The sequence below is a fragment of the Pedobacter terrestris genome (genome assembly GCF_052343045.1).
Lineage (GTDB): Bacteria > Bacteroidota > Bacteroidia > Sphingobacteriales > Sphingobacteriaceae > Pedobacter.
The window spans coordinates 1151568-1382253 of the sequence record NZ_CP180264.1; the positions used below are offsets into that span (position 1 = coordinate 1151568).

The window sequence follows — 230686 nt, forward strand, 5'->3', positions numbered from 1 at the left end:
GAAAATGATTTTGTAGATGTTGCATACTTTGAACCTTTTTACCTAAAAGATTTTGTGGTTACCCAAGCAAAAAAGAAAGTATAACTTTACTTTTTCTTAAAAATTGAAAAGAGATTTTTAAAGAAACTTCCGCTTTGCTGGTCGTTAATTCCAGGCATTACATCACTAAATTGTGGATGGTTTACCACGTTCCCGAATTTAATCCCTACGCCCATATAAAATGATGCTCCATTGGCGCCACTTCCGGTTCCGGTGCTGCCACTATTTTTGATCAGTCCAACGGTTTGGTAAGAAGTCGCAACCAGGTTATCACTTCCCATAAATATTTCAAAATTTGGTGTTTGGTATTTCGCTTGCGCACCGAGCATAAAAACATTCAGGAAGTTGTAAAGCGGCGTAGCACTTACAGAAAAGTTGTTGAAGTTAAAGGTATTTACAAAAGCAATGTCTCCACCTTTGTAGAACAGGTTTTTAGAAATTGCCAATGCAGGTTTATAATTTCCGTAACTTTTAGAGGCATAAACATCTAATTTCGCATTGGTGGCCGCCAGAAAATTTTTGGGCTGTTGCGCAGTCAGAAAGAAATCTCGTATTTCCTTATTTGTGTTGCCCTGGTTGTTTTCCAGTTCTGAGATTTCTTTGGTTTGGTTGATGACGGTTTGCGTGGTATTGTTTCGCCACCAGATAAAACCGAGATCTTTAACATTGGCCATCAGAAACAATCCTTTTTTAGTTGTGTAATTGGTCCCGAAACCAAATGATAGTCCGGGATTTTTGAAGTTTGGAATCAGTGTACTTTGGTCAATTTCATTGCCTTCTCTAAAACTTGCCGAATACGTACCGGCAAGGCCGATAAGCAATGCATTTTGTTCTTCGTTCCGGTAAAAATAAGAATCTGTGATGTTGAGTTTGTTGTACAAGATTCCACTCAAAATACTCGCTTTTAGACCAAATGCCAGTCGTTTATTGTAGTTTTCGCGGTAGGTAAAACTAAATTGATGATAGGTTTGTTCGTAACCTTTGGTATTAAAGATATCGTTGTATTGCTGGTTGTCGTTAAATCTCTCAAATGAATCGAAAAGAGCCAATGTTTCGTTGGTATAATCAATCTGCGAATCACCACGGATTTGCCATGCAAAACCAATTTCCTTTTGGTATTTATAGGATTGAAAAATCCGAAATGCAGCAACATAAACATTTGTATTCAGAAAAAAACGGTTTATATCTCCAGTTCCTATTGGCAAGCCTCGCGTGTCTAGCACACCTTGCTGACTCAGGATTCTAATCATATCTTCTGATGCACCTTTATTTGCGCCATTTATGCCAAAGTACGGAAGGAAAAAATTAGAAGAAAACTTTCTGGATGAATCCAGAGTGAAAGATTTTTGCGATGGATTTTCGAATGCGTCAAACATAGTTTTTGTTCCGAAAAGGGCATATTGCTGAGCGCGTGTGCCAAAAACTGATAATAATAAAATTACAGCGGGTAAGAGTTTCTTCATGTAGTTGCAGTGTGGGCGTACAATTTTAACGGTTGCTTGTAGAGTCTGGTGTTTTTGGTTTTAAATATTTGTTTAAAAGCAAGTTAGTGATAAATTTATTCTGGTCTGAACTCATTTGGTAATAAAATGTATCAAAACTTTTTAAGCCACTATCTGCCCGTAAATGTTTATAATAACGCAGCAAAATATGGTTTCTAAAAATATCTTTAGAATTTTTGGTGTTGATGTAAAAACTGACGTTAGATGTGGTAGACACTTGATTCATGGCGTCTTGATATTCTGGCGTCTGGATCAGTAAACGGTTGCTGCGATAGCTGTTTAAAAAAGATTGTATTGTGCTGGCATTGTTGGCAACTACCAAGTGATTATCTATAATGGTGTAATATGGGCGTGCAAATTTTTTAAAAGGCTCGCCGAAATAGGCGTTTAGAATGTTAGATGATTTAAAAATTTTGATTTCATCACTATAATCTCCACTAATATCCAATAACAATTGTTTAACTTTTTCTCCATTTGTAAGATCAATTGCGCCAAGTTTTTCTGTTGTACTTAACTGAAAAACAATAAATTGGTTTTTAGCAAAAACAGGGAATATTGCATTCAGATCTATCCGGTAATCTCTTTTAATTCCGTTGATAGTCACATCTGTCTTTTTGATTTCTTGCGTTAACTGTTGCCAGTCTTTTAATGTTTTAAGCCAGTTCGTATAATTGTCATACGCATACATCACGTAGTTGGCCGTATTTTCTGGAAGAATATTTTGTATGCTTGTTGTTTGGGCAGGGCTTTTTTCAAATAATTTCAAGAAATTATCTGGCGCAGCCAATAAGCTACTGCCGTTAAAAAGAATTTTTTCTTTGCTAAAATTATAGTTCAAAGTGGCGAAACTATTTTGTTTGTTGAATACAGCAAGCTCGCCATTTAGGTTAGAAACGATAATATTTTTTAGTAAAAGTGGTGCATGGTTAAAGTTAATGTACACATTGGCCAATACATTTTTAGTTTGGCCGCTGTTTTCTTTAATATATTCCGTAAATGGATTTTCGCTTAAACGTACATTTGCATTTTGAATAAGTTTAAGCGAGCTAGATACCGTAAAAACCTGATTTTGCACACCAATAAACATTTTTGTGCTATCGTTAAGATTAACTGAAAAGGTTTGGGCGTCAATCTTTTTAAGCTGTTTGTTTTTCAAAGCTTCGTAAAGCTGATCGGGTTTTTTATCCGCCTTTATCTGTACCGTAACCAAAAAATTAAGCTGTTTATTAGAATCGGGCAGAACGCTGATGTAAATTTGCTGGTCTTGTATAAAACTGTTTATAGCCGGGTTGCTGATTAAATTGTTTTTGAGTTGTTCTAAAAGCTGCATTTTATCCGCCCCGATAGCTTGCTGCAACAATTGCTGTCCTTCAATTATACTATAGAAGCCTTTATCGTTTTGAAAAGAAAAAACCAATGCAGCATTGTTAGTGGCCGATTGTAAAGCCAGGTCTTTCGCATTCTTATCCAGTCCGAGTTTCGAAAAATATAAATAGGTCATGAGTGCTAAACCCACAAACAAAACCGCAACTAAAATGATTATCCTTTTCATCTGTATTTAAAACAAATTTAATTTATTACAATCATTTAGCGAGAAGTTCTTTGTCAATTTATTAATTTAGCCATGCTTTATGCAGAAACATATGAATAAACGTATCATCCTTACTGCTTCTTTTTTTGGTGCCGTTGCTGTTTTATTGGGCGCATTTGGCGCGCATGGTCTTAAAAATTTAATTGATGCCCCGTCATTAGAGATTTGGCAGAAAGGAGTTGATTACCAGTTTTATCATACATTTGCATTACTTTACCTGTCTACGTTTGCGCGTTATAGAAACAAGCTGATTAACATTGCGTATTTCTGTTTCACCTTCGGGATTATTCTGTTTTCCGGATCATTATTCCTCTTGGCTACAAGAAGTATTTCGAACTTAAATTTTACACAATTTATTGGTCCGATTACACCAATAGGTGGATTATTGTTTGTGCTTGGCTGGATAATGTTGTTTTTTGCGGCTTTTAAAGATAAATAATGGAATTTTACGAAAACGATATTTTTACAGAAAGAGAAACACTTTTTGTGGAAGTGATTTTGCCTTTATCTCTGGCGAAAAACTATACCTATCGTATTCCCTTTGAACTGAATGATTTTGTGGGGATTGGTAAACGTGTGGTGGTTCAGTTTGGTAAACACCGTATTTATGCCGCATTAATTTCGAGCATTGGGAATCTTCCGCCTAAAGCGTATGAGGCGAAATATATTATAGATATTGTTGACGACGAACCGGTTGTAACACCGCATCAGTTGAAATTTTGGTCATGGATGACCCAATATTACATGTGCAATGAAGGCGATGTAATGTCTGCCGCTTTGCCCGCAAGTTTAAAACTCGCCAGTGAAACGATTCTGATGCTTCGGGAAGAAACAGACGAAGTTTTCGATCTCTCAGAAAAAGAAGAAATCATCATTTCGGCGTTAAGGAAACAACAAAAATTAACCGTTAACGATGTTTCCAAGCTCTTAGGTCAAAAGACGGTTTATCCAATAATTAATCATCTGCTCGAAAAAGAATTAATTCTCGTCGCAGAAGAAGTGGTTCAGAAATATAAACCTTTGCTAAAATCGTTTGTGGTTCTGAACGAATTTTATTCCGATGAAGAAAACCTTAAACAACTTTTTGCCATTCTGGAAAGGGCGCCAAAACAGCTCGATATTTTATTGGCTTACCTTAAATTACAAAAAAAGGGGACACCAATTTCAAAAGAACAATTGCTGGATGAGAGCAATGCAAATGCCGCGGCACTGAAATCGCTTACGGAAAAAGATATTTTCAATTTAATTAAAAAACCAGTCAGTAGGCTTGCAGATAATGAAGATCATTTCGATGCAAATTTTGTATTGAGTAATGCACAGCAAAAAGCTTTCGAGCAGATTAATGATGGGTTTAATACTAAAGATGTGGTTTTGCTGCACGGCGTTACTGCATCTGGTAAAACGCAGATTTATATCAAACTGATTGAAGACGTGATCCGAAAATCAGACGGGCAGGTTTTGTTTCTGCTGCCAGAAATTGCGCTTACTACGCAAATAGTAGAACGAATTAAAAAATACTTCGGCAATAGCATTGGTGTATATCACTCAAAATTCAATAATAATGAACGTGTAGAAATCTGGAATAAAGTGCGAACCGGGGCATTTAAAGTCGTTCTTGGTGCGCGTTCCGCTGTGTTTTTACCTTTTCAGAATTTAAAACTGATTGTGGTAGATGAAGAGCACGAGCCATCTTACAAACAATACGATCCGGCGCCGCGTTACCAAGCCAGAGACGCTGCTATTTACCTTGCACATTTGCACCATGCAAAAGTGGTTTTAGGTTCTGCAACGCCATCCTTAGAAAGTTATTACAATGCCTTACAAGGTAAATATACGCTGGTAGAACTTGGCGAGCGCTTTGGGGGTGTACAACTCCCGAACCAACAAGTGGTAAGCATAGCAGAAGAGAACCAAAAGAAAACGATGGTTTCTTATTTTTCGAGCGTACTAATGAAAGATATGGACCTTGCTTTAGCCAAAAAAGAGCAGATTGTTTTGTTCCAGAACAGGCGGGGTTATGCCACTATTTTGATTTGCGCAACCTGCGGATACACACCAAAATGTGTCAATTGCGATGTTAGTTTAACTTTTCATAAAAGCAGCGGTAAGTTGCATTGCCATTACTGCGGCTACCACCAAAGTAGTGTAAATATTTGCCCGGCTTGTGGCTCTGTCCATGTAGAGCAAAAAGGTTTTGGTACAGAACGTATAGAAGAGGAACTGAAGTTGCTTTATCCTGATGTAACCATCGCACGTTTGGATATGGACAGCACACGAAGTAAAAATGGTTTGCAGCAAATCCTGACCGATTTTCAAGAGAAAAAAACCGATATTTTAATCGGTACGCAAATGGTGGCCAAAGGCCTTGATTTTGATAATTTAAGTCTCATTGGAATTATCAATGCCGACACTTTATTGGGCTATCCGGATTTTAGGGCTTATGAAAGAAGTTTCCAGTTGCTTGCTCAGGTTGCCGGAAGAGCCGGTAGACGTGCCGATCAGGGTAAGGTATGCATCCAGACGTATGATGCCGGTCATCGTATTATAAAGCAGGTGGTAGAAAATGATTATCTGGGGATGTATAATGATGAAATTGTTGAGCGAGAAAATTTCCTTTATCCACCATTTTCACGGATGATATTTTTGGCAGTTAAACATAAAGATGCCAATGTATTGGAATATGCTGCAAATACCCTTGCAAATACGTTAAAGGCAAAATTCGGGAACCGGGTACTTGGTCCGGAGCAACCTTTGGTTAGTCGTGTACGCAATTTATATATTCAACAGATTATTATTAAAGCAGATAAGCACACTGCCATACAAAAAGTTAAAGATGCACTGCGTGAAACACTGACAGAATTTAGCGCAAATAAGGATTTTAAAAGTGTACTTACACAAATTGATGTAGATCCTTACTAAAATCATTTTTGGTTTTGATTTTCTGTTACTTAACTTTTTGCCGGACTTTTTAACTTGAAAGACCATTTAAAAAGGTTAATTTTGACAGCTCATGGCCTACAAATTTGTTGATAATTACCGAGAACGTGGAGCGCGAAAAAAGCTGGTACAATTGTTAGAATCTCGCGGAATCGAAGATGCAGCTGTACTTAAAGCAATCGGCAAAGTTCCACGCCACTTCTTTTTTGATGAAACCTTCTGGAACCAGGCGTATAAAGATATTGCTTTCCCGATAGGGGATGGGCAAACCATTTCTCAGCCGTATACAGTTGCCTATCAGAGTGAATTGTTGCACATTAAAAAAGGCGATAAAGTTCTCGAAATTGGTACAGGTTCGGGTTATCAAACATGTATATTGATGGAGCTTGGAGCAAAGGTTTTTACAATAGAACGCCAGGAAAATATCTATAACAGAACCATTCAGGTACTTCCGGGAATGGGTTATCAACCTCATTTTTTCTGTGGCGATGGTTCAAAAGGCATTGCAGAACACGCACCTTACGATAAGATTATTGTTACTGCAGGTGCACCTATGGTTCCCGAAATTTTATTAAAACAGCTTAAAATTGGCGGTATTTTAGTGATTCCGGTAGGCGATGAAAAAACGCAGAAAATGGTCACGGTAATTCGCATTAGTGATACAGAATTTGATAAGATTGTGCTGGATACTTTTAGGTTTGTTCCGTTGGTTGGTGATCAGGCTTGGTAACGAGTAATGTGTTTTGCTGACTGAGAATGAATCCCGTAGTTTTCTAGGTTTTTTTTGTGTTGTTGGTAAAACCCATCAACGTTCCAGTCCGCTCGTCATCTCAATCGCAGGGAGAGATCTAATCTATATATCTTCAGCTCACCGCCGCTGAGGCTCGGAGAAACTGCAGTTAGCCTTCAGAAATCGCAAGCATAATTTAAAGGTGCTTGTTAATCCGTCATTGCGACGCCACGCGTTGGGGTTAGCAAGAGTGTGAATCCATCTGTTAAACTGTTTTCCTTTTGTTCCGTATTTCTGTGGCAAAAAGAACAGTCGTTAAGCAATTGCTTATCTTTTCATTGCTCTATCGAGCTCTCTCTTACTGTCTCTTTCTTTAATACTGTCGCGTTTATCAAATTCTTTTTTCCCTTGAGCAAGGGCAATTTCCATCTTTGCAAATCCTCTTTCGTTAATAAAAATTCGAAGCGGTACAATAGTGTATCCTTTTTCTTCACCTTTTACTTTAAGCTTGCGGATTTCTTTTTTCTGAAGCAGCAAAACCCGGTCTCGCTTTATATCGTGGTTATAAAAGGAACTGTGGCTGTATTCGGAGATATGAAGATTTCTTACATATAAATTATCGCCTATAAACATGCAGAAAGCATCTGTCATGTTTGTTTTTCCCTGTCTTATTGCTTTAATTTCTGTACCTAACAAAGCTATTCCTGCTACATATTTATCTAGTAAGTTGTAATCGAAATAAGCTCTTTTATTTTTTATGTTGATGTCGTTTTTCAATTTTGTATTGTTTTTGGAGATTTTTAGTCTCCCGTTATTTTCGGCTTAAATAGCCGGGTTGCAAATATCTTAAAATTTGGCGTTATATGTTTCCTAATCCAATTAAATGTGTGAAATAGTTAACAAACTGAATGTTCATCTGTTTGTAAAAGCTTATTAATAATTGCATCAATGCTATTTATTCATTTATTTTAGATCAAAAAATACATCAGATGAAAACACGTAACTTTTTGGTCATTTTGATTTTGGCTTTCGCCATTCAAGTCAAGGCACAACAACCTGCACTACTTCCGCAATTTACCTTTTATAAACTTGATGGTAAAGCTTTGACCAACAAAGATCTGAAGCCTGGAAAAAAAAATCTTTTTATTCTATTTGATTGTACTTGCGAGCATTGCCAGCGTGAAACAAAACAGCTTAATGCAAATTACGCACAATTTAAAGATGTTAATATTTATATGGTTACGCTGGATGAAGCATTTATTATTCCTCAGTTTTTTAATACCTATGCAAAAGGTTTAGATTCCAAACCAAATGTTACCATTTTGCAAGACAAGAAGAAAATCTTTATCCCAACATTTCTTCCTTCTATGTACCCGGCTATGTATCTGTATTCTGATGCAGGTAAACTTTTAGTCTACAATTCTGGTGATGGCGGCATCAAAAAAGTGATGAAAGCCATAGGGAAATAGTTACCGAATAATCAAAACCGGAATCGTTACTTTGTGCCGAACGGCATCAACGGTTGTTCCGAAAATAAGGTCTTTTAACCCGCGGTGTCCGTGTGCGCCCATTACCAGAAGTTCTAAATCATTTTTATTACAAATTTCTGCAATGGCGCCGGATGTTCCTCCGAAACCAATGAAAGATGTAGAATCATAGCCAAGATCGCTTAAGTTTTGCTTGTATTTTTCAAGGTTTTCTGCATCTCTTTTGGTTTCATGATCCATTACAATATCGCCATGATATCTTGCCGCGGCAGTTTCCACAACGTGAATGAGAAAATAGTGCGCATCCTTTCCACCTTGAATCAGCGCATGCCTAATCGTATTGCGGTCATTTTTTGAAAAATCTACCGCAATTCCAATCCGCTGATAGTTTATCTTCCCGATATTGTCGATTTGTAATGCATCGCCATGCGGAATCAATGATTTTGATCGATTGTTTTTATCCAGCAAAGGATGTAGAAAAATATAGAGCAAAAGCAAGGAAGTTAGTAAAACCACCGGGTAAATGAATACATAAATCCACCAGGAATTTACGCCTTGTGTCCAACCGCTGATTTCTTCTGTAACCAACTTCACATTTAATGCGATAATTACAATTGCGCTTGTCCATGCCAATACTTTTACCCAAGGTTTAATGGCGAAATCTTTCATCAGATTTTTGTCTGATGTGAAGTGAATAAGCGGAATAATTGCAAAACCAAGTTGTAAACTTAAAACAACCTGACTTAAAACGAGCAATCCGCCCAAGGCATCGTCTCCGTAGTGCAGAATCGTGAAGAAGGCAGGTATGATGGCCAGCAATCTGGTGATTAACCTTCTTAACCAAGGTTGAATACGCAAATTAATATGCCCTTCCATTACGATTTGCCCGGCCAATGTACCAGTAACGGTAGAGCTTTGTCCGGCGGCAATCAAGGCGATTGCAAAAAGGGTAGGAGCAATATTTCCGAAGATATTGGAGAGCAGTTTATGAGCATCTTGAATTTCTGCAACCTCATGTAAACCATTTTTATAAAAGGCTGCTGCGGCTAGAATCAGAATTGCCGCGTTAACGAAGAACGCCAGGTTTAGCGCAACAGTTGTATCAATTAAGTTAAATTTTAATGCTTCTTTGATTCCTTTATTTGTGCGCTCAATTTTCCGGGTTTGTACAAGTGAAGAATGGAGATAAAGATTGTGCGGCATTACCGTAGCACCAATAATACCAATGGCGATATAAAGTGCGTCGCCGCCAAGAACTGAAGGCTCAAAACCCTTTGCAATTTCTTTTAATGAAGGCTCTACAATAACCATTTCTGCCAAAAAGGAAAGTCCGACGATAAAAACCATCGATACGATAAAACTTTCCATTGCGCGCATGCCCTTATTCAGTAGAAAAAGTAACAAAATGGTGTCGAAAATGGTGATAGAGATTCCCCAAATCAAAGGCAGTTTGAATAGAAGCTGAAGACCAATGGCCATTCCAATAATTTCTGCCAGATCGCAAGCAATAATGGCAGTTTGCGCCAATCCGAATAATGGAATATTTGCCCAACGCGGGTATGCTTGTTTAGAAGCTTGCGCAAGATCCAGCCCGCGAACTATTCCCAATCTTGCACTGAGCGATTGTAGAAGTAGGGCAATTAAATTGGACATGAGTAACACCCAAATGAGCTGATAGCCAAATTTACTTCCACCTGCTAAATCTGTTGCCCAGTTTCCAGGATCCATATAACCAACGCTAATTAAATACGCTGGCCCTAAAAATGCTAAAATTCTGCGCCAGCCTTTACGCTTATCTGTATTGATGCTTTGGTGAACTTCACTGAGAGATTCAGATTTTGCCATTGTCGCTTATTAATATGTGTTTTGCTACTTCTCTACTGATGTTAATTTGCTTGTTATCGACCATAAGCTCAACAGAACCGTCAAAATCGGTAACATCATTAACTTGTATTTGTTTACCCAAGGTAAGCCCCAGTTTTTCCAGGTGTTTTAAAAATGGCGAGGTGTGTTGGCTCACCCCAGTGATTGTTCCGGTATCGCCGATATTCAATTCTATAAGTTTAGTAAATTGAGTTTTGGCAAAGCGTCCGTTTTTATCCGGAATGGGATCGCCATGAGGATCGGATTTTGGAAAACCAAGAAATTCATCCAGGCGCTCAATTAAGTTTACTGATTTTATGTGTTCCAATTCCTCGGCTACGTCGTGCACTTCGTCCCATTTGAAGTTTAGTTTATCAACCAGAAATACTTCCCAAAGGCGATGTTTCCTAACTATATCTATTGCTGCCAGACGGCCATCTTCTGTTAAACTTACGCCTTGATATTTAACATAGTCTACTAAACCCTTTTCTGCTAACTTTTTAATCATATCTGTAACGGATGCAGGTTTTGTTTGCATTTTTTCTGCAATTGCATTTGTTTGAACGTTATTTGCCCTTTCAGCGAGATGATAGATTGTTTTCAGATAATTTTCCTCAGTGAAACTTTGCATTTATATTTATCTAATTATATTTTTAGGTAAATCTAAAAATTTTAATTTAAAATTTATATGATAAATTATGTTAAAATTTAGAATTTAATTTGGCTATGTTTGTGTCTCAATACCTTTGAACCTATATGGCATCAGAATTAGATAAAATTGATTTTAAGATCTTAAAGATTCTACAAGAGAATGGTAGAATTACCAACTTATTGCTTTCTCAGGAAATCGGCTTGTCGCCAGCACCTACGTTAGAGCGCGTACGTAAACTGGAAATGGCAGGATATATTAAAAGTTATCATGCATTAGTTGATGAAGAAAAACTGGGTTTAGGTATTAAAACGTTTATACAAATCCAGCTAGACTTTCATAAAAACAATACCATTCAGATTTTTTTGGATGAGGTGAACCAGATTAAAGAAATTACAGAATGTCATCATGTAACTGGTCAGGCAGATTTTCTGCTGAAGGTGTATGTTAAAGACATTAAAGCGTATGAGCGTTTGATTATGGACAAAATCAGCAAGATTTCTGTGGTGAAAACTTTCCAGACGATGATGATTATGTCTACGACAAAGAAAGAACCTATTGTTCCGTTAGAGTACTAATTTGTTCGCGTATATGGAGGCCGGAAAAGTCGGAGCAGGTCTTGCTTCCTCGCAATGACACTTTGGATGTTTAGAATGTCAAATAAATCGTCATTGCGCACTGAAGCAGAGGTTTGAGTGAATGCGTAATGCATCTTTTCTTTCCCAAACACGTCCGGAATATCTCACAAAAGATGCTTATTCAGTATTTCGGAGATTTCTGAAGCATTTTGATACACCATGAAATGTGTGCCGTTCTGAATAATGTAATTCGGTGACGCATTTTTTGAGTACAAAATTCTGTCTTTTGAACCATGGATTTGAATCAGATCTTTCGGGCGAATTTTATTTTTCCACGTCAAGATTGATTTGATAGCAGGTTTCAGAAAACTTGGATCTGTGTCTTCAATAATCTTCGCGAGGAGCTGTTTGTCTTCCTTAGTCGTCACACCAAAAAAGTAATTCTGAGTAAATTTGTTCCAAAATTTTAATAAACCTGTAGGAATGATACTCAATACACTAGGCAGGCATGCTAATCAATAAGTAAGTGGCAATTCCGTCCTTTTAACAGAGCTTGAAATGATCACCGTTGCTGATGGTTTTAGAAGTTTTGCCAATTCTACAGCAATGATTCCTCCGAAAGAAACGCCAACAAGTGCAAAAGAGATACTGGTATCTATTTGCAAACTCAATCGGGCGGCATATTTTTCTAAAGATTCTTTTTTTCCAAAAGCAATCCAGTTAACGTGAATAATTTTGAGATCCGGCCGAAGATTTATATTCGAAAATATCCGCCTATCCGCGCCCAAACCACTAATAAAGTAGACGTTCATCAGTCCGTCAATCTCCAATCTATCGGTTTTTGATTACTCTGTATAAGCAGCTGATTGGTTTTGGAAAAATGTTTAGAGCCTAGGAAGCCAGTATATGCTGAAAATGGCGACGGATGCGGAGCCGTTAAAATATAATGTTTTTTTTGATCTATAAGGGCAGCCTTCGCTTGTGCATACTTTCCCCAAAGAAGGAAAACGATATGATCTCGTTTATCAGACAAAGCTTTAATGATCTCATCTGTAAAAATTTCCCAGCCCTGGTTCTGATGTGATGCAGCCTCGCTTGCTCTAACCGTCAAAGTGGCATTAAGGAGCAATACACCTTGTTCTGCCCAATATGTTAAATGGCCATGCCGAGGAATTTGAAATCCTTCAATATCAGTTTCCAATTCTTTATAGATATTTTTTAAAGAAGGTGGAATGGGAATACCGCGTTGTACAGAAAATGAAAGCCCGTGTGCCTGGCCTGCACCATGATAAGGATCCTGGCCTAAAATGACCACCTTAACCCGATTAAAAGGTGTTGTATTTAATGCATTAAAAATGTCAGCTCCTTTTGGGTAAATGGTTGCGCCTTTTTCTTTTTCCTGCTGTAAGAAGGATTTTAAGCCCTTCATGTAATCTTTTTCAAATTCCTGTTCTAAAACGGCGAGCCAACTCGCTTCTAATGCTGGAGACATATATTTGCTAAAAATTAATGGATTAGTTCTGCTTATTTAAAATCTCCAACAAATCTCCTTCAAGAGTTGTTTTTGGGCCTTCAGTAATTCTGCCCAGTTCTACACCTTTTTTATCGTAAATAATAAAGGTTGGTACCAATGTAATATTCAACGAGTCTATAATATCGCTTTCGGCTTTTTTATTGCCATCAACAGCGATTAAGATAATCTTCTTCTCGTCAACATTCAGTGCATCTAAAATTTTAAAGAAATGTGGCACATTTACTTTGCTATCGCTGCACCACGAGCCGAAAACAATTTTTACGGTTTTATCATTAAATCGCGTCTTCAATTGCGTTAGGATTTTAGAATCTGGTTCATAAGACGCATAAAGCGGATCATACATTTCTTTAAACTCCGGAAAAGAGGTTAGTCCTTTGCGGTCACAAATATTGATCAGTATTTCCTTGTCATGAACTTTATCGTGCGTTTTTTTATTCAGCTCTTGGGCAGAAAGATGCATAGAAAATAAAATTAGTGTTGCGGATAGTATGAATTTCATGTGATGGTATCGTGTAAATTTTTAATGAAATTATTGTTTTAAAATCTAATTTCTGCCATTTAAAAACGATATTTGCAAAAAAAATAAAATTTAGAATTTAATTTATGCCAAATATTATCAGATTAATTGCGGGGTTTGCTTTATTGGGTGGCGCAGTTGCTTTATTTGTTTTCGGTTTCTGGCCTTGGGGTATTTTAGCAGTATTGTTAAGTTTATTGGTGCTGGTTACTTTTTTCTTTAATGAGAATATGCTTTTGGCGCAATGGTATTTACGTAAAGACAATATGCCTAAGGCTGAGATGTTTTTGAAGCGCATTACAAATTATGAAAAACAGCTAATAAAAGCACAGCACGGATATTATAATTTGCTAATCGGACTTATAGAGAGTAGAAGAGCACCTATGCAAAGCGAAAAATATTTTAAAAAATCACTTGCTTTAGGTATGCAAATGGATCATAACATTGCGTTAGCAAAATTGAGTCTGGCTGGTATAGCGATGGCAAAACGCAACAAACGAGAAGCAGAAATGTATTTATCAGAAGCTAAAAAAGCCGATAAAAATAAATTATTAGCCGACCAGATTAAACAAATGAAGGCACAGATGGGGATGATGGATAAACAACAGCAGGTCCGTTACCGCTAAAAAGTAAAATTTTTACGAATTTAAAAGCTTATCAGTTAATTTTGGTAAGCTTTTTTTTGTTTTTGGCATTATTTTGTTGTTTTACCTTTAATATTTGTCAATTAATTTATCATTTTTATTATTGATTTGATTATTTCTATAGTTTATAGTTTTTAACTATATGTTTTCGTATCTTTTTATTGTTTCATATTGATTTTATTACATTTATTGGTGTATTTTGTACACTATTAGAGATATATTTGGTTATAAAACTAATAATACTAACCCAAACTTATCAAAATGAAGAAAATTCTACAGAATTTGTTCGTATTGATGTTAATTGCCGTAACCGCAATGGCTCAAGACCGAACAATTACAGGAACAATTACGTCAAAAAGCGATGGATTGCCCATTCCCGGAGCCAGCATCAAAATTAAAGGCACCAATATTTCTACGGTTACCGATGCAAATGGAAAATTCACCATCAAGACATCTGCAAATCCGGCGGTATTGGTTCTGTCTTTCGTAGGGTATAGCAACCGCGAAATAACTGCCACTCAAAATACCATTAATGTAGCTTTAGAAGAAGATTCAAATCAGCTGGATGAAGTCTTGGTCGTATCTTATGGAACCACAAATAAGAAAGTATTTACCGGGTCTACAGTTGCTGTGAATGCTAAAGATTTCGAGAAGCGTCCGATAACGAATGTTTTGAGTTCTGTAGTAGGCTCTGGACCGGGTGTTTCAACAACTATTGCTGGAGGCGCGCCGGGATCAAGTCCGGGTATCCGTATCCGTGGTTTTGGATCTATCAATGCAAGTTCCAGTGCATTAATAGTAGTAGATGGAGCAGTTTATGATGGCGAAATTTCTAATCTTAATCCAGATGACGTAGAATCAGTATCTCTTCTTAAAGATGCGGCAACAACTGCTTTGTATGGTTCAAGAGCGGGTAACGGCGTTGTGCAGATTACGACAAAGAAAGGTAAAGTTGGAAAACCAACTGTTTCTTTTAAGGCCACAAATGGTTGGATAGAACGCGGTTTACCAGAATACGATCGCGTAGATGCGTATCAATATTATCCTTTAATTTGGGAAGGTTACCGAAACAGCTTAACGTATGGTTCAGCCCGGATTCCAATGGCTACCGCAAACGGAATTGCATCTGGAACAATTCCCAGCTATAATGGCACCAATTACTCTAGTGTTAAAACACTCTTGGGCTACAATCCTTTCAACGTAGCTGATAACCAGATTGTAGGATTGGACGGACAGATTAATCCCAATGCGCGCCTTCTGTATCCAGATGATCTGGATTGGGCTGATCAGGCAGCGCAAGGCGGAAAGAAAAGACAAAATTATAGTATGACCTATTCTGGCGCCAATGAGAAAACGGACTATTTTGGTTCATTTGGTTACACTAATGAAGAAGGTTATCTGGTCAAATCTAGCCTGAAACGCTACAATGCGCGTATAAACCTCAATACCCAACCCATGGATTGGTTTAAAACTGGGTTCAACCTGTCTGGAAATTATACGGATTCGCAATTCGATAATGTTGGCACCGGTGGCTCTTCATTTATCAATCCTTTTTACATTTCGAGGTATATTGCTCCGATTTATCCGGTTCATTTACATAATGCCGCTGGCGAAATGGTTTTGGATGAAAACGGACAACCGGTTTATGATTTTGGTAGTGGGCGGCCATTCTCGCAAGGAAGACACACAATTTTTGAAAACCTTCAGGATAGTCAAGGTTTAACCCGCGCAGCAATCAACAGTAGAGGATATGTAGCCATTAATCTTTACAAAGGCTTGAAGTTTACCACCAATTTATCATTTGATATTCAAGATGAGCATCAACGTACATTTGATAACCCAACATTGGGTGATGGCGCACCAGCTGGTCGTGCTTACCATGATTTTTACCGGACAACCAATTTAACCTTCAATCAGTTATTGGAATACAGTAAAGATTTCGGCAAAAACCACCTTGACGCTCTACTCGGCCATGAAAATTTTAGCTACAGATACAATTCCTTATCTGGTGCTAAGACAGGAATCATCATTCAGGGAATTACCGAACTTCCGAATTTTTCGACGATTACCACTTCCAGTTCTTTGGAAAACAATGCAACGGTAGAAAGTTTCTTCTCTCGTTTAAACTACAACTACGATCAGAAATACTTATTGAGTGCAAGTTTAAGAAGAGATGGAAACTCAAAATTTGCCCCGGCAGTACGCTGGGATAACTTCTACTCTGTAGGTTTAGGATGGAACATCAGCCAGGAGTCTTTTTTTAAAGTCAAATGGGTAGATCAGTTGAAAATCAGAAGTTCTTACGGTGTATTGGGGAATGCAGATGGTTTAGGAAATTATCCTTATCAGGCACTTTATCTGTTGGGCCGGAATAATGCGGCAGAGCCAGGATTTACTCAGAATACTTTGGCAAACGAAGAATTGACCTGGGAGACTTCTAAAAATTTCGACATTGGTATTGATTTTAGTTTATTAAAAGGTAGAATTGGCGGTAGTGCCGAATATTTTCACCGGGTAACTGATGGTTTAATATTTGACGTTCCAATCGCACTCTCTGCTGGTGGTACAACCGGAAGTAACAATTATACCGTTCCAACCAACATTGGTTCTATGTATAATAAAGGTTTCGAAATCAATATTAATGCACACGCTGTAAAATCAAGAGATTTTAACTACCGTGTAAGCCTCAACCTAACCAAAATAAAAAATGAAGTCACCAAAATGCCTGAATTGATTCCTTTAATCATTGATGGAACAAAAGCGTATAGTGTTGGCCATTCTGTTTATGATTTTTACCTTATTGATTATTACGGGGTGGATGCACAGACAGGAGCGGCATTATATAAAACAAATGCCATCACAACAAATGCCCGGATTATTGGTCAAGATACAGTTACAACTGCTATTGCAGAAGCCAACAGGCGTTACAATGGAGTATCTGCAATTCCAGATATTGCAGGTTCTATGAACCACTCTTTCAGTTACAAGAATTTCTCTCTGGGGGTTCAATTTACTTTCCAGGTTGGCGGTAAAGTTTATGATGGTTCGTATGCTTCGTTAATGCATAGTGGAAATTATGGTACTGCGCTATCAACGGACATTCTGTCGCGCTGGCAAAATCCTGGTGATATCACAAATGTACCACGCATGGATGTTGGTCAAGTAACCAATTTTGGTGCAGCGACATCGACCAGATTTTTAACCAATGCCAGTTTCTTGCAAGTGAATGCAGTAAATCTAAGCTACAATATACCTCAGGCTTGGCTAAGCAAAATCAACGCGAAGAACGCCAGCATTTTTGTGAGTGCTGAGAATCTTGCTTTGGCGAGTGCAAGAAGGGGTATGAATGTTACTGGGTCATTTAGTGGTACCACAGCCAATTCATACAACTACAATAAAATCTTCTCCGTTGGATTAAGTGCCACATTCTAGAAATTGGGTTAATATTTAATAATAAAGTGATGAAAAATACGATAAAGAATTTAATGCTTGCACTTATTCCATTGGTATTGGCTAGTGCTTGTAAAAAAGAATATTTAGAAACCCGTCCAACCAATCAGGTGGCCACGGGCGATGCCTTTAGTACAACTGCAAATGCCTGGGCGGCTGTAAACGGAATCCACAGGATCATGTATTCGCAGATATTTAGCACGCAATCTCAAGGTGGCCAAAGTGGAAATATGCTTTACATGGATATTTTAAGTGAAGATATGGTGATGAATACCACCGCCAATTCATGGTTGAGAAGTGATTATCAATGGCTGGCACATACCAATCCCAATAGCAGTATTTCAGAATATAACTATTCTTTCTACTACGTTATTATTGGTAATGCCAATATGATCATTGCCAATATTGACAATGCTGCCGGAAGTGTTGCCGATAAAAATGCGATTAAAGGTGAGGCTTTGACCTACCGCGCCTGGGCATACTTCCAAATGGTGCAATTATACGGAGCAAGGTTTGTTGCAGGAGGAGCAAATTCTGGTTTGGGCGTTCCATTGGTGACCGTGCCCACTACGTCGAAAACCCCTCGCAATACCGTGGCACAGGTTTACACTCAAATTAACACTGATATTGATCAGGCAATTGGCCTGCTCGCCAGTTACAACAGGGCAAACAAATCGCACTTCAATATTAATGTTGCAAAAGGTATAAAAGCAAGGATTGCACTTACACAACAAAACTGGGCAGATGCAGCCAAATTTGCACAAGAAGCCCGACAAGGATTCACATTAATGACCAATACACAATATAAAGCTGGATTTAACGATTACAGCAATCCCGAATGGATGTGGGCTTCGCGGATTACTTCTGATCAAACCAATTATTTCTATTCGTTTTTCGCTTATATGTCTTCCAACTACAATTCGACAGCCATTCGTACAAGCCCGAAATCAATTTTTTCAGTATTGTATAATCGGATTACAAGTACTGATGTTCGTAAAGGTTTGTGGGATCCGACGGGAACAAACACAGCTTCTTTTCCTGTTCCGGCATCTGGATCCAGGTATCCATATATGAGCAATAAGTTTAGGGTTGGAGATACAAATTTAAGTATCGGCGATGTCCCTTACATGCGCGCTGCAGAAATGTACCTGATTGAAGCAGAGGCATTGGCCAGAAGTGGAAGTTTTACGGCTGCAGCCAGCGCTTTGTATCCTTTAGCGGTTAACCGCGATCCTTCATATGTACTTTCTACCAAAACCGGCGATGCACTAATTGATGAGATCATGATACAACGAAGAGTAGAATTGTGGGGGGAAGGTTTCCGTTTTTATGATCTCAAACGTCTTAATCTGGCTTTAGACAGAACTGGAGGCAACCATAGCGGTACCGTGAGTAACGGATTGTTGCAAGTGGCTGCCGGAGATTTAAGATGGCAGTTTCTTATCCCTCAGGAAGAAATTAATATTGGTGACGGACTAATTATTCAGAATCCACAATAACTAAATATATATTATATTCTTAAAGGCAATTTTTCCTAATGGAAAAGTTGCCTTTTTTTCATACCTAAACCGTAAATTTCAGTCAGAATCGAAAATAAAATTTAGATTAGTCTAAAATTTTTGATATTTTGGGGATTGACCAATCCGTTACAAATATCATATGGAATTATATTACTCCTTTTCAGTACTCATTGTCTTAGCATCATTCTTTTCGTACCTTAATCTTCGTTATCTAAAACTACCATCCACAATTGGTATTATGATTATCGCTATGCTCAGCTCAATCGTGCTGGTATTAACTGGTAGTTTATTCCCGAAAACATTTGATCACTTTTCTACGCTTTTACAAGATGTAGATTTTACAGAAGTGCTGATGGGAGCAATGTTAAATTTTCTGCTCTTTGCGGGTGCGATACACATCAACCTGGTCGATTTGCGGGAGCAACGCGCACCGGTAATTATTTTCTCTACTGTAAGCGTGGTCATTTCTACATTTGCGGTTGGCGCGCTGGTTTTTTATATCAGTCCGCTTCTTGGTTTTAAAATTCCATTTATTTACAGTTTGCTTTTTGGTGCTTTAATTTCTCCAACAGATCCAATTGCGGTAATGGGTGTACTCAAAGAGGCCAAGGTAAGAAAATCACTCGAAACCAAAGTTGCCGGCGAATCGCTTTTTAACGATGGTGTAGCTGTAGTTATTTTTGCCGTTATTCTGCAATTGGCACAGGGAAGTGAAATTGATCTGAGTTTTACAAATATCTCCTGGTTGTTGATTAAAGAAGCCATCGGCGGATTTATTCTCGGCACCGTACTGGGTTTGGGCGCATCAAACGCCATGCGTAAAATAGACGATTATAAAGTTTCTGTATTGATTACTTTATCGGTAGTAATGGGCGGTTATCTTATCGCGCACTCTATTCATATTTCTGGTCCGCTAACAATGGTTGCCGCCGGAATTGTTATTGGTAATTATGGAAAAAGAACCGCAATGAGCACCATAACTAAAGATTATCTGAACAAATTCTGGGAACTTATTGATGAGATTTTAAATGCAATATTATTCCTGTTTATTGGTTTCGAATTGCTCATTATACACAATATTACCGATTATTGGTTGATTGGTTTGTGCTGTATTGTTATTGTGCTTTTCTCTCGCTTTTTATCTATTTACATTCCGGTAGTGCTTATCCCCTTCAGAAATAAATTTAGTAGCGGTACCATTAAAGTGTTGGTTTGGGGCGGTTTGCGTGGCGGTGTTTCTATTGCATTGGTGCTCTCTATGGATGAAGGGCCATACAAACCTTTACTGGTAGGCATAACGTATTTTGTAGTCGTATTTTCTATAATTGTACAAGGTCTAACCGTTGGTAAACTTGCTAAAAAAGTACTTTCGGTAGAGGAGGTTTAAGTCTTTTCGTTTTGATTTTCTATAGTTTATTTGTATCACTAAATTGATTCGACAAAAAACCAAAGTCGATTTTTTATTGTAGTCTATAGAAAATCTATACCTATGGAAACATCACAAGCGGGAAGTACAAACAACACCCAGGAAGAAAATATTAAAGATTTAGGCGGACAAGAAGCTATATCCAAGTTGAAAACATTGGCTGAGAAAGCAGAGAGTTGTTTTTTCTGTACCAATATTAAAACCGGAGTGCCACTTTCCATCCGCCCAATGGCGATTCAGCAAGTAGATGACGAAGGCAATATCTGGTTCATGAGCATGAAAGACAGCCACAAAAACGAAGAGATTGCTTCAGATCCTTTTACACATATACTATTTCAGGCCTCCGCACATGCTGGTTTTGTAAATATTTATGGAATTTCTGAAATATCCAGAGATCAGGCGAAGATTGACGAATTGTGGAACCCTTTAATTCAAACATGGTTTCAGGGTGGAAAGGAAGACCCGAATATAACTTTAATTAAAGTTGTGCCTTCTGAAGGTTATTATTGGGACAATAAACATGGAACAGCAGTTGCTTTTCTTAAAATGGCTGCTTCGGTGATTACCGGAAAAACGATGGACGATTCTATTGAGGGAGAATTGGAGATTGATTAAAAGAGCATATGATTATTTGTGGGTTATTTATCCCCCAAATAATCATATCCTTCCATTTCTTCTCTTTGCATTCTTCTGCTGATCAAATCTTCTTCTTCAGCTTGTTTACGACTGAAAAAAAGCGCCTCAGCCTGGATTCTTTTGATTAACTGGCGTACCAAAGTTAAATCAAATGCATCTTTGCTCAGTTTGATGCAGTATTCGCTTTCGTTGATTTCTAAACTTGATGTATTCATATCGCAATGATTTAAATTAATCGATTGCTGTAAATATAAAAAAGGCTTGCTAATGATTTGTCAGCAAGCCTTTTAAGTTTTTGTTATGTTATTGTTAAGATCAGAAGCGGCATATTGCCAATTGCTGTTTAACTATTTTTGTGATAAAAATAAACCATCATCGGTTTTAGAAACTTTTAAAATTCCTTTGCCGGTTAACGCTTTTAATGTCGTATCCCATTTTTTGTTGCTCCATTCATTAAGTTTTGCTTTTACTTCAGCAAGGGGAAATTCTTCGCCTTCTTTTACCAATGCAAACAATTCTGCTTCTTCTGCAGTTAGCTCAACTTTTTTCTTTTCAGGGCGCATTTGCGGGAAGAAAAGAACTTCTTGTATGGTGCTTTGGTTAGTCATTAACATTACAATCCGGTCAATACCGAAACCTAAACCAGAGGTAGGAGGCATTCCGTATTCCAAAGCTCTGATGAAATCGTCATCCATTGCCATTGCTTCTGCATCTCCGCGATCAGCAAGTTTCAATTGATCCACAAAACGTTCTTTCTGATCAATCGGATCATTTAATTCTGAATATGCATTTCCGATTTCTTTACCATTTACAAAAATTTCAAAACGCTCTACCAAGCCTTCTACACTGCGGTGTTTTTTTGCAAGCGGCGTCATTTCAATCGGGTAATCGGTAATAAAAGTAGGCTGAATCAGGTTGGCTTCAACTTTTGCGCTGAAAATTTCATCAACCAATTTACCTCTGCCCATTGTAGAATCTGTTTCAATGCCTAATTCTTTACACGTTTGCGTAAGTTCTTCCTCAGTCATTGCAGAAACATCTATTCCGGTATATTTCTGGATAGATCCGTACATCGTCAGTTTTTCGTATGGGCCTTCAAAGTTAATGTCGTTCTGGCCAACTTTAACTACTGCTGATCCATTTGTTGCCACAGCTACTTTTTCTAAACATTCTTCTACCATTGCCATCATCCACACATAATCTTTGTAGGCAACATAGATTTCCATTGAAGTATATTCCGGGTTATGTGTACGGTCCATACCTTCGTTACGGAACATTTTACCAAACTCGTAAACACCATCAAAACCAGCAACAATCAAACGTTTCAAATACAGCTCATTTGCAATACGCAGATAAAGCGGCATGTCTAAAGTGTTGTGATGTGTAGCGAAAGGACGAGCAGCTGCACCACCATGAATGGGTTGTAAAATTGGTGTTTCTACTTCCATCCAACCTTGTTCATCAAAATAATTACGCATAGTGTTAATCACTTTACTGCGTTTGATAAAGATTTGTTTATAATCTGGGTTTACCGTTAAATCTACATAACGCATTCTGTAACGCAACTCCGGATCGGTAAAACCATCGTAAATATTGCCATCATCATCGCGTTTAACTACAGGTAGCGGTTTTAGTGATTTCGCCAGAACGGTAAATTCCGTTACGTGCACAGAAATTTCTCCAGTTTGGGTTGTAAATACATATCCTTTAACACCAATGTAATCACCAAGATCTAAAAGTTTCTTAAATACGGTATTGTATAAGGTCTTATCTTCTCCAGGACAAAGATCATCACGCTTCAGGTACAATTGAACACGGCCTGTAGAATCCTGCAGCTCTGCAAAAGATGCACTTCCCATAATTCTACGGGTCATTAATCTTCCAGCAATGCTGATGGTTTTATAGGCAGTTTTATCTTTTTCGTAGTTTTCATTGATATCTGCAGCATAAGCATTTATTTCATATGCTTCTGCCGGATAAGGGTCTATTCCCAAATCGCGCAACTGTTTTAACGACTCACGTCGTAATATTTCTTGTTCTGATAATCCTACACTCATTTTAGGTATTTTTTGCAAAAGTAATGAATTTCGTAAACGTTATGAATTTAAGGCGATCCTTTTTTATCGACGTAATATCATTTGATCAGCAAATACCAATGTCTCAATCCGAAGTTGATGGATCAAAAACAAAGGCCAATGCTTAAAACGTTTTCTTAATAATTGGGCAAGTTGAAGTTAATCTGCTTCTACACCTTCCTGGTACATCTGGCCAATGGCTTCTGCATATTTTTTCTCCACAATCCTACGTTTTACTTTCAATGTTGGCGTAATCTCGCCCTCATCAATATTAAATGGATTTCGTTTGATTTTGAAATTTTTAATGCGCTCAAATTTTGCCAGTTCATTAGAGATTTTTTTGATATCTAGCGCCATCCAGTCGATAATTTCCTTTTCGTCTATAAACGGATTTTCATCTTCAAAGAAAGACGGTTTCAGCTTAAAGGTTTCTTCCAATGTTTCCCGGTTCGGGATGATAATCGCTGTAATAAATTCTCGCTTATCGCCGATTAAAAACAATTGATCAATTTTAGGGCTTTTTAAATAAATGTTTTCAACAGGCGTTGGATACACATTTTTGCCGTATGCATTTACGATCATATTTTTCAATCGATCAGTAATCTGCAGGTTTCCTTTGTAGAAACGGCCAATATCACCCGTATGGAACCACATATCTTTATCAATTGCTTCTGCAGTTTCGGCCGGTTTATTAAAATAACCTTTCATCACGCAATGACCGCGAACAATAATTTCGCCTTCTGCACATTCAAAACCTTCATTAAACGTATCGTGGTTTTGGATATTAATGATTGTTTTGCTTTCAACATTCTGAATCCCAACTTCAATGCCCGGTATCACGCGACCTACAGTTCCGTAAATCTGACGATGAAATTCTGTTACCGCCATTACAGGAGAAGTTTCTGTTAAGCCAAAACCTTCAAGAATTTTAATGCCCAGATCGCCAAAAAACTCGCCTACATTTTTAGGTAACGCTGCGCCTCCAGAAATCATAAATTTTAATCTTCCGCCGGTTTTTTCTTTGATTTTGCTGAACACCAGTTTCTCGGCCATAGCTTTTTTGGCAGAAAGTATTAACCCTGGGTTTTTCCCTGCTTCTTTGGCTTCACGATATTTTTTTCCGGTTTCTAAAGCCCAGTTAAAAATTTTCGCTTTCGTACCACCTGCAGATGTGCCAGATTTTATTGCTTTATCGTGTATCCTTTCTAGTAACCGAGGCACACAGTTCATAACTGTTGGCTTAACTTCGCCCATATTCTTCGCCAGAAGCTCTAAACTTTGAGCGAAAGCAATTTTACACCCTTGTGCACAACACACATGGTAGGTAGCGGTGCGTTCAAAAACGTGAGACAGCGGTAAAAATGATAAAAAGGTTTCAGTTTCATCAATTACCGGGATTTGTTGCAAACATACTTCTACGTTTTTAACAAAATTATGGTGGGTAAGCATTACACCTTTCGGTGTGCCCATAGTTCCTGATGTATAAATTAAAGAAGATACATCATGCGGATCTATTGCACTTCTACATTGATCAATTTCAGCTTTCTCTGCAGCAGTTAGCTGATGTTTTAGCGATAAAATATCAGCAAAGCTGATGATTTCTGCATGTACATCTTCCGGAACAGTTACCTTCTCATACTCCTTGAAAGCTGGAATAATGATGCTTAATGCTTTACAGTTTGAAGCGATTTTCAATACTTTGCGGTACAGAAAATTGTTGCCAACCAGAATAGCTTTAATACCAGAATCATTAATAATGTACGCAACTTCCTGTTCGGATAGGGTTGGATAAATTGAACAATTTACCGCGCCAATTTGCTGTATTCCCTGGTCGTAATACACATATTCTGGTGAATTTTCAATCATTAATCCAAGTCGATCGCCTTTTTGCACGCCTTTCTCTAAGAAAAATGCCGACACTGCATCCGCACGTTTCAAGGTATCTTCATAAGAAATCTCAGTCCAGTCGTTGCCTTGTTTAGCGATTAGGAAGGTATCTTGAGGCTTATGGATGTTTTTTACAACATTCCTTAATAAAGAAGGAACGGTAGAAAATTCATTAATTAATGGCATGCTCGTATTTAGGTTCGTTCGTTTTAATTAACAATTATAGTGCTTTTTGGTTTAAAAAAGCAATAGCCGCTTAAAAATCAAACTTTAAGCAGGAATACGAAAAAGCCATCGTAATTTACGCTCTTTAAAGAAAAAATAAAAACTACCTGTTTTCGGGTATTTTTTCCAGTCTGTGCTGCAATAACACACAGAACTATAATATTGTACTATGATAAAACGTTTCATCCCGCTTTTTTTTCTCCTTTTTGTTTTTTACAATGGTTTTGCTCAGCTTCCACTCAATTCTGAAGAATATGCAGACAGTTTAACTCGGTTGTTGCAGAAACCGCTTTCAGATAGTACCCGATCTATGATTGATTTTAAATTGTCGCACTACTGGTCGGTGCAGGATGATTTTAAAAAGGCCGAACAATTCTTTAATCAAGGTAAAAAGCTATCGGTAAAATATCCTTTTATTGATGGGAAATCATACTTTTTCGAATCTAATTTATATCTGGATGCAGATCCGAAACGGAGTTTACACGCAATTGTAGAAGGCGATAAGAAACTGGCTTTTTTTAAAACAGCCGAAGCTTATATATTCCGCTCTAAACTTTGGTATAATTCTGCAATTCTGGAGCAGCAAAAAGACAATGATAAAGCGGTTATTCAAATTTTGCTTAACAAAGTTATTCCATTGGCAAAACTTGGCCGGGATACGATGACACTGGCGAAGTATTACTCGCAAATGGGTAAAATATTTACGAATAACGATCAATATCAAAAAGCAGAGACGTATTATATATTGGCGATAAAACTGCTGGAAGGGCGCATCACCAAATCCACCATTTTGCTTAACACTTATATATTAGGTGCAGCCAATTACATCTACCAGCAAGAACTTTCTCCGGCGAAACTTTTGCTGGATAAGGCCAAAGCAAAATTGAAAAATTATCCATCTTCATCATTATGGCCAGATTATTACTGGACGGAAGGAAACTATTTTGAGGAATCCAATCAATACGAACAAGCGTTAAAAAGTTATGATGAAGGTTCACAAATTGCCAAAGCACAGAATAAGGATTACTTATTTCAAACGCTGAAAATTCAAAAATTTTCTGTGTTAAAAAAACTGAAGAAATATCCGGAGGCGATGAAAATCATCAGAGAGGTCTCTGCAGATTCTGGCTACATGGCCACCTCAAACAATAGAAAATGGGTGTATTTAGAATGGGCAAAGTTGTATAGTGCGGTTGGTAATTATAAAACGGGTTACCAATGGTTGGAGCGGTATAGTGAAATGGCAGATAGCATGAATAACAGTCAGCTTAAAAATGACATCAACGCGCTTGAAGTTAAATACCGAAATGTCGAAAATCAGCAGAAAATCAGTACACTTAATGCCGCTAATGCGCGTATAAAAGCAGAAGCGAGTAATAATCGTTTATTGGGCTTGCTTTTTGGCGTAAGCAGTCTTCTGCTTCTGGCCATCTCAGTTGTCATTTGGCTTACTTATCGCAATGGGAAACGCCAGGCGAAACAAAAGGAATTGAGTCATCAACAAGAATTAAAAGATATTGAACAGCAGCAACAAATAAAAATTGCACAAGCGATGTTAGAAGGGCAGGAAGAAGAACGTAAACGTGTTGCACGTGATTTACATGACGGGTTGGGCGGAATGCTGGCTGGAATCAAGTTAAATCTTTCTGATTTTGCTGTTAATGAACAGGAAAACCAGCAATTGGGTTTGTATCCAATTATTGATCAGCTGGATACGTCGGTGACGGAACTACGGCGTATAGCACATAATATGATGCCAGAAACCTTGTTGAAATTCGGACTGGAAACTTCGCTGCGCGATCTCTGCAATTCTATGCAGGCCAATGATCTGGATATTAAACTGCAAACATACGGCGATTTGAAAAAAATGAATATGCGGGCGCAAATTTCCATTTACCGTATTGTACAAGAGTTGTTAAGCAATGTTGTTCGCCATGCGTTTGCTCGGCACGTTTTGCTGCAATGTAGCGAAGAGAACGGTTCGTTTTTAATTACGATTGAAGATGATGGCATAGGGTTTGATGCTGGCGATTTAAAAAACAAAATGGGAATGGGATTGATTAATATCAGAAACCGTGTTGACTATTTAGACGGAACTTTTGAGGTCATTTCCAATACAGAACAGCGTGGTACAAATATCAATATAGAACTTAATGTTACAACCTAAAGTCAGAATTGCAATTGTTGACGATCATCCCGTGGTTATTGAAGGATTGCAGAATATTTTAAAAAATAAAGAGCGTGTAGAGGTTATTGGCAGTTTTATATCGGGAAATGATTTTCTTGAATTTTTAAAATCTACACCAACAGATGTTGTGCTGCTGGATATCAGTCTGCCAGATATTGGCGGTATAGAATTATGTAAAGAAATTAAAAAACGGTCTGCAAAAACTTCCGTATTGGCATTAAGTAACCACAACGAGCGCAGTATAATTATGAAAATGATTGACAATGGCGCCAGCGGTTATCTGTTAAAAAATACTGCAGTAGATGAGTTGCTGATTTGTATCGGCGAGGCATTACAAGGCAACATCACTTTTAGCGAGGAAGTAAAAAAAATTATTTTTAGCGCCAGGCTGGAAGAGGAGCGTGATACAATCAGACTGACTAAACGGGAAAAGGAAATTCTGGAACTTGTGGCGCTAGGTAAAACTACGCAGGTAATTGCCGATGAACTTTTCTTGAGTAAGTTAACTGTAGAAACACATAGGAAACATCTACTACAGAAATTCAAAGTAAAAAACGTAGCAGAACTTATAAAAATAGCCTCACAAGAAAATCTCTTATGAGGCTATAATATTATTATATTGTTTATCGGTTTTTAAACAGAGAAACTTTCTCCACAGCCACATGTCCGGCTGGCGTTAGGGTTAATAAAGTTAAATCCTTTTCCGTTTAATCCGTCAGAAAAATCCAATTCTGTACCAGCAAGGTATAGGAAGGATTTCATATCCAATGCAATTTTAATTCCTCTGTCTTCGAAGAACTGATCTCCGGATTTAGATTCATTATCAAAATCCAGATTGTAAGATAAACCAGAACATCCGCCACCTTTTACAGATACGCGTAAAAAATAGTCAGAACCCAATTCAGAATCCTGCATTAAGTGATCTATTTTATCTTTTGCTTTATCGGTTATTGTAATCATTTCTTTTCGTATTAATACTTAGTAACGAATATCAAGTATTGAGCATCAGGTATCGTGTATGAAGGTATACTGATATTTAATGCTCTTTCTTTGCTACTAATGGTGAGATTTCTCTAACACAATTGCTTCCAAACCATTTTTTACGCGATAGTCATTAATCGCAGATTTGATCGCATCTTCTGCCAACACAGAACAGTGAATTTTTACCGGTGGTAAAGCCAATTCTTCAACAATATCCATATTGTCAATTGCCAATGCCTCATCAATTGTTTTTCCTTTTAACCATTCTGTAGCCAACGAAGAAGAAGCAATTGCAGAACCGCAACCAAAAGTTTTAAATTTAGCATCGGTAATCACATTATCGTCGCCAACTTCAATCTGAAGTCGCATAACGTCTCCACATTCTGGTGCACCTACTAAACCTGTACCAACAGCTTTGCTGTCTTTATTTAAAGTACCTACGTTACGTGGGTTACTATAATGATCTATTACTTTATCTGAATATGCCATAATTTCTATTTTTTTATCCTTACGGATTTATTTTTTAATTCATTTTTCTACTATGCGGATTGCTTTTGGGTATTAAGCTTTTCACTTTAAACCTTTAAGCTTCCAACTTTCTTAGTGTTCTGCCCACTCAATTTTGCTCAAGTCTACACCTTCTTTAAACATTTCCCAAAGTGGAGAAAGTTCTCTCAGGTGATTAACCGCTTTTTGAGTAATCTCAATTGCATGATCGATATCTTCTTCAGTAGTAAATCTTCCTAAACCATAACGGATAGAAGAGTGTGCCAAATCATCAGAAAGACCTAAGCTTTTCAATACATACGAAGGTTCTAAAGAAGCAGAAGTACATGCGGAGCCAGAAGAAACAGCTAAATCGCTCATCGCCATCATTAAACCTTCCCCTTCAACATATTTGAAAGAAATATTGGCTACGTGTGGCAAACGGTGTTCTACGTTTCCATTTACGTAACTTTCTTCCATTTTATTTAAGGTAGATTCTAAACGATCACGTAAAGCAGATAAACGTTTAGCTTCGCTTTCCATTTCTAAACGGCACAACTCACAAGCTTTACCTAAACCAACAATTCCTGGTACGTTTAAAGTTCCAGAACGCATTCCGCGTTCGTGGCCACCGCCGTCCATTTGTGCTGTAACTTTAACTCTTGGGTTTTTACGGCGAACGTATAGCGCGCCAACACCTTTTGGTCCGTACATTTTATGTGCAGAAAAAGCCATTAAATCAATGCCGTCAGCATTTACATCAACGGGAATTTTTCCTACAGCTTGAGTTGCATCTGTCATAAACAACGCACCAAATTTATGGGCAATTGCTGAAATTTCTTTAACTGGTTGAATTACACCAATTTCGTTATTTCCGTACATGATAGATACCAAAATCGTTTCAGGAGTCATTGCAGCTTCAAGTTCAGCCAAATCAATCAATCCATCTTCTTTAACCGCAAGGTAAGTTACACGTGCACCATTTTTTTCTAAATGTTTGCAGGTATCCAATACGGCTTTATGTTCAGTAACCGCTGTGATAATGTGGTTACCTTTATCTTTATACATCTCGAAAACACCTTTAATTGCCAAGTTATCGGCCTCAGTTGCTCCAGAGGTAAAAATAATTTCTTTTTCTGTACAGCCGATCAATTTGGCCACCTGCTCACGTGCATAATCAACACCTTCTTCTGCAACCCAACCGAAAGCGTGGTTTCTGCTTGCGGCATTTCCGAATTTCTCGGTAAAAAAAGGTAGCATTGCTTCCAGCACTCTAGGGTCAAGAGGTGTGGTCGCATTATTATCTAAATATATCGGCTGTTTCATCTTATTCTGTTAATTTTATCACAAAGATACGAAAAATCTTTTCTAACAATTATAATTAATAGCTATGAGGCTATAGGGAGTTTGTGCATTTTTACATTCACATAACGTTTTGAAATTTACATATTTTTTTGATTTCCTATGAATAAGATAGAACATATCGGTATCGCAGTTAAGAATCTGGATTCTGCGGTCAAAATCTACGAAAAACTGTTGAATACCGATTGCTATAAAACAGAAACTGTTGCCTCAGAAATGGTTACCACAGCCTTTCTTAAAACGGGAGAAAATAAAATAGAACTTTTAGAAGCTTCTGCACCTGAAAGTACCATCTCAAAATTTATTGATCGAAAAGGAGAGGGAATACACCACATCGCTTTTTTGGTAGATGATATTCTCGCGGAAATGGAGCGACTTAAAAACGAGGGATTTCAGTTGTTAAATGATCAGCCTAAAAAAGGCGCTGATAATAAAATGGTTTGCTTTGTTCATCCCAAAGAAGCAAACGGTGTATTGATTGAGATCTGCCAGGAGATAAAATGAATGTAAGCACTTATCTGTAGATAAATATCGGGTTATCAGTAGGAAAGATTTGTATAATCTATTTTTTTAATATATTTGTCTACTATTTCTATAGAAATTATATAATTAAACTAATCAAAACATGAAAAACTTATTTTTAAGGCGCTGTTGTGGATTTTCGCATGCACCTAATCTGTTTTCCCGAACGAGGAATAATCCAATAATTGAACCACAATAACGCCCCAAAACTTCATATGAAAACCAAGCTTTATGCGATTAAAACTACTTTTTTAACTGTTTTATTTTTTCTTCCCTATTTTGCTTTTGCGCAGGGAAACAACTTGATTGAAATTTCTGGTCAAATTATCGATCAGGAAAATAAAGAACCCATTCCCGGTGTTACGATTTTGGTAAAGGGAACCATTTCTGGAACCTCTTCCGATCAGCAAGGTAAATTTGTGCTGCGTACAAAAGCCAAATATCCATTCAAAATTTCGGTATCTTCAATCGGTTTCAAAACTCAGGAATTTGAAGTTACCGGCCCAAATTCTAACCTTACAATCGCACTGGTTACGCAAACCGTTCTGGGCGGGGAGGTTGTAGTAACTGCATCACGTGTTGAAGAAAGCATTCTGAAATCGCCTGTAGCAATAGAAAAGCTAGATATTCGTGCCATCCGCGAATCGCCGGCACCAAGTTTTTATGATGCATTGGAAAATGTGAAAGGCGTACAAATGACTACATCAAGCCTTACCTTCAAAATTCCGAACACACGCGGATTCAATATTCCAAGTAATTACCGTTTTATGCAACTGGTTGATGGCGTGGATATGCAAGCCGCCACTTTAGGCGTACCACTTGGAAACGCAATCGGGCCAACTGAACTTGATATCGCAAGTGTAGAGATTACTCCGGGTGCTGCCTCTGCCTTGTATGGCATGAATGCAATAAACGGAATGTCAAATCTAATCACAAAAAGTCCTTTTCAATATCAGGGTTTAAGTTTTTACCAGAAATCTGGAATTAATCATCTCGGCGGTACCGGAAGAGATTTAAGCAACCTTACAGAAACCGCAATCCGATATGCAAAAGCTTTCAATGATAAATGGGCTTTTAAAGTAAATATCAGTTATTTAAAGGGAACCGATTGGTTGTCTGATACAAGATTAGATCAGAATCCGAATAATTTAAAATCTGCAAACCCAAGTTTTCCGGCCTTAAATGGAGCCAATAATGTTGCCTACGATGCCTGGAATAAATATGGCGACGATGTGCTTTCCGGAAGCAATACGGTATCTATTAGTGGATTAACGATAAACGGACAGGCCAATCAGACACTCAACGTCGCCCGTACGGGTTATTACGAAAAGGATTTGGTAAGTCCGAACGTAGATAACCTGAAGTTTGATGCAGCGGTTCATTATAGGGTAACGGAACATGCAGAATTGTCTTACGCATATCGCATTGGAAAAATGGATGGCGTTTTCCAACGGGGAAATAAAATTCAGCTCGATAATGTAATTGTGCAAAATCACAAACTGGAACTCAAGGGTAGCAATTTTTTGGTACGCACGTATGTTTCTCTGGAAGATTCCGGAAATTCTTTTAACGTTAAGCCACTGGCGGATAACCTGGATTTATACGGCGATGGAACCGGTACAAATTCTGGAAGTGCATGGGGTACAAAGTTTAAAAATGCGCTGAATAGTTACGCATCTTCAAACGGCGGAACGTTGAATAATACCAATCTGGCTGCAGCAACCGCATATGCCCGCCAAATTGCAGATGCTGGCCGCGCCGAACCCGGAACTGCTGCGTTTGAAGCTTTAAAGCAACAAATTATTACAACTAATAACTGGGACATTAGATCTGCTCAGATTCCGGATGCGCCGTTAACCGGTGGTGCGGCATTGGTTCAAAAAAGTAATATGTACCATGCAGAAGGCCAATGGGATTTGTCTAAAACGGTCAAGATTTTTGATTTATTGGTAGGTGGCGATGCACGTTTATATGAAATTATCCCGGATGGAAACAGCTTTGTTGATTTTAGTCGGCCAATTGCCGATCGGAACAAACAACTTCCTGATGGCACATTCGGCAATAAAATCCATTATAAGAAAGTGGGCGCATTTGCGCAGGTAACCAAAACTTTCTTTGAAGAGAAACTGAAGCTCTTTGGGTCGCTTCGCTGGGATTATAATCCCGAATTTGATCCAAAGTTTACACCGCGTGTGGCTGCGGTATACTCGCCCGATGAACACAATAATTTCAGAGTAACCTATCAGCAAGGTTATCGCTTTCCGGGCATATTTGAGGCATTATCTTACGTAAACAATGGGCGTGTTAAACGCGTAGGCAGTTTACCTTACATTAATGAAGGATTAGGGTACCTCGAAAATAGTTATACACGATCGTCTGGTGTAGCATTTAATTCGGCAGTAAATGCGGCTGTTGCCGCCGGCGCAACCAGAAATGAAGCCGCTTTGGCCAACCGGAATTTACTTGAAGTGGCCAATTTAACGCCAGCCCGGCCAGAAAAAATCAATTCATTCGAGATTGGTTACAAAAGCATACTAGCAGACAATAAAGTCGTATTGGATATTGACGCCTATACAAACACTTACGACGGATTTTTAGGGCAGGTACAAGTTGATGTTCCGAAAAATGCCACAGTTGGATCGGATGCTGCAGTTTTGGCTATGTTGGATGCAAACCGCGACAGCAGTCAGGATCGGTACCGCGTGTATACAAATGCGAAAAACAAATACACCAATTTTGGTTCTGCATTAGGTTTTACTTACAATTTCTATCAGAAGTACACTTTTTCAGGAAATACCAGTTTCAATAAAATGAAAACGAACAGTACGCAAGATGTTTTTGTGACCGGATTTAATACACCAGAATGGACCACCAACCTTTCTTTCGGAAACAGAGAAATCCTACCGAATTTCGGGTTCAATATTGTTTGGAAATGGCAAGAAGCTTTCCAGTGGGAAAGTCCGCTAGTTACTGCAACCGTCCCATCTTTTAACACTGTAGATGCGCAGATTAGTTATCGGATTCCACAAGCAAAAGCATTGGTGAAAATTGGAGGAACGAATATCTTTAATAAAAACTATATCCAATATGCTGGCGGGCCGACTTTAGGCGCGTTATATTATGCCGCCATAACTTTTGATGGTTTGTTAACAAAATAATGCTAAAACCCGTTTACCACAAAAAGGTGCAAATTTTACTTTGCACCTTTTTGTGGTTTAGAGACAGCATTGGAAATTTTTTATTTAGCTACTGATGCTAATTTTTTACATATCAATTATTCTATTATGCTTTGTAAGCATATTTAAAAAATTCAAAGCATAAAAAAAGCGTAGACTTTGATCTACGCTTTTTTGTGACATGGCAATTTACTTAGGGATGATTTTGTTTGTTTTTATTTGTACAGATAGTTTAATGCAATGATGTCATTTGCATTGAATGTACGGTCGCCACCATTTGAGCAAGCCAGCATGTATGATGCTGCATCTGGCGTAGATGGTGTACCCGGAATTAAAATTGCACCGTAAGAAGATGCACCTTCATTGCCAGCGCCAGCTGCGCCACAGCTAAATGCGCGGTTCATATAATCGGTATGGCGGAGACCAATACAGTGGCCAATTTCATGCTGAAGTACAGATGTTAAATACAACACGTTGGGATTTGAGCCATAAGCTGCCGAGTTTGTATTCATTAAGATTTTATTATACGGGTTTCCGGAAGAGGTTGGGAAACCTGCAGATCCAAGTGTAATAAATCCATCGCTTCCCACACCTTCGTTAAAACCTTGAATATCAATATTACCAGTTGCACCGCTTGCAGCGCGCTGAAAAATTAGTCTTAAACCCAAAGCATTGTAGCGCACAATTGCATTGTTTACCGCCGTTTCATATGCGCTTGATAAATTTGTAACAGAGATGGTTATCACTCTTGGAAGCGATTTTACCAAATTTGTGGTTCGGTACTGTTCTGTTTCTGCAATATTTAAGTTTGCACCGGTAAAAGTTTCGCTTAAATTCGCATTGGTTAATAGAATATCACCTTCTACTAAATAGCCTCCAGAAGTTTTTACCACTTGATTTGTGCTAAAGCCAAGGTTGCTGATCTGAGCAAGAACGCTTGCCGGAATGTCTGTGTTTTCTGGTGGTGTGTCTGTATTATTTTTTCTACATGAAAAAATACATAAAATTAAGGCGCATCCCACGCCGAAAAACACAAGTTTTGCTTGTTTCATAGTTTTAATTTTTTGTTTATTTGAAATAGGTTAGTTTTTTGTACATTACCAATGTCAAATCTAAAGTAATGAAAAATAAATATGTAAACATAATTTTATACATAAATATATTTTGAAAGTCTTATTTGTAGTATTAAATATATTATATTTTTCTATTAACACAACATTGCTGGCACAAACCAAGCCCCTTCGTGTAGAAAAAAACATAGAAAAATATTTAAACCAGAATTTAACAACTGTTGCAGATAAACCACTAAAGGTTCTAATCCGGACAAATACATCACTTAGCACCGCTCAGTTGCAAAAAATCCGCCCGCTAAAAGTGTTAGCGCCTACGTATTATGTCGTAGATGGTGCAAATCTTCAAGATTTACCAACAGCAAGTTATGTAACTTTTGCCGCCAATAACCTTTGGAAATTAAGCGATGAATTGATGAAGAGTTACGAGCGAAACCCTACATCAAAAAAAGAGCTCGCTTTGCGGATTGCATTTAAACAATGGGAAGCCAGCGCCGAACTTCGGCAAACTTTGGTGCTAACCTCTGTAGACACTCTACAGAAGATTGCAACGGTTATAGTTGCGCCAAAAAATTTGCAAAAATTGCTTGAAAACGAAGAAGTTGTGTACGTTGATCTTCAGGCGCCGAAAGCCAAAACCGAAGTTGTAATAAATGGTATAGACCTTGCCGTGAACGAAGTTTCTGAGGCTAGAAACCTTTACTCAGGAATTGATGGTACCGGTGTAAATTTATCTATAAAAGAAGATTTATTTGATGAGCTAGATCTGGATTTACTGGGAAAAAACCTCCCAAATGCTGCCGCAAGCAATACAGTAACCGCACATGCAACAACAATGGCAACCTTAGCTGTAGGCAGTGGAAATTCTTTTCTCCGCGGATTAGGTGTAGCACCCTCTGCAAAATTGTCGTCGTCGTCTTTTAGTAACATTATGCCGGATGATATTGCTACGTTGAGCGCCCGGAATATTCAGATACAAAATCACTCTTACGGCACAACAATAGAAAATGTATATGGAATTGAAGCTGCTGCTTACGACAGGCAAATATACGATGCCGATACTTTGGTGCATGTTTTTTCTGCCGGTAATGTTGGTACAAGTACACCTTCTGCTGGTGTATATCAGGGATTGGCTGCTCAAGCAAACTTGACAGGAAATTTTAAACAAGCCAAAAACTTATTGGTTATTGGAGGTATTAACAGAGAAAACGTTTCTGAAGATTTGAGCAGCAGAGGACCGGCTTATGATGGGCGCATAAAACCAGAACTGGTTGCGCTTGGGCAAGATGGAACTTCTGGCTCTGCGGCCATTACAAGTGGATCTGTTGTTTTACTTGAACAGATGTACCGCCAGAAATTTAACGTTGCGCCTTCGGCGGCTTTGGTAAAAGCAGTTATGATTAATGCTGCAGACGATTTGGGCAGGCCTGGGCCAGATTATATTTATGGATATGGTAAGGTAAACATTACGCAATCTTTAAAAACAATTGACGAAAACCGGGCAGCAGTTTATGATGTAAATAAAGATGAAGTGAAGTCTGTGGCTTTATCTGTTCCGGATAATGTAGCCGAAATTAAAGTAACCGTTGCGTGGAATGATCCTCCGGCAGAAATTAATGCTACGGCGAGCTTAATTAATCATTTGCCATTACAAGTTCAAGATGCATCTGGAAGTTCTTTTTTACCTTGGGTATTGAGCAGCTTTCCGCACGCAGATTCTTTGGTTAAAAATGCCGAACGTAAAGTAGATCTTTTGAATAATGTACAACAGGTTTCAATAGAAAATCCATCTTCTGGTATTTTTCAGGTTCAGGTTAATGGTGCGGGTATAACACAAGGTAACCAACAGCGTTTTGCTCTGGCATACAGTTATAAACTCAAAAATCAGTTTCAATTTTCCAGCCCCGTTCAGGAAGAAGGGTTTTATGCAGATGAAGGGAATTATATCCGTTGGAAGAATACGCTTTCTGCCAGTCAAGGCAGTTTATCTGTAAGTTTTGATGGTGGTGTAAACTGGCAATTGATCAATGCACAAATTAATCTATCAACAGGTTTTTATCTCTGGAATGTGCCTGAAGTTTTTTCTCGTGCGCTGCTTAAAATGGAAATAGCCGGGCAGATGTACCTCAGTCAGAGTTTTATTGTTTCCAAAGCACGAACCCTAAAAGTTGGCTATGCCTGTACCCATGGTGCGTTTCTGTATTGGAATAAACAAGATGGGGCAAAAGATTATACGCTTTATGGTATTGTAGACAATAAATTGCAGGCATTGGCCACTACAGCAGATACAATATTACGGCTAAATGCAGACCAATTGTCTGGTCAATTTTTTGCTGTTGGCGCCAACGGCGTAGATTTTTCAGGCTTAAAAAGTTATACCATTAATTATACACAACAAGGCGTTTCTTGTTATACCAGGCAGTTTTTTGCCTCCATAACCGAAAATAACCAGGTACGTTTGGATCTGAATATTGGTACAACCGCAGATCTTAAAAACATCATTTGGGAAAAATTAACTGCCGTAAATACCTTTACAGCCTTGCAACAAACTACTGTTGTTGGAAACCAGTTGCAGTATAGTATTTTAGATGCGAATCCTAAAAAAGGCATTCAATATTATCGGGTAACCTACGAAACAACTTTTGGTCGCGTTATAAGCGATCTCGTTTCTGTTGTATTTTTGCAAGAGGATGAATTTTCAATCTATCCAAATCCCGTTTCGGATTTTTTGACCGTTTTAAGCGGATCATTTTCGGATTACTCGCTTTCTGTTGTTAACATGCTGGGGCAAAAAGTTTTTGAACAAGTAGTGGCCAATAGCACAAACCGCTTTGATCTTTCGCAGCTGTCTACAGGTGTATATGTAGTGATTATTACCAGAAACGGTCAACAATTAAAAAAAATCAAACTCATTAAAAGCTAATGAGATCGTATATGCCGTTTTGTTTGTATTTTCCGAAAAAAAATAATTTCTTATGAAGAAAATAATCGGAATGATGGCTTTAGCTTGTGTTGGTGCAGCGGCTTGTCAATCCAGAAGCGGGCAAACTGATGTTTCGGCAGATTCTACAGCTATAAAGGTCATAAACGATTCCAGTTTAACGAAATATATGGCTTCCATTGCTTCTGATGATTTTGAAGGAAGAAAACCCTTTACAAAAGGTGAAACTACAACCATCAATTACCTGAAAACCGAATTTCAAAAACTCGGTTTAGAACCGGCCAATGGCGGAAGTTTTTTTCAGGAAGTTCCTATGGTCGAGATTAAATCTCTCCCTGAAGCTAAAATGTTTATTAAAAGCAATTCTGGTGTAGTTTCTTTAGATTATCTAAACGATTTCGTTGCCGGATCCAGACATGTGCAGCAGCAGGTAAAACTTGAAAACTCGCCGATTGTATTTGCTGGTTATGGGATTGTCGCTCCGGAATATGGATGGAATGATTATGCTGGATTAGATGTTAAAGGTAAAACTGTCGTGGTTTTAATTAATGATCCTGGATTTTCAGATTCTACTTTGTTTAAAGGAAAAAACATGACCTATTACGGCCGTTGGACCTACAAATTTGAGGAAGCATCAAGACAAGGTGCTGCCGGCGTTTTGATTGTACACGATACAGAACCTGCAGCTTATCCTTGGAGTGTAGTGAGAAGCGGTTGGTCTAAATCTAAACTGCAATTGCAATCGCCAGAAAATGGAATGAACAGAACCACAATAGAAGGATGGATTTCATTGCCAAAGGCAAAAGAAATTTTCAAGCTGGCCGGCCAATCTTTTGAATCATTATCTGCAGCGGCCTTGAAGAAAGGTTTCAAACCTGTAAAACTGAATTTAAGTACAAGTTTATCGATTGAAAATACCGTCAAAACTTCTGTAAGTTATAATGTGCTGGCCAAGTTATCCGGAACCGACAAGAAGGATGAAGCCATTATTTATTCTGCACATTGGGATCATTTGGGTATTGGCGAGAAAATTAAAGGCGATTCTATTTATAACGGCGCTGTAGATAATGCAACAGGAGTTGCTTCATTGCTGGAAATTGCCTCCGCTTTCAAAAAACTATCGGCAGTGCCGAAAAGATCAATTTTGTTTATTTCTTATACCGGAGAGGAACAAGGATTATTGGGTTCTGAGTTTTATGCAAAAAATCCCGTTTTCCCTTTAAATAAAACGGTTGCCAATATCAATATGGATATGATGGGCATTGCCGGTAAAACGAAAGACATTGTAATTTATGGTTTTGGCCAATCTGAGCTGGAAGATTATGCAGCAGAATCTGCCAGAAAACAAAACCGGGTTATCGTTCCAGATCCTGTTCCATCTTCAGGTTTGTATTATCGTTCAGATCATTTTAACCTCGCAAAAGTTGGCGTACCATCTTTATTTACTGGTTCTGGAGTAGATAATGTTAAAAATGGGCGAGAATGGGGTTTGAAACAAGTAGCAGATTTTACAAAAAACAGGTACCATTCGCCTCAGGATAATTTCGACGCCAAAACTTGGGATCTGTCTGGTATTATCGAAGATGAACGTTTGCTTTTTGATTTAGGCTTCCGCCTGAGTAACGAATCTGGTTTTCCGAAATGGAAAAAAGGTTCTGAATTTAAAGCCATCAGAGAAAAGAAATAAACAAAAATGCCCCGGATTATACGGGGCATTTTCTAAAAAAAAGTTAAGTAGATTTTTAAGTTTTGTTGTATACAAAACTCAAAAACTAGAAGTGGAACATTACACCCAATTTAGGCGCGAAAGTGTTCGCTTCTAAACCGAATGAATTAGAAGTTACTTTTGCACCTGTAGCTTCGTTTTTCACTTGGTAGTTTTCATATCCTAAACCATTAACTGATACTTCGATACCAATTCTTTTGGTTGGGAAAAATGCAAAACCAGGTGCAACATTTACACCAATGCTTGTAGTTGAACCAACTTTTGCACCAGTTTCGCCTTGTGCATCAACAACTTTGTTGTTTCCGAATGCCATTGGTACAGATAATTGACCAAAGAATTTAAACTGATCAGAAAGGTTTACATAGTAACGGCCGAAAGGGGAAACCTGAAAAGCCTGATTTAAGTTGTTATCGCTTACTTGTTTATCATAAGTGTAACCTACACCTGTACCGATTGCGAAGTTGTTCCCTACAAAATATCCAACCTGTGGTACAACACTGAAGCTTACGTCAGACTTTGGCGCGCCGCTTACTTTTGTTGAGTTGAAACCAACGTTACCACCTAAGATGAATTTTCCTTTTTCTGTTTGTGCATTTGCACTGTAGATTAAACCTGCAACTGCTACTAATGATAATAATAGTTTTTTCATTTTATTATATATTTATTTGTTAATTATACAGCCTGACATATTATTTTAGTGTCTGACTATGTGACCCTAAAAGTCAATGTATGTGCCAGAAAACAGGTCTATCGTCATCAAAAAATCAGATTTTGGCTAACTTGTTATGTGTTAAATAAATATAAAATTCATGTTAAATCAATATTATTTTGTGGTGACAGAAATTTAATCAAGTGATTAATTTTTATGAACTGACAGATTGACAATCTGACTTTTTTTGTATAAATGTCAGATATTTTTGTGGCCTTTTTGGCATATTGACTGTCAGGTTTATCAGGTAGTTCACCTGATATTTAACGAAAAAATAATGAGTAACATAAGGTTTATACCTCACAGGCTTTAATTAAATTATTCAGTTTGTTTTGTATAATTTCAACAGTCTGCGCATCTGTGAGCTCCCCATTTTCACCGAATTTATCTTGCGCCTGGGCAATCAAAACTTCCGGTTGTAGTACGGGGTTCATATTTAAAAAAGTAAAAACAGGTAAAAAGGCCGTTTGCATTCTTACGGTTCCCCACATTCCCTGTGTGGCGCCCATTATGGCAACAGGCTTGTGCATTAAAGGAGAATCTTTACCACGGCTGGCCCAATCAATGGCGTTTTTTAGTCCGCCCGGAATAGAATAATTGTATTCTGGAGACGCTATTAAAAAAGCATCTGCCGTTGCAAGGGCATTTCTGAAATTATTTACAGGTAAGGGGCGCTCAGTTGCCGCTGGTGTATCATAATCGGCGTTATATACCGGAATGTCTGCGTAATCCAGAATCTCAAAATCCACACTATCTGGCAATAATTTACCTGCTGTTTTTAATAACATTGCGTTCAAAGAGCCTTTTCTTAGGCTGCCGCAAAGACCGATAATCTTTTTATTTCTTTCCATATAGATACAACCAGAAAGTACAATCGAAAGTTTAGCCTTGCCAATAAATACATCTGGAACTAGGTTTTTCAATAAGGTTATAAGTTTTTGGGTTAATGTAATCATCGGATATAAAGATTTTGAGCGCAGGTTTGGCGGTGTTTCGTAAAGAGGATAAATAACCGGTTTTAAGATCTTAATTGTCAGTTGTTTAATTGTGAAATAAAAAAAACAAAATAAATTACTATAAATTCTATAGACTTTATATATTTGTAGTAATTAACAGGTTTGAGAAAGATTTGACTATTGTGATATGATTTTAAATAAAGTAAAGAAATCAGAAATAGAACCACGGATTACATTAATTGGCGCTGGGCCAGGAGATCCGGATTTGTTCAGTTTAAAAGGGGTGAAGGCATTAAAAACTGCAGATGTTGTATTGTATGATGCCAATGTTAATGAAGCTTTATTGAATCATGCGCCATGTGATATTCCAAAAGTATATGTTGGGAAACGCACTGATGATGAGTCTTTTTCTCAAGATGCTGTTAATAAGTTGATTGTAGATTATGCCTTAAATTATGGCCATGTTGTACGTTTAAAAAGCGGCGATCCTTTCTTTTTTGCTAAAGGTTATGAAGAAATTGATGCAGCAGAATTGTACAGTATCCCTACAGAAATAATTCCCGGCATTTCCAGCGCAACAGGCGCCCCAAGTTTGCAGAAAATCCCGATGATTTATAAAGATCTGAGCGAAAGTTTTTGGGCTGTTACCGGAACAAATTCTAAAGGTTTGATTTCTGAAGACTTATACATAGCTGCGAAAACAAAGGCAACTATTGTAGTGCTCAACGGTATTGAAAAAGTACAGGAAATTGCTGCAATTTTTCAGGCAGAGAATAAAAATTTAATGCCGGTTGCCGTTATTCAAAACGGATCTACACCACAAGAAAGGATAGAAGTAGGCATTGTAGATACCATTGCAGAAATTGTAAAAGACAAGAAAATATCTGCACCGGCCTTATTGGTTTTTGGAGATGTCGTTTCGTTACATCCGCAGTTTCAGCCCATTCGCAATTTCTTTAATGTATTGGCCGAAGAATATTAATCGGCAATCATTCCAGACTAAATCATATATTTGTTTTGTTGTTAGGCCGTCGATCTCAAATCGACGGCTTTTATTTGAAAAAAAACAGATAACTAACTTGTTAATCCAAAAGTATTTCAATACATTTGCATCCTTAAAAATAAAGGAAGAATTTAAAAATATATAATAATGAAAAAAGATCTGCATCCTACTAGCTACAGACCAGTTGTTTTCAAAGATATGTCTAACGAGTATGCTTTTTTAACAAAATCTTGTGTAGATACTAAAGAAACGATTCAATGGGAAGATGGTAATGAGTATCCTCTTTATAAATTAGAGATTTCTCACACTTCACACCCTTTTTATACAGGTAAAATGAAATTGGTTGATACAGCAGGACGTATCGATAAATTCAAAAACCGTTACGCTAAGAAATAATTTAGCCGTAAAAAAGCATTTTTTGAAGTCCCTTTGCCAAAAGCATCGGGACTTTTTTTATTTTTGTTGCTTATGACAATCAATCTTTTTGATGATTCTAGCTGGGCAACATTACGCCCGCTTACCTTTACCAGGCCTGTGGCCGATTTACGCATTGGTATCTTAACAATTGCTGAAAAGTGGGGTAAATACCTTCATGCAGATTTTGGTTATCTGACGCAGGATTATTTATCGGTAAAGTTCCCATCAAAAAATAATGCAGAATTGTGTATCAATGGATCTATTTGCCCGGATCAGCAACTGCTGGATGCCATTCATCAGCTTAATGACGGTGAAGCACTTCGTTCAAATGAAATCACAATTGCTTTCAAATCTTCAAATCCAATTCGTTTAAACGAAATTAATCAGCTAAAACCCGTTATTTATTCTGCTGATTTTATCAGAATAGAATATCCTGAGCATATTTTTATGCGCAATGGTATTGCTTTAAAAAGCGATTTTGAGTTGCTAACTAAAGGGCGTACATCTGCAGCATTAAGTTCTACAAACACTTTTTTAGGCGATAATATTTTTGCTGAAGAAGGTGCAAAAGCAGAATGCTCTATATTTAACAGTTTGCAAGGGCCGATCTATTTAGGTAAAAATGCCGAAGTTTGGGAATCGTGTGCCATTCGTGGTTCATTTGCGCTGTGCGAAGGTTCTTCAGTAAAAATGGGTGCAAAAATTTATCCCAACACTACAATTGGTCCATTTTCAAGGGTTGGCGGAGAAATTAATAATGCCGTAATCTGGGGTTTTTCATCCAAAGGACATGAAGGTTATCTCGGAAATTCTGTAATGGGCCAATGGTGCAATATTGGCGCAGACAGTAACAACTCTAACCTTAAAAACAATTATGCCGAGGTTAAACTTTGGGATTATGAAAATGAACATTTCCGTAATACGGGATTGCAGTTCTGCGGTTTAATTATGGCCGATCATTCCAAATGCGGAATCAATACCATGTTCAATACCGGAACGGTAACCGGTGTAAGTGCAAATGTATTTGGTGGCGGTTTTCCAGGTAACTTTATTCCGGATTTTGCCTGGGGCGGCGCACAAGGATTTGACACCTATGCTTTAGATAAAATGTTTGAAACAACGGCAAAAGTTTTCGAAAGGCGCGGATTGGATCTTGACGAAACCGAAAAAAATATAATAAAGTCTATATTCACAAGTACAGAAAAATATAGAAGATTTTAAACCGAATTTATATCAACCCTGTCAGATCATAAAAACATCTGGCGTAAATATTAAATAATAAGATGAGAAAAAAAATCGTTGCCGGTAACTGGAAAATGAATTTGGATTACAATGAAGGCATTTCATTGTTTAGTGAAATTGTAAATATGGTTAAAGATGAACGCAAAGGCGATCAGCTTGCTGTAATTTGCTCACCATTCGTTCATTTGAACAGCTTGGTAAAACTGGGTGGTGCAGATGTGAAAATCGGTGCTCAGAATATCCACGATAAAGAAAGTGGTGCATACACTGGCGAAATCTCAGCAAAGATGGTAAAATCTGTTGGTGTAGAATATGTAATTCTAGGTCACTCAGAACGTAGACAATATTTTGCAGAAAGCGATCAATTATTGGCAGCAAAAACCATTACAGCACTCACAAATGATTTAAAACCAATTTTCTGCATTGGCGAAACTTTAGATGAAAGAAATAACGGAAGCTATTTTGAAGTGATCAAAAGACAACTTGTTGAGGGTTTATTTAACCTGAGCGAAGAAGATTTCAAAAAAGTTGTGATTGCTTATGAACCAGTTTGGGCAATTGGAACAGGATTAACTGCAACGCCAGAACAAGCACAAGATATTCATGCATTTATCAGAAGTGAAATTGATGCAAAATACGGTTTCAATATTGCTGATGATACCACAATCCTTTATGGCGGAAGCTGTAATCCAGGTAATGCAGCAAGTTTATTTGCACAGAAAGATATTGATGGCGGCTTAATTGGCGGTGCTTCGTTAAAATCACGCGATTTTGTAGACATTATCAAAGCTTTTAACAGCTAATGCAATATACAAAAGTAATTATTAGCTTCGAGCATATCGAAGATTATCAGCAAGATCTACTCATCAGTGATCTTGCTGATCTTGGTTTTGATACTTTTGAAGAAAATGAAAGCGGTTTTACGGCTTTTGTCATTAAAGAGAATTTTGATGAGCAACAATTGAAAGATTTATTGCTCGGCCATGCAGAAGAATTTAAGGCAACTTATCATTTAGAAGATGTTGCCGACGAAAACTGGAATGCAGAATGGGAAAAGAATTTTTCGCCACTCATTATCGATGACGTTTGTTACGTACGCGCAACCTTTCATGAGGCGCAACCATCGTATCCATACGAGATTGTGATCGACCCAAAAATGTCTTTCGGTACTGGTCACCATCAAACTACAACCATGATGATGCAATACATTCTAGCTGCAGATTTGAAAGACAAAGACGTGCTGGATATGGGTTGCGGTACTGCAATTCTGGCAATTTTGGCTGCAAAACTGGGTGCAAAAAAGCTTGTCGCCATTGATTATGACGACGTATGTTACGAAAGTACACTCGAAAATGCTGCGCTAAACCATGTTGGCAATTTAACGGCTTTATGCGGAAGTAAAGAAGTAATTCCGGATGAAAAGTATGATGTGATTTTTGCCAACATCAATAGAAATATTCTATTGGATCAGATTCATCGCTATGCGGAAGTACTAAAACAAAGTGGAAAAATATTTTTCAGTGGTTTTTACCTTACACCAGATCTGGAAATGATTACAGAAGAATGCGCCAAATATGGAATCCATTATCTTGACCATAAACAAAACGGAGATTGGGTTGCCGCACAGTTTGAAAAAAAAGGATAAAGGCGTAAGTTGAAAGGTAAAAGGAACCTAAAATAAAATAAATGCGTATACATTTTATAGCAATTGGCGGCAGTGCCATGCACAATATGGCAATTGCCTTGCATAAAAAAGGCTATCAGATTACGGGTTCAGATGATGTGATTTTTGAACCGGCAAAATCAAGATTGGAAAAATATGGTTTGCTGCCTAAAGAAATGGGCTGGGATGAAAACCGAATTTCCAAAAACCTTGATGCGGTAATTTTGGGCATGCACGCCAGAATAGACAATCCAGAATTGTTGAAAGCACAAGAACTTGGGCTTAAAATATACTCGTATCCAGAATATATTTACGAGCAGAGTAAAGATAAACTTCGCGTGGTAATTGGCGGAAGTCATGGTAAAACAACAATTACCAGTATGATTCTACATGTGCTTAATTATTATAATCAAGATTTCGATTACCTGGTTGGCGCGCAACTTGCAGGTTTTGAAACGATGGTTAAAATAACCCAAGAGGCACCGGTAATGATTATTGAAGGAGATGAATATCTAGCTTCGCCGATTGACCGTAGGCCGAAATTTCACCTATATAAAGCAAATGTTGCGGTTATTAGTGGAATTGCCTGGGATCACATTAATGTTTTTCCGACATATGCAGAGTATGTTTTACAGTTTGATAAATTTATTGATACCGTACAGACTGATGGTACACTAATTTACTGCCAGGCCGATGATGACCTGAATGCGCTTGTTGAAAAATCTGAGGCACAGGTTCGCAAAATTGGCTACGCTATTCCTGATCATGAAATAGAACAGGGTATAACTTATTTATTGCCTGAACGTACGGCGTTGAAAATTTTTGGTGATCATAATTTAATGAATCTTAATGCAGCAAAACTGGTTTGTGCGGAATTGAAAATTACTGCGCAACAGTTTGATGAAGCAATAGCTAGTTTTACGGGTGCGGCGAAACGTTTAGAAGTAATTTCTGCAAATGCCTCAACGAATGTCTATAAAGATTTTGCGCACTCTCCATCTAAGCTTAAAGCAACTATCGATGCTGTAAAAGCTCAATTTACCGCTCGTAAATTGGTGGCCTGTATTGAGCTGCATACCTTTAGTAGTTTGAATAAAAATTTCTTGAACGAATATGCGGGCGCGATGGATAAAGCAGATGTTGCAATTGTTTTTATAGACCGGAAATCTTTTGAACAAAAAAGAATGGAAGCTTTTTCTGAAGATGATGTTCAACAGGCTTTTGCCAACCCTAATCTGAAATTCTTTGATGATGCAGCTAAACTCAAAGCATTTTTAATAAGCATGAATTATAAAAACAGTAACTTATTAATGATGAGTTCCGGAAACTATGCAGGTTTTGATCTGCCAGAATTGGCTGCATCACTACCGCAATAATTGATGAGAAGTATTGGAGATAATATCAAAAAGTGTAGAATCTCACTTGGAATTAGTCAGGCAGATGCTGCGAGGTTATTAGAGATCTCCACTCCAGCATTTTGTAAAATTGAAACGGGCCAAACCGACCTAAACGTTTCGCGTTTGTTTCAAATATCTAAAGTCTTCCACGTACCGGTAACGCAATTGCTTACCGGAAAACTAACTGTTTCTATATCAGGCGCTGATCAGATTAAAGCCCTTACAGAACAGCTTGCTACTAAAGACGAGGAAATTAATAAGCTTAGAAAAAAAGTTATCGATTTGTACGATAAACTTGGTCTTTAAAAACTTGCTCCCGCTCGTTTATAACGAGTGGGGAAATATATTTCGTTTTAAACGAAACTCAGCTAAGTGTTGAAATTGACGGTTGTATTTGAATAATCGCTGAGCTATTTTTGCGCTCGTTGTAAACGAGCGCAAGTACGATTGGATATTGCAGATATAATTAGAATATTTTTCTCATTGTGAGATGACGTTTACCAAAAACTGCACCTGTTGCTTCGTGAATGGCCAGCATTTTATCGTTAAAGTCGCCAACCCAGCTCAATTCCAATTCTTCGTATTGATTTTTTGGCAAAACATATTCCTTCAGTTTAATAAACAAAGCTGACTCTAATCCGTGCTTCTGAAATTTTTGTTTTGTGCCCATTACAACCGCGCGCATGCGTGTGACACCAACCCAACGGCGATAAGCAAAGCGTAATTTTTCAATGAGACCGAGCTTTCCGTTTAAGCCTTTAATCATTTGGTTGGCATCAGGTATGATCACTACGAAAGAAGCAGGTTCGCCATTTACATAGGCAAACCAGATCAATTTTTCATCCATTATGGGTTTCATGCTGTTGAAACTTTCCTGCAGAGTTTCTTTCTTAATTTGCACAAAGTTTTCAAAATCCTGCCAGCCGTCGTTATAAATCTCCATTAAATCGGAAATATATTTGTCGGTATTTGCCGTAGAGAAGTATTCGAACGTATAGCCAGGTTTTTGAGCTACCCAGGTAGCAATTTTAGTAAAACGCTCTGGAAATGGTTTTTTTACAGCAAGGTGATTGGTAATCTGTTCATATAGTGTCTCGAAACCGTAACTTTCAAAAAAAGCCTTGTAGTAAGGGTGATGATAATTCATCCCAAAAGATGGGGGCGTGAAACCTTCAACCAATAATCCCCAAAAAGTATCATTTTCACCAAAATTAATGGGCCCGTCCATCGCTTTCATTCCGTTTTCAATCAACCAGTTTTTTGCTGTGTCGAACAATAAAAATGCTGCTTTTTGGTCATCAATACATTCAAAAAATCCCATTCCACCGGTGGGCTGATCATAATTGTAGGCTTTCTTTTCATTTATAAATGCAGCAACCCGGCCAATTAACTTCCCGGATTGATCTTTCAGTATCCACCTGGTACATTTACCGTGGTTAAAGAAATTATTTTTCGAGGGATTAAATATATTTTCAACTTCGACATCTAGTGGACAAATCCAGTTTTCGTCGCCTTGATATATTTTTTTAGCTACGTTAAGGAAGTCTGTTTTGTGAGAGGAATTACTTACGTGTATAACTTGCATGAATGGATTGTAAAAGTAAAAAGCATCCGGCCAAATGGCGGATGCTTTTCAAATATATAAGAATTTTAATGATTAATAATCATCATCGTCATCATCGTAATCAAAATTATCTAGGTCGTCAAGCGGACCGTCGAAATCGTCGTCATCGTCATCGCGTGATTTTTTAGAAGGCTGTACGTCGGCATCATCATCAAAATCATCATTATCTTCTACCTCTTTTTTGGTAGTCGGTTTTACTGGGGATTTCTTTGGAGTTTTCATTACACAAAAATAAAAATTGCTTTTATAGTTTAAAAATACAAAAAACTTTTTTTTAATAACAAACTGGCTTCAAAGAAATTAAAATTTGTTACTCTACGGTTTCGCCAACGCTATTTTCCTCGCGGGCAATGTCTTTAAGCTGTGGCAGCTGCGAGATGTTATTTAAGCCAAAATAATCCATAAACATTGGGCTGGTACAATACAAAATCGGCCGGCCGGGTGTTTCTGCTTTTCCTTCCATAACAATCAATTCTTTTTCCAGCAAACGTTGCACAGAGTAGTCAGAATTTACACCTCTTATTTGTTCAATTTCTAGCTTGGTAATGGGTTGACGATATGCAATAATGGCTAAGGTTTCCATTGCTGCCTGACTTAATTTTTTCTTAGATCGGTGAAGTTGCAGTTGGTTTATAGTTTCGTGATATTCTTGTTTGGTCAGAAACTGATAACCATTATTGAGATGCACGAGTTGTAGTATAGAGTGAGCATTTTCATTATAACTGTGTCTTATGTGCTCAATATGCTCAAAAATATCAGCTTCTGTAAAGTTTGCTTCCATTACAGCATTTAAGGCTAAGATAATTTCTTGCAGGGAAATACTTTGAGCAGAAGAGAAGATTAATGCTTCTATGTGTTTGGTCAGGTTGATTTCGGACATGATACAAAAGTAAAGTTTTTGTACAAAAAAAGCGGTCTCGCTTTTAGCAAACAAGACCGCTTTCAACACACAAATGAAACCTGAATTAAGATATAGTTTTAGGTTAGGTTATTAAATATCTATATCAATTCTATAAGAACGATTTGATAAACACTATCGTTTATTTACAATACAAGTTTAACGCTAATCCATCGTCTCGTTCAATCCTATTTAGTGAGTGGTATCAATAATTGAGTAAACGGTAAAATGCCTATTTAAGTGGGATTGAAATGAATACGGTGGTTCCAATTTTGATGTTTTGTTTCACAGAAAGGTGTATAGGTTTTGCTCCAATTTGTCCTAAAAGGTTTAACCGTTCTTTGGTTAATTGCATTCCTTTGCTGATATGTGTTTCTTTTTTATCGCGTAAAGAATTATCAATCCCGATACCATCATCAATAATTTCAATGTTCAGGTAAAAATCGTCTATCTGTTTAATGTTAATCTGAATGTTTCCGCCACTTTCTTTAGGCATTATACCGTGCCAAATCGCATTCTCCACATACGGTTGAAGCAACATGGAAGGAATTTGTGCTTCTTCAAGATCAATATTATCGTCAATATTAAAGCTATACTCCAATTTGTCCCCAAATCTGTTTTTTTCCAGTTTGAGATACAAATTCAAATATTCAATTTCTTCTTCAAGCGTGATATAACTTTTGGTACAAATTTCAAGATTTTTACGGATAAGGCGCGCAAATCCCGTAAGTACTTTATTGGCCGATGCCGTATTTTGTGTATTGATGTAATGTTGGATGGAATTCATTACGTTGAATACAAAATGTGGGTTCATCATAGCCTGCAAAGCTTGTTGCTCCAACATCAGAACCTTGTTTTTTAACAGCAACTGCTGTTGCTCTTTATCTTTTTGTTTGCGTGTAATGTTTACGGTAATTTGATAGAATACAACGGCAGAGAGGATAATGATGAACGCAATAAACCACACACTTTGCCAGAAATGTTTTTCTATAATGAAATTTACTTTTGCCGGGATTCCCCATGATCCGTTTTGACTTTTCGCACTTACTTCCAGGATGTAATCACCAGGTTGTAAGGAAGAAAAATCCAAACGGCGTGTTTTGGTTTCTACCCATCCAGATTTGGTGCTTAACCGGTAACGGTAACTAATATCGCTAGTGGTAAAATCTACTGCACTAAACGTAAATAGAATGGTATTTGCACCAGATTCAAAAGTAAATTTGCTATCGCTAAGCGGAAGCCGCTCCTGGTCGCGAAAAATAGAAGTGATGTAAACTTTTGGCGGGATGCGGTTAATGGTTTCGCTGTTGTACTTAAACAGAATTAAACCTTTATTGGTGGCGAAATATGCGGTATTGTCATCAATAAAAAGACTATTGATTTCATCGCCCAACAGATCTTTTCCATAATCGAAATTGGCTACAACCGGATTTTGAGGAAAGTCATTAATCTTATTTACACCTTTGTTCGTAATTACCCAGATTTCTTTATTTTTTACAAAAATTTTTGTGCAGATGTTGTTGGTTAAACCGTCTTGTTGGGTAATCTGCCGGATAATTTTCTGGTCTTTATAAAATATTAATCCATAACCATCGGTAGCTAAAATTAAAGTTCCATCGTTCAGTTGTTGTATGTCGTTAATTCTTTTGGTGAGCAATGGATGGTTTTCATAATGTTTGATCAGTTTGCCATTGCTAAACTGAGATAATCCATTAATGTTAGAAAACCACAAATTTCCATCTTTATCATAAAATACATGATAGGAGCGATCTTTAAAAAAATCTTCTTTTTCCCGGTATTTTAAGGAGTTAAATTCAAAGCGGTTAACGCGATCGGCCAAAAAAACCACGCCGGATGAAAGCGCAAGAGCGAGATGATTGTTGTTTTCGCTGAGGCTAAAGTGCTTCATCACAAACATCGAATTGTTGGCTTCTTTAAGATATTTGATGCTATTAATGTCGTGATAGATGTCGTTAAACACACCCATTCCGTAATCTGATGCGAAATAGATGGATTGCGTTTTTTTATCAAAAGCAATCTGTTTAATCGTTTTATATTTTTTAAAATCGTCTAATCCAACTTCTTCTACCTGGTAATTTTTTAACGAAAGAATATCGATTACTGCATCGTCCGTACCCAGCCAAAGTCTGTTCTTAGAATCTTTAGTAATGCTTTTAATAACATTGCTGCTCAACCCAGACTCTGCATCGATAATAGACAAGCGGTTGTTCATATTCGGGAGCATAAAAATGCCCTGATTGGTGGCAAACCAAATATTCTGGTTGCTGTCTTTAATGATTTGATTTACCGGTATATCTTGAAGGTATTGTACTGTTTTGCCACTTTTATTAAGTGCAAAAGCACCATTTGCATTTGATAGCCACACTTCTTTACTCAATTGGTTATAATAAAAATAGCCAGACATGTTTTTGAGCAAATTTTGCGGAATGGGAATCAACAATTTTACCAGGCCGTTCTTTAACTCCTTCATGCCGTCTTTATCGAGGTAAATCAGCGAATGGTCCTGGATGTTTTTAGCCGTCATGTAAGAAATTGGCTGCACCGATGGCGTTATAAGATTGAAGCCTTTTCCGTCAAACTTTTGAACACTTCCATCGCTGTACGCAAAAACTTCGCCTTGCTCGTCTTCATGTATAAATGCATTGGTAAACTTATCGTTTACAGATTTTGACGTGTATTTTTGTATCGATTTTCCGTTCCAGCAGACAATTAGATTGGAGTTGGTGCCCAGCCAAATTCTGCCTTTCGTATCTTGCAAAAATGAGGTGAAAACAATATTGAAATTGAGCTTTTTTAGTAAATCGTTGTTGTTCCGGTTGTAATATTTGCCATCTTTTAAATAGCTTATTTGCCCGTTTAGAGCAAAAAACCAAATCCGGCCTTTTTCATCTTCGGCCATTTGCAGAATCTGCGTATCCGGAAGTCCATCTTCAATCGTGAAATTCTGGAAATTTGTGCCATCAAAGCGGCTTACACCATTGTCTGTTGCAATCCAGATAAAGCCTTTTTTGTCTTGTAAAATGTAATAACAATTGTTGCTGGCCAGTCCATTCTTTGAAGTGTAATGCGGCAAATATGTTGTTTGAGCCGATACTTTTTGTGAAATAGAAAGCTGAACGAGCAACAGCGCAAACAAAAGAGATACCGCATGCAGCACTTTCCGCGCACCGGGCCAAAAATGCGTTTGGGTATTTGCGTTATTTAACTTAGTGATCACTATTGGTTTTTGTAAAAGATTTTATTTTCTCAAAAAAATCACTTGCGCGTCTTCTGGAAATGTTAATGCTTTCTCCGTTATTAAGTAACGCAAGCAAGCCGTTCTTAGAATTGTATTCTTTTAAATGGTTCAGATTAATGATGTTTGATTTATGGATGCGCACAAATTGCTCTGTAGGCAGCAGTTCTTCAAACTCTCTAAGCACCTTAGAAACGGTTATTTTTTCAGAGCTGTTAAGGTGTACAACAGAGTAATTGCTATCGGCTTCAATGTAAATTATATCGTCTACATCAATCATTTTAAAACCTTGCCCGTAGGGCAAAGTAAGCTTTCTAATTTCAGATCTATTGTTCAAACTGGAAGCAAGATTGTGCATTCTATCGTCTGATTCTTGTAGGTTGTGGAAAAGTTTGAGGTGCTCAGCTACCTTTTCTACAGCAATTTTCAGCTCATCAATATCAATCGGTTTAAGCAAATAATCGAGTGCATTTGCCTTAATTGCCTTGAGTGCATACTGGTCATAAGCGGTGGTAAAAATTACGGCTGCTTTGCTTTTTTGGGCATCAGGAATTAGCTCAAAACCGTTTCCGCCAGGCATGGCAATATCCAAAAAAAGAAGGTTTATGCTATGATTAGACATGATTTCTTTGGCTTCGGCAACGGAGCGCGCAATGCCCGTAATTTCTACTTCAGGACAGTTCTGCTGAAGCAAAAAAAACAGTGACGAACGTGCGAATTCTTCGTCGTCTACGATGATGGCTTTAAGTGTGTTCATGTGTATTTATGGTGAATGTATTAAAATACCCAAACAAAAAAAAATTAGAAACCAAAAAACCAGCATCAGAAATGTCACGTATGTATCATCAAACGAATCAAAAACCCTAATAATTAGTGAACTTATGAAAAATAACGAACTAGAACCACAAAGTGAACTACAAGAAACCAGTTTCTTGAACGGCTCATTAGGAAGACGGTCATTCCTTCAATATGCAGGTGTAAGTGCTGCAGGTATGGCATTAGTAGCGGCAGGCTGTAAAAAAGACCGCGGCTATCCGGATACTTCAACCGGCGCAACTTTAGATTTTAAAAATGATATTGGTGTATTAAATTATGCTTATGCATTAGAACAACTTGAAGCTGCATTTTATGTTAAGGTAGCATCGGCTCCGCCTTCAAGCTTTACAACAGCGCAAAAAGCATATTTCCAAGATATTCAGTTCCACGAAATTGCACACCGTGAATTTTTCAAAAATGCATTGAGTACAGCAGCAATCGGAAGTTTAGAGGTAGATTTTTCTTCGATTGATTTTACCAGCGCAAGCAGTGTTTTATCTGCAGCAATGACATTTGAAGATTTAGGTGTGGCAGCATATAACGGTGCTGGTGTGCGTATAACTACTACAGACTATTTGGTGCTTGCAGGTAAAATTGTCTCGGTAGAGGCGCGTCACGCTGCTTACATCCGCGATATTATTTCAAACGGATCATTTGCAGATTTAACCACACTTACCGCTTTGGGTGCAAATGTTGCTGGCGGACTTGATGGGGCATTGACTCCAGATAAGGTATTGGCTGCTGCAGGTAAATACATCAAAACTAAAATTAACGTAATTAACCTTTAATCTTTAAAATCTACGATCATGAATATCTTAAATATATTAGACGAAATAGAAAAAGTTGATGGCGAGATCTATGAAAGATTAAGCCCGCGCCGTAAGGCAATGAAAGATTTTTTCAACGTAGGAAAGAAAATTTCTTTAGCTGCTTTACCGCTTGCTTTAGGTTCTATGTTTCAAAAAGCTTACGGACAAACCAATCCAAGTAGCGTTACAGATGTATTAAACTTTGCCCTGGCTTTAGAGTATTTGGAATACAACTACTACAACCATGCCTTATCGGTTGCCAATGCGACCTACATTCCTACAGGTGCTCCACGTGCCGCGATAACTACGATCAGAGATCATGAGCGTGCACACGTAGACTTGTTAAAAGGTGCTTTGCAGATCACTGGTGCAGATCAGTACGTTTACTCAGATTTCGACTTTACTGCCGGTGGTGGATTTGCAGACGTGTTTACCAACTATCAAACTTTCTTGAAAGTTGCTTTAGCTTTCGAAGATACAGGTGTGCGTGCTTATAAAGGTCAAGCGCCAATTTTAAAGGGAAATGCGGTATTGACTACAGCTTTACAAATTCACTCGGTAGAAGCGCGTCATGCTTCGCACATCCGCCAAATGGTTGCGGCAAACGTAACAGGCGCAGGTGCTTTAAAACCTTGGATTGCGTATACTGCGAATGGAAATGATACTGGTGTATCTGCAGTAGATGCAGTTTATGCAGGTGAACAAAATACAACACAAGCAGGTATTCAGATTACCGGAATTAACGGTACTGCTGTTACACAAACTGCTGCGGCAGAATCTTTTGATGAGTTTTTGACTGGTTCTGATGTTAAAAAAATTGCCAATCTTTTTATTCCGGTTAAAAAATTAGCTTAATAAAAAGGGAAGCATTCATTAGGTAATGTTTAGTTTAAGGTTGGGAAACAGAGTGGGAGTTCTGTTTCCCTTTTATGTAGAAAAAATGCCCTTAACGCAAAAAAGGCTTCAATCATATTGAAGCCTTTCGTGTTTTTATGGTTTATTCGCCAGACTTAGTAAGTAATCACTTGTTCTTCTAATTGTTCTGGTAAATCTCTGTAATTGTATTTTTGGCCGCGCAATTGAGGCTCAAAACCCGCTTCGCGGATAGATTTCTGAATGCCACTTGCAGTAAAACGATGTGGTGCACCAGCTGCAGAAACCACGTTTTCTTCAATCATAATTGATCCGAAATCATTTGCCCCGGCATGTAAACACAACTGTGCGGTTGCTTTTCCTACGGTTAACCAGCTGGCTTGTATGTTTTTCACATTTGGTAGCATAATTCTGCTCAATGCAATCATTCTGATGTATTCATCAGCAGTTACATTGTTGCTAATTCCGCGTAAACGTTTCAGTAAAGTTCCGTCATCCTGGAAAGGCCACGGAATAAAAGCAAGAAAACCGTTAGCATCTGCAGGTTTTTCACTTTGAACCTGGCGCACCCAAACCAAATGCTCAAAACGTTCTTCAATGGTTTCTACGTGTCCAAACATCATGGTTGCAGAAGTTGTAATGTCCAACTGGTGGGCAGCACGCATAACATCCAACCATTCCTGTCCGCCACATTTTCCTTTAGAAATTAGTCGTCTAACCCGATCATTCAGGATTTCTGCACCTGCGCCAGGCAAAGAATCCATTCCAGAATCTTTAAGTGTTCTTAAAACTTCTGTATGGCTAATGCCTTCAAGTTTTGCAACGTGTGCAATTTCTGGCGGACCTAATGCGTGAAGTTTCAGCGATGGATAAAGGTCTTTTAACTTTTTGAACAAATCTGCATAAAAAGCCAAACCCAAATCCGGGTGATGGCCGCCTTGCAAAAGCAGCTGATCTCCGCCAAGCCTAAAGGTTTCCTCAATTTTTACCTTATAGGTTTCAATATCGGTAATATAACTATCGTCGTGGCCAGGCCGTCTAAAAAAATTACAGAATTTACAGTTGGCAATGCACACGTTAGTGGTGTTTACATTACGGTCTATCTGCCAGGTTACTTTCCCGCTCGGAACCTGAATTTTTCTCAGTTCATTGGCCACAAACATTAGCGAAGCCGTATCTGCATTGTGGTATAAATGAACGCCTTCTTCAAGGCTTAGAAAATCGAAATGTAATGCCCGTTGTAGTAAATCGGCTGTATTCATGTTGCAAATATAGCTAAAAGGGAATGAAGGTAAACGATATCGGGTTTATGCTTTGTCAAAAAAAAAAGTAAAGCGATAGAAAAAAGTGCAATCGCCAAATTCATCTGAAGAGGTGGAATCATTTTTGATATATTTACCATTCTAAAAATTGATATGGTAGATTTTAATCGTTTTACACTTGCCAATGGATTGCGTGTTTTGGTGCATGAAGATGCCACAACGCCTATGGCAGTTTTAAATATTTTATATGATGTTGGTGCGCGTGATGAAAATCCGGAGCAAACCGGTTTTGCGCATTTATTTGAACATCTGATGTTTGGTGGGTCCGTAAATATTCCGAGTTATGACGAACCTCTTCAGCGGGTTGGTGGCGAAAATAATGCTTTCACCAGTAACGACATTACCAACTATTACATCACTTTACCTTCAGAAAATCTGGAAACGGCCTTTTGGCTGGAAAGTGACCGAATGTTGAGTCTTGCTTTTTCTGAAAAAAGTTTAGATACACAACGTAATGTAGTTTGCGAGGAATTTAAGCAGCGTTACCTGAATCAGCCATATGGCGATGTTTGGTTAAAGTTGCGCCCTTTGGCTTATAAAAAACATGCGTATCAATGGGCAACTATTGGTAAGGAGCTTTCGCATATAGAAAATGCCAAAATGGAAGATGTTAAAGCTTTTTTCCAGAAACATTACAATCCGCAAAATGCGATTATGGTTGTAGGCGGAAATGTTAAAACTGAGGATGTTAAATTGCTTGCCGAGAAATGGTTTGAACCAATCCCGGCAGGAGAAAAATACGTTCGCGATTTAATTCAGGAAGATCCGCAGACAGAAGAACGCCGAGAAACCGTTCATTCAAATGTTCCGCTTAATGCATTTTACACTGCTTTTAAAATGCCAGGAAGATCTAGTAAAGATTATTATGCATTTGATTTACTTTCTGATATTCTTTCGCGCGGACAATCATCGCGTTTATACAATAGTTTGTTAAAAGAGCAGAAATTGTTTAGTGATATCAACGCGTATATTTCAAGCAGTATAGATCCGGGATTGTTTATTATAGAAGGAAAGTTAATTGAAGGAATTGCAATAGAAGATGCTGAAAAGGCAGTCTGGCTAGAGCTGGAAAAGCTCAAAAACGAATTGATTTCTGATCAGGAGCTTACTAAAGTAAAAAATAAAGTAGAGTCTATTTTGGTTTTTTCTGAGATGAGTTTACTGGATAAGGCTATGAATCTGGCGTATTATGAATTGCTTGGCGATGCAGATTTACTTAATCAGGAAACGGAAGAATTTTTGAAAGTTTCTGCACAAGATATACAACGTATCGCAGAAAATACTTTCAACCACAATCAATCCTCAACCCTATATTATTTAACAGAAGAATATGCTTAACAGACAACAGGCGCCTGCTTTTAAACAGGTTTCGGCCATACAATTTATACAACCTAAAACTGAAAAATTAAGCAATGGTGTGCCAGTTTACACGTTGTATTCTGGTGAGCAGGATTTGGTCAGAATTGAGTTTATTTTCAATAACGTAAACTGGGATTTGCAAAAACCACTTCAAGCCATTGCAGTGAGCAGTTTACTAAATAACGGAACGTCAAACCGCTCGGCAAAAGAAATTGCAGAACAGATTGATTTTTATGGTGCGTTCTTTCAAACAGATTACACTCAAGACCAAACCGGTGTAACCTTATACACCTTAAACAAACATTTGGCATCGGTTTTACCAATTGTTAAAGATGTGTTGACTAATAGTGAATTTCCGCAGTCTGAGCTGGACATCTATATAAAAAACCAAAAACAGAAGCTACAGGTAAATTTGCAAAAAAATGATGTTCTTGCGAGAAAAGAATTTTCACATGCGCTTTTTGGAGATACCGCTTATGGCGTAGACATTCAGGCGAGTCACTATGATGCCCTTAAACGCGATGATTTGCTTGATTATTTTCATGCCTCATTTACCCCCAATAATTGTACTATTGTTGTATCAGGGAAATTTGAAGATGAAAGTTTGACATTGCTCGATACTACGTTTGGACGGGAGTGGGCAAATGGAAATGCCAACAGAAATAATTTCAGTTTTAATGGCAATACTGCAAAGAAAATTTACACCGAAAAACCCGATGCTTTACAGTCGGCAATTCGTTTAGGTAAAATTGCAATCAATCGCAAACATGAAGATTTTCCGGGTTTACAGATTTTGAATACCGTTTTAGGTGGATATTTCGGATCTAGGTTAATGGCGAATATTCGCGAGGATAAAGGTTATACCTATGGAATTGGATCAGGAATTTCTTCTTTACAGGATGCTGGTTATTTCTTTATAGCTACAGAAGTTGGTACTGATGTTTGCGCCAGTGCCTTAACGGAAATCTATAAAGAAATTGAAATTCTTAAAACGGAAAAAATAGGTGAGGAGGAATTGGATTTGGTGCGTAATTATATGTTGGGTTCTATGTTGGGTAGCTTAGAAAATATTTTTTCTCATGCCGATAAATTCAAGAATATTCATTTTTCTGGCTTAGACTATGATTACTACGAAAAGTACATTGCCAAAGTAAAGTCCATTACCGCAGATGAATTGTTGGCGCTTGCCAATAAATACCTTACTGTTGAAGAGTTTACAGAGGTTGTGGTCGGTAAAAAATAAACCTGCTTTAGATTTGTTCATAAAAAAGGGGAGTACTTGCTCCCCTTTTTTATTTTCTATATTGGCATAGATAGGCTGTTGGTGTTGCGGCTTTTATTTTAAAAGATGAATTTGCGGGTACTTCAAAAGCACTATTTGACGCGAAATTTTTCCATTCTCTGGTTTCAGGTAACAATACCGAAAGTTCACCTTCTACTACATGCATAATTTCTTTTTCGGCTGTGCCAAACTGATATTCACCTGGTAAAATTACGCCTACAGTAGAACGGCCTTCTGGGTTTTCATATCCGAGAGATTTTACCTGTCCGTCAAAATATTGGTTTTCACTGATCATTGTTTTAAAGTTTACAGTTTTAAGATTACACTTTTTTAAGGATTACATTTGGCAGAGTAATTCCACCTTTTTATTTATTGTGACCCCAACTTACGGAATTTGATCGTTTTAAGAAAAAATAGCATTGTACTTTCGAAAATATACGTATCCACCAAATAATTTAATTAATAAGGTTTCAATATTCAATTTTAATTTGAGAAAATCAACGTTCCAGATCCTTCAAAAACGATTGCAATTCCATTGATCGTAATTCAATCATTATTCTAGATCGAAGTTGAATTATTGTATCGTAAAATCCCTTTGTCAACCAATCTTAATATTTAGTGTAATAGGACCATAAATTGCAGCTTCATTTTCAAATTAAATAAATTTACGTATCTTTGCCCCGCATATAATAAATCCTAATTTATTTTCTATGCAACTCGATTCCACAAAATTTATTGCAACAGGTTTAACATATGATGACGTACTTTTGGTACCCGCATATTCTGAAATTCTACCTCGTGATGTAAATACAACCACTTTTTTAACGAAAAAAATTAAACTTAACGTTCCCTTGATCTCTGCAGCAATGGATACCGTTACAGAAGCTGAATTGGCTATTGCTATTGCCCAAAATGGGGGTATTGGTATGTTACACAAAAACATGACCATTGAAAGACAAGCCAACGAAGTACGTAAAGTAAAAAGGTCGGAAAGTGGAATGATCCAGGATCCGGTAACTTTATTGGAAACAGCTGTTGTTGCCGATGCTTTCAAAATTATGAAAGAACATAAGATTGGTGGTATCCCGGTTGTAAGTAGCGACAATAAGTTGGTTGGTATTATTACCAATCGCGATTTGCGCTTCCAGAAAGATATGGCACGCCCTATTGCGGAGGTGATGACAAAAGAAAACCTAATTACTGCACCGGAAGGTACGAACCTTATACAAGCAGAAGAAATTCTTCAAAACCATAAAATTGAGAAATTACCTGTAGTAACTAAAGACGGTTATTTAAGTGGTTTAATCACCTTCAAAGACATTTCAAAAGTTAAAAATTACCCTGCAGCTTGTAAAGATGAACGCGGCCGTTTGCGCGTTGGTGCAGCCGTTGGTGTAACTGCAGATACTTTACAACGTGTAGATGCTTTAGTTGCTGCCGGTGTAGATGTAATTACAATTGATACTGCTCACGGCCATTCTAAAGGCGTTGTAGATAAGTTAAAAGAAGTAAAAGCAAAATATCCCGAACTGCAGGTAATTGTAGGAAATATTGCTACCGGAGCTGCTGCAAAATTTTTGGCTGAGGCCGGAGCAGACGCGGTTAAAGTTGGTATTGGGCCGGGTTCAATTTGTACAACACGTATTATTGCAGGCGTTGGTGTTCCTCAGTTGTATGCCGTTTTTGAATGTGCAAAAGCATTAAAAGGAACTGGTGTACCGGTAATTGCAGATGGCGGAATTAAACATACCGGCGATATTGCCAAAGCAATTGCATCAGGTGCAAGTACTGTAATGGCAGGTTCGTTATTCGCAGGAGTAGAAGAATCTCCGGGCGAAACCATCATTTACGAAGGACGTAAGTTTAAATCTTATCGCGGAATGGGTTCAATCGAAGCTATGGAAAAAGGATCTAAAGATCGTTATTTCCAAGATGTTGAAGACGATATTAAAAAACTAGTTCCGGAAGGAATTGTTGGCCGCGTGCCATTTAAAGGAACTTTAGCTGAAGTTATGTATCAATACATTGGCGGTTTACGTGCAAGTATGGGCTATTGCGGAGCTGCAAATATTGAAACCTTACAAGAGGCGCAGTTTGTACAAATTACTGCAGCTGGTATGCGCGAAAGTCATCCTCATGATATTACGATCACTAAAGAAGCGCCAAATTATACCAGGTAATATAAAATTTTAAAATAATCGATTGCGAAAAGGGATTTCTGTAAAAAGATTATCCCTTTTTTTATGCAAAAGATTTTCCTGCTGATTTTACGCATCATCGCAGAGTTACACATTAAGTTGGCAAAAAATATCGGAGTTTTTCCTTGCGCAACTTACCTTAAATCTGCGGGAGATATTTTGAGCGTATTTCTGATAAAAATAAAGAAAAAAATAAGTCGAAAAATGCGGTTTTCGTCCGAAAATTGTATTATTTGCAATGATGAAAACAATTGCTGACTAAAGTCAGTTATCTACTCCAAATATGCCATGGAAATAATTCATATCAGTGCCGAGTGTTACCCTTTTGCTAAGGTTGGTGGTTTAGCAGATGTAGTTGGGGCTTTACCAAAATATCAAAATAAGTTGGGTCACATTGCCAAAGTAGTGGTTCCGGCTTACCATACCAAATTTCTGGCCGAAAATGAGTTCGAGATCGCCTATGATGCTTGGGCAAATTACGGCAATCATCATTTTCCTTATCGCGTACTAAAAGAAAAAACCAATAAACTTGGCTTTGATCTTTATGCGGTAGATATTCAGGGATTGACAGATCGGCCAAATGTTTATGGCTATCATGACGATACAGAAAGGTTTATTGCTTTTCAAATCGCTGTTCTGGATTGGATTGTTCAGTGGGAACATCGGCCGGATGTAATCCACTGTCATGATCATCATACTGGCTTAGTTCCATTCATGGTTTCCAATTCTGTAAAATATCAATCGATTAGCGATGTACCAACCGTATTAACGATACATAATGCACAATACCAGGGCCAGTTTGGCTGGAATAAATTGTACTATTTGCCTGCGTTCGATTTATGGAAATCGGGATTGCTGGAATGGAATAATGATATCAATCCATTAGCTGCAGCAATAAAATGTGCCTGGCGGGTAACAACTGTTTCGCCGAGTTATCTGGAAGAAATGATGTACAATGCACGTGGCTTAGATGGGTTGTTGAGGCAAGAGCGCGGTAAATGTGTGGGAATTCTTAACGGTATAGATTCTGAAGTCTGGAATCCGCAAACCGACCCATTATTGAATAAAGGTTACAATTTGCGTACGGTAGAAAGTGGGAAAGCAGCAAACAAAAAGGCGCTTTGCGATGTTTTCCAGTTAGATGATTCTAAACCATTGTTCACATTTATCGGGCGTTTGGTTGATGAAAAAGGAGCAGATTTGCTGCCTGATATTTTCCATACCGCTTTACATCACCACGGAGACGAGATTAATGTGTTGGTTTTAGGTTCTGGCGAAGATTGGGTAGAGGGTAGGCTAAATCAATTGAAAGATTACTTTTACGGAAAGTATAACTGTTATATTGGTTATAATGAAAAAGTATCTCATGAAATTTATGCCGGCGCAGATTTTTTGCTTATGCCATCCAGAGTAGAACCATGCGGGCTTAATCAATTATATGCATTGAGATATGGAACAGTACCAATTGTGCGGCGCATTGGCGGATTAAAAGATACAGTTGTTGATATTGGAGATGATGGATTTGGAATTTGCCACGATCAAACCAGCGTTTGGGATGTAACCCAATCCATAAACCGTGCAATTGAACTGTATAAGGATAAAAAAAGATTTAAAGCGATACGAAAAACCATGATGAAAATTGATCACTCCTGGGACAGAGCAGCGCTGAACTATATACAATTATACCAAATATTAAAATAGCTTTAAACACATGACCGACAAAGTTTTAGGCGTTATTCTTGGCGGCGGCCAGGGATCGAGATTATCGCCACTCACCCAAACACGCTCTAAGCCGGCAGTTCCAATTGCAGGGAAATACCGTCTTGTAGATATTCCAATTTCAAATTGTTTGAACTCTGGAATACACCGCATGTTTGTATTAACCCAGTTCAATTCAGCATCACTCAATAAACACATTAAAAACACCTATCACTTTAGTCATTTCAGTACGGCTTTCGTAGATATTTTGGCGGCAGAGCAAACTGTTCAAAATTCGGCATGGTTTCAAGGTACTGCAGATGCCGTTCGCCAATGTATGCACCACATCGTTTCGCACGAGTTTGATTATATTTTAATCCTTTCCGGAGATCAGCTTTACCAGATGGATTTTAAAGATATGATTGAAAAACACATTGAAGCAGAAGCAGAAGTTACTATTGCAACCATTCCTGTTACGGCGAAAGATGCTACAGATTTCGGAATCCTTAAAGCCGATGAAGAAAACTTAATCACCTCTTTTATAGAAAAACCAAAAACAGGTTTAGAAGACTGGATATCGGATACCGGCGAAGAAATGCAAGGCGAAGGCCGCAACTTCCTTGCTTCGATGGGGATTTATGTGTTTAACCGCCAATACCTAATCAATATTCTAAACGATAATCCTGAAGAAAAAGATTTTGGTAAAGAAATTTTGCCAAGGGCGATTAACGATAGTCGGGTTTTAAGTTTTCAATACGAAGGATATTGGACAGATATTGGTAATATTTCATCATTCTTTGAAGCCAACCTTGGACTTACAGATGAATTGCCAAAGTTCAACATGTTCGATTCCGCGCACACCATTTTTACGCGCTCGCGCATGCTACCGCCATCAAAAATTGCTGGTACTACGCTGTCCAAAACCATCATTGCAGAAGGTTGTATCATTCAGGCCAGTAAAGTAGAGCACGCTGTTTTGGGTATTCGTTCCAGAATTGGCCGCGATACAGTAATCAGCAATGCATATATTATGGGAAGCGACAGGTATCAAACTCTTGAAGAAATTCAGGAAGAAACCGATGCCGGAAACTCTTTAATTGGCATTGGCGACCGTTGTTACATCAATAACGCAATCATTGATAAAAACTGCCGCATTGGAAACGATGTAAAAATTAATGGCGGTCCGCATTTAGAAGATGGCGATTATGAATTATACGCCGTTAAAGATGGTATTGTCGTGATTAAAAAAGGCGCAACTTTACCTAGTGGCACCGTAATTTAAAAGATATAATTGTATTTATTAAGCCAGATTGAGTGTTTCAGTCTGGTTTTTTTATGCGTAGATTTCTTGGGAATCGATTCGCTGCGGTCCGCTCAGATGACCATATTTCCTAACAAATTTTTCAAAATCGAATCTCACATCTCCCTTATAGCAACTAAAATCAAATTCCTCCAACATTTTTTGTGCTGAACTGTTAATCCCTAAACAATTCACAAATATGGCCGATAAACACTTATACCAAACCGGAATTATAGGAAACTGTTCGTTTTTAGCACATGTAAACAAAAATACTGATATCTCTTGGCTTTGTTGGCCACGTTTTGATAGCCCTTTTTTATTTGGCAGCATGCTGGATAAAAATAAAGGTGGCGAGTTTTCGATCCTTCCTCAGGGCGAATACACCTCGCATCAATATTATATTGAAAATACAAATGTATTGCGTACAGAAATTACAGCAGAAGACGGGACTTACCGAGTAACTGATTTCGCGCCGCGTTTTCATTTGTATGAACGTTATTTTAAACCGCTGATGCTCATCCGTAAAATAGAGCCTATAACAGGAAACCCACGTATTACCATAAAATGCGATCCGGTGTGTGACTACGGAAAAGGTAAAATGCATGCCATTCCGGGCAGTAATCATATCGATTATATGGGTTGTGATGAAAATGTACGGTTAACCACAAACGCATCCATAAATTACATTATTGATGAAAAAGCTTTTGTTCTGAACGAAGCAAAATATCTGGTTATGACTTACGGGCACAACCTGGAAGCGCCGTTAGTTAGCACGTCAGAGAATTTCCTGCGCGAAACAATCAGTTACTGGAGAGTTTGGATTAAACACTCGTCTATTGCAGGTTTTTTTCAGCCCTTTGTGATCCGCTCGGCACTGGTTTTGAAGATTCATCAGTATGAAGATACTGGTGCATTTATTGCCGCAAGTACCACCAGTTTGCCAGAATCTCCGGGAAGTACCAGAAATTGGGATTACCGCTATTGCTGGCTTCGCGATTCTTTCTATGTGCTGACTTCGCTAAACCATATCGGGCACTTTGAGGAAATGGAAAAATATTTCAACTATCTTTCTGATATTTCTTTGGCAGAAGATACCCGTTACCAACCATTGTATGGAATTGGCGGAGAGCGCGAAATCACGGAGCGAACACTCGATCACTTGGATGGTTACCTTGGCGAGCAACCCATTCGTGTAGGCAATCAGGCATATGAACACATTCAAAATGATATTTATGGGCAGGTTTTAATTTCTATGCTTCCTTTATATACCGACCACCGTTTTGTTTTTTCTGAACGTAGTGACTCTGTAAAATGGCTGGAAAGCGTATTGTCTAAAATTGAACGTACCATTGATGAGAAAGACGCCGGAATCTGGGAATTTAGAAACATTGCAAACGTACATTGTTACAGCAATTTATTCCAGTGGGCAGGCGCACAAGCTGCATTAAAAATGGCTAAAACCATTGGCAATGCAGATTTTGAAGAACGTGCAACCGTATTGATCGAGAAAGCATCAGCACATATAGAAGCCTGTTATGATCCCATCAGAAAGGTTTATACCAACGCTGTTGGCAGCGACCATTTAGATGCGAGTACCTTACAGCTTATTGTAATGAATTACCTTGATCCAGCTTCTGAAAAAGCAAAAGATCATTTAAAAGCCCTGGAAGCCGAATTGAAAACAGAAGATGGTTTATTTTACCGTTATCTGCACGCAGATGATTTCGGAAAACCAAAAACGACCTTCTTAATTTGCGCTTTCTGGTATGTTGAAGCTTTGGCTTGTGTTGGCCGTGTGGACGATGCCGTTAAAGAATTTGAAAACATCATTAAATATTGCAACCACCTGATGCTTTTTAGTGAAGATGTAGATGCAAAAACCGGTAGTCAGTGGGGAAATTTTCCTCAGGCATATAGCCATGTGGGGTTGATGAATGCTGCCTATAGAATCGCAATTAAGCTAGATAAGCCTGTGTTTTTGTAGAATATTTGGAATGGTTGGATGAATGTATTTCATTTGCGGCCGATTCTAACTTTACTTGTTAGAACACATTTTGATAGCCAGACCTTACATAAAAAATCCAATGAAGCTGTTTTAATTGTCAGCTTTATTGGATTTTTTTTTCGAACGGGTGGAGTTTATTCACCCTATCAATTTAATTCCTAATATATGTAAGAGGTGGTATTAAATACGCCATCTTTTTGTACGGTTATACCATTATAGTATGTACCATAAGATGCGTTTGTAACAGTATTATACAGATAAACAGAATATTGTTTAACTGCCGGAATTTTAAATGAAGCGACTCCCAAATCGTTTGTTACGCCAGTGAAATCAGCTACCTTTAAGTTTGCTGCAGTGTTGTTGTTATAATTATATCTATTCGTAGGAATAATCATTACACCAATATTTTTTAATGATTGATTATTGTTGTACGATTTAATGGTTATTGTAACTGTTCCTGAATGATCAGTCACTTTAGTTTCTTTGTTTTTAACTGAACCCGTAGTTACCTGTACATACTCCTGTACAACATAAGTGATATTATTCACTTTTGCCGAATCTGAAATAACCTGGTAGTTCCTTGGATTTAGATCTCCGAAGTCTACCTGGCCATTTGCATCAGTAACCCGAGCGTCTAAAAGAACGTTTGTGTTTGAATAATATAAGTCCTGGCGATCATAGAGTGACAATTTAACATTTGGTAAACCCTTTCCGGAATCATCCAGCAATCTGTAAGTCAGTTTTCCGCTTGTGTTTAGTGTAACATCAACGTTAGTTGTTTTTTTGCATGAGGTAAAGGCTGCAGTAAGCAGAATTAAGAATGTTAATTTTGATTTCATTATTAAGTTTTTAAAAAATTTGCGCAAATATATTACAAAATTTAACTTAAATAGACTGGTAAATCATACGATGTGACGTTAATTTGTGTTTTTATTTAAACAGTTTGGTAGCTTTAAAATATTATAATCGTATAATATTGACTATTAATAAATTAGTATTTAAATGAAAAAGGATCCATCGCATTGCGATAAATCCTTTTTGTTGATGAATGTCAGTTCGACTTTATATTTTCGATGCAAATTCTTCTTTTACCAGACTCCAAAGTAGTTTTCTTACCTCTACAAAATCGTTCAGGTAGTATTTGGCTTCAGAAATATTGGCACCTACTTTCACGGTAATCGCATCATCGGGCAAAGCCCTAAAAATGTCTTCATCCGTTACATCATCGCCAAGCGCCATAATAAAATCTGTTTCCTTTCCATAAAGCCAGTTTAACGCGGCTTTACCTTTATTTACTTCAACGTTTTTAAACTCAATTACTTTGTTTCCGGGCATCAGTTGTAAGCCTTTATCAGCTGCCAGAATTTTTAAATGACTAATAATTTCATTGGCTCTTAAATCGCCCAAACCTTCATCCGCTTTGCGGTAATGCCAAACCAGCGAGTAACTTTTTTCCTCAATAAATGAACCTGGCGTTCTATCTGTATACGTTTCTAGCAAAGCCTTTATTTCCTGCTTCCATTGATCTGTAAGTAGCGGAAGTGAATTCCATTTATCGCCAAAAGACTTTTGCCATGCGCCGTGTTCGGCAATTAAATCCACTTTCAGGTGTCCAAACCACTTTTCTAATGTTTCATGTCTGCGTCCGCTAATGATTACAATTGTGTTCGCGGTATCTTCAGTAAGTTTAGTAATCAGGTCATACAATTCCTGATCGGGAGAGGCATCGTCTATGTTTCCGGAGAAACCAACAAGCGTTCCGTCATAATCTAAAAATAGCGTTCTGTTTTTCGAGTTGTTGTACTGCTCAGCAATAACCTGGTTAATTGCGTTTACGGCATGTTTAGTCAGTAATGACTTTTGAGAATCCTTCACTTCTTCCAATCTTAATATAAAATTTTGTACCCAATGTTTTACATTGAATTTTTCAACTATTGCGCGCATGGCTGTCATACGCTGTATTTGTTCTTCTTTTGGCATTTTCAATGCCGTCACAATGGCTTCCATAATATCGCCAAGGTTGTTGGGATTTACGACAAGCGCGTCCGTAAGTTCTTTTGAAGCGCCAGCCATTTCGCTCAAAATCAATACCCCGTCATTGTGGTTTCTGCTGGCTACATATTCTTTGCTAACGAGATTCATTCCATCTCGCATTGGTGTAACCAGACAAATATCTGCTGATGAATATAATGCCGATAAAACTTCTATCGGAAACGATCTATAGAAATAATTTACCGGAATCCAGTTGATGGAACGATATCTGGCATTCAGATTACCGACAAACTGGTCGATCTGTTCGCGGAGATCGCGGTATTGCGGCACACTGTCTCTTGATGGCACAACGATCATAAACAATTCAATTTTACCGATATATTCCGGATGAATTTGCAGAAGCAATTCCAGAGCTTTTAACCTTTCCAAAATGCCTTTACTGTAGTCGAGCCGGTCAATCGATAAGATAATTTTCATGTCTTCTTTTCCGGATCGGAAAAAATCGATTTCTTTTTTTACTTCGTCTGTAGTTGTTAGACTGGCGAACTTCTCGAAATCAATTCCCATAGGAAACGCTTCGACTACAATCTGATGATCTTCTCCATTTAAAACATTGGATGTGGAATTGATGGGTAGAATCCGCGTTGCGGTACTTAGAAAATGCCTTACATCGTCATAGGTATGAAAGCCGATTAAATCTGCACCGGTTAAACCTTTAAGCAATTCTTCGCGCCAGGGGATAAGCCTGAAGATTTCGTACGAAGGAAAAGGAATATGCTGAAAAAAGCCGATGGTAGATTTCGGTAGACGTTCTCTGAGGATGCCGGGAAGCAGCAAAAGTTGATAATCCTGAATCCAGATCCGGTCATTTTTATCCAGAACTTTTAGTGCGCTTTCAGCAAATTTTTTGTTGACCGCCTGGTAACAATCCCAGTAGCTTTGTTCATAATGGGCATAAGTAACCAGATAATGAAAAACAGGCCATAAAACTTCGTTAGAAAAACCTTCATAATATAGATTGATCTCGTCTTGAGTTAGAAAAACAGGAAATAAATTTAATGCACGCAATTTTTCAATTACTTCTTCCTGGCGATCTTCCGGAACATCGATTCCAGGCCAGCCGACCCAAATGGAATTGCCGTTTTTATACACGTCTGCCAAACCTGTTGCCAGGCCGCCCTCGCTTGGAATGAAAGTGTATTCGTTGTTTTCTTCTATAATTTTGACGGGGAGTCTATTCGATAGTATAACTGTCTTCATGCTTCTTTTTGATGTATCCACATAATAAAAAGCATATAAGACCGTTTTTGTTTGAATTTTTTGGTTTTAGCCGATTTAGCAGCCTCATTCTCCTTTGATGAAGGTGTTTACATTTAAAATCTTATTGGTAGTTAAATATGAGCGAAAAAGTTGAGCCAAGTTGTGGAGTGGAAATCACTTCCAGACTTCCCCGGTGCATCTTCATAATATTGCGGCTTATGGTGAGTCCAATTCCGGAACCGTTTTTCCGGGTGGTGTAAAAAGGGACGAAGATTTTCTCAATATCTGCACCTTCAATTCCTTTTCCGTTGTCTGCTACATCAATGTAAAGCTTGTTGTTTTCTAACCGATAACTGATTTTGATATGTGGATTTTCGGTAAATTCTACAGCATAAATACTGTTCGTTATCAGGTTAATTAATACCTGCTCTACCAATTTAAGATCTAACTGCAAGGTGATTTTGGATAAAGTCTGCTCTACATCAAGTACAATGTTTCTACCTGAAGCAAAAGGCTGCATGAGTACTTTTATGTGTTTTAAAATTTCGCCGATAGTGTGCGCTTCCAAATCTGGCGTGGGAAGTTCTGCAATGAGGCGATAGTCTTTCACAAAATCCAGTAAACCAGCTGAACGCCTTTTAATGGTTTGCAAAGCCATTTTAAGATCGTCCATATCTTCTGAAGTCAGGTTTTCCTTATCGCTAACCATTCCGTTAATTGTGTCAGACAATGAGCTGATTGGTGTGATAGAATTTAAGATTTCATGAGAAATTACACCGATTAAACGATTCCAGGCTTCGGTTTCTTTCTGCTCAATTTCGTCTTTAATGTTTTGAAAACTGATGATCGTATAATTGTTTCCATATAAATTAAGTGGAATAACTTCTGTAGAAAGCTGTGTAAGTTTATCTTGGATTTTCAACTCCAAAAAACGTTTTCCGCCTTGCGCAATTTGTTCTGTTGCTACAGCAAAATCATTCAAATGTTCTTTTAAACGGTGCCAATATTTGTAAGCCGGCACAGAAAGCAAGTTGGATGCGGCCTGATTAAAAAAGACAATTTCTTGGTTTACTTTTTCATTTGCCAATGCATTTACAACAATTACACCTACCGGAACTTGCTCTAAAATGGTTTTAATCAGTTGGAACATGGCTTCTTGTTCCATACGGATTTGTTTGTGTACATGTAAGATATCGCCAAAAGATTCATAAAGTTCGGGGAAACTTCCTTGCGTTGCTTTATTTTTAAAATTTAGGGTATGATCTCTGGTTTTTACGGCAAGAATAAATCGCTTAATATCTGATCGGATTTCGTTGATGTACAAATACAACGAGATAATTAAGGCAATAAAAATAAATCCGACACCGGCTATTGTAAACCAAAGTGCTGTGCGGGTAATGAGATAAAACAACAGGTAGCCCATTAGGTTAATGATGAGCAAACGAGATATCAATCGAAATGTAAAACGTTTATAGAACATTTTTTAGATCATTGGTTTATTTGGTAGGGTTATCGAAGGTTTTATTTCGCGCTTTTCACTCCTTAAATTATATTCCGAATTTTTCAATTCTACGGTATAATGCTGCGCGGGTTAAACCGAGTTCTGCCGCTGCGCGGGATATATTGCCTTTGTGCTTATCTATGGCTTTCTGTACCATCAGTTTTTCCATATCTTCTAATGCCATTTCATCGGGTACTGCATTTGAGGCACTGAAGCGTTGCGGACTTAATTGCAAATCTTCTTCGCCAATTTCAGTTCCATCGGCCATAATTACAGCACGTTCCAATACGTGTTGCAATTCGCGAACGTTTCCGGGCCATTTGTAGTTCAACAATACTTGTGCTGCCTTTGGATGAATGCGCTTAATTTCTTTGTGGTATTTGTTACTGAAATTTTGCATAAAATGATCGGCAAGCAAAAGAATATCTTCGCCGCGTTGCCTTAGTGGTGGCAACATCAATTCTACCGTATTAATCCTGAATAGTAAATCCTGCCGGAAGGTATTTTTCGCTACCATTTCATTTAAAGGCATATTGGTTGCTGTTATTAAGCGCACATTAATTTTACGCTCTTTGCTTTCGCCCAGTCGGGTTACCGTTCGGTTTTGTAAAACACTAAGCAACTTTGCCTGTAACGGAAGACTAAGGTTGCCAATCTCATCCAGAAAGATCGTGCCGCCTTCGGCGAGTTCAAAACGGCCGGGTTTATCGTCTTTCGCATCTGTAAATGCGCCTTTTGCATAACCAAAAAGTTCACTTTCAAATAAGTTTTCGTTTAAAGAGCCTAAATCTACATGCATAAAAACCTGATTGCGCCGTTGGGAATGGCGATGTATTTCATAGGCAAAAACCTGTTTTCCTGTCCCGTTTTCGCCCAGAATCAACACATTGGCATCGGTGGGAGATACTTTCAGGAGTGTGTTTTGCAGTTGTTTGATCCCGGCGGCCTGGCCAATAATATGATCAAATCCGCGCTCTATATCTTTCTGTAACGAAGAATGAATTTTTTCGAGCTTTTTAACTTTGCGGGTAGATTCTCTAAGTTTAGTTGCAGATGATAGGGTAGCGAATAGTTTTTCATTTTCCCAGGGTTTGAGAATAAAATCTGTCGCGCCATTTTTAATGGCTTTCACAGCCAGTTCGACATTGCCAAAGGCTGTCATTAAAATTACTACATAATCTTTATCTACAGATAAAATATGCTCCAGCCAATATAAACCTTCTCTACCATCGCTCGCACCTTTTTGGTAATTCATATCCAACAGGATAATATCGACTTCATGTTTACTTAATAAAACATTGATCTCTTTCGGCGATTTGCAGAGTACAACTTCTTTTACCTGTTGTTTAAGAAATAGGCGTGCGCTGAGCAAAATATCGTCATCGTCATCAATAATTAAAACGGTTGCGTTTAACATAATTTGTATTTTAAAACCTCACTCTATCAAAGTGAGTGGTATTTGTTCTCTTTTGCTATCCCTCTCCTTGAAGAGAGTGAAATAGCATGTTGCGGTTTTAACCTCTTCGCAGCTAAGCATCTAGTTTTTTCTGCTCCCAACCCCCTCTCTTTAAGGAGAGGGAATGAAGGGGTGAGGTCCTTTCACCGCACTAAAATAATGAAACTGTTCGTTGCCGCACATAAACTGTTCGAAAATGAACATGTAATGAATTGAAATTATTTTAAAATATTGTTAATCAGTAAATTAAAATAATTTAACGCTTTGGCACAAGCTTGGATATTGAGCAATAAAATTGATTACCCGAACAATGGATAAAAAAATTGAGAAGAAAAGGTTTACATTAAAAACCATGCTAATAATGGCAGGTGCCGTTGTATTTGTAGCTGTTGTAATTTATGGGTATACGCTCTCATTAAATAAAGTTTACCGCGCAGATGCAGATAAATTAACCATCAGCAAAGTAGAGTACGGAGATTTTGAAGATGTCGTATTGTTAAACTCCAGTGTTGTTCCACTTACATCTGTAATTGTAAGTTCCTCAGAAGGTGGTACCGTTGCAGAGATTTTTACAGAAAATGGCGCATCTGTTGTAAAAGGGAAACCTTTGTTGCGCATTGCAAATTCTAATGCAATGTTAAGTTATACCTCCAGTCAAACTGCAGCCACAGAACAAATCAATCAATTGCGGAAATCGCGCTTAGATTTAGAACAAAATCAGCGTGTGCTCAATCAAGATGTTCTAGATGTAGAGAATAGTTTACGTACGGCGGTGCGTCAATATCGGTTAGACAGTTCTTTGTTTGCGAAAAAAGTAATTACGCTTCAAGAGTTTAATAAATCTGCGCAAGACTACGAATATTACCAGGGCAAACTTAAAATTGTAAAACAGGCCGTTTTGCAGGAAAACCAAAGCCGCAAAATGCAGCTGCAACAAATTGATCAATCTATGGCGCAAATGAATGAAAGTTTGAACATGATTCGTCAGAATATCGCCAATATGACCATAAAAGCACCTGTATCCGGAAAACTTTCGTCATACGATCCGGTAATTGGAAAATCTTATACCTCTAATGAAATGATTGGCAAAATTGATCTTTTGCAAGGATATAAATTACAGGCCGGCGTAGATGAATATTATATTAATCGCGTAAAAGAAGGGCAAACGGCAACTTGCGAGTTTAATGGGAAAACGTTCACATTAATGGTTAGCAAAGTAATTCCAGAGGTAACCAGCGGTCAGTTCCAAGTAGAAATGACCTTTAAAGATGTCGCGCCAGAAGGCTTGCGCAGAGGTTTATCGCTTCAAACAAAACTGACCTTATCAGACAACAGCAAATCTTTATTGCTTGCACAAGGACAATTTTTTCAAAGTACCGGTGGCTCTTGGGTTTTTGTAATCACAAATGGTAAAGCCACTAAAAGAAACGTAAAAATTGGCCGCAAAAACTATCTTTATTATGAAATAATAGAAGGTTTGCAAAAAGGCGAGGAAGTAATAACATCTTCTTATGATCAGTTTACTCAATATGACCAAGTAGAAATCAGCAAATAAAAAATATGAAAAAAATACTCATTACGCTCGCATTTGCCTGTTGCTTATACACCGTACAGGCGCAAGGCATTTTTAAAAAAGAAGCCAACTGGCAAGACAAAAAAAATGGCATTACTTACGAAATGAACATTTGGGCAAAATCTGCTAAAGATGAAACGCTAACTAAAGCACTAGCCAAATTTACACCAACTGATGAAAAATCACTTCTCGAAAAAGTAGAACTGATACAAGAAGGGAAATTAAAATTTAGTGTTCCACTCCGTTCAGAAACCACAGAAATACAGCTTGAACCCGGCTTATATACCTTTAAACTTTACCATAAAAAGTTGGGGATAAAAGAATTTGAAATAGAATTGAAAAAAGGGCAAAAAACAAATATCCAGCTTACAGCAAAATAAAAGGCTTTATGATTAAGATCGAAAAATTAGAAAAGGTTTATAAAACTGAAGAGATTGAAACTACAGCGTTGAATGGTATCAACTTACACGTTAAAGAGGGAGAATTTGTTTCTATAATGGGGCCTTCTGGCTGCGGCAAATCAACGCTGTTAAATGTAATGGGTTTGCTGGATAAACCCGAAAGTGGCAGCTATAAATTTATGGAAACAGAACTGCTTACTTTGAACGACCGCGAACGATCTAATTTCAGAAAAAGGAATATGGGCTTTGTGTTTCAAAATTTTAATTTAATTGATGAATTAACGGTTTTTGAAAATATAGAGTTGCCGTTAATTTACAATAAGGTTGCCGCTGGTGAGCGCAAGCGACTGGTAAATGAAATTATTGAACGCATGAATATTGTAAATCGAAGCGGGCACTTTCCTCAGCAATTGTCTGGCGGTCAGCAACAACGCGTTGCTGTTGCTCGCGCTTTGGTTACCAAACCGAAATTGATTTTAGCCGATGAACCTACCGGAAATCTAGACAGTTCGCACGGTAATGAAGTAATGGAACTGCTTTGCGAACTGAATGAAACCGGAACCACAATAGTAATGGTAACACACTCCAGTCACGATGCAAGTTTTTCTAACCGGATTATCAATTTAAAAGATGGCCATGTAATTTCTGAAAAGATTAATAAAAGCCGAAACGAAGAATTGATCTGACCGAAAATATCGAAGCCTAAAGTGTAAAACTAAAATAGCCTGTTACTTAATACTCTACCTTTTACTAAAAGCTCATACCCATGTTTAAACTGAATTTAAAAATCGCTTTGCGAAACCTTTGGAGAAACCGGGGAATTACGGCCATTAATATTGGAGGTTTATCTGTGGCACTCGCTGCTTTTATATTGGTTGTTTTGTATTACAATTATGAAACCGGTTATGATAAAACAAACCCGAACTACAATGAAATTTACATTGTTGGCAGAACATTAAAAGATCAGAAAACAAATTATACTGCAGCGCCATTTGGGCAGGCAATTCAAAAAAATATTCCGGAAGTACGTTCTGTCGGCTTAATGAAATACAGCTTTTTTGAGATCCCGGTTCGGAAAGACGATAATGCTACCTTTCTTAAAAAATGTTTAATGATTGATTATAATGCCGCAAAAATGTTTGATCTGAAGCCCGCAAATGGTTTATTAAGAAAACCGGAAGGTACAGATGCTTTGTTTTATTTAAATGCACAGCATTATCAAACACTGTTTCCGGCTAAGAAAAATAGTGGCGAAGAATTGATTACGCTGGGCTCTAAAGCTGCTGGTATGCAAGGTAAGGTACACAATGTAATTCAGTCTAACCCGCATTCTACAATAGAATTTGATGCGGTGTCGCTTTTTGCAAAACTCGGAGACGGCGAAGATTATAATGGCAACAATTATTATACGTACATACAAGTAAAACCCGGAACAAATATTGCCACGTTGGAGAATAAAATTAATACGCTTTACAAAAAGGAATTGCTGCAAAGCGGAGAAAATCCACAAGATGAATATTACAAAACCACAAGTATCTTTTTAGACGCACTTAAAAATCAACACCTTAATCCAAAAGCCGGGAATAATGCCAACTATAGGTTGCTGCTTGCTTTATCTGTTTTAGGTGGCGCAATATTAATTATTGCCTGCATAAACTTTACCAATCTCAGTATTGCACAAGCAGCAAAACGCGCACGTGAAGTAGGCGTAAAAAAAGTTATGGGCGCTTACCGGTTTCAGCTGGCTTTTCAATTTTTAGCAGAAATTTTTCTACAATGTCTTTTTGGTTTAATTCTGGCACTTATCCTTTCCGAGCTGGTTTTGCCGCGTTTTAATCAGGTTTTTGGGGTAACGCTTTCGCTTTGGTCTGCAGGGCTTTCTTTATATTGGCAATTGCCCGCGATCTTGATTGTCATCAGTTTTATTTCTGGTTTTTATCCGGCATTGGTATTATCAGGGTTTAAACCTGCACTGGTACTTAAAGGAAATTTCCAAACCAGTAAACAAACACATTGGTTGCGCAACGGACTTTTAATTACGCAATTTGTTGTAGCCGTGGTATTTATAATCGGCTTGCTCATTATCAATTCGCAGTTAAAATACATGCGGAGTGAAGATATTGGTTTCAAAACAGAACAGGTTGTATACATCCGCAACATCATGATTTTCTCCAAAGCCGATAAATTCCAATCCTTGCGAGATCAAATGCTCAAGATTGATGGAATAAAGTCGGCCACGGTAGCCAACTCCATTCCGGATGGTTCGCCAACAGAAAAATCCAGCTATACCATTGATGGGAAAGCAAATGAACTGAGTTTTATAGATGTAGATTATGATTATTTTGAAACTCTTGGAATACAGGTAAAAGAAGGGCGAACCTTTTCTAAAAAATTCAATATTGATACTGCGCGTTCAGCAATTTTAAATGAAACCGCGGTAAAAAAATATGGACTCACTAATCCGGTAGGTAAAAAAATCAGAGGCTGTAAAAATTTGGAATACACTGTGGTGGGCGTAATTAAAGATTTTAAAACACTGGGTTTTGAAAAAGCTGTAGAACCAACGCTTTATGTGATGAATAATCCTTGCGGCAATGAAATGAAGCGTACGGCAATTTTATTAAATATTGACCAGCAAAAAATGGGAACTGCTTTAAAAGCTTTGAAAAAAGAATGGTCTGGTATTAATAAATTAGATGGCGATGATTTTAGATATGAATTTTTGGACGATTTATACGGCAAATTATTTAGAAATCAAGAAAAACTTCAGTCGGTATTTTTTGCTGCCGCAATGCTCACCATTTTTATTGCAATATTGGGATTATTTGCCTTTGCGAAGTATTTAACCAATAGCAGAGTAAAAGAAATTGCCGTTCGAAAAATACTTGGAGCCAGTGACCTTCAGATCCTTAAACTTCTAAACAGCTCATTTTTTGTGATGGTACTTGTTGCCAACGCTATTGCCTGGCCTTTAGCTTACATTTTAACCAAGCGATGGCTGGATACTTTCGCCTATAGAATTGACTTGCCCTTTTCGCCTTTTATCATCAGCGTTTTTACTACGCTTTTTATAACCATTTTAACTGTAAGCCTGCAAGCCAATAAAGCGGTAAATGCGAGTCCGGTTGATGCACTGAAATATGAGTAGTGGCGAAAGCGCAACCTAAAATCAAAAATATATTATACAAAAAAAACTGAAAATTAATCAACAAGCCATTTGGTCTTGATACTGAATACGTGTTACCAAAATATTAAACCATGTTCAAATTAAACCTCAAAATCGCTTTACGGAATCTCTGGCGGAATAAGCGTTTCACCTTTATAAATGTTGGTGGATTGGCCATCGGACTGGCCAGTTGTATGGTGCTGCTGTTGTATGTTACTTATGAATGGGGCTACGATAAACAGTTCGCCAATCATGAAAAAAACTATGTAGTTTATCAAAATACGCCATCGAGCGGAAAAATATTCAGTTGGCCGTGGACTCCAAACGTGATGGCAAAAGAAATTCAGGAAAAAATTCCTGGTATCAAATATTCATCGCATTCAACTTATCCGCGTCCGAATTTGATCGCCAATGGCGAACGTAAATTTAAGCAAAGAGGCATTTTTACCGATCCGAATTTCCTGAAGATTCTGGATTATAAATTTCTGAAAGGTAATCCAGATGCGGCACTGAAAGAAGTAAATACCATCATCCTCACCAAAACCTTCGCTGAGAAATTATTTGGAACGGAAGATCCAATCAATAAAATGGTAAAAATAGACAATATCGATGTATTAAAAGTAGAAGCAATTATAGAAGATGTTCCGCCAAATAGCACACTTCAGTTTGATTATGTGATGCCTTGGGCATTGTTTGAAAAACGCGAATCATGGGCCCGCGATCCGAATTGGGGCAATAACATGTGCCTCACAATTGTACAGTTGAATAATACAGCGGCTTTTGTACAGGCAAATGTTGCAATAAAAAACATTTACAAACGCAACCAAAGCGGCGGTATAAGTGAAGCATTATTATTTCCTCTGGATAAATGGCATCTGTATGATGATTTTGAAAATGGTAAATCTGTTGGTGGCAAGATTGACCAGTTAAAGATTTTTCTTTTACTGGCCATTTGTATACTGTTAATTGCCTGTGTAAATTTCATGAACCTTTCTACTGCAAGCTCAGAAAAAAGAGGCAAGGAAGTTGGCGTGCGTAAAGCAATTGGTTCTTCAAGAAAATCTCTGGTAGGGCAATTTCTTTTAGAATCATTAATTCTGTCGCTACTCAGTACAATTCTTGCTTTCGTACTTGCAGAAGTCAGTTTACCTTACTTCAATAATTTGCTGGGCATTGAATTGGCTATTCAATATCACGACTGGAAATTCTGGACAACGCTTTTGAGCTTAATGATATTTACCGGGTTAATTGCCGGAAGTTATCCGGCCATTTATCTCTCGTCATTTGAGCCAGTGAAAGTTCTTAAAGGTGTCAACATGAAAATTGGCTCAAGCGTATCAATCCGGAAAGTTTTGGTTGTAACGCAATTTGTATTTGCCGTATGTCTCATTATCTGCACTTTCGTGATTTACCAACAGCTCGACTTCATCAAAAAGAAACCAATTGGTTACGATAAAAAGAACTTACTTCAGCTGGCAGTACAAGGAAATTTGCGCAATATAAATAAGCTGGAATTGCTTAAAGACAAGTTGTTAAAATCTGGAGCGGCAACTTCAGTATCGTTTTTTAGTCTTGACATAAGCGAAGGTGGCAATAATACAATGGATGTAAGCTGGCCGGGTAAAGATCCAAAGCAAGATATTCTGTTTAACCAACGCGGAATTGGCTATGATTTTATTCAATCTATCGGCACTGAATTGGTTGCTGGTCGCGATTTTTCTGCCCGATATAAGAACGACACGAATACCATTATGTTGAATGAATCGGCCGTTAAAATGATGGGTTTAAAAGAGCCTGTTGGTAAAATAGTCAAATGGAATGAAAAAGATTGGAAAGTAGTTGGCGTGATGAAAGATTTTGTTGTAGAATCGGCTTATCAGAAAGTAGCACCTATGTTTTTCTATCCAATTAACTACAGCGGGGCAGAAATTGTTATTATACGTTTAAATCCTTCTGCAAACGCAGGAAGTTCGTTATCGAAAATTGATCAGATTGTAGAAGAAATTGAACCGAATTTTCCGGTTGACCGGAAATATGTAGATGAAAGTTTTGCATTAAAATTTAAAAATGAACAACTATTAGGCACACTTTCCAATTGGTTCGGCAGTTTCGCCATCTTCATTTCCTGTTTGGGTTTATTGGGGCTGGCGTTATTTATGGCAGAACAACGAAAAAAGGAAATCAGTATCCGTAAAGTGTTGGGCGCAACTACTGCAAACATCTTAACACTTTTGAATAAAGATTTCATCAAACTGGTGGCTATTGCCAATGTAATTGCCTTTCCGCTGGCTTATATTATTATAGACCGATGGTTGTCTGCTTATGAATATCGGGTGTCCATTTCGGTTTTGCCTTTTGCCATTGCAGTAATTTTATCGGTTGTAATTGCCATCCTCACCGTAAGTGTTCAATCTGTTAAAGTGGCAAAATCAAATCCAATAGATGCACTGAAATATGAGTAAAGAGCAGAAAGCTAATAGCGCAAAGAAAAAATCATAAAGAAAAATGGATTGCTCAGAAAAAAAACTAAATAATCAACAAGTTATCTGGTCTTGATACTTGCCACGTAATACTTGCCACCAAAATACTAAACCATGTTCAAACTCAATTTAAAAATCGCTTTGCGAAATCTCTGGCGGAATAAAGGTTTCACGCTCATAAACCTCGGCGGCCTGGCCATTGGAATGGCTTGCTGTTTAATGTTGTTGCTATATGTAAGCTATGAATGGAGCTATGACCGGCAGTTCAAAAACGTCGATAGAATTTATCAAGCCGCTTTAAATTTAAGTGTTAATGGCAAACTCAGTACCACTTTCGCATTGCCAAACCGCTTGTCTGCTGCGGCATCAGCAGAATTGCCGGAAATAAAACGCAGCGCGCGGGTATCCTTTAATAAAAATCCGAAACTGTATAGCCATGGTGAAGATCATTTTAAGCTTATACCGTCTTATGTAGATCCCACCTTCCTGAAAATATTTGATTATCATTTTATTTACGGAAATGCAAATAGCGCTTTAAACGAACCGGGAGCGGTGGTGATTAATGAAACTACAGCTAAAAAGTTGTTCGGTCGGGAGAATCCCATAGGTCAGCGGATTACTTACGATGGCAGAAATGAACTTAAAGTGAGTGCGGTGATTGAAGATTTGCCCAAAAATCAAACCATACAATTTGAGGTTTTGCACCCTTGGTCTTTTTTTGATCAGCTGAATCCTGACGACCGCCAAAACGGTTGGGGCGCAATAACCTGCATGACGTATTTTGAGTTAAACGAAGGCGCCTCTCTCGAAAATACAAATCAGCTCCTACAAAAGTTTATAGTTAATAAAGCGCCAAATCTGGCGGATATGACTTATCAGCCTTTTCTTTTTCCGATATCGAAGATGCATTTATATCAGGAATTTAGAAATGGAAAATCTGTGGGCGGACGCATAGATCAGGTCAAATTATTTCTCTTTTTGGCCTTTTGCGTATTGTTCATTGCCTGTATCAATTACATGAACTTATCTACCGCGCGTTCAGAAAAACGTGCACGGGAAGTTGGTGTACGTAAAGCTTTAGGCTCTTCCAGAAGTACCATTATGGGACAGTTTATGATCGAATCTATAATGCTCTCGCTGGTTGCAATAGTAATTGGATTTACGCTTTCTGAAATGTTGTTGCCTTATTTCAATCATCTGCTCGATATAGAAATAAAAATAAACTACAGTTCGGCGACAGTTTGGACTGCGCTATTAGGTTTAGCAATCGTGTCCGGATTACTTGCGGGAAGTTATCCTGCATTTTACCTGTCTTCTTTTATTCCTATTAAGGTATTAAAGGGCTTTAAAGGCTCTTCAGGTTCACTGTCTATCCGGAAAGTCCTTGTCGTATTGCAATTCGGATTATCCATTTGTATGATCATTTCTGCCGTAATTATCTATAAACAAATTCAGTTTATGCGCGATAAACCGTTGGGTTTTGATGTTGCTGCTTTGGCACAGATTGATTTGGAAGGCGAATTGTTGAAACCAGGCAAACTGGAAATCCTTAAAAATGAACTTAAACGAAGTGGAGCAGTAGAATCTGCAACTGAATATGCTGGTTCGTTTACTTTTGATGGCAACATTACCAGCGATTTCTCCTGGCCAGGTAAACCAAAGAATGATGTTTCAATAGTCAGTTACCGAAGTATCGGTTTTAACTTCGCACATACAACAGGCGTGAAAATTTTAACCGGACGGGATTTCTCGCCAAAGTTTCCTTCTGATACGTCTACATCTCTGCTGTTAAATGAGGAAGCTGTTAAGTTGATGGGATTAAAAAATCCGGTTGGAGCAGCAATTTTTTGGGGAAATGAAGGTCCGCTAAAGATTGTTGGCGTTGTTAAAGACTTTTTCAATGAATCGCTCGGATCAAAAGTATCGCCAACGGTTTATTATTATAATATCAAACAGAGCCAGTCTTTACTGTTGAAATTAAGTCCGAAACAATCATTAAGTGCATCAATCGAAATGATTAAACAAATTAGCCAGCGCATTAATCCGGCATATCCGGTAGAAATAAAACTCGTGAGTGATGGGATGGAAGAAAAAATACAAACAGAAAAGCTACTAAGCGTTCTATCGAATGTTTTTGGTGGATTTGCCATCTTTATATCCTGTTTGGGCTTGCTGGGATTGGCACTTTACATGGCAGAACAACGAAGTAAAGAAATTAGTATCCGGAAAGTTTTGGGTGCAAATTTATCCGATATTTTAATGTTGCTGAATAAAGATTTTATGAAATTGGTTATCATCGCCAACATCATTGCCATTCCTGTTGCCTATATATTAATCAGCAGATGGTTGGAGAAATACGATTATAAAATCAGCATCAGTGTGTGGCCGTTTTTGTTTGCGCTTTTAACATCAATATTCATTGCCATTGTCACTGTGAGCCTGCAAACGTTTAACGTCGCAAAAGCGAATGCTGCGGATGCACTGAAGTACGAATAGAGCAGAGGAGCGGAGGGCGTGTAGCGTTTGGCGAAAAAAGCTGAAAGTTTAAAGACCTAAAGGTAATAGCAAGAAAAACTGATCGGTAAAAAAATCAATCTGAAAAATGAAAACATCAGTGTAATCAATCACGGTGATTCTTTTTTCGTGATAAGGCCTTGCGCTAAACCAAAAAAAACACATACAAAACCTTGAAGTAGATTTCTCTGTGCGTCACTCTGTTATCTCTGAGGTTTTGCAAAGCTGCCGTCCATAAGTGAACAGTAGCTGTTCATAAACGGACATAAATTTTGTTCTATATATATTAAAGTATTGAAAAGCAGTGATTTATAAATTTATTTTTCATTGGTATTAATTTGGCATATGCCAGAATAAATCAAACAAAACGGACACGGTTTTAGAGTTTTGATAACTTTAATTCAGAATCCAAATTTGCTAATACGAAAACATGTTTAAGCTTAATCTGAAAATCGCCTGGCGAAACCTTTGGAAAAACAAAGGTTACACGTTAATCAATATTCTCGGTTTATCCATCGGGATGGCAAGCTGCATTCTGATTTTTATTTTCATTCGTTACCAAATGAGTTTCGATAAGGGATTTAAAGATAAAAACAGAATTTATCGGATAGTGTCCATTTGGGATTATGCCGATGGAAACCGGTTTTACTCTCAAGGCGTTCCATTGCCACTTGCACCAGCAATGCGCGATGATTTTTCGCCCTATATCGAAAAAATTTCTGCGATAGAAAATACCGCAGGACTGATCAAAATTACAGATCCTTCCGGGAAAGAAAAGCTTAAAAGCATTGAAGATGTTTTTTACGTTGAACCCGATTTTTTTGAAATTTTTAACTACAAATGGCTGTCTGGCAGTTATAATTCTTTGTCCGATCCAAGTCATGCTGTAATTTCTAAAGAAATGGCCAACAAATTTTTTGGCGATTGGAAAGCAGCGCTTGGAAAAACCATCAATTTTGAAGGAAATATCAACTATACAATTGGTGGGGTTATTGATGATATTCCGGAAAATAATTCGGTACAAATGAAAATCATGTTTCCTTACAAATCTTTCAAAGATAGGGAAGCGAAAAATTGGGGTTCTGTGAGTTCAAGTTCAGAAGCCTATGTTAAATTGAAACCGAATATCACGATAGAGACGCTCAATGGCCCATTGAAATCGTTTAATAAGAAATATTATGTAGAGAAGGCACCAGGCAAGGAAAGCCATCTTCTGCAGCCTCTAAATGACATCCATTATAATGAAAAGTTCGGTAATTTTTCCGGTCGGATAATGCCTAAAAAGCAATTGTATGGATTGGTGGTAATCGGTTTTTTCCTTATGGTAGTGGCATCCATAAATTTCATTAATCTGGCAACAGCGCAGGCTGTAAGTCGGAGTAAAGAAGTTGGCGTGCGTAAAGTTATGGGTAGCCAGAGAGGGCAATTGATTGTACAATTCCTAACCGAAACATTTACTATTGTTTTTATCTCACTTTTGGTTGGAAGTGTTTTAACAGAAATGGCGCTTCCTGCTATGCAAAATCTGTTCAGCTCTAAAATATCATTCAGTATTTTCCAGCATCCGGTTATTCTAGTTTTCATGTTGTGTTTAGTCATTTTTGTGAGCGTGCTGGCCGGTTTTTATCCAGCCGTGGTTATGTCAGGTTTCAATCCGGCATTAGCCATTAAAAATAAAATTGCAGCAAATACAGGAGGTTTAGGATTAAGAAAAATCTTGGTTGTAGCACAGTTTGCCATTACTGCGGTACTCATTATCGGCACACTTGTCATTCTTCAGCAAATGAAATACATCCGCGAACAACCCTTAGGTTTTAATCCAACTGCAATTGCAATGGTTGATTTACCGAATGATAGTTTAACCATCCACCGTTTTTCTACATTTAAGACCCAACTGAAACAAGTTGCTGGAGTAGAACAAGTGAGTTTTTGCAGAACCGCACCATCTTCGCAAAATAACAATGGAAATACGTTTACATTTAACAATAGCGAAACCGTTAGTTTTCAGGTAAATACCAAAAATGCCGATGAAGATTATTTGAAAACTTTTGATTTAAAGCTGGTTGCCGGTCGTAATCTTGTTAAATCTGATACAATAAATGAATACCTGGTAAATGAAACATTGCTAAAAAAGCTGAATGTGAGAAATCCGAATGAAGCGATTGGTAAAATGATTTCTATGGGAGGAATGAAAGCGCCGATTGTAGGTGTAATCCAGGATTTTAAAAATAAGAGCCTTCATGAAAATATCGATCCAATTTTGGTTGGCGCACTTAAACCACGCTTTTTTTATGCAGCCATTAAATTAAATTCTAAACAGATGTTATCAACAATGAAAACTGTAGAACAAATTTGGCAGAAAACCTTTCCGGAATATGTCTATAACGAATCTTTTTTGAATGAAGATATCAACAATTATTATCAGGGCGAGAAAATTTTGGGCACGCTATTTAAAGTTTTTGCCGGGGTTATTATTTTCATTTCCTTTATCGGTTTATTCGGCTTAATTTCTTTCGTGGCCACACAAAGAACGCGCGAAGTTGCCATCAGGAAAGTTTTAGGTGCATCAACAATAGAACTTGTGAAAATGCTTAACGGTTCATTTTTGTTGATGGTATTTATTGCCAATTTAGTTGCATGGCCGCTAGCTTATCTGTTCGTTTCTAAATGGCTCTCGGGTTTTGCCTATCGGATTGAGATCAGCATTTGGCCTTTTGCTTTTGCGATGTTCATCTCCATGTGTATTACGCTAATCACTGTAAGTTTACGATCTTATAAAGCAGCTGTTGCCAATACAATTGATGCGCTAAAATATGAATAAGACTTACCTAAAAGATCAATAAATACTAAGTTTTGATACTTACTACCGTTACTACTAAATACATCCCTATAATGTTCAAACTCAATCTAAAAATCGCCTGGCGAAACCTCTGGAAAAATAAAATATATGCAGCAATCAATATTGGTGGTTTGGCATTAGGTTTAACAGCATTTGTGTTGATGCTGTTGTATATAAACCACGAAGAAAGTTATGATAAATGGTCGGCGGAACTAAAAAATATCTATCAGATTAGAGAAAGGCATAGCTTTTTTACACCAGATAATAAAGAACATTGGCAATCCAGTAACGACAGCAGGATGGCTGCCCTCATTCGGCAAAATATACCGCAAGCGCAGGCCGTAACAAAGGTAGATCAGATTTGGGATTTTAACGCCGGTTATTCGGTCAAAATAGACCATGCGGACGCTGTAATGATAAAAGGTATTCGTGATGCCGATAGCAGTTTTTTCAAGGTTTTTCCATTCAAATTTATTCAGGGAAATGCAGAAACAGCACTTATAATGCCAAAATCTATCGTATTGAAAGAAAGTGTTGCGATTCAACTCTTTGGTACCACGAAAGTATTGGGCAAAACAATGAAGGTTATTGTTTGGAAAGATGATCCCGGAGAGATGTTTACCGTTCGTGGCGTAGTAGAAGAACCGAAAAGTCCGCAAACTTTAGTTTTCAGTGCAATTATGCGTACAGGTTGGCAAGATACTGATCCAACTGAGCCATCAAATCACCATTACTGTGAAGTTTATGCTAAGGTGCAAAGTGGAACGGATTCTGCATTGTTTAATACATCATTGCAGAAAACATACGTACAGTTTAAGAAGGAATCTTTTGTAAAACGGAAAATAGAATACGATACATATTATAAAGATGGCAATAAACCCGGACTTAAAGCGCTTTCAATAGCCGATGTTCATGGAAATCCACCTTTTGAAATGAGTTGGTTTGAAAAATTAAAACCTATTATTGGTATTTCTATTTTCCTGTTGCTGGTTTCCATCATCAATTTTGTTAATCTCGCAACAGCGCAATCTGTACAACGTGCAAAAGAAGTTGGCGTACGCAAAGTTTTGGGCTCTTACAAAAGGCAGCTGCTTGCACAATTTTTAATGGAGTCTGCCTTGCAAAGCATTACAGCACTTTTTTTGTCTATTGTTTTTATAGAAATGGCTTTGCCTTTTTTTAATCAGAATTTCAATGTAACACTTAGTTTCTGGCACAATACGCAATTGCTCAGTATTTTAATGCAACTGTTTGGGTTGTTTTTAATTGTAACCTTACTTGCAGGTTTTTATCCGGCATGGATGGTTTCTAAATATAATCCTGTTTCGGTACTTAAAGGCAATTATGAAAGTGGCTTACGTGGCATAGCCTTGCGAAATACACTTGTGGTTTTTCAGTTTATCATTTCGGTAACGTTTATGATTGCAATTGGAATTATGCATAGGCAAACGCGATTTATGATGGAAAAAGACCTCGGATTTGAGCGCGCCAATCTGATTAATATCAGAACCAATTACAATGAGAAATTCGCAGATCGTCTCCGGCGCATTCCGGGGGTGAAATCTGTTGCCACTACAACGCAATTACTTGGGAATGTATTTAACAACAATTCAGATATCGCATACAACGGGCATACCATCCCATTAAACACCGTAACCATTTCTATGGACGCCTTGCAAACCCTTGGCGCAAAGTTAGTGAGTGGCAGACTTTTCTCTCGTGCGTATAAACAAGATACCGTAAATGCCGTAATCCTAAATGAATCTGCCGCGAAATTATTGGATAAACAACCTATCGGCAAAATGTTTGACCTTGCAGGAAGGGAAGAAAAATATACTTTTCAAGTTGTTGGCGTAATTAAAGATTACCATAACGAAGGTTTTGATAAAGCTGTGCTGCCTACAATGTACAAAGTAACCAAACTTGGTGGCACCAGCATGACCAATAATGTAATGGTTAAGTTTGATTCTGATAACAGTGAAGCCATCTTGAAGAAAATAAAGGCAGAATGGAATTTATCTTATCCAGAATTTCCGATGGCTTACACTTCTATGGATGATGCATTTTGGAAAGTGATGGAAGCAAACGATCGTTTTATCAGAATGATTGTGCTTTTCAGTACCGTATCTATTTCTTTATCTCTGTTGGGTTTGTTTGCGCTTTCTACTTTTGTGGCCAAACGCCGTACAAAAGAAGTTGCGGTACGCAAGGTTTTGGGTGCGTCTGATTTTCAGATTATCAATCTTTTAAATAGATCTTTCTTAATTCTGGTCATTACTGCAAATATTATCAGCTGGCCAATCGCCTATATTTTGGTCAAAAAATGGTTGCAAGGTTTTGCCTACCGAATTGATATGCCTATTTTTCCATTTTTGCTGGCTACAATTGTTTCTGTAATTATAGCGGTATTAACGGTAAGCATTCAGGCGCGGAAAGCAGCTGTTGCAGATCCTGTAAATGCACTCAAATATGAATAAGGAATAGTCCTTAGAGAGAATAATAGAAAAGTAACACGTAAAAAGAAAGATCAACCAGACCTTACTTTAGGCCATAACATCTAACCTTATACTTGCTATTTACGATTTGCTAACTAAAAAACACTTTATCCTAAACAATGATACAACTCAACAACATTGAAAAATACTATGCAAACAAGGGCGTAAAAAATTATGTACTTCGCCTGGTGACTACAGAAATTAAACAAGGGGAATTTGTTTCCATCATGGGCCCATCGGGAGCTGGAAAATCAACTTTGTTAAATATCATCGGGATGTTAGAAGAACCTACTTATGGTACGTATCATTTTTTAGACGAAGATGTTACCCAATTAAATGAACGGAAGCGAATAGAGCTTTACCGCAACCATATTGGTTTTGTTTTTCAGGCTTATCATTTGATTGACGAAATGACAGTGTATGAAAATATAGAAGCGCCTTTACTGTATAAAAAAGTGCCATCAGGCGAACGGGCCAGTAGAATTGCAGATTTGCTTGATCGGTTTAATATAGTGGCCAAGAAAGATTTGTTTCCAAATCAGCTTTCGGGCGGCCAACAACAGCTTGTTGGCATTGCGCGCGCATTGGCTGCGCAGCCATCAATTATTCTCGCAGATGAACCCACCGGGAATCTTCAGTCTGCACAGGCAGAAGAAATTATGGAACTTTTTCAAAAACTAAATAAAGAAGATGGCATTACCATTATTCAGGTAACACATTCAGAAAAAAATGCGCAATATGGCAGCCGGATTTTGAATATTGCAGATGGCGTTGTGAAAGAAGACTTGGCAGTGGTGCAATAACAAATTCTGAGCAAAGGGATTTCTGGTTTGTTTTCTATCTTTAGCCCATGCAAAAATCTTTTACAGATCAGCTGGGAAATGAGATTTACGTCAATTTTCCGCCCAAGCGCATTGTTTCTATCGTTCCTTCGCAAACAGAGTTGTTGTTTGATTTAGGTCTCGATCAGGAAATCGTGGGTTTAACAAAGTTTTGTATCCATCCAATAGATAAGTTTGCAACACGCACAAAAGTTGGCGGAACAAAAAAACTGAATATTGATCTTATCAAAGATTTGAATCCAGATCTCATCATCGGGAATAAAGAAGAAAATACGCAAAGCGATATTGAAGAACTTGCAGCGGCATTTCCGGTTTGGATGAGCGATATTTTTACGCTGGATGATGCCATGAAAACCATCAGTCAAATAGGGGAGTTAGTTAACCGGGATCCGGAAGCTGCATATCTGAATCATTTAATTTCGGCTGGATTTTCAGATTTAAGAACACTGGCCGCCCAGCATCAGATTGATAAAAAAGTAGCCTATTTAATCTGGAAAAAACCTTTTATGGCTGCAGGGCAAAATACTTTTATCAATGATGTTTTGCTCAGCAATGGTATGCAAAATGTAATTCAGCTTGATCGATATCCGCAAATTACTCTTGCGGCACTGAAGGAGTTAAATCCCGAATTGATTTTGCTGTCCTCAGAACCTTATCCCTTCGGAGAAAAACATATTCAGGAGATTTCTACAGCGATTCCCTCTGCCAAAGTTAAACTCGTTGATGGCGAAATGTTCAGTTGGTATGGAAGTCGTTTGGTAAAAGCAGTACAGTATTTTTTTGAGTTTCAGAAAGAACTTTACGAATAGTTTATTGTTATTTGTAGCATTATCATCGTTAAATCCGTATGGTCATTTATGAGAAAATTATTGTTTTTAAGTCTGTTTGTAGGCGCGCTTGCGGGTTGTAGCAGCATGAAGTCTGGTTCTGGTGAAAGCACCGTTTCTGTAACCGGAAAACTCGAAAAATTGGGTATCACCACGTTTCAATACGGTACACACCAGATAAAAAGTGAAGGAAAAAGTTATGCCTTAAAAAGTGCAGACATTGTTTTGGATAAATATCTGGATAAAAACGTAACCATAAAAGGAACAAAAGTAGCTGGCTATCCGCTTGAAGGCGGCCCGGATTTAATTGAAGTGACGGCTGTTAGAGAGCGGTAGTTCCATTTTAGTCTGAAAATGAAGTAAACTAGTAGTTTGAGTTTTTTCAATAGAATTATTTATTTTTCATAATGAGCCACTTATCTTTTTTTTACAGAAAAAGTGGTGCAGAAACTTTAGAAATTCAAATCAAATCTCTATCCTTGCAACTCCTAATGCGGAAGTGGCGTAATTGGTAGCCGCACCAGACTTAGGATCTGGCGCTTCACGGCGTGGGGGTTCGAGTCCCTTCTTCCGCACAAAGCCGTTTTGAATACATTCAGAACGGCTTTTGCTTTTTAGCTGCATTGCCTCTTAAAACTTATTGTTTTTTTAATCGTTATTGCTAGGAAGCACAACGAAGCAATCAATCTTATTAAATATTTAGAGAAAAGTCAATCGATGTCCACAGAATTAACCACCTTTTAATACTTCAGAGCAATTATTCTTTTTCATAATGAGCCACTTAGCTTGTTACGAACAAAAATGTGATAAAAAACTTTTAAGTGTTTTTTGATTTTTAATTCTAATTTCTATCTTTGCAGTCCTTAATAACTCCTAACTGCGGAAGTGGCGTAATTGGTAGCCGCACCAGACTTAGGATCTGGCGCTTCACGGCGTGGGGGTTCGAGTCCCTTCTTCCGCACAAAAAGACAAAGGCCGTTCCGATACTAATCGGAACGGTTTTGTTTTTAAACAGGAAACGTTAAGAAATAATAAACACATAATTTTGATGTAGCTTGAGGTTATTCTCAGATCTCACATCTCAATACTTATATCGAATAATAATGAATATTACACAGGAAAAAACCGGCAATTTAAATGCTGTTGTAAAAATCAAAATCGCTCCTGCAGATTATACTGAAAGAGTTGATAAAGCCATTAAAGAGCAAGCAAAAAAAGCAACTTTACCAGGTTTCCGTAAAGGAATGGTGCCTGCTGGTCACATCAAAAGAATGTATGGTAAAAGTATTTTGGTTGATGAGATTAACAACCTGTTGAACGATACTTTAAGCAAATACATTGCAGATGAGAAATTGGAGATTTTAGGGCAACCATTACCTAAAACCGACGATGAGAAAGAATTCAAATGGGACAATACTGACGAGTTTGAATTTGATTACGAATTGGGTTTTGCTCCGGCGTTTGATGTAGAATTGACTTCAAAAGATAAGTTTACCCAATATGTGGTAAAAGCAGATGCGGAAACTTTAGAAAGCCGTATCAAAAATATCCGCCGCAGTTATGGTAAAATGACTAATCCGGAAGTTTCTGCTGCGGATGATGTTCTTTATGCCGAGTTTACTCAATTGGCTGCAGATGGTTCTGTGTTTGAAGGAGGAATTACCAATACAGCAACTTTACGTTTAGATCAGGTTAAAGACAAAAAAGTTTTAAAGTCATTAACTGGTGTTAAAAAAGACGATGAAGTTGTAATCGATATTCAAAAAGCTTTAGAAGATGCAGCAGTAATTGCAAAAGCACTAAACATTTCTGAAGAAGATGCAGCAGATTTGAAATCTGATTTCAAATTAACGGTAAAAAATATCAACCGTTTAGAAGAGTCAGACTTGAACCAAGAATTTTTTGATAAGTTATTCGGAGAAGGAACGGTTACAGACGAAGCGGGTTTCCGTGCAAAAATTACCGAAGAAATTGAAAGCATGTTTACTCAAGATGCAGATCGTAAATTATCAAACGATATTTATGAGCAATTTCTTGCAAAATACGATTTCGAATTGCCAGACGAATTTTTGCGTCGTTGGTTAAAAGCAACAAATGAAAAACTTACGGACGAAGAATTGGCTGAAGGTTACAACGATTTTGCTAAAAACCTGAAATGGACTTTGATCGAAAACAAAATCATTAAAGACAATAACATCGAAATTAAATATGAAGATGTAGTTCAGGCGGCGAAAGCAAAATTGGATATGCAATTCAGAATGTATAGCCCAAGTCCGCTTCCGGAAGATCAATTGGCACAATATGCGGTTCAGTTTCTTCAACAAAAAGAGAATGCAAACCAGGTTTTTGAAGAGGTTAAAGCATTGAAAACTTTTGAGCAAATCAAATCTGTAGCTACATTAGAGCAAAAAGAAATTGCCTACGACAAGTTTACAGAATTGACGAAGAAAGAAGCGTAAAGCGTTTGGCGAAAGGCGTTTAAACAGATTGTTCTATTGCTTATATTGAGTAATGGCACAATTCAAATTCCAATCGTTAGAAGTTTGGCAGTTATCTATATCGATAACAGACCGATTACTAGATATAGCTGACCGTTTGTCAGTTGATAAAAAGTATAGATTTGCAGAGCAGCTCAATGGGCTGCTCTTAGCATATCCAACAATATCGCCGAAGGCTCAGGCTCCAGTTCCACTAAGGAATTCGCTCATTATCTGAATATTGCACATCGTTCTGCTTTCGAGAATGCGAATATTCTTGTCGTTCTGGAACGAAGAAAATATATTTCCAGCGAAGAACTATATGAATATCTCGAAGAATTAGATAAATTGGCACGGAAATTAACCAACTTCAGGAAATATTTATTAAAATTATAATCTGGTTTGGCGCTTCGTTATTCAACGCAGAACGCCGATCACTAAACGCAATACACGATTATGACCATAGATTCACAAGAATTCAGAAAATTTGCCGTTAAACATCAAGGAATTGGCGGCTTACATGTAGATAAATTTATTGCGCAAGCAAACTTAAATCCTCAAAATATGACGCCTTACATTATTGAAGAGCGTCAATTAAACGTTGCACAAATGGACGTTTTTTCGAGGTTGATGATGGATCGTATTATCTTTTTAGGTGATGCAATTCATGATCAAAATGCGAATATCATTCAGGCACAATTGCTGTTTTTACAGTCTACAGATGCCGATAGAGATATTCAGATTTACATCAACTCTCCGGGCGGTTCTGTTTATGCAGGTTTAGGTATTTATGATACCATGCAATACATTCAGCCAGATGTTGCAACTATTTGTACCGGTATGGCTGCGTCAATGGGTGCGGTATTATTGGTTGCAGGTGCTAAAGGTAAACGCGCTGCGTTGCCACACTCAAGAGTAATGATTCACCAACCTTCAGGAGGCGCTCAAGGTGTTGCTTCAGATATGGAAATCAACTTGAGAGAGATGTTGAAATTGAAAAAAGAATTATACGATATTATTGCAGAGCACTCTGGCCAAACATATGAATGGGTAGAGAAAGCTTCGGATCGCGATTACTGGATGACAGCTGATGAAGCTAAAGGATTTGGTATGGTTGATGAAGTTTTATCGAGAAACGCAAAAAAAGATGGCGAAACAAAATAAAGAATCACGCTGCTCATTCTGCCATTCTGGCAAGCATGAAACGCTAATGCTTATTGAAGGCATGGATGCATTTATCTGCGATAAATGTGTAACTCAGGCCAGTCAGTTGCTGGCGCAGGAATTGGGTACAAAAAATACCAAGAACATCCAGACAGCAATTACATTATTGAAACCATTGGAGATTAAAAACCATTTGGATCAATATGTGATCGGGCAGGACGATGCCAAAAAAGTATTATCAGTAGCGGTGTACAATCACTACAAACGTTTGAATCAGAAAATAGATAAAGACGAAGTAGAGATTGAAAAATCAAACATCATGTTGGTTGGCGAAACCGGAACGGGAAAAACCCTTTTGGCTAAAACCATTGCCAAAATTTTACACGTTCCTTTTTGTATTTGTGACGCAACTGTATTGACAGAAGCAGGTTATGTTGGAGAAGATGTAGAAAGTATTCTTACACGTTTGCTTCAGGCTGCAGATTATGATGTGGCTGCAGCAGAACGCGGTATTGTATATATTGATGAGGTAGATAAGGTGGCGCGCAAAAGCGACAACCCTTCTATTACCCGCGATGTGTCTGGTGAAGGTGTACAACAGGCTTTGTTAAAAATACTTGAAGGTACTATCGTTAACGTTCCGCCTCAGGGAGGACGTAAACATCCTGATCAGAAAATGATCCCGGTAAATACGAATAATATCCTTTTCATCTGCGGTGGTGCATTTGACGGTATTGAACGTAAAATCGCAAACCGTTTGCGTACACAAGCTGTGGGATATAAGGTGAAAAAAGATGAAACCGTATTGGATCTTAAAAACCTATACAAATACATCACTCCACAGGATTTAAAATCTTTCGGTTTAATTCCAGAGTTAATCGGACGTATTCCGGTACTTTCTCACTTAAATCCGTTGGATAAAGAAACGTTGCGCAATATTTTAACCGGTCCGAAAAACTCATTGGTTAAACAATACGCGAAGTTATTTTCTTATGAAGATGTGGAATTGATTTTCGAAGACGATGTTTTGGATTTTGTTGTGGATAAAGCGATGGAATACAAACTTGGTGCGCGTGGTTTAAGATCCATTTGTGAGGCGATTATGCTCGATGCGATGTTTGATATCCCGACACAGGAAAACGTCAAGCAGTTACACATCACGCTCGATTACGCGATTGAGAAATTTGAAAAGGCCGATTTTAAGAAGTTGCAAGCTGCATAAAAATTTCAATCCTCTCGCGAAAGCGGGGGGATTTTTTGTAAATACGCCCGGCAACAAACGCCCGGCGCTAAACTTATTGATATGAACGAAGAAAAAGAGGTAAAAAAAGACGAGAATATCGCAGATAAAGTCAAAAAGGTTAAAGAAGTAGAATCGCCGGTAAAAACCGGATTGAAATCTAAAGACGAGATCGTTAAAAACTGGTTGCCCAGATATACTGGCAGACCATTGGATCAGTTCGGAGATTATATCCTGCTAACGAATTTCAGCAAATATGTGACAATGTTTTCTGAGTGGAATGATAATGCCCCGATTATGGGATTGGATAAACCGATGCAAAGTGTAACAGCTAATGGCATTACCATTATAAATTTCGGAATGGGAAGTCCGCTGGCTGCAACCATGATGGATTTATTAACCGCCATTAAACCAAAAGCAGTTTTGTTTTTAGGAAAATGCGGTGGTTTGAAGAAAAAAAATCAACTGGGCGATTTAATTCTGCCAATAGCGGCGATTAGGGGAGAAGGAACTTCTAACGATTATTTACCTGCAGAAGTGCCCGCATTACCCGCATTTGCTTTGCAGAAAGCAATATCAACCACAATTCGTGATCATGGACGAGATTACTGGACCGGAACATGTTACACCACCAATCGCAGAGTTTGGGAACACGATAAAGACTTTAAAAAATATTTAAAGACACTTAGAGCAATGGCTGTAGATATGGAAACGGCAACGATCTTTACTACTTCTTTTGCGAATAAAATTCCTGCTGGGGCTTTGCTGTTGGTTTCAGATCAACCAATGATTCCAGAAGGCGTAAAAACTGCTGAAAGCGACAGTTCTGTTACTGAAAAATACGTTGAAACACATTTGAGAATTGGAATTGATTCTTTGAAACAGTTGATCAATAACGGATTGACTGTTAAACATCTCTTGTTTTAAGATCCCTTTCTCCCGCTCATTTATAACGAGTGGGGAAATAACACCTCTTTTTCAAAGAAACTTAAATGAACAAAAAAAGATCGACACATGCCGATCTTTTTTTGTTCATTTTCTTTTTTATTCAATTTATGCAGATTATGCATAAATGATTACTAGCCTAAGTAAGATTTCAGGATTTTGCTTCTTGACGTATGACGTAAACGTTGTAAAGCTTTGTCCTTAATCTGTCTTACACGCTCGCGTGTCAAATTAAATTTTTCACCGATTTCTTCTAATGAAAGTGGGTGATTAGAACCTAATCCGAAAAACAATACGATGATTTCTCTTTCACGTTCTGTTAAAGTTGATAAAGATCTTTTAATCTCTTCAGATAAAGATTCATTAATCAGTGAACTATCTGTGTTTGGTTCATGGTTTTCCAATACATCTAAGAGCGTATTTTCTTCACCCTGAACAAATGGTGCATCCATAGAAACATGGCGGCCTGAGTTGCTCAGTGTGTCTGAAATCTTATCAACAGTAGTTTCTAAAATGTCTGCCAATTCTTCTGGAGAAGGCTCGCGCTCATATTCCTGTTCAAGCTTAGAAAAAGCTTTACTGATTTTACTTAATGAACCTACCTGGTTTAGAGGTAAACGAACAATACGGCTTTGCTCTGCAATAGCCTGAAGAATAGATTGACGAATCCACCATACTGCATATGAAATGAACTTGAAACCTTTAGTCTCATCAAAACGTTTTGCCGCTTTAATTAAACCTAAATTTCCTTCGTTGATTAAATCTCCTAAAGTTAAGCCCTGGTTTTGGTATTGCTTTGCAACAGATACCACGAAACGTAAGTTGGTTTTAGTTAATCGCTCTAACGCAGCTTGATCACCTTCGCGAATCTTTCTTGCTAGAATTACTTCCTCTTCTGCTGTTATTAAATCTACTTTACCAATTTCGTGCAGATATTTATCTAATGATTGACTTTCACGGTTGGTAATGGATTGCGTTATCTTGAGTTGTCTCATTTATACGTTTTGTGTGCTCTTTAATTATTGAAGTGTGCAAAGTTACGAAATTGTATGCCAATCCAAAAGGATAAAATGCTGAAAATGTTAGTGTTTGCACAACTTTTTAACAGTTTTACTTACTACAAAAATCATTCCAATTATATTTACAACAAGCAATTGTCAGGATTGTTTTTGTTTATTGAATAAGAATTAATTATTATTGATTTACAATAAAAATATTTTGAATTTTGGTAAATAAGTATGTATGTTTGAGCTGTAAATAATGGAATAATTATGACGTTTCTCTCACTCTCTTCTTTTTCACTTTACCACACATTCTCATGTTGTGTAAAATTTATGAGTAGCGTGCAAGGTCTGACAAATTACCTGTTCAATATTGAAAGCACTTTTTGCAAAAGTATTTATCTTAATGTTAGGACATACAACGATTTCGACGCTCGCAAAGGTATTTTTGTCCTTGTCAGGGAAAGTAACTTACGCATCCAACATAATCCATCCAAATCTCCTGTAGCCATGAAATTTAGCGGAATGAAGTTTTTACAAATCTCGGCTGTTGCCATTATTGTTATTCTTGTAGTCATAAAAAGGGAATTTTTTAAAATTTATGGCGATGATGATTTTTACCATTACGGAAAGATTATTGATACGGAGGTTAAACCTCTGATGTACCGGATCAATACTGAATTTGTTGGAAGGCAGACAACGTTGGATTCTTTGATCAGCGTAAAAGAAAGGCAAATAAGTGAATTTACGTACAAAGTAATGTTCCACGCATATTTAGGTATACTTCAGCCCAGCGGTCCAATCTGTTCAATATCTGATCTATTATTTTTTGAAGCTCAAATTTAGTTCCGTTCAGCTGGTATTGACTTATAGTTTTTGAAATACAGACTTTATTTACTTCTGATCAGTTTAATTCTTTTATTGTTTTACAGCGCTTTTCGATCAGCTTATAAATGAAGCCAGAGCGCGATTTAATCATATGATATGAAAATAAAAAATCAAATTACCTTAATTAAAATTGGTTATCTGGCAGTTTTATGCATTGCAATCTTGTTCGGTTTAAAAGATGCTCAGCAAGGTTTTACAGATGGATGGAATAGCGCTAATCAAAATATCAGCGAGGAGACTTCTATGTATTTTATACAGTTTGTTTTGATTATGACGATTGCATTTTTCGGACTTCGGTTTTTTATTTATTTGTATCGTTTTATTAATCAGGTAGAGCAAGGCAATGTATTTAGTGAGGAAAATATCAGGAGATTGTTTTTAATGGGCTGGTATTGTATTTCTATCCCTTTTTTGCTGTACAGCTATAATGTGATGGCGAATATGGGCGAAAACCCAATCTCTGTTGAATACCTTGGTCGTATAGCTGAATCTGTTGTTTTTGAGTTTTGGTTGCTGATATTCGGTATTACACTTTTAACCATTGCTTTTGTATTTAAAAAAGGCATTGAACTTAAACAAGAAAACGATTTAACAATTTAAGTATTCAACACTAAAACATTTTTAACTTTACCGATTATAATGCCAATAATAATAAACTTAGATGTAATGCTCGCCAGACGAAAAATGTCGCTCACCGAATTGAGTGAGCGTGTAGGTATTACGATGTCTAATTTATCGATCTTAAAAACCGGTAAAGCCAAAGCTATTCGTTTAGAAACACTAGAGTTAATTTGTTCGGTTTTGGATTGTCAGCCTGGCGATATTCTTGAATTTCGAGGCATTTAATCTCTTACTTGCAGTTTTTTTCGCGGCCAGTAGTAATGTTCTTCCACAATAAACCTGATAGAGCGGAAAGCCCGGAACGAAGCATGAGTGAGGACTTGAAGAGATAGCAGGACTTTCGGAACCGAAATGTACAGAACCTTGATTTTCAAAAAAAACTGTCCAGATAGATCTCTCCATTCTCCTGCGTATAGTCGAGATAACGATTTTTCCAATGGTTTTGGAAAAAACAATGGGAATAAAAAAACCTTCCAGTTTTCACTGAAAGGTTTATATTTTAAAACTGTGCTTTAAACTTTAGTCTTTTGACTTTTAGCTTATGCTTGTTCTTCCAAAACTTTAGTAACTAAATCAGCAGCTTCTTTCAAAGCAATTGCAGAGTATACTTTAAGTCCAGATTCATCAATCAATTTTTTAGCTTCTTCAGCATTTGTACCTTGCAAACGGCAGATAATTGGAACTGGAATATTTCCAATTTCCTGATATGCATCAATTACACCTTGAGCAACACGGTCGCAACGAACAATACCACCAAAAATGTTGATTAGAATTGCTTTTACATTTGGATCTTTAAGGATAATGTTGAAAGCTGCTTTTACAGTCTGAGCATTTGCGGTTCCGCCTACATCAAGGAAATTCGCTGGCTCGCCACCTGCAAGTTTAATGATGTCCATTGTTGCCATTGCCAAACCAGCACCATTCACCATACAACCTACGTTACCATCAAGGTTAACGAAGTTTAAGTTAGATGAACTTGCTTCAACTTCCATCGGATCTTCTTCAGTTACATCGCGCATTGCTGCGTAATCTGCATGACGGAATAATCCGTTTTCATCCAAATTTACTTTAGCATCAACAGCAATCACTTTATCGTCAGATGTTTTTAAAACCGGGTTAATTTCGAACATTGAAGAATCTGTTGCTTCGTAAGCTTTATATAAAGCGCTTACAAATTTCACCATTTCTTTAAATGCATTTCCGCTAACACCTAAGTTAAAGGCAATTTTACGTGCCTGGAAACCTTGTAAACCAACTTTAGGATCAATTTCTTCTTTGAAGATTAAGTGTGGCGTGTGTTCTGCAACCTCTTCAATGTCCATACCACCTTCGGTACTGTACATGATGATGTTACGGCCTTTTGCACGATCTAACAATACAGAAATATAAAATTCCTTAGTTTCTGTCGGACCTGGATAATAAACATCCTGAGCAACCAAAACTTTGTTCACTTTTTTACCTTCTGGACCGGTTTGAGGGGTTACCAACTGCATTCCGATAATATCGGTTGCGCGTTGTTGAACTTCCTCTAGGTTTTTGGCCAATTTAACGCCACCGCCTTTACCGCGACCACCAGCGTGGATTTGCGCTTTAATTACAACCCAATCAGAGTTATAATCAATTTTCAATTGCTTTGCAGCCTCAACAGCTTGCTCTGGAGTATCGGCAACAATTCCTTCTTGAACGTTAACACCGAAACTTTTTAATATTTGTTTACCCTGGTATTCGTGAATATTCATTTGCTACAAAATTTGCCCAAAGCTACAATTTCAAAGCCTTTAAACAAATATAAAATCCCGATTTTTTTTCAGAAAATGAAGCTTTTATGTTAAACGGGAAATTACGGACAAGCGTTTGATTTTAAGATTTCAGTATAGCGATAGGTTTTAATCACTTTCTCAAATTTTAATTGTTAACTTTTCAACTTCTAAAAGCAAAAGTTTTTTAAGCTGATGCAAATTCTAAATTTTGCCTGCTCTGATCTTTTTGTCCGTAATTTCTGACAATGTTCAATTCTCTAGCTTCCGGCAAAAGGAGTTCCAAATATACCAACCGCAAGTTCTGCCCAAACCAAAAACAGCATTAGCAGAACGACAATTAAAATGACCGTTCTTAGCAGGCCAGTTTTTAGATTTCTGATAACGAGTTCTATGGCTAAACCAGTACTTAATAAAAGTATGGCTGCAACAATAAAGTCGGAAGCTGTCCAATTGACTTCATTTGTGAATTGCATAGCGATTAAAGGAATTGCCAATATTACTGCCGTTATAGATAAGATAATGATGATTCTTATTTTTGATGGATGAATTTTTTTTTGATTTTTCATGATTTCTGAATTAATTATCGGTCGGTGAGACACCGACCGATAAATAAATGATGTTTTAATTGTTTATGCAGTAAATAATAATTGTTTTTTGATCTTTTAAGAATCCGATTAAATGATATTGCATGTCCAATCTGGCATTCCGGCGAGCAAACCAGTCGATTTTCGTTAGGTTTTTATAAGAGTGGAAAACATCGTAGTAAGTTTCAGAGTAGATTACGTCGGCCTTCTTGAAATTTTTATTTCGGTAGATTTCCTGCAATAGTTTATCGTAATCATAATCTGAAAGTCTAAATAGTGAAATGGAATTGTATGCACCCTGAAAATCAGGATAACTAGCCGATTTGGCAATAACTCGTGCGGAATCCGGAATCGGTTTTCCTACAACATTTAAATACTCGTCGAAAAAAAAGGAATCAGTAGGATAAAACGCCATATATATTGTACAAAAAATGGTCAATTGCATCACACTTAACAAAATCATTAGAATGCGTTTTAAATGCAGTTTTAGTTTTGTTATTCTCACAATTGCGATGAGCATCAGCGGAAGTAAAGCGATGAATGCAAGAATAATTAGCATGGTTAAAAATTTAATCCGAAATAAATCCATAAAAAATTTTTTAATTGACTCTCTTTTGCCTTATTCGTTGGTGTCTTCACCAACCGAAACAATTGCCAATTGATAGATAACACTTTCTTTTTTATAGTTTTATCTTGATGTTATCAGATCTCTCGCTGAATCCAAAATATTCTGCAGCCTTGTAGTCTGGCCAGTTCCATGAAAGCCAGCTTACGTTTTCATACCGTTCCTTTAAAAATTTAATTCTTTGGTCCAGTTGGCGAAGATATATAGCATCACTAAATGGTGTTGCAACTACTTCATGTGAATTGATATTGAAGTTTTTAGTATGAATTTTCGCTCGGTTTTTATCAAGTAAGGGAAGTGTTTTATCTGAGAGTGAAAGCAAATAATCTACATCTAAGCTAATCTGGTTGCTGTATGCCAGATTGTACCTCGTAATAAAAATATCCCAATTGATGGTGCTGAACCCAAGCAGCAACACAAACCAAATACTACCATTAAGTTTCAGTAAATAAAACAAGGTTTTTTGCTTCGCCACCTTGAAATATACTGTTCCTAAACCGATGATGCACAATATTGCAAACACCAAAACGCCAATTCTTTTATGGGTTAAACCATAAAATTCTATGTAAAAACTATCGCGGAGCAAAACCGACACAATTAAGATCAGATTTTGGATAATCCACAGGTAGGCGAGATATTGAAGTGGTTTTCTTTTGTAATAAAAATTTAGATTTCCCCTGAAAAAATACAGGATAATCATCATGGCTAGTACAATACTGAAGATAAGCGATTCTGTTCCCTTGTGTAAATCTGCAGAAAAATTTCCGGTCGGTTTATAGCCAAACCACAATGTTGTAATATCAATTAGGTTTAGGCCGAGCAACAAAAAGTTTAATGCCGCGAAAGAAATTAAACCGATGATGTATTCGGTTTTCAAAGCAAGTTTCTTATCCATCAGGCTGCCAAAGAAAACATGAACAAGCTCGGTTAAGATATTCCTTTTCGGGCTTTTTGGACCTTTGCGAAATAGCTCTTCTGGTAAAGCAGATTCTATTTTTTCTATTTGGTCTTCTTCAAATCCGATGGTTAATCCCGCAGTAATTAAAATTCCAAAACAGAAATGGAAAAACCGCGGAAGACTAATGTCGTCAAAAATAAAGGAGAAGGTTTTTTTGAAAAAGGTAGACAGATTTTCTCCAAGTAAGTCGGCAAAATGAGCAAAAACATCATTCGAGGCACAGTAAATTGCGAAGAAAACCATAAAAATGAAAAAGGGCAGAACAACATATTTTATTGGTCTTAACACTGGCCGTAAACTGTAGTTGCCGATTGTGGCTTTCGATACAATTCTGTATAAACCGACAGGAACCGTAATAAACTGGATCAGAACAGATAAGGCCGCCGCAAATACAGATTTGAGTTGATGATGTCGGCTAAAGCCGATAAATAATAAAAAGCTGATATAATAAGCGACCAGCGAAAGGTCAGAATTGTTGACAACTACTAAAATTGCAGCCAGAATATGGGCACATCCAAATAATTTGAATTTTGGATTTGTTTTACGATCGCCTGTTAGGTATACGATAAACATAATGAATACACTATATAAGAGTAGGTTAAGCGCCAATCGATCACTCCAGAAAAAACAACTGAAAAGCAGTCCGCCGATAAGTATAGCACCGAGAATGAGGTTAGATTTATTTTTCATTTTTAAGGTTATTTAGAATATTGGTTTTATGTGCAGAAAAGTATTAGAAAGCTTTAATCGCAAGTGAACAGCAAAGAAAACTGAATGGGATATTGCCCAGAATACAGGCAATGGCGGTCAGGAAATTTTTCCAAAAAGTTGGATATCGAAAAAATTCTATGGTTATGGCTAAAAGGATAATCAAATTAAAAATGGCTGCAATACAGAGATAAACCAGTCCAACACCTACAAGAAAATCGGCCTTGCTTATCAAAAAAGAGAGTAAAATGCCACTGCCAATTATGGCAGAAAATAGAGCGGTTTTTTTACCGAAAGCGATCATTTGAGGTTCTTTTGTTTTCATTTTAAAAGTGCTTTGAATTTCAAAGTATAGGGCTAAAAAAATATTAGAGTTTTTTGATCATTTTTTCAAGCGCGTCTAAATGATCTTTAAATGCTTGTTTTCCCATTTCAGTAATGGTGTAAGTGGTGCTGGTTTTGCGGCCGATAAAACCTTTGTGTACCTTAATAAATTCTGCCTGTTCTAAGGTGTTTAGGTGAGAGGCAAGGTTACCGTCTGTTAGTTCGAGCATTTGTTTCAGATCATTAAAGCCAATTTCTTTATTCACGATCAAAACAGACATCACCCCAAGTCTAATCCGGCTGTCAAATATCTTGTTTAAATCTGCAATTGGGTTTTTCATCTTTTTCTCTTTCTATGCACCGAAACTTCTGTGCTCAATTCTCTGTGTTTGTCTCTATCGTTCGTACTTAAAATACATCATTAAACCATACACAATATGCAAAAGGCCGAAACCAACTGCCCAAAAGATCAAACCGAAACCGGGAAAAAACATACAGACTAAACCGAGAATTACTTCCATAAAGCCCAGATAACGGATATCGCTAAAGGTATATTTACTGGCGTTAATTAATGCCAGACCATAAAAAATTAGCGAAGTAGGGGCGATGATGCTATACGTGTTTTCGTGGTTAAGCAGCAAGGCAATAATAAATAAACCGCCGGCAACTAAAGGAATGGCAAGGTTTATCAGCAGAGCTTTCGAGGTTTTATCCCAAATGGGCAAATTATTCCGCTGACTTTTTCTGTAGGTAAATAAAATTCCGCCAGCCAGAGCAACCACCAATACAATCAATGCAAGTTTGATCAGGTTAAATTCAAGGTCTATTTCGCCTGTAATGCCGTAACTATAGCCACGTTTGGCTATAAATTTTTCTATTTCATCATGAGCAAAGTAAGATCCGATTAAAGCGATTGATCCGGCAAATACGCCTGATAAGCCGCTAAGGGAAATAAATCTGGACGATCTGTCCATCATTTGCCTGATGTCTTTCAACGCATCTAATTGTTCTTCTGGAGTGCTCATTTTAAAAGTACTTTGTTTTTCAAAGTTAAATAAGAAATTCATATTTCCAAAATATTTTTGAATTAAGCTTAAAAAGGAAAGTCCGAAGATAAAAGACCAAACCGAAAAGACTAAAGCTTAGAGTTTAAAGCCTTCGCTTTGGAAGCAGCATTTCGGCTATTCTCTATAAGCGATTGCTTGATGTTGATCCTAAATTTTTCCATTAATTTTATAATCATGTCTAATATTTTTTATTTCTTATTATAAACCGCTCATCTTTGAGCTTGTGACTTTAGTCTTTAAGCTTTCTCCTTTAAGCTTTTTTATTAAATTTGAAGCATGCTAAAAGCGACAGATATTAGAAAATCTTACGGAAAACTGGAGATTTTAAAAGGTGTAAATTTTGACGTTCAGAAAGGGGAGATCGTAAGCATTATCGGCCCGTCTGGCGCCGGAAAAAGTACGCTGCTTCATATTCTGGGTACATTGGATAAACCAGACCAAGGTGTTGTAGAGTTGAAGGGTTCGGCAATTAGCAAACTTACTGGCGATTTTTTAAGCACTTTTCGCAATCAAAACATTGGCTTTGTTTTTCAGTTTCATCACTTATTGCCAGAATTTAATGCAGTAGAGAATATCTGTATTCCGGCTTTTATTGCCAAAACCAACAAAAAGAAAGCAGAAGCCAGAGCGCTTGAATTGCTCGATATGTTCGGACTGGCAGATCGTGCGCAGCACAAACCCAATCAATTATCGGGAGGAGAACAACAGCGTATCGCAATTGCCCGTGCATTAATTAATAATCCATCTATCGTGTTGGCCGATGAACCATCTGGAAATCTCGATTCTGAAAATGCGGCCGCCTTACATCAGTTATTTCTAAGCTTGAGGGACAATTTTCAGCAAACTTTTGTGATTGTTACGCATAATGAGCATTTGGCAAAAACAAGTGATCGCATTGTGAGTATGAAAGATGGTCTTATTGTTTAAACGCTCTACAGTTTACAAATCAGTATTTATCCATTCAATAATTTACTTTTGAAAATATTAATTACCGGCGCAAATCATGCCAAAGCACTCAAGCTTTTAAAAGCATTTCCAAATCATTTTGTCGTAATGGGCGATTATGGAGATGTGCCAAGTATCCACACAGAACACTATACTTTTGCTTCTTTCGGTGCTTTTAATAAAGATAGTATTGCACATATTTTTCTAAATTTTTGCATCACAGAATCTATAGACTGCATTATTCCGCTGAACACATTTGAGTTTGAGCCGATGGCTAAAAGTGCTGTTTTGTTTAGCGAATATGATATCCAGGTGTTATTGCCAGAAGCAGAAATATTGAAAAATTATATAGACGTTTCTGCACAAACTACAACAGATTTTGCTGTTTTTATTCATGGCGATTTGCTTTTCGCCACGCAAAATGTTGATGAGCATTTGATTACTCCAGAATTAAATGGGGTTTTTAAGCTGGGAACTTCAGCAGAAAATTTAAAACTTTTTAGCATTTAGTATGGATAATTTCGAATTTGCAAGCGATAAACAAATCGTCTTTTTTGATCTGGACGATGTATTGTTTCCAGAGAAAGATTATCTGCTTCAGGTGTATTATCTATTTGCTCAGTTTATAGAATATTCTGAGCAGCTTAACGCCCAACAATTGTTGGATTTTATGCGTACCGAATATGAGCAAAATGGCCCTGATTCGGTATTCTCTAAAACAGCAGCGCAGTTTAATATTCCGCAGAAATATGTAGAAAATTTTGATCGTTTACATCAGAATGCACGTTTGCCACTAAAACTTTTACTGTTTCAGAAAATACTCGATTTTTTGCAATCGTTGGTTGTAGACCGCAAAAAGATTATTTTGCTTACAGATGCAGACCCGGAAATGCAGTTAAATAAAATCAGACAAACAGAGTGGAATGGACTGGAAAAATATCTTCAGGTATTTTTTACACGTGAGCTAAATTTGACAAAACCCGAAGTCATACAAAATCTGCTTAGCACCAATTCTTTAACTGTAAACGATGCATTATTGGTAGGCGCAAAAAAAAATGATGAAGAAATATCCAAACTTCTAAATTTGCCGTATATTGAGTCACTAAAAATTTACAATTGATTTTATATGGTGAAAAACTTTACCTGCCAGAAAACCTTTATCCTCGCGTTTTTTGTAGTTATTGCTTTTGGAACAGCCTGCAAGAAAAATACTGCAGAACCTGCTCAATCTGTTGAACAGGGAACTTCCGGTACGAGAGAAGAGCTGACTAAAGATTCTATTTACCTGTACGCACAGCAAACCTACTTTTGGAATGTTGGAATGCCCACATACGCGGCTTTTAACCCGCGCCAGTATAGTTCTAATAATGCCATTCTATCTGCGCTGAAAGCTTTGCCAAGCACCGGAGGGAAAGATAAATATTCTTTCATAGATGAGGGGTCTGTTGCTACGCAATTAGGAGGCACCGGAGGCGATTATGGTTTTTCTGCAAATTTTTATCAGGATACACTGCGTGTGAAATATGTTTATGCCTCGTCTCCAGCTACAAAAGTTGATCTGAAACGTGGTTACGCTATTATCAATATAAATGGAAAAGCGGTATCCAATACAACAACAGCTGATCTGAACAGTGCAATTTTTGGCACTAACGCCAGTATTTCAATGACTGTAGAAAAACCAGACAAAAGCAGGCAAGATGTAACAATTATTAGAGGCACGTACACAATCAATCCGGTGTTATACACCAATACGTATACTGTTGGCGGCAAAAAAGTAGGCTATTTGGTATTTAATAGTTTTACTACCAATGCATCTACATTTCTGGATGCTGCTTTTTCTAAATTTGCTTCAGACGGTGTAACCGAATTGGTAGTAGATTTGCGTTACAACGGCGGTGGTTCTGTGGCAACATCAGAAAACCTGACCAACCTAATCGCTCCATCGTCACAAAATGGAAAGTTGATGTACACTACATATTGGACAAAAACTATGCAGGATGGTTTGGCAACTATTTTACAAAACCAGAAATTCTACGCCAAAGGAACAGATGGTGTAACCCGTTTGTATTCTTATTTCGATTATTCTTATAAGCCCACTATGGCCGCCGGAAACGTAGAGTATTTTGCTAAAAAAGGAAGTTTGAATGCTTTGACACGAGTTTACTTTTTAGTGAGCAGCGGAACGGCTTCAGCAAGTGAGTTGCTGATCAATAATTTGAAACCTGTAATGGATGTAAAATTGATTGGAAAAACAACCTATGGCAAGCCAGTAGGTTTCTTCGGTATTCATATTGATAAATACGATTTGTATATTCCTCAGTTCCAAACCAGAAATCAGTTGGATCAGGGCGATTATTTTAGCGGAATGACTGTAGATAAAGATATCGTTGATGATTTATCTAAGGATTTTGGAGATCCGGCAGAGAAAATGCTTAATCAGGCGCTTTATTATTCTGCTAATCATTCATTTTTATCTAATATCAAGAATAACAATATTTTAAGTAGTACATCTGGCTCTGTTTCTGGAAGATTTTCTGCCCCGATTACAGAATTGGATCATGAATTTAAAGGAATGATAGAGTCTAAAAAGCTTGTTCTGAAATAATTACAATAAACTAATCAACTAGAGCCGGTTTTCGAACGAAAATCGGCTTTTTTTATCTTAATTATTACACAAAATGATGTTTTTTTGATTGTTTTTTTTACAAAATTTTAATAAGCTTGTTTAAGAATTAACCGAGTAGATATATTATGACAATTGAAATCGTAGAAAAGGAACAAATCGGGTACCTGAATATCATTACCGCAAAAGAAGATCATGCTGTGGAATTAAAGGCCAAATTGGATGAAGCGCAACGTCTAGGAAATGAATTCAAGTCTAAAGCCACCATCACATTTAATACAACCATCGGGCCGAAAAAAGTGGATACCACAGTTTGGGCAGTTACCGATCGTTTTATCCAGTTAAAAAACAATGTGCATATTCCCATTAAAAGCCTGATTGATATCGATTTTTAAGTGGTCTGCCGTAAAGTAAATCATCCCGAGTTTATTTTACTAAAGCTTAAAAATTATGGATGCCCTCTGCAATATTGCCTTAACCTGTATAAAATCTGTTGGCCCTGTAACGGCTAAAAATTTACTCGCTTATTGTGGCAGTGCAGAAGCCGTTTTTAAGGCAAGTATTAAACAATTGATGCAAATTCCCGGAGTTGGGCAGGCAACTGCAGAAAATATCCGCTCTGGCAAAGCGCAAATCAGGGCTGCAGCAGAACTTAATTTTATTGAGAAACATGGCATTCAGTTGCTTTTTTTCACGGATGACGCTTATCCAAAAAGGTTAAAAACTTGTGCTGATGCCCCCATTTTACTGTATTATAAAGGCAATGCAGATCTAAACCACCACCGCATTATCAGCATTGTAGGCACCAGAAATGCTACCGCTTACGGTAAACTGCTTTGCCAGCAAATGATAGAGACCTTTATGAATTACGATGTGCTGGTTGTAAGCGGTTTGGCATATGGAATAGATGTTACAGCACACAAGGAGTGTTTGAGCAAACAAGTTGCCACCGTTGGTGTACTTGGTCATGGCCTGGACCGGCTTTATCCTGCGTCGCACAAATCGGTGTCTCAGAAAATGGTTTTAAATGGTGGTTTGCTCACGGAGTTTCCGACAGGAACAAATCCAGACAGGCAAAATTTTCCGCAAAGGAACCGCATAATTGCTGGCCTTGCACATGCAACAATCGTTGTAGAAGCATCAATTAAAGGTGGCGCGCTAATTACCGCAGAAATTGCGAATTCTTATAATCGCGATGTATACGCTTTTCCGGGAAGAACTTCCGATCAATATTCTGAAGGCTGTAACTTTCTGATTAAAACCAATCGGGCAGGTTTAATTAACAATGCTCAGGATCTGATTTATTATCTCGGCTGGGATGATGTACCTGTAAAACCAGCAAAACAGATGGTAATGCCGCTCAATTTAACAGAAAATGAAGGGAAAATTATACAAGTTCTAAGTAACGGCCAGCTTCATGTAGATGAACTTTCTATTCGTATAAATATACAGGCCAGCAAAATTGCCATCGTACTTTTGAATCTGGAAATGCAGGGTATTATTGTTGCTTTGCCCGGAAAAATCTATAAAATTTTGTAATTTCTGCTGTTCTGAATTTGATCACATTCGGAATGGGCAAAATAATCAACCTATTATGTCTATGTTTTTTGTAGTATATGAAATATAATTTTATTATTGTGTTTACGAAAATATAATATTCTAATTTAAGCGGTTTTTTTAAAACACTTGATGCCTTTACTTAACTTTGTTTTATGTGGTACAATAATATTTTAGAAACAATCGGGAATACTCCGCTGGTTAAATTAAATACAATAACTAAAGGAATTCCTGCAACAATACTGGCCAAAATAGAGACAACCAATCCGGGCAATTCCATTAAAGACCGTATGGCAGTCAAGATGATTGAAGATGCCGAACTAAGCGGGAAACTGAAACCGGGCGGTACCATAATTGAAGGAACATCTGGCAATACCGGAATGGGCCTGGCAATGGCAGCGATTATCAAAGGCTACAAATGTATTTTTACAACAACAGATAAGCAATCAAAAGAAAAAGTTGATGCTTTGCGTGCTTTTGGCGCAGAAGTAATTGTATGCCCAACAAATGTAGAACCAGAAGATCCACGTTCTTATTATTCTGTTTCTTCTCGTTTAGAGCGCGAAGTACCCAACTCATGGAAACCAAATCAATACGATAACTTATCCAATTCTAAAGCGCATTATGAGCAAACCGGGCCCGAAATCTGGGAACAAACGGAAGGCAAAATTACGCATTTGGTTGTAGGTGTAGGTACCGGTGGAACAATTTCGGGAACGGGAAAATACCTGAAAGAGAAAAATCCAAATATAAAAGTCTGGGGAATTGATACCTATGGATCTGTTTTTAAAAAATATAAAGAGACCGGCATTTTTGATAAGGATGAAATTTATCCTTACATCACCGAAGGTATCGGAGAAGATTTTTTACCTGCAAACGTTAATTTCGATGTAATTGATCTTTTTGAAAAAGTAACCGATAAAGATGCGGCATTGATGACACGTGATATTGCACGCAAAGAAGGTATTTTTGTGGGCAATTCTGCAGGTGCTGCACTCGCTGGTTTACTTCAGATTAAAGATCAGCTAAAAGAAGATGATGTAGTGGTTATTATATTTCATGATCATGGCAGTCGGTATATGGGTAAAATGTATAACGAAGATTGGTTGCGCGAACGTGGCTTTTTACAAGATGAAAAACTGACTGCACAATCTATTTTATCTAAAAAAGAACAAACTGAAATTGTAACGCTTGATGCGGAAAAATCTGTTCTTGAAGCGATCAATACCATCAAATCGATGAATATTTCTCAGATTCCGGTTACTCAGCAAGGGATGATCGTTGGCAAAATTGCAGAAAGTGATATTTTAACTGCATTACTGGAAAATCCGGGATTAAAATCTGCTCCAGTTTCGGAAATTATGACAGCAACTTTTCCTTTTGTAGACCTGAAAACCTCAATCGATAAAATTTCGTCGATGATTAATAAAGAAAATTCTGCTGTATTGGTTGAAGATGAAACCGGAAAAATTGAAATTATAACGCAATACGATATTATAAATGCAATATCTGGTTAAAAGCAGTCCCGCCCGTGGAGACACGTTGTGACAATATAACGAAAGCAAAAACGCCTGAGTAAATTTTACTCAGGCGTTTTTTGCTTTATGCTATTTAGCTTTAAGCTTTGGTTTTTCTGCTCCAATCTTAATGACTCGGCGCATCAGCATTTACACGCTTAATTTGCGCACCCAAAGCACGTAAACGCGTATCAATATCTTGATAGCCGCGCTCAATTTGCTCTATATTGTAAATGGTAGATTTTCCTTCTGCCGATAAAGCTGCGATAAGTAAAGATACACCTGCTCTAATATCTGGAGAAGTCATGCTGATTCCGCGTAGTTTGTATTTTTTGTCGATACCGTTAACCGTTGCACGGTGCGGATCGCAAAGAATAATCTGCGCCCCCATATCAATCAATTTATCTACAAAGAATAAACGGCTTTCAAACATTTTTTGATGAATTAAAACATTTCCTTTAGCCTGTGTTGCCACAACTAAAACAATGCTCAATAAATCTGGCGTAAAACCTGGCCACGGCGCATCAGCAATGGTCAATATTGATCCATCTATAAATGTATCAATTTCATAATGTTTTTGGGCAGGTACAAAAATATCATCACCTCTGCGTTCCAGTTTAATGCCGAGTTTTTTGAATACTTCTGGTATAACGCCCAGTTCATCATAGCACACATCTTTAATGGTAATTTCAGACTCCGTCATCGCGGCCATTCCGATGAAAGAACCAATTTCAATCATATCTGGCAACATGCGGTGTTCCGTACCGCCTAATTTGGTCACACCTTCAATAGTAAGCAAATTAGAACCAATACCAGAAATTTTTGCACCCATGCGGTTTAACATTTTGCAAAGCTGTTGCAAATAAGGCTCGCACGCTGCATTGTAAATGGTCGTTATTCCTTTTGCCAGTACTGCTGCCATAACAATGTTTGCTGTTCCGGTAACAGAAGCTTCATCGAGCAAAATATATGCACCTTCTAAATTCGTTGCATCAACATTAAAAAATGCTTTTTTACTGTCGTAAACAAACTTTGCCCCCAGTTTTTCAAAACCGATAAAGTGTGTATCTAAACGGCGACGGCCAATTTTATCACCTCCGGGTTTTGGTATGGCTGCTTTACCAAAACGAGCCAATAGTGGCCCAACAATCATAATAGAGCCGCGTAAACCTCCGCCTTTTGCTTTAAACACATCCGATTGGAAAAAATCAAGGTTAATGTCTTTCGCTTCAAAGCTATACGTATCTTTATTCAAGCGTTCAACAATAACACCTAAATCGCCTAATAATTCAATTAGTTTATTAACATCTTTGATGTCGGGGATGTTGCTAATGGTTACTTTTTCTTCAGTTAATAAAACTGCAGAAAGAATTTGTAACGCTTCGTTTTTTGCACCCTGAGGGGTAATTTCTCCCTTTAATTTAATTCCGCCTGTAATTTCAAATGCGTTCATATATTGTTTTAGTTAAATATCAGTCTGAGTTGGTGCCGAGGTATCGACAAGCTCTGCATGACAATTTTTTCTACGTTTAATGCTTAGACAAGCTTAGCAAAACAGTGTATTCTTAAACCGGTTAATACTTTGGTTTATTGTTGTTATTGCGTTGACGGTTGTTGTTGTTGTTATTGTTATTCTGGCGGTTTTTACCGTTGTTGTTGTTATTGCGGCCGCGATTGTTGTTGTTGTTTTGGCGCGGATTCTGCTGTCTAAACTCAACTTTCGCCAAATTTACATTGTCTTCTAAACGGAGTAAACCGCCAGATAAATCATGTAAATCTTTCAAAATCGTCTCATCAGAAACATTATCCTTATTCCAGGTAACATATGCCATCTTCATAAAGTTTGCAATACTTTGAACCATTGCTTTTTTATGTTCCGGATTTTCTTCCCGCATCGCCTTTTCAATCAATCCTTCAACCGCTTTGCCATAGTGTTTATACGTTATGCGTTGTTGTGGATAACCAATATGCGCCGGTTTTATAAATGCATTTTCTGGTAAAGGTTTAGGGTAAGGGCTGTCTACATCAATCTGGTATCCGGAAATAATATGTAAGTGGTCCCAAAGTTTATGTTTAAAATCTGCAACATCGCGCAAATGCGGTTGCAAGAAACCCATCAGGTCTATTACTGCCTGGGCATATTTATTGCGTTCTTCAATGGTTGGTAACTCGCAAATGTACTTCACCATATTTTGAACGTTGCGGCCATATTCAGATAAAATCAGATGGCTGCGCGTAGTGTTATAATCAAAACTCATGTAAAGATAAATTTAATGGATTAATGGACTGACAATATGAATTATGAAATAACCAGCAGAGTTTAAGTTATGAATTCACCGAAATGTCTATTGTCAGACTTCGTATTTTTTAATGTTCAAAGATAATTAAATATTTGAATTTCTATAGATTGTACATTTTTTTTTGAAAACGAAGGTTCTGTACTTTTCGGGAGCTACAATCCCGCTTTACACTGTATTCCGCTGAGGAAGCGAAATGCCGTTTCAATCAGGTTTATTACCGTAATTTTCTGCTTTTCAGCACTTAAAAACCTACATTTCGTCGGTATTTTTTGGGTAGTCAAAAAACACCAGTGTTCCCGTTCCACGGCTGAGCATTTTCCAGCTGTCAAATTCAAATTTAATGTACGCCATTCCTGCTGTTGGAATATTGTATAGGTCTGCGTCACTTAAATCATTCGCCAAATCTGTAAAACCCGGATTGTGTCCAAAAACCGCTATGGCGTCGGCTTTATCGTCAAAACCATTAATAACATTCAGCAAAGTTGCAGCATGTGCTTCATAAATTCTTTCATCTAAAGTAATGGCATCAAAACCAAAAGCTTTGGCAAAGACTTTTGCTGTAGATTTTGCGCGTTTAGCCGGACTACTCACAATCAAATCCAGCACGATTTTACGCTGTAGAAGTCGTTCTGCCATTTCCGGCGCATTTTCCTTGCCACGTTTATTTAACGGCCGATCAAAATCTGTTAAGTTTGCATGGCTCCAGTCAGATTTTCCGTGTCTAACCAGCAGTAAATATTTAGGCATTGATTGTGTTTTTTATTTTATCGGAAACTGTTTCAGGAGAGATCAAATTCATACAACTTTCAACACCGCAAAGGCAAGGTTTGTTTCCATAGATAGAATTTGGCCTTTCCGGATGATCAATTTGGATGCAATCCAATTCTGATTGTCCATAACCCAGAAAACCTGCAAAAGGATGCGTTGGCCCCCAAATAGAAACCGCCCGAATACCCATTAAAGATGCCATGTGCATGCCAGAAGAATCCATTGTTAACATCAGATCAAGGTTTGAAATGACCGCAAGTTCTTCAGTCAAATTGAAATTTCCAATCAGGTTGTAGGTGTTTGAATAGTTTTTTGCCCACTGTTCTGCAATGTTTCTTTCTGATTTTCCGCCGCCAAAAATAAACAGATCAGAAGTTTTGCTCAATTCGGCAATAACCTGCTCCATTTTATCTAAAGGATAAACTTTGTATTCGTGCTGCGCAAAAGGGGAGATGCCAATTTTTTTCTTCGTTGTATTTGCGAAAAAATCGGCTACTTTTTCAGGCAGTTTATGTCTGTCTGGTTTCAGTTGGTGTGATAACTTTACTGTGAAACCCAACTGCCTGAAAACATCTGCATAACGCTCTATCGTTTGTTTTAACGGTTTAAATATTTTGTTTACTGCTCTGGTAAGCGCCTTTTTCTCGGCTCTGCCTTTATCTATACGTTTTATATTGATACCGGAAAATCTGAAAAATGTAGATAAAACTCTGCTTCTCAAATTATCGTGCAGGTCTGCAATTGCATCTGGCTTTAACGTTTTAAGTTCTTTAAACAACTTATACAAGCCAAAAAAGCCTTTATGTTGTGTTTTTGGTTCAATAGCATGAAACTGAATTTTCGAGATTTCATCAAAAAATGGCTTAAATGCCAGTCGGCTTACTAGGATAATGTCTACTGTTGGGTTTTGTTCAGAAAATTCTTTTAAAACAGAAGCCACCATTGCCACATCGCCCATGGCAGAAAAACGTAAAACAATGATTTTTTGAGTCGATGCCATTTTTTTAAAGTGGTCGTTATTTCTGGGCATGAAGCAATCTTAAAGAGAAATTGTTAAGATTGCTTCGTGCTTCGCAAAGGCGATTTAAACATTACGCTTTATTGTACAATACCGGGTTTAAATTCGGATCGTTATACATTTTCATTTGTTTGTACACCTTCATGTATTTTGTTCCGGATTCTATATCTGCCAACAACTCATCAATACTTTTAGAAAGATCGGCTTTTTGAGCGCGTAAAATATCTAGTTTTCCTTGGCATAAAGCTCTGTGTTCTGCACTGGCGCTTTCGCGTGTAGCTTCTTCATGCATATGGAAAATTTTCAAAGCCAAAATAGACAAACGGTCTATTGCCCAAGCCGGGCTTTCAGAATTAATTTTAGCGCCGGGAATTGGCTGAACTTCTTTATAAAGATTTAAGAAGTAGCTGTCAATAAATTCTACCATATCTGTACGAACCTGGTTTTGCGCATCAATTCTACGTTTCCAGCTCAAACCTTCTACAGGATCAATCTGAGGATTCCGAACTACATCTTCCATATGCCATTGAGCGGTATCAATCCAGTTCTTTACGTAAAGTAAATGTTCCAGACTTTCCGGATTGAAAGGATTTTCAACAGGATGGTCTATCTCATCAAACTTGTGGTAGTCTGCAATGGATTGTTCAAATATGGTGTTTGCTAGTTCACTTATCATGAGGCAAAGATATTAAATAGATTGACTTTTTTATTTGGTGGAAAAGCTAAGCTTAAAGGCAAAAGAACCAAAAAAATGAAAACCAATCTTTTTATCGATTATTTTCACTAATCACTAATTCTTTTCCCCTCAAAGTATTTGCTAATTTCTTCAAGTGAAAAAGCATTTAAACATTTATCGGCACTTAAACCTCCTTTACGGGCAACTAAAATGCCGTAATGCATATCATGAAACCCTTCTGTGCGGTGTGCATCAGGATTTATAGAGAGTAAAACGCCTTTGTTTAATGCATAACGGTGCCAGCGCCAGTCTAGATCTAAACGCAAAGGATTCGCATTGATCTCGATTACAACTTTGTTGGCAGCACAGGCATCAATTACTTTTTTATAATCTATCGGATAACCTGCTCGGCTTAACAATAATCTTCCGGTTGGATGGCCCAAGATAGTTGTATATGGGTTTTCAATTGCTTTAATTAACCTTGTTGTGGCTTTTTCTTCGTCCATGCGCAAATTGCTGTGTACTGAAGCAACTACAAAATCAAAAGTTTTTAGAATTTCATCCGGGTAATCCAATGAACCGTCGCTCAAAATATCACTTTCGATGCCTTTAAAAATTTTAAACGGCGCCAGTTTTTGGTTCAGTTGCTCAATTTCGAGGTGTTGTGCAACAACTCTTTCTTCGCTTAATCCTTTTGCATATACGGCCGTTTTAGAGTGGTCGCAAATACCAAAATATTCTAATCCTAAATTTTCTTTGCAATAAACGGCCATTTGCTCAAGTGTGTGTACACCATCAGACCAAGTAGAATGGTTGTGCAAACTGCCTTTTAGATCTTGGTATTCAATTAACACAGGCAAATTGTTTGTTTTGGCGAGCTCAATTTCATCAAAATCCTCACGAAGTTCTGGCTGGATAAATGCCAATCCGGCCTGCGTGTAAATATCTTCTTCAGAAGGGAAAGGGCCGTTGCTCGTTAAATCCAAAACTTTTGCAACATGTGTTTCCGCGCCGGTGTGTATAAACCAGTTTTTATAAAAATCTGTTTTGGAACTCAGGTGGATTTTAATTTTAAGACCAGCTTCTGTTGTAGCAAAAAGAGCATTTTCACCTTCAATTAAAGTAAGGTTGCTAAAGGCTAAAAGTTGCGTAGATTGAATGTCTGTTGCCAGTACAAATTCCAGATCGTCAATAATTTCGCAACAACGCCTAAACTGTCCGGCAAATGCCAGCAAAGTTTCCGGATCGTTTTGTTTTAGCCATTCTGATAGCTGTGTAAACAAAACTTTTGCATAACCCTCAACCTGTGCAAAAAGAAAACGCCCATTTGCTGCCAGTTTAAATTCAATTGCATTTTTGATCTCTTCCTGAGTTTTCAATCCAAAACCTTTGGCTTCAATCAATCGGTTTTCATTGCAGGCATAATACAATTCTCCAACCGTTTCTATGGCGAGTGTATGCCAGATTATGGCGATTTTTTTTGGCCCAATTCCTTTAATGCCCAGCATTTCTACCACACCTTCCGGCGTAGCCGAAATAATTTCATTCAGCTCTTTTAACTCGCCGGTTTGGAGCAATTCGGCAACTTTTGCCGCAAGACTTTTCCCAATTCCGTCAATTTTATCCAGTTCTTCAAGCGGTTTATCTTTCAAAGAAAACGGCAATTTATCTATCTTAAAATAGGCATTTGCAATAGATTTTATTTTGAAGGGATTTTCGTTATGCAATTCCATTAACTGGGAAAGCAAACGTAAAGTGCGTGCGATGGTTTTATTGTCCATAAGGCTGTAAAATTAGGAAAACCGGAACGATTTTTTATCGGATAATTCTTTTAAAACATAAGCTGATCATGAATTGTTGCCTAATTTATGAAAGCGAAAGTCATCCTTCTGATTTCGGGTTTAGCACTTGCAGCCTGTAAATATCCCAAACGCGTTTAAGATAAGGTAGATTCTATTGCCAGTATTGAATCCGGGCCAGGTAAAATTGGCGATGAACGGTATTTAGTGGTTCCGGGAATTTCTGTTGGAGAAATTTCATTGGGTGCAGATATGGAGACCGTAGGGCAGAAACTTGGAAAACCACAAGCTGGAGATGCTGCAATGGGCAAAGCCTGGGGCATCTGGTATCAGAAAGATTCTACCGCCGGGCATCCATCAGAATTGGCCATTTATTCTGCTTACCGCGATACCTCTATGCGTGTAAAAGACGTTAAACAAATCCGCATAAATTCCAGCAAATTCAAAACCCAGGATGGTTTTGCCATTGGTAAGAATTTTGAAGATACACAAAATAAATTTCCTGGAATGTCTAAAGCCGCATTGTACATTAATGAAAATAAGGATACCGTTTTGGTGTATGATTCAAAATCTGACGGGATTAGCTTTGAATTTCTAAAAGGGAAGAGCATCGCATTAACCGTTCATCCGAAAAACGTATCTATCGTAAATACATATTTAACCCTTCATCCAGAATGGAAAGTGCTGAGCGGTTTGTAACCTGAATTTAATGAAAAAAGCCCCAGATTAGCAAATCAAGCTAAGTTTGGGGCTTTTTGTTTTAAAGGTTTTTTTATTTAATTACGGCTTCAAAAGGCATTCTGGCTTGAATTCCGGAAGATGAAACCACCTTTTTCATTTGTTGATACAAGTTGTAATTTTCACCCAGTTCTTGTTTGGTGTAATAGGTTTTTACGCGATCTGTTCCATCTTGTAATAAAGACTTCAGCGGATCAATCACATCCGGATATTCTACGATTTTGTAATCTTTAACCTTCGCTTTTTTAGCTGCTGCTTTAACGGCATCGTTAAAACTTCCAATTCTATCGGCAAGCCCAATTTGTACGGCGTCTGTTCCAATCCAGACATGGCCACCGCCAATACTATCAATATAGGCTTTACTTTTTTTACGGCCATCTGCCACGCGCGAAATAAAACCATCATATACCCGATTCAGGTCATTTTGGATGATGAATCTTTCGCCTTCTGTCATTGGGCGATTGGAGGCCATAATATCTGCATATTGGCCGGTTTTAACGCCATCAAAGGTTACACCAAGTTTATTGGTAAGTAGGTTCTGGAAATTCGGGATGATACCAAAAACACCAATAGATCCGGTAATTGTGTTGGGTTGAACAAAAATACTGTCGGCAGCACAGCCGATATAATATCCGCCAGATGCGGCCACATCACCAAACGATGCGATTACAGGTTTTACTTTTTTAGTGAGTACAACCTCTCTCCAAATTACATCAGAAGCTAATGCGCTTCCGCCCGGAGAATTTACACGTAAAACGATCGCTTTAATATCATCATCCAATCTTGCTTTACGGATAGCTCTTGATATTCTTTCTGATCCGATTTGATTGTCTGAACCTTCACCTCCGGCAATGTCTCCATTTGCATAAATAATTGCAATCTGATCTGATGCGGAGCTTTTATTGCTGCTGTTGTTTGATGCATAATCATTAATATTAACAGAACTGATATTCTGTTTTTTTGATTTTCCGGATATTTTTTTCAAAACATCCAAAATTTCGTCTTTGTATTTTATGCCGTCAATCATTTTATAATTTACAGCATCTTGCGGCGTACGGATTTTGTATTTATCCGCAATATTATACAAACTATCTTTCCGTATACCCCGGCTTTGCGCAATATCTGTTAAAAAAGTATTGTATAAACCGCCAACATAAGCCGTAACCTGTTTGCGGTTATAATCGCTCATCTTATCTAGAATATACGGTTCAACTGCACTTTTGTAATTTCCAACCCGGATAACCTGCATTTCTACACCCACTTTTTCCAAAGTACCTTTAAAAAAAGTAAGTTCAGAACTGAAGCCTTTAAATTCTAAGGCACCTTCAGGATTTAAGTAAATTTCATCTGCTGCAGATGCCAGGTAATATGCACCCTGCGTATAAACCTCGCTGTAAGCAATGATCTTTTTATGTGATTTCTTAAAATCGATTAGTGCATTTCTAACTTCTCTTAAAGTTGCGAAACCGGCATTGGGGCTGGTAACACTTAAATAAATGCATTTGATATTGTCGTCGGTTTTGGCATTTTGAATGGATTTCAATAAATCGTTCAAACCAATTCCGTCATTCTCATCAGACCCGATAATAGGTAAATTGGCAAAGCTTCTTTTTGGTGTACGCTCTTTAATCGCTTGATCCAGATTCAAGAAAAGAACAGAATTGCTATTCACAGCAACTGTTTTATCCGAATCTACAGATGCAATTAATGCCATAATAATTAGAAAACACACGAAGCCGAACAGGAGTATAGACAGGAAAAAGCCCAGCATTGAAGCAAATAAATACTTGAAAAAATCTCTCATTTAAATGTTTTAATTTTGTTTTGTAAATATATAAAAATACACGACGCTAATATGGCTTTAGAGTTTACAACAGCTTATTTGTTACTGGGGGGAAATTTGGGCGATAGAGCAGCAAACCTGCATCTGGCAGTAACGCTTTTAGAAAAAAGAGCGGGAGAGATTACTGCAAAATCATCGCTTTATGAAACTGCTGCCTGGGGGAAAACCGATCAACCTGCATTTCTAAACCAAGCGGTTGCACTTAAAACACCATTGAGTGCATTGGATTTGCTTCAAACAGCTTTAGATATTGAACAGGAATTGGGTAGAATTAGAAAAGAACGCTGGGGAGAAAGGCTTATTGATATTGATATTGTGCTTTTTGGAAACGAAATTATTGATGTAACAAATAAACTTCACATTCCGCATCCGCATATGCACAACAGAAAATTTGTGATGCGGCCACTTTCAGAAATTGCTCCTAATATGGTACATCCGGTACTAAAACAAACGATTGATCAGATTTTAGAAAATATTAATGATGAATTGGAGGTAATCCGTTTGTGATTGCTTAGTTTTGATTATGGAGCAAAAAAATAAGGTCCATCCCTTAGATTTGTCTTACCTGATTGCAATGGTAGGAAATGAGCCGAAAAGCCTTTTGGAAGTTTTTAACACTTTTATTGCGCGCACGCCCTGCTATATTCAGGAACTGGATGAAGCTATTATTACTTGCAATTGGAGCAAAGCTGCAACATTTGCACATAAAATAAAACCAGTTTTTGGATATATTGGCCGAACAGACCTTTCTGAATCTGTATTAGCGATAGAGCTTGAAGTGGCCGATCAACCATCAGTTCAAAACCTTTCGGCTAAGCTAAATGAATTAAAATTTCAGCTCGACGGGGTTTTTGAACAATTAAGAGTGTTACAGCTTGAACTGGAAAAACAGGCTTCTTAGGTGCGGTCTTTAAAGTGGATAAAAGAAGCGATCAGATAAAGTGCCAGCACAAATGGAATGGCAACAAATTTCAGAAAAACGATTAGCAGTGCAGAAACCATCAGAAAAATAAATTTCACTTTATTGTTTGTCCAGCTTTTATCTTTAAACTTCATTGAAAAGATTCTGATTTCGCTAACCAGTAAAAAACTGCATAATGCAATAATACCCAAGAGAAGCAAAGTAGAACCGATAATTTCCGGATGACTCACTGCAACGTAAGGCAGCGAACTGATGAATAAAGTATTCATTGGGGTATTTAAACCAATAAAATCCTCGGTTTGCCTTTCGTCATTGTTGAATTTTGCCAAACGCAATGCAGAAAATACGGTGATGATGAAAGCAAGATAGGGAAGGTATTCTGAAGAATAATCGCTTTGTTGCAGGAGCTTAAACATAATAACACCCGGAAATAACCCGAAGCTTACCATATCTGCAAGTGAATCCAAATCTTTTCCAATGTTAGATTTAACATTCAACGTTCTGGCTGCCATGCCGTCAAAAAAATCAAAAAAACCAGAAGTGATCACAAAGAAGGCTGCAAGCTGCAATTCTCCTTTAAAAGCAAAAACGACTCCTATACAACCAGAAAAAAGATTTGCACAGGTAATCGCATTGGGAATATATTTTTTTAACATGGTTTTATCGTTTAACGCATGGGGTTTGAACCGCTAAAGTACAAACCCCAAACGTAAAACTCGTCTAGCTGTTCATAGAAATTAAGAATTCTTCGTTGCTCTTAGTTCCTTTGATCTGAGACTGAACAAATTCCATTGCTTCCTGGCTATTCATATCTGCAAGGTGGTTGCGCAAAATCCAAACACGTTGCAGCGTATCTCTGTCATGTAACAGATCATCTCTACGTGTGCTCGAAGCCGTAATGTCAATGGCAGGGAAGATACGTTTGTTCGATAACTTACGATCCAACTGAAGTTCCATGTTACCGGTACCTTTAAATTCTTCAAAAATCACTTCGTCCATTTTAGAACCTGTATCGGTAAGTGCAGTTGCCAGAATGGTTAATGAACCACCGTTCTCAATGTTACGTGCAGCACCAAAGAAACGTTTTGGCTTATGTAAAGCATTTGCATCTACACCACCTGAGAGGATTTTACCAGAAGCTGGTGCAGTGGTGTTGTATGCACGCGCCAAACGGGTAATGGAATCTAATAAGATGACAACATCGTGGCCACTTTCTACCAAACGTTTAGATTTCTCTAATACAATGTTTGCAATTTTTACATGGCGTTCTGCAGGTTCATCAAATGTAGAAGCAATTACTTCTGCGCGTACACTGCGGGCCATATCAGTAACCTCTTCCGGGCGTTCATCAATTAACAAAATAATCAGATAAACTTCCGGGTGGTTTTTGGCAATTGCATTTGCAACTTCTTTAAGCAAGTTGGTTTTACCGGTTTTAGGTTGCGCCACAATTAAACCACGTTGTCCTTTACCAATTGGCGTAAACAAATCCATAATACGGGTAGAATAGTTGTTGTTGTCCGTAAAGAGATTTAAACGTTCAGTTGGGAAAAGTGGTGTTAAGTAATCAAAAGGAACGCGGTCGCGTACTTCTGCAGGGATTCTTCCATTGATGGTTTCTACACGCACTAAAGGGAAATATTTTTCACCTTCTTTTGGCGGGCGGATACTGCCTTTAACAGTATCTCCGGTTTTGAGTCCGAAAAGTTTTATTTGAGATTGAGAAACGTAAATATCATCAGGAGAAGTTAAGTAGTTGTAATCGGCAGAGCGCAGGAAACCATAGCCATCGGGCATAATTTCTAAAACGCCTTCGTTGGTAATTACATTATCAAAATCAAGGTTTGAATAACTGTTCTCATTTTTATTGTGGTTGCCTCCATGAGGTTGTTTCTGTTGGCGATTGTCTTCTTTTTGCTTTTCGCGTGGTTGTTTTGGCGCTGCAGGCAATACTTCTGCCGTTTCTTCAATCAATGCAGAAATGGGTTTGCTTACTTCTGCTGCTTCAGGTTCTGCAGGTTGTGGTTTCGCAACGGGTTCGTCAAAAAGCGTTACCGAAGGTTTTTTCTCTAGGGCAACAACCTCGTCTTTATGGATTCTGGTGCGTTTTTTTGCCGGTTTTTCAACTTCAGCTTCAGCAGGTTTTTCTGCTTCAACAACCTTTGGTGTTTTTGTTGCTCTTGATTTTGGAGCAGGTGCAGCAGCAGGTTTCTCGCTACTCTCATCTCCACCCTGTGCGGCTTTTATCATTTCTTGCTGATGAAGAAGCACTTCAACAAGGTCAATTTTTCTTAGGGATTCGGCACCTTCTATGCCATAGGTTTTAGCAAGCTCACGTAACTCAGGTGTAAGCTTCTCATTTAATTCTGTTTTGCTAAACATTCTAAATATATATGTTTCAAGAAATTTTTAATTAATTATAACCACAGCGGGTTATAAGCTGCACAAGCTTAAAGTACAAGCCTGGCGGTTTCATTGTGTATAAGTTCTTTTATAGTGCTATAAAACTGTATTGAGTTGCTCACAATTTTTTCTACTCAAAATAGCTTCATAAATGTTTATAAGCTGAATAAAAAGACCTTAGGGTTTTTTAAAAAACAGTAACAAAAAACAAATCTTGATAAAATTTTTCTGGGATATTCAGATAAACGGTTGAGAAATTATGTTGCAATTCTATGTATTTGAAACGTAAACTGCAAGAGAAAGTTTAAAATGTTTAAAAAAATAATTACTGTTGGTATTTATTTATCTTCTCAGAAGATGAAAAATCTTCATATTTGCAGGAAATAAGGCCATATATGACTAAGCAGCAACTTTTTGAGCAGATACAAAAGAAACGATCTTTTTTATGTGTTGGATTAGATTCTTCACTGGATAAGATTCCAAAGCACCTGTTGAAATACGAAAATCCCATCCTTGAGTTTAATAAACAGATTATTGATGCGACAAAAGATCTTTGTGTTGCATACAAACCCAATACTGCTTTTTATGAATGTTATGGTAAACAAGGTTGGGGAAACCTGATTGAAACCTGGAAATATATACCTAAAGATATATTTACCATTGCCGATGCCAAACGAGGCGATATCGGCAATACCTCTTTAATGTATGCCGAAACTTTTTTTAATGCAGATTCATCAGAAATGAGTTTTGATTCTGTTACCGTTGCGCCATATATGGGAAGCGATTCAGTTACACCGTTTCTTAATTTTAAAGATAAATGGGTGATTCTTTTGGCATTAACCTCTAATAGTGGCCATTCAGATTTCCAACTTCAGGAAGTTTCTGGAGAAAAGCTTTACGAGAAAGTACTTAAAACCTCACAAAACTGGGCCAGCGATGAGCAAATGATGTATGTGGTTGGTGCAACCCGTGGAGCAGCTTTTGCTGATGTTCGTAAACTTGCTCCAGATCATTTTCTATTGGTTCCGGGTGTAGGTGCGCAAGGCGGAGACTTACAGGAAGTGTGCAAATACGGATTAAATAGTACTTGTGGCTTGCTTATCAATTCATCCAGAGGAATTATTTACGCCAGTAAGGGCGAAGATTTTGCAGAAAAGGCAAGGGAAGAGGCGTTAAAATTGCAGCAGGAAATGGAACAAATACTCTTAGCTGCAGAATTGGTTTAACGCAATCAGACCAAAAGTCAGGTTTATTTTTCTGGTTTTTTAGTAAAAACATATATAACTTTTGACAACGATTATCTATCTTGTCATTCGTAAAATCAGGCAATTTTCAATATCCGGAAATGGCCTGATTTTAAATCAAATTGCTGGGTCTCTGTATGTTTTTCGTTCGCTTTGGCGAAGATAATAATTACCTGTTTTGACTCAAAAACACATCCATCCCCAAAAATATCTGAATTAACGACCGCGATTCAACCTCCGGTTTTTAAGCAATTTAATTGTAGTGGTTATGGATTTTCCGGAAGAGTTTTTGCATTATGTCTGGCAGTTTCGCTCGTTTGATCAGTTGAATTTATATTCCGAAACCGGCGAGGAGTTAAAAATTTTTCATCCCGGGTGGCTAAATAAAAATGCAGGACCGGATTTTACCGGCGCGAAGATTAAAATTGGCGAAACCACTTGGGCAGGAAATGTTGAAATTCATATCAAATCTTCAGACTGGAATAAACATAACCATCAACAAGATGATGCTTACAATAATGTAATTCTGCATGTTGTATATTATCACGATAGCGAAATTAATCGCAGTGATGGTACAATGCTACCGGTTTTGGTTTTAAAAGCCAGAGTTTCGCCCGTGCTGTTGGATCGCTTTGAAAAACTTTATTTCAATCTGAAAGAGTTTCCATGTATCAATCAAATTGCCTGTGTAGATGAAATAACGATAAAAACGTTTCTTTCAAGGACATTAATTGAACGTTTAGAAGTTAAAACCAAAGCCGTAACAGAAGTTTTGGCTCAACTGAATGGCAATTGGGATGAAACTTTTTATCAATTATTAGCACGAAATTTCGGTTTTAAGGTAAATGCATTGCCTTTTGAATTGCTGGCCAAAACTGTTCAACAAGGCATATATGCAAAACATAAAGATGCTGCCTTACAGATCGAAGCGTTGGTTTTCGGCGCAGCGGGTTTTTTAAATGAGCAATTTGCTGAAAAATACCCGAATGATTTGCGTACAGAATTTGATTTTCTCCGGAAGAAATACAGACTAAAACCTTTGACAGTCTCATCATGGAAATTTCTGCGTATGCGGCCACAAAATTTTCCAACCTTGCGTTTGGCTCAGTTTGCGGCACTTATCCTTCAGTCCAATCATTTGTTTTCTAAAGTGCTAGGTATTTCAGATCTGAAACAATTGAGGAATTTGTTTGAAAATCTACCTGTAAATGAATTCTGGCAGTCGCATTACCATTTTAAAAAAGAAAGTTCGACAGTTAATATACAGCTTGGGCGTGCCTCAATTAATAATATCTTATTAAATACCGTGGTTGTATTTTTATTCGCTTACGGCCGCGAAACTTCAAATCCGCAATATACAGATCGTGCACTTCATTTGTTGGAATTACTTCCGCCAGAAGATAATGCAATCATCAAACAATATAAAAGCGCAGGTATTTTTGTAGAAAATGCAGCGGTTTCTCAAGGTATTTTACAACTTAAAAGTGAATATTGCACAGTTAAAAAATGTCTTTCTTGCGGGATTGGCGTTAAGTTGTTGAAGAGAGAAGAAAGTTGAATTTAGGTATCAAGGTGTTTTTTGTGCAATAATTTGACGTAAGAAATGAAAAATATTTTCGTTACATTTAAAAAACAAATGCTAGATCCGGATTGGCAAAGAAATTGTTGTTGTCTGAGATTATAAAACCAACCGAAAATGTTTCAAAGAATTGTTACTTATTTTGAACAGCAGAGTTTTGGCGTTTCTACATATTTAGCCAACAAACTGAATATGAGTACAGCAAAAGTACGCTTGTTTTTTATTTATTCTTCATTTCTGGCGGTCGGCTTTCCGATTCTTTTCTATTTTCTTGCTGCTATTGTTCTGGATATCCGCAATTATATGAAAAGGATAAAATCAAAAGTTTGGGAATAAATTTTATTTAAAAGCCGATCAATTATTCTGAAATTGGTTAATCATCATCTCTCAATATCTGAGCAATTTCCTGAAATCCCCGCTCTGCAGCCAAATCTGCAGGCAATTTTCCGCCTTCCATTCTGAGCGTAACTTCCGCACCATGCTCTAGTAACAGAATAATTAACTCTATGTTGCCCAATTGCGCTGCGGTATGCAATGGTGCAAGTCCGGCTTTCTGGCAAACATTGGGATACGCGCCGCTGTCTAACAGAATTTTAGTAATGTTGTAGTTGTTGGCCGCAACGGCAGAATGAATTGGAAAAACATTGAATCCGTTTTTTGACGCCAGATTAACATCGGCTCCTTTAAGTACCAGAAACTTAGCTAAATCTTCGTGCCCGAAATAACAACTCAAACCTAAAGGTGTAAAACCATCTTCAGAATATTGATTAACCTTTTGTGGTTGCTGAAAAATAATGGCACTAGCGGTATCAAACTTACCCACTGCACAAGCTTCGAAGAGTGTCAGATCCGAAGTAAATTCAGTTATCAGGTTGGCAATATCCTGTTTTTTGTAATAACAAGCCAAAAGAAGCGGCGATATTCCGTGCGAAGTATTTTTATTGGCAAGGTTAGGTTGCTGAATTAGGATTTCCTTAACTGCCTGTAAATTTCCGGCTTCTATTTGTTCTTCGAGCTGAGCAATCTCCATATTGTTTGGTCTAAAATCAATTCAAATTAGCAAAAAATAGCAGACAATAAAAAATCCCATTTTGCCGATCCGGGCAAAATGGGATTAAAACCTAAAACAAAATCCGTTTCATTTGAAAAACGCATCAACAATGTGTTGATAATAAATAGACTGTTTACTTTAGCCAAGGTTTAATCTGCTTCTTTTTTTAAGGTTTGTAATTTTAAGGGTAATTTGCATTCCAATAAGCGTTTTGTTTTCAAAACATCTCGCATAAAATAAAACTCACAACAGATACAAGGATATATTTTATATTTGTTCATTGTTAAATTTTTAGGATAAAAAATGTCGGTAAGGGGTAACCAGTTTAAAGCCAATACGTTTAGAGAAAAAAATGCTGATGGCACTTCGGGGAAGGTTAATTTTGGGCGGAAGCAGCGGGAGAAAATCGATTTTTTGCCAAGTTTTGACCTTCAGGATGGGCGCGCAATCAAGATAATTGGTCTGTTTTTCGTTATTCTTTCTTTATATTTTTTAATTGCTTTTACATCGTATTTATTTACCTGGCAAGACGATCAGAGTTATGTAATTGATGCCAATGGTGGATGGGGCAATCTTTTTAAAACATCAGAAGAACTTAAAGATTCTGGCGTAACCATTCCAATTGTACAAAACTGGTTGGGTAAATTTGGCGCATTGCTTTCTCATCAGTTTATTTACGAATGGTTTGGCGTAGCATCGTTTCTGTTTGTACTCGCTTTCTTCATTATCGGTTACCGTTTATTGTTTAAAGTTAGAATCTTATCTATTTCCAAAACGCTTGGTTATAGCTTTTTCTTTTTACTTTATATTTCGCTCACTTTGGGCTTTGCACATGGTTTCTGGGCAGAATCTCCTCATTATGTTGAAGGCGAATTTGGGTATTGGAGCAATAAATTGCTTTCTGCGCAGATTGGTGCAGCTGGTGTTGCCGGACTGATCGCTTTTGCTGGTTTAACCATTTTGATTATTGCGTATAATATCGATTTCAAATTTCCGGAGAAAAAGAAGAAGGAACAATTTGTTGAACCTGAAATGACCGGGAATGTAGAATTGGTACGAGAACAGCGATCAGAGCCCGTAGAGTTTCCCGTGCGGGAAAAATCCAATCTTAATAACGAACGTAAACCTCAGAATGTGGTTTTAAAACCAAATCGTTTTGAAGAAAAAGAAGAACAGGCTGAAGAAATTCCAACTTCTGTGGTTTTATCACCCATGGAAACCAATCTTCCAGTTGCACCACCAACGCCACCGCCAGCACCTGTAAGCATGCCTTTGGTTATTGAAAATGAAGCAGAAATTGAAGAAAAACCAGAACCTGCTTTTACCGTTGCCAAAAGTGAAGAAGAAATCAAATCTGACGATTTGATTGAGCAATTTGGTAAATATGACCCAACATTAGACTTGTCCGGATATAAAAAACCACATTTAGATTTGCTTGAAAATTACGGTTCTAATAAAATATCTGTAAATGCAGAGGAGCTTGAGGCCAATAAAAACAAAATCGTAGAAACGCTTAATCACTATAATATTGAAATTGATAAGATCAAAGCAACGATTGGCCCAACCGTAACATTATATGAAATTATCCCGGCGCCGGGTGTTCGTATCTCTAAAATTAAAAATCTGGAAGACGATATTGCCCTTTCACTTGCGGCTTTAGGAATCAGGATTATTGCTCCAATGCCTGGAAAAGGGACCATTGGTATTGAGGTGCCAAACCAACATCCGGAAATGGTGGCCATGCGCAGCGTGCTGGGTACCGAAAAATGGAGCCAGACAACCATGGATTTACCAATTGCGTTAGGGAAAACCATTAGCAACGAAGTATATATCGCCGATTTGGCCAAAATGCCACATTTACTGGTTGCAGGTGCAACGGGTCAGGGTAAATCTGTAGGAATTAATGCCATTCTGGTTTCGCTGTTGTATAGCAAACATCCGGCAGAGCTGAAATTTGTTTTGGTAGATCCGAAAAAGGTAGAACTCACTTTATTCAATAAAATTGAACGGCACTTTTTGGCGAAGCTTCCGGGCGAAGCCGATGCCATTATTACCGATACTAAAAAAGTAATTAATACTTTAAATTCTCTTTGTATTGAGATGGATCAGCGTTATGATTTGTTGAAAGATGCTCAGGTTAGGAATTTGAGAGAGTATAACGATAAATTTATCAAGCGTAAGCTGAATCCAAATAACGGTCACCGTTTTCTGCCTTTTATTGTATTGGTTGTAGATGAATTTGCCGATTTAATGATGACGGCCGGTAAAGAGGTAGAAACACCAATTGCCCGTTTGGCGCAGTTGGCACGTGCCATTGGTATTCACCTGGTATTGGCAACTCAAAGGCCTTCTGTAAATATTATTACAGGTACTATTAAAGCGAATTTCCCGGCGCGTTTGGCATTCAGGGTTTTATCAAAAATAGATTCGAGAACCATTTTGGATGGTGGCGGCGCCGATCAGTTAATTGGTAGGGGAGATATGCTTCTGGCTACCGGAAGTGATTTAATTCGCCTTCAGTGTGCATTTGTAGATACGCCTGAAGTAGACCGCATTTCTGATTATATCGGAAATCAGCGTGGTTATTCAGAAGCTTATCAGTTGCCAGAATACGTAGATGAAGCCGGCGAAGGTTCTAAACTCGATTTCGACCCGAATGAGCGCGATAAGTTTTTTGAAGATGCAGCCAGATTAATTGTGATGCATCAGCAAGGTTCTACATCTTTAATCCAGCGTAAGCTGAAATTGGGTTACAACCGTGCGGGTAGAATTATAGATCAGTTGGAAGCTGCAGGTATTGTTGGGCCGTTTGAAGGAAGCAAAGCGCGCGAGGTATTGTATCCTGATGAATATTCTTTGGAACAGTTCTTGAATAATATGAACAACAAGGAGTAATTAAACTAAATGCATAAAAATTACTCTATACCTTTAGTTCAAATTAAAAGATAAGATGAAGAAAATACTATCGGCGTTTTTGGTTTTTGTAGCAAGTGCAACAGTTACCTACGCCCAAACAGATGCAAAAGCAAAGGCGATTTTAGCGGAGGTGAGCAAGAAATACAAATCCTATACTGTAGTGAAAACTGATTTTACTTTTACGCTGGAAAACCCAAAAGCAGATGTAAAAGAAGTGCAGCAAGGTACACTTTATGTAAAAGCAAACTCCAATAAATATAAGGTGGCAATGACCAATCAAGAGCTGATTAGCGATGGGAAAAGCCAATGGACTTACTTGAAAGACGATAAAGAAGTTCAGGTAAGTAATGTAGACAACAGTAGTGATGCGATTAACCCTGCTAAAATTTTTACGGTTTACGAGAGTGGCTACAAATACCTATATACTGGCGAGCAAAAAGTAGGCGCAAAAACTTATCAAATGATAGATTTAACACCTATTGATACTAAAAAGTCGATCTTCAAAGTACGTCTAAGCATAGATAAAACAGCGAAACAAATCTCAAATGTTGTTTTGTTTGATAAGAACGGAAACAAATACACCTACAAAGTGAAAATCTTTTTGCCAAATGTAAAAGTGCCGGAAACGACATTTACTTTCGATGCAAAAAAATATCCTGGCGTAGAAGTGGTAGATTTAAGATAATCAATACTCGAAAACAAGAAAGGTTCAGTTGCTTTGGTGTGAACCCCAAAAGTTGGACAAAAACTTTTGGGGTTCACTTCATGCATTAACTGAACTTTTTTGTTTTAATGCAAAGCGATTCAATGGTAATTTAGCGTTAAAATTCAACAAATCATCCAAAAACCATGCGGCGTTTTATGAATGCTGCGCGGATTTCTCTAAGTTTGTTTCAATGTCTTTACCAATTACCAACCATTCATTAGAAAAACTGGAGCAGTTGCTTTTAACTATGGGATTTAAGGTGCGTTATGAAAAAGGAAATTTCAGAACAGGATCTTGTTTACTGGAGCACAATAAAGTTATTGTAGTCAATAAATTTTCCAATCTGGAAGGTAAAATTGGTGCATTGATTGCACTGATTAAGCAAACAAATGCCGATGAAAATCTTTTTGAAGAGAAACAACGGCAGTTTTATCACTCATTAAAACAAATGGAATTATTTTGATGTACACTACCTATTTATCGTTATGCAGAAAGGAATTTTTTAGCACATGAAAATCACATTTTTAGGTACCGGTACTTCTCAGGGCGTTCCAGTAATCTCTTGCCCATGCGCAGTATGTAATTCTTCCGATCCGAAAAATAATCGTTTACGCACTTCGGTTTTAATTGAAACAGAAGATAAAACCTTGGTTGTAGATAGTGGTCCGGATTTTCGCTATCAAATGTTACGCGCAAAGGTGAAAAATCTCGATGCGGTGCTTTTTACACATGAACATAAAGACCATATCGCCGGTTTAGACGATATTCGCCCATTTAATTATCTTCAAAATAAAGTGATTGATGTTTATGCTACAGAACGTGTACAAACTGCACTAAAGCGAGAGTTTTATTACATTTTTGCGGATACCAAATATTTCGGTTTGCCCAAAATTAACCTGCACACCATACACAATGGCGAAGAAATTGCTATCGGCAAAACAGAAATTTTGCCTTTTGAAGTGATGCACCATTTGCTGCCCATTACGGGTTATCGCATTGGCGATTTTACCTACATTACGGATGCAAAAACCATTTCTAATGAATCTTTTGAAAGGATTAAAGGAACGAAAATTTTGGTATTAAATGCATTGCAGAAAGAATCTCATATCTCACACCTTACTTTAGCAGAAGCTATCGAATTGTCTAAAAAGATAGGAGCGGAACGTACTTATCTTACCCACATTAGCCATACTTTGGGTTTACATGAAGAGGTAGAAAAAGATTTGCCAGAAAATGTGTTTCTCGCCTTCGATGGTTTGGAAACAGAAGTTTAAAATTCGTTTTACAAAATCCAAAATTAATCTATATTTGCAGCATAAACCCAGGTGGCGAAATTGGTAGACGCACCATCTTGAGGGGGTGGCGCTGGCAACGGCGTGGCAGTTCGAATCTGCTTCTGGGTACTTTTAAGATTTTAACGCCTTGTAATTCAATTAATTACAAGGCGTTTCTGTTTCTCTCCATACAGTTTTACATACACTTGTTTATGTGTATAGATGGAAGCAGATCGCACATCGCTCTTCTATTTTCATTATTGATTTATTTAAATCGGTCATTTATATATCCGGCACATTACACAACGTTTATGCTTTCTATAAAATGTTTGGTTAACAAAATAGATACTTATAACTCAAAATCTTATTCATTATGAAAAGTTAATTCAAATGGACCAGTAATATTACAATACATTTAAACGATGCCTAAATGTCATTTCCGTAAAAAAAACAAAAACCTTGAAACGTTTTACTTGTAGGTTATTAGGGTTTTTGATTTAGATTTCGTGATCCCGCTGGGATTCGAACATAGTTCGAAAGCATATGTTTAATCAATATTTAATGGACTTTAGGTTCTATATTCACCTGATTACTCGCCGGTTTTTTTATCTTTCTATTGCAAATGCTGTAATATAAAAGTAGTTCAGGTTTTTGGATTTTAAAACTGAATTTTGGAATTTATCAGGAAAAGACTTACCCATTTTTCAGAATTGTTTGGCTGAAGATTTGTTTTTTTCTAGTAGAAAATGTTCCCTGCTGAATTCTGGAACATAGGGTTCATAGTATAAATTAGAAGTGTTTGCCATCCTGTTTCGGTTTAAACTGACTACCGGATTTCGGACCAAGTTGACCAGTCCGAACCATCAGTAAATGCTATGGCTGCAATTCTATTTTTGGGAGATATATAATCCCGAAGATGGAAAATACGACTATTAGCATGAGCAAAATAAGATCATCTGGCTGTACATTTGAACAGATCAATACACTTAATTACAAAGAACTTAAGTCTGGTGATCCGAAGTGAATTTTAAATGCATGGTCAACTGCAATAACTGACAGTATGCTTCCGGGTGTTTCTAGCAATTTGAGTATGCATTTTAGTCTTCTAATGTCAAAGACAAGGTCCGTTTTGGCATCATTAGGAAACAGTCGGAAAACCCGTGGAACGTCATCAGCATCATATCAAATTTCCTAATTCAAACTGTCGTTGATGATGCCTGGCGTAAGAATAGCATTGCAGTAACCAGAGACTAACGTGAGAAATTTTATTTTGAAACTATAAAATACTTATTTAATTTGCAGCATAATTTAAAACAAACAAATGATTCCATTAGCGCCTCACCAACCTCTCATCCTCCACATATTTTACGATTTCAATTCGATTTTTAACCATAAATTCAAGGCATTTGCTTAAGCGCAAAGTTTAAGTCATTTATTGCATAAAATTGGTCTATCCCCTGGGCTTTATTGCCTAAATCATCCCGAATAGTATTCAGTTAAGCTGAATGCATAATTATTGCAAACGAATGAAACCAGCTGTTTAGTCGGTTTCTATACGTGTGTTTATTCCCAACCAACAAACTAAGCTCGATTCTACATCAAATGGAATTCGGTGATATTTCTTTTCAGATGAATAAAAAAACAACAGCTGCATTTTTTGTAGCGCTCACAGCATTGACTCTTGGCGCTCAGGCGCAACAGGTTTTGGGCGATTTTACGTCCGCTGATCAATTTGAATGGCCTAAGGTGATATTTTACCGTGATCTCAATGCCAATTGGGATGACGGAATTATCAAAACCGCGCCCAACACCGGTGGAATAAGCCGTGGAGGTTTTGGAATACATATGCATGAGAGCCGTCAGTTCTCTTTCTGGTCTACAAACTTCAATCCGCTTCTTTCTATAGAGGGGGGAAGTGGCAATACCTATATACGGGGAAATGTCGGGATTGGTACGATTAATCCAAAAGAAAAGTTGGTGGTAAACGGGACTTTAAAGGTTGTTTTAGATGAAAGCATTCTCCCAGAACGGAATGTGGTCAGCATTAAATCTCTGGAATATTCCGGTATTTCTGGAGCTCGAAACTGGGCATTACGCAGCGTTTATCAATATGGTAACGGTGTAGGAGCCAACGCACCTGGCGGCGATTTAGATATTTTAAAATCGCAAGACGGAAATACGATTCTTGCCACAAAAACAGATGGTAAATCTTTAGGTAATGTTGGTGTGGGATTGATTTCACCAAGCGAAAAACTGGTGGTAAATGGAAATTTTATGGTTGTTCTGGATGAAAATACACTCCCAGAACGAAATGTAGTAGGCATTAAATCACTAGATGTTTCTGGTGTTACAGGTGCTAGAAATTGGACACTACGCAGTGTATATCAATATGGTAACGGTATAGGAACAAATGCAGCTGGAGGCGACCTTGATATTTTAAAATCACAAGACGGAAACACAATACTGGCCACGAAAACAGATGGTACACCTCTTGGTAATATTGGTATTGGCACAACAAAACCGCGTGAACGACTTTCAGTGAATGGCAACATCCGCGCAAAAGAAATTAAAGTTGAAAGTGACAACTGGCCGGATTATGTTTTTGAAACGGATTATAAAATTATGCCTTTGGCAGAGATAGAACAATACGTTAAAATCCATAGACATCTCCCTGAAATACCCAATGCACAAACAGTAGAAAATGAAGGAATTCAATTGGGTGAACTGAATAAAATCTTACTTAAAAAGCTCGAAGAACTCACGCTTCACCTGATAGAGCAAGAAAAGAAAATCAACATGCTATCATCTGAATTAAAAAAATTAAAACAATGAGAAAATACTTATTTATTCTTACCGTTTGCGTAATCTTTTTGAAGAGCAAGGTTCAATCACAAACTATTGCAAATTCAAATGTTCCTGGAATTTCTCCATCTCCTACAGATGCTTTTATGTACAAAGGAAAAAGTGTTTCCCATTATGGACTAGGTTGGTATAACGAAGCGCCCTCAGATCCACCTACGGGCTATTTTTCATCCTTTTCAGGCGTAAGGGTATTTACTCAGGGTATTCCCTATTTGAATATAAGTCGTTATGGACTTATGGGCCTAGGGATCGAAGAACCCATTAGTAAATTTCAGATTGCGGGCGATGAGATGATTACCATGGGCAACTATGAAAGTGGTAATGGTGTAAAGGGAATTCAATTCACAGGCTTCAGAGACATTTTACCTAATTATTTTGGTGCATCTATAGAGGCGGTTCCAGAATGGGTTTGTTGTGGTATTTATCCCGGAACAGGCTATCCAGGAATTAAAAATATTGGTTTGAATTTCAATGTGCATGGTCCTAGTCAGGATGTAAATGATAAGCAAACTGCATTGGCAATCAAGAGTAATGGTAATATGGGTATTGGAACCACCTCACCAAGATCCAAATTAGATATCTGGGCCGGCGAACTATATGTGACCGGAAAAGATGTTAACGGTACAGCACTTGTCACGAGCAGAAATGGAATGGTATATTTTGCCAACAATGAAGTGACTTCAGGTTTAGCTATTGCAGCTAATGGAGATATAGGAATCGGTACTTCTACACCCAAAGATAAACTCTCTGTAAACGGCAACATCCGCGCACGCGAAATCAAAGTAGACAGCGAGAACTGGCCGGATTATGTTTTTGAAGAAAACTATAAAATCACTCCATTAGCAGATCTTGAAACCTACATCAAGCAACACAAACATTTACCCGATATGCCGAGTGCTAAAGAGATCGAAAGCAACGGCGCTTCGTTAGGCGAGCTCGTTAAACTGCAACAGCAAAAGATTGAAGAGTTGACGTTGCATCTGATTGAAAAGGATAAACAAATCAATAGCCAAAGCGAAGCTTTTAAACAATTGCTTGAGCGCGTTGAACAACTGGAAAAAAACAAATAAATGTTTTAGGCCCGATATAATCAAACAAATTTAAAATATGAATTTCAAGAAAACTAGCGCATTGCTGGCCATATTGGCAGCATTTGTAACATCAGGCAAAGCCCAGCAGGCATTGGGTGATTTTACGTCAAATGAGCAATTCGAATGGCCTAAGGTTATATTTTACCGTGATTTAAATACCCACTGGGACGATGGAATCATCAAAACCGCACCCAATACCAGTGGAATCAATCGGTCCGGTTTCGGCATACATATGCATGAAAGCCGCCAGTTTACTTTCTGGTCAACAAACTTCAATCCGCTCCTTTCTATAGAGGGGGGAAGCGGGAATACCTACATCCGCGGAAATCTAGGAATCGGGACCAATGCACCAAGCGATAAACTTTCCGTAAACGGCAACATCCGCGCACGCGAAATCAAAGTAGACAGTCAAAACTGGCCGGACTATGTTTTTGAAGAAAACTATAAAATCACACCATTAGCCGATCTTGAAACCTATATCAAGCAACACAAACATTTACCCGATATGCCGAGTGCTAAAGAGATCGAAAGCAACGGCGCTTCGTTAGGCGAGCTCGTTAAACTGCAACAGCAAAAGATTGAAGAGTTGACGTTGCACCTGATTGAGAAGGATAAAGAAATCAAAACACTTCTCCAAAACGAAGAATCTCGTGATAAAAAATATGAAGAACAAGCTGAAAAGATTAAAACAATTGTGACCGAAATCAATAAACTCAAATCAAATGATAAAAAATAATTACAAATTAACGCTTTTTGCGGTACTCGCATCCACGGGTTTTACCTTTGCTCAAAATAAACTCGAGAATTCCGGAAATGTCGGAATAGGAACCTTGAATCCATTAGCGCCATTACATGTCAGTTCAGAGAATAACCTGGTTCAACTGATGATTCAACCCAAAGGGATGTCTGGTTCAAATACAAGTGTACCGTCTTATATAGATTTCTGGAGTACATTCGATAATTATCCATCAGATCAGGGGCCAAGAAGAACAGCCACCATTAGAGGTTCATTTTCCGGAGGAACCTGGGGAACAGAAAATTTAAGCTTTCATGTTGGATTAGGTCCGGGAGTTGCCAATGATCTCAGTTACTTACCCGTGGAACGGATGCGGATTACCGGAAATGGAAACGTAGGTATTGGCACAACTTCACCATCTGACAAACTCTCCGTAAACGGCAACATCCGCGCACGCGAAATCAAAGTAGACAGTCAAAACTGGCCGGATTATGTTTTTAATGAAGACTATTCAATTCCATCACTTTCTACGGTAGAACAGTATATCAAAAAGCACAAACATTTGCCGGAAATGCCTTCGGCTAAAACGGTAGAAACAGAAGGTTTGCAACTTGGAGAAATGAACAAGATGCTTTTAAAGAAAATTGAAGAACTCACGCTGTATTTGATTGAGATAAAGAAGGAGAATAAAACCTTAAATCAAAAAGTAGAAATTCTAAGCAATAAAATTAACTAAACACCAATTATTTATGAAGCTAAAATTACTAGGTTGCATGGCCTTAATGGCCATCTATACTAAAAGTGACGCCCAAAACTGGGGCAAGAGTGTAACCATTGGGGGCGATGGGGTAACCGAATTGGGCAGATACCTCGATTTTCACGACACGAATAACGGACTTGAAGATTTTAACCTTAGGCTGGAAGTTGTGGGAAATCGTTTGTTTTCTGGTGGCCACTTTATTACGCATGGTTTGGGCGTTAATACCAATTCTTTTAATGAGAACCAAGTGCATATTTATGGGGCTAGTCCAAATTCTACTAACCTGATTCTATCGGCCAATTACGAAAATACATACCGCTGGAAATTTAAAACCGTTGACCGCGGCAATGCCATTGATCTGGACATTGTAGGCACAAATAATAGCGATCAGGAAGAGCAAATTCTTAAACTTTCACCGAGTATATCTGGTCGCCCGGAGCTCACCTTTCTAAACAATTGGTTTGTAATCAATAAGGGGAATATTGGCATTGGGACTGCAAATGCAGATGCCAAACTCAGACTGGTTGGTGGCGCAGTAGTTTTAGGACAGAATACGCCCGGGACACAGGTAGATGGCCACCTCAGTTTGGGTAATGTTTTGGAAAATTCCAATCCAACCACGACAACCTGGATGGATCAAAGTACAATGGTATTGAGTGCGCTCGATTATTCTACCATCGCCTTTCATGATTCTGGTATGCGCGTAGATTTTATCCGTTCAGGAAATGGCACCATTGATCTGGGCTATGACGGCGGTTGGGGTAAAGCCAATATTGGTTTGCCCGGCGGCATCTGGAATGCTAGCGGCAATGTGGGGATTGGTACAAATTCACCAAAAGAAAAACTTTCGGTTAACGGAACAATAGGCGCCAGTGAAATTCAGGTACGGGCAAAAGATTGGCCGGATTATGTTTTTGAAGCTGATTATAAAATCACTTCATTAACGGATCTGGAAACCTACATCAAGCAACACAAACATCTTCCCGATATGCCGGGTGCCATTGAAGTTGAAAAGAATGGATTTGCCTTAGGGGAAATGAACAAACAACTGCTCAGGAAAGTGGAGGAATTAACCTTACATCTGATTGAAAAAGACCATGAGCTTAAACAACAGAAAGATGCACTCTCACAATTGAGACAGGACGTAGAAAATCTAAAAAAGCATATAGAAAAAAATGAAAAATAAAATAAAGCTAATCGGCATGCTCATTATATGCAGTACGCTAATAGCAAGAGCTCAATTTCCAAGTGCCTCGTATTTTTTTGATGAAACACAAAGCATTGCTGTTCTCGCTCCAAACAATCAGGTTGTTGCCGATGCTTCGGCTAATGGAGGTTCGTGCATATTCAGGTCGGCCAGCACACCTTCAGAAACCATGTGGTTTGGTCCGTACGCTGAATTACCGGGCGGCAATCACAACGTGTCATTCAGATTAAAAGTATCAGACAACAGTTCATCTGCCGGTGTAATCTTTATCGATGTGGTTTCCTCACAGGGTGGCTCCATATACGCACGACTTTGGGTAAAACCGAATATGTTTAAACAGGCCAATACCTGGGAGTTTATCACCCTTCCGGTTAACATTCCCAATAATGTTAGCGGCATTGAATTTCGGGGGCTAAATTTTCAATCCGGCATTGCCAATCTGTCATTGGATTACATACAGGTTACACCCGGAAATAGCCAGGGCATATATGCATCAGACTTCACACTTACAAACTCCGGCATGATGGGTTTAGGTACCTCAACACCTAAAGAGCAGTTGTCTGTGAACGGAAAAATTGGCGCTACTGAAATTCAAGTGCGTAGTGATGGTTGGCCAGACTATGTTTTTGAACCTGATTATCAAATGAAATCATTGTCTGATGTCGAAATTTATATAAAGCAGCATAAACATTTACCCGATATGCCCAACGCAAAAACAGTTGAAACTTCTGGTTTGGATGTAGGAGAGATGTTGAAAATGCAGCAAAAAAAGATCGAAGAGCTGACGCTTTATTTGATAGAGATAAGTAAAAGGTTGAAGGCAATAGAATAAATAAACGCACTTCTTAGAGGAAATGTGGTCTTTGAAGTTAAAGATCTTATTTGAAATCCATTTAACAAAACAGCAGATTTCAATCGTTAGTCCACTATGCATTTGTCTGAACAAATACTTTTTAACCATAGTGTAGAATAAAATAATAAATGCAAGCGAGTGTTGAGATCCGTATTTTTTAATCACATACATGTGAATGATGTCCTACAATCACTCAAAGACTATTAGCAATAACTCGAATTTAAATTTACAAAAATGTATAAGATAATTAAACTTATAATCGCAATGACGTTCATATTGTTCGTTAGAACTCAGGCTCAAACGGTTAATATGCCGCCAACTCCTGACGCCGCATCGTTGGTAAACAACGTTGATAGGCCAATCAGTCGCTATACCGGAACTCCACAGATAGATTTGCCAATATGGTCAATTGGCTTAAAGACATTTAATTTGCCAATTGGCCTTTCTTATAATGCTGTAGGAGTCAAAGTCGAGGAAGAGGCCTCAAATGTTGGGTTAAATTGGTCATTAAACGCTACTTTTGTAATCACAAGAGCAGTTAAAGACATTCCCGATGACTATAACAAAGGGGGGGAAATAACAGGAAGACAGGACAGGCCGTTTGATACAACTCCAAGTTCGGAACACCCACGCTTAGGAAGGTTTTGGTCCGGAAAATATGGACTTTTAAAAGACTTTGATGATTCTAATACCGACGCCAGCTACGTTTACAATTCTATTAGAAACATTAAGGCTAATTATGGGTCTTTTTTATTAGATGGCAGAAATGACTTAGAACCTGATGTATTTTACTTTTCAATCTTGGGAAAGTCGGGGAAATTTGTATTTGATGTGGATGGGAATATTCAAAAGATTTTGATGTTACCATACCAAGACATCAATATATCACATAAATTAAATTCCGAAGGCGAAATCGTAGCTTTCGAGATAACTGATAATGATGGAACCCGTTATATTTTCGATCAAGTTGAAAGATTGGAACGTATTACAGCATCAGTTCAATACCCTAAAAGTTCATCACCCGATGGGAATGGTAACTTTCCTGAAAGGACGGAAATGACTGCAATAACGCGTTACAATTCAAGTTGGTATGTTTCTCAGATTATCTCCCCAACTCATGAGGAAATAAAATTCACTTATGCCGATGAGTCTCTTGACCAATTCGATCGGCCAAACTCTACAGGTGTTACGGGCAAGTGGATAAATGGATCAACTTATAATACTGTTATTGCCGATAATAGCGGTAGGAACAAATCTACATCAAAAAAAAGATTGACCAAGATTGAAACAGAAGATGAAACTGTTAATTTTATTGCTTCAGAGCTCCGAAAAGATACTGAGCTCCCCTCTTTTGCTATAACAAGTATACAAGTTATTGAAAGGACAACTGGTCAGATGATCAAAGGGTTTAATTTGACATATGATTATTTTCAAAGTCCGCTAGCAGAACCATTGAATGGAATGAGTAACGTATTCGTTCCTTTGACCGGTTCAGAGCATCCTTCATATTATCGAAGACTTCGGCTGGATAGGCTTCAGGAAATATCTGAAAATGGTGTTCAAAACCCCCATTTATTTATTTATGATGAAAGTGCACCCCTTCCAAACCGCTTCTCATACCAACAAGATATTTGGGGATACTTCAATGGGGCTTCTTCCAACCAAAACTTATTTCCGACATTATTTATCTATCCAAAATATTTAGGAAACGAAAGGTTTAGGGTATACCCAATCTGCAATGTATATCCTTATAATGATAATTCAGTGTTGCCGGGGGCAAATCGAATGGTTGACATATTAAAAATTAAAGTTGGGTCGCTGACGAGTATAATTTACCCAACGGGCGGGCATTCTGATTTTGAATTTGAATCCAATCAATTTCTTTTTGACGGCTGTGTTTATAACGGGGGCGGAATAAGGATAAAAAGTGTCAAGAATTATGTGTCTTCTGATGCGAACGAACCGAGCAAAATTACAAATTATGCATATCACGATTCTGAAGGAATTTCTTCAGGAAGGATAATCGCAATGCCCGTCTTCGCAGGTAAAACCTTAGCTGAGTTTTTTTTCTATAACAGCTCTCAGGTGGCTCTAGGAAATAGCAACGGCAGTTATGTAGGTTATACGATTGTTACGGAGCGAAATGAAGGTTTGACAGATAATGGTACTATAAAATACATCTATAGTATGCCAGCAGTTTACAACCAAACATCGGATGTTGAATATGGAATTTATCATAGTTCAAAAATAAATTGGTTTGACGACCAATACTATATTAATGATCCAGTATACTTAGAATACAAAAATAGTTATCATTTGATGCCAAATACATTGCCATATCCTCCAAATCCGGATTATGATTGGAATAGGGGAAAGCTAATCAAACAGATTTATTTTGATGAGATAGGGCAAGCTAAAAAGGAAATAACGAATACATATGCCATATATTCTGCTGCTGCATGGAAGGGTAATAAAAAAGTATTTGGACTTGTACATGGTTCAATAGGGGAAATACTTCTTTACAGCAAATACGAAGTTATTGTAAATTATGCGAATGTGTTAACAAGCGTAACTACTAAGTATTATCACGATGTAAATAATGAACAGACTAGTAAAACTAGTTATAATTATGCCTCAACAGGCCATATGAAACCGGTGGAAATCATAGATGAGAATAGTTCTGATGTCCACAATGTGACTAAATTTATTTATCCTCATGATTATTCTATCAGCACTCCGCTACCAATCGAAATTTTAACTTTAAAAAATAAAAATATCATTTCAGAGCCCGTAGAATCACTGAATTATCTCGAAAATAATGGTACTAAAAAGTTACTTGGTGGGCAGATCAAAGAGTTTAAGATTATTGAAGATCAAATCGTTTGCGACAAAGTGTATGAGGTCGAAACTGATATCCCTATTACCGATTTCGTTGAATCTTCTACTTATTTCGAATTATTTAATAAGGATCGAAGGTATAAAGAACATATTGCTTTTGATCATTACGATTCAAAAGGGAATGTGTTACAACTTACTGCGAAAGGTGGGATAAAGCAAAGTTTTATTTGGGACTCCAAAAAACACTATTTGATGGGATACGCTAACAACGCAAATATAAACGATATTGCTTTTACAGGCTTTGAGCATGAAGGAAATGGGGGCTGGAGTTATAGTGGAACAGTGATGACTGAATCAAATGGAAACAGATATCTTTCATTACCACCCAATGGTAGCGGTAGTATCAATAAGATGGATTTGGATCCATCAAAAACATATGTAGTTTACATGCATTATAAAGACTTCGTCTCTGGAGTACCTAGTGGTTTTACAGTTGTATCAAAATCTGATCATACCGGTTGGTTGATTTGTAAGGCTGTCATTAGTGGATCCAATGCATTTAGTTTTCAAAGTATTGATTGTTGGATAGATAATGTCCAAATCCTGCCAATCAATGCTCAAATCACCACCTACACCTACAAACCTTTAGTCGGCATGACAAGTCAAACCGACCCCAAAGGTATGACCACCTATTACGAATACGATGATTTTGGCCGTTTAAAATGGATCAAAGATCAGAATGGAAATATTGTAAAGGAAAACCAGTATCACTATAAAAACTAGCGCGCTCATGAATACATATTTTAAAAAACTTTTTTCGCCGGTACTTTTGGTTTTGTCCGCGTTTAATGCCAACGCCCAGCTGGAGCTGAATACCTACAACGGGGAACCTCAAATCAGTGCGCAGTACAGCATAACGCTCAAAGCACCATTTCATATCCCTGCGGGAAGTAATGTTCGGATTTTTACTACAGGTGTCAGTTATCAAAACTGTCTTCCGCAGGTTTCTGCGGCAAGCAGCAACCAGAACTATATCCTCACACGTACATTTAGAAGGCCAGATGTAACCTCCACAAATGTTGGCAATACATTTGGCATGTGTGAAGAAAACCTGGTAATCCAATATATTGATGGACTTGGCCGACCGCTGCAAACCGTTGCTGTAAATGGCGGTTTACCCGGGCACGATATTGTAAGTCCTGTAGCATATGATGCTTTTGGCCGTGAAGACAAAAAGTATTTGCCATATACCGTTTGGAACAATAATGGCGCTTACCGTGCAGATGCCATAACTGGTGGTGGCCAGGCAGGCTATTATCTTGGCCCTCCGGGTAACATCAAAGCAACTTCTACACCTTTCTCACAAACCATATTTGAGGCCAGCCCACTCAACCGCGTATTGGAACAAGGCGCACCAGGCGATGCATGGCAACCTGTTGCAGGCAGCACAACCGGGCATACGGTAAAAATGGAATACGGAACCAATACGGCCGATGAGGTAAAACTATGGACAGTAACTGCCGATGGTGCTACAGCCAGTTTCTATGGCGCAGGTAAATTGTATAAAACGGTTTCCAAAGATGAAAACTGGACCTCCGGAAAAACCGGAACCACCGAAGAGTTTAAAGACTTTGATGGCCGCGTAGTATTAAAACGCATTTGGGAAAATGAAGGCAAAAGTTTAAGCACCTATTACGTATATGACGATTTTGGCAACCTGCGTTATGTGCTTCCACCTGCTGTGAATCCGGGTACAGATGCGGATAGCGGCTATGAAATAAACAGTTTTAAAGAAACTGATAAGATCTTCCTGGATTTTATTTATGCTTACCATTATGACGGAAGGAAGCGAGTAGTTGAAAAGAAAATACCGGGTAAAGACTGGGAAGAGCTGATTTACAACAAGCTCGATCATGTTATTTTCACGCGAGACGGTTTACAACGCCAGCAATCGCACCGCAGTTTTATCAAATACGATGCATTTGGACGGGTAACGATGAGCGGGGTAGAGTCAGGCCATACCGATACACGTGCAAATGTACAGGGAACAGTAAATAATCTTGAGCCACAATGGGATACCCCCTTTTATGGTGCAAACAATCTTGAAGGTTATGACAATGTAAGCGCCCCGAGCAATGTAGCCAATATGCGGGTAGATGTGGTAAATTATTACGACAACTATGAACTGCCAGGCTTGCCCTACAATTATGCAAGTGAACACAGCCAGATGACCAAAGGTTTACTTACGGCCACGAAAGTTCGGGTAATCGATACCGATCATTTCCTGTGGACGGTAAATTACTATGATAAAGAAGGCAGGGTAGTTAAAATCTACAGACAGCATTATCTGGAAGGTCAGCCAAAAGAAGGCAATTATGATGAAATCACCAACAGCTACAACTTTGATGGCAGTGTTTCCTATTCTACTCGTTTGCACAAAGTAAACAACAGCACCACACTTACGGTTGCCAACCGTTACGAATATGATCACCAGGGGAGGAAGCTGGCGACTTTTGAGCGCATCAATAGTCAGGCGGAGATTGCGTTGAACCATTATGTATATAATGAGCTGGGGCAATTGAAAGAAAAGAAGTTGCATAACGATGCACAAACCACCAGTTACGCTTACAATGAAAGGGGGTGGTTAACCAAAAGTACCAGCAACGAGTTCAGTATGGAGCTGAAATACCAGGACGGTACTACGCCCAGTTACAACGGTAATATTTCCAACCAATACTGGGGAACCGGAAATACGTTCCCTAACGTATTCACCTATCAATATGACAAACTCAACCGTTTGACAAAAGGTGCTAGTACCGGCGTGAGCATGAGTGAAGAACTCACTTATGATGTAATGGGCAATATTGAAACACTGGCGAGAGATGGCGGCAATCCAAACTGGTACGATTATCCAAATGGTAACCAATTGTGGTATGTTGGTAATGTAACCGACGGCTATGAATATGATGCCAATGGCAATGCGATAGTAGACGGACGTTTGCATTTTAATGTTGAATACAATCAACTGAACTTGCCTAAACGGATCTCCAACATCAATTTAAACTATACTTATGATGCTACCGGAAGAAAGCTGCGGAAAAACAGCAATAATAGCCTGCGCAATTATATTGATGGGATAGAATACAAACCAGAAGGAACAATAGATTTTATTCAAACCGAAGAAGGAATCGCACAAAACAACAGCAATAACGAATACAGTTACCGCTACAACCTGAGTGATCATTTGGGAAATGTGCGAGCCACGTTTTATTTCAATCCGGCCAATAACAACCAATTGGAAGTCATTCAGCGCGACGACTACTATGCTTTTGGAATGCGCAAAAAGGGTTCTCCAAGTTCAATTGTAAATAAGTACCTTTATAACGGCAAGGAGTTGCAAGAAGAGCTGGGTGATCAATATGATTACGGCGCCAGGTTCTATGATCCGGTAATAGGCAGGTGGAATGTGGTGGATCCGTTGGCGGAGCAGATGAGGAGGTATTCTGTTTACAACTATGGTTTCAACAACCCCGTTAGATTTGTGGATCCGGACGGCATGATGCCAGTACCTCCAGATGATTACTACTATGATGGTTATCAGAATTTACAATATGTTGTCCAAACAGGGGAGCTTGATAGGTTTTTTCAAAAAGGTATTGATCAAAATTATTCAGAAAAATCTTATTCTGACTTGAGCAGTTCTATGAATGTTGAATATAGGGCTGCAAAAATAGGTTTAGGGCTTGGGAATTTGGCATTTGATGGAGGGGTTTATTCGACACCAAGTTTAGATCCAAAAGTTGAAAAGGAAAAAGTCTCTTTAAATGAGGATTATAATCCATTACTTGCGAGAGGGTCATTAACCTCTTCAAAATTTCCGGCAAATGACGGTTTTGTTGGTCTAGGTCCCACAGGTGAAATTCAAGAAGGAATGATTATTGATCGATTTGGTGGTACAAGACCTACCTCTGAATATTTTTCTCCACAGGGAACCCCAATATCTCAAAGATTTTTATTGGAGGGAACTGATACAAAAGTATACGAAGCATGGAGAGTTGTTAAACCTTTTAATGTTAGAGGAGGGCCTATTTCAGGTGCAAATGGTCAATCTACAGGAGGTATCCAATTCAAATCTTCATTACCTGCCGGTAGGTTGATAAGTGAAGGATATATTGAACCTTTACCTGAAATTGTCCCTGAAGTAATTATCCCTTAGATTAGTATAATATTTTTTATAATGAATATAGAGACTTTGAAATCGACGTTGGATTTGTTAAATGTAAATCCAAAAGATTATTCGCTTGATGGCACTTTGTTACCCATGAGAACTATACTTCTCTATTCCAAAAACAAATGGCTTACGTTTGAATATGATGAACGAGGAAAAGAACATGATGTAAAAGAGTTTGCTAATGAAAATGATGCCTGTCAAGATATATTGGATAGATTGTTGTATTTAATAGAGTGGAGAAAAAAGTACAACGTAAAATAATCTCCAGCTAGCACACGCGTGCCACGTATGAACATAACTATTAGACAACAACCGAGTCCTGATTTTTCAGAGCTCGGTTTCTAACATTTCACGCATCAGTTAAACGAAAAAAACTGCATAACGATGCGCAGACCACTAGCTACGCTTACAATGAAAGGGGGTGGTTAACCAAGAGTACCAGCAACGAGTTCAGTATGGAGCTGAAATATCAGGACGGTACTACGCCCAGTTACAACGGTAATATTTCCAATCAATACTGGGGAGCCGGAAATACGTTCCCTAATGTATTCACCTATCAATATGACAAACTCAACCGTTTGACAAAAGGTGCTAGTACTGGCGTGAGCATGAGTGAATAACTCACTTATGATGTAATGGGCAATATTGAAACCCTGGCGAGAGATGGCGGCAATCCAAACTGGTACGATTACCCGAACGGTAACCAATTGTGGTATGTTGGTAATGTAACCGACGGCTATGAATATGATGCCAATGGCAATGCGACAGTAGACGGACGTTTACATTTTAATGTTGAATACAATCAACTGAACTTGCCTAAACGGATCTCCAACATCAATTTAAACTATACTTATGATGCTACCGGAAGAAAGCTCCGCAAGAACAACAATAATAGCCTGCGCAATTATATTGATGGAATAGAATACAAACCAGAAGGAACAATAGATTTTATTCAGACCGAAGAAGGAATCGCACAGAACAATGGCAGTAATGAATACAGCTACCGTTACAATCTGAGTGACCATTTAGGGAATGTACGGGCCACGTTTTATTTTAATCCGGCCAATAACAACCAATTGGAAGTCATTCAGCGAGACGACTACTATGCCTTTGGAATGCGTAAAAAGGGTTCTCCAAGTTCAATTGTAAATAAGTACCTTTATAACGGCAAGGAGTTGCAAGAAGAGCTGGGAGATCAGTATGATTACGGCGCGAGGTTCTATGACCCGGTGATAGGGCGTTTCAGTACTGTTGACCCACTTTCTGAAAAGATGCGGAGGTTCAGCCCTTACAATTACGCATTTGGAAACCCGATGCGTTTTACAGATCCTGACGGGATGATGCCAGATGATATCATTTACAAAAATAGATTGACTGGTAAAGAAGTAGGGCGAGAGATATTGCCTGGGAAGGATGTAGTTAAGTATACAGATGCTAAGAGCACGGCAGAATTAGTAGCAAACAACTTTGATCGTCCAAAAATAAGCCAAGGCGAAGCGAGTACAAAAGAAGAAACAGCAGCAAGAGCATCAGCTTATGGAGAAAGGGAAGCTGCAAAAAGTATTGACTATCAAGATATGTCGCAACCATCTACTAGTTTAGCTGTTGCTAAAAATGTAGTTTATGGTTTTGCAGGTGAGTATTTGTTTGCTAAAGTAGCCCCCTTGGTAAAAGGTTTGTTTTCAAGTACTACTGTTCAAGCAGAAAAAAGTGTGTTTACAGTTACACAAGAGGGAGTTGTATTGCCGAAAGGAGCAAACATTCCTGAGGGATTAGTTCAAAATCCATATAGGAGTTCAAGCTATGGGTCAATAGAGAATGGAAAATTTGTAGAAAAATTAAGAATAGATCCTCCAACCCCAGTTAATACAAAAGGGCCTCAAATAAGTCATTTTCATTTAGATGGAGGGAAAGAACATATATTTGACATTACTAGATGGCCTAAATCACAATAAAAATTACTATGGAATTTGAAGAATATTCTTGGCATAATTCAGAAATTAGAAATATTGAGATAGATAGGGCCAAGCCAGGCAAGAGTGACACGGTCTTATTTAAAATAGATTTGGTAGATAAAGGCATTTGTACCCTTGTTTTTGAAGATGTATATTGGATAAATTTTAATATGAACTTGGGTATAGAAGCAGTTGAATGTATAGATTGTGCTTTTATTGACAGTGAAAGCACAGATGTTTCGGATTTATATAAGAAATGGAATGGCTTGATAAACGAAATTGAGTTACGTTGTTATGTGATAAAAACTATCTCAACTGGTAGTTTAATAAAGATTATTGCAAAAAAATTTATAGTTATTTAAAACTGTCCCGCTTCATTTGGTCTTAGCGTATCGCTAAGACCAAAATGCGCTGAAATAACAAAGCTTGACAGTTTAAAAACTGTTGGGTTTTGTCATTTCTATAGTAATCCAAGTTTGAGGAGCCTTGCATTAATTGCTCCATAAGTTCTGTATGTAGTCGGTAATAAGGAATGTAGAGTTTTTGGTAATTAGGAATACAGTATTTTTGGCAAGAATGGTGCAGAGAAAATGGCACTAATAAATACAGAGTCCGTTCAAAAGTAGGTTAATATTTTTACGATTCAAAAAAAGTTTGACGGTTCTGAAGCCTGAAACTATCACCTGTTAGATTCACCACTTCACACTTAAAAAGTAACCTGTCTAGCAGCGCGGTCGCAATAACTTCATCCTCTAACATTTTGGCCCATTCGGTTGGTTTTTTATTGGTTGTAACCACGATTGAAGTGGACTCATAAATGTGGTTTATAAAGTTAAAAAAAGCCACTGCCATATTTTTTTCCAGTGGAAAAAGCATAATGTCATCCAACACGAGCATATTGGCTTTAGCCAATTTGTTGTATTCAAGCATTTGAGATTTTACAAAGTCCTTTGTTCTGAGCGTATTTATAATCTCATCCATTGACCTGAAATAGGCCTTGTAGCCCGCTTTGACTGCATCCCGGCACAATCCCGCTGCCAAATGTGTCTTCCCTGTTCCTGATGGCCCCATTAATACCATATTGAACAATTGATCCATCCAGTTTAGCTCTCTGAGTTGTGCTAGCCTTTCGGTTCTAAGCCCATTTTTTTCCGGATCGTAATGTTCAAGATCACTGCTTCTGGGCAACCCTGCTGCCTTCATCCGCTTGGCTTCATCTTTTTGTTGACGGTGCTCCACTTCGCTCTTCAATAGACGCAAAGCGAACTCCATAAAACCAATCCCATTTTTTTCGGCATCATTTACGATGCCCTCCAGACTTGCACCCATGCCAGTCAGCATAAACTTGCTGCAAAGCTGTCTGATCTCCTGTTTCTGTACTTCCATGTTTTTTGCTTTTTTAGTTACGGAGCCATATCAAATGACTCCGCTTTTGTTATTTTTGATTAAATATTTCATCGTAATCATCCAGATCACTCTGTTGAGGAACGGTGTCCGCATTTCTGCGGCTTTCCCCACTCAATGGGTTGAGCTGGATTATTTTTACCTCAGATGCATCTTCAGATTTGTACTCCCGGAGCATACTCTTTACAATTGCCTTAAAGTCTGTTGCGCTCACAATGTTATGGCTGCATGCATAATCCAATGCACGTGAGGCAATCACAGGATCCAGACCAACTACTGTGGACCTTAACAACTGGATCTGATCCCGTATATAACGTGGCTTATGGTTTCTGATCTGACTAAGCCAGTTTATTGCTTTGAGTTTGTTTTCCATAAGATCACAGAAGTCCTCCATCATTTCCACGATAGCGGTTTCTTTATCCCGCCCATGGTCTCTTGAAAGGATTTTCTGTCCTTTTAGCCTGGAGAGCTCGTGCCTGCATATTTCGGTAAGGCTGTGGTCCATGATAATTATCTGCTCATAGGTAACTTTGACCAATACTGTTTTTGATTTTTTATAAGTCCCCAATGGAACACTGTAAACATTGCTTTTATAGGAGATCTTATTGTCCTTGTGAACGGTATAGGCAGGATATTCTATTGGCCTGGTTTGAGTTGGTTGCCAGGGGGTTAAAAAAGCTTGCTCAATTATGAATTCCTCCAGTGGAATAAGTTTGGTTGTGCCATGTTGCATTAGGTTTGCCGTTCTGGATAGCCATGCCAGCGCATCGGAATTCAATGTTTCCATATCTCTGAAAGAGCGGTTGTAAAGAAAGTTCTGTTTTACATACTTGACTACGTTTTCTACTTTGCCTTTGCTTTCAGGATCGGCCTTTCTGCAGAAGTGGGTGGTAAAGCCGGATGAGCGGACATACGCACGGAAACCAGCGGTCATAATGATATCACCCAGGTTTTCTGAAACTATAAAAAGCCGATCCTGATCATAAACGATCTCCAGTGGTTGCCCTCCAATGAACTGAAAAGCTTTTTCATGAGCATTTATAACCGATTCGGTGGTGAAAGGGGTATCACTGAAATAAATATATTTGTAACGGGACCGCGCCAGTACAAAAGTAAAGAACTGGACTTTTTTGGTTCTGCCCTGAGTGGTTGACATATTGTAGAAACCAAAGTCGACCTGTGCCTGCTGACCATAGGGCAGTTCCGGAACAGAGGAATAATCTCTTTGAGGTTCAGTCTTTGGAAGGTTGTACTTGTTCCTGACAGAACGCACAAAGTTGAAGGCGGTCTTTGGGCTAACACTTGGGAAATTTAGATTGTGCTCCTTCAACCAGTCATGCATCTGGGCGGCAGAGGTAGCTGGATACAGAATTAGCTTTTCCCGGACGAACTCCTCATACGCATCCAGGGAACATTTTCTGCCAAGTGGCGCTTCCAACTGTTCAAGGTAAGCTTCTTCACTCAGCAGTAATAGCCGTTTGACGGTACGCCAGTCCATAACCAGGTGCTCGGCAATCTTCTGAATGGAAAAACCAGCTCTTTCCATTTGGTGGACTTCATGATAGATCATAAGTTTGTTTAAATAATAGTTCATTGAATCCCTTGTATTTTGTGGTGAAAGACAAAGGTGTTCTAATCTTTTGGGGCTTCGCCCCAAAAGGTGAACTATGTATTTATTCTTACCAATTTCTCGACATCATTCTTGCCAATTTCCCTGTATTCTTGGTTACGAAAAATCCTGTATTTTTAATTACCGATCACATCTGTAGTGTAATTTGGTAAGTTCGGTAATGTTAGTGCCTTCTGCAAAGCGTTGCGTGAGCAGGTTATCTTCTTCTTCACTCCATTGCAGTCCCTGATTGCCTTTTTCGGCTACCGCCCTAAGTTCATTGAGAGCAAAGAACAGGCCTCTGATAATTTCGGGCTGGTTGTACGGGCTATCGGCCGGGAATACTTCTCCCATACGAGTGCCATCGCTTTAGGGGTTTTATGTGCCGATTGTTATCCTGAATAGGCTTTACCGATTTTGGTATCACGTAAGAATGCGCTTGCCAGAAACAGGAGTTTATGAATATGACGCCAATGGCAATGCGATAGTAGACGGACGTTTGCATTTTAATGTTGAATACAATCAACTGAACTTGCCTAAACGCATCTCCAACATCAATTTAAACTATACTTATGATGCTACCGGAAGAAAGCTCCGCAAGAACAACAATGGCAGTTTGCGCAATTATATTGATGGAATAGAATACAAACCAGAAGGAACAATAGATTTTATTCAAACCGAAGAAGGCATTGCACAGAACAATGGCAGTAATGAATACAGTTACCGCTACAACCTGAGTGATCATATCTTGTCCTGAGCTTGCCGAAGGGTGGGAAATGTGCGAGCCACGTTTTATTTCAATCCGCCAATAACAACCAATTGGAAGTCATTCATCGAGACGACTATTCATCTGTTATGTATTGTTTTTTCGGTATTCATGAGCTCGGCACAGCCTCGGTTACTATGCCTTTGGTATGCGTAAAAAGGGTTCTCCAAGTTCTCTTGTAAATAAGTACCTTTATAACGGCAAGGAGTTGCAAGAAGAGCTGGGAGATCAATATGATTATGGGGCGAGGTTCTATGATCCTGTGATAGCGAGGTGGAATGTGGTAGACGGTTTAGCAGAAAATCACTACTCAACCACAGGATACAACTATGTTCTGAGCAATCCAATAAATACAATTGATCCGTTAGGATTAGATACGGTTAAAGTTAATAACGTTACACCTGAAGTTTGGAATAATTTTAATACGAAGAAAGATCAAATTGGATTAGACGACATAACAGTAAGTGCAAATAAAGGGGAAGCTAGAGCATTGAAAGCGTACAATGCCGTTCTCGCTGAAGTTCGACTTAACTATAGAAACCAAACAGGAAACCTCTTTATGGGCTATCCTGATCGGTTAAATACTGATGCAAGTAATCTGTTTGTAAAAAGGTATTACACGGGTGCTGAGATAGATCCTTTTAGTGGAAAAGTATTAGGAGGTATTCCACTTCAAGATGCAAACTGGATTATAGATTTAGCAACTGGTGGTATTATAAGCTTGGTGAAGACAGGGGCGGCACTCACGGCTACGAATGCTGGAGGAAGAGTATTTTGGTCTGGCGGTAATATTGCAAAAGACGCTGCATTGGAATTTGCAAAATCTAACGGAATGAAAACCCTCGAAATGACAACAAGAGGTAGAATAATGAATGCAATTAGTCCATATTTGTCACGATCGATTTCAAACCCAATCTGGAATAGTTTATCAAGAAGTTTTGCAGAAGGTGCTAGAGGGGAAGTTAATTTTATTACAACATCATTGGGACCGAGGCCAACCAGTATCTGGATGACTATTGAAAAACCAATACTCGAACAAAACGGAGTAAATATAATAACTCATATAAAGTAGAATTATGATTAATATCTCAAAGCTTTTCTATTCTCCATTGTCGCTTAAAAGAAAAATTCTTGATATTGTAGAGGATATGAAACTTATTATTATACCTGTATGTCGGGAAAAATTTTGGATTGACTGGTATGGTGCCTACGATATAGATCCAAAGAATTTAGTAATTTGGATTTGCGTAGAATCGGACAAAATAAAATCAGAACTTAAGTTAAATTATGAAATAATGATCAAGCTTGAAGACACACTATGTAGACACAAATATCCTGAACAAGCAATACCTTTTGTTCAAATAGACTTTGAATCACAAGAAACAGTCGATAGGGATTCTAATGGTAATTGGTACCATCATTTTAAATAGTGCGAAGTTGACCTAATTTCATTTTTTTTGATGGCTTATCGTCAGCTTGCGCATTTTGGCGCGTAGCTGTACTCATGATTATAACCAAACGAAGCCTAACTTTGGGCTTCGTTTTCCCTCGCTGGCGCACGCGTGCTGCGTGTTAACAAAATTTTTGAACTTAAACCGAGCCCTGATTTTTCAGAGCTCGGTTTGGTTTTGAGCATTTTACGCATCAGTTAAAGGAAAAGAAACTACATAACGATGCGCAAACCACCAGCTACGCCTACAATGAACGCAGCTGGCTCACCAAAAGTACCAGCAACGAGTTCAGTATGGAGCTGAAATACCAGGATGGTACTATGCCCAGTTACAACGGTAATATTTCCAACCAATATTGGGGAACCGGAAATACGTTCCCTAACGTATTCACGTACACTTATGATAAACTCAACCGTTTGACAAAAGGTGCTAGTACTGGCGTGAGTATGAGTGAAGAACTCACTTATGATGTAATGGGCAATATTGAAACACTGGCGAGAGATGGCGGCAATCCAAACTGGTACGATTATCCAAACGGTAATCAGTTATGGTATGTTGCCTATATCAGTGACGGCTACGAATATGACGGTAATGGTAATGCTGTAGTCGATGGGCGTTTAAGAAAAACAGTTGAATTTAATCATTTGAATCTGCCAAAATCCGTATCAGGAATCAATTTAGCTTATACTTACGATGCTACCGGAAGAAAGCTGCGGAAAAACAACAATGGTAGTTTGCGCAATTATATTGATGGAATAGAATATAAACCAGAAGGAACAATAGATTTTATTCAAACCGAAGAAGGAATCGCACAGAACAATGGCAGTAACGAATACAGTTACCGCTATAACCTGAGTGATCATTTAGGGAATGTACGGGCCACGTTTTATTTCAATCCGGCCAATAACAACCAATTGGAAGTCATTCAGCGAGACGACTACTATGCCTTTGGAATGCGCAAGAAAGGTTCTCCAAGTTCTCTTGTAAATAAGTACCTTTATAACGGCAAGGAGTTGCAAGAAGAGCTGGGTGATCAATATGATTACGGGGCAAGGTTCTATGACCCGGTGATAGGGAGGTGGAATGTGGTGGATCCGCTGGCGGAACTGATGCGGAGACATTCTCCTTATAATTATGGATTCAATAATCCGATAAGGTTTATAGATCCTGATGGGATGGGCCCTGAATCAGTTCATTTAGATAAATACGGCACTGTATTAAAAAATGTTAATGATGGAGATAAAGGAGTTTATGTTCATGAAAAAGCTAAAACGGAGGCTGATATAAATAAGACTTATAGTGCTAAAAATACTGGCGCCGGTGGTGAAAAAATCGGCGAGCTAGGAGGGAATATCAGCATGGACAAGGTGTACTCAAACTTGTTAGATAAAAATATTAAAACTGCTGAAGGTATTTGGAGCCCTTGGACATTCAAAAATCTAGTAAAAAATCATGGAGATTGGGACTATAAAAATGATAAGGATCATATAATTGGTTTAGGTAATGATGGTAAAACAACTTTTTCTTTTGAAGGAAAAACCATGGAATCTCAGGATTTTGGTAATCACCACTATGGTGCAGTTGGCAAAGCCTATGGTTTACCCTCAGAAACATTACTAATTCAAGCAGGCAAGGCACAAATAGCTGCAGGAACATCTTTACCACAGTGGCAAAAATATATGACTACTACCACCAACACTCCCTATGGTGGGTCTACCACTTCAAGACACATGTTGCCACCTTATGGAGATGACCCAAGAGATCAAAAATGGATTAAATCAGGCTTTAATTATTATGATAAAAAATATTAGTAGGATTATAAAAATCACTATTCTGGCTATAGTAATAGCCTCTTTAGTGTATATTGGATATCTGTTTTTAACTTTTGATTTATTTGAAGTCAGTAATGATAAATTGAAAGTGATTAATGTTGAGGGAAAGCCATATAAAATTATTTTGTATCGAATCAATGGAAATGCTACCGTACAAAGTGGGATACAGGTTAGGAAAATATATAATGGCCAGGAATTAACTTTAAAACAATATGATAGGTATGATTCTCTAATGTTTTTTTCAATTAAAAATGATAGTTTAAAACTTGTGCTTAAAAACACCAATTTTATGAAACAAAAGCCTGATACTTTATTTCTTAAGATTCCATAGTGGCTTTAGTTCTTTCTGGTCTTAGCGTCTCGCTACGACATTAATATAAAAGATGGTCAAAGCCTGGCAGTCTAAAAATTGCCGGGCTTTTTTATGCTACCCAAAAGTTAGCCTACTCTTAGCCTCCCGTATAAGTGAGCCAAGGGCTTGTAAAATATGTGTTCTATCTTCTGCCTTTTGAGCTTGAAGTTCGATAATCTGCTTAAACAAATCTTGGTCGAGTTCCTAGTCGGAAAGCCCTGTGAGGTAATCGAGTGATACACCTAAGCCATCGGCCATTCTAGCTGCCATTCTAATAGACGGTTTTACTTCCCCACGTTCGTATCTTCTTATTACTGGAGCCTGTACGTCCAGCTGTTAAGCTAAGTCATTTTGTGATACTTTTCGCTTTTTACAGGCGGTTCACTCAGCTCCCTTTTTTCTGGTTACTTCGGGCTTCATATCCTCCAGTCTTTGCGCCCAGTATCTTTATAACTCGCTGGTCTGGTTACCTATCGTTGTGTTCGTTTCATTTGTGCTGATGTCCAATATTTCGCAAACTTTCTCAATCAGTTGCTCCGTTTGGATGCCGTTGTACAGGTCGAGGTTTTGCCAATATGCATTCTGTTTGTTATCAGTTTCTATGATTTTTAGCGTTACTTTCAGTTGGACCTAGTTAACAATTAAACAGGCTCAAGAGCCCGGTATTTTATCGGGCTCATTCCGTTTAAATTGAGTTCGATTTTATCTTTTTATAGTGTTGATTATATTCGGTTATGTCCTTTTTAAGTTCATCAACTGAGTTGTGTTTTTTAAGTTAGACATCTCGGATTTAATAATTCCGAAGAAGTTCTCGATTATAGCATAATCGTAACAATTTCCTTTTCGCGACATACCCTGTATTATACCTTTTTCCCTTAGCATCTGTGCTTATGGCTAGCACCTGGAGAATCTCTATATTCCGGTTGTTATCCTGAATAGGCTTTACCGGATTTGGTATCACGTATGAACGCCTTTGTCAGAAATAGGAGTTTACTAATATGATGCCAACGGTAACGCGATAGTAGACGGGTGCTTGCTTTACAATGTAGAATGCAGTCATTTGAACTTGCCCAAAGCTGTACCCAGTATCAATTTAAACTATACTTATGATGCTACCGGAAGAAAGCTCCGCAAGAACAACAATAATAGCCTGCGCAATTATATTGATGGAATAGAATACAAACCAGAAGGAACAATAGATTTTATTCAAACCGAAGAAGGAATCGCACAGAATAATGGCAGTAATGAATACAGTTACCGCTATAACCTGAGTGATCATATCCTGTCCTGAGCTTGCCGAAGGGTGGGGAATGTGCGAGCCACGTTTTATTTTAATCCGGCCAATAACAACCAATTGGAAGTCATTCAGCGAGACGACTATTCATCTGTTATGTATTGTTTTTTCGGTATTCATGAGCTCGGCACAGCCTCGGTTACTATGCCTTTGGAATGCGCAAAAAGGGTTCTCCAAGTTCTACTGTAAATAAGTACCTTTATAACGGCAAGGAGTTGCAAGAAGAGCTGGGTGATCAGTATGATTATGGCGCGCAAGGTTCTACGATCCTGTGATAGCGAGATGGAATGTGGTGGATCCGTTTGGTGAAGATTACGATGACGTCTCTCCATATAATTATGTGCTGAACAACCCTGTAAATTACATTGATCCGGATGGAATGTGGGTAGATAGTGAACCGTTTGGCCTCAGGTCTACCGTAGTTGATGAGCAAGGTAAGATAATAAAACATACCGATGACGGAGACAATTCAGTATATCACGTTGTAGATCGGAACAAGTACGATAAGGATCCCACAACTGGCAGGGGAAAAATAGGCACAGAGATGGAGGGGATCGATTACAACAACCTAATTGGCCAACAATTAAACCCATTGAACTATGATCCCAATCCAATATTTTTAAACACGGTTTGAGTAACGGCAAAGAAATCAAGTTCAGCTTGGGCTGCCGTTGGGCTTGGCTTGTCTCTCCGTACTGGAACATTATGGGGAGTTGAGGGCGCAAATCCAGAGCCTTTTTCAAAAACTATTGGTGCAATTGCGTTGACAGCTTATTCCGCCTACGTAATTGGCGACGCAACTATTGAATATTTCTATGATAAAAAAAGGGCTGAGAAGTGGGAGGAACGAATTTCACATACCAAATCTTCTAAGAAAAGTGGCAAAGAGAAATCTTCTGATGTTCCTTCATGGGCTCGTGGGCTCAAGCCTAAACCGGGCGAATCTGGAAGTGGTTTTGCAAAAAGGGTTTTAGATGGACAATATGGCGAAGGTGGTTGGAGTGGTACAGGCCCCGGCTCAGAATATAATAAACTAAAAAAAAGAGGTGATAGAGGTAATTGATTTAATAATATTGTAATTATGATTATTGAAATAGTTTATTTATTGTGGCATACACATGTTAATGAAAACCTTGAGGATGGTGAAGATGTAAAATTAATTGGTGCTTACAGTACAAGAGAAAAAGCTGAAGAAGCACTTTCCCGTTCTATAAGACTAGAAGGCTTTAAAGATTTTCCAGAAGGCTTTGAAATTTCAGCCTACAAATTAGATAAAGATGAGTGGACATCTGGTTTTGTAACCGAAAATTAAAGAATTCATTAGATGTCGTGTTCCGTCGCTGGCGTACGCGTGCCACGTGTGAACACAACTATTAAACACCAAACGAGTCCTGAGATTTTTCGGGGCTCGTTTGGTTTTATGTCATTCCCAACAACCAATATTTTCAACGACGCGTATGGCAAATTCAACAGCTTTAGTTCAGCATCAAAAAGCGATAGGCAAATGAGTGAAAATTTGACCTATGATTCATCTGTTGTTTATTTTTTATCGGTATTCGTGAGCTAGGCAAAGTCGTTTACTGTGCCTTTGGTATGCGCAAGAAAGGCTCTCCAAATTCTACTGTAAATAAGTACCTTTATAACGGCAAGGAGTTGCAAGAAGAGCTGGGTGATCAATATGATTACGGGGCAAGGTTCTATGACCCGGTGATAGGGAGGTGGAATGTGGTGGACAAGAAAGCCGAGCTGTATTTTAGTCATTCTCCTTATGTTTATGCTCTAAACACGCCAGTCAATGCTATTGACCCTGACGGGAATCTAGTAATTTTTATTAATGGGCAGCATACGGGAGACGGCGCTTCAGGTTATCAAAATGGCGGTGACAATTGGCGAGGTACTTATAATTATTGGAGAAGTAAAAATAATGGTGCCTTTGATATAAAGGTTATGGATAGGCTTGGAGATCATAATGCAATTTATAGAGATGGTAGTAATGGCGGCTTTTTTAATACTATAACTGGAGGGGGAAGTAAATTTGGCTTGTGGGGAACAATTTTTGGAGGATCTAATCTAACAATTGAAAATAGAACTCAAGCAGGTTATTATCAGGCATTAAGTGATGCTGGAATGATTATTGCTAATTTATCTAGGGACAAACAGGGGAACATCACAGAATCAATAAAAGTTATTACACATAGTATGGGAGGGGCATATGGTAAAGGTTATATTGCTGGCTTATTAGATTATATTAAGAAAAATAACATTTCTGGTGTAGACATTGCCTTTGAAGCAGATTTTGCTGCATTTCAGTCTGGCAAACAAAAAGCCATTGAAGGAGTAAAAACATTTCAAATTGCTAATGATAATGACGGAGTTGCTAATAACAAATTACTTGGAAGTCCCTTCAAAGAAATGAGCGGAGCTGAAGTTATTACAGATAAAAGTAAAGACAAGGGACATTCAATATTCGATTTTTTAGATAAGGTGAATCAATTACCTGCAGGAACTTACAAGGTAATTAATGGTAATATTTATAAAAATGATTAAGTTATTTAACAATCCACTTAAATTGGTTGCATTATGGATCGCTTTCACTATACCTACGTCAATAATATTGATTATTTCTTCAGGTATTTTGACCACAGGAGGTGAACAATGGCCATTAAGAATCATTGGTCGCGCTGTCATTTTGATTCCGTCTGGGGGATTAATTATTAGTATTTTATCACCTTTTTTTTTATTTCTTGGAGCAAAAGATATTGGTATTTGGTAATCTTATCTATTTCAGTATTTGCACTACCTGTCTTCATCTATTTTGGTTAATTCCGTTCTCGCTGCTACACTAGTGCCGTAAGTGAACATATTAAACAGTAACGGAGTCCTGATTTTTTAGGACTCCGTTACTGTTTAAGGTCATCTGGAAACATCAATACCCAGGCAAAAATAGCCTTAAACCATTATGTATATAATGAGCTGGGGCAATTGAAAGAAAAGAAGTTGCATAACGATGCGCAAACCACCAGTTACGCTTACAATGAAAGGGGGTGGTTAACCAAAAGTACCAGCAACGAGTTCAGTATGGAGCTGAAATATCAGGACGGAACTAACCCCAATTACAACGGTAACATATCCAACCAATACTGGGGAACCGGAAATACGTTCCCTAACGTATTCACCTATCAATATGACAAACTTAACCGTTTGACAAAAGGCAGTAGTACTGGGGTGAGTATGAGTGAAGAACTCACTTATGATGTAATGGGCAATATTGAAACCCTGGCGAGAGATGGCGGCAATCCAAACTGGTACGATTACCCGAACGGTAACCAATTGTGGTATGTTGGTTATGTAACCGACGGCTATGAATATGACGCCAATGGAAATGCGATAGTAGACGGACGTTTGCACTTTAATGTTGAATACAATCAACTGAACTTGCCTAAACGCATCTCCAACATCAATTTGAACTATACCTATGATGCTACCGGAAGAAAGCTGCGGAAAAACAGCAATAATAGCCTGCGCAATTATATTGATGGGATAGAATACAAACCAGAAGGAACAATAGATTTTATTCAAACCGAAGAAGGAATCGCACAGAATAATGGAAGTAATGAATACAGTTACCGCTACAACCTGAGTGATCATTTAGGGAATGTACGGGCCACGTTTTATTTCAATCCGGCCAATAACAACCAATTGGAAGTCATTCAGCGAGACGATTATTCATCTGTTATGTATTGTTTTTTCGGTATTCATGAGCTCGGCACAGCCTCGGTTACTATGCCTTTGGTATGCGGAAGAAGGGTTCTCCAAGTTCTCTTGTAAATAAGTACCTTTATAACGGCAAGGAGTTGCAAGAGGAGCTGGGTGATCAATATGATTACGGCGCAAGGTTCTATGACCCGGTGATAGCTAGATGGAATGTGGTGGATGGTCTAGCCGAAAACCATTATTCAATAACTGGATATAATTACGTTTTAAATAACCCAATTAATACGATTGATCCGTTAGGTTTAGATACTGTAAAAGTTAATAATGTTACGCCAGAAGTTTGGCATAATTTTAATACTAAAAATGATCAAATTGGATTAGATGATGTTACTATTGGAGCTAACCGAGGAGAAGCGAGGGCGTTAAGTGCTTATAATGCCGTTTATTCTGAGGTAAAGAGTAATTACCGAAACCAGACAGGAAGCTTGTTTGGAGAATATCCGGATCGACTTCAATCCGATGCAACCGATCTTTTTTTGAAAAGGTATTACACGGGTGCTGAGATAGATCCTTTTAGTGGAAAAGTATTAGGAGGTATTCCACTTCAAGATGCAAACTGGATTATAGATTTAGCAGTAGGAGGTATTTATAGTCTTGTTAAGACTCCAGCAGCTATTTCGGCAGTTGAGGGAGGGACAAATTTGGTATATCAAGGAATTGATAAAGCTGGTGTTGTAAGGTATGTTGGTATTACTGAAAGAGACGCAGCCGTTAGATTTGCAGAACATTTAAATTCTGGAACAGCCAAATCACTTTTACAATATCGTGTAGTAGATGGTGCAACAGGTTTATCAAGAACCGGAGCCAGAGTTTGGGAACAAACTTTAATCAATCAATTCGGCTTACAAAAGAATGGTGGTTTGTTGCTGAACAAAATAAATTCAATCGCCCCAAAGAACTGGTGGCAATACGGTATCAAATAATGGCAAGAGTAAACACAAAAATAGGCGATGTCTTTTCAGTTAAGATAGACGGCGACAACAAAAGGTATTTTCAGTACATCATTAGCGACCTTACTCAATTGAACAGCGATGTAATCAGGGTATTTAAGAAAAAATATCCATTAAATGCTAACCCTGCCTTATCAGAAATCGTAGAGGGGGAAGTAGAGTTTTATGCCCATTGTGTTACAAAGCTTGGGCTTAAAATGGGCTATTGGGAAAGTGTTGGAAATATTGGCGAGACAGGAAACACAACAAGTATTTTATTTAGAGATACAAATGATTATGGCTCAAAGCCAGGAGAGCAAATTAAAATATCTCATAAGTGGTACGTATGGCGGGTTAATGATAATGCTTTTACCCGAGTAGGGAAATTGGAAGGAGAAAACCGAAAAGCAGAAATCGGAATTGTTATAAGTCCTGATAGCCTAGTCTACAGAATACAAACAGGGGAATACGATTTTGTATATCCTGAATTTGAATGAGAAGTAAAAACTACGGTAGAAGCTCAATGAACCCTCCGCTGGCGCACGCGCGCCGCGTGTTCTCACAGCTATAAACATCAAACGAGTCCTGATATTTTTCAGGACTCGTTTTGTTTTAGTTCGTTTTCATTTCAATATTTTTAACTTGGGATATAACTAGCTCAAAATAAATGGAATTTCCTTCTAAATAATTAACATCACAAATATGCAGATAATCTATAATTGTTTATTAATGTATAGAATATCTAAGATGCTTAACACCATTTAATACTCAAGGAAATAGACCACCTCTATGATTGTGTGTAAAAGACATAAATACTCAGAAAAAAAACTAAAAAATGTATAATTCTCCGCATATTAGCGGGCGCAAGTTTCTGCTGGGATGCATTTGATATTTACTTTTTGTTTATACCCTATATATTATCTGTATTTTAGCGTGTTTTTTGCCAAACAAACGAAATACATCATGAATAAAAAAATTAACGCCAAACTCACCGCTTACACGCTGACCGAGATTCTCATTGTATTGGTTATTATCGGAATTCTGGTGTTGCTTGCTTTACCGAACCTTATGCCATTAATAACTAAAGCCAAAACAACCGAAGCCAAACTACAACTGGAACATCTGGCTAAACTGGAACAAAGCTATTTTTATGAACATTCAAAATACTCCAGCGATGTAAATGAAATTGGCTTTATTCAGGAAAAACTGACTACAGACGGACAGGATGGAAAAGCAAATTATAAAATAGAAATCACGGCAGCCTCAAATAATACATTTACAGCAAAAGCTACCGCCGTAGCCGATTTTAACGGAAACGGTACCTTTAATGTTTGGCAGATTGATCAGGACAAAAACCTTAAAGAAGTAGTTGCCGACTAATGTTTTATCTGATTGCAAGCATAAATTTTGTACTTGCTTTTATTGTTTATCAGGATTATAAATATAGAGGTGTGTACTGGTGGTTATTCCCTGCATTATTTTGTGGCCTGGCAATGTGGTCTTCAGAAAAAAATGGTTGGCATATAACCTTCGATCAGCTGTGGCAAAATGGGCTTTTTGTTCTTTTGCAGGTAGTCTTACTCAATCTGTATATTTCCTTAAAAAACAGAAGGCTTACAAACATTTTTAAAGGATATTTTGGTCTGGGCGATTTACTGTTCTTACTATCCATCACCGTTTACTTCCCCTTTGTTGAGTTTTTGATTTTTTATGTTTTTAGTTTAGTTATAGTAATTCTTACCAGCACCATGTTCTCTCTTATAAAATTGACCGATAATAAAAAAATACCGCTCGCGGGTCATCAGGCACTGATCATGTTAATCATCATGATTTCAGATACTTTCGGTTTAAATTTTCTGGAGCAAATAACAGAGCGGGTGCAGAGCCATGTATTATGATGATAGAAGAATTGGGAGCCGATAGTCAGAACCTTATTGCCAAAGATGTTGCTTTGCAATACCGGGTATTTCCATACAAAAAGGATGGAAGTAAACTGTATTTATATTGTGCAGATTCTGTAGATGCCACATCTTTGGCCGAAGAGCTGGAAGTTATTCTGGATTTGCAGATTCACCTGGTAAGCATAGCCGATGGCGAGATCAATAAAATGCTATCCAAACATTATTTGAACGATGGACAGCGCGAAACACAAAGTTCTTCCGTTTCACGGATTTCAGCAGAAGGAGATTTTTTAAAAACCCTTATTGAAGAGGCCAGAAAACTCAAGAGCAGCGATATTCATATTGAAACTTTCGAGAAAAAATCAAGGGTACGAATCCGGATTGACGGAATGATGATTGAACGGTATGAAGTGTCTAAAGAAGAATATCCGTCGCTGATCAACAAAATCAAAATTATGGCCAACCTGGATATCGCCGAAAAGCGTTTGCCTCAGGATGGAAGAATTCAGTACCGGCCAAGAACGCAGGTGCCATTTGATATACGCGTATCCGTACTACCAACCTTATATGGCGAAAAAGTAGTGTTGCGTTTACTCAACAACAGCAGCACAGATATAGATTTAAATGTTTTGGGACTTGCTGAACAGGATTTGGAAAATTATCTGCAAGGCGTACAAAGGCCAAACGGTATTATCTTAATCAGTGGTCCTACAGGTTCAGGAAAAACAACAACCTTGTATGCAACGTTAAAGTTGTTAAATAAAAGTACCCGAAATATTTTAACAATTGAAGACCCGATTGAATACACTCTTGAAGGTGTAAATCAGGTTCAGCTTAAAGAAAGCATCGGGTTGGGATTTGCATCAACATTACGTACTTTCCTGCGTCAGGATCCGGACGTGATTATGGTTGGAGAGATTCGTGATCCGGATACCGCAAACATGGCCATCCGGGCAGCACTAACGGGGCACCTGGTCTTATCTACTATTCACACCAATTCTGCATGGGGTACGGTTTCAAGGCTAATCGATATGGGAATCCCGGCGTTTTTATTGGCCAACACTTTAAATACTTCAATAGCGCAGCGACTTGTCCGTCTTTTGTGTCCATTTTGCAAAGAGGAAGCCGATTTCGATACGCATCGGTATCCCCGCCATTTTAAAGCTCCATTTTCTGTAAAAACACATTGCATACCAAAAGGTTGTGAACAGTGTTACTACACGGGTTACAAAGGGCGTAAAGCCGTTTATGAGGTTGTGCCGATTGATGCAGACCTGGCGCAAGAAATCCGAATCGGCAATATGGCCATCGATCCTATTCTGAAAGAAAAAAATATTAATACCCTCTCTGGAAATGCCTTTTCGCTTTTTGCTCAGGGTGAAACGGCCCTGGAAGAGATTTACCCATTACTTTTGTCCATCTAAATGAAAAAGACATTTACCTTTTCTACGCTTATTGCGCTCTGCATGTTGTTTTTTACAGGTATAGCTTTAGCCCAGTCACAAAACAACGCAGATAATGACCGTATAAACCGGATAGATGAACGGTTACACAATCTTGCTGTGATGGTTCCCGGATTAAATCAAACAGTTCAGCTTTCTATGGCGGGCGCATCGGCACAGGAATTTTTAAGGGCCTTAGCACAGGCCAATAATCTGAATATAAATATTGATTCTCAGTTAAATTTTAAGGTATATACCAATTTTAGAAATGAGACTGCGCTTAATATTCTTCTATTTATAGCCAAAGAATATGGAGTTGATATCAACATGATCGGTTCGATCATGTCTGTCACAAAAGCGGCACCGCCACGTGTAGTCGTTCAGCCCAAGGACTTTCGGGTTACCTACACCGCCTCAAACGATTATTTGGGTTTTGAATTGAACAATGATACCCTTGGTCAGGTAACCAAAAAGATTAGTCAATTGTCGGGCAAGAATGTTGTGGTGCCCGTCAATTTATTAACTAAAAAGGTTAGCGCTTTTATTGCAGCTGCACCATTCGAAGTTGCATTGGAGAAAATGGCCTATGCAAATGAGTTAAAATTAAATAAAACCAATGATGGGGTCTTTATTTTTCAGGCTTTGGGCGAAGGCGAAGAGTTGTATGTAAACAGTGATCATGCGACTGCTGTGAAGCGAAATAGTAAGCCGAGTCAACAAGGAGGCGCGTCGGCAGGCAATTTTAATGTTACAGGTCGGAAAGATGCTGCAGGAAACCGCTATTTATCGGTTGATGCATTGAATACTCCAATTATAGATTTGGTAAAATCAGCTTCCAATGAAGTTAATGCAAACTATTTTATTTACTCGGAAATCAAAGGTTCAGTAAGTACCAGAATTAATAATGTTGACTTTGATACTTTTTTACGCTCGCTATTTCAGGGTACAGAATATACCTACAAAAAGGACGGTCCGGTATATTTAATTGGCGATCGGAAACTTGAAGGTTTACGCACCAACAAAATCATTCAATTGCAGCACCGCTCGCTGGATACTATCCAGATGATGATTCCGAATGAATGGAAAAAAGGAGTGGAAATAAAAGAATTCAGGGAACAAAATACGATCCTGCTTTCTGGTTCTGCACCTCAGATTTCTGAAATTGAAGCGTACATAAAACAGATTGACCGGGTAGTTCCAATGGTTTTGATAGAAGTAACATTGGTTGACGTGCGCAAAGGCAAAACCGTAAAAACGGGAATTACAGCAGGTGTATCTGATAGCGTTAAGACCGGTGGTACCATTTTGCCTGGTATTGATTATACTTTTGGCGCAAATTCAATCAACAAATTTCTCTCGAAACTAGGGAGTAACAATTCTATAAATCTGGGGCGCGTTACGCCTAATTTTTATGTTGGTTTAAGCGCACTTGAAACCAATAGCAATGTAGACATTCGGTCTGTTCCTAAATTATCAACGTTAAATGGACATTCAGCCAATCTCAGTATTGGAAGTTCCAGGTACTATAGTCAGCGAACACAAAATGTAATTTCATCTTTAAACTCTCAAACTGTAGTCACAGAACAATTTACTGAGGTAAATGCGAATCTTGAAATTGATATTCGTCCGGTTGTATCGGGAGACGATCAGGTCACTTTAAATATTAAAGTCAATATATCAGATTTTATTGGCACTCCTCCGGAAAATGCACCCCCACCAAAGTCTACCAGTAAATTTAGTTCGATTATCCGGGCAAGAAATGAAGATATGATTGTTCTTGGAGGTATTGAGCGAACCGAGACAAGTGAAAATGGATCGGGAATCCCGATTTTGTCTCGTATCCCTGTTCTCAAATGGTTATTCAGCAGCCGGGAAAAAACAAATAATAAGGTGGTCACATTGGTATTTATTAAACCGACAATCCTTTACTAATGCAATTGGAACTCTTCGAAAATATCTTAGGTTTGGAATTGCAGATTTTATCAGATCAACTCTACAAGTGCAACTACGTCATTCTGAGTCAGCATAAAAAGCAGTTGCAGCTTACCGAAAAGGGGTTTTCTGAAGGCACTCTGCCAACCATCTTGCAAAAAATCCCGAAGAAGTTTCCGGTTGCCCTGAGCATTTCGGGTAAAGGCATCATCCATAAAAGCATCATTTTAAAGGAGAACGCTAACCTAAACTATATTAAAGAAGCTTTTCCATCGGTTGAAGAAAAGGAATTTTATATTCAGGAGACACTGATTGACAATCATTTAACCATGAGTATTGCACGTTGTGGTCTTGTGGATGACATTGTTGGAATTTTTCTTCGTGCAGGGTTAAATATACTCAACCTTACGTTTGGTGGTCTGGCGGTTTCAAATATCCATGAACTTCTGTCTTTTTCAAATGGCGATAACCCGATAGACAGGCATATATTCACCTATACCGAAAATCAGCAATTTGCTGGTTACCGATACCAAAGCGGCGAAGTGGTGAATAAAGCATACACTTTGGCAGGGACGGAAATGCCGGAAAATGATGTGGTTGCCTATGCAAATGCTTTCCAGCTCTTTTTGTATAACCGCCTGATCAAAATTAATGTACCTCACTCTGAGATAGATCGCGCTTTAGAAAATTTCATCGAACAATGGAAAATAAAGAAAATAGGCATATTTTATCTGGGTGGCTTATTTGCCGCACTGCTGATTAGTTTTCTTTTATTCTCACATTACAATGCAGAAAATGCACGTCTAAGCGAATCGGCCGGAAATATAGCTTCAAATACAGAAGAGCTTGATTTATTCAAAAAAAACATTGCAGAAAACGAGAACATACTGAAACGCTTCAATTGGAATGGAGGCTATAACTACGGCCTGCTTATCGATCAGATTGGACGCACAATGCCCCGACAGATTAGGTTAAAGAGATTACTGTTTAATGATTTTAAAAATCCAAAAGACGTAGAGACGCGCCAACCCAACCTCAGCATTCAAGGCGAAACGAGTAACCTCGCTGCCGTTAACAATTGGATTTTCCTGTTAAAAGAAAAAAAATGGATTAAAAGTGTTGAATTGGTAAGCTATGAAGAGGATAGCCAGTCAGACTTTTACGTATTTAACATTTCGATAAAATATTAAACCATGTGGCAGACTCTGGATATTAAAAGAAAACGTATAATCTTAGTTGTAGCGGCATTAGCAATACTGTATATTGCCTATTTGTGTTCATTCAAAGCTGCAATTTCTGCATATACCACAAACCGTCAGTTGGCCAATCCAAAAACCGAAACCGTTTCAGAAAGTGTATTGAGCCAGGTAGAGCAGAAGCATAAATTTTACCAGCAAATCCTAAAAAAATACCGCACAAGGAAAGAAGATCGAGAAAGCCGGATCTGGCAATCCATATCGGCTATGGCGATGGCCAATAACGTAGAGATTAGTTTTAAACCTAAGAAACTAGAATCTACAGCAGAAGTAGATTCCACTACCTTGGTTAAAGGTTCTTTCGAATCGCAGTTTAATTTAAAAGGCAAGTATGCCAATCTTGTACGCCTTCTGGATACACTTTCAAAAAGCGAAGGTATTGGAAGGATTTCCAAACTTTCCATTTCTGAAATTAGTGACAATGGACAGCGTAAAACAAATGATCAACTTAGTGCAGAGCTCAGTTTAAGGGGATTGGATTACTAAAATTTTCATATAAAATCACCTCTTTTTTTGTTTAAATTTGCAGTTTTAATGATTATGTAAATATTCTTTTTGAGAATGTTTTGTTTCTCAAAAATTAGGTTTATATTCGAGCATTCATCATCCCTAAAATAAATAACTGCAAATTATTTACATGATGAAAAAATTAACGCCAAACCATTGCAAAGTTCTTAGTCAATTTATCCGTTTGACTAAAAAACAGTTTTACAACTTTATTTCTTTGGACGTAAACTATAGTATCTCTCGGATAGCTATTGTTAATTGTTTAAAAGCCGCCACCGTTGGCGATTTAATACCCATAAGTCTGCGGTTCAGTATTCAGTAGTCCTAAAAAAGAAACTTTATTCAATGTCTATGAGATTGAATTACATGGACTGGATTTCAGAGTATTCTTACAAAATGTGATAATATCAGCCAAGTTCATGGTTAGTATTCTTATGACTCCATAATTTAAAATTTTCCAAATTTCAACTTATCAAACTAATATTTATGCGTTCGCAGTTTGCAACTAAGATTGTCCAATTTACGGTAGTCCTTATATTTTCAACTTATTTAACTTATGCGCAAAATGAGCGAATTTTGCCCAATACACCAGAAGCCTCTGGCTTGGCAAAGTATATCAACTTTCCCGTTGATTATAGTACCGGAGTACCCAATATAAGTATTCCCATATACGAATTAAAAGTTGGTGAATTGACACTACCTTTGGTTTTAAACTATCATGCAGGTGGAATAAAAGTAAATGAAGAGGCTACCTGGGTAGGCTTGGGTTGGCAGCTGAGTGGTTTGCCACAAATTAGTCGAACTGTAAATGGTAATAATGATTTTGCAAATACTGGGTATTTACAGAATGCGAATAAAGGAAATAATTCTTTGGATTACCTTCATAATTGGAGTCAAGGATTTTTTGACGAGGATCCTGACGAGTTTTACTACAGTCTTTTGGCTAAAAGTGGTAAATTTTATATGAGATCTCTTAATGATGTCCTCACGATTCCGTATGATCCAATATCGGTAAGTGGGAGTTCCAGTCTTTTCACAGTCACCGATGATGATCAGACACAGTACCGGTTCGGTAAAAGCTTAGATAATATCTCAGCCTCTGAGTCAATTACATATAGTGTTCTTCGATCGGCTGTTATTGCCTGGAAATGTACAGAAATTATATCACCTAGTAAAAGAGATACGCTAAAATTCCAATATCATGAACCTATCTCTAAAATTACAGAACTTGTGGATGAAAGAATAGAGGTATTCGATAATTCGAATACCGGAGAGGGAGCCGTAAAATTTGAACAAAGAGATAGTTATGCCCCAGACTACGGATACGTTTATCCACGTGTTTATATGTACAATATTTCAAATGATTACAGTGGACTTTATTTGGCAAAACAGTATGGCATAGAGAAAGAACCTGATAACATATATAATCAACAAACCAAAGAAAGTATTATATCGAATTCAATTGCTCAAATGCTTTATGTAAAGCAAATTACAGGAAGAAACGTAAGGGTTAATTTTTACATACATAACAACAATCAAAAACAATTGGATTCTATTGTAGTTAGAGATCTTTCAGGTCAAAAAATTAAACATATTCAGTTTACATACGGCGATTTTGGAAGCGAGGTTAGTCCCTATAACCTAAAACAATTGCGATTAGATGCCGTTGGTGTGAAGGGAAATACGGGTACAGCCTTAGAAAAATACAGTTTTGAGTATAAATCAAATAATGTCGTGTCTACTTCAAGAAGAGCAGATCCATGGGGTTATTATGGAAGAGGCGCATTGACTTTTAATTATTCCTCTTCCGGTTTTTTTAGTGCCATTACCATGCAGGATATTGACGTTATACAAGGCCCTTATTGGCATGCGGTTGGACGATCCTCCTTTCTAACTGCTGACTATGATTATACACCTTCACAAACATGGAGGGTTAGTATCGGTGGAGTTCAGGTATCGCCTGAGTGGAGCGTATATGACGAAGAAAATGTACAAACTGCTATTCTAAAAAAGATCACTTATCCCAGCGGAGGTGCGACTACGTTTAACTACGAAGTTAATCGATACAAAGACCTGAACACAGGTATCGCTAAGATAGCAAGCGGACTTAGAGTAAAAGAAATTCAATATTATACCAATACTGAGATACCTACACCAGCCTTTAGGAAAATTTATAAATATGGAGATGACGAGAATGGTTTTGGATTGGTGAAAAGTGTGAATGATACTTCGTCGACATTTATGTATGAGCAACCGTCCATTACAATACTGGGAAATACCAACATACCTTTTGGCTATGAGTTTACAGAACGCAAACGCACATTCACTCCAAAACCGATGGACGAAATGACTTTTACATCTGGTACACCAGTACTGTACAGCACTGTTACAGAATATCAAGAAGAAGGTGGAATGCAAACGGGTAAAACAGTGTACACGTATGATTATAATTCGACTATTTTTCTTCCAACACGGATAGACTTAACACAAATCAGCTTACCGGTAGATAATGAATGGGATAGTGGAATATTGACGTCCAAAACAGTTTATGCATATAAAAATGGCTTTCAATGGATAGAAAAAGATGAATATGAATATGAACGGTATAAACATCCGCTTGGAATATTTATAGGTAAACTGTTTACCCAAAATCTGGTTAATATTTTAGATCCGTCAATAGACGCGACATTAGCCATGAAGAATTATGCGGGATATGCCCGATTATCAAAAACATTATATACCGGCAGAGCACTTTTATCCAAAGAACGGCATTTCAGTCGAGATTTAAATAATCTCAATATCACTGTCAGTACCGAACAAAACAATACCTATAATAATCCTGCTAAACAGCTTCAGCCAGATAAAATTTCTAAAACTGATAGCAAAGGAAATATAAGTAGTACGATCATAGGATATAATGAATACTTAAACCCCAAAGAAGTTGTTAATCTTATTGAGGCAGGATCTGTTAAAGTTACAGGGGGAACCTACAATGTTTATAGAGCCGATGGATTAATCTCTACACAAAACAATTTAGAAATTGTCGAACCTATTGAATGGGATGCTTTCTCAAGTACATTATATAGCCCATTTAAATTAGATGATCGATATAAACAGAGAGCTACTTATGACCTGTACGATGCCAGAGGCAATGTACTTCAGATTACAGACAAAAAAAGTATCAAAATCAGTTATATATGGTCTTACAATAATACTTACCCCATTGCTGAAATCAAAAACACAGACTACGCCACCGTTGAAAGTGTACTTGGAGGCTCGGCAGCAGTTTTAAACCTATCCAATTCTGTACCTACAGATACGCAGATCATGTCTATCGGTAACACTTTGCGCAGTGCTCCAGCGTTAAAAAATGCTCAAATCACGACCTACACCTACAAGCCTTTAGTCGGCATGACCAGTCAAACCGATCCCAAAGGGATGACCACGTATTATGAGTACGACGATTTTGGCCGTTTGAAATGGATTAAAGATCAGGACGGAAACATTGTAAAAGAAAACCAGTATCACTATAAAAACTAACGCTCCGATGAAAAGACATCTAAAAAAATTAATATTGCCAGCTTTGCTGGCACTGGGAGCACTGCAGTCTAAAGCCCAACTGGAACTCAATAGCTATACCGGACAAACTGAAATCAGCGCTTACAATAGTATTACACTTAAAGATGGTTTTCATATTACGGCCGGAAACAATGTGCGCATTTTTACAACAGGAGTTTCTTATAAAAACTGTCTTCCGCAAGTTTCCGTACCCAGCAGCAACCAGAACTATGTGCTCACGAGAACCTTCAAAAAAGCAGGCATTTCCCGACAGAATGTCGGCACTATTCTGGGCATGTGTGAAGAAAACCAGGTCATCCAATACTTTGACGGGCTCGGCCGACCTTTGCAAACCGTTGCCCTTAATGGCGGTTTAGCCGGGCACGACATCGTAACCCCAGTAGCCTATGATGCCTATGGCCGTGAAGACAAAAAGTATTTGCCGTATACCGTTTGGAACAACAACGGCACTTACCGTGCAGATGCCATAACTGGTGGTGGCCAGGCGGGCTATTACCTTGGCCCTCCGGGTAACATCAAAGCAACTTCTACACCTTTCTCCCAGACCATTTTTGAGGCCAGCCCACTTAACCGCGTATTGGAACAAGGCGCACCAGGCGATGCATGGCAGCCTGTTGCAGGCAGCACAGCCGGCCATACGGTAAAAATGGAATACGGAACCAATACTGCAAATGATGTTAAATTATGGACGGTTAGCGGCAATGGCGCTTCTGCGGGCTTTTACGCGGCTGGCAAACTCTACAAAACTGTTTCAAAAGATGAAAACTGGACCAGCGGGAAGAGCGGAACCACCGAAGAATTTAAAGACTTTGATGGCCGAGTGGTATTGAAGCGAATCTGGGAAAATGAAAACAAAAGCCTCAGTACCTATTATGTGTACGATGATCTGAGCAACCTGCGTTATGTATTGCCACCGGCTGTGAACCCAGGTACAGATGCCGATAGCGGTTATGAAATCAACAGTTTTAATGAAAGTGATAAGATCTTCCTCGATTTTATTTATGCCTATCACTACGATGGCCGCAAACGGGTAATCGAAAAGAAAATACCGGGTAAAGACTGGGAAGAGTTGATTTATAACAAGCTTGATCAGGTTGTTTTCACGCGTGACGGTGTACAACGCCAGCTGGCACAGCGAAGCTTTGTTAAATACGATGCTTTTGGACGGGTAATCATGAGTGGGGTAGAATCTGGTCATACGGACACCCGTGAAAATGTACAAACCACGGTAAATGGCCTCGAGCCACAATGGGATACACCCTTTTATGGTACAAACAACCTGGAAGGCTATGACAATGCAAGCGCCCCAAGCAATGTAGCCAATATGCGGGTAGATGTAGTGAATTATTACGACAACTATGAATTGCCTGGACTGCCTTACAATCATGCCGGCGAATACAGCCAAATGACTAAAGGTCTGCTCACCGCCACGAAAGTTCGTGTAATCGATACCGATCATTTCCTTTGGACAGTTTTTTACTACGATAAATATGGCCGTGTAGTTAAAACCTATACACAGCATTATTTGGATGGTCAGCCCAAAGCAGGCGATTATGATGAAATCACCAACAGTTACAACTTTGACGGAAGCATTTCCAGCAGCACGCGTTTACATCGCGTAAACAACAGTACCGCCCTTACGGTATCCAACCGTTATGAATATGATCATCAGGGCAGAAAACTAGCGACTTTTGAACGCATCAATAGTCAGGCAGAGATTGCGCTGAACCACTATGTATATAATGAGCTTGGCCAGTTAAAGGAAAAGAAACTGCATAACGATGCACAAAGCACCAGTTTTGCTTACAATGAACGGGGTTGGTTAACCAAAAGCATCAGCAATGAATTCAGCATGGAGCTGAAATACCACGATGGAACCTCTCCGAGTTACAATGGTAATATTTCCAACCAGTATTGGGGAAGCAGAAATAATTTCCCCAACGTTTTTACCTATACCTATGACAAACTCAACCGATTGACAAAAGGCAGCAGTACTGGCATAAGCATGAGTGAAGAGCTGACCTATGATGTGATGGGCAATATCGAAACCCTGGCGAGAGACGGAGGAAACCCGAACTGGTACGATTATCCGCACGGCAACCAATTGTGGTATGTTGGTAATGTAACCGATGCATACGAATATGATGCGAATGGCAATGCAATCGTAGATGGGCGTTTGCATTATAATATTGAATACAATCAATTGAACCTGCCCAAACGCATCTCCAACATCAATTTAAACTATACCTATGATGCTACAGGAAGAAAGCTGCGCAAAAATAACAATGGCAGTTTGCGCAATTATATTGATGGTATAGAATACAAACCTGAAGGAACAATAGATTTTATTCAAACAGAAGAAGGTATTGCACAAAACAGCGGCAACAATGAATACAGCTACCGTTACAATCTGAGTGACCATTTAGGGAATGTACGGGCCACGTTTTATTTTAATCCGGCCAATAACAACCAATTGGAAGTCATTCAGCGAGACGACTACTATGCCTTTGGAATGCGTAAAAAGGGTTCTCCAAGTTCAATTGTAAATAAGTACCTTTACAACGGCAAGGAGTTGCAAGAAGAGCTGGGTGATCAATATGATTATGGCGCAAGGTTCTATGATCCGGTGATTGGTAGATGGAATGTCGTGGATCCGTTGGCGGAGCAGGATAGAGGTTGGTCACCTTATAATTATGCACGGAACAATCCAATAAGATTTATCGATCCAGATGGGATGTTCTTTAAGGAATATGATGACGAGGAAGCTTATAGAAAAGATAATCCAAATGGTAAGTTAGACGGTAGTGATGGTCATTGGCTTAAATCTGACCGGGAAAACAAAACAGCAATTTGGGATAAAGCAAATTCTACAAATCTTCAGTCTAATCGCTACGATGATTACCAGACGATAACACAACGTAAAGATTTCTATGGTTGGTATGCTGGCAAAATTGATGCAAAAGGATTTGATAACAATTGGCCTGGCGCTGCCTATATTGTAGCTGGTCAAATGTCAAACCTTGATAATGCTAGTGTCGCTTGGTGGGTTGGTGATGATGTTGTGAAGTTTGGAAACGCAGGTAATAAAGCGATTTTTAATGATGTATTTGATGACCTTAAAGGTTTATATAATGGGCCTGTTATGAAAGGGAAAGCATCAGCCGATTGGGATGCAGCAACTTTATATAATGAGCAGTTTAACGTGGCTCAGCCAATTTATGATAAACAGACAACGGCAACAATTTCAACTCTAAGTAAAATGGCAAAAGGACAGGGTTTGTATAGTTTTGGAGTAACGCCAACCTTACGTTTTGAGGGTAACATATCAAATGCTCAGGACAGATATAACCACGGTTCAGGCAAAGTAACCAACTTTTTTAAGTTACAGAAAACCTATTGGAAACTCGGATGGTAAAGAGCTTGATGATATACACACTATTTCTAGTCTTTACAGATTTTTTAATAAATTTTTTAGTAAATTTTATTCAAGGTAATCCAGGCAGTGTGATTATCACAAGCATAATCGTAAGAGCAATTTGCTTATTTCTGCTCTTCCCGTTAATTGGATTTGTGATATTTATTATACTTAAAGGTAAAGGGAGTAATGCCTCACTAATTGCAACTACCGTAGTTGTGTACGTGTTACTTCCTTTAGTTATTTATTTTTTAAAGAATGATGGGAAAAGCTTTTTAGAGGTTTTTACCGAATTACATTTACAGTTCAATTTATTTGCACTTATTTATTTGCCTTATATTTTGGCAAGCATAATCTGTATGGTTCTATCAAATAAGCTAAAGCTATTTTAATTTTTTCTGCGCCTGAGTTATTAACTCAACTACCTTAATGTTTTTTGACTCTTTGGCGGCCGACAAAGCATCATTTCCTTGGTTGTCTTTAATCATTGCATCAGCACCTTTTTCTAATAATAGTCTGACAATATCTTCAAGACCATTTGAGGCTGCATACATTAGGGCGGTCGTTTGAAACCCATCTTTCCAATTTACATCGGCGTTGTTGTCGATTAGGATTTTCACTAGGGAAAAGCTTTTATTATTTACAGCTGTGATTAACGGGCTCACTTTCATCCAGCCTTGTTGTTTTACATAATTTACGTTGGCACCTTTTTTTATGAATTGCTTCGATAGATTGGTGTCGTTTTTTACAACAGCTCTATATAGACTGTCGTTGCTGCTTTGTGCCATTACGATAGATGTTGAGAATGATAGGATGAAAATAAATAAAGTTCTCATATTGAATTGCTGTTTTACATTGCGGCTATGCTTTTTAGCTTTGCGGCCTTGATGAATGCATCTATTGTTGCAAATACGTGCGAGCGGTTCTCCTCGTCCAGTCCCTGTACCTCTTTCAGGCGTTTGAGCGTATCGTTGTCTATCTGCTCGTACTGGCCATCCTTTACGAGATAATCAAGGGTAACGGCCAGGGCATCGGCTATCTTTGCGGCCACGTCAATGGATGGCACATTCTCTCCACGCTCATACTTTCCAATGATGTCACCGGAAGTCCCTATGATCTTTCCCAGGTCAGCCTGTTTTATCTTTTTCTGTTTGCGGGCATACGCCAATCTATCTGCAAAAGCCATAAATACCTCTTTTTTATGAGTTATAAACTAGTAATAATCAAATATAGACAACTTATGTATCGTATAAAAATAAAATAATGGCAGGTTCTCGTTGGAGTTGGTACCCTTGAGTGGAGGCAGATTTAAGAAATAGAATTAAATTTGTTAAAACATGGCAAGAGTATTTGATGAGTCATTTAAAAAAATGGCAGTAGAGTTATCCTATTTAAAGGATTCGGTTACAGAAGCAGCAAAAGAATTAGATTTAGCACCCAGTAGATTAAGTAAATGGCGTCAGGATCCAAGATTTAATGGAGGGACAGTTTTGCCATTAGATAATAAACTGACAGCTGAAGAGCAAGAGATCAGAATCTTAAAAAAGCAATTGAAGGATGCTGAATTGGAAAATATGATCTTAGAAAAGGCAGTAACCGTCTTTTCCAAGGGCGACTGAGAAAGTATGAGTTCATAAAGATGTATATGAACTTGTTCTCGGTTGAGAAGATGTGCAAGATTATAAATACCAGTAGTAGTTCGTTTTATAAGTGGATTTCTAGATCAAAAAGCAATAGGGATAAGAAAACAGAGGAATTGATTTTACTGGTAAAAGAAGCGCACCAGGATAGTAATCATGGTAGTCCTCGAATTGCCTTAGAACTGAACAAGAAAAACTATAGGATATCACGTTCTTATGTTGCCAGGTTGATGAGGAAATTAAATCTGCGCAGTAAGATTCGGAAGCAATTTAAGGTAACCACAGATTCTAAACATAAATTCAAACTTGCTGAAAACCTCCTTGCAGAGATTTTTCTACAGACGGTCTATCTCAAAAATGGGTTGGTGATATTACCTACATCAAAACTGGATCAGGATGGCTATATCTTACTAATTTAATTGATCTTGCTGATAGGAAAATCCTAGGATGGTCGTTTAGTAATGACATGACAGCGGAGCACGCCACTATAAAAGCACTTAATATGGCTATTGCGAGAAGAGTTCTTCAGGAGATGGTTTACCTTGAACCTCATCAACCTGCTGACTTTAATCATCCATCAAGCATTAAAGGAACGCAGATATCCTCATCAAAAGATAGAGTCGCATCTAGAGGGAATTTTTTATCTCCATTAAAAGGAAAAACAAGTTTTTCTTGGATTAACGGTGTTGAGAATAAATATGGAAATAAAACCCATGAAGGAGATTATTTAGAAGGCCATTCAATAGGAACAAATTTGGATGAGATCGCGGAATATTTTAGAAGTAAAGGCGTAAAAGTAACTGTGGAATAAATAATGAATTTAAATAAAATACTAAAATTTTTACGATTAGTTACATTAGGGGAAATATTTGTAAGTATAGTATTGTTTTTTTATTACGCTTCAAAACCTGACGTAGGCCTAGGTGTATTTGTTATCGGATTTATTTATATAAGTACTATAATCTATTATATTCTTCTAAATATAGTAATAAGTTATTTGTTGAAAAAGTCTGGAATAATTCATGTTTTATGGATTACTGTTTTAATAGTCCTTAATATATTGCCTATAATTATACATTTACGGTTACTTAATTTAATATAAGATGCAATACAGTTTTAAGCCAATATGATTACGGCGCGAGGTTCTATGACCCGGTGATTGGCAGGTGGAATAAAAATGATAATAAATCTGAACTATATTTTGCAACTTCTCCATATGTATACGCATTAAACCAACCTAGTAATGCTATAGATCCCGACGGAAATGTAGTGATTTTTATTAATGGAAACCATTTTGGAGAGGGGGCTACAGCTATGAAAGTTGGCGAAAAGGAACGAATAGCTACAATTGGAGAGGGTCTAATGATTATTGGAATAGGGGTGGGAAATCGTTTGATGGTGCAGTAATGACGCAATTAAGAGATAACAAATCTATTTATAGGGATGGAGCTATGGGAGGCTGGTTTGGCCTTGCTTCTGATAATCCGATAGGAGTTAATACAGCTTCTGGTAGAGTTATGGATGGTTTTGGTCAAGGAAAGAGAGATGCTGCGACAATAGTAGCAAATTTGGCAAAAGACAAACAAGGAAATATTATTGAAACGATAAAAATAATTACACACAGTATGGGTGGTGCGTATGGAAAAGGGTATGTTGAAGCGTTGAAAGAATATATAGGCTCCTTACCTAAAGAATTGCAAACTCAATTAAAAATAACACTCGTAGCCGATTTTGATCCTTTTCAAGCTGGAAGTCTTGAGGCTGACCCAGATATAAAAACTATGCAATTTCTTCATAAGAATAAAAACGGAAGAAAAGATTCTGATGGCTTTGGATGGTTGGCAAATGAAAGACAAAAAGGGATTTCAGATTCTAATTATTATGAAGATAGTAGGGAGGCATCGCATAGCATTTTTACATTTTTTAATGATATTAGCAAATTAAGTGAGGGAACATATAAATGGAATGGCAATGGATGGGTTCAGCAATAGATTAACAGACTATTCAGTAATTCTTATTGTCCTGCAATACGTTTGCGCCATTTTATTTTATTTTATAATTTTTCTCAGCTCAGATTTTAGTGATGGCGCAACCGGAATGGCTCCAATCTCTATGTTCTTAGGCGTATTAATTAGTACAATAACCTCGGTGCTAATGATAATTTTGTTTGGAAAAAAAATAGGAGTAAAACTTAGGCTTATTTTGAATTATCTTTTTTTTGAAATCGCCCATTTTTTTTTAGTGGAGATATCCCTCTATTTAAAATATTTAAAAAAGGACTATCAGGAGATTTAGCCAGGATTGAAAGTAGTGCTTTTGTGATGGCAACTCTTTTTGTCTTTTGCATTTGTTTATTGATAAAAATATTCCGAAAAAAAGAACCCCGATAGTGCCAAAGCTGGCGCACGCGTGCTGCGTGTGAATATGTCTATTAACAACAATCGAGTCCTGGTTTTTCAGGGCTCGATTTGGTTTTGAGTATTTCAGGCATCAGTTAAAGGAAAAGAAACTGCCATAACGATGCACAAAGCACCAGTTTTGCCTATAATGAACGGGGTTGGCTAACCAAAAGTACCAGCAACGAGTTCAGCATGGAGCTGAAATACCAGCATGGAACTTCTCCGAGTTACAATAGCAATATATCCAACCAGTATTGGGGAACCGGAAATAATTTCCCTAATGTTTTTACTTACACGTATGACAAACTCAACCGTTTGACAAAAGGCAGCAGTACAGGCGTGAGCATGAGTGAAGAGCTGACCTATGATGTAATGGGCAATATCGACACCCTGGCGAGAGATGGAGGAAACCCGAACTGGTACGATTATCCGAACGGGAACAAATTGTGTATGTTGGTAATGTAACCGACGCCTACGAATATGATGCCAATGGAAATGCGATAGTAGACGGGCGATTGCATTTTAATGTTGAATACAATCAATTAAACCTACCTAAACGCATCTCCAATATCAATTTAAACTATACTTATGATGCTAGCGGCAGAAAACTGCGCAAAAACAGCAATAATAGCCTGCGCAATTATATTGATGGTATAGAATACAAACCAGAAGGAACAATAGATTTCATTCAAACCGAAGAAGGTATTGCACAAAACAATGGCAACAATGAATACAGTTACCACTATAACTTAAGTGACCATATCGTGTCCTGAGCTTGCCGAAGGGTAGGTAATGTTAGAACAAGCTTTTATATTAATCCAACAACCAACCAATTAGAAGTTTTACAGCGCGACGACTACTATGCCTTTGGAATGCGTAAGAAAGGTTCTCCAAATTCTACTGTAAATAAGTATCTTTACAATGGCAAGGAGTTGCAAGAAGAGCTGGGTGACCAGTACGATTACGGTGCAAGGTTCTATGACCCAATAATCGGCAGGTGGAATGTGATTGATCCTTTAGCAGAGAAGGACAGGAAGACAAGCCCTTATGTTTATGCGCTTAATAACCCTGTACGGTTTATCGATCCCGATGGGATGGAGGCAGAAGATCCGCAAAAGAGAGTGAATACGACAGTAACCAGTACGGAAGACAAAAATCATAAGCTTCATGTAACTCAGACCACAACTACCACAACAGTTGTTCAAACAGAAACAGGTAGTATTACTACAAAAAGTGTTATGTCTTCAACAAATATAATTTCAAATAGTAATACTGAGGCTACTGTATATGGGGACGTGACAACCAAGACCAGCGTAACTACAGTTGATGGAGATAAAGTGTCTACGGTAAATAATGGGGCAACTACTGTCAGTAGATCAGATTCCAAAGGGGATCTATCAGCACTAAATACCGTTAGTAAATCATTAGAAAATTTCAGAAACGATCACGGGATGCAATTTAATTCATACGTAAATAAAGAAGGGACATCAGCTCTTTCTTTAAGTGTTGGAGGTGCTGCCGCGCCATTTGGAGCATTGGCTAGTTTATCAACATTAGCTACGAATATTGGAGGATGGGCGCCTAGTCTTGTAAGAGCCCTAGGTTTTGGAGGAGTGCCAACTAGTGTCGGACCTGGTTTAGCAAATAAAGCTATTAATGCAAGTGGTGTGTTAAATGGATCAAAGGTTATTTTTGTTTCGTCTAATGGCAGGGTTATTTCCAATATGCTTCCTAAAAGATAGTTTATGAATAGAAAATATGTTATTAATCTATATATTGGAATAGTATCTATTTCTATACTGGCTTATATATGTTTTATTGTTTATTCAATTATTGTTAAGGAATGCCAAAATAAGTATGGACCGTCCTATAATAATAAAAGGAAGGAATTGGGTATTGCTCTTCTCCCCGTTAATTGGAGTATAAAAGAAAGAAGTGAAAACTTTATCGGCTGGTCAGGAAATGAAAAAAATGTTGGTCACAAGAGGAAAGCAATCACTTTTTCTGGGTGTAATATTGAAGGTGAATTGGACGTATTTAAGCTTCACAATGAAAATGGTAAAGAGCGACTGTTAGAGATACAGTACAATTATCCGGAAAAAGTCGAAAGTCCAACTATTATTTATACTTATCAAATTGGGCATTACGCCCGGTCTATTTCTAAAATTACGGCAGATAGTTTACTTAATGCTGAAAATATTCTAAAATAGATAAATCAAAGCCCAGCAGTTTAAAAATTGTCGGGCTTTGTTATTTCTATAGGACTCCAAGTTTGATGAGCCTTGCTTTGATGGCTCCGTAGGTCCGAGAATGGAGTTTAGCGAGTTGGGTAATCTTGATGCCTTCGTTAAAACGTTGCGAGAGCAGGTTATCTTCTTGTTCATTCCATGCTAAACCTTTGTTGCCTTGTTTAGCCAGAACTTCAAGTTGGTTAATTGCGAAGAAAAGCGCCCTTATGATTTCGGGCTGGTTGTACGGGCTGTCTGCAGGGAACACTTCTCCTGTTACGGGGTAGGTGCCATTGGCCAGCGCCTGGAGAATTTCCAGGTGGCGGTTGTTATCCTGCATAGGCTTTTTTGGCCTTAAAGTCCCTGATTAGTGCATCAATTACCAGGAATACCTGTTTTTTATCTTCTTCAGGCAGTTTTGATACTTCCTGTATTCTGTTAAGGGTGGAGCTGTCAAGTTCCATATCGGTTTTGCCAACGAGATAATCAAGCGATACTTCAAGGGCATCAGCCATACGGATTACAACTTCTATAGAGGGTTTAACCTCATCCCTTTCATAACGGCCGATGATATTGCCCGATGTTTCTACAATCTTGCCCAGTTCCCCTCGCTGGCGCACGCGTGCCGCGTGTGAACAAAATTTTTGAACTTAAACCGAGCCCTGAAAAATCAGGACTCGGTTTGGTTTTGAGCATTTTACGCATCAGTTAAAGGAAGAGAAACTGCATAACGATGCACAAAAGCACCAGTTTTGCCTACAACGAAAGGGGATGGTTGACCAAAAGTACCAGCAACGAGTTCAGTATGGAGTTGAAATACCAGGATGGAACTTCTCCGAGTTACAATGGTAATATTTCCAACCAGTATTGGGGAAGCGGAAATAATTTCCCCAACGTTTTTACCTATACCTATGACAAACTCAACCGATTGACAAAAGGCAGCAGTACAGGCGTAGCCATGAGTGAGGAGATGACCTATGATGTGATGGGAAATATTGAAACACTGGCGAGAGATGGAGGAAACCCGAACTGGTACGATTATCCGCACGGCAACCAATTGTGGTATGTTGGTTATGTAACTGACGCATACGAATACGATGCGAATGGCAATGCAATCGTAGATGGGCGTTTGCATTTTGATGTTGAATACAATCAATTGAACCTGCCCAAACGCATCTCCAACATCAATTTGAACTATACCTATGATGCTAACGGAAGAAAGCTGCGCAAAAACAACAACGGCAGTTTGCGCAATTATATTGATGGTATAGAATACAAACCTGAAGGAACAATAGATTTCATTCAAACAGAAGAAGGTATTGCACAAAACAACGGCAACAATGAATACAGTTACCGCTATAACCTGAGTGATCATTTGGGGAATGTACGGGCCACGTTTTATATTAACCCGATAAGCAACCAATTAGAAGTTTTACAACGCGACGACTACTATGCCTTTGGAATGCGCAAAAAAGGCTCTCCAAATTCTACTGTAAATAAGTATCTTTATAACGGCAAGGAATTGCAAGAAGAGCTGGGTGATCAGTACGATTACGGGGCAAGGTTTTATGATCCGGTTATTGGAAGATGGAATGTGATTGATAATAAAGCAGAAAAATACCCAAACGTAACACCTTATGTATATGCTGTCAATAATCCAATAATCTTTATAGATCCAGATGGTAATGATATAGTGTACTTCAATTCTAAAGGTCAAGAGGTGAGTAGAACGGCATCTAGTACACAATTTCAAACATTTGTTGATGTTAATGGCTCTTACGTTGAAGCGTCCATGCCGAAAATAATTAAAGGATATGAAAGTCCAGTTTTTCAGAAATATGATTATAATATTGCTGCACAAACATTTCTTTTCAATAATTTATCTGATGACCAACTTCCTAAGACACCGGGAGGATTGTCACTTACTGGAGATAGACCGTCAGATTTGGATCCGACTTTAGTAAAAGCAATAACTATTGAAGAAACAAATGGTGGTACACTCGAAGGAAAATATGGACAAAAAGGTAAAAGCGATATTATGCAGTCAAATGTTACCACAACTTCCGGTCAAACTGATTGGAGTGATAGTAAGAAGGCTTTTGGCCTAGAAAAAGGAAAAAGTGCTACACCTAATCAAAGTCTACATGCGGGTATTCGTATATTATATACCAAAGGGTTACAAACTACTGCAATTAAAGATAAGAAGGGAAAGGTAATAGGATATAACGTTACATGGAGAGGGAAAAATTGGGATGCAGCTACAAAACGTTATAATGGCGGCGGTAATCCAAATTATTTAGAAGAAGTATTAGAGTTATTAAATAGTGCATTTGATGGAACTTCGGAAAATTATTATAAAAAGGAAAAGAAGAAATGAAATATATAATACTCGCAATCTTAGTTAATATAATATCTTCTGTTAAAGGACAGAGTCATATTAATATCTATGATTCTGTTTTTAATCAAAAAAAGCTTATAAAAGATAGTAAAACGTATAAAGAATTATTTGCTAAATATTTATCAAGTAATGAAGATCCAATAAAGGCTAGTAACATTGATACTGTAATCATGAAGCAGGGAATATATATAAAAAACTACGGGAGTGCTGACTTGATTACAGTGATTTTAAGCAAAACTACAGCGAAAGTTTTAAGCTCTAAGTTTCTAGTAGTAGTGAATCATTCTACTAAAACATTAAGCTACATAAACATAGATGATTATTATCTAATTAAAACTTCAGCCTTAGATAGAGGTGTTCAAATTATGACAATGCGAAATTTTAGAGGTAATATAGAGCTATCTATTTACAATTTTTCAAAAGATCAATTTTCGCCGATTTTCTTGAAAAATATTTATAAAAGTACAGATTGTGACCAATATAAATTTGGAACTTTAAATGTAAATAATATAGATTTGAATAATGACGGGAAATTAGATCTAGTCATTAATTACAAAATTAATCATTTTTGCGACAAAGACGGAAGTGAATCCAATAGTCCTTTATATGAAATAAAACAATCTAATCAACTCATATTCTCACCAAAAGGTAAAATAGAAAATTGGACTTTGAAATAGCTTCAGTATGATTACGGGGCTAGGTTCTATGACCCGGTAATTGGAAGATGGAATGTGGTAGACGGTTTAGCAGAAAATCACTATTCAACCACAGGATACAACTATGTTCTGAGCAATCCAATAAATACAATTGATCCGTTAGGATTAGATACGGTTAAAGTTAATAACGTTACACCTGAAGTTTGGAATAATTTTAATACGAAGAAAGATCAAATTGGATTAGACGACATAACAGTAAGTGCAAATAAAGGGGAAGCTAGAGCATTGAAAGCGTACAATGCCGTTCTCGCTGAAGTTCGACTTAACTATAGAAACCAAACAGGAAACCTCTTTATGGGCTATCCTGATCGGTTAAATACTGATGCAAGTAATCTGTTTGTAAAAAGGTATTACACGGGTGCTGAGATAGATCCTTTTAGTGGAAAAGTATTAGGAGGTATTCCACTTCAAGATGCAAACTGGATTATAGATTTAGCAACTGGTGGTATTATAAGCTTGGTGAAGACAGGGGCGGCACTCACGGCTACGAATGCTGGAGGAAGAGTATTTTGGTCTGGCGGTAATATTGCAAAAGACGCTGCATTGGAATTTGCAAAATCTAACGGAATGAAAACCCTCGAAATGACAACAAGAGGTAGAATAATGAATGCAATTAGTCCATATTTGTCACGATCGATTTCAAACCCAATCTGGAATAGTTTATCAAGAAGTTTTGCAGAAGGTGCTAGAGGGGAAGTTAATTTTATTACAACATCATTGGGACCGAGGCCAACCAGTATCTGGATGACTATTGAAAAACCAATACTCGAACAAAACGGAGTAAATATAATAACTCATATAAAGTAGAATTATGATTAATATCTCAAAGCTTTTCTATTCTCCATTGTCGCTTAAAAGAAAAATTCTTGATATTGTAGAGGATATGAAACTTATTATTATACCTGTATGTCGGGAAAAATTTTGGATTGACTGGTATGGTGCCTACGATATAGATCCAAAGAATTTAGTAATTTGGATTTGCGTAGAATCGGACAAAATAAAATCAGAACTTAAGTTAAATTATGAAATAATGATCAAGCTTGAAGACACACTATGTAGACACAAATATCCTGAACAAGCAATACCTTTTGTTCAAATAGACTTTGAATCACAAGAAACAGTCGATAGGGATTCTAATGGTAATTGGTACCATCATTTTAAATAGTGCGAAGTTGACCTAATTTCATTTTTTTTGATGGCTTATCGTCAGCTTGCGCATTTTGGCGCGTAGCTGTACTCATGATTATAACCAAACGAAGCCTAACTTTGGGCTTCGTTTTCCCTCGCTGGCGCACGCGTGCTGCGTGTTAACAAAATTTTTGAACTTAAACCGAGCCCTGATTTTTCAGAGCTCGGTTTGGTTTTGAGCATTTTACGCATCAGTTAAAGGAAAAGAAACTACATAACGATGCGCAAACCACCAGCTACGCCTACAATGAACGCAGCTGGCTCACCAAAAGTACCAGCAACGAGTTCAGTATGGAGCTGAAATATCAGGACGGAACTAACCCCAATTACAACGGTAATATTTCCAACCAATACTGGGGAACCGGAAATACGTTCCCTAACGTATTCACCTACACTTATGATAAACTTAACCGTTTGACAAAAGGCAGTAGTACTGGCGTGAGCATGAGTGAAGACTCACTTATGATGTAATGGGCAATATTGAAACACTGGCCAGAGATGGCGGCAATCCAAACTGGTACGATTATCCGAACGGCAACAAATTGTGGTATGTTGGTTATGTAACTGACGCTTACGAATATGATGCCAATGGCAATGCGATAGTAGACGGGCGTTTACATTACAATATTGAATACAATCAGTTGAACCTGCCTAAACGCATCTCCAACATCAATTTAAACTATACTTATGATGCTACCGGAAGAAAGCTGCGGAAAAACAGCAATAATAGCCTGCGCAATTATATTGATGGGATAGAATACAAACCAGAAGGAACAATAGATTTTATTCAAACCGAAGAAGGAATCGCACAGAATAATGGCAGTAATGAATACAGTTACCGCTATAACCTGAGTGATCATTTAGGGAATGTACGGGCCACGTTTTATTTTAATCCGGCCAATAACAACCAATTGGAAGTCATTCAGCGAGACGACTACTATGCTTTTGGAATGCGCAAGAAGGGTTCTCCAAGTTCTACTGTAAATAAGTACCTTTACAACGGCAAGGAGTTGCAAGAGGAGCTGGGTGATCAGTATGATTACGGCGCGAGGTTCTATGACCCGGTGATAGGGCGTTTCAACACCATAGATCCACTTTCTGAAACATCAAGGAGGTTTAGTCCTTACAGCTATATCCTTAATAATCCCATTCGTTTCATAGATGTTGACGGAATGTATGCTGCTCCGCCTGATATCATATTCAAGGGTACAGATGATAAGGAGATTAGAATTAAGACAGACGGTGCAGATCAACACTATAACGTTCCTTTTGCTCTTGGCTCTAATCAGAACTTAGATTTGGGGTTGTCGGGTATAGATCCAAATAAATTTGTGCTTGGTTCAACTATACAGGCTAGTGCCGGTTTTGGATTTATAGCAGGAGTTGATTACCGGGTTAATTTAACCACAGCACAATTTACAAGTAGTGAATTTGGTGGTTATAACTATGTTTATGCTGGTGTAGATGGTGGTATGAAGCTAGGGGCGCAGGCAAGTTTTGCAGCAGGTGTTGGCGGTAGCTTTTTCGTAGGGTATAATACTAGTGATACATATGACCCTACAACATTTGCTGGTTCTTCTTATTCTGTAGGAGTTTCTGCTGATATAAAAGGCGGCTTTGGTGGAGGTTTATCTCTCTCTGCGTTTTCTTCAACAGAAGATTTTTCCGCTCCTGGTTGGAAAGGCATTTCAATTGGTGTGAACGTTGGTGTCGGTGCGTCAGGGAATTTTGGCTCTGTTGATTTACGGGAGGGTAAATCGGTGCTGTTAAATGATGTTAAGCCAACAGCTCAAAGAAGCATTGGAGATCGAATTATGAATGCTGTTGCCCCTCAACCCTCAGCAATTGCAGGATATATTTCTAGACAATTTAAGTAAAGTAAAATGGGATTAAAAAAAGCTTTTTTTTTGACGTTGGTTTTATCTCTTCTCGTTATTTTGTGGTATTATAAAAGCAAGGATGAGAAAAAGCCAGCTGAAATTATTTTAGAAAAAAACAGTATCGATTTCACCGGACGTATAATTTCCTATAATAAATCGACAGATCGTGCTTTTGGTGTAATCAAGTTTAAAGTTATCAAATCGAGTAAAGAAGCCTTTAGCATTCCAGATCCAAAATGGCTGTATCCCTATAGGTTAGAAAATGGGTATGGCGAGTTTTATGGTTATATACCTTTGGGAATTACGGAAGGTCAGTTGATAAGATTAAATGCTGGAGAAAAAAGTGTTAAACTTTATAATGGGGATGCAGAGTTTGCAAACACAAGTGTATTCGTGACTTCAGAACGAAAATTCATTGAGTATGTAAATGAGCATACCTCGTTTGGCAGATGAGGACGGTCGTTCAAGCGAGTTGTGTACGTCAAAGCCCGGCAGTTTAGAAACTGCTGGGCTTTTTTGAGTTATTTGGCGAATGCCTTTTTGGTCTTGAAGTTCTGTATGTAGGTGTCGATTACGTTGAACAGGCCTGACTGTGTATCTGCATCCATCTTCTGTATGTCGTTGATGCGTTCCACGGTTTCCTTTTCGTAGGATGCGTTCTCGCCCTCTCCAATTAAAAAATCCACCGTTACCTCGAATGCCCTTGCCATCTTTGCCACCATCTCTATCGATGGCAGGTTCTCGTTGCGTTCGTACTTTCCGATGATTTCACGGGATGCCCCAATCTGTTGGGCAAGGTCGCCCTGCGACCAGTCTTTTGCCTTTCTTAGCGTGACAATCTTGCTTCCGGTGTTTAATGTATTACTCATATCCAACCGTTGTTACAATGAAAATATAAGAGAACTTTATTGCATAAAAAAGTAAGGTTTAACCGTTTGACAAAAGGCGCTAGTACCGGCGTGAGCATGAGTGAAGAGTTGACCTATGATGTAATGGACAATATTGAAACCCTGGCGAGAGATGGAGGCAATCCAAACTGGTACGATTATCCAAACGGCAACCAATTGTGGTATGTTGGTAATGTAACCGACGGCTATGAATATGACGCCAATGGCAATGCGATAGTAGACGGACGTTTGCACTTTAATGTTGAATACAATCAACTGAACTTGCCTAAACGCATCTCCAGCATCAATTTGAACTATACTTATGATGCTACCGGAAGAAAGCTGCGGAAAAACAGCAATAATAGCGTGCGCAATTATATTGATGGGATAGAATACAAACCAGAAGGAACAATAGATTTTATTCAAACCGAAGAAGGAATCGCACAGAATAATGGCAGTAATGAATGCAGCTACCGTTACAATCTGAGTGACCATTTAGGGAATGTGCGGGCCACGTTTTATTTTAATCCGGCCAATAACAACCAATTGGAAGTCATTCAGCGAGACGACTACTATGCCTTTGGAATGCGCAAGAAAGGTTCCCCAAGTTCTCTTGTAAATAAGTACCTTTACAACGGCAAGGAGTTGCAAGAAGAGCTGGGAGATCAGTATGATTATTCGTCATTTACTTAACATTGTTTAGCGGTACTCATGAGCTCAGCAAAGCTTCGGTTATGGCGCAAGGTTCTATGACCCGGTGATTGGCAGATGGAATGTGGTGGATCCAAAGGCGGAAAAGTATTATGGAGTTACATCTTACACATATTCTTTGAATCTTCCTTCGTCATTAATAGATCCTGATGGAAGAGACGTCGATATTAATAATCTCACTGATGATGAGCATAAACAGGCACTACTTGAATTTTTGAAAACAAAAAATGGATTGGCTTTTATCTCAAGTTATCTTAAGAAAGGCCAATCTCTAAATATTACAATTGGAAAGAAAAGTCATTTATTTGTTGCAAAAAAAGACGGTGAGTTTGCAAATGATCTTTTAGCATTAGGCTCTTCGGACAATTTAGGGACAGGAAATGGAGCCACAGTATTGGGGCGCACAACCACGAATAAATCCGATGGAAATGAATTGAATGAAGATGGCTTTGGTGGAAATGACAATAAATATGATGCAAGAGGAAAAGTCGTAGAGCAAATTTGGCTTAAAAAAGGTCAAGGCTTGGAAAAAACTATTTCTACATTAGGACATGAATCGTTCGTACATGCTTTTCCAGACCAAAATAGACTTAGAGAATTAAGACAAGAGTTGAATAAAGGAACTATCCAGCCTGGCACAAAAGATTATGCACAAAAATTAGAAGCAATAACAAATAGCGGACAAATTGATCACAAAAATTTATCGAATGGGAAATCAGGTGCATTTTTGAATTTTAGTTTGCAAATGGATGTAATAAAAAGCACAACAAAATTCATAAGATCGTATAACCAAGATGTTAAAGAAAATAAATAATTTAAAAAAAATGTTTTGCATATTTTTATATACGTATGCATTTTTTTTTACCTCATGTAGAAATGAGTCTAAGTTTGAGTATATAATTTCCAAACAAGATAGCGTATACAAAGCAATCCATACCAGATCTGACGGGGTTGTTTTATTACCACCTGAAGTAAAGTTTGGAAGATATAACTTTATAGTTGACTCAACGAATAATGTTTATTTTTATTCTTTTCAAGAACCTAAACAGATCACTGGAACTTTTGACGGTGAACTTGATGAATATGCATGTTTGAAGCCAAATTATCTATTTAAAATTCCTAAGGGACTCGAACAAACTTTTTTTGAAGAAAATGTTGTTCTTCAAAAAACTTCGGAAAAGATTAAAACTATAAATGTTGCTTCTTTCAATGATACAGTCAAACTTGACTTTATTAAATTTTTGAAAGGCTTTGTTCATAAGGATTCATCTGGCTACTCTCTTAGAATTAGACGGTTACTACCAGAGGAAAGTAAGGTTATCAGTTATAAACTTCGAGGAAAACCATATTTTCCACGTGGCAATGAGGAAGACTGTTCATATTCAGATGTAAACTAATTTGTAAGTTGTAAATTACAGATGAATTGAGCCAATATAATTACGGCGCAAGGTTCTAATCCTGTAATAGGAAGATGGAATTTGATGGATCCGCACACTCAGAAGATGAGACAATACAGTCTATATAATTATACTTTCAACAATCCTTTTAGGTTCGTCGATTCATATCGGATGATGCCGAAATCAATTTTATCCAAATATATGATGCTACCGGATGAAACCTCCGCAAAAACAGAAATGGCAGTTTGCGCAATTATATTGATGGAATAGAATACAAACCGGAAGGAACCGTAGATTTTACTTAAACCGAAGAGGGATTGCACAAATAACAGCATTAATTTATACGATGAATAATCCAATATTAATGATAGACCCTGATGGGATGGCTACGGATGCACTTAAAAAAAACCTGAGCCTAAACCTATTCAGTTACAACGATGAATAAAGAATTAGAAAAACTGAAAAATAAATGCCTTTTGTTTAATCAGTTTATGATTGAAAAGGGTGGCTTTCCTATACAAATGCAATCATCTTTCGTTGAGTGCAATATGCTTATTAATGAAGCTTATGCTAACCGTAATAATAAATTAATTAAAGCCATGAGTGCAGATATTGATGAGCAAATTTCAAGGCATATGCCATTATCGATGGTTCTGGAATTACAGGCTTACGTTTTGACGCTTGATTTTGGATCCGTTGAAGAGGTAAAATTGAAAGAAATCGATAAAATAATTAAACGAGGGCGGATTTCTGGATCTGGAGAATATGACCTCGTGATCAATTTCGTCGATGAGATTCATAATGATCTTGCAAGAGCAGATGAGGTTAATGTTTTAAATGGCCTGCTCTTGAAATTTGATGCAAATAAGTGAGCCAAGTTTTAATTTGTTCGTCTCGGCTGATTGGCGTTTTATAGCAATGACGGGACTTGGTTTTTAAAATACAAAAGCTTTTATTACAAGTTATCATATTGGTGAGCGAAGAGAATCTGCTTTTTTATTGAGTTCGGTGAACCTATTTATCAAACCCAAAATATGCGAACAAAAGTGTTAAAATCCTTTGCCTTTTAACCATTAAATTAGATATTTGTAAAAAAACTAATTATGATAATGTCTATTTCTAACGCTTGCTCCCGATATCTTTTATTTAAAGACCTGGTCTGTTCAGGCGCCTTGATTTAGTCGTAAAACCAAACAACATCCCCATTTTTTTGCAGTATATTTTGATCATCTAAAGAGGTCGAAGTGCATGCTGTTTTATGTCTGTGCATTTTAAACAGGAAAGGTTATTTTTTGTGCAAAAACAATGTTTGCGCCGGATGATATTTTAATCTCCGAAAATCACCTGTTTGCTAAAATGTATGATCTAAAGTGCTTGCAAGAAACTAGAAGATTAAGATAAGTTAACACTTTTATATTACAATATTTTGCCATTATATGACGCGCAACACATCAATACTTAAGATCGCCTTACTGTTCTCTTTAATCTGTCATTTCGGTTGCAGCGAGTTTATTGAACCTTCAATAAAAGACCAGACGATAGCCATCATTGCTCCTGGAGATCGTTTGGAAACGAGTACCTATCTGCAAACTTTCTGGTGGAATAAACTGGACGATGCGCTTAAATATAAACTCGAAGTGGTATCGCCTAGTTTTGATAGCGTTTCAATTGTGGCGCTTGATACTACCGTCACTACAGATAAATTTGCTTTTACCCTCGATCCGGGAAAGTATGAATGGCGTGTTCGCGCTGAAAATGGAAGCAGTGCCACCGCATATGTTAAGAGAAGTTTCACTATTTATCCCTCAGCGCTGACAGATCAGATCGTTACCTTAAAATCGCCAGCAAATGGAAATTATTCTGCATCCGCCGATTGGACATTTGAATGGCAAAGGCTTTTTGGGGCTACGAGTTACAGGCTCCAAATAGATAATAATAACTTTTTAGATGAAGCCAACCTTACCATCAATATTGCTACCGATAATTTGAGTTTTATACAAAAGTTAACAGCAGAAGGGACTTATCAGTTTCGGGTAAGAGCAGAAAATGCAACGGAAACTTCGAAATGGAGCACCGTAAGATCCTTCACTTACGATGCAACTCCGCCTGCTGCGGTAGTTTTAAGCTTACCAACGGATCAGCAATCTGTTGCCAAACCCGTTCGGTTGTTGTGGAATAAGGTAAGCGATGCAGATCGTTATGAATTGTATATCTATAAAAATGATGGATCCGTTTTTAATAATACTTATCCATTAAGTACAACATCCTTAGAAGCATCATTCAGCCTTGGGAATTCTGGAGAAACGATATTGTGGCGTGTTCGTGCAATAGACAAAGGTGGTAACGTTGGCGAATTCAGTCCATTCAGAAGTTTCACATTGCAATAGGCATGAGTAAAAATAAAAGTACCATTATAATATTGTCCATCTGCGTACTCGGCATATGGGGTATTATATTTTACCGTGTATTCGCCAGTATTTCAGAAGAAGATTCTCCTATGCCAACAAGTAATTATGTAAAGGAGGCATACTTCAAAGGTGAAGACCACACTTTGGATACCGTTTCCGTTAATTTAAATTATGGAGATCCATTTGGTGGAATAGATCATGTAGAAACGGATCTTAACATTAAACCATTAGCTACGCAAAATATTCATCAGCCCGTTATTTTACCTAAACCTACGGCGAATTTCGCCAACATTCATTATTTGGGTAACATCATTAATTCGGCACAAAAAAGGCCAATCGCAATTATTAGCATTGAAGGGAAAGAGTTCATGATGAGCGAAGGCGAAAACAAAGCGGGCGTAAAATTTATCAAATACCTGGGCGATTCTGTAAAAATTAGCTATCAGGGTATATCCAAAAACCTAACAATAAATAAATAATGTTGCTTTCAACACGATTAACAGTCATTTGCTTTTTATTCATAAGTGTGTTCTCGGCGTCAGCGCAAAAACAAATTTTTGATATTTCTGAATACAGTCATACCATAAACTATGAAGATCATAAGGCAGTCTTTCATATTCAATCTACAGATCAAAAAAAGCCTCAGGCGAATGTAGAACGAATTTATTACTGGTACAGTGGAAATCAAATCCGAAGTACGCAAGGTGGCTTTAGTGGAAAGTTATTGAACGGATTATATAACGAATACTTTCTCACCAAAAACCTGAAAGAGCAAGGGAACTTTAAAATGGGGCTTAAAGATGGCTTATGGAGCAACTGGTTCGAAAATGGTCACTTGTCAAAAGTTGTACATTTTAAAAAAGGCATTTTACAAGGGGCTTTTGAAAAATACTCAGACTCTGGTTATGTAATGGAGAAAGGAAGATATATCAATGGTCAATTAAGTGGTAAAATTACAAGGTACTTTGCTAAAGACAGTATACAAGTATTCCAATATAAAAATGGGATCCTGGTGCAACAAAAACCTTCGAGGTTCAAAAAATGGATACCTAAATTTTTGGTCAAAAAAGATAAAAAGAAGGATGAACAAGAAACCAAACCTCGATAATGAAACTACAATCTATATTAATCGCAACACTACTGATAAGTAAATTTGCTGCAGCTCAAAACACCTTTCCAAATGACGGAAACGCAGGCATCGGAATACTTACTCCGAATTTCTTTTTTGGTGGAAATGGATTACAGATCGAAGAGAACAGACCTACCTTAAGATTTGCACCGAACGCAAACGGGGGGCTTGCAACTATTCTGTTTAAAGGTAAATTTAGTGAAAATGCTTCAAGTACGGAAGATGAATTCCATTTTAACTATGTCAGCACTACTACAAATCCTTATCTTGTTTTAGGCGCCTACAAAAATGGACCGAAGACCATTATGTCCTGGATGGGCGCAGGAAATTTAGGCATCGGTACAGATGCTCCCCAGACCAAACTGGATATCAACGGGGTTTTGCAGGTGTACAACAAAGACAATCAAGCTGCAAACTGGGACAATATCCGGATATGGTCTGAAGGTTCAAACGGACTCATCGAGTCAAATGGTGATGAAGCTGGAATGATCATCAGGTCTAATGGAGGCAATAAGATCTTGCTGATGAGTGATGTTGGAATTGGTACAACAAGTCCAACAGAAAAACTTTCAGTAGCAGGGAAAATTGGTGCATCTGAAATCCAGGTTCGATCAGACGGCTGGCCAGATTATGTTTTTAAGCCAGAATATCATTTGCCCTCGCTTTCGGAAATTGAAAAACAGATTAGAGCAAACGGTCACTTACCTGAAATGCCATCTGCCAAAGAAGTTGAAACCAATGGCCTTGCTGTAGGCGAGATGTTGAAACTACAACAACAGAAAATTGAAGAGCTGACCTTACACCTGATTCAAAAAGACAAAGAGATAAAAAGCCTGAATTATGCACTCGAAAAACAGGGCAAGTTATTAATTGAAATATTAAATAAACTGAAATAAGATGACTAAAACATCTACATTAACCATTCTAATCCTCCTATCTCCACTACTTTCTTTAGCGCAAACCGAAGTAAGAGACAACGCAAGTTTGCAAGGAAATGCAGGCGCAAAGTCTGGCTTTTTCGAAACCTCCAATCCAACTAATTATCCCGGGGGAGCCGCAAGTTGGTGGCACTTGCTCGATGTAAGGCATAGCAATACAGTAAATAATTACGCCATGCAGTTTTCGGGAAGTTTTTTTGACCAAAATCTATTTTTTCGTAAAACCAATGATAACGCAAGCCAAGAGTGGTCTAAGGTCTTGTTACAAACCTATGGAAAAGCGATTGTAGATGGGCAAGGTTGGTTTAGCTACGGAAATCCAAATATGGGTGGGTATAGCTGGACCAATGCTGCGTTAACTACTAATAGCATCGAAATCGTAAATAACAACCAAACAGTCAGCAATTCATCTCCAACATTAGCCTTTCATCGCTACGGCAGTGGTGGACCACAATTTAGGTTGGCTGCTGATGGTTCCAATATTCTTTATCTGGAAAGCTCCGGAGAGAATTCTGCACGAAGCCCGCTGCAATATGGTGGTGGTCCCAATAACTATTTCAATAAATTATATGTCGACGCAGGTTTAGTTGCAACAGGCAATGTTGGCATCGGAACTACCAGTCTTACCGAAAAGTTAAATGTCGAAGGTAAAATTCGAGCTAGAGAAGTTAGAGTAGAATCGGCAAACTGGCCAGATTATGTCTTTAAACCGGAATATGCACTTCTAAGCCTTGCTGATATAGAAAAACAAATCAAGCAAAATGGCCATTTGCCCGAAATGCCATCGGCTGCAGAGGTAGAAACTAATGGTATTGCACTTGGCGAAATTAATAAGCTTCTGCTTAAAAAAATTGAAGAATTGACGCTGCATCTCATACTTAAAGACAAACAACTTAATAGTCAGCAAGAGGAGTTAAACCTAATGAAGTCGACACTGAGTAAGCAACAGCAACTTTTAGAAAACATTCAAAAGCAACTGAAGTAATATGACGAAAAATTTAATTGTGGCCATAGCATTGTTAATTCCGCTGTTTTCGCAAGCCCAGAACGTTTTTCCGGAAAGCGCAAACGTCGGAATAGGCACACTTACACCGGATCAAAAACTAACGATAAAAGGCGGAGGTATTGGTTTTGATTACAACTCTGCCGATAAGAAACTGTATTCGCCACAAGATGGTGTATTGGAATGGTTTACCAACCAGGCGGCTTATGAACGTGGCTTTTCAGTAAGCCATCAAGGCGAAAGACGCGTCTACCTCAATGTTTTGGGCAACAGTTATTTAATGGGCGGATCTGTCGGAATCGGCACGACGAATCCGCAATATAAACTGGACGTAACCGACGGCGACATTCGTACAACCGGCAGTTTGATCGTATCAACCGGCAATGCAACGGGCGGCGGAATTAAACTGGCCGATGACGGAGACATCGTTGATTTGAATGATGGCTGGGCAACACACCGTTTTTCTTTAGGACTGAGAATTACCAATGGAAATTCAGGCGGTACGCCCGTAATCCAGTTGGCCAACGGTGTAAATGAACAAGTAAGTTATTTGAATGCAGGTAACGTCGGTATTGGTACCACTACGCCCGCCGAAAAACTTTCAGTAGCAGGAAAAATTGGTGCATCTGAAATTCAGGTTCGATCAGATGGCTGGCCGGATTATGTTTTCAAAGCAGATTATCAATTGCCCTCTCTTCCAGAAATTGAACAACAGATAAAACTTAGCGGACATCTTTCAGAAATACCATCTGCAAAAGATGTAGAAACCAATGGTGTAGCTCTTGGAGAAATGAACAAGCTTTTACTTAAGAAAGTAGAAGAGTTGACGTTGCATTTAATTGAGAAAGATAAGGAACTGAAAAAGCAACAAAAAATTAGTCAGGAACAGGAAGATAGACTCAAAGCGATCGAGCGCAAGTTAGAAATAAACAATAAGTAGTTAGTGTTTTAATAGACAAAAATATATGACAATCAATAAGTTTTTTACTTGTTTCTTTTTCTTATTCATATTTAGTGCGGCGGTACATGCCCAAGAACCCAAATTTGAGTTTAATGGTGCGGCTGACGTATTCCTTTCTTACCCACCGCGTGGCTCGGGTGGTCGTGCCATCGTACATGATGGCGGTAATGTACTTTCACTAAATTATGGAGGAGATTTTACCGGCGGAACGCGAATTGGAAACGTGACGGCTATAGAAAATAATGGCGGTATACGTGTGGGCAATGCCGGAGCTTATACCAACAGCAGAAGTTCGTTTAATGCCTATACTTCTGGTTTGGACGCACAACCGAACACTGGATGGATCGCCGCAGATTTTGGCGGAGCCGACAATACTACCGACCGCTTGGTAATTGGTACCGGTTTCGGTGGTAAGGCAGTAATTGGTACGCACAATTACAACCTGACTGCTTGGGGAGGTGACTTATTGATTTCTCCTCTAGGTGGAAAAGTTGGAATCGGTACAACTGTTCCCGATGCTCCTTTAACCGTATATGGAAATTCTAATATTTATCCGGCGCGAACCGGTAGCGGTGATGCCCGTGTTTTTAGAATAACTACAACCATTGCAGATTTTCCTTTTTTAAACAACGATTATCCGGTGATTCTAAGCTCAGGAGGGGGAAATCAGCCTTTGGTCTTGGATGCAGCCAGAATAGGAATCGGAACCTCGAGCCCGCAAGAGCGGCTATCTGTAAACGGAAAAATTGGTGCAACTGAAATTCAGATTCGATCAGATGGCTGGCCGGATTATGTTTTCAAAGCAGATTATCAATTGCCCTCTCTTCCAGAAATTGAACAACAGATAAAACTTAGCGGACATCTTTCAGAAATACCATCTGCAAAAGATGTAGAAACCAATGGTGTAGCTCTTGGAGAAATGAACAAACTTTTACTTAAGAAAGTAGAAGAGCTGACACTTCATTTAATCGAAAAAGATAAACAAATAAAATCCCTGATACAACGCATGGATCATCTTGAAAGAAAATCGAATAAAGAAAATTAGAAAACCGAATACTATGAAGAAGTTATATGTTTTGGGCTTGTCACTAAGCTTTTGTTTCCTATTCAAGTATAATGGAAATGCCCAGGTTTTACCATTCGAAAAAGGTGACTTTGTTGAGATTGATTCCAAGCAGGGAGCAACCGGAAATATTTTTATGAGAAAACTATGGTTGTACCGAGAAAATCCCGGAAATCAATGGTCTACTTCGTCATTGTATGATGGTATAGGGGTAGATGTTTCTTTTTTGACTCCCGGAGTAAATGCCAAAACCTGGTGGAAACGAGATCCCTGGAATGAAATTCAATCCTGGGGAACCGGCGATAATACGTACATGACCTTGAATAATGATCGCTTCGGAATTGGGACAAAAACGCCTGTAGGAATGTTAGATGTACAAACACCAAATAATGGCTGGCTAATTACTGCTCATACCAACGCATTTAATATTGGCGATATTAATGGAATTAAATTCTATTCTGGATATATAGGAGAAAACAAATGGTCAGGTATATCAAGTGTTGCAGAAGATGTTCATAGTAATAGCACAGGTTTGGCAATGTATTCTGGTGAAAATGAAAGAATCCGGATTGCCGCTAATGGGAACGTTGGTATTGGAACCACTACACCAAAAGAGAAACTTTCCGTAGATGGGAATATCGGAGCGAGGGAAATCCAGGTGCGTTCTACTGGCTGGCCAGATTATGTTTTTGAACCTGAATATACGCTATTAAGTCTTTCCAATACCGAAAAGCAGATCAAACTTACTGGTCATTTGCCAGAAATGCCATCAGCTAAAGAGATAGAAAGTAAAGGCCTGGAAATAGGCAATATGCTTAAACTTCAGCAAAAGAAAATCGAAGAATTAACGCTTCACCTGATTGAAAAGGAAAAGCAAATTGAATCGCTGATACAACGCATGGATCATCTTGAAAGAAAATCGAATGAAGAAAATTAGAAAACCGAATACTATGAAGAATTTATATGTTTTAGGTTTATCGTTAAGCTTTTGCTTATTGTTTATAAGGAAAGGAAATGCACAGGTTTTGGGATATGCGCAAGGCGATTTCGTTGAGATTGACTCCAAGCAAGGCATAACAGGAAATACTTTTATTCGAAAACTATGGTTGTACCGCGACTCTCCGGGGAACAATTGGTGGTCTACGTCATTATATGATGGGATAGCAATAGACATTTCTTTTCTTAATCCCGGAGTAGATGCGAGAACCTGGTGGAAGAGAGATCCTTATAATGAAATTCAATCATGGGGTACGAAAGACCAAACCTATATGACTTTGAAAGGTGACCGCTTTGGTATTGGCACTTCTAATCCTCTAAGCAGATTAGAAGTAAATGGCGATTTTTTATTAGGAGGAGGCAATTTAGATATCAATGGAACCTTAGGCAATTTAAGTTACTTAGCCGGAAGTGGAAAACTATTGATAGGCTGGAATCGCAGTGGCGGTGGTGGCGAAACTGATTTTATTTCAAATCAAGGTCCCGGGGCCAATGGTGGTTTTTCCTTTTACAATTTTGACAACAATAGTAATCTTCAAAATTTAATGTGGATACACGGAAATGGAAATGTCGGCATCGGCACATCTAATCCTCAGGAAAGATTATCTGTTAACGGAAAAATAGGTGCCTCTGAAATCCAGGTGAGATCTACTGGCTGGCCAGATTATGTCTTTAAACCGGAATATGCACTTCCAAGCCTTGCTGATATAGAAAAACAAATCAAGCAAAATGGCCATTTGCCCGAAATGCCATCGGCTGCAGAGGTAGAAACCAATGGTATTGCACTTGGCGAGATGAATAAACTTTTGCTGAAAAAAGTAGAGGAACTCACGCTGCATCTTATTCAGCAAGGTAAAGAAATTGAGCAGTTGAAAAAACAGATAAGCAAACGTTAAGATGGTTAAAGCAGGTGCGCTTTATTTCTCTATTGTTGTTGCATTTTTCATTGCCATTATATCGGCATCTGTAATTATGCTTGCTGCACATTATCGCGCCAGCTATTTAAAAGAATTGCGGATGGCCCGGCTTCAAAACAATTTAAAATCTGGTTGGAACCTTCTGCTTACAGATAACGCCACGCAATCTTTTTTGAATAATGGAATTGACTTATACGGCGATCAAACCGACAGTGTATACGTATCGAAAAAGCAATGGGGTTTGTATGATCTGGCAACGGTAAAGGCTTTTATTCAGCAAGATACCTTGAAGCAAGCTGGTCTCCTGGCCGTCAACACTGAGCAAGATGCGCTTGCTTTATACCTGAGCGATGAAGATCGGCCATTGTCAGTAAGCGGGGATACACGGATCCGGGGAAATGTGGAAGTGCCAAAATCTGGGATGCGAAAATCTTATGTGGACGGAAAACCCTATACCGGCGATGAAATGGTTTTTGGAAAAACCAGTGACAGTAAGCGCCAGCTTAAAGGTTTAGAAGACGACTTTTTAAAACCTTTATCTGCTTATTTTGAACAAGGAGCCGGAAGGTTAAGCGCAGTAAATGCCAAAGGGATAAAAAACAGTTTCCTGGATTCTACACAAATTATAAGACTGGCTAAAGGCACCGTTGTAGACGCGGAATTGGAAGGCAACATCATTATCCAATGCGATAGCGCACTAACCATCAGCAAGAATGCCAAATTGGATCAGGTGATGATTTTTGCCTCTACAGTAAAAATTGAAAGTGGTTTTCAAGGCAATTGCCAGGTCTTTGCCAAAGATTCAATCGTAGTAGGCAATCAAGTTAAATTAAATTATCCATCGGCGCTGGTATTGATCAGTGCAGAGAAATTGATTGGGCAAGCCAAAATTGTACTTGGAAATACAAGCACCTTAGAAGGTGTTATACTCAGTTATGAAGCCAATAGGTCATCGTTACAGACTCAGGTAGATATTGGCGAAAAATCTATTGTAAAAGGAGAAATCTATTGTTCCGGAATTATAAAAATGGCTAGTGATTTTACGATCCAGGGCAAAGTTTCCTGTAACCGTTTTTTGCTGCAAAGAAAGGGTACGCTCTACGAAAATTTCCTTGTGGACGCTAAAATAAGCCGGCCGGCTCGGAGTAAATATTACCTGAGCTCCAGAATTTTCACTGGCAACAGTAAGGAGAAAAAACTTTTAACATGGCTAAAGTAATGCGTGAAAAAATAGAAAGCTCAACACTCATTGAAGTGTTGATAGCTATGGTTATTATCATGGTGATTTTTTCTGTCGCAATGGGTTTGTTTTCCAATGTAATTGGCAGTAGCACATCTTACACAAAAGTCAAAGCACAAAACCAAATGGAAGTTCTCGCAGATGAAATACGCACCCTTGGTTATGTTAAGGAAAATTCCATCAGTATTGACAGTGTTGATTATCAAATTGAAGACGATGAAAACGCCGTTAATGGATTAAAAAAAATAAAAATAAAAGCCAGTCAGCAGGGCAGGTCACTTGGAAGTGTACAATGTTTAATTCAACAAAACGCCAATGCAGAACAATAGGATTACCGCGTATACACTTATGGAAATTACCATTGCGATGCTGCTCTCAGCCATTTGTATGGTCATCTGCTATAGTGCCTATGATTTGATTTCTGCATATTATCGCAATTTCAGAGATAAGAATGAAGCTAATGATGCCGTTTTCGGACTAAAGCATGCTATGATTCATGATTTATCGAAGGGCAAATATCTGATACGCACTGCACAAGGATTTGAAGTTTTGAATAAGGATACAACAATAACCTATCAATTTAACGAAGAGTATATTTTAAGGGATTTAGGTGAGCAGCATACAGATACTTTTTTCTTGAAAACAACAAATCTGCAGTTTCATTTTGAGCAAAAAGAAGTTTCGGAAATGGATACCGTAGATCAGGTCGATTTCTCTGTACAGCTTGACAGCAATACACGTGTTCCTATGCGCATGACCAAAAGATATAGTGCTCAGGATTTATTCAGATAATTATGGCATCAGTAGATATTTCTAAATACAAACCAAAACGGTCAGTTACTGCCAAAACCAAACAAGGGAGTGTACTTGATTTTATGAATCGGGACATTTCTTTTGGCAATGGACAATTGCCGGATAAAAAGAAAGAAAGTTTTTACAATGAATTAGGCACTTTGATTCGTTCAGGTATCGATATCAAAACAGCCCTCGATTTAACCGTAAACTCCTTTACCTCGAAAAAAGATGAAACCTTGTTTTCTGAAATCCGAAATCATATTATTTCGGGAAAATCGTTATCCGAAACTTTAGAAGGACAAGAGAAATTTAGCCGCTACGAATATTACAGCATAAAAATTGGCGAAGAAACCGGGCGTCTGGGAGAAATATTAGCCGAATTGGCTAAATACTATAAAGCTAAAATTAGCCAGCGGCGCAAAATTATTGGCGCAATCACGTACCCGGTTTTGGTGATGAGTACTTCATTTGGGGCAATTTTTTTCATGATTAAGTTTGTGGTACCCATGTTTGCCGATGTTTTTAAACGTTTTGGCGGCAAGCTGCCCTATATCACAGCGCTCATTGTAAGTTTTTCAAACTGGTTTGACCGGTACATATATGTCATCTTGCTGATTATAATTGCAAGTGTAGTGGCCTATCTGGTTCTCCGCAAAACCTTATGGTTTAAAAAATATGCTGCGCTATTCGTTCTGCGTATACCGCTGGTAGGTGATATTCTAAAAAAGATTTATTTGGCACGTTTTGCCAATACCATGAGGCTCTTAACCGGAACAAATACACCTTTGCTGCATGCCTTGGAAATGGTCAGGCTCATGATTACTTTTTACCCGATAGAAGAATCGCTCTTGCAGGCAGAAAAAGATATTTTACTGGGCAGCAGCTTATCCAGCACATTGGCCAAACATGATTTTTATCCCGTAAAATTTATTCAAATGATTCGCATTGCCGAAGAAGTAAACCGCCTGGAATATTTTTTTGAGCAGCTTGCAGATCAGTATACCGAAGAAGTAGAATATAAAACCAATGCCATCAGTGGTTTGCTGGAACCATTAATCATCATCTTTCTTGGCCTTGCAGTGGGCATAATTCTTATCGCGATGTACCTGCCGATGTTCCAAATGAGCAATACTTTCTAAATATTATTACCAAACAAACATGAATACTAAATCAAAATTAATCTGCTGTCTGGGTGCGTTTGCTGCCCTTATCGTGACAGAAAATGCACTGGCACAAGATCAAACTGTTAACGGAAATCTCAGCATTGGCGCAGGATCGCATTCTGCTCTGGGTTACGGATCCAAAATTTTCTTTTTAGGAAATTCTGACGATTGCTTTATTGGCCGTTACAATGTAGCCGAAAACCAAACTCAATTTCGATTTAACATTGGAGATGATTTACAGCCCGAAGACAAATTTGTAGTGGGCGTGAATTATGGGAATAATACCTGGTATCCCCGGTTCGCTGTGCAAGGCGATGGAAATGTGGGTATAGGTACTGAAAATGCTACTGCAAGACTCCGTGTTGTTGGCGGCGCAACTGTTTTAGGTCAAAATGCACGACCGACAAATACGGATGGACATCTTAGTATAGGTAACATTCTGGAAGATTCATCGCCTCAGGGTAGCGATTGGTCAGACCGTACAACACTTTTGCTAAGCGCTGCTAATTTCACAACTATTGGTTTTCACGATTCAGACTATCGAGTAGATTTTATTCGCTCTGGCAATGGAACCATTGAATTGGGTTATGATGGGGGCTACGGAAAAGCCAACATTGGTTTGCCCGGAGGGATTTGGAATTCTAGTGGTAATGTAGGGATAGGCACAGCAACACCCAGCGATAAACTCTCGGTAAATGGCAACATCCGCGCCCGTGAAATTAAAGTTGATAGCGAGCATTGGCCGGATTATGTTTTTGAGCCTAATTATAAGATCACTCCATTGGCGGAAATTGAAACTTTCATTAAACTGCACAAACATTTGCCAGAGATGCCAAGTGCTAAAGAGGTCGCAGATAATGGCATTGCTTTGGGCGAAATGAATAAGTTATTACTTAAAAAAATAGAAGAATTAACCTTACATCTAATCGCTAAAGATAAAGAAAACGAAGCGCTGCAACTGCGTGAATTAGAACGCGATCGAAAATATGAACAGCAAATAGAACAAATTTTAACGCTTATTAAAACGAAAAATGATAAAAAATAAAGTTAGATTAATTATTATTTCAATGCTGGTGTGCAGCTCAATAGTAAAAGCTCAGAATAAACTGGAGAGCACTGGAAATGTTGGTATAGGAACGTTAAACCCAGTCGGAAATCTAGATGTTTTTAGCTCAATAAATACCACAACCACGCCTCTTTTCTCTATCCGGTCTGATTTTCATACAGTGGGAAACTACGGAATGATCAAGTTTGGCGATTATACTCAAACCACCGACTATCAAAAAGGGGCAATAATATATGAAAGCGTTGCCGGATCTGCCCGTGGGAAATTTCATATCGCACTCGAAAATTCCGATTCTCCGGAGAGTGTGAAGCTGTCTGATAGTCGGGTCACCATCTTATCGGATGGAAATGTAGGCATCGGAACTATGACCCCGTCCGATAAACTCTCGGTAAATGGCAACATCCGCGCCCGTGAAATTAAAGTTGATAGCGAGCATTGGCCGGATTATGTTTTTGAAAAAAATTATAAGAAAACAAACCTTTCCGATTTGGAAGTTTACATCAGCACGCATAAACATTTGCCCGATATGCCAAGTGCTAAAGAAGTAGAAAGCAATGGCCTGGAATTAGGCGAAATGGTAAAAATGCAGCAGAAGAAAATAGAAGAGCTGACGCTGTACTTGATTGAGATGAAGAAGGAACTTACAGCACTTAAAGAAACCAACTTAGCCAACAAAAATAAATAATTCAGGCAGGTTTGTATGCCTGAACAATATTCAGAATTAAAAAGGTTTATGCCCGCTATCCCTGTATTAAAGAGATTAAAAACTTTAACATTTGCTAATGCCGTGATCTGAATGCTGCAATTAAAATCCAATACAATTTAAAAATTAATACATTAATTAACAACAAATGCGACTCTTATTTAAGCCACATTGGGTGGTCGCTGTCTATTTTCTTTTAGTCAGTATTTTCTTATCTAAATTAAGTTTTTCTCAGTCAGTTCCCGCACAGGCACCACTGCTGCCACATTCACCAGAAGCAACAGCATTGGGTAAATTCGGGGATATCCCGGTAGGATTGCATACCGGAATACCAGGCATTTCGATACCCCTTTTTAATTTCGGCTTAAAAACAGTAGATGTTCCGGTTTCTCTGGATTATCACGCCGCTGGTGTAAAGGTGGATGAGCTTGCCAGCAATGTTGGCTTAAACTGGGCGCTGAACTTTGGTGGCGTAATCAATGTCATCACACATGGTGGTAATGATTTTGGTCCGGATGGTTGGCTGAATGCAGGCTCAACCTCACGCACGCCACAAACCGGAGATATCCAGGAAGACTGGGATGGAGACTCCAATTTTCTCTCGAACAGTACTTATCAGTACCTAAGCCGTTCTGCTGATGGAACGATAGATACACAACCCGATTTATTCTCCTACAGCATTCCTGGCAAGAGCGGAAAATTCTTCTTTGATCAGGATCGGAACATTCATACCATGCCGTATCAGAATATAAAAATTGAATATACGCTTGATGGATACACGCTAATAGCTTTTGTTATCACAGACGAAAAAGGCAATAAGTTCTATTTCAACAACATGGAGACTACCTTAACAACTTCTATTGGTTGCGGCGGTACCGTCGGCAATATCAATACCATCAGCAGCACTTCCTATTACTTATCCCGTATTGTTACACCAAATGCCGAAGAAATCCGGTTTTACTATACCTCAAAACAATATAACATCACAAACCCATCCTCCATAACCAGATACAAAAGAATGGATATTGGCCAGCCGCAAGATGTTTCCTGTTTGGATATTCCCGATTGCCTCACCACCAGTACCTCTTTGGTTTCCGGTTTAAGAATTTCCAGCATTGTGAATGAAATATCCCGCGAACATATTGATTTTGTTTACGACACAGGTAGCCGTTTAGATGTGCCCGGAAACGAAAAATTAAATCAGATTCTAATATTTAACGGCTACAACCAAAAAATCAAACAATTTGACCTTTTCCATGATTATTTTTATTCGGCTGCAGCCAACAGTGCAAACGCTGAAGACTTCAGGTTAAAACTACTGAAAGTTAAGGAAAGCGGCCGGCAACCCTATGTATTTACCTACAACAGTACTGTATTGCCGCCGAGGTTTTCTGCCAATCAGGACCATTGGGGGTATTACAACGGCTATAAAGCCAATGTAAACCTGTTGCCTAAAGACCCACTCAATAGCTTTGATACCGGTGCAGACCGCGATCCGGATATTGGTTTTATGAAAGCCGGAGTAATGGAGAAAATTACCTATCCAACAGGCGGGCAAACTGTTTTCGATTTTGAGAGTAACAGCACCTTTGTAAACCGGCAAGAATATACAATTATAAAAGAAGGTGCAGGTTTAGGGGCGAGCTTAAACCAAACCGTCAGTACTACATTTACCATTCCGGAAGGTGCAACTAATTTTTCAGGAAGATGGGAGTCTATGGCCGGGACAGGGAATAACGGAGGTGTAGGTGAAAATGGTTTCACCACCATACGCGTTACCGGACCGAACAATTTTCTGCACACTTTTACCGGAAACAGCAATGGCGTGGTTTCCTTTGTGCGACCAGCAATTTCTTTTGAACCGGGTACCTATATCATAACCATTACCAATAATACGACTGAAGCTTATGCAATTGGCGCTTTAAGTATTTTTTGGGACCGAAGCATCAGAGTTGATGTTGCCGAGAACAGACCCGCAGGCGGACTACGCGTAAAATCCATATCCGATTACAGTTTAAGCGGACCAACAAAAGTCAAAAATTTTGAATACGTAAAAACCGATAATTCTGCACAATCCAGTGGTGTAGCCATGTTTGAGCCTCAGTATATGTTTACCCACTTTAAACGGGATTATAAAATCAATCCTGAATTGATCATTGACTGTATTTTTCGCGCTCAGCAGGCCAATAGTGTTGCGCCATTAGGATCTGTGCAAGGTGGCAACGTGATATACTCAAATGTAAATGTGTATGAAGATAATAAGCAAAACGGATACGTATCTAATGAGTTTGAGACAAATGGAAATCGCTTTGGTGAGGGATACACTTCCACGTTCCCACTACCACCTGTTTTTAACAACGACTGGTTAAACGGTTTGCCACTTAAAACGACAACCTATAAATACAAAAGTTCAGACAACTCTTATTTTCCAATATCCATCAATGAAAAAAAATACAAAATGGAAATTGGCAATGGGCCAAATGAGGCTTTTGTGCGTGGACTAAAAGCCGGATATATTTATACTGAACTGGTTATGGGTGCACATACAATGCCTGCGCGTTTCAAAGTAGGTACCTATCACCTCTATCAATCCTGGTTGCACTTAGACCAGGAGATCAACACCAATTTCGATCAGAATGGCCAAAATCCGGCTATAAATACCGTAGACTATTTCTATGATAACCCTGTACATATCCAAACCACGAGAGTTTCTTCTACAGACAGCCAGGGATACACCAAAACATCCTTGACCAATTATGCTGATGACTACCTTGCAGGAACAACGTTTATTGACCAGATGCGTAACAATCATCAGGTATCTTATCCGGTTGAACGAGTAGAGTATTTGAGTAAACCGAATGGAAGTTGGGTAACCGGAGGTGAAATATATGAATATGGTGTGTCTGGAATGGGTTTGTTGGATAAGACTTATAGCTTAAATGTTTCTCCAGACCTTAACCTAAACCAATTTAAATTTTCAAATGCAAATTTAGGACAAAGCCCTGTGGGGAGTGCGAAAACAAATTACAGCTATGATAGTCATTACGAAAACCGGTCAATATTTGATGGTTATGATCAGTACGGTAATGTCCTTAACGTTAGACAAGCAGATGGCATACCAACCGGTTACAAATGGGCATATAACTTTAAGTATCCAATTGCCGAATGCAAAAATGCAACAAACAACGAATTTTACCTCGAAGACTTTGAAGACAGCAACAACAGCGGGCCTGCCTACACCGGCTTAAAAGGAAGCGGAGGCGCATATACCGTAAACTGGAACAAGCCGAACGGCAGAAATTACATCATCAGCTACCGTTACCTGGAAGGAAACACCTGGAAAATCAAATCTGAAGCATACACAGGCAATAGCCTGGCATTAACGGGAGGTTCTGCTTACGATCAGATCCGGATTTATCCGGCAGATGCACAAATGATCACCTACAGCTATTTGCCATCAACCGGAGTTAGCAGTATAACCGATGCCAAAGGCAACACCAATTTTTTTGTGTATGACGAATTTAAAAGACTGCAATTTATTAAAGATGATGAAGGTAACATCCTAAAGAATTTCTCTTACAATTACATGCCTGAGGCAGCCAGTCAGACCATATTTTACAATACTGTACACAGCCAGACATTCAGTAAAAACAATTGTACCTCAGGAACCGGAGGCAGCAGTGTACAATATGTAGTTCCTGCCGGAAGATACACTTCAACCATCAGTCAGGCCGACGCGGATGCCAAAGCTCAGAACGACATCAATGCCAACGGACAAAATTATGCCAACCTCCAGGGAACCTGCACAGTATATGCCAGGGTAGAACTGATTAATCCTGCTGGCAGTACGGTTACTGGTCTAAATAACTACGACGCAGTTACCACCAATACAGCCGATGTATATATCCGCTTTTATTCTGATGCGGCCTGTACCAATCGGATGAATGTTTCAATTGGTTTTACTGCAGCAATGGAAACCAAAACCAGGAATGTTGAAACCACCACCACGACTACCACATCGCAAAATACATCGCAAAGCACACACAACACCACCGGTAATGTAAGCGAAATTTTTGTAGGCAATAAGGTTACCAGTGTATCCGGTTACTATTACAATTTCAGGGGAGTTTTGCTCCGTACAACCGAAAGCAACAATTATTACTATACCATTCCATTATCTGGCAGCAATTACGTCAGCGTACCTACGCCAAACCAAGTCATACCAGATTAATATGAATTTAAACGATCAATTCAAATTAAGTGGTCTAATCCTCCGCAGAGGCTGGATTAAGCCGCAGTTTAGCGAGCAAAAGTATTCAGATTTAAGGGAAATAAAACCCGTATTCAAAGTGTACGCATCATGAAAAAAACATTCAATTATATATTATCCATTTTATTTTTTACCGGCCTGCTTAAGCAAGCCAATGCCCAGCTGGAACTATCTAGTTACACCGGGCAAACGACAATTAGTGCCGGACAAAGTGTTACACTTAAAGACGGTTTTCACATTCCCGCAGGCAACAACGTGCGCATTTTTACAACGGGTATTAGCTACCTGGAATGCCGCCCGCAAAATTCATCGCCGAGCACAAACCAAAACTATGTGCTCACCCGCACTTTTAAAAGAGGAGGCATAACCGAAGGAAATGTCGCAACTGTACTCGGCATGTGCGAAGAAAATCAGGTGATCCAATACATTGATGGATTGGGCCGTCCATTGCAAACCGTTGCAGTAAATGGCGGTTTACCCGGGCACGATATCGTAAGTCCTGTAGCATATGACGCCTATGGGCGCGAAGACAAAAAGTATTTGCCCTATACCGTTTGGAACAACAATGGCGCTTACCGTGCAGATGCCATCAGCCAGGGCGGACAGGCCGCTTATTATAATCAACCGCCAAGTGGAATTATGCCAACTGCGAGCCCTTTCTCAAAAACGGTATTTGAAGCGAGTCCTTTGAATAGATTGCTTGAACAAGGTGCACCAGGTGATGCATGGCAACCTGTTGCAGGCAGTACAGCCGGGCATACGGTAAAAATGGAATACGGAACCAATACCGCAAATGAAGTTAAACTCTGGACCATCAACGGCAATGGCGCTTCTGCCAGTTATTATGCAGCAGGGAAACTATACAAAACTGTTTCAAAAGATGAAAACTGGACAAGCGGTAAAAACGGAACTACAGAAGAATTTAAAGACTTTGATGGTCGCGTAGTGTTAAAGCGAATCTGGGAAAACGAGAATAAAAGCCTAAGTACCTATTATGTTTATGATGATTTGGGCAACCTGCGTTATGTATTGCCGCCGGCAGTAAATGAAAACGGTCAGGCCACCTTAAACAGTTTTACCGAAGCCGATACTAATTTCGGTTATTTCATTTATGGATACCACTATGATGGCCGTAAACGCTTAGCCGAAAAGAAAATACCGGGAAAAGGATGGGAGTTTATGGTATACAACAAGCTCGATCAGTTGGTGATGACTCAGGATGCCGTTCAGCGCGAACGCAGTCCACAGGAATGGAATTTTACCAAATACGATGCTTTTGGACGTATTGTAATGACCGGACTTTATATAGATGATCAGCATAATGGGCAAGCCAACACTAATTTTAGGGAAGGCTTTCAAGCCCTGGCCAATGCAGCAGCAACTTATGAAAGCCGCAATACCAGCGATACCAACACCGGCTATACCAATAACGCCATTCCTCAGGGCAGTATAGGCGATTATTATACCTACAACTACTACGACACCTACAATTTCCCTGGCAATACCTTCACCGGAACAGCATCAGGACAAGTAGGAGAAGAGCGCACCACCGGACTTTTAACCGGAACAAAAGTTAAAGTTTTGGGTACAGCCACCACGCTGCTAACCGTAAATTACTACGATAAAGAGGGCCGCGTCATTCAAAGCAAAAGCAGCAATCATCTGGGCGGCACAGACGTAATAGACAACAGCTACAGTTTTGTTGGTGAGTTGACCAATAGTGTACGTACGCACGTAGCCAATGGTGCAACAACCACTATTGCCAACCGCTACGAATATGACCATGCAGGGCGTAAGCTGGCTACATTTGAAAAAATAAATGCTGGAGAAGAAGTAGCCATAAACCATTTCATCTATAATGAGCTTGGCCAGTTAAAGGAAAAAAAACTACATAATGACGCGCAAAGTACGAGCTTCGCTTATAATGAACGCGGTTGGATGACCAATAGCAGCAGCCACCAGTTCAGTATGAAACTGGATTATATAGACCAAAGCGCCAACGTATACAACGGCAACATTGTAAAACAATCATGGGATTGGGCAAATACGGCTGCGCCAACAGCAAATGTCTTTAACTACGGATACGATAAACTGAACCGCTTAAGCTCCGCATCAAAAAACGACGGACAGATGAGTGAAGTTCTGGCATACGATGTGATGGGCAACATTGCCAATCTAAACCGCGACGGTGCCGGAGCAAAAACGTACAATTACAGCGGTAACCGATTAAACTCTGTAACGGATCTTACCGGCGCATACGCTTACGATGCCAATGGAAATGCCACAACAGATGGCCGCAATGGAATGGTATTAACCTACAATTACCTGAACCTACCAGCTACCGCCAATAAAACGAATACTTCTTTAGTTTACACCTACGATGCTGCAGGGCAAAAACTCAAAAAAACTGCAATAGTAGATGGGATAACCGCTGTTCGCGATTATGTTGCTGGTATTGAATACAATAATAATATAATAGACATCATCCACACCGAAGAAGGTATTGCACAGAGAAACGGAAGTAATGAATACAGCTACCATTACAACCTAAGTGATCATCTTGGAAATGTGCGTTATACTTTCGATATTTACGGCGGTGCTGTGCGGAGGCTACAGCAAGATGACTACTATGCTTTTGGAATGCGCAGATCTGTTGGCTCAATTGGTTCACCAGAAAACAAGTATCTGTACAACGGCAAAGAGTTACAAAGTGAGTTGGGAGAGCAATATGATTACGGCGCGAGGTTCTATGATCCGGTGATTGGCAGATGGAATGTGGTTGATCCGCTGGCGGAGAAGATGAGACGACACAGTCCATATAATTATACTTTCAACAATCCTATTAGGTTCGTCGATCCAGATGGGATGATGCCCAATAAACCAACTCCTAGAGAAGCAGCCGCTATTGCAGCACATGTTTATGGAGACCAGAGCGATGATATACTGACTGGCGGGTGGAAAGCCTCCTCGAAAATAATAGGTGTAGAATATACCAATGTAGATAATGGTCTATTGTCAAAACTATACGAAAGGAAAATAACTAGTGGAGATAAAATAGGTGAAATTGAATACGTTTACGCTACAGCAGGAACTAACGATAAAAAAGGTGATGTTATAGCAGATATTTCACAGCCTATGGGTACGTCTTCACAATATGCACAGGCCTCAGCAAATGCAATTCAAATAAGTAATACACTTGGAGATTCTGAGTTAACCTTTACTGGACATTCACTTGGTGGGGGAGAAGCTGCTCTAAACGCCTACGCGACTGGTCGAGATGCAATTACGTTTAATCCTGCAGGATTAAGCGATAAAACGATTAAAAAATACGCTGGAGAGAAAAATCCTAGCTCTAATATTGATGCATATATTATGAGGACCGATCCATTAAATTATTTACAAGACGTAACACCGCTGCCGAATGCGAATGGAACACGACATAATGTAAATGGTTGGTCTAATACAGCTTTAAAAAACGGACATAGTATTATAAATTTTCTTTTACATCTACCTTAATAAAAAATGAAAAATGGTAAAGTTCTTTTGATAATTATTTTTTTACTTTCATGCAACCATGCATCGAAAAACGAAAATGATATCAAATTTCTGGGTGATGACTATAGATTATTCAAAAAAACACCAATTTGGAAACTGGCTCAGGCCATATCTGCGGAAAATCTTTCTAAAGCGGAGCATCTAGTGAAGTATGAGAAGTTTGATCTAAATTCTCAAGAGCCTACTTATGGAAAAACATTGTTAATGCTAACGGTGTTAAATCAACAATTTAGTTCTTGTAGAAAACTTCTAGAATTGGGTGCTAATCCAAATATTCACGATAATTATGACGGCTCTAGTGCAATTATTGCTGCTGCCGCTGTAAATGGAGATCTAGATGATAATACTAGATTTTTACGTTTGCTTGTTCAATTTCATGCAAACGTTAACGATATTGAAAAGGGCAGACGGCGGGATGATAATTTGAGCCGTGTCTCTCCGCTAATGGTAGCATCAAGCAGTGTTAATAAGATTGTATCACCAATTAAAAAAGTTCAATTTTTGGTAGAGAATGGGGCAGATGTGAATTACATTTCAGAATTTAATCAGACAGCTCTTAGTCAAGCTGCATTGCATGATAATTATGATGTCGTTGCTTACTTGCTGAAAAATAAAGCAGATGCGAAAATTCCAATTTTATTTAGAAATGATAAAGCTGTCTATCTTTCGGACTTTTTAAGAGAGAAGAGCTTTACGAATGATTCAATTAAAATTAGAGGAAGGCTTCAAATCTTGGAGATTTTAAAAAAACAAAATTAATTATTCAGTAAAAATATTCTTTTCATCCACAGCTGATGCACGCGTGTTGCGTGTGAACATATTAAACATTAACTGAGCCCTGATTTATTAGGGCTCGGTTCGTTTTAGACATTAGGCGCATTAGTTAAAAGAGAAGAAACTAGCTAACGATGCACAAAGTACCAGTTTTGCCTACAATGAACGTGGCTGGATGACCAGCAACAATAGTAATCAGTTCAGTCTGAAACTGGATTATATTGACCAAAGCGCTAATGTTTACAATGGCAATATTGTAAAACAATCCTGGGATTGGGCAAATACCGCTGTGCCAACAGCAAACGTATTTAACTACGGATAAGATAAATTGAACCGTTTAAATACCGCATCAAAAAGCGATGGACAGATGAGTGAAGTCCTCGCATATGATGTGATGGGCAATATTACCAACCTAAACCGGGATGGTACTGCAAGAGATTACAGCTACAGCGGTAACCGATTGAATTCTGTTTCAGGGCTTACCGGCGCTTACGGATACGATGCCAATGGAAATGCCACAACCGATGGTCGTAATGGCATGGCATTAACCTACAATAACCTGAATCTGCCCGCTACAGCCAGCAAAACCGGAACGTCTTTAGCTTACACATACGATGCTTCCGGGCAGAAACTAAAGAAAACCGCGACGGTAAAGGGCGTAACCACCGTACGTGATTATCTTGGAGGCATTGAATACGAAAACAATACCATTGATATTATCCACACCGAAGAAGGCCTTGCACAAAACAATAGTGAAACTTATACTTACCACTATAACCTGGCCGACCACCTTGGAAATGTGCGCTATACTTTCGATATTTACAACGGTGATGTGCGGAGGCTACAGCAGGATGACTATTACGCCTTTGGATTGCGCAGATCTGTCGGAGCAATTGGTTCACCAGAAAACAAGTATTTGTACAACGGTAAGGAGCTGCAGAGTGAGTTAGGCGAGCAGTATGATTATTCGTCATTTACTTAACATTGTTTAGCGGTACTCATGAGCTCAGCAAAGCTTCGGTTACGGCGCAAGGTTCTATGACCCGGTGATTGGCAGATGGAATGTAGTGGATCCGTTGGCGGAGAGCTATCAGCCATTCTCACCATACAATTATGTACTTAATAATCCGCTTTCGAATACTGATCCTGATGGTAGATCGGTTAATACAAGGTATGTAAATCCTTTAGGTCAGACCATCATAAATACCGATGATGGGAGGAACGATGTTTATGAAGTTCCTTGGGAAAGAGTAAAGAAATTCACAGAAAATGCCAAAGCGACCAGTGGGCCTAATACAGGTCAGTCAGATTCGCAAGGCTGGAATAATTACTGGCGATCTGAATTCAAGGAAACAATAGATGGTTCAGTTTTAGACAAGGCTGGATTTAATTCACTTAGCTCTGAAAAAGTAAAATCTGCGTCTATAGAATACATTTACGGCACTCGGAGTTTTCAATCTGTTGTTTGGGAAGAAGTAAAAGCACAATGGAGTAATCCAATGAATGTTGCAATGGCTTTTACAGCATTTGCACATGGGATGGTAGGTGCTGTTGAGGGTACTACCAATGGTATATCACAGTCTATAAATCCAGGAAAACAGGGGAAGCATATGATTGGTCATAATAATTATACATCAGGTAAAAGTATTCTCATCACTGATGCTCAAGGATTGTTAAAAGACTTTCATTCAAGGAATGTAACCTTAATTCAAGGGATAGATGCCGTGAAAACTAGAGTTAATTTTGGTAAAACAATAGGTAACTATGTTGATCCGCAAACGGGGGTTTCCACCCCGACAACAAATGGTATTGTAATAACTAGTAAGACAGGAGCCCATATTGTTCCTGCTAAACCTTCAAATTAAGTTAAAATGCTGGAAACTGAATTAAAATCCATATTAAAATTGTCAATTCAAAGAGCCTTATTAGGGGAAATATATCGTGAAATAAGAGCTGTTTCTTTTGATAACGATGGACTAAAAAAGTTAAAACTTATTTATTATTTGGATAGAAAGCCTGTTGATACGGATTATGAAAGTTTGAGTAGTGTATCTGCTGAAGTATTGGCAGATGTAAAGTTCAAGGAAATAGAGGAAGTTTGTAAGTTTATTGAAACGCCTTTGTCTGATTTAAAAAACGAAAATCTAGTATATCTAAGAAAAGAATAGTAAGAATAATTGAAAATACTGTGTAAGCCCAGCAGTTTTAAACTGGGTGGGCTTTGTTGTTTCTGCAGGAGTTCTAGTTCAATTAGCCTTGCTTTGATTGCCCCGTATGTTCTGGAATGTGGTTTGGCGAGCTGGGTAATCTTTGTGCCTTTGTTGAAACGCTGCGTCAGCAGGTTATCTTCTTCCATACTTCAGGCTAAACCTTGGTTGCCTTTTTCGGCTACCACCCTAAGTTCATCAAGTGCAAAGAAAAGCGCCCTGATGATTTCGGGCTGGTTGTATGGGCTATCTGCAGGGAATACTTCCCAAAGCGCTAATGTTTACAACGGCAACATTGTAAAACAATCATGGGATTGGGCAAATACTGCTGCGCCAACAGCAAACGTCTTTAACTACGGATACGATAAACTGAACCGCTTAAGCTCCGCATCAAAAACCGACGGACAGATGAGTGAAGTTCTGGCATACGATGTGATGGGTAACATTGCCAATCTAAACCGCGACGGTGCCGGAGCAAAAACCTACCATTATACCGATAACCACTTAAACTCTGTCACGGATCTTACCGGCGTTTACGGATACAATGCCAATGGGAATGCCACAACTGATGGCCGAAACGGAATGGCATTAATCTACAATTACCTGAATCTGCCCGCTACAGCCAGCAAAACCGGAACGTCTTTAGGTTTACACATATGATGCTTCCGGGCAGAAAATGAAAAAAACAGCCACCGTAAATTGCGTAACCACCGTACGCGATTATCTTGGTGGCATTGAATACAATAATAATACAATAGACGTCATCCAAACCGAAGAAGGTCTAGCACAAAACAATAGTGGCGTTTATACCTACCATTATAACCTGGCAGACCACCTTGGAAATGTGCGCTATACTTTCGATATTTACAACGGTGCTGTGCGGAGGCTACAGCAAGACGACTATTACGCTTTTGGAGTGCGGAAGTCTGTCGGAGCAATTGGTTCACCAGAAAATAAGTATTTGTACAACGGTAAGGAGCTGCAAAGTGAGTTAGGTGAGCAGTATGATTATTCGTTGTTTAGGTAATGTCCTTTAGCGGTACTCATGAGCTCAGCAAAGCTTCGGTTACGGCGCGAGGTTCTATGATCCGGTAATAGCAAGGTGCAATGTGGTTGATCCGCTGGCGGAGGTGTACGAGTCAGAGAATCCGTACAATTATGTTTTGAATAATCCTCTTCGGTTTATTGACCTAGATGGGATGATGCCAGTATACAATTGGGATGAAGGAAGATATGAAGATGAAGATGAAGAAGTTTCTTGGGATGAAGTACAAAAAAAATATGGATTTGGAAAAAATGAAGGGAAGGAAAAACCAGAACCCCCAAAAAAAACAATTAATCCCTTTAATCGGAACGTTAATTCTTTTAAAAATAGTTTTGATAAATTAATGGGCAATGTACAAACTGGAAACCAATGGGCAGAATATTTAGGTGGTGCATTAGAAATCTCAGGAGATCTCCATAGTGCATCGATGTTTAGTCAAGGATACAGGGCAGGTACTTCTGGAAATTATCTTTTATCTGGTAGAAATCTTTCTTTATTTGGCGATATGAGTATGACTTCAATATCTACACCAATCAGTAATCTCACTCGTGCAGGATCTACAATTGGTAAAGGAGTAACTTTTATTTCTGGAGCGCTTATAGCTTACGAGGGATATCAAACTTGGAATGATGTGGAAGGGACTAGCTGGGGTAGATTCAGTTATCATTCAGCGGGTTTTGGTACTTCAATGTATGTAGGTGCTGTTGCTGGTGGACCTGCAGGTTTCACCGTAGGATTAGCTGCAGCTGCTCAGGAAGTAGCATATGACACCTCAAAAAAAACAATTATGACTTTAAATGGGCAATGGAGTAATTTTGTTCAATCAATCGTTAATGCTACGATGGGAGGGAGATAAAATGGGCGAAAAATTTGAGATAAACTTTAAAAGCCATATTAAAAATGGGGGATCTATTTTGTTTTTATTGTTTTTAGCGATAGGTTTTGTTTTTGTAATGTCGATAAAAACAAATCAAAAGATAGACGTATTTATTTGGATTTCCGTTGGAATGTTTGCTTTATTTTGTGGCCCTTCAATAATCATTCATTTAAATTATTATATGGCTAACAGAGGGTATACTTTTACTTATAAATATAATGAGGGAGAAGTCACCATTGAAAATAACGAACGAACTTTTAGATTTAATATTGAAGAGATTAAGCATGTCGATCGTTTTATGTCTTATAACTTTTCAGCAAATAGAGCGGGTGTTTTACCTTGGGATGAATATAATCACTCCGTTATTTATCTTAATAATGGGCAAAAATTTGTGATAACAAGTCTTCTGGTGCTAAATCTTAATCTCCCTATTTCAAAGGATAAAATTGAGATACATAAAAATCTATATAGGTTAGTTAAATAAAATAAGTATTCTAAAATTTTGTTGCCCCTCAGCTGGCGTTACGCATGCCGCATCTGAAAACAATTATAAATTTCAAACGAGTCCTGTTTTTAGGGCTCGTTTTTTTTAAGGTTATTGCCACCGGCAAACATATTTAACTACGCATACGATAAACTCAACCGATTAAATACCGCATCAAAAACCGACGGACAAATGAGTGAAGTCCTGGCTTATGATGTTATGGGCAATATTACCAACCTAAACCGGGATGGTACTGCAAGAGATTACAGCTACAGCGGTAACCGATTGAATTCTGTTTCAGGGCTTACCGGCGCTTACGGATACGATGCCAATGGAAATGCCACAACCGATGGTCGTAATGGCATGGCATTAACCTACAATTATCTAAACCTACCAGCTAGCGCCAGTAAAACGAATACTTCTTTGATGCTGCAGTACAGAAACTAAAGAAAACCGCCACTGTCAATGGCGTAACCACCATACGCGATTATCTTGGAGGCATTGAATACGAAAACAATGCTATCGACATCATCCACGCCGAAGAAGGCATTGCGCAAAGAAACGGAAGCAATGAATACAGCTACCACTACAACCTAAGTGATCATCTTGGAAATGCACGCTATACTTTCGATATTTACAACGGTGCTGTGCGGAGGCTACAGCAAGATGACTATTACGCTTTTGGAATGCGCAGATCTGTCGGAGCAATTGGTTCACCAGAAAATAAGTATTTGTACAACGGTAAGGAGCTGCAAAGTGAGTTAGGTGAGCAGTATGATTATTCGTTGTTTAGATAATGTCCTTTAGCGGTACTCATAAGCTCAGCAAAGCTTCGGTTACGGCGCGAGGTTCTATGATCCGGTGATTGGAAGGTGGAATGTGATAGATCCGCTGGCTGAAGGTATGAGAAGGCATTCTCCATATAATTATTGTTTCAACTTCCGAAGGTAAGTCCGACTACAAAGAAAGTAGTTGTTGGAGCTACAGCGGGAGCAATAATTCTGACGATTATTGCAGAGTATTGGTGGGTACCAGCGCTAGCCCTTTAAATTAATAATAATGGAAAACGAACTTTATCGAATTTTTGACACCCTTGATGTCACTAAATTGTCTCTGGCAGATAAATATGAATTAATTCATATTTTCAACGTTGTAGACGATACTAATTTGAGGAATAGAATTGCGCTTTTATTTTCAGATCTAACCTTTAACGATGCTATACCTCATATTTTAAAAAAAATAAACGATCCCATGCTTTATAACAATAATGCAACATTGGTATATGCTTTATATGATTTAGATGTCAAACCTTATTTCGAATCCATAATTGAGATTATTTGCGGACAGGAATATGAGTCACGGCTAAATGCACTACAAATTGTTGATAAATTTATAAATTTTATCTCTAAAGAAACTAAGGAAAGATCTCTAGATATGTTAAGGGCAAAGAAAGAACAAATAGAAAAAAAATACAATTTTGAGAACTATAAAAACAGCACATTAAATTTTATAGACGAAACAATAGATTTGCTGCAAGTTTCTGATTAACAGGTTTTTTATTGGGTTTGTTTTTGCTTTTTAGATAAAAGATAGATGCTTTTAAAAGTGTACACAGAACAATTTCAACTCCACATTATTTACCCCTACTAGCGCAAGTCTTAGTAATGAGGGCTAGTGTGTTGGCTGACTTGTGCTTAAATAATACATTACTAGCTCGTACAAATGCAAGTCTCGGTGCCGAGGACTGTTGATATTCTGACTCGCGTGCTTACTCAAACTTACTAAATGTTTGTACAGTAGTGTAATAGGTTGTGAAGAAGGGAAAGAATTAATAAAGTTTGATTTTTGATCTAACAAAAGTACAAGTCAGGTCTTGGCTTAGGCCGGAAGCCCAAAGACTTGCGCTAGATTGGGAACAGTATGATTACGGCGCAAGGTTTTATGATCCGGTCAAATTGGGAATTAATAGAATATCGAACTGAATCTCAGAGTTGTTTTTATTTTCTCTATTGTTGGTATACGTGTTTCGAGCGTGGCGATTCCGGCACGATTTCTTAACCGGGGAAGTTAAACATAATGGAAGAGTGTTATGGAGATATGTCTTTAACTGTTTGATATTTAATTATTTATATTTTCGTAATGCGCGTATGGCTTATTGTTTTAAGAACCTGTGATTTCTAAAATGTGCTGCGATGAGTTGATTCCCGAAAAAACTGGAAATCACCCAGATTAACCAAAAAAAGGCTAGTTGGTTACCCTTTGTTAACCTTTTTATTACCTATTCATTACCCCTTATGTAACCAATAGGTAAACAAGGGGTAAACAAAGGGTAATGTTGGTGTAAACCTGGTATCAACCAGGTCTAAGAATAAATACCCATTCTTTTGGATAAGAGTTGGATAAATTTCCTTTGGACTTGAGTACCCGCATTGCGCGTGCAGTCAAGAAATCCATCCCTTGTTCAATCCGGCAACTTCGGGACTGACTGTGTATCTGCATCCATCTTCTGTATGTCGTTGATGCGTTCCACGGTTTCCTTTTCGTAGAATGCGTTCTCGCCCTCTCCAATAAAAAAAATCACCGTTACCTCGAATGCCCTTGCCATCTTTGCCACCATCTCTATCGATAGCAGGTTCTCGTACTGCTATTTTATCCCTCAATAATTATACTGTTGCCAGTCTTTATAATCCATGCTGTACTGAATATGACTCTTATAATATTTATTTGGAATTAATACAAATAAGTTGTTTTAATTAAAAACTTGCTCTAGTTTTGCTGCTCTATTAAATTATTCTAAATAATCATTAACCCTATTGTATGAAAATAAGCTTTACTAAGTGGTCGATTTTGATCAATCTAATTGGATTTATTTGTCTCAGCGCTACCGCGCAGCAAAAAATTATGCTGCAGGGTACTGTAAAAGATATTCAAGGAAAAACCATTCCAGGCGCTACGATTAGTGCGGAAGGCACGAACGCAATAGCTTCTACTAATAATAAGGGCGCTTATAAAATTCAGGTCAATCCTGGAAAAATAGTATTACACGTTAATTTTGTTGGCTTTAAGGAAATGGTAAAAAGCCTGGAACTTAATGCTGGCGCCGTTCAGGAAAACTTCGTGCTGGAAGAATCAACTGACGCGCTTCAACAGGTAGAAATTACCGGGCGTAAAGAAAAGAGTTATAAAACTAAGGCTAGTTTTATTGGTAAGATCGAGAATGAATTAAAAGATATTCCACAATCCATATCTTACGCCAGTAAGGAATTGATCGCCGATCAAGGATTGATGCGTGTTGGGGAGGTGGTGAAAAATTTTAGTGGTGTTAACCAGTTTAGCTTTTATGATGATTTAACCATTAGAGGCTTTCGAGTGAATGGACAAAGCAACACCCAATTACTGAACGGCTTGAGAACAAGTACTGGATTTTGGAAACAATCACTGGCCAACTACTTAGAAAGGGTAGAGGTTTTAAAAGGTCCGTCATCTGCACTATTCGGAAACGCGAGTCCTGGTGGGGTAGTAAACAGAGTAACTAAGAAGCCATTAGATGAAACCCGCCGATCGGTAAGCATGACAATGGGTAGTTTCAATACTTTAAGAGGATTAGCTGATTTTACCGGGCCTGCAACAAAAGACAGTACCTTGTTATATCGACTAAACTTAGGTTATGAAAATGCCGAAACTTTTAGGGATTTAATGTTCGATAGAAATTTCGTTATCGCACCATCTTTAACTTTTGTTCCATCTGATAAAACAAGAATCAATTTTGATTTGGTTTATACCGATTCTAAAAGCCGGCTTGATCGTGGACAGCCAATATTCGGTAGCTTCGATTTGAATTCTACCCCGCAATCCTTATCATTAAATACTACAAACGATTATTTAAATGAGCTTACTTATAATGCTACAATTTCGGTGACCCATAAAATAGCGGATAACCTGAGTTTAAATGCCTCTTATTTGAAAACAGGTTACTCAGAAGATTTAAATGAACATCGAACATCGAATGCTTATGCACTAGATGGAAATGGCACAACCATTAACAATTTGGCAGGGATGAATGTTCAAATCAGAAAACGCAAGCGTTTTATTGATAATTTCTCTGGCTATATTAATTATACTCCAAAGACTGGTATTGTTGAGCATAAAATTGTTGCAGGTTACGATTTTGGAAGTGAAAAAACTCCTGTTGGAGGATCACAACTTACTGCTACTGGCTATCGTAATGCCGCTAACAACGGTTCCATTGCCAGCTATGTTCCGGCAAATAAGTCAAGATATTTGTTAGATGCTGCGGGAAATCCCGTACCGAATGTACCTCACTTTAACTTAAATGATCCACTTTCTTCGCAAAGAATGCAGGATGACAGCAAGCTTTTTTTCACTCCATCGGTAGTAGCACCAACTTATTATTATCTAAATTCCGGTTATGTACAGGATCAGCTTAAAATTGGCAGATTGCAAATTTTAGCCGGTATTCGTTATGAATACTACACTGATTTCGCTAACTACAAAACGCAAACGGAAGCAAAAGCAAATTCTCATGCCTGGTTACCACGCTTAGGGATGGTCTACAGCATCAATTCCAATATTAATTTTTATGGCAGTTATGTAGAAGGCTATAACCCACAAACCTCGTCAACTATTTCTAATCCTAATGCTGGTGGCCCGTTCGATCCATTGAAAAGTAATATGATCGAGTTTGGAACTAAAACAAGCTGGTTTAGAGATCAACTAAGTGTTAGCGCAGCAGTGTATCAAATCAAACAAACCGGAGCATTGTACGCAACGCCAGGCGTGGTAGATGTTTTAAGACAAATCGGCAATGAACAATCGCGCGGATTTGAGCTTGATGTGACAGGAAAAATTATGCCCAACTGGAATGTAATCGCTTCATATTCTTATAACAGCGCAAAAATACTAGAGAGTGGAACAATTGGGGAAATTGGTATCCAAAAACCAAATTCACCAAAAAATACTGCCAATCTTTGGACAAGGTACAATTTTATCAATGGTGCAGTGAAGGGCTTTGGTATTGCCCTTGGTATGAACTATATGGATAAACGTAATCTAATTTATGATGTGAGATTTTCACCGCAAGATCAGATCACTATTCCTTCGTTCACTTTATTTAATGCGGCATTATTCTATAATATAGGCAAGTTACAATTACAGTTAAATGCAAATAATATTGGCAATAAGAAACATTGGGTTGGTGGTTACGACTATCTTCGTTTGTTTCCAGGACAGCCAGAAAATTATATGTTAACAATTGGATATTCTTTCTAATGGCAAAAAGCAGATTTAAGAAAGTAGCAGGGTGGCTTCACCTGTGGATTGGTCTTGTAACCGGGCTTGTTGTACTTATTGTTTCGTTAACCGGATGCATTTATGTATTTGATGAAGAAATCTTTAATCAGCTGCACCATGATATGGTTTACGTTCAGAAAACCGGCCCTGCGAGGCCGGTTTCTGAATTACTAGTCAATGCGAAGGGAGCTGTAGGTAGAGGAAAAGAACTAAACAACGTTAAAATCAGCTCAGATGATAAAAGTTATGTGTTCTCAGGCTTTAAGGTTAATGAGAGGAAAAAAATCAATCTTTGGTATTTTAGTCAGTTTGAATACCTCGATCAGGTATACATAAATCAATATACCGGGCAGGTACTTGGCGTTATTGATGTTCGGTATGAATTTTTTAATGTTGTAGAGCAGCTTCACAGACAATTGTTATTGGTAAAACCAATTGGTAGTCCTTTTGTAGGCATATGCATTTTATTGTACTTAATTATGCTAATTACTGGCTTTATACTTTGGGTACCTAAGAATTACAAACAGTTTAAAAAGAGTATTGGTATAAAATGGAATGCAAAGTGGAAAAGAATAAATTACGACTTACATAACAGTTTAGGATTTTATGTTTTGCCTGTAGTCATTATTATTGCGATAACTGGCTTGGTTTGGTCGTTTAAATGGTGGGAAACAGGGATTTATCGTTTGCTGGGCGATAAGGAAAAGTCAGGATTTACGCGTAGCTTACCCCAAATTAATACCAGCGATTCTACACTGAATAAAATTGATTTGATCCATTATGATTTATTCAAACAATTAAAAGGAGATTGGGTAGAAATAGGCATGGGCATTCCAAATGAAAAAAATAAGTTATCCACATCATTTGTGCAGATTGAACACAATAAAGATGTTTGGCGTGGGGTTAGCTATTATTTTTATGATGGAAGAACCGGGACGCTGATAGATGCCTTACCTCACGAAAAGAAAACGCTTGGCATGAAGTGGCGAAATTCCAATCTTGAATTGCATACTGGCAGGTTATACGGACTTGGCACTCAATTTTTGGCCTTTTTGGGTGCTTTGATTAGTGCGTCTTTACCTATTTCAGGGTTTTTGATCTGGTGGGGTAAAAGGAATAAGAAACCCAAGAAAAAAACTTCCAATATGAATAAGAATGAACTCATCTCAATTAATTGATCCTAAGCCGGGAAAACCGGCATTTATATTTTGGCTTTTCAAAATTATATAAATTAAGCAGATGTTGTTGGTTTACGTATCTCGTACGGTTTAGGAACTTTTGTTGTATGTAATTCAAAAATATCGAGTTAATATACAGCTTCGGATGTATAATAAAATGCTAAGTATTCGCTATCGCTTTGTAAAATGCCTCGCGGTAAACGTCTCCCAACGCAATTGATTTATCGCAAATGCTTATCCGGTTTCTTTCGATACTGGTAATCTTGTTAATTGCAACAATAAAAGACTTATGGATTCGGATAAACTGACCGCCAGGTAACTGCTCTTCGGTTTTTTTCATGGTTTGCAGGCTTGTGATCTTTTCTTTGGATGTATAAATCATCACGTAGTTCTGCAAACTCTCAATATATAAAATATCAGCTATGTTAACCCTAACCAGTTTGTATTCGGTTTTTACGAAGATATGTGAGACTTCATTTTCCCTTCCGTGGATTATTGCGGTGTTTGGTTTGGCTATCTTCTCCAGTCCTTTCAATATCAGCTGGGCTTTTTCTATTGCTTTATAAAAACGTTCAAATGAAACGGGCTTTAATAAATAATCTACAGCGTCATTCTCAAAACCTTCCAGCGCATACTCAGCGTAAGCGGTCGTTAAAATAACCAGACATTTCCCCTTTACGATTTTCATGAACTGTAGACCACTGAGCTCGGGCATTTGTATGTCAAGGAAAACCAGATCTACTTCACCCTCACTTACCTTGTTTAAGGCATCTAAAGGGTTAATGGTCGTAAAAGTTAAACTCAGAAATGGAACTTTAGAAATATAATTTTCTAAAACATCAATGGCTAAGGGTTTGTCGTCTACAACAATGCATCTAATCATATAGGTCAATTTTTAAGTCAACAATAAAAGTATCACCTTTCCGGTCAATTAAGAGCTTATGGCGGTTCGGATAGATCAGTGCCAACCGCCTTTTAACATTAACCAGGCCTATTCCGCCTGTTCTGTCTTTCTTGACAACATTGATCTTATTGCTAAGATGCAAATGAAAAGCCTGCTTATCAATAGTGATTAAAATTTGAATGGGCTCTTCACTATTTTTAAAAATACCATGCTTAAATGCATTTTCTATAAAATTGATCAGAATAAGTGGAGCAATCTTCTGATGTTCTACTTTACCCACCACTTTGAAATTGATATATGAATTGCCTTTTTGTCCGATTTTTTGTAGATCCATTACCGTGTTCAGGTAATCTATTTCATTGATCAATGGTACATAGTGGTCATCACTTTCCCTTAACATATAGCGCAGCAGTTCGGAGAGCTTGAGCAGAGCTTCCGGTGCTTCTTTAGACTGCTGTTGGGAAAGCGAATAGATGTCGTTTATAGTGTTGAATAGATAATGTGGGTTTACCTGCGATTTTAAAAAGGCCAGTTCTGTTTTTAGTTGTTCCTTTTCTACAACTTCTTTTTCGGTACGGATGGTTCGCCAATCCATTAGGTAACTCAGCAATAGACCCAGAAATATATTCAGAAAATTAGAACCCAGAGTAACGATGAAAGCAAAAGAGAAGTCCAGATCCATGTCATAACTTTTCCAGCCTATTAAAGGATACACGATTTGTTCCATTAAATAATAGAGCGGGCTGAATAATATGATACTACCAACCAATGAAAGTATATAGTTAAGAATGGTTCCCTTTTTTAATACATATGGGATCAGTAAAAGGTAGTTTATGTAAAAGAATAACACTGAACAGGCAATTTGTAAAGCCTTAACCGGTAATACAATGGAGAGAAAGAGCCGCCAATCAAAATGCGTACCCAAAACTCCGGTACCTAGCGCTACCAGCAACACTTGCATCAGTACCAATATCCAATAACCAATATGCAGATAGAAAAATAGTCGTTTATTCATGCTTTAAAATTATGTTAATTTAAAATTCGCAGGAAAATAAATACACTAAACGGTCAATTATACTGATAAGTTAGGTTAAAGCATAGATGAGATTGATTTGATGCATAATTCCTACTTGTCAACAAAAAATTGGCGTTGGTCAATCGCTTTTTATTCTGAAACGCCTTTCATGCACATTTGAAGAGTTAAAAGGAAAAAACAATGAAAACTATTAGAAACTACACCTTACTTGTTTCCTTACTGTTCACCATCATTGATGTGAAGACACAAGCGCAAAATATAAAGACCCAAAATGAGAATATAAAGCAATTTATCCAGATATGGGGGATGGTTAAATACAAATCTCAAAAAAGCATAACGGGTAAGTTTGATGCAGATAATGTGTTCTTAGCAATGATTGATTCTGTTAAAATTGCTGATGATAAGCAATTCAATCAGTTGATGTCAGCGATGATAGGCCCGGTTGAATCTACGCTCACGGCGCAGCTACAAGGATACGACTGCTATAAATCTAACAACATTCAGTACCTGTTAAAAAATGTTGACTACCACTGGATAAAAGACAAGAGGTATACTTCTGTTTTGAGACGACAATTGACACTTCTGTCTAACCAGGTCAATCTGAGCCGCCAACATCAGTATATTCCTTCGCTGTGGTATGAAAATGATCTTCCAAATGAGGCTCCTTATCCTGATTATGTTTTCAATGATGAGAAAATGAATTTGCTTGCCTTGGCAAAGGCCTGGAATGCTATAGAATATCTTTTCCCTTATAAATATGTAATGGATAAGGATTGGAAAGGGTTTCTGAAGGTAATGGTGCCTGTTTTCAGGACGATTAATGACAAAACCGGATACGAGAAAAGTATCCTGATGTTGGCCGTAGCCATCAATGATACCCATGCAGGAGAATTGATGGAGGTTGGTAATTTAAAGATGATCAACGATATTTTTAAGGTCAGATATTATCCGCCTTTTGATTACAAGGCGGAGGCAAAGGGCATCGTAATCAAAAAATTCTTAACTGATTCTTTGGCCGAAAAAAGCACTTTGAAAGTAGGTGATGAGATTATTTCCATAAACGGAATAAAAACGGAAAGGTGGCTGAAAGATAGAGGTGCGTTGCTTCCGGCATCTAATGAGGCTGTAATGTACAGAGAATTGAGTACCTCCAATAACGACAGGGGTGATACATTTGCCTTTAGTAATTTGCCAAGTGAAGTTGTCAATTTAAAGGTGAGGAGAGATGGAGCCAACGTAAACCTTAAACTGGTTTTGTTAGATCGCCGCAACAAACTAAATAGCAAAATTATTGAGGAAAATATCCTTCAAAAAAGAGTGGAAGAGAGAAGCATAAAAGGCAGAGAGGATATTGCTGAAGATATTGTCATATTCCGGGCGGGCAATTTTTTTGATAAAGACCTGCCGAAAGAGACAGACCTCAGCAGATATTCAGCTGAACTGAAAAATAAAAAGGCAATTATTTTTGATATGAGAAAATATCCTCAGTCACCGGGTTTGTTTGGTTACTATTTACCCTTGGTATTGGGTAAGGCTCCATTTGCTTTTGCCCGTTATTATGCTGCAGATTTGCAAAATCCTGGCGCTTTTGTACATAAAGAAGGTATTGAAAACTATATGTATGTTGCTAAGGATGGCACAAAACCATTGGGTGATTTGTATCCAGGGAAAATAGTAATTCTGACCGATGAAAATACTCAAAGCATGGGCGAATGGTTTTCTATGATGTTACGTCAATTCAGTGCCAATACCACAGTAATAGGAAGTCAAACAGCAGGCGCTGATGGTGATGTTAAAAGATTAATCCTACCCGGAGGGTATCGTTTTAGCTTCACCGGCAATGGCATTTTTTATCCGGATGGTCGAGAAACTCAGCGTATTGGCATTAAACCGGATATCTATTTTAAAGCCTCGGCCAAAGATTGGAGTGGAGTAGTAGATGCACATCTCCAAAGAGCATTAAAATTTATTAATGAAGGAGTTTGAAGTGTTGTATCATTAAAGTTAATAGATCACAAACATGATCAGGGATTTAACTATATTCTGAAAAAGACTCAAAACACATTAAATCGGCTAAATGTAATTTATCTTGCTAAGCGGTTAACATAAGTTAGAGCGGAATTAGGAAGTCCATTGCAGACAAACCGGCGGAAAGAGAACGGATTTATTTCATCATTATGATTTTATAGACATCATACTCTGGAAAACGGCTTGATGAACCAGGTTCTCTTTACCGAATACTTCGCCCCTAAAATATCGGAATGCTGGATTAATCAAGACACATCCCAAACAATTTCGATCTTTAACCTGTTTACGAAGCATGGTATTTAAAGCAGCAATAATTATAGGTGCGACAATCGCGGTTATTACATTTGTAGGATATAGGGTAGTGGTTGATCAACATACTCAGCGATAAAAACAAGAAGATCATGATATAATTAATATTGGTCGTTGTTGAATTTTATGGTATGTTAAATATTGACTGAATGCTCTGTTTTCTTCGGGTTCCTCAACACCTATCATTAGTGCCGCCGCAGCTAAATGCTTTGGAAGCGGTTAATCCTTACAGGAACAAGAGACCTGCTAACCTCATTTTGAATTGAATTATTAAGATGTCTAGTTCTGATCGGCAAATTCAATATTACTTGGCTAAGTATTTATAAATAAAAGTATCAAACTACTTGATCTTCAGTAATAAAAATAAAAACTACACCAAATGTTTTGCTCGTGGAACTGACTTGTCCATTCTGGAATTACTTATTTCTATCGATTAGGAGCCATTTCACCATGTAAATTATCCAATGAGTAAATTCCGTATATACCTGATCGCTCGCTTCGGCCAAGTACATCATTAAGATGCTGACTTCCGAAACTCATCCCATTGAAGCTGATTTTCAATTATTTCACATATTTTTTCAAGATAGGATCTTGATCAGGATTATGGTAACCAATAATAATCTTATCCTTAAATGCTTTTTTTGAGATGATAACAAGCTGATTGTCGACCATATTACCGGATGGTATAAGAGTTAGTTGATAAATTATTTCACCTCTATTCCAGATAAAATTTTCAGGATAGCTAAGGTAA

Annotated in this window: 209 protein-coding genes, 3 tRNA genes and 5 pseudogenes (2 of these 217 only partly in view); 158 read left to right on the top strand and 59 right to left on the bottom strand. The window is 38.2% G+C overall.

All coding sequences use genetic code 11. From position 1 onward, the window contains the following. A protein-coding gene (gene tsaB / locus ACJVDH_RS04975; RefSeq protein ID WP_443946468.1) for a tRNA (adenosine(37)-N6)-threonylcarbamoyltransferase complex dimerization subunit type 1 TsaB crosses the window boundary here: on the top strand, positions 1–84 show its 3' portion. It extends 603 nt beyond the left edge of the window; 84 of the gene's 687 nt are visible here — the last part of the coding sequence; its start codon lies off the left edge, out of view; the stop codon is at positions 82–84. A gap of 2 nt (positions 85–86) precedes the next feature. Here tsaB and ACJVDH_RS04980 read toward each other — a convergent pair whose 3' ends face one another. Both ACJVDH_RS04980 and ACJVDH_RS04985 read right to left on the bottom strand, forming a co-directional pair. Beyond that, a complete protein-coding gene (locus ACJVDH_RS04980; protein WP_443946469.1) occupies positions 87–1502 on the bottom strand; it encodes a DUF5723 family protein in 1416 nt (471 codons plus the stop codon). Positions 1503–1527: 25 nt separating this feature from the next. Then, the gene (locus tag ACJVDH_RS04985; protein ID WP_443946470.1) at positions 1528–3093 is read right to left on the bottom strand and encodes a DUF3352 domain-containing protein; all 1566 of its coding nucleotides are present in this window, start codon (positions 3091–3093) and stop codon (positions 1528–1530) included. Positions 3094–3184: 91 nt separating this feature from the next. Between ACJVDH_RS04985 and ACJVDH_RS04990 the strand changes: the two genes are divergently transcribed. The 3 genes from ACJVDH_RS04990 to ACJVDH_RS05000 all read left to right on the top strand — a co-directional run bounded on the left by ACJVDH_RS04990 (position 3185) and on the right by ACJVDH_RS05000 (position 6799). Beyond that, positions 3185–3571, top strand: coding sequence for a DUF423 domain-containing protein (locus tag ACJVDH_RS04990; protein ID WP_443946471.1), 387 nt, complete (start codon positions 3185–3187; stop codon positions 3569–3571). Then, positions 3571–6051, top strand: coding sequence for a replication restart helicase PriA (priA, locus tag ACJVDH_RS04995; protein ID WP_443946472.1), 2481 nt, complete (start codon positions 3571–3573; stop codon positions 6049–6051). Before ACJVDH_RS04990 ends, priA begins: the two co-directional genes overlap by 1 nt. Before the next feature lie 91 nt (positions 6052–6142). Next, positions 6143–6799 (top strand): protein-L-isoaspartate(D-aspartate) O-methyltransferase, encoded by a 657-nt coding sequence (locus tag ACJVDH_RS05000; protein ID WP_443946473.1) that lies wholly within the window; start codon positions 6143–6145, stop codon positions 6797–6799. 327 nt (positions 6800–7126) lie between these two features. Here ACJVDH_RS05000 and smpB read toward each other — a convergent pair whose 3' ends face one another. Then, complete coding sequence (gene smpB / locus ACJVDH_RS05005) at positions 7127–7597, bottom strand: SsrA-binding protein SmpB (protein WP_443947602.1); 471 nt, start codon at positions 7595–7597, stop codon at positions 7127–7129. Between the two features lie 191 nt (positions 7598–7788). On the opposite strand from smpB, the gene ACJVDH_RS05010 reads away from it, so the two are divergent. After that, entirely contained in the window at positions 7789–8268 is a 480-nt protein-coding gene (locus ACJVDH_RS05010) for a TlpA family protein disulfide reductase (protein ID WP_443946474.1), read from the top strand. Here ACJVDH_RS05010 and ACJVDH_RS05015 read toward each other — a convergent pair whose 3' ends face one another. Both ACJVDH_RS05015 and ACJVDH_RS05020 read right to left on the bottom strand, forming a co-directional pair. Continuing rightward, entirely contained in the window at positions 8269–10131 is a 1863-nt protein-coding gene (locus ACJVDH_RS05015; protein WP_443946475.1) for an Nramp family divalent metal transporter, read from the bottom strand. Beyond that, complete coding sequence (locus ACJVDH_RS05020) at positions 10118–10780, bottom strand: metal-dependent transcriptional regulator (RefSeq protein ID WP_443946476.1); 663 nt, start codon at positions 10778–10780, stop codon at positions 10118–10120. Before ACJVDH_RS05020 ends, ACJVDH_RS05015 begins: the two co-directional genes overlap by 14 nt. A gap of 125 nt (positions 10781–10905) precedes the next feature. Here ACJVDH_RS05020 and ACJVDH_RS05025 point away from each other — a divergent pair, with 125 nt between their 5' ends. Then, positions 10906–11376, top strand: a complete 471-nt coding sequence (locus ACJVDH_RS05025) for an Lrp/AsnC family transcriptional regulator (RefSeq protein WP_293786967.1) — start codon at positions 10906–10908, stop codon at positions 11374–11376. A gap of 515 nt (positions 11377–11891) precedes the next feature. Here the strand turns inward: ACJVDH_RS05025 and ACJVDH_RS05030 are convergent. The 3 genes from ACJVDH_RS05030 to ACJVDH_RS05040 are packed head-to-tail and all read right to left on the bottom strand — an operon-like array spanning position 11892 to position 13409. Further along, positions 11892–12206 carry an alpha/beta fold hydrolase gene (locus ACJVDH_RS05030; RefSeq protein ID WP_443946477.1) on the bottom strand — a complete coding sequence of 105 codons (315 nt, stop codon included), beginning with the start codon at positions 12204–12206 and terminating at the stop codon, positions 11892–11894. Continuing rightward, on the bottom strand, positions 12188–12868 hold the full coding sequence (gene ung, locus ACJVDH_RS05035) for a uracil-DNA glycosylase (protein ID WP_443946478.1): 681 nt from the start codon (positions 12866–12868) through the stop codon (positions 12188–12190). The genes ACJVDH_RS05030 and ung overlap by 19 nt, the downstream gene beginning before the upstream one ends. 22 nt (positions 12869–12890) lie before the next feature. Continuing rightward, positions 12891–13409, bottom strand: a complete 519-nt coding sequence (locus tag ACJVDH_RS05040; RefSeq protein WP_443946479.1) for a TlpA family protein disulfide reductase — start codon at positions 13407–13409, stop codon at positions 12891–12893. A 104-nt stretch (positions 13410–13513) separates the two neighbouring features. On the opposite strand from ACJVDH_RS05040, the gene ACJVDH_RS05045 reads away from it, so the two are divergent. From ACJVDH_RS05045 to ACJVDH_RS05065, 5 genes are all read left to right on the top strand, one after another. Beyond that, positions 13514–14053: a DUF2892 domain-containing protein gene (locus ACJVDH_RS05045; RefSeq protein WP_443946480.1), complete on the top strand. Its 540-nt coding sequence runs from the start codon at positions 13514–13516 to the stop codon at positions 14051–14053. A 279-nt stretch (positions 14054–14332) separates the two neighbouring features. Next, on the top strand, positions 14333–17503 hold the full coding sequence (locus ACJVDH_RS05050; RefSeq protein WP_443946481.1) for a SusC/RagA family TonB-linked outer membrane protein: 3171 nt from the start codon (positions 14333–14335) through the stop codon (positions 17501–17503). 29 nt (positions 17504–17532) lie between these two features. After that, positions 17533–19020 carry a RagB/SusD family nutrient uptake outer membrane protein gene (locus ACJVDH_RS05055; protein ID WP_443946482.1) on the top strand — a complete coding sequence of 496 codons (1488 nt, stop codon included), beginning with the start codon at positions 17533–17535 and terminating at the stop codon, positions 19018–19020. Between the two features lie 160 nt (positions 19021–19180). Further along, a complete protein-coding gene (locus ACJVDH_RS05060; RefSeq protein ID WP_443946483.1) occupies positions 19181–20428 on the top strand; it encodes a cation:proton antiporter in 1248 nt (415 codons plus the stop codon). Positions 20429–20530: 102 nt separating this feature from the next. Continuing rightward, positions 20531–21082: a pyridoxamine 5'-phosphate oxidase family protein gene (locus ACJVDH_RS05065; RefSeq protein ID WP_443946484.1), complete on the top strand. Its 552-nt coding sequence runs from the start codon at positions 20531–20533 to the stop codon at positions 21080–21082. A gap of 23 nt (positions 21083–21105) precedes the next feature. On the opposite strand, the gene ACJVDH_RS05070 is transcribed toward ACJVDH_RS05065, so the two are convergent. The 3 genes from ACJVDH_RS05070 to ACJVDH_RS05080 form a co-directional block, all read right to left on the bottom strand. Continuing rightward, on the bottom strand, positions 21106–21318 hold the full coding sequence (locus ACJVDH_RS05070) for a hypothetical protein (protein ID WP_443946485.1): 213 nt from the start codon (positions 21316–21318) through the stop codon (positions 21106–21108). Between the two features lie 132 nt (positions 21319–21450). Further along, positions 21451–23160 carry a lysine--tRNA ligase gene (gene lysS / locus ACJVDH_RS05075; protein ID WP_443946486.1) on the bottom strand — a complete coding sequence of 570 codons (1710 nt, stop codon included), beginning with the start codon at positions 23158–23160 and terminating at the stop codon, positions 21451–21453. Between the two features lie 177 nt (positions 23161–23337). Then, positions 23338–25251 carry an AMP-dependent synthetase/ligase gene (locus tag ACJVDH_RS05080; protein ID WP_443946487.1) on the bottom strand — a complete coding sequence of 638 codons (1914 nt, stop codon included), beginning with the start codon at positions 25249–25251 and terminating at the stop codon, positions 23338–23340. A 208-nt stretch (positions 25252–25459) separates the two neighbouring features. On the opposite strand from ACJVDH_RS05080, the gene ACJVDH_RS05085 reads away from it, so the two are divergent. Next, positions 25460–27457, top strand: a complete 1998-nt coding sequence (locus ACJVDH_RS05085; RefSeq protein ID WP_443946488.1) for a tetratricopeptide repeat-containing sensor histidine kinase — start codon at positions 25460–25462, stop codon at positions 27455–27457. Next, positions 27444–28079 (top strand): response regulator transcription factor, encoded by a 636-nt coding sequence (locus tag ACJVDH_RS05090; protein ID WP_443946489.1) that lies wholly within the window; start codon positions 27444–27446, stop codon positions 28077–28079. The genes ACJVDH_RS05085 and ACJVDH_RS05090 overlap by 14 nt, the downstream gene beginning before the upstream one ends. A 32-nt stretch (positions 28080–28111) precedes the next feature. On the opposite strand, the gene ACJVDH_RS05095 is transcribed toward ACJVDH_RS05090, so the two are convergent. From ACJVDH_RS05095 to ACJVDH_RS05105, 3 genes are all read right to left on the bottom strand, one after another. After that, entirely contained in the window at positions 28112–28438 is a 327-nt protein-coding gene (locus ACJVDH_RS05095) for a HesB/IscA family protein (RefSeq protein ID WP_443946490.1), read from the bottom strand. Positions 28439–28534: 96 nt separating this feature from the next. Next, the gene (gene iscU, locus ACJVDH_RS05100; RefSeq protein ID WP_443946491.1) at positions 28535–28948 is read right to left on the bottom strand and encodes a Fe-S cluster assembly scaffold IscU; all 414 of its coding nucleotides are present in this window, start codon (positions 28946–28948) and stop codon (positions 28535–28537) included. 111 nt (positions 28949–29059) lie between these two features. Then, positions 29060–30271, bottom strand: coding sequence for an IscS subfamily cysteine desulfurase (locus ACJVDH_RS05105; RefSeq protein ID WP_443946492.1), 1212 nt, complete (start codon positions 30269–30271; stop codon positions 29060–29062). A gap of 138 nt (positions 30272–30409) precedes the next feature. Here ACJVDH_RS05105 and mce point away from each other — a divergent pair, with 138 nt between their 5' ends. Then, a complete protein-coding gene (mce, locus tag ACJVDH_RS05110) occupies positions 30410–30811 on the top strand; it encodes a methylmalonyl-CoA epimerase (RefSeq protein ID WP_443946493.1) in 402 nt (133 codons plus the stop codon). Between the two features lie 233 nt (positions 30812–31044). Then, the gene (locus tag ACJVDH_RS05115) at positions 31045–33987 is read left to right on the top strand and encodes a TonB-dependent receptor (protein ID WP_443946494.1); all 2943 of its coding nucleotides are present in this window, start codon (positions 31045–31047) and stop codon (positions 33985–33987) included. 233 nt (positions 33988–34220) lie between these two features. On the opposite strand, the gene ACJVDH_RS05120 is transcribed toward ACJVDH_RS05115, so the two are convergent. After that, entirely contained in the window at positions 34221–35057 is an 837-nt protein-coding gene (locus ACJVDH_RS05120; RefSeq protein WP_443946495.1) for a M57 family metalloprotease, read from the bottom strand. A 112-nt stretch (positions 35058–35169) separates the two neighbouring features. On the opposite strand from ACJVDH_RS05120, the gene ACJVDH_RS05125 reads away from it, so the two are divergent. Both ACJVDH_RS05125 and ACJVDH_RS05130 read left to right on the top strand, forming a co-directional pair. Further along, positions 35170–37998 (top strand): S8/S53 family peptidase, encoded by a 2829-nt coding sequence (locus ACJVDH_RS05125; RefSeq protein WP_443946496.1) that lies wholly within the window; start codon positions 35170–35172, stop codon positions 37996–37998. A 52-nt stretch (positions 37999–38050) separates the two neighbouring features. After that, positions 38051–39703 carry a M28 family metallopeptidase gene (locus ACJVDH_RS05130; RefSeq protein ID WP_443946497.1) on the top strand — a complete coding sequence of 551 codons (1653 nt, stop codon included), beginning with the start codon at positions 38051–38053 and terminating at the stop codon, positions 39701–39703. 85 nt (positions 39704–39788) lie between these two features. Here ACJVDH_RS05130 and ACJVDH_RS05135 read toward each other — a convergent pair whose 3' ends face one another. Together ACJVDH_RS05135 and ACJVDH_RS05140 are read right to left on the bottom strand one after the other, a co-directional pair. Next, the gene (locus tag ACJVDH_RS05135) at positions 39789–40391 is read right to left on the bottom strand and encodes an outer membrane beta-barrel protein (RefSeq protein WP_443946498.1); all 603 of its coding nucleotides are present in this window, start codon (positions 40389–40391) and stop codon (positions 39789–39791) included. Between the two features lie 353 nt (positions 40392–40744). Further along, positions 40745–41407, bottom strand: coding sequence for an NADPH-dependent FMN reductase (locus tag ACJVDH_RS05140; protein ID WP_443946499.1), 663 nt, complete (start codon positions 41405–41407; stop codon positions 40745–40747). A 187-nt stretch (positions 41408–41594) separates the two neighbouring features. Here ACJVDH_RS05140 and cobA point away from each other — a divergent pair, with 187 nt between their 5' ends. From cobA to ACJVDH_RS05175, 7 genes are all read left to right on the top strand, one after another. Continuing rightward, positions 41595–42389: a uroporphyrinogen-III C-methyltransferase gene (gene cobA / locus ACJVDH_RS05145; RefSeq protein WP_443946500.1), complete on the top strand. Its 795-nt coding sequence runs from the start codon at positions 41595–41597 to the stop codon at positions 42387–42389. Between the two features lie 168 nt (positions 42390–42557). Continuing rightward, positions 42558–42806: a type B 50S ribosomal protein L31 gene (locus ACJVDH_RS05150; RefSeq protein WP_029284320.1), complete on the top strand. Its 249-nt coding sequence runs from the start codon at positions 42558–42560 to the stop codon at positions 42804–42806. Between the two features lie 72 nt (positions 42807–42878). Further along, entirely contained in the window at positions 42879–44048 is a 1170-nt protein-coding gene (locus ACJVDH_RS05155) for a putative sugar nucleotidyl transferase (protein ID WP_443946501.1), read from the top strand. A 62-nt stretch (positions 44049–44110) separates the two neighbouring features. After that, positions 44111–44872, top strand: a complete 762-nt coding sequence (gene tpiA / locus ACJVDH_RS05160; RefSeq protein ID WP_443946502.1) for a triose-phosphate isomerase — start codon at positions 44111–44113, stop codon at positions 44870–44872. Continuing rightward, entirely contained in the window at positions 44872–45714 is an 843-nt protein-coding gene (gene prmA, locus ACJVDH_RS05165) for a 50S ribosomal protein L11 methyltransferase (protein WP_443946503.1), read from the top strand. Before tpiA ends, prmA begins: the two co-directional genes overlap by 1 nt. A 41-nt stretch (positions 45715–45755) precedes the next feature. Beyond that, positions 45756–47108, top strand: a complete 1353-nt coding sequence (locus tag ACJVDH_RS05170) for a UDP-N-acetylmuramate--L-alanine ligase (RefSeq protein WP_443946504.1) — start codon at positions 45756–45758, stop codon at positions 47106–47108. A gap of 3 nt (positions 47109–47111) precedes the next feature. Next, positions 47112–47435, top strand: coding sequence for a helix-turn-helix domain-containing protein (locus ACJVDH_RS05175; RefSeq protein WP_443946505.1), 324 nt, complete (start codon positions 47112–47114; stop codon positions 47433–47435). A gap of 160 nt (positions 47436–47595) precedes the next feature. Here ACJVDH_RS05175 and ACJVDH_RS05180 read toward each other — a convergent pair whose 3' ends face one another. The 5 genes from ACJVDH_RS05180 to ACJVDH_RS05200 all read right to left on the bottom strand — a co-directional run bounded on the left by ACJVDH_RS05180 (position 47596) and on the right by ACJVDH_RS05200 (position 53664). Next, positions 47596–48714 carry a GNAT family N-acetyltransferase gene (locus ACJVDH_RS05180; RefSeq protein WP_443946506.1) on the bottom strand — a complete coding sequence of 373 codons (1119 nt, stop codon included), beginning with the start codon at positions 48712–48714 and terminating at the stop codon, positions 47596–47598. 72 nt (positions 48715–48786) lie between these two features. Next, the gene (locus ACJVDH_RS05185; protein WP_443946507.1) at positions 48787–48975 is read right to left on the bottom strand and encodes a hypothetical protein; all 189 of its coding nucleotides are present in this window, start codon (positions 48973–48975) and stop codon (positions 48787–48789) included. A gap of 88 nt (positions 48976–49063) precedes the next feature. Beyond that, complete coding sequence (gene scpB, locus ACJVDH_RS05190) at positions 49064–49633, bottom strand: SMC-Scp complex subunit ScpB (RefSeq protein WP_443946508.1); 570 nt, start codon at positions 49631–49633, stop codon at positions 49064–49066. Positions 49634–49883: 250 nt separating this feature from the next. After that, positions 49884–52889, bottom strand: a complete 3006-nt coding sequence (locus tag ACJVDH_RS05195) for a two-component regulator propeller domain-containing protein (RefSeq protein WP_443946509.1) — start codon at positions 52887–52889, stop codon at positions 49884–49886. Continuing rightward, positions 52879–53664, bottom strand: a complete 786-nt coding sequence (locus tag ACJVDH_RS05200) for a LytR/AlgR family response regulator transcription factor (protein ID WP_443946510.1) — start codon at positions 53662–53664, stop codon at positions 52879–52881. Before ACJVDH_RS05200 ends, ACJVDH_RS05195 begins: the two co-directional genes overlap by 11 nt. A 124-nt stretch (positions 53665–53788) precedes the next feature. Between ACJVDH_RS05200 and ACJVDH_RS05205 the strand changes: the two genes are divergently transcribed. Together ACJVDH_RS05205 and ACJVDH_RS05210 are read left to right on the top strand one after the other, a co-directional pair. After that, positions 53789–54511 (top strand): ferritin-like domain-containing protein, encoded by a 723-nt coding sequence (locus tag ACJVDH_RS05205; protein ID WP_443946511.1) that lies wholly within the window; start codon positions 53789–53791, stop codon positions 54509–54511. A gap of 18 nt (positions 54512–54529) precedes the next feature. Continuing rightward, positions 54530–55387 (top strand): ferritin-like domain-containing protein, encoded by an 858-nt coding sequence (locus ACJVDH_RS05210; RefSeq protein WP_443946512.1) that lies wholly within the window; start codon positions 54530–54532, stop codon positions 55385–55387. Between the two features lie 155 nt (positions 55388–55542). On the opposite strand, the gene ACJVDH_RS05215 is transcribed toward ACJVDH_RS05210, so the two are convergent. Continuing rightward, positions 55543–56667 (bottom strand): CofH family radical SAM protein, encoded by a 1125-nt coding sequence (locus ACJVDH_RS05215; protein WP_443946513.1) that lies wholly within the window; start codon positions 56665–56667, stop codon positions 55543–55545. 153 nt (positions 56668–56820) lie between these two features. Here ACJVDH_RS05215 and ACJVDH_RS05220 point away from each other — a divergent pair, with 153 nt between their 5' ends. Next, a complete protein-coding gene (locus ACJVDH_RS05220) occupies positions 56821–58065 on the top strand; it encodes a M16 family metallopeptidase (protein WP_443946514.1) in 1245 nt (414 codons plus the stop codon). Continuing rightward, the gene (locus tag ACJVDH_RS05225) at positions 58058–59329 is read left to right on the top strand and encodes a M16 family metallopeptidase (protein ID WP_443946515.1); all 1272 of its coding nucleotides are present in this window, start codon (positions 58058–58060) and stop codon (positions 59327–59329) included. Before ACJVDH_RS05220 ends, ACJVDH_RS05225 begins: the two co-directional genes overlap by 8 nt. A 49-nt stretch (positions 59330–59378) precedes the next feature. Here ACJVDH_RS05225 and ppnP read toward each other — a convergent pair whose 3' ends face one another. Beyond that, positions 59379–59663, bottom strand: a complete 285-nt coding sequence (gene ppnP / locus ACJVDH_RS05230; RefSeq protein ID WP_443946516.1) for a pyrimidine/purine nucleoside phosphorylase — start codon at positions 59661–59663, stop codon at positions 59379–59381. Positions 59664–60078: 415 nt separating this feature from the next. On the opposite strand from ppnP, the gene guaB reads away from it, so the two are divergent. From guaB to ACJVDH_RS05250, 4 genes are all read left to right on the top strand, one after another. Beyond that, positions 60079–61548 carry an IMP dehydrogenase gene (guaB, locus tag ACJVDH_RS05235; RefSeq protein ID WP_443946517.1) on the top strand — a complete coding sequence of 490 codons (1470 nt, stop codon included), beginning with the start codon at positions 60079–60081 and terminating at the stop codon, positions 61546–61548. A 306-nt stretch (positions 61549–61854) separates the two neighbouring features. After that, on the top strand, positions 61855–63267 hold the full coding sequence (locus ACJVDH_RS05240) for a glycogen synthase (protein ID WP_443946518.1): 1413 nt from the start codon (positions 61855–61857) through the stop codon (positions 63265–63267). A 10-nt stretch (positions 63268–63277) separates the two neighbouring features. Continuing rightward, complete coding sequence (locus ACJVDH_RS05245) at positions 63278–64546, top strand: glucose-1-phosphate adenylyltransferase (RefSeq protein ID WP_443946519.1); 1269 nt, start codon at positions 63278–63280, stop codon at positions 64544–64546. 217 nt (positions 64547–64763) lie between these two features. Next, the gene (locus tag ACJVDH_RS05250; RefSeq protein WP_443946520.1) at positions 64764–66548 is read left to right on the top strand and encodes a glycoside hydrolase family 15 protein; all 1785 of its coding nucleotides are present in this window, start codon (positions 64764–64766) and stop codon (positions 66546–66548) included. A 179-nt stretch (positions 66549–66727) separates the two neighbouring features. Here ACJVDH_RS05250 and ACJVDH_RS05255 read toward each other — a convergent pair whose 3' ends face one another. From ACJVDH_RS05255 to ACJVDH_RS05270, 4 genes are all read right to left on the bottom strand, one after another. Then, on the bottom strand, positions 66728–67408 hold the full coding sequence (locus ACJVDH_RS05255; RefSeq protein WP_443946521.1) for a hypothetical protein: 681 nt from the start codon (positions 67406–67408) through the stop codon (positions 66728–66730). Positions 67409–67631: 223 nt separating this feature from the next. Beyond that, on the bottom strand, positions 67632–69821 hold the full coding sequence (locus ACJVDH_RS05260; RefSeq protein WP_443946522.1) for a bifunctional alpha,alpha-trehalose-phosphate synthase (UDP-forming)/trehalose-phosphatase: 2190 nt from the start codon (positions 69819–69821) through the stop codon (positions 67632–67634). A 121-nt stretch (positions 69822–69942) separates the two neighbouring features. After that, on the bottom strand, positions 69943–71301 hold the full coding sequence (locus tag ACJVDH_RS05265; RefSeq protein WP_443946523.1) for a sensor histidine kinase: 1359 nt from the start codon (positions 71299–71301) through the stop codon (positions 69943–69945). A 67-nt stretch (positions 71302–71368) separates the two neighbouring features. Beyond that, entirely contained in the window at positions 71369–72739 is a 1371-nt protein-coding gene (locus ACJVDH_RS05270) for a sigma-54-dependent transcriptional regulator (RefSeq protein WP_443946524.1), read from the bottom strand. 349 nt (positions 72740–73088) lie between these two features. Here ACJVDH_RS05270 and ACJVDH_RS05275 point away from each other — a divergent pair, with 349 nt between their 5' ends. The 18 genes from ACJVDH_RS05275 to ACJVDH_RS05360 all read left to right on the top strand — a co-directional run bounded on the left by ACJVDH_RS05275 (position 73089) and on the right by ACJVDH_RS05360 (position 95723). Continuing rightward, positions 73089–74333, top strand: coding sequence for an efflux RND transporter periplasmic adaptor subunit (locus tag ACJVDH_RS05275; RefSeq protein ID WP_443946525.1), 1245 nt, complete (start codon positions 73089–73091; stop codon positions 74331–74333). A gap of 5 nt (positions 74334–74338) precedes the next feature. After that, positions 74339–74731 carry a hypothetical protein gene (locus ACJVDH_RS05280; RefSeq protein WP_443946526.1) on the top strand — a complete coding sequence of 131 codons (393 nt, stop codon included), beginning with the start codon at positions 74339–74341 and terminating at the stop codon, positions 74729–74731. Positions 74732–74739: 8 nt separating this feature from the next. Further along, entirely contained in the window at positions 74740–75438 is a 699-nt protein-coding gene (locus tag ACJVDH_RS05285) for an ABC transporter ATP-binding protein (RefSeq protein ID WP_443946527.1), read from the top strand. An 80-nt stretch (positions 75439–75518) separates the two neighbouring features. Continuing rightward, entirely contained in the window at positions 75519–77900 is a 2382-nt protein-coding gene (locus ACJVDH_RS05290) for an FtsX-like permease family protein (protein WP_443946528.1), read from the top strand. Between the two features lie 110 nt (positions 77901–78010). Next, positions 78011–80380 (top strand): ABC transporter permease, encoded by a 2370-nt coding sequence (locus ACJVDH_RS05295; RefSeq protein ID WP_443946529.1) that lies wholly within the window; start codon positions 78011–78013, stop codon positions 80378–80380. A gap of 132 nt (positions 80381–80512) precedes the next feature. Beyond that, positions 80513–82894: an ABC transporter permease gene (locus ACJVDH_RS05300; RefSeq protein WP_443946530.1), complete on the top strand. Its 2382-nt coding sequence runs from the start codon at positions 80513–80515 to the stop codon at positions 82892–82894. Between the two features lie 448 nt (positions 82895–83342). After that, positions 83343–85733, top strand: coding sequence for an ABC transporter permease (locus tag ACJVDH_RS05305; RefSeq protein WP_443946531.1), 2391 nt, complete (start codon positions 83343–83345; stop codon positions 85731–85733). 71 nt (positions 85734–85804) lie between these two features. Beyond that, the gene (locus ACJVDH_RS05310; RefSeq protein WP_443946532.1) at positions 85805–88228 is read left to right on the top strand and encodes an ABC transporter permease; all 2424 of its coding nucleotides are present in this window, start codon (positions 85805–85807) and stop codon (positions 88226–88228) included. Between the two features lie 137 nt (positions 88229–88365). Next, entirely contained in the window at positions 88366–89049 is a 684-nt protein-coding gene (locus ACJVDH_RS05315) for an ABC transporter ATP-binding protein (RefSeq protein WP_443946533.1), read from the top strand. Positions 89050–89096: 47 nt separating this feature from the next. Next, the gene (locus tag ACJVDH_RS05320) at positions 89097–89897 is read left to right on the top strand and encodes a helical backbone metal receptor (RefSeq protein WP_443946534.1); all 801 of its coding nucleotides are present in this window, start codon (positions 89097–89099) and stop codon (positions 89895–89897) included. A 48-nt stretch (positions 89898–89945) separates the two neighbouring features. Then, positions 89946–90251 (top strand): hypothetical protein, encoded by a 306-nt coding sequence (locus tag ACJVDH_RS05325; protein ID WP_443946535.1) that lies wholly within the window; start codon positions 89946–89948, stop codon positions 90249–90251. Between the two features lie 157 nt (positions 90252–90408). Beyond that, positions 90409–90490: transfer RNA gene (locus ACJVDH_RS05330), tRNA-Leu, on the top strand. A 304-nt stretch (positions 90491–90794) separates the two neighbouring features. After that, positions 90795–90876, top strand: a tRNA-Leu gene (locus tag ACJVDH_RS05335). 142 nt (positions 90877–91018) lie between these two features. Next, positions 91019–92374 carry a trigger factor gene (gene tig, locus ACJVDH_RS05340; RefSeq protein ID WP_443946536.1) on the top strand — a complete coding sequence of 452 codons (1356 nt, stop codon included), beginning with the start codon at positions 91019–91021 and terminating at the stop codon, positions 92372–92374. A gap of 192 nt (positions 92375–92566) precedes the next feature. Beyond that, positions 92567–92788: a four helix bundle protein gene (locus ACJVDH_RS05345; protein WP_443947603.1), complete on the top strand. Its 222-nt coding sequence runs from the start codon at positions 92567–92569 to the stop codon at positions 92786–92788. A gap of 60 nt (positions 92789–92848) precedes the next feature. Next, the gene (gene clpP / locus ACJVDH_RS05350) at positions 92849–93556 is read left to right on the top strand and encodes an ATP-dependent Clp endopeptidase proteolytic subunit ClpP (RefSeq protein WP_443946537.1); all 708 of its coding nucleotides are present in this window, start codon (positions 92849–92851) and stop codon (positions 93554–93556) included. After that, on the top strand, positions 93540–94778 hold the full coding sequence (clpX, locus tag ACJVDH_RS05355; protein WP_443946538.1) for an ATP-dependent Clp protease ATP-binding subunit ClpX: 1239 nt from the start codon (positions 93540–93542) through the stop codon (positions 94776–94778). The genes clpP and clpX overlap by 17 nt, the downstream gene beginning before the upstream one ends. Positions 94779–94859: 81 nt before the next feature. Continuing rightward, on the top strand, positions 94860–95723 hold the full coding sequence (locus ACJVDH_RS05360) for an AMP nucleosidase (RefSeq protein WP_443946539.1): 864 nt from the start codon (positions 94860–94862) through the stop codon (positions 95721–95723). Between the two features lie 152 nt (positions 95724–95875). On the opposite strand, the gene ACJVDH_RS05365 is transcribed toward ACJVDH_RS05360, so the two are convergent. Next, positions 95876–96736, bottom strand: coding sequence for a sigma-70 family RNA polymerase sigma factor (locus ACJVDH_RS05365; RefSeq protein ID WP_010601359.1), 861 nt, complete (start codon positions 96734–96736; stop codon positions 95876–95878). A 531-nt stretch (positions 96737–97267) separates the two neighbouring features. On the opposite strand from ACJVDH_RS05365, the gene ACJVDH_RS05370 reads away from it, so the two are divergent. From ACJVDH_RS05370 to ACJVDH_RS05380, 3 genes are all read left to right on the top strand, one after another. Next, entirely contained in the window at positions 97268–97588 is a 321-nt protein-coding gene (locus ACJVDH_RS05370) for a hypothetical protein (protein ID WP_443946540.1), read from the top strand. 138 nt (positions 97589–97726) lie between these two features. After that, on the top strand, positions 97727–98230 hold the full coding sequence (locus ACJVDH_RS05375; protein ID WP_443946541.1) for a DUF2975 domain-containing protein: 504 nt from the start codon (positions 97727–97729) through the stop codon (positions 98228–98230). A 39-nt stretch (positions 98231–98269) separates the two neighbouring features. Next, positions 98270–98476 (top strand): helix-turn-helix domain-containing protein, encoded by a 207-nt coding sequence (locus ACJVDH_RS05380; protein ID WP_443946542.1) that lies wholly within the window; start codon positions 98270–98272, stop codon positions 98474–98476. Positions 98477–98790: 314 nt separating this feature from the next. On the opposite strand, the gene sucC is transcribed toward ACJVDH_RS05380, so the two are convergent. The 7 genes from sucC to ACJVDH_RS05415 all read right to left on the bottom strand — a co-directional run bounded on the left by sucC (position 98791) and on the right by ACJVDH_RS05415 (position 104277). After that, the gene (gene sucC / locus ACJVDH_RS05385) at positions 98791–99990 is read right to left on the bottom strand and encodes an ADP-forming succinate--CoA ligase subunit beta (RefSeq protein ID WP_443946543.1); all 1200 of its coding nucleotides are present in this window, start codon (positions 99988–99990) and stop codon (positions 98791–98793) included. Positions 99991–100268: 278 nt separating this feature from the next. Beyond that, positions 100269–100577, bottom strand: coding sequence for a hypothetical protein (locus ACJVDH_RS05390; protein ID WP_443946544.1), 309 nt, complete (start codon positions 100575–100577; stop codon positions 100269–100271). 55 nt (positions 100578–100632) lie between these two features. Beyond that, entirely contained in the window at positions 100633–101184 is a 552-nt protein-coding gene (locus ACJVDH_RS05395; protein WP_443946545.1) for a hypothetical protein, read from the bottom strand. Positions 101185–101275: 91 nt separating this feature from the next. Further along, a complete protein-coding gene (locus ACJVDH_RS05400; RefSeq protein WP_443946546.1) occupies positions 101276–102868 on the bottom strand; it encodes a DUF4153 domain-containing protein in 1593 nt (530 codons plus the stop codon). Positions 102869–102911: 43 nt separating this feature from the next. Continuing rightward, positions 102912–103211, bottom strand: coding sequence for a hypothetical protein (locus ACJVDH_RS05405; RefSeq protein ID WP_443946547.1), 300 nt, complete (start codon positions 103209–103211; stop codon positions 102912–102914). 43 nt (positions 103212–103254) lie between these two features. Beyond that, complete coding sequence (locus ACJVDH_RS05410; RefSeq protein ID WP_443946548.1) at positions 103255–103551, bottom strand: winged helix-turn-helix domain-containing protein; 297 nt, start codon at positions 103549–103551, stop codon at positions 103255–103257. A 54-nt stretch (positions 103552–103605) separates the two neighbouring features. After that, entirely contained in the window at positions 103606–104277 is a 672-nt protein-coding gene (locus ACJVDH_RS05415) for a hypothetical protein (RefSeq protein WP_443946549.1), read from the bottom strand. Between the two features lie 276 nt (positions 104278–104553). Between ACJVDH_RS05415 and ACJVDH_RS05420 the strand changes: the two genes are divergently transcribed. The 7 genes from ACJVDH_RS05420 to ACJVDH_RS05450 all read left to right on the top strand — a co-directional run bounded on the left by ACJVDH_RS05420 (position 104554) and on the right by ACJVDH_RS05450 (position 110919). Continuing rightward, entirely contained in the window at positions 104554–105204 is a 651-nt protein-coding gene (locus tag ACJVDH_RS05420) for an ABC transporter ATP-binding protein (protein WP_443946550.1), read from the top strand. Positions 105205–105252: 48 nt separating this feature from the next. Next, positions 105253–105732 carry a hypothetical protein gene (locus tag ACJVDH_RS05425; protein WP_443946551.1) on the top strand — a complete coding sequence of 160 codons (480 nt, stop codon included), beginning with the start codon at positions 105253–105255 and terminating at the stop codon, positions 105730–105732. A 1-nt stretch (position 105733) separates the two neighbouring features. Further along, positions 105734–106342, top strand: a complete 609-nt coding sequence (locus ACJVDH_RS05430; protein ID WP_443946552.1) for an HAD family hydrolase — start codon at positions 105734–105736, stop codon at positions 106340–106342. 6 nt (positions 106343–106348) lie between these two features. Next, complete coding sequence (locus tag ACJVDH_RS05435; RefSeq protein ID WP_443946553.1) at positions 106349–107827, top strand: S41 family peptidase; 1479 nt, start codon at positions 106349–106351, stop codon at positions 107825–107827. A gap of 146 nt (positions 107828–107973) precedes the next feature. Then, a complete protein-coding gene (locus ACJVDH_RS05440; protein ID WP_443946554.1) occupies positions 107974–108240 on the top strand; it encodes a hypothetical protein in 267 nt (88 codons plus the stop codon). Between the two features lie 55 nt (positions 108241–108295). Beyond that, entirely contained in the window at positions 108296–109384 is a 1089-nt protein-coding gene (dprA, locus tag ACJVDH_RS05445) for a DNA-processing protein DprA (protein WP_443946555.1), read from the top strand. 173 nt (positions 109385–109557) lie between these two features. Beyond that, complete coding sequence (locus ACJVDH_RS05450) at positions 109558–110919, top strand: pyridoxal-phosphate dependent enzyme (protein WP_443946556.1); 1362 nt, start codon at positions 109558–109560, stop codon at positions 110917–110919. 127 nt (positions 110920–111046) lie between these two features. On the opposite strand, the gene murA is transcribed toward ACJVDH_RS05450, so the two are convergent. The 6 genes from murA to ACJVDH_RS05480 form a co-directional block, all read right to left on the bottom strand. Beyond that, positions 111047–112372, bottom strand: a complete 1326-nt coding sequence (gene murA, locus ACJVDH_RS05455) for a UDP-N-acetylglucosamine 1-carboxyvinyltransferase (protein WP_443946557.1) — start codon at positions 112370–112372, stop codon at positions 111047–111049. A 121-nt stretch (positions 112373–112493) separates the two neighbouring features. Continuing rightward, on the bottom strand, positions 112494–113177 hold the full coding sequence (locus ACJVDH_RS05460; RefSeq protein ID WP_443946558.1) for a DUF4290 domain-containing protein: 684 nt from the start codon (positions 113175–113177) through the stop codon (positions 112494–112496). Positions 113178–113468: 291 nt separating this feature from the next. Further along, on the bottom strand, positions 113469–113966 hold the full coding sequence (locus ACJVDH_RS05465; protein WP_443946559.1) for a SixA phosphatase family protein: 498 nt from the start codon (positions 113964–113966) through the stop codon (positions 113469–113471). Beyond that, the gene (locus ACJVDH_RS05470) at positions 113959–114987 is read right to left on the bottom strand and encodes a glycosyltransferase family 9 protein (protein WP_443946560.1); all 1029 of its coding nucleotides are present in this window, start codon (positions 114985–114987) and stop codon (positions 113959–113961) included. Before ACJVDH_RS05470 ends, ACJVDH_RS05465 begins: the two co-directional genes overlap by 8 nt. 91 nt (positions 114988–115078) lie before the next feature. Continuing rightward, on the bottom strand, positions 115079–115681 hold the full coding sequence (locus ACJVDH_RS05475; protein ID WP_443946561.1) for a DUF4254 domain-containing protein: 603 nt from the start codon (positions 115679–115681) through the stop codon (positions 115079–115081). Between the two features lie 107 nt (positions 115682–115788). Further along, a complete protein-coding gene (locus ACJVDH_RS05480; protein WP_443946562.1) occupies positions 115789–117462 on the bottom strand; it encodes a helix-hairpin-helix domain-containing protein in 1674 nt (557 codons plus the stop codon). Between the two features lie 225 nt (positions 117463–117687). On the opposite strand from ACJVDH_RS05480, the gene ACJVDH_RS05485 reads away from it, so the two are divergent. Further along, positions 117688–118179 (top strand): hypothetical protein, encoded by a 492-nt coding sequence (locus ACJVDH_RS05485; protein WP_443946563.1) that lies wholly within the window; start codon positions 117688–117690, stop codon positions 118177–118179. A gap of 73 nt (positions 118180–118252) precedes the next feature. On the opposite strand, the gene sppA is transcribed toward ACJVDH_RS05485, so the two are convergent. Next, on the bottom strand, positions 118253–120022 hold the full coding sequence (gene sppA, locus ACJVDH_RS05490; protein ID WP_443946564.1) for a signal peptide peptidase SppA: 1770 nt from the start codon (positions 120020–120022) through the stop codon (positions 118253–118255). 51 nt (positions 120023–120073) lie between these two features. Between sppA and folK the strand changes: the two genes are divergently transcribed. Together folK and ACJVDH_RS05500 are read left to right on the top strand one after the other, a co-directional pair. Continuing rightward, the gene (gene folK / locus ACJVDH_RS05495) at positions 120074–120568 is read left to right on the top strand and encodes a 2-amino-4-hydroxy-6-hydroxymethyldihydropteridine diphosphokinase (protein WP_443946565.1); all 495 of its coding nucleotides are present in this window, start codon (positions 120074–120076) and stop codon (positions 120566–120568) included. Positions 120569–120584: 16 nt separating this feature from the next. Then, positions 120585–120962 (top strand): Hpt domain-containing protein, encoded by a 378-nt coding sequence (locus tag ACJVDH_RS05500; protein ID WP_443946566.1) that lies wholly within the window; start codon positions 120585–120587, stop codon positions 120960–120962. Here the strand turns inward: ACJVDH_RS05500 and pssA are convergent. Beyond that, positions 120959–121639 (bottom strand): CDP-diacylglycerol--serine O-phosphatidyltransferase, encoded by a 681-nt coding sequence (gene pssA, locus ACJVDH_RS05505; protein WP_443946567.1) that lies wholly within the window; start codon positions 121637–121639, stop codon positions 120959–120961. The two genes, ACJVDH_RS05500 and pssA, sit on opposite strands and share 4 nt — an antisense overlap. 64 nt (positions 121640–121703) lie before the next feature. Continuing rightward, a complete protein-coding gene (gene rho, locus ACJVDH_RS05510; RefSeq protein WP_443946568.1) occupies positions 121704–123365 on the bottom strand; it encodes a transcription termination factor Rho in 1662 nt (553 codons plus the stop codon). Between the two features lie 416 nt (positions 123366–123781). Here rho and pyrF point away from each other — a divergent pair, with 416 nt between their 5' ends. From pyrF to ACJVDH_RS05525, 3 genes are all read left to right on the top strand, one after another. After that, positions 123782–124612 (top strand): orotidine-5'-phosphate decarboxylase, encoded by an 831-nt coding sequence (gene pyrF / locus ACJVDH_RS05515; RefSeq protein ID WP_443946569.1) that lies wholly within the window; start codon positions 123782–123784, stop codon positions 124610–124612. Between the two features lie 286 nt (positions 124613–124898). After that, complete coding sequence (locus tag ACJVDH_RS05520) at positions 124899–126188, top strand: DUF2851 family protein (protein WP_443946570.1); 1290 nt, start codon at positions 124899–124901, stop codon at positions 126186–126188. A 138-nt stretch (positions 126189–126326) separates the two neighbouring features. Beyond that, positions 126327–126545, top strand: coding sequence for a PspC domain-containing protein (locus ACJVDH_RS05525; RefSeq protein ID WP_443946571.1), 219 nt, complete (start codon positions 126327–126329; stop codon positions 126543–126545). A 37-nt stretch (positions 126546–126582) separates the two neighbouring features. On the opposite strand, the gene ACJVDH_RS05530 is transcribed toward ACJVDH_RS05525, so the two are convergent. After that, a complete protein-coding gene (locus ACJVDH_RS05530; protein ID WP_443946572.1) occupies positions 126583–127239 on the bottom strand; it encodes an ankyrin repeat domain-containing protein in 657 nt (218 codons plus the stop codon). 324 nt (positions 127240–127563) lie between these two features. Here ACJVDH_RS05530 and ACJVDH_RS05535 point away from each other — a divergent pair, with 324 nt between their 5' ends. From ACJVDH_RS05535 to ACJVDH_RS05615, 17 genes are all read left to right on the top strand, one after another. Continuing rightward, positions 127564–130155 (top strand): DNA translocase FtsK 4TM domain-containing protein, encoded by a 2592-nt coding sequence (locus ACJVDH_RS05535; protein ID WP_443946573.1) that lies wholly within the window; start codon positions 127564–127566, stop codon positions 130153–130155. A 55-nt stretch (positions 130156–130210) separates the two neighbouring features. Next, a complete protein-coding gene (locus ACJVDH_RS05540; RefSeq protein ID WP_443946574.1) occupies positions 130211–130861 on the top strand; it encodes a LolA family protein in 651 nt (216 codons plus the stop codon). A gap of 211 nt (positions 130862–131072) precedes the next feature. Further along, positions 131073–131345 (top strand): hypothetical protein, encoded by a 273-nt coding sequence (locus tag ACJVDH_RS05545; protein WP_443946575.1) that lies wholly within the window; start codon positions 131073–131075, stop codon positions 131343–131345. Between the two features lie 46 nt (positions 131346–131391). Beyond that, on the top strand, positions 131392–132156 hold the full coding sequence (locus ACJVDH_RS05550; RefSeq protein WP_443946576.1) for an MBL fold metallo-hydrolase: 765 nt from the start codon (positions 131392–131394) through the stop codon (positions 132154–132156). 45 nt (positions 132157–132201) lie between these two features. After that, positions 132202–132285: transfer RNA gene (locus ACJVDH_RS05555), tRNA-Leu, on the top strand. Positions 132286–133785: 1500 nt separating this feature from the next. After that, the gene (locus ACJVDH_RS05560) at positions 133786–134988 is read left to right on the top strand and encodes a hypothetical protein (protein ID WP_443946577.1); all 1203 of its coding nucleotides are present in this window, start codon (positions 133786–133788) and stop codon (positions 134986–134988) included. Next, on the top strand, positions 134985–136088 hold the full coding sequence (locus tag ACJVDH_RS05565; RefSeq protein ID WP_443946578.1) for a hypothetical protein: 1104 nt from the start codon (positions 134985–134987) through the stop codon (positions 136086–136088). The genes ACJVDH_RS05560 and ACJVDH_RS05565 overlap by 4 nt, the downstream gene beginning before the upstream one ends. A 37-nt stretch (positions 136089–136125) precedes the next feature. After that, the gene (locus ACJVDH_RS05570; RefSeq protein ID WP_443946579.1) at positions 136126–136845 is read left to right on the top strand and encodes a hypothetical protein; all 720 of its coding nucleotides are present in this window, start codon (positions 136126–136128) and stop codon (positions 136843–136845) included. Continuing rightward, entirely contained in the window at positions 136832–137581 is a 750-nt protein-coding gene (locus tag ACJVDH_RS05575) for a hypothetical protein (protein WP_443946580.1), read from the top strand. The genes ACJVDH_RS05570 and ACJVDH_RS05575 overlap by 14 nt, the downstream gene beginning before the upstream one ends. Positions 137582–137594: 13 nt before the next feature. Further along, the gene (locus ACJVDH_RS05580; RefSeq protein ID WP_443946581.1) at positions 137595–138791 is read left to right on the top strand and encodes a hypothetical protein; all 1197 of its coding nucleotides are present in this window, start codon (positions 137595–137597) and stop codon (positions 138789–138791) included. Beyond that, positions 138781–139644 (top strand): hypothetical protein, encoded by an 864-nt coding sequence (locus ACJVDH_RS05585; RefSeq protein WP_443946582.1) that lies wholly within the window; start codon positions 138781–138783, stop codon positions 139642–139644. The genes ACJVDH_RS05580 and ACJVDH_RS05585 overlap by 11 nt, the downstream gene beginning before the upstream one ends. A 255-nt stretch (positions 139645–139899) precedes the next feature. Further along, a complete protein-coding gene (locus ACJVDH_RS05590; RefSeq protein ID WP_443946583.1) occupies positions 139900–143286 on the top strand; it encodes a hypothetical protein in 3387 nt (1128 codons plus the stop codon). A 7-nt stretch (positions 143287–143293) separates the two neighbouring features. Continuing rightward, positions 143294–146719, top strand: a complete 3426-nt coding sequence (locus ACJVDH_RS05595) for a DUF6443 domain-containing protein (RefSeq protein ID WP_443946584.1) — start codon at positions 143294–143296, stop codon at positions 146717–146719. 21 nt (positions 146720–146740) lie between these two features. Continuing rightward, positions 146741–146995, top strand: a complete 255-nt coding sequence (locus ACJVDH_RS05600) for a hypothetical protein (protein ID WP_443946585.1) — start codon at positions 146741–146743, stop codon at positions 146993–146995. Positions 146996–147189: 194 nt separating this feature from the next. Further along, positions 147190–147354, top strand: a complete 165-nt coding sequence (locus ACJVDH_RS05605; RefSeq protein ID WP_443946586.1) for a hypothetical protein — start codon at positions 147190–147192, stop codon at positions 147352–147354. A 15-nt stretch (positions 147355–147369) separates the two neighbouring features. Then, positions 147370–148689: an RHS repeat domain-containing protein gene (locus ACJVDH_RS05610; RefSeq protein ID WP_443946587.1), complete on the top strand. Its 1320-nt coding sequence runs from the start codon at positions 147370–147372 to the stop codon at positions 148687–148689. Between the two features lie 8 nt (positions 148690–148697). Beyond that, on the top strand, positions 148698–149051 hold the full coding sequence (locus ACJVDH_RS05615; protein ID WP_443946588.1) for a hypothetical protein: 354 nt from the start codon (positions 148698–148700) through the stop codon (positions 149049–149051). 274 nt (positions 149052–149325) lie between these two features. Here ACJVDH_RS05615 and istB read toward each other — a convergent pair whose 3' ends face one another. From istB to ACJVDH_RS05630, 3 genes are all read right to left on the bottom strand, one after another. Further along, the gene (gene istB, locus ACJVDH_RS05620; protein WP_443944282.1) at positions 149326–150075 is read right to left on the bottom strand and encodes an IS21-like element helper ATPase IstB; all 750 of its coding nucleotides are present in this window, start codon (positions 150073–150075) and stop codon (positions 149326–149328) included. Positions 150076–150124: 49 nt separating this feature from the next. Further along, positions 150125–151687: an IS21 family transposase gene (gene istA, locus ACJVDH_RS05625; protein ID WP_443944283.1), complete on the bottom strand. Its 1563-nt coding sequence runs from the start codon at positions 151685–151687 to the stop codon at positions 150125–150127. A gap of 156 nt (positions 151688–151843) precedes the next feature. Next, positions 151844–152056 carry a hypothetical protein gene (locus tag ACJVDH_RS05630; protein WP_443946589.1) on the bottom strand — a complete coding sequence of 71 codons (213 nt, stop codon included), beginning with the start codon at positions 152054–152056 and terminating at the stop codon, positions 151844–151846. 79 nt (positions 152057–152135) lie between these two features. Here ACJVDH_RS05630 and ACJVDH_RS05635 point away from each other — a divergent pair, with 79 nt between their 5' ends. From ACJVDH_RS05635 to ACJVDH_RS05655, 5 genes are all read left to right on the top strand, one after another. Then, positions 152136–152459, top strand: a complete 324-nt coding sequence (locus ACJVDH_RS05635) for a hypothetical protein (RefSeq protein WP_443946590.1) — start codon at positions 152136–152138, stop codon at positions 152457–152459. Between the two features lie 157 nt (positions 152460–152616). Beyond that, positions 152617–153540, top strand: coding sequence for an RHS repeat-associated core domain-containing protein (locus ACJVDH_RS05640; RefSeq protein WP_443946591.1), 924 nt, complete (start codon positions 152617–152619; stop codon positions 153538–153540). Positions 153541–153544: 4 nt separating this feature from the next. After that, positions 153545–153898: a hypothetical protein gene (locus ACJVDH_RS05645; protein ID WP_443946592.1), complete on the top strand. Its 354-nt coding sequence runs from the start codon at positions 153545–153547 to the stop codon at positions 153896–153898. Positions 153899–154212: 314 nt separating this feature from the next. Then, positions 154213–155730: an RHS repeat-associated core domain-containing protein gene (locus tag ACJVDH_RS05650; RefSeq protein ID WP_443946593.1), complete on the top strand. Its 1518-nt coding sequence runs from the start codon at positions 154213–154215 to the stop codon at positions 155728–155730. Then, positions 155714–156082, top strand: a complete 369-nt coding sequence (locus ACJVDH_RS05655) for a hypothetical protein (protein WP_443946594.1) — start codon at positions 155714–155716, stop codon at positions 156080–156082. Before ACJVDH_RS05650 ends, ACJVDH_RS05655 begins: the two co-directional genes overlap by 17 nt. 225 nt (positions 156083–156307) lie before the next feature. Here ACJVDH_RS05655 and ACJVDH_RS05660 read toward each other — a convergent pair whose 3' ends face one another. After that, complete coding sequence (locus tag ACJVDH_RS05660) at positions 156308–156436, bottom strand: helix-turn-helix domain-containing protein (RefSeq protein ID WP_443947604.1); 129 nt, start codon at positions 156434–156436, stop codon at positions 156308–156310. Between the two features lie 727 nt (positions 156437–157163). On the opposite strand from ACJVDH_RS05660, the gene ACJVDH_RS05665 reads away from it, so the two are divergent. From ACJVDH_RS05665 to ACJVDH_RS05740, 16 genes are all read left to right on the top strand, one after another. Next, on the top strand, positions 157164–157394 hold the full coding sequence (locus ACJVDH_RS05665) for a hypothetical protein (RefSeq protein WP_443946595.1): 231 nt from the start codon (positions 157164–157166) through the stop codon (positions 157392–157394). Between the two features lie 343 nt (positions 157395–157737). After that, the gene (locus ACJVDH_RS05670) at positions 157738–158031 is read left to right on the top strand and encodes a hypothetical protein (protein WP_443947652.1); all 294 of its coding nucleotides are present in this window, start codon (positions 157738–157740) and stop codon (positions 158029–158031) included. 48 nt (positions 158032–158079) lie between these two features. Beyond that, positions 158080–158460: a hypothetical protein gene (locus ACJVDH_RS05675; protein ID WP_443946596.1), complete on the top strand. Its 381-nt coding sequence runs from the start codon at positions 158080–158082 to the stop codon at positions 158458–158460. An 18-nt stretch (positions 158461–158478) separates the two neighbouring features. Beyond that, positions 158479–158709 carry a DUF7336 domain-containing protein gene (locus ACJVDH_RS05680; RefSeq protein ID WP_443946597.1) on the top strand — a complete coding sequence of 77 codons (231 nt, stop codon included), beginning with the start codon at positions 158479–158481 and terminating at the stop codon, positions 158707–158709. 242 nt (positions 158710–158951) lie between these two features. Beyond that, positions 158952–159944, top strand: a complete 993-nt coding sequence (locus ACJVDH_RS05685; RefSeq protein WP_443947605.1) for an RHS repeat domain-containing protein — start codon at positions 158952–158954, stop codon at positions 159942–159944. Then, positions 159937–160170, top strand: a complete 234-nt coding sequence (locus ACJVDH_RS05690) for a hypothetical protein (protein ID WP_443946598.1) — start codon at positions 159937–159939, stop codon at positions 160168–160170. Before ACJVDH_RS05685 ends, ACJVDH_RS05690 begins: the two co-directional genes overlap by 8 nt. 209 nt (positions 160171–160379) lie before the next feature. Next, the gene (locus tag ACJVDH_RS05695) at positions 160380–161225 is read left to right on the top strand and encodes a hypothetical protein (RefSeq protein ID WP_443946599.1); all 846 of its coding nucleotides are present in this window, start codon (positions 160380–160382) and stop codon (positions 161223–161225) included. Next, positions 161192–162094 carry an RHS repeat-associated core domain-containing protein gene (locus ACJVDH_RS05700; protein WP_443946600.1) on the top strand — a complete coding sequence of 301 codons (903 nt, stop codon included), beginning with the start codon at positions 161192–161194 and terminating at the stop codon, positions 162092–162094. Before ACJVDH_RS05695 ends, ACJVDH_RS05700 begins: the two co-directional genes overlap by 34 nt. Then, positions 162094–162597, top strand: coding sequence for a hypothetical protein (locus ACJVDH_RS05705; RefSeq protein ID WP_443946601.1), 504 nt, complete (start codon positions 162094–162096; stop codon positions 162595–162597). Before ACJVDH_RS05700 ends, ACJVDH_RS05705 begins: the two co-directional genes overlap by 1 nt. 466 nt (positions 162598–163063) lie before the next feature. Further along, the gene (locus ACJVDH_RS05710) at positions 163064–163480 is read left to right on the top strand and encodes a type IV pilin protein (RefSeq protein ID WP_443946602.1); all 417 of its coding nucleotides are present in this window, start codon (positions 163064–163066) and stop codon (positions 163478–163480) included. 514 nt (positions 163481–163994) lie between these two features. Then, positions 163995–165425: a GspE/PulE family protein gene (locus ACJVDH_RS05715; protein ID WP_443946603.1), complete on the top strand. Its 1431-nt coding sequence runs from the start codon at positions 163995–163997 to the stop codon at positions 165423–165425. Further along, positions 165426–167375: a type II secretion system protein GspD gene (locus tag ACJVDH_RS05720; RefSeq protein ID WP_443946604.1), complete on the top strand. Its 1950-nt coding sequence runs from the start codon at positions 165426–165428 to the stop codon at positions 167373–167375. Continuing rightward, positions 167375–168565, top strand: a complete 1191-nt coding sequence (locus ACJVDH_RS05725; protein ID WP_443946605.1) for a PilN domain-containing protein — start codon at positions 167375–167377, stop codon at positions 168563–168565. The genes ACJVDH_RS05720 and ACJVDH_RS05725 overlap by 1 nt, the downstream gene beginning before the upstream one ends. A gap of 3 nt (positions 168566–168568) precedes the next feature. Next, positions 168569–169117: a hypothetical protein gene (locus ACJVDH_RS05730; RefSeq protein ID WP_443946606.1), complete on the top strand. Its 549-nt coding sequence runs from the start codon at positions 168569–168571 to the stop codon at positions 169115–169117. Positions 169118–169624: 507 nt separating this feature from the next. Continuing rightward, positions 169625–172678, top strand: a complete 3054-nt coding sequence (locus tag ACJVDH_RS05735; protein WP_443946607.1) for a hypothetical protein — start codon at positions 169625–169627, stop codon at positions 172676–172678. A 7-nt stretch (positions 172679–172685) separates the two neighbouring features. Continuing rightward, complete coding sequence (locus ACJVDH_RS05740; RefSeq protein ID WP_443946608.1) at positions 172686–176132, top strand: DUF6443 domain-containing protein; 3447 nt, start codon at positions 172686–172688, stop codon at positions 176130–176132. A 383-nt stretch (positions 176133–176515) separates the two neighbouring features. Here ACJVDH_RS05740 and ACJVDH_RS05745 read toward each other — a convergent pair whose 3' ends face one another. Next, positions 176516–176968: an ankyrin repeat domain-containing protein gene (locus tag ACJVDH_RS05745; RefSeq protein WP_443946609.1), complete on the bottom strand. Its 453-nt coding sequence runs from the start codon at positions 176966–176968 to the stop codon at positions 176516–176518. A 14-nt stretch (positions 176969–176982) separates the two neighbouring features. After that, positions 176983–177318, bottom strand: coding sequence for a helix-turn-helix domain-containing protein (locus ACJVDH_RS05750; protein WP_443946610.1), 336 nt, complete (start codon positions 177316–177318; stop codon positions 176983–176985). A 151-nt stretch (positions 177319–177469) separates the two neighbouring features. Here ACJVDH_RS05750 and ACJVDH_RS05755 point away from each other — a divergent pair, with 151 nt between their 5' ends. The 6 genes and pseudogenes from ACJVDH_RS05755 to ACJVDH_RS05780 all read left to right on the top strand — a co-directional run bounded on the left by ACJVDH_RS05755 (position 177470) and on the right by ACJVDH_RS05780 (position 179763). Continuing rightward, entirely contained in the window at positions 177470–177751 is a 282-nt protein-coding gene (locus ACJVDH_RS05755; RefSeq protein WP_443946611.1) for a transposase, read from the top strand. A gap of 50 nt (positions 177752–177801) precedes the next feature. Next, a complete protein-coding gene (locus tag ACJVDH_RS05760; RefSeq protein WP_443946612.1) occupies positions 177802–178191 on the top strand; it encodes an IS3 family transposase in 390 nt (129 codons plus the stop codon). Then, positions 178152–178238: pseudogene (locus ACJVDH_RS05765) on the top strand (hypothetical protein); the annotation flags it as partial. The gene ACJVDH_RS05760 and the pseudogene ACJVDH_RS05765, both read left to right, overlap by 40 nt. A gap of 36 nt (positions 178239–178274) precedes the next feature. After that, positions 178275–178583, top strand: coding sequence for a hypothetical protein (locus tag ACJVDH_RS05770; protein ID WP_443946613.1), 309 nt, complete (start codon positions 178275–178277; stop codon positions 178581–178583). Positions 178584–178870: 287 nt separating this feature from the next. After that, a complete protein-coding gene (locus ACJVDH_RS05775) occupies positions 178871–179179 on the top strand; it encodes an RHS repeat-associated core domain-containing protein (protein ID WP_443947606.1) in 309 nt (102 codons plus the stop codon). Continuing rightward, positions 179179–179763 carry a hypothetical protein gene (locus ACJVDH_RS05780; protein WP_443946614.1) on the top strand — a complete coding sequence of 195 codons (585 nt, stop codon included), beginning with the start codon at positions 179179–179181 and terminating at the stop codon, positions 179761–179763. Before ACJVDH_RS05775 ends, ACJVDH_RS05780 begins: the two co-directional genes overlap by 1 nt. Before the next feature lie 206 nt (positions 179764–179969). Here ACJVDH_RS05780 and ACJVDH_RS05785 read toward each other — a convergent pair whose 3' ends face one another. After that, positions 179970–180119, bottom strand: a complete 150-nt coding sequence (locus ACJVDH_RS05785; protein WP_443946615.1) for a hypothetical protein — start codon at positions 180117–180119, stop codon at positions 179970–179972. A 244-nt stretch (positions 180120–180363) separates the two neighbouring features. Between ACJVDH_RS05785 and ACJVDH_RS05790 the strand changes: the two genes are divergently transcribed. From ACJVDH_RS05790 to ACJVDH_RS05805, 4 genes are all read left to right on the top strand, one after another. Then, a complete protein-coding gene (locus tag ACJVDH_RS05790) occupies positions 180364–180636 on the top strand; it encodes a hypothetical protein (protein WP_443946616.1) in 273 nt (90 codons plus the stop codon). After that, a complete protein-coding gene (locus ACJVDH_RS05795; protein ID WP_443946617.1) occupies positions 180618–180944 on the top strand; it encodes a hypothetical protein in 327 nt (108 codons plus the stop codon). Before ACJVDH_RS05790 ends, ACJVDH_RS05795 begins: the two co-directional genes overlap by 19 nt. Before the next feature lie 99 nt (positions 180945–181043). Then, positions 181044–181913 carry an RHS repeat-associated core domain-containing protein gene (locus ACJVDH_RS05800; protein WP_443946618.1) on the top strand — a complete coding sequence of 290 codons (870 nt, stop codon included), beginning with the start codon at positions 181044–181046 and terminating at the stop codon, positions 181911–181913. Positions 181914–181916: 3 nt separating this feature from the next. Then, positions 181917–182381 (top strand): hypothetical protein, encoded by a 465-nt coding sequence (locus ACJVDH_RS05805; RefSeq protein WP_443946619.1) that lies wholly within the window; start codon positions 181917–181919, stop codon positions 182379–182381. A gap of 46 nt (positions 182382–182427) precedes the next feature. Here ACJVDH_RS05805 and ACJVDH_RS05810 read toward each other — a convergent pair whose 3' ends face one another. Both ACJVDH_RS05810 and ACJVDH_RS05815 read right to left on the bottom strand, forming a co-directional pair. After that, positions 182428–182739 (bottom strand): hypothetical protein, encoded by a 312-nt coding sequence (locus tag ACJVDH_RS05810; RefSeq protein ID WP_443946620.1) that lies wholly within the window; start codon positions 182737–182739, stop codon positions 182428–182430. Beyond that, positions 182729–183019: a helix-turn-helix domain-containing protein gene (locus ACJVDH_RS05815; RefSeq protein WP_443946621.1), complete on the bottom strand. Its 291-nt coding sequence runs from the start codon at positions 183017–183019 to the stop codon at positions 182729–182731. Before ACJVDH_RS05815 ends, ACJVDH_RS05810 begins: the two co-directional genes overlap by 11 nt. Positions 183020–183132: 113 nt before the next feature. Here ACJVDH_RS05815 and ACJVDH_RS05820 point away from each other — a divergent pair, with 113 nt between their 5' ends. From ACJVDH_RS05820 to ACJVDH_RS05850, 7 genes and pseudogenes are all read left to right on the top strand, one after another. After that, positions 183133–184776, top strand: a complete 1644-nt coding sequence (locus ACJVDH_RS05820) for an RHS repeat domain-containing protein (protein ID WP_443946622.1) — start codon at positions 183133–183135, stop codon at positions 184774–184776. Further along, positions 184773–185474, top strand: coding sequence for a hypothetical protein (locus tag ACJVDH_RS05825; RefSeq protein ID WP_443946623.1), 702 nt, complete (start codon positions 184773–184775; stop codon positions 185472–185474). Before ACJVDH_RS05820 ends, ACJVDH_RS05825 begins: the two co-directional genes overlap by 4 nt. Positions 185475–185492: 18 nt before the next feature. Next, a pseudogene (locus tag ACJVDH_RS05830) lies at positions 185493–186320 on the top strand (RHS repeat-associated core domain-containing protein); the annotation flags it as partial. A gap of 4 nt (positions 186321–186324) precedes the next feature. Beyond that, positions 186325–186678 (top strand): hypothetical protein, encoded by a 354-nt coding sequence (locus ACJVDH_RS05835; RefSeq protein WP_443946592.1) that lies wholly within the window; start codon positions 186325–186327, stop codon positions 186676–186678. 314 nt (positions 186679–186992) lie between these two features. After that, positions 186993–187172, top strand: a complete 180-nt coding sequence (locus tag ACJVDH_RS05840) for a hypothetical protein (RefSeq protein ID WP_443946624.1) — start codon at positions 186993–186995, stop codon at positions 187170–187172. Next, positions 187172–188578, top strand: a complete 1407-nt coding sequence (locus ACJVDH_RS05845; RefSeq protein ID WP_443946625.1) for an RHS repeat domain-containing protein — start codon at positions 187172–187174, stop codon at positions 188576–188578. The genes ACJVDH_RS05840 and ACJVDH_RS05845 overlap by 1 nt, the downstream gene beginning before the upstream one ends. Before the next feature lie 6 nt (positions 188579–188584). After that, the gene (locus ACJVDH_RS05850) at positions 188585–189034 is read left to right on the top strand and encodes a hypothetical protein (protein ID WP_443946626.1); all 450 of its coding nucleotides are present in this window, start codon (positions 188585–188587) and stop codon (positions 189032–189034) included. 68 nt (positions 189035–189102) lie between these two features. Here the strand turns inward: ACJVDH_RS05850 and ACJVDH_RS05855 are convergent, their stop codons facing one another. Then, complete coding sequence (locus tag ACJVDH_RS05855) at positions 189103–189450, bottom strand: helix-turn-helix domain-containing protein (RefSeq protein ID WP_443946627.1); 348 nt, start codon at positions 189448–189450, stop codon at positions 189103–189105. Between the two features lie 39 nt (positions 189451–189489). On the opposite strand from ACJVDH_RS05855, the gene ACJVDH_RS05860 reads away from it, so the two are divergent. From ACJVDH_RS05860 to ACJVDH_RS06035, 36 genes and pseudogenes are all read left to right on the top strand, one after another. Then, positions 189490–190161, top strand: a complete 672-nt coding sequence (locus ACJVDH_RS05860; RefSeq protein WP_443946628.1) for an RHS repeat domain-containing protein — start codon at positions 189490–189492, stop codon at positions 190159–190161. A 46-nt stretch (positions 190162–190207) separates the two neighbouring features. Continuing rightward, positions 190208–190993, top strand: a pseudogene (locus tag ACJVDH_RS05865) (hypothetical protein); the annotation flags it as partial. Further along, the gene (locus ACJVDH_RS05870; RefSeq protein ID WP_443946629.1) at positions 190974–191576 is read left to right on the top strand and encodes a hypothetical protein; all 603 of its coding nucleotides are present in this window, start codon (positions 190974–190976) and stop codon (positions 191574–191576) included. The pseudogene ACJVDH_RS05865 and the gene ACJVDH_RS05870, both read left to right, overlap by 20 nt. 437 nt (positions 191577–192013) lie before the next feature. Beyond that, positions 192014–192448, top strand: coding sequence for a hypothetical protein (locus tag ACJVDH_RS05875; RefSeq protein ID WP_443946630.1), 435 nt, complete (start codon positions 192014–192016; stop codon positions 192446–192448). 564 nt (positions 192449–193012) lie between these two features. Next, entirely contained in the window at positions 193013–193963 is a 951-nt protein-coding gene (locus ACJVDH_RS05880; protein WP_443946631.1) for a hypothetical protein, read from the top strand. Between the two features lie 2 nt (positions 193964–193965). Continuing rightward, a complete protein-coding gene (locus ACJVDH_RS05885; RefSeq protein WP_443946632.1) occupies positions 193966–194463 on the top strand; it encodes a hypothetical protein in 498 nt (165 codons plus the stop codon). Next, positions 194463–195092, top strand: a complete 630-nt coding sequence (locus ACJVDH_RS05890; protein WP_443946633.1) for a toxin-antitoxin system YwqK family antitoxin — start codon at positions 194463–194465, stop codon at positions 195090–195092. Before ACJVDH_RS05885 ends, ACJVDH_RS05890 begins: the two co-directional genes overlap by 1 nt. Further along, on the top strand, positions 195092–196009 hold the full coding sequence (locus ACJVDH_RS05895; protein ID WP_443946634.1) for a hypothetical protein: 918 nt from the start codon (positions 195092–195094) through the stop codon (positions 196007–196009). The genes ACJVDH_RS05890 and ACJVDH_RS05895 overlap by 1 nt, the downstream gene beginning before the upstream one ends. Before the next feature lies 1 nt (position 196010). Further along, positions 196011–197036, top strand: a complete 1026-nt coding sequence (locus tag ACJVDH_RS05900; RefSeq protein WP_443946635.1) for a hypothetical protein — start codon at positions 196011–196013, stop codon at positions 197034–197036. A gap of 1 nt (position 197037) precedes the next feature. Then, positions 197038–197994 carry a hypothetical protein gene (locus ACJVDH_RS05905; RefSeq protein WP_443946636.1) on the top strand — a complete coding sequence of 319 codons (957 nt, stop codon included), beginning with the start codon at positions 197038–197040 and terminating at the stop codon, positions 197992–197994. A 25-nt stretch (positions 197995–198019) separates the two neighbouring features. After that, entirely contained in the window at positions 198020–199060 is a 1041-nt protein-coding gene (locus tag ACJVDH_RS05910; protein WP_443946637.1) for a hypothetical protein, read from the top strand. Between the two features lie 13 nt (positions 199061–199073). Then, complete coding sequence (locus ACJVDH_RS05915) at positions 199074–200015, top strand: hypothetical protein (protein WP_443946638.1); 942 nt, start codon at positions 199074–199076, stop codon at positions 200013–200015. Positions 200016–200028: 13 nt separating this feature from the next. Continuing rightward, on the top strand, positions 200029–200970 hold the full coding sequence (locus ACJVDH_RS05920; protein ID WP_443946639.1) for a hypothetical protein: 942 nt from the start codon (positions 200029–200031) through the stop codon (positions 200968–200970). 1 nt (position 200971) lies between these two features. Then, on the top strand, positions 200972–202210 hold the full coding sequence (locus ACJVDH_RS05925; RefSeq protein ID WP_443946640.1) for a hypothetical protein: 1239 nt from the start codon (positions 200972–200974) through the stop codon (positions 202208–202210). After that, positions 202198–202560 (top strand): PilW family protein, encoded by a 363-nt coding sequence (locus tag ACJVDH_RS05930; RefSeq protein ID WP_443946641.1) that lies wholly within the window; start codon positions 202198–202200, stop codon positions 202558–202560. Before ACJVDH_RS05925 ends, ACJVDH_RS05930 begins: the two co-directional genes overlap by 13 nt. Then, entirely contained in the window at positions 202547–203023 is a 477-nt protein-coding gene (locus tag ACJVDH_RS05935) for a hypothetical protein (RefSeq protein ID WP_443946642.1), read from the top strand. Before ACJVDH_RS05930 ends, ACJVDH_RS05935 begins: the two co-directional genes overlap by 14 nt. A 2-nt stretch (positions 203024–203025) precedes the next feature. After that, positions 203026–204165, top strand: coding sequence for a type II secretion system F family protein (locus ACJVDH_RS05940; protein ID WP_443946643.1), 1140 nt, complete (start codon positions 203026–203028; stop codon positions 204163–204165). Positions 204166–204184: 19 nt separating this feature from the next. Continuing rightward, positions 204185–205234 carry a hypothetical protein gene (locus ACJVDH_RS05945; RefSeq protein WP_443946644.1) on the top strand — a complete coding sequence of 350 codons (1050 nt, stop codon included), beginning with the start codon at positions 204185–204187 and terminating at the stop codon, positions 205232–205234. Continuing rightward, entirely contained in the window at positions 205221–205940 is a 720-nt protein-coding gene (locus ACJVDH_RS05950) for a hypothetical protein (protein WP_443946645.1), read from the top strand. Before ACJVDH_RS05945 ends, ACJVDH_RS05950 begins: the two co-directional genes overlap by 14 nt. 166 nt (positions 205941–206106) lie before the next feature. Beyond that, on the top strand, positions 206107–210189 hold the full coding sequence (locus ACJVDH_RS05955; RefSeq protein ID WP_443946646.1) for a DUF5977 domain-containing protein: 4083 nt from the start codon (positions 206107–206109) through the stop codon (positions 210187–210189). 129 nt (positions 210190–210318) lie between these two features. Beyond that, the gene (locus ACJVDH_RS05960; protein WP_443946647.1) at positions 210319–213744 is read left to right on the top strand and encodes a DUF6443 domain-containing protein; all 3426 of its coding nucleotides are present in this window, start codon (positions 210319–210321) and stop codon (positions 213742–213744) included. Between the two features lie 6 nt (positions 213745–213750). After that, positions 213751–214542 (top strand): ankyrin repeat domain-containing protein, encoded by a 792-nt coding sequence (locus tag ACJVDH_RS05965; protein ID WP_443946648.1) that lies wholly within the window; start codon positions 213751–213753, stop codon positions 214540–214542. A 190-nt stretch (positions 214543–214732) separates the two neighbouring features. Then, entirely contained in the window at positions 214733–214879 is a 147-nt protein-coding gene (locus tag ACJVDH_RS05970; protein WP_443946649.1) for a hypothetical protein, read from the top strand. A gap of 45 nt (positions 214880–214924) precedes the next feature. Beyond that, positions 214925–215539, top strand: coding sequence for a hypothetical protein (locus tag ACJVDH_RS05975; protein WP_443946650.1), 615 nt, complete (start codon positions 214925–214927; stop codon positions 215537–215539). Positions 215540–215585: 46 nt separating this feature from the next. Next, positions 215586–215699: pseudogene (locus tag ACJVDH_RS05980) on the top strand (RHS repeat-associated core domain-containing protein); the annotation flags it as partial. A 57-nt stretch (positions 215700–215756) separates the two neighbouring features. Next, positions 215757–216422, top strand: coding sequence for a polymorphic toxin type 50 domain-containing protein (locus ACJVDH_RS05985; RefSeq protein ID WP_443947607.1), 666 nt, complete (start codon positions 215757–215759; stop codon positions 216420–216422). Positions 216423–216428: 6 nt separating this feature from the next. Beyond that, a complete protein-coding gene (locus ACJVDH_RS05990) occupies positions 216429–216725 on the top strand; it encodes a hypothetical protein (RefSeq protein WP_443946651.1) in 297 nt (98 codons plus the stop codon). Positions 216726–216818: 93 nt separating this feature from the next. Continuing rightward, positions 216819–217424, top strand: coding sequence for a hypothetical protein (locus ACJVDH_RS05995; RefSeq protein ID WP_443946652.1), 606 nt, complete (start codon positions 216819–216821; stop codon positions 217422–217424). A gap of 16 nt (positions 217425–217440) precedes the next feature. Continuing rightward, positions 217441–217791 (top strand): hypothetical protein, encoded by a 351-nt coding sequence (locus tag ACJVDH_RS06000; protein ID WP_443946653.1) that lies wholly within the window; start codon positions 217441–217443, stop codon positions 217789–217791. Between the two features lie 46 nt (positions 217792–217837). Further along, positions 217838–217954: pseudogene (locus ACJVDH_RS06005) on the top strand (RHS repeat-associated core domain-containing protein); the annotation flags it as partial. Between the two features lie 9 nt (positions 217955–217963). Beyond that, positions 217964–218665, top strand: coding sequence for a hypothetical protein (locus ACJVDH_RS06010; protein WP_443946654.1), 702 nt, complete (start codon positions 217964–217966; stop codon positions 218663–218665). A 1-nt stretch (position 218666) separates the two neighbouring features. Then, positions 218667–219170, top strand: a complete 504-nt coding sequence (locus tag ACJVDH_RS06015) for a hypothetical protein (protein WP_443946655.1) — start codon at positions 218667–218669, stop codon at positions 219168–219170. A 192-nt stretch (positions 219171–219362) separates the two neighbouring features. Then, positions 219363–219617 carry a hypothetical protein gene (locus ACJVDH_RS06020; protein ID WP_443946656.1) on the top strand — a complete coding sequence of 85 codons (255 nt, stop codon included), beginning with the start codon at positions 219363–219365 and terminating at the stop codon, positions 219615–219617. A 612-nt stretch (positions 219618–220229) separates the two neighbouring features. Further along, on the top strand, positions 220230–220718 hold the full coding sequence (locus ACJVDH_RS06025; RefSeq protein ID WP_443946657.1) for a hypothetical protein: 489 nt from the start codon (positions 220230–220232) through the stop codon (positions 220716–220718). A 1269-nt stretch (positions 220719–221987) separates the two neighbouring features. Then, positions 221988–224459 (top strand): TonB-dependent siderophore receptor, encoded by a 2472-nt coding sequence (locus ACJVDH_RS06030; protein ID WP_443946658.1) that lies wholly within the window; start codon positions 221988–221990, stop codon positions 224457–224459. Then, positions 224459–225658, top strand: coding sequence for a PepSY-associated TM helix domain-containing protein (locus ACJVDH_RS06035; RefSeq protein ID WP_443946659.1), 1200 nt, complete (start codon positions 224459–224461; stop codon positions 225656–225658). The genes ACJVDH_RS06030 and ACJVDH_RS06035 overlap by 1 nt, the downstream gene beginning before the upstream one ends. 160 nt (positions 225659–225818) lie before the next feature. Here ACJVDH_RS06035 and ACJVDH_RS06040 read toward each other — a convergent pair whose 3' ends face one another. Then, positions 225819–226541 (bottom strand): LytR/AlgR family response regulator transcription factor, encoded by a 723-nt coding sequence (locus ACJVDH_RS06040; RefSeq protein ID WP_443946660.1) that lies wholly within the window; start codon positions 226539–226541, stop codon positions 225819–225821. Continuing rightward, positions 226534–227577 (bottom strand): sensor histidine kinase, encoded by a 1044-nt coding sequence (locus ACJVDH_RS06045; RefSeq protein WP_443946661.1) that lies wholly within the window; start codon positions 227575–227577, stop codon positions 226534–226536. The genes ACJVDH_RS06040 and ACJVDH_RS06045 overlap by 8 nt, the downstream gene beginning before the upstream one ends. Before the next feature lie 201 nt (positions 227578–227778). On the opposite strand from ACJVDH_RS06045, the gene ACJVDH_RS06050 reads away from it, so the two are divergent. Further along, on the top strand, positions 227779–229584 hold the full coding sequence (locus ACJVDH_RS06050) for a S41 family peptidase (protein ID WP_443946662.1): 1806 nt from the start codon (positions 227779–227781) through the stop codon (positions 229582–229584). A 912-nt stretch (positions 229585–230496) separates the two neighbouring features. Here ACJVDH_RS06050 and ACJVDH_RS06055 read toward each other — a convergent pair. Next, positions 230497–230686, bottom strand: partial view of a hypothetical protein gene (locus tag ACJVDH_RS06055; RefSeq protein ID WP_443946663.1) — the end only. 521 nt of this gene lie beyond the right edge of the window; only the last 190 of its 711 coding nucleotides appear in the window; its start codon lies off the right edge, out of view — the gene reads right to left on this strand; it ends in the stop codon at positions 230497–230499.

Bases quoted from the DNA above. Each gene is read 5' to 3' on its own strand.
- ACJVDH_RS04980 (WP_443946469.1), bottom strand. From the start codon at position 1,502: ATGAAGAAACTCTTACCCGCTGTAATTTTATTATTATCAGTTTTTGGC.
- ACJVDH_RS04985 (WP_443946470.1), bottom strand. From the start codon at position 3,093: ATGAAAAGGATAATCATTTTAGTTGCGGTTTTGTTTGTGGGTTTAGCA.
- ACJVDH_RS04990 (WP_443946471.1), top strand. From the start codon at position 3,185: ATGAATAAACGTATCATCCTTACTGCTTCTTTTTTTGGTGCCGTTGCT.
- priA (WP_443946472.1), top strand. From the start codon at position 3,571: ATGGAATTTTACGAAAACGATATTTTTACAGAAAGAGAAACACTTTTT.
- ACJVDH_RS05000 (WP_443946473.1), top strand. From the start codon at position 6,143: ATGGCCTACAAATTTGTTGATAATTACCGAGAACGTGGAGCGCGAAAA.
- ACJVDH_RS05010 (WP_443946474.1), top strand. From the start codon at position 7,789: ATGAAAACACGTAACTTTTTGGTCATTTTGATTTTGGCTTTCGCCATT.
- ACJVDH_RS05015 (WP_443946475.1), bottom strand. From the start codon at position 10,131: ATGGCAAAATCTGAATCTCTCAGTGAAGTTCACCAAAGCATCAATACA.
- ACJVDH_RS05020 (WP_443946476.1), bottom strand. From the start codon at position 10,780: ATGCAAAGTTTCACTGAGGAAAATTATCTGAAAACAATCTATCATCTC.
- ACJVDH_RS05025 (WP_293786967.1), top strand. From the start codon at position 10,906: ATGGCATCAGAATTAGATAAAATTGATTTTAAGATCTTAAAGATTCTA.
- ung (WP_443946478.1), bottom strand. From the start codon at position 12,868: ATGTCTCCAGCATTAGAAGCGAGTTGGCTCGCCGTTTTAGAACAGGAA.
- ACJVDH_RS05040 (WP_443946479.1), bottom strand. From the start codon at position 13,409: ATGAAATTCATACTATCCGCAACACTAATTTTATTTTCTATGCATCTT.
- ACJVDH_RS05045 (WP_443946480.1), top strand. From the start codon at position 13,514: ATGCCAAATATTATCAGATTAATTGCGGGGTTTGCTTTATTGGGTGGC.
- ACJVDH_RS05050 (WP_443946481.1), top strand. From the start codon at position 14,333: ATGAAGAAAATTCTACAGAATTTGTTCGTATTGATGTTAATTGCCGTA.
- ACJVDH_RS05055 (WP_443946482.1), top strand. From the start codon at position 17,533: ATGAAAAATACGATAAAGAATTTAATGCTTGCACTTATTCCATTGGTA.
- ACJVDH_RS05060 (WP_443946483.1), top strand. From the start codon at position 19,181: ATGGAATTATATTACTCCTTTTCAGTACTCATTGTCTTAGCATCATTC.
- ACJVDH_RS05065 (WP_443946484.1), top strand. From the start codon at position 20,531: ATGGAAACATCACAAGCGGGAAGTACAAACAACACCCAGGAAGAAAAT.
- ACJVDH_RS05070 (WP_443946485.1), bottom strand. From the start codon at position 21,318: ATGAATACATCAAGTTTAGAAATCAACGAAAGCGAATACTGCATCAAA.
- lysS (WP_443946486.1), bottom strand. From the start codon at position 23,160: ATGAGTGTAGGATTATCAGAACAAGAAATATTACGACGTGAGTCGTTA.
- ACJVDH_RS05080 (WP_443946487.1), bottom strand. From the start codon at position 25,251: ATGCCATTAATTAATGAATTTTCTACCGTTCCTTCTTTATTAAGGAAT.
- ACJVDH_RS05085 (WP_443946488.1), top strand. From the start codon at position 25,460: ATGATAAAACGTTTCATCCCGCTTTTTTTTCTCCTTTTTGTTTTTTAC.
- ACJVDH_RS05090 (WP_443946489.1), top strand. From the start codon at position 27,444: ATGTTACAACCTAAAGTCAGAATTGCAATTGTTGACGATCATCCCGTG.
- ACJVDH_RS05095 (WP_443946490.1), bottom strand. From the start codon at position 28,438: ATGATTACAATAACCGATAAAGCAAAAGATAAAATAGATCACTTAATG.
- iscU (WP_443946491.1), bottom strand. From the start codon at position 28,948: ATGGCATATTCAGATAAAGTAATAGATCATTATAGTAACCCACGTAAC.
- ACJVDH_RS05105 (WP_443946492.1), bottom strand. From the start codon at position 30,271: ATGAAACAGCCGATATATTTAGATAATAATGCGACCACACCTCTTGAC.
- mce (WP_443946493.1), top strand. From the start codon at position 30,410: ATGAATAAGATAGAACATATCGGTATCGCAGTTAAGAATCTGGATTCT.
- ACJVDH_RS05115 (WP_443946494.1), top strand. From the start codon at position 31,045: ATGAAAACCAAGCTTTATGCGATTAAAACTACTTTTTTAACTGTTTTA.
- ACJVDH_RS05120 (WP_443946495.1), bottom strand. From the start codon at position 35,057: ATGAAACAAGCAAAACTTGTGTTTTTCGGCGTGGGATGCGCCTTAATT.
- ACJVDH_RS05130 (WP_443946497.1), top strand. From the start codon at position 38,051: ATGAAGAAAATAATCGGAATGATGGCTTTAGCTTGTGTTGGTGCAGCG.
- ACJVDH_RS05135 (WP_443946498.1), bottom strand. From the start codon at position 40,391: ATGAAAAAACTATTATTATCATTAGTAGCAGTTGCAGGTTTAATCTAC.
- ACJVDH_RS05140 (WP_443946499.1), bottom strand. From the start codon at position 41,407: ATGATTACATTAACCCAAAAACTTATAACCTTATTGAAAAACCTAGTT.
- cobA (WP_443946500.1), top strand. From the start codon at position 41,595: ATGATTTTAAATAAAGTAAAGAAATCAGAAATAGAACCACGGATTACA.
- ACJVDH_RS05150 (WP_029284320.1), top strand. From the start codon at position 42,558: ATGAAAAAAGATCTGCATCCTACTAGCTACAGACCAGTTGTTTTCAAA.
- ACJVDH_RS05155 (WP_443946501.1), top strand. From the start codon at position 42,879: ATGACAATCAATCTTTTTGATGATTCTAGCTGGGCAACATTACGCCCG.
- tpiA (WP_443946502.1), top strand. From the start codon at position 44,111: ATGAGAAAAAAAATCGTTGCCGGTAACTGGAAAATGAATTTGGATTAC.
- prmA (WP_443946503.1), top strand. From the start codon at position 44,872: ATGCAATATACAAAAGTAATTATTAGCTTCGAGCATATCGAAGATTAT.
- ACJVDH_RS05170 (WP_443946504.1), top strand. From the start codon at position 45,756: ATGCGTATACATTTTATAGCAATTGGCGGCAGTGCCATGCACAATATG.
- ACJVDH_RS05175 (WP_443946505.1), top strand. From the start codon at position 47,112: ATGAGAAGTATTGGAGATAATATCAAAAAGTGTAGAATCTCACTTGGA.
- ACJVDH_RS05180 (WP_443946506.1), bottom strand. From the start codon at position 48,714: ATGCAAGTTATACACGTAAGTAATTCCTCTCACAAAACAGACTTCCTT.
- ACJVDH_RS05185 (WP_443946507.1), bottom strand. From the start codon at position 48,975: ATGAAAACTCCAAAGAAATCCCCAGTAAAACCGACTACCAAAAAAGAG.
- scpB (WP_443946508.1), bottom strand. From the start codon at position 49,633: ATGTCCGAAATCAACCTGACCAAACACATAGAAGCATTAATCTTCTCT.
- ACJVDH_RS05200 (WP_443946510.1), bottom strand. From the start codon at position 53,664: ATGAACACACTTAAAGCCATCATCGTAGACGACGAAGAATTCGCACGT.
- ACJVDH_RS05205 (WP_443946511.1), top strand. From the start codon at position 53,789: ATGAAAAATAACGAACTAGAACCACAAAGTGAACTACAAGAAACCAGT.
- ACJVDH_RS05210 (WP_443946512.1), top strand. From the start codon at position 54,530: ATGAATATCTTAAATATATTAGACGAAATAGAAAAAGTTGATGGCGAG.
- ACJVDH_RS05215 (WP_443946513.1), bottom strand. From the start codon at position 56,667: ATGAATACAGCCGATTTACTACAACGGGCATTACATTTCGATTTTCTA.
- ACJVDH_RS05220 (WP_443946514.1), top strand. From the start codon at position 56,821: ATGGTAGATTTTAATCGTTTTACACTTGCCAATGGATTGCGTGTTTTG.
- ACJVDH_RS05225 (WP_443946515.1), top strand. From the start codon at position 58,058: ATGCTTAACAGACAACAGGCGCCTGCTTTTAAACAGGTTTCGGCCATA.
- ppnP (WP_443946516.1), bottom strand. From the start codon at position 59,663: ATGATCAGTGAAAACCAATATTTTGACGGACAGGTAAAATCTCTCGGA.
- guaB (WP_443946517.1), top strand. From the start codon at position 60,079: ATGCAACTCGATTCCACAAAATTTATTGCAACAGGTTTAACATATGAT.
- ACJVDH_RS05240 (WP_443946518.1), top strand. From the start codon at position 61,855: ATGGAAATAATTCATATCAGTGCCGAGTGTTACCCTTTTGCTAAGGTT.
- ACJVDH_RS05245 (WP_443946519.1), top strand. From the start codon at position 63,278: ATGACCGACAAAGTTTTAGGCGTTATTCTTGGCGGCGGCCAGGGATCG.
- ACJVDH_RS05250 (WP_443946520.1), top strand. From the start codon at position 64,764: ATGGCCGATAAACACTTATACCAAACCGGAATTATAGGAAACTGTTCG.
- ACJVDH_RS05255 (WP_443946521.1), bottom strand. From the start codon at position 67,408: ATGAAATCAAAATTAACATTCTTAATTCTGCTTACTGCAGCCTTTACC.
- ACJVDH_RS05260 (WP_443946522.1), bottom strand. From the start codon at position 69,821: ATGAAGACAGTTATACTATCGAATAGACTCCCCGTCAAAATTATAGAA.
- ACJVDH_RS05265 (WP_443946523.1), bottom strand. From the start codon at position 71,301: ATGTTCTATAAACGTTTTACATTTCGATTGATATCTCGTTTGCTCATC.
- ACJVDH_RS05270 (WP_443946524.1), bottom strand. From the start codon at position 72,739: ATGTTAAACGCAACCGTTTTAATTATTGATGACGATGACGATATTTTG.
- ACJVDH_RS05275 (WP_443946525.1), top strand. From the start codon at position 73,089: ATGGATAAAAAAATTGAGAAGAAAAGGTTTACATTAAAAACCATGCTA.
- ACJVDH_RS05280 (WP_443946526.1), top strand. From the start codon at position 74,339: ATGAAAAAAATACTCATTACGCTCGCATTTGCCTGTTGCTTATACACC.
- ACJVDH_RS05285 (WP_443946527.1), top strand. From the start codon at position 74,740: ATGATTAAGATCGAAAAATTAGAAAAGGTTTATAAAACTGAAGAGATT.
- ACJVDH_RS05290 (WP_443946528.1), top strand. From the start codon at position 75,519: ATGTTTAAACTGAATTTAAAAATCGCTTTGCGAAACCTTTGGAGAAAC.
- ACJVDH_RS05295 (WP_443946529.1), top strand. From the start codon at position 78,011: ATGTTCAAATTAAACCTCAAAATCGCTTTACGGAATCTCTGGCGGAAT.
- ACJVDH_RS05300 (WP_443946530.1), top strand. From the start codon at position 80,513: ATGTTCAAACTCAATTTAAAAATCGCTTTGCGAAATCTCTGGCGGAAT.
- ACJVDH_RS05305 (WP_443946531.1), top strand. From the start codon at position 83,343: ATGTTTAAGCTTAATCTGAAAATCGCCTGGCGAAACCTTTGGAAAAAC.
- ACJVDH_RS05310 (WP_443946532.1), top strand. From the start codon at position 85,805: ATGTTCAAACTCAATCTAAAAATCGCCTGGCGAAACCTCTGGAAAAAT.
- ACJVDH_RS05315 (WP_443946533.1), top strand. From the start codon at position 88,366: ATGATACAACTCAACAACATTGAAAAATACTATGCAAACAAGGGCGTA.
- ACJVDH_RS05320 (WP_443946534.1), top strand. From the start codon at position 89,097: ATGCAAAAATCTTTTACAGATCAGCTGGGAAATGAGATTTACGTCAAT.
- ACJVDH_RS05325 (WP_443946535.1), top strand. From the start codon at position 89,946: ATGAGAAAATTATTGTTTTTAAGTCTGTTTGTAGGCGCGCTTGCGGGT.
- tig (WP_443946536.1), top strand. From the start codon at position 91,019: ATGAATATTACACAGGAAAAAACCGGCAATTTAAATGCTGTTGTAAAA.
- clpP (WP_443946537.1), top strand. From the start codon at position 92,849: ATGACCATAGATTCACAAGAATTCAGAAAATTTGCCGTTAAACATCAA.
- clpX (WP_443946538.1), top strand. From the start codon at position 93,540: ATGGCGAAACAAAATAAAGAATCACGCTGCTCATTCTGCCATTCTGGC.
- ACJVDH_RS05360 (WP_443946539.1), top strand. From the start codon at position 94,860: ATGAACGAAGAAAAAGAGGTAAAAAAAGACGAGAATATCGCAGATAAA.
- ACJVDH_RS05365 (WP_010601359.1), bottom strand. From the start codon at position 96,736: ATGAGACAACTCAAGATAACGCAATCCATTACCAACCGTGAAAGTCAA.
- ACJVDH_RS05370 (WP_443946540.1), top strand. From the start codon at position 97,268: ATGAAGTTTTTACAAATCTCGGCTGTTGCCATTATTGTTATTCTTGTA.
- ACJVDH_RS05375 (WP_443946541.1), top strand. From the start codon at position 97,727: ATGAAAATAAAAAATCAAATTACCTTAATTAAAATTGGTTATCTGGCA.
- ACJVDH_RS05380 (WP_443946542.1), top strand. From the start codon at position 98,270: ATGCCAATAATAATAAACTTAGATGTAATGCTCGCCAGACGAAAAATG.
- sucC (WP_443946543.1), bottom strand. From the start codon at position 99,990: ATGAATATTCACGAATACCAGGGTAAACAAATATTAAAAAGTTTCGGT.
- ACJVDH_RS05390 (WP_443946544.1), bottom strand. From the start codon at position 100,577: ATGAAAAATCAAAAAAAAATTCATCCATCAAAAATAAGAATCATCATT.
- ACJVDH_RS05395 (WP_443946545.1), bottom strand. From the start codon at position 101,184: ATGGATTTATTTCGGATTAAATTTTTAACCATGCTAATTATTCTTGCA.
- ACJVDH_RS05400 (WP_443946546.1), bottom strand. From the start codon at position 102,868: ATGAAAAATAAATCTAACCTCATTCTCGGTGCTATACTTATCGGCGGA.
- ACJVDH_RS05405 (WP_443946547.1), bottom strand. From the start codon at position 103,211: ATGAAAACAAAAGAACCTCAAATGATCGCTTTCGGTAAAAAAACCGCT.
- ACJVDH_RS05410 (WP_443946548.1), bottom strand. From the start codon at position 103,551: ATGAAAAACCCAATTGCAGATTTAAACAAGATATTTGACAGCCGGATT.
- ACJVDH_RS05415 (WP_443946549.1), bottom strand. From the start codon at position 104,277: ATGAATTTCTTATTTAACTTTGAAAAACAAAGTACTTTTAAAATGAGC.
- ACJVDH_RS05420 (WP_443946550.1), top strand. From the start codon at position 104,554: ATGCTAAAAGCGACAGATATTAGAAAATCTTACGGAAAACTGGAGATT.
- ACJVDH_RS05430 (WP_443946552.1), top strand. From the start codon at position 105,734: ATGGATAATTTCGAATTTGCAAGCGATAAACAAATCGTCTTTTTTGAT.
- ACJVDH_RS05435 (WP_443946553.1), top strand. From the start codon at position 106,349: ATGGTGAAAAACTTTACCTGCCAGAAAACCTTTATCCTCGCGTTTTTT.
- ACJVDH_RS05440 (WP_443946554.1), top strand. From the start codon at position 107,974: ATGACAATTGAAATCGTAGAAAAGGAACAAATCGGGTACCTGAATATC.
- dprA (WP_443946555.1), top strand. From the start codon at position 108,296: ATGGATGCCCTCTGCAATATTGCCTTAACCTGTATAAAATCTGTTGGC.
- ACJVDH_RS05450 (WP_443946556.1), top strand. From the start codon at position 109,558: ATGTGGTACAATAATATTTTAGAAACAATCGGGAATACTCCGCTGGTT.
- murA (WP_443946557.1), bottom strand. From the start codon at position 112,372: ATGAACGCATTTGAAATTACAGGCGGAATTAAATTAAAGGGAGAAATT.
- ACJVDH_RS05460 (WP_443946558.1), bottom strand. From the start codon at position 113,177: ATGAGTTTTGATTATAACACTACGCGCAGCCATCTGATTTTATCTGAA.
- ACJVDH_RS05465 (WP_443946559.1), bottom strand. From the start codon at position 113,966: ATGCCTAAATATTTACTGCTGGTTAGACACGGAAAATCTGACTGGAGC.
- ACJVDH_RS05470 (WP_443946560.1), bottom strand. From the start codon at position 114,987: ATGGCATCGACTCAAAAAATCATTGTTTTACGTTTTTCTGCCATGGGC.
- ACJVDH_RS05475 (WP_443946561.1), bottom strand. From the start codon at position 115,681: ATGATAAGTGAACTAGCAAACACCATATTTGAACAATCCATTGCAGAC.
- ACJVDH_RS05480 (WP_443946562.1), bottom strand. From the start codon at position 117,462: ATGGACAATAAAACCATCGCACGCACTTTACGTTTGCTTTCCCAGTTA.
- sppA (WP_443946564.1), bottom strand. From the start codon at position 120,022: ATGAGAGATTTTTTCAAGTATTTATTTGCTTCAATGCTGGGCTTTTTC.
- folK (WP_443946565.1), top strand. From the start codon at position 120,074: ATGGCTTTAGAGTTTACAACAGCTTATTTGTTACTGGGGGGAAATTTG.
- ACJVDH_RS05500 (WP_443946566.1), top strand. From the start codon at position 120,585: ATGGAGCAAAAAAATAAGGTCCATCCCTTAGATTTGTCTTACCTGATT.
- pssA (WP_443946567.1), bottom strand. From the start codon at position 121,639: ATGTTAAAAAAATATATTCCCAATGCGATTACCTGTGCAAATCTTTTT.
- rho (WP_443946568.1), bottom strand. From the start codon at position 123,365: ATGTTTAGCAAAACAGAATTAAATGAGAAGCTTACACCTGAGTTACGT.
- pyrF (WP_443946569.1), top strand. From the start codon at position 123,782: ATGACTAAGCAGCAACTTTTTGAGCAGATACAAAAGAAACGATCTTTT.
- ACJVDH_RS05520 (WP_443946570.1), top strand. From the start codon at position 124,899: ATGGATTTTCCGGAAGAGTTTTTGCATTATGTCTGGCAGTTTCGCTCG.
- ACJVDH_RS05525 (WP_443946571.1), top strand. From the start codon at position 126,327: ATGTTTCAAAGAATTGTTACTTATTTTGAACAGCAGAGTTTTGGCGTT.
- ACJVDH_RS05530 (WP_443946572.1), bottom strand. From the start codon at position 127,239: ATGGAGATTGCTCAGCTCGAAGAACAAATAGAAGCCGGAAATTTACAG.
- ACJVDH_RS05535 (WP_443946573.1), top strand. From the start codon at position 127,564: ATGTCGGTAAGGGGTAACCAGTTTAAAGCCAATACGTTTAGAGAAAAA.
- ACJVDH_RS05540 (WP_443946574.1), top strand. From the start codon at position 130,211: ATGAAGAAAATACTATCGGCGTTTTTGGTTTTTGTAGCAAGTGCAACA.
- ACJVDH_RS05545 (WP_443946575.1), top strand. From the start codon at position 131,073: ATGTCTTTACCAATTACCAACCATTCATTAGAAAAACTGGAGCAGTTG.
- ACJVDH_RS05550 (WP_443946576.1), top strand. From the start codon at position 131,392: ATGAAAATCACATTTTTAGGTACCGGTACTTCTCAGGGCGTTCCAGTA.
- ACJVDH_RS05560 (WP_443946577.1), top strand. From the start codon at position 133,786: ATGAATAAAAAAACAACAGCTGCATTTTTTGTAGCGCTCACAGCATTG.
- ACJVDH_RS05565 (WP_443946578.1), top strand. From the start codon at position 134,985: ATGAGAAAATACTTATTTATTCTTACCGTTTGCGTAATCTTTTTGAAG.
- ACJVDH_RS05570 (WP_443946579.1), top strand. From the start codon at position 136,126: ATGAATTTCAAGAAAACTAGCGCATTGCTGGCCATATTGGCAGCATTT.
- ACJVDH_RS05575 (WP_443946580.1), top strand. From the start codon at position 136,832: ATGATAAAAAATAATTACAAATTAACGCTTTTTGCGGTACTCGCATCC.
- ACJVDH_RS05580 (WP_443946581.1), top strand. From the start codon at position 137,595: ATGAAGCTAAAATTACTAGGTTGCATGGCCTTAATGGCCATCTATACT.
- ACJVDH_RS05585 (WP_443946582.1), top strand. From the start codon at position 138,781: ATGAAAAATAAAATAAAGCTAATCGGCATGCTCATTATATGCAGTACG.
- ACJVDH_RS05590 (WP_443946583.1), top strand. From the start codon at position 139,900: ATGTATAAGATAATTAAACTTATAATCGCAATGACGTTCATATTGTTC.
- ACJVDH_RS05595 (WP_443946584.1), top strand. From the start codon at position 143,294: ATGAATACATATTTTAAAAAACTTTTTTCGCCGGTACTTTTGGTTTTG.
- ACJVDH_RS05600 (WP_443946585.1), top strand. From the start codon at position 146,741: ATGAATATAGAGACTTTGAAATCGACGTTGGATTTGTTAAATGTAAAT.
- ACJVDH_RS05605 (WP_443946586.1), top strand. From the start codon at position 147,190: ATGGAGCTGAAATATCAGGACGGTACTACGCCCAGTTACAACGGTAAT.
- ACJVDH_RS05610 (WP_443946587.1), top strand. From the start codon at position 147,370: ATGGGCAATATTGAAACCCTGGCGAGAGATGGCGGCAATCCAAACTGG.
- ACJVDH_RS05615 (WP_443946588.1), top strand. From the start codon at position 148,698: ATGGAATTTGAAGAATATTCTTGGCATAATTCAGAAATTAGAAATATT.
- istB (WP_443944282.1), bottom strand. From the start codon at position 150,075: ATGGAAGTACAGAAACAGGAGATCAGACAGCTTTGCAGCAAGTTTATG.
- istA (WP_443944283.1), bottom strand. From the start codon at position 151,687: ATGAACTATTATTTAAACAAACTTATGATCTATCATGAAGTCCACCAA.
- ACJVDH_RS05630 (WP_443946589.1), bottom strand. From the start codon at position 152,056: ATGGGAGAAGTATTCCCGGCCGATAGCCCGTACAACCAGCCCGAAATT.
- ACJVDH_RS05635 (WP_443946590.1), top strand. From the start codon at position 152,136: ATGCGCTTGCCAGAAACAGGAGTTTATGAATATGACGCCAATGGCAAT.
- ACJVDH_RS05640 (WP_443946591.1), top strand. From the start codon at position 152,617: ATGCGTAAAAAGGGTTCTCCAAGTTCTCTTGTAAATAAGTACCTTTAT.
- ACJVDH_RS05645 (WP_443946592.1), top strand. From the start codon at position 153,545: ATGATTAATATCTCAAAGCTTTTCTATTCTCCATTGTCGCTTAAAAGA.
- ACJVDH_RS05650 (WP_443946593.1), top strand. From the start codon at position 154,213: ATGGAGCTGAAATACCAGGATGGTACTATGCCCAGTTACAACGGTAAT.
- ACJVDH_RS05655 (WP_443946594.1), top strand. From the start codon at position 155,714: ATGATAAAAAATATTAGTAGGATTATAAAAATCACTATTCTGGCTATA.
- ACJVDH_RS05680 (WP_443946597.1), top strand. From the start codon at position 158,479: ATGATTATTGAAATAGTTTATTTATTGTGGCATACACATGTTAATGAA.
- ACJVDH_RS05690 (WP_443946598.1), top strand. From the start codon at position 159,937: ATGATTAAGTTATTTAACAATCCACTTAAATTGGTTGCATTATGGATC.
- ACJVDH_RS05700 (WP_443946600.1), top strand. From the start codon at position 161,192: ATGCGGAAGAAGGGTTCTCCAAGTTCTCTTGTAAATAAGTACCTTTAT.
- ACJVDH_RS05705 (WP_443946601.1), top strand. From the start codon at position 162,094: ATGGCAAGAGTAAACACAAAAATAGGCGATGTCTTTTCAGTTAAGATA.
- ACJVDH_RS05710 (WP_443946602.1), top strand. From the start codon at position 163,064: ATGAATAAAAAAATTAACGCCAAACTCACCGCTTACACGCTGACCGAG.
- ACJVDH_RS05715 (WP_443946603.1), top strand. From the start codon at position 163,995: ATGATGATAGAAGAATTGGGAGCCGATAGTCAGAACCTTATTGCCAAA.
- ACJVDH_RS05720 (WP_443946604.1), top strand. From the start codon at position 165,426: ATGAAAAAGACATTTACCTTTTCTACGCTTATTGCGCTCTGCATGTTG.
- ACJVDH_RS05725 (WP_443946605.1), top strand. From the start codon at position 167,375: ATGCAATTGGAACTCTTCGAAAATATCTTAGGTTTGGAATTGCAGATT.
- ACJVDH_RS05730 (WP_443946606.1), top strand. From the start codon at position 168,569: ATGTGGCAGACTCTGGATATTAAAAGAAAACGTATAATCTTAGTTGTA.
- ACJVDH_RS05735 (WP_443946607.1), top strand. From the start codon at position 169,625: ATGCGTTCGCAGTTTGCAACTAAGATTGTCCAATTTACGGTAGTCCTT.
- ACJVDH_RS05740 (WP_443946608.1), top strand. From the start codon at position 172,686: ATGAAAAGACATCTAAAAAAATTAATATTGCCAGCTTTGCTGGCACTG.
- ACJVDH_RS05745 (WP_443946609.1), bottom strand. From the start codon at position 176,968: ATGAGAACTTTATTTATTTTCATCCTATCATTCTCAACATCTATCGTA.
- ACJVDH_RS05750 (WP_443946610.1), bottom strand. From the start codon at position 177,318: ATGGCTTTTGCAGATAGATTGGCGTATGCCCGCAAACAGAAAAAGATA.
- ACJVDH_RS05755 (WP_443946611.1), top strand. From the start codon at position 177,470: ATGGCAAGAGTATTTGATGAGTCATTTAAAAAAATGGCAGTAGAGTTA.
- ACJVDH_RS05760 (WP_443946612.1), top strand. From the start codon at position 177,802: ATGTGCAAGATTATAAATACCAGTAGTAGTTCGTTTTATAAGTGGATT.
- ACJVDH_RS05770 (WP_443946613.1), top strand. From the start codon at position 178,275: ATGGCTATTGCGAGAAGAGTTCTTCAGGAGATGGTTTACCTTGAACCT.
- ACJVDH_RS05780 (WP_443946614.1), top strand. From the start codon at position 179,179: ATGACGCAATTAAGAGATAACAAATCTATTTATAGGGATGGAGCTATG.
- ACJVDH_RS05785 (WP_443946615.1), bottom strand. From the start codon at position 180,119: ATGCAAAAGACAAAAAGAGTTGCCATCACAAAAGCACTACTTTCAATC.
- ACJVDH_RS05790 (WP_443946616.1), top strand. From the start codon at position 180,364: ATGGAGCTGAAATACCAGCATGGAACTTCTCCGAGTTACAATAGCAAT.
- ACJVDH_RS05800 (WP_443946618.1), top strand. From the start codon at position 181,044: ATGCGTAAGAAAGGTTCTCCAAATTCTACTGTAAATAAGTATCTTTAC.
- ACJVDH_RS05805 (WP_443946619.1), top strand. From the start codon at position 181,917: ATGAATAGAAAATATGTTATTAATCTATATATTGGAATAGTATCTATT.
- ACJVDH_RS05810 (WP_443946620.1), bottom strand. From the start codon at position 182,739: ATGCAGGATAACAACCGCCACCTGGAAATTCTCCAGGCGCTGGCCAAT.
- ACJVDH_RS05820 (WP_443946622.1), top strand. From the start codon at position 183,133: ATGCACAAAAGCACCAGTTTTGCCTACAACGAAAGGGGATGGTTGACC.
- ACJVDH_RS05825 (WP_443946623.1), top strand. From the start codon at position 184,773: ATGAAATATATAATACTCGCAATCTTAGTTAATATAATATCTTCTGTT.
- ACJVDH_RS05835 (WP_443946592.1), top strand. From the start codon at position 186,325: ATGATTAATATCTCAAAGCTTTTCTATTCTCCATTGTCGCTTAAAAGA.
- ACJVDH_RS05840 (WP_443946624.1), top strand. From the start codon at position 186,993: ATGGAGCTGAAATATCAGGACGGAACTAACCCCAATTACAACGGTAAT.
- ACJVDH_RS05845 (WP_443946625.1), top strand. From the start codon at position 187,172: ATGGGCAATATTGAAACACTGGCCAGAGATGGCGGCAATCCAAACTGG.
- ACJVDH_RS05850 (WP_443946626.1), top strand. From the start codon at position 188,585: ATGGGATTAAAAAAAGCTTTTTTTTTGACGTTGGTTTTATCTCTTCTC.
- ACJVDH_RS05855 (WP_443946627.1), bottom strand. From the start codon at position 189,450: ATGAGTAATACATTAAACACCGGAAGCAAGATTGTCACGCTAAGAAAG.
- ACJVDH_RS05870 (WP_443946629.1), top strand. From the start codon at position 190,974: ATGTTAAAGAAAATAAATAATTTAAAAAAAATGTTTTGCATATTTTTA.
- ACJVDH_RS05875 (WP_443946630.1), top strand. From the start codon at position 192,014: ATGAATAAAGAATTAGAAAAACTGAAAAATAAATGCCTTTTGTTTAAT.
- ACJVDH_RS05880 (WP_443946631.1), top strand. From the start codon at position 193,013: ATGACGCGCAACACATCAATACTTAAGATCGCCTTACTGTTCTCTTTA.
- ACJVDH_RS05885 (WP_443946632.1), top strand. From the start codon at position 193,966: ATGAGTAAAAATAAAAGTACCATTATAATATTGTCCATCTGCGTACTC.
- ACJVDH_RS05890 (WP_443946633.1), top strand. From the start codon at position 194,463: ATGTTGCTTTCAACACGATTAACAGTCATTTGCTTTTTATTCATAAGT.
- ACJVDH_RS05895 (WP_443946634.1), top strand. From the start codon at position 195,092: ATGAAACTACAATCTATATTAATCGCAACACTACTGATAAGTAAATTT.
- ACJVDH_RS05900 (WP_443946635.1), top strand. From the start codon at position 196,011: ATGACTAAAACATCTACATTAACCATTCTAATCCTCCTATCTCCACTA.
- ACJVDH_RS05905 (WP_443946636.1), top strand. From the start codon at position 197,038: ATGACGAAAAATTTAATTGTGGCCATAGCATTGTTAATTCCGCTGTTT.
- ACJVDH_RS05910 (WP_443946637.1), top strand. From the start codon at position 198,020: ATGACAATCAATAAGTTTTTTACTTGTTTCTTTTTCTTATTCATATTT.
- ACJVDH_RS05915 (WP_443946638.1), top strand. From the start codon at position 199,074: ATGAAGAAGTTATATGTTTTGGGCTTGTCACTAAGCTTTTGTTTCCTA.
- ACJVDH_RS05920 (WP_443946639.1), top strand. From the start codon at position 200,029: ATGAAGAATTTATATGTTTTAGGTTTATCGTTAAGCTTTTGCTTATTG.
- ACJVDH_RS05925 (WP_443946640.1), top strand. From the start codon at position 200,972: ATGGTTAAAGCAGGTGCGCTTTATTTCTCTATTGTTGTTGCATTTTTC.
- ACJVDH_RS05930 (WP_443946641.1), top strand. From the start codon at position 202,198: ATGGCTAAAGTAATGCGTGAAAAAATAGAAAGCTCAACACTCATTGAA.
- ACJVDH_RS05935 (WP_443946642.1), top strand. From the start codon at position 202,547: ATGCAGAACAATAGGATTACCGCGTATACACTTATGGAAATTACCATT.
- ACJVDH_RS05940 (WP_443946643.1), top strand. From the start codon at position 203,026: ATGGCATCAGTAGATATTTCTAAATACAAACCAAAACGGTCAGTTACT.
- ACJVDH_RS05945 (WP_443946644.1), top strand. From the start codon at position 204,185: ATGAATACTAAATCAAAATTAATCTGCTGTCTGGGTGCGTTTGCTGCC.
- ACJVDH_RS05950 (WP_443946645.1), top strand. From the start codon at position 205,221: ATGATAAAAAATAAAGTTAGATTAATTATTATTTCAATGCTGGTGTGC.
- ACJVDH_RS05955 (WP_443946646.1), top strand. From the start codon at position 206,107: ATGCGACTCTTATTTAAGCCACATTGGGTGGTCGCTGTCTATTTTCTT.
- ACJVDH_RS05960 (WP_443946647.1), top strand. From the start codon at position 210,319: ATGAAAAAAACATTCAATTATATATTATCCATTTTATTTTTTACCGGC.
- ACJVDH_RS05965 (WP_443946648.1), top strand. From the start codon at position 213,751: ATGAAAAATGGTAAAGTTCTTTTGATAATTATTTTTTTACTTTCATGC.
- ACJVDH_RS05970 (WP_443946649.1), top strand. From the start codon at position 214,733: ATGACCAGCAACAATAGTAATCAGTTCAGTCTGAAACTGGATTATATT.
- ACJVDH_RS05975 (WP_443946650.1), top strand. From the start codon at position 214,925: ATGAGTGAAGTCCTCGCATATGATGTGATGGGCAATATTACCAACCTA.
- ACJVDH_RS05990 (WP_443946651.1), top strand. From the start codon at position 216,429: ATGCTGGAAACTGAATTAAAATCCATATTAAAATTGTCAATTCAAAGA.
- ACJVDH_RS06000 (WP_443946653.1), top strand. From the start codon at position 217,441: ATGAAAAAAACAGCCACCGTAAATTGCGTAACCACCGTACGCGATTAT.
- ACJVDH_RS06010 (WP_443946654.1), top strand. From the start codon at position 217,964: ATGATGCCAGTATACAATTGGGATGAAGGAAGATATGAAGATGAAGAT.
- ACJVDH_RS06015 (WP_443946655.1), top strand. From the start codon at position 218,667: ATGGGCGAAAAATTTGAGATAAACTTTAAAAGCCATATTAAAAATGGG.
- ACJVDH_RS06020 (WP_443946656.1), top strand. From the start codon at position 219,363: ATGAGTGAAGTCCTGGCTTATGATGTTATGGGCAATATTACCAACCTA.
- ACJVDH_RS06025 (WP_443946657.1), top strand. From the start codon at position 220,230: ATGGAAAACGAACTTTATCGAATTTTTGACACCCTTGATGTCACTAAA.
- ACJVDH_RS06030 (WP_443946658.1), top strand. From the start codon at position 221,988: ATGAAAATAAGCTTTACTAAGTGGTCGATTTTGATCAATCTAATTGGA.
- ACJVDH_RS06035 (WP_443946659.1), top strand. From the start codon at position 224,459: ATGGCAAAAAGCAGATTTAAGAAAGTAGCAGGGTGGCTTCACCTGTGG.
- ACJVDH_RS06040 (WP_443946660.1), bottom strand. From the start codon at position 226,541: ATGATTAGATGCATTGTTGTAGACGACAAACCCTTAGCCATTGATGTT.
- ACJVDH_RS06045 (WP_443946661.1), bottom strand. From the start codon at position 227,577: ATGAATAAACGACTATTTTTCTATCTGCATATTGGTTATTGGATATTG.
- ACJVDH_RS06050 (WP_443946662.1), top strand. From the start codon at position 227,779: ATGAAAACTATTAGAAACTACACCTTACTTGTTTCCTTACTGTTCACC.